This is a genomic window from Nocardia sp. NPDC049526 (assembly GCF_044465765.1).
Taxonomy (GTDB): Bacteria; Actinomycetota; Actinomycetes; order Mycobacteriales; family Mycobacteriaceae; genus Nocardia.
This window is the reverse complement of the sequence record NZ_JBITMA010000001.1, coordinates 865351-1096036: the sequence shown is the minus strand read 5'-3', so window position 1 is coordinate 1096036 and position 230686 is coordinate 865351. Positions and strand designations below refer to the sequence as shown.

General features: G+C 65.9%; 205 protein-coding genes, 2 tRNA genes, 2 pseudogenes and 1 riboswitch (2 of these 210 running past the window's edge). Of the genes and pseudogenes, 96 read left to right on the top strand and 113 right to left on the bottom strand.

Annotation, left to right across the window (positions count from 1 at the left end; translation table 11 throughout):
* From ACIBW7_RS04835 to ftsH, 19 genes are all read right to left on the bottom strand, one after another.
* Positions 1–1229, bottom strand: the beginning of a protein-coding gene (locus ACIBW7_RS04835) for an ATP-dependent Clp protease ATP-binding subunit (protein WP_364489224.1). It extends 1333 nt beyond the left edge of the window; only the first 1229 of its 2562 coding nucleotides appear in the window; the start codon lies at positions 1227–1229; its stop codon lies beyond the left edge, outside the window.
* Positions 1230–1479: 250 nt separating this feature from the next.
* Entirely contained in the window at positions 1480–2418 is a 939-nt protein-coding gene (locus ACIBW7_RS04830; protein ID WP_397044047.1) for an esterase/lipase family protein, read from the bottom strand.
* Positions 2419–2782: 364 nt separating this feature from the next.
* Positions 2783–3451 (bottom strand): DUF1772 domain-containing protein, encoded by a 669-nt coding sequence (locus tag ACIBW7_RS04825; protein ID WP_397044045.1) that lies wholly within the window; start codon positions 3449–3451, stop codon positions 2783–2785.
* 137 nt (positions 3452–3588) lie between these two features.
* Positions 3589–4149 (bottom strand): FHA domain-containing protein, encoded by a 561-nt coding sequence (locus ACIBW7_RS04820; protein ID WP_245672443.1) that lies wholly within the window; start codon positions 4147–4149, stop codon positions 3589–3591.
* A gap of 252 nt (positions 4150–4401) precedes the next feature.
* Entirely contained in the window at positions 4402–4761 is a 360-nt protein-coding gene (locus ACIBW7_RS04815) for an Lsr2 family protein (protein WP_040686163.1), read from the bottom strand.
* Positions 4762–4876: 115 nt separating this feature from the next.
* A complete protein-coding gene (lysS, locus tag ACIBW7_RS04810) occupies positions 4877–6343 on the bottom strand; it encodes a lysine--tRNA ligase (RefSeq protein ID WP_397044238.1) in 1467 nt (488 codons plus the stop codon).
* A 308-nt stretch (positions 6344–6651) separates the two neighbouring features.
* Positions 6652–7083: a rhodanese-like domain-containing protein gene (locus tag ACIBW7_RS04805; RefSeq protein WP_397044043.1), complete on the bottom strand. Its 432-nt coding sequence runs from the start codon at positions 7081–7083 to the stop codon at positions 6652–6654.
* A complete protein-coding gene (locus ACIBW7_RS04800; RefSeq protein ID WP_397044041.1) occupies positions 7083–7709 on the bottom strand; it encodes a cysteine dioxygenase in 627 nt (208 codons plus the stop codon). Before ACIBW7_RS04800 ends, ACIBW7_RS04805 begins: the two co-directional genes overlap by 1 nt.
* Before the next feature lie 179 nt (positions 7710–7888).
* On the bottom strand, positions 7889–8683 hold the full coding sequence (locus ACIBW7_RS04795) for a type III pantothenate kinase (RefSeq protein ID WP_397044039.1): 795 nt from the start codon (positions 8681–8683) through the stop codon (positions 7889–7891).
* Positions 8684–8687: 4 nt separating this feature from the next.
* A complete protein-coding gene (gene panD / locus ACIBW7_RS04790; protein WP_397044037.1) occupies positions 8688–9176 on the bottom strand; it encodes an aspartate 1-decarboxylase in 489 nt (162 codons plus the stop codon).
* Positions 9177–9189: 13 nt separating this feature from the next.
* On the bottom strand, positions 9190–10146 hold the full coding sequence (panC, locus tag ACIBW7_RS04785; protein ID WP_397044035.1) for a pantoate--beta-alanine ligase: 957 nt from the start codon (positions 10144–10146) through the stop codon (positions 9190–9192).
* Positions 10143–11087: a Rossmann-like and DUF2520 domain-containing protein gene (locus tag ACIBW7_RS04780; RefSeq protein WP_397044033.1), complete on the bottom strand. Its 945-nt coding sequence runs from the start codon at positions 11085–11087 to the stop codon at positions 10143–10145. The genes panC and ACIBW7_RS04780 overlap by 4 nt, the downstream gene beginning before the upstream one ends.
* A 489-nt stretch (positions 11088–11576) precedes the next feature.
* Positions 11577–12638, bottom strand: coding sequence for a DUF6779 domain-containing protein (locus ACIBW7_RS04775; RefSeq protein ID WP_397044031.1), 1062 nt, complete (start codon positions 12636–12638; stop codon positions 11577–11579).
* A 70-nt stretch (positions 12639–12708) separates the two neighbouring features.
* Positions 12709–13179 carry a DUF3180 domain-containing protein gene (locus ACIBW7_RS04770; RefSeq protein WP_327101850.1) on the bottom strand — a complete coding sequence of 157 codons (471 nt, stop codon included), beginning with the start codon at positions 13177–13179 and terminating at the stop codon, positions 12709–12711.
* 2 nt (positions 13180–13181) lie between these two features.
* The gene (gene folK / locus ACIBW7_RS04765) at positions 13182–13718 is read right to left on the bottom strand and encodes a 2-amino-4-hydroxy-6-hydroxymethyldihydropteridine diphosphokinase (RefSeq protein ID WP_397044029.1); all 537 of its coding nucleotides are present in this window, start codon (positions 13716–13718) and stop codon (positions 13182–13184) included.
* Entirely contained in the window at positions 13715–14122 is a 408-nt protein-coding gene (gene folB / locus ACIBW7_RS04760) for a dihydroneopterin aldolase (RefSeq protein ID WP_397044235.1), read from the bottom strand. Before folB ends, folK begins: the two co-directional genes overlap by 4 nt.
* A 23-nt stretch (positions 14123–14145) precedes the next feature.
* Positions 14146–14973, bottom strand: a complete 828-nt coding sequence (gene folP, locus ACIBW7_RS04755; RefSeq protein ID WP_397044027.1) for a dihydropteroate synthase — start codon at positions 14971–14973, stop codon at positions 14146–14148.
* Positions 14974–15053: 80 nt separating this feature from the next.
* On the bottom strand, positions 15054–15644 hold the full coding sequence (gene folE / locus ACIBW7_RS04750) for a GTP cyclohydrolase I FolE (RefSeq protein ID WP_397044233.1): 591 nt from the start codon (positions 15642–15644) through the stop codon (positions 15054–15056).
* Positions 15645–15843: 199 nt separating this feature from the next.
* Positions 15844–18225 (bottom strand): ATP-dependent zinc metalloprotease FtsH, encoded by a 2382-nt coding sequence (gene ftsH, locus ACIBW7_RS04745; RefSeq protein WP_397044026.1) that lies wholly within the window; start codon positions 18223–18225, stop codon positions 15844–15846.
* Positions 18226–18581: 356 nt separating this feature from the next.
* On the opposite strand from ftsH, the gene ACIBW7_RS04740 reads away from it, so the two are divergent.
* Complete coding sequence (locus ACIBW7_RS04740) at positions 18582–19529, top strand: hypothetical protein (RefSeq protein ID WP_397044024.1); 948 nt, start codon at positions 18582–18584, stop codon at positions 19527–19529.
* On the opposite strand, the gene ACIBW7_RS04735 is transcribed toward ACIBW7_RS04740, so the two are convergent.
* On the bottom strand, positions 19509–20342 hold the full coding sequence (locus ACIBW7_RS04735) for a DUF1266 domain-containing protein (RefSeq protein ID WP_364392677.1): 834 nt from the start codon (positions 20340–20342) through the stop codon (positions 19509–19511). The two genes, ACIBW7_RS04740 and ACIBW7_RS04735, sit on opposite strands and share 21 nt — an antisense overlap.
* A gap of 109 nt (positions 20343–20451) precedes the next feature.
* On the opposite strand from ACIBW7_RS04735, the gene ACIBW7_RS04730 reads away from it, so the two are divergent.
* On the top strand, positions 20452–20712 hold the full coding sequence (locus ACIBW7_RS04730) for a DUF2277 domain-containing protein (protein ID WP_397044021.1): 261 nt from the start codon (positions 20452–20454) through the stop codon (positions 20710–20712).
* Between the two features lie 11 nt (positions 20713–20723).
* On the opposite strand, the gene ACIBW7_RS04725 is transcribed toward ACIBW7_RS04730, so the two are convergent.
* Complete coding sequence (locus ACIBW7_RS04725; RefSeq protein WP_397044019.1) at positions 20724–22016, bottom strand: PucR family transcriptional regulator; 1293 nt, start codon at positions 22014–22016, stop codon at positions 20724–20726.
* 299 nt (positions 22017–22315) lie between these two features.
* Between ACIBW7_RS04725 and ACIBW7_RS04720 the strand changes: the two genes are divergently transcribed.
* The 3 genes from ACIBW7_RS04720 (at position 22316) to ACIBW7_RS04710 (ending at position 26075) form a co-directional block, all read left to right on the top strand.
* Positions 22316–23839, top strand: coding sequence for an aldehyde dehydrogenase family protein (locus ACIBW7_RS04720; protein WP_397044230.1), 1524 nt, complete (start codon positions 22316–22318; stop codon positions 23837–23839).
* Positions 23840–23931: 92 nt separating this feature from the next.
* Positions 23932–24747, top strand: a complete 816-nt coding sequence (locus ACIBW7_RS04715; protein WP_397044228.1) for an SDR family oxidoreductase — start codon at positions 23932–23934, stop codon at positions 24745–24747.
* 437 nt (positions 24748–25184) lie between these two features.
* Positions 25185–26075, top strand: a complete 891-nt coding sequence (locus ACIBW7_RS04710) for a LysR family transcriptional regulator (protein ID WP_397044017.1) — start codon at positions 25185–25187, stop codon at positions 26073–26075.
* A gap of 730 nt (positions 26076–26805) precedes the next feature.
* Here ACIBW7_RS04710 and ACIBW7_RS04705 read toward each other — a convergent pair.
* Entirely contained in the window at positions 26806–28170 is a 1365-nt protein-coding gene (locus ACIBW7_RS04705; RefSeq protein ID WP_397044226.1) for an amidase, read from the bottom strand.
* A gap of 395 nt (positions 28171–28565) precedes the next feature.
* Here ACIBW7_RS04705 and ACIBW7_RS04700 point away from each other — a divergent pair, with 395 nt between their 5' ends.
* Genes ACIBW7_RS04700 through ACIBW7_RS04690 form a run of 3 tightly spaced genes read left to right on the top strand, consistent with a single transcriptional unit; the run spans position 28566 to position 34065 of the window.
* Positions 28566–31121 carry a protein kinase gene (locus ACIBW7_RS04700; RefSeq protein ID WP_397044015.1) on the top strand — a complete coding sequence of 852 codons (2556 nt, stop codon included), beginning with the start codon at positions 28566–28568 and terminating at the stop codon, positions 31119–31121.
* On the top strand, positions 31118–33346 hold the full coding sequence (locus ACIBW7_RS04695; protein WP_397044013.1) for a serine/threonine-protein kinase: 2229 nt from the start codon (positions 31118–31120) through the stop codon (positions 33344–33346). The genes ACIBW7_RS04700 and ACIBW7_RS04695 overlap by 4 nt, the downstream gene beginning before the upstream one ends.
* Entirely contained in the window at positions 33343–34065 is a 723-nt protein-coding gene (locus ACIBW7_RS04690; RefSeq protein WP_397044011.1) for a cyclase family protein, read from the top strand. The genes ACIBW7_RS04695 and ACIBW7_RS04690 overlap by 4 nt, the downstream gene beginning before the upstream one ends.
* Positions 34066–34135: 70 nt before the next feature.
* Here ACIBW7_RS04690 and hpt read toward each other — a convergent pair whose 3' ends face one another.
* The 4 genes from hpt to ACIBW7_RS04670 all read right to left on the bottom strand — a co-directional run bounded on the left by hpt (position 34136) and on the right by ACIBW7_RS04670 (position 36941).
* Positions 34136–34693 (bottom strand): hypoxanthine phosphoribosyltransferase, encoded by a 558-nt coding sequence (gene hpt, locus ACIBW7_RS04685; protein WP_397044224.1) that lies wholly within the window; start codon positions 34691–34693, stop codon positions 34136–34138.
* Between the two features lie 126 nt (positions 34694–34819).
* Entirely contained in the window at positions 34820–35839 is a 1020-nt protein-coding gene (gene tilS / locus ACIBW7_RS04680; protein ID WP_397044009.1) for a tRNA lysidine(34) synthetase TilS, read from the bottom strand.
* 71 nt (positions 35840–35910) lie between these two features.
* On the bottom strand, positions 35911–36294 hold the full coding sequence (locus ACIBW7_RS04675) for a PPOX class F420-dependent oxidoreductase (protein WP_397044222.1): 384 nt from the start codon (positions 36292–36294) through the stop codon (positions 35911–35913).
* A gap of 53 nt (positions 36295–36347) precedes the next feature.
* Positions 36348–36941 (bottom strand): dihydrofolate reductase family protein, encoded by a 594-nt coding sequence (locus tag ACIBW7_RS04670; protein ID WP_397044007.1) that lies wholly within the window; start codon positions 36939–36941, stop codon positions 36348–36350.
* 90 nt (positions 36942–37031) lie between these two features.
* Here ACIBW7_RS04670 and ACIBW7_RS04665 point away from each other — a divergent pair, with 90 nt between their 5' ends.
* Complete coding sequence (locus ACIBW7_RS04665; RefSeq protein WP_397044005.1) at positions 37032–37484, top strand: winged helix-turn-helix transcriptional regulator; 453 nt, start codon at positions 37032–37034, stop codon at positions 37482–37484.
* 13 nt (positions 37485–37497) lie between these two features.
* Here the strand turns inward: ACIBW7_RS04665 and ACIBW7_RS04660 are convergent, their stop codons facing one another.
* Together ACIBW7_RS04660 and dacB are read right to left on the bottom strand one after the other, a co-directional pair.
* Positions 37498–38613, bottom strand: coding sequence for a zinc-dependent metalloprotease (locus tag ACIBW7_RS04660; RefSeq protein WP_397044003.1), 1116 nt, complete (start codon positions 38611–38613; stop codon positions 37498–37500).
* A gap of 13 nt (positions 38614–38626) precedes the next feature.
* Positions 38627–40066, bottom strand: a complete 1440-nt coding sequence (gene dacB, locus ACIBW7_RS04655) for a D-alanyl-D-alanine carboxypeptidase/D-alanyl-D-alanine-endopeptidase (RefSeq protein WP_397044220.1) — start codon at positions 40064–40066, stop codon at positions 38627–38629.
* A gap of 214 nt (positions 40067–40280) precedes the next feature.
* On the opposite strand from dacB, the gene ACIBW7_RS04650 reads away from it, so the two are divergent.
* A complete protein-coding gene (locus ACIBW7_RS04650) occupies positions 40281–40772 on the top strand; it encodes an inorganic diphosphatase (protein WP_397044001.1) in 492 nt (163 codons plus the stop codon).
* Positions 40773–40868: 96 nt separating this feature from the next.
* Here ACIBW7_RS04650 and ACIBW7_RS04645 read toward each other — a convergent pair whose 3' ends face one another.
* A complete protein-coding gene (locus tag ACIBW7_RS04645) occupies positions 40869–41087 on the bottom strand; it encodes a hypothetical protein (protein ID WP_397043999.1) in 219 nt (72 codons plus the stop codon).
* 207 nt (positions 41088–41294) lie between these two features.
* On the opposite strand from ACIBW7_RS04645, the gene ACIBW7_RS04640 reads away from it, so the two are divergent.
* On the top strand, positions 41295–42050 hold the full coding sequence (locus ACIBW7_RS04640; protein WP_397043997.1) for a maleylpyruvate isomerase family mycothiol-dependent enzyme: 756 nt from the start codon (positions 41295–41297) through the stop codon (positions 42048–42050).
* Positions 42051–42803: 753 nt separating this feature from the next.
* Here ACIBW7_RS04640 and ACIBW7_RS04635 read toward each other — a convergent pair.
* From ACIBW7_RS04635 to ACIBW7_RS04625, 3 genes are all read right to left on the bottom strand, one after another.
* Positions 42804–43229, bottom strand: coding sequence for a DUF2871 domain-containing protein (locus tag ACIBW7_RS04635; RefSeq protein ID WP_397043995.1), 426 nt, complete (start codon positions 43227–43229; stop codon positions 42804–42806).
* A 48-nt stretch (positions 43230–43277) separates the two neighbouring features.
* Positions 43278–43712, bottom strand: a complete 435-nt coding sequence (locus ACIBW7_RS04630; RefSeq protein ID WP_397043992.1) for a DUF4267 domain-containing protein — start codon at positions 43710–43712, stop codon at positions 43278–43280.
* Between the two features lie 309 nt (positions 43713–44021).
* Positions 44022–44387, bottom strand: coding sequence for an antibiotic biosynthesis monooxygenase family protein (locus ACIBW7_RS04625; RefSeq protein ID WP_397043990.1), 366 nt, complete (start codon positions 44385–44387; stop codon positions 44022–44024).
* 78 nt (positions 44388–44465) lie between these two features.
* On the opposite strand from ACIBW7_RS04625, the gene ACIBW7_RS04620 reads away from it, so the two are divergent.
* Complete coding sequence (locus tag ACIBW7_RS04620; protein WP_397043988.1) at positions 44466–44954, top strand: MarR family winged helix-turn-helix transcriptional regulator; 489 nt, start codon at positions 44466–44468, stop codon at positions 44952–44954.
* A gap of 82 nt (positions 44955–45036) precedes the next feature.
* On the opposite strand, the pseudogene ACIBW7_RS04615 reads toward ACIBW7_RS04620, so the two are convergent.
* Positions 45037–46053, bottom strand: a pseudogene (locus ACIBW7_RS04615) (Tn3 family transposase); the annotation flags it as partial.
* Between ACIBW7_RS04615 and ACIBW7_RS04610 the strand changes: the two are divergent.
* Positions 46049–46375 (top strand): hypothetical protein, encoded by a 327-nt coding sequence (locus tag ACIBW7_RS04610; protein ID WP_397043986.1) that lies wholly within the window; start codon positions 46049–46051, stop codon positions 46373–46375. The pseudogene ACIBW7_RS04615 and the gene ACIBW7_RS04610 sit on opposite strands and share 5 nt — an antisense overlap.
* Here ACIBW7_RS04610 and ACIBW7_RS04605 read toward each other — a convergent pair.
* Positions 46369–46587: a hypothetical protein gene (locus ACIBW7_RS04605; protein ID WP_397043984.1), complete on the bottom strand. Its 219-nt coding sequence runs from the start codon at positions 46585–46587 to the stop codon at positions 46369–46371. The genes ACIBW7_RS04610 and ACIBW7_RS04605 overlap by 7 nt on opposite strands.
* A 178-nt stretch (positions 46588–46765) precedes the next feature.
* Positions 46766–47191, bottom strand: a complete 426-nt coding sequence (locus tag ACIBW7_RS04600) for a DUF4254 domain-containing protein (RefSeq protein WP_397043982.1) — start codon at positions 47189–47191, stop codon at positions 46766–46768.
* Positions 47192–47590: 399 nt separating this feature from the next.
* On the opposite strand from ACIBW7_RS04600, the gene ACIBW7_RS04595 reads away from it, so the two are divergent.
* The 7 genes from ACIBW7_RS04595 to ACIBW7_RS04565 all read left to right on the top strand — a co-directional run bounded on the left by ACIBW7_RS04595 (position 47591) and on the right by ACIBW7_RS04565 (position 52816).
* The gene (locus ACIBW7_RS04595; protein ID WP_397043980.1) at positions 47591–48499 is read left to right on the top strand and encodes a helix-turn-helix domain-containing protein; all 909 of its coding nucleotides are present in this window, start codon (positions 47591–47593) and stop codon (positions 48497–48499) included.
* Complete coding sequence (locus tag ACIBW7_RS04590) at positions 48468–48686, top strand: DUF397 domain-containing protein (protein WP_397043979.1); 219 nt, start codon at positions 48468–48470, stop codon at positions 48684–48686. The genes ACIBW7_RS04595 and ACIBW7_RS04590 overlap by 32 nt, the downstream gene beginning before the upstream one ends.
* Before the next feature lie 162 nt (positions 48687–48848).
* Complete coding sequence (locus ACIBW7_RS04585; protein WP_397043977.1) at positions 48849–49439, top strand: DUF3558 domain-containing protein; 591 nt, start codon at positions 48849–48851, stop codon at positions 49437–49439.
* Between the two features lie 10 nt (positions 49440–49449).
* A complete protein-coding gene (locus ACIBW7_RS04580) occupies positions 49450–49827 on the top strand; it encodes a hypothetical protein (RefSeq protein ID WP_397043975.1) in 378 nt (125 codons plus the stop codon).
* Positions 49824–51092: a hypothetical protein gene (locus ACIBW7_RS04575; RefSeq protein ID WP_397043973.1), complete on the top strand. Its 1269-nt coding sequence runs from the start codon at positions 49824–49826 to the stop codon at positions 51090–51092. The genes ACIBW7_RS04580 and ACIBW7_RS04575 overlap by 4 nt, the downstream gene beginning before the upstream one ends.
* A gap of 48 nt (positions 51093–51140) precedes the next feature.
* Positions 51141–51980, top strand: a complete 840-nt coding sequence (locus tag ACIBW7_RS04570; protein ID WP_397043971.1) for an ESX secretion-associated protein EspG — start codon at positions 51141–51143, stop codon at positions 51978–51980.
* A 332-nt stretch (positions 51981–52312) separates the two neighbouring features.
* Positions 52313–52816: a hypothetical protein gene (locus ACIBW7_RS04565; RefSeq protein ID WP_397043969.1), complete on the top strand. Its 504-nt coding sequence runs from the start codon at positions 52313–52315 to the stop codon at positions 52814–52816.
* Between the two features lie 230 nt (positions 52817–53046).
* Here the strand turns inward: ACIBW7_RS04565 and ACIBW7_RS04560 are convergent, their stop codons facing one another.
* The 3 genes from ACIBW7_RS04560 to ACIBW7_RS04550 all read right to left on the bottom strand — a co-directional run bounded on the left by ACIBW7_RS04560 (position 53047) and on the right by ACIBW7_RS04550 (position 56268).
* Positions 53047–54789 (bottom strand): MDR family MFS transporter, encoded by a 1743-nt coding sequence (locus ACIBW7_RS04560; protein WP_397044218.1) that lies wholly within the window; start codon positions 54787–54789, stop codon positions 53047–53049.
* A 59-nt stretch (positions 54790–54848) separates the two neighbouring features.
* Positions 54849–55355: a MarR family winged helix-turn-helix transcriptional regulator gene (locus ACIBW7_RS04555; RefSeq protein WP_397043967.1), complete on the bottom strand. Its 507-nt coding sequence runs from the start codon at positions 55353–55355 to the stop codon at positions 54849–54851.
* A 91-nt stretch (positions 55356–55446) separates the two neighbouring features.
* A complete protein-coding gene (locus tag ACIBW7_RS04550; RefSeq protein ID WP_397043965.1) occupies positions 55447–56268 on the bottom strand; it encodes a crotonase/enoyl-CoA hydratase family protein in 822 nt (273 codons plus the stop codon).
* A 161-nt stretch (positions 56269–56429) separates the two neighbouring features.
* On the opposite strand from ACIBW7_RS04550, the gene ACIBW7_RS04545 reads away from it, so the two are divergent.
* Both ACIBW7_RS04545 and ACIBW7_RS04540 read left to right on the top strand, forming a co-directional pair.
* Positions 56430–56903, top strand: coding sequence for a YbaK/EbsC family protein (locus tag ACIBW7_RS04545; RefSeq protein WP_397043963.1), 474 nt, complete (start codon positions 56430–56432; stop codon positions 56901–56903).
* Positions 56904–56936: 33 nt separating this feature from the next.
* Positions 56937–57488 (top strand): flavin reductase family protein, encoded by a 552-nt coding sequence (locus ACIBW7_RS04540; protein WP_397043961.1) that lies wholly within the window; start codon positions 56937–56939, stop codon positions 57486–57488.
* 33 nt (positions 57489–57521) lie between these two features.
* On the opposite strand, the gene ACIBW7_RS04535 is transcribed toward ACIBW7_RS04540, so the two are convergent.
* The 4 genes from ACIBW7_RS04535 to ACIBW7_RS04520 form a co-directional block, all read right to left on the bottom strand.
* Positions 57522–58742 (bottom strand): hypothetical protein, encoded by a 1221-nt coding sequence (locus ACIBW7_RS04535; protein WP_397043959.1) that lies wholly within the window; start codon positions 58740–58742, stop codon positions 57522–57524.
* A 4-nt stretch (positions 58743–58746) separates the two neighbouring features.
* On the bottom strand, positions 58747–59091 hold the full coding sequence (locus tag ACIBW7_RS04530) for a hypothetical protein (protein ID WP_397043957.1): 345 nt from the start codon (positions 59089–59091) through the stop codon (positions 58747–58749).
* Between the two features lie 3 nt (positions 59092–59094).
* Complete coding sequence (locus tag ACIBW7_RS04525) at positions 59095–59607, bottom strand: YbaB/EbfC family nucleoid-associated protein (RefSeq protein ID WP_397043955.1); 513 nt, start codon at positions 59605–59607, stop codon at positions 59095–59097.
* 255 nt (positions 59608–59862) lie between these two features.
* Positions 59863–61185, bottom strand: a complete 1323-nt coding sequence (locus tag ACIBW7_RS04520; protein WP_397043953.1) for an aminotransferase class V-fold PLP-dependent enzyme — start codon at positions 61183–61185, stop codon at positions 59863–59865.
* Positions 61186–61230: 45 nt separating this feature from the next.
* A riboswitch (SAM riboswitch) is annotated at positions 61231–61344 on the bottom strand.
* A gap of 113 nt (positions 61345–61457) precedes the next feature.
* On the opposite strand from ACIBW7_RS04520, the gene ACIBW7_RS04515 reads away from it, so the two are divergent.
* On the top strand, positions 61458–62093 hold the full coding sequence (locus tag ACIBW7_RS04515) for a LysE family translocator (RefSeq protein ID WP_397043951.1): 636 nt from the start codon (positions 61458–61460) through the stop codon (positions 62091–62093).
* 44 nt (positions 62094–62137) lie between these two features.
* Here ACIBW7_RS04515 and ACIBW7_RS04510 read toward each other — a convergent pair whose 3' ends face one another.
* A complete protein-coding gene (locus tag ACIBW7_RS04510; RefSeq protein ID WP_397043949.1) occupies positions 62138–63565 on the bottom strand; it encodes a DHA2 family efflux MFS transporter permease subunit in 1428 nt (475 codons plus the stop codon).
* 81 nt (positions 63566–63646) lie between these two features.
* Between ACIBW7_RS04510 and ACIBW7_RS04505 the strand changes: the two genes are divergently transcribed.
* The 3 genes from ACIBW7_RS04505 to ACIBW7_RS04495 all read left to right on the top strand — a co-directional run bounded on the left by ACIBW7_RS04505 (position 63647) and on the right by ACIBW7_RS04495 (position 69573).
* Positions 63647–64069 carry a MarR family winged helix-turn-helix transcriptional regulator gene (locus ACIBW7_RS04505; protein WP_397043947.1) on the top strand — a complete coding sequence of 141 codons (423 nt, stop codon included), beginning with the start codon at positions 63647–63649 and terminating at the stop codon, positions 64067–64069.
* A 117-nt stretch (positions 64070–64186) separates the two neighbouring features.
* On the top strand, positions 64187–68218 hold the full coding sequence (locus ACIBW7_RS04500) for a Pls/PosA family non-ribosomal peptide synthetase (RefSeq protein WP_397044216.1): 4032 nt from the start codon (positions 64187–64189) through the stop codon (positions 68216–68218).
* Positions 68218–69573: a M1 family metallopeptidase gene (locus ACIBW7_RS04495; RefSeq protein WP_397043945.1), complete on the top strand. Its 1356-nt coding sequence runs from the start codon at positions 68218–68220 to the stop codon at positions 69571–69573. The genes ACIBW7_RS04500 and ACIBW7_RS04495 overlap by 1 nt, the downstream gene beginning before the upstream one ends.
* 7 nt (positions 69574–69580) lie before the next feature.
* Here ACIBW7_RS04495 and ACIBW7_RS04490 read toward each other — a convergent pair whose 3' ends face one another.
* Genes ACIBW7_RS04490 through ACIBW7_RS04480 form a run of 3 tightly spaced genes read right to left on the bottom strand, consistent with a single transcriptional unit; the run spans position 69581 to position 70686 of the window.
* The gene (locus ACIBW7_RS04490) at positions 69581–69769 is read right to left on the bottom strand and encodes a hypothetical protein (RefSeq protein ID WP_397043943.1); all 189 of its coding nucleotides are present in this window, start codon (positions 69767–69769) and stop codon (positions 69581–69583) included.
* Positions 69770–69792: 23 nt separating this feature from the next.
* Positions 69793–70257, bottom strand: coding sequence for a DUF2752 domain-containing protein (locus tag ACIBW7_RS04485; RefSeq protein ID WP_397043941.1), 465 nt, complete (start codon positions 70255–70257; stop codon positions 69793–69795).
* Positions 70258–70308: 51 nt separating this feature from the next.
* A complete protein-coding gene (locus ACIBW7_RS04480) occupies positions 70309–70686 on the bottom strand; it encodes a glyoxalase superfamily protein (protein WP_397043939.1) in 378 nt (125 codons plus the stop codon).
* Positions 70687–70763: 77 nt separating this feature from the next.
* Between ACIBW7_RS04480 and ACIBW7_RS04475 the strand changes: the two genes are divergently transcribed.
* From ACIBW7_RS04475 to ACIBW7_RS04465, 3 genes are all read left to right on the top strand, one after another.
* Complete coding sequence (locus ACIBW7_RS04475; RefSeq protein ID WP_397043937.1) at positions 70764–71033, top strand: hypothetical protein; 270 nt, start codon at positions 70764–70766, stop codon at positions 71031–71033.
* Between the two features lie 312 nt (positions 71034–71345).
* Positions 71346–72401: an alpha/beta fold hydrolase gene (locus ACIBW7_RS04470; protein WP_397043935.1), complete on the top strand. Its 1056-nt coding sequence runs from the start codon at positions 71346–71348 to the stop codon at positions 72399–72401.
* A 167-nt stretch (positions 72402–72568) separates the two neighbouring features.
* Entirely contained in the window at positions 72569–73150 is a 582-nt protein-coding gene (locus ACIBW7_RS04465; RefSeq protein WP_397043933.1) for a hypothetical protein, read from the top strand.
* On the opposite strand, the gene ACIBW7_RS04460 is transcribed toward ACIBW7_RS04465, so the two are convergent.
* Both ACIBW7_RS04460 and ACIBW7_RS04455 read right to left on the bottom strand, forming a co-directional pair.
* Positions 73140–73949 carry an alpha/beta fold hydrolase gene (locus ACIBW7_RS04460; protein ID WP_397043931.1) on the bottom strand — a complete coding sequence of 270 codons (810 nt, stop codon included), beginning with the start codon at positions 73947–73949 and terminating at the stop codon, positions 73140–73142. The genes ACIBW7_RS04465 and ACIBW7_RS04460 overlap by 11 nt on opposite strands.
* 14 nt (positions 73950–73963) lie before the next feature.
* Complete coding sequence (locus ACIBW7_RS04455) at positions 73964–75361, bottom strand: FAD-binding oxidoreductase (RefSeq protein ID WP_397043929.1); 1398 nt, start codon at positions 75359–75361, stop codon at positions 73964–73966.
* 321 nt (positions 75362–75682) lie between these two features.
* On the opposite strand from ACIBW7_RS04455, the gene ACIBW7_RS04450 reads away from it, so the two are divergent.
* From ACIBW7_RS04450 to ACIBW7_RS04440, 3 genes are all read left to right on the top strand, one after another.
* Positions 75683–76675 carry an alpha/beta hydrolase gene (locus ACIBW7_RS04450; protein WP_397044214.1) on the top strand — a complete coding sequence of 331 codons (993 nt, stop codon included), beginning with the start codon at positions 75683–75685 and terminating at the stop codon, positions 76673–76675.
* A 364-nt stretch (positions 76676–77039) separates the two neighbouring features.
* Positions 77040–78416 carry a S1 family peptidase gene (locus ACIBW7_RS04445; protein ID WP_397043927.1) on the top strand — a complete coding sequence of 459 codons (1377 nt, stop codon included), beginning with the start codon at positions 77040–77042 and terminating at the stop codon, positions 78414–78416.
* A gap of 60 nt (positions 78417–78476) precedes the next feature.
* A complete protein-coding gene (locus tag ACIBW7_RS04440) occupies positions 78477–79376 on the top strand; it encodes a transglycosylase SLT domain-containing protein (RefSeq protein WP_397043926.1) in 900 nt (299 codons plus the stop codon).
* A gap of 6 nt (positions 79377–79382) precedes the next feature.
* Here ACIBW7_RS04440 and ACIBW7_RS04435 read toward each other — a convergent pair whose 3' ends face one another.
* From ACIBW7_RS04435 to ACIBW7_RS04425, 3 genes are all read right to left on the bottom strand, one after another.
* The gene (locus ACIBW7_RS04435) at positions 79383–80681 is read right to left on the bottom strand and encodes a YhgE/Pip domain-containing protein (protein WP_397043925.1); all 1299 of its coding nucleotides are present in this window, start codon (positions 80679–80681) and stop codon (positions 79383–79385) included.
* A gap of 65 nt (positions 80682–80746) precedes the next feature.
* Entirely contained in the window at positions 80747–81757 is a 1011-nt protein-coding gene (locus tag ACIBW7_RS04430) for an alpha/beta hydrolase (RefSeq protein ID WP_397043923.1), read from the bottom strand.
* Positions 81742–81969, bottom strand: a complete 228-nt coding sequence (locus ACIBW7_RS04425) for a hypothetical protein (protein WP_397043921.1) — start codon at positions 81967–81969, stop codon at positions 81742–81744. Before ACIBW7_RS04425 ends, ACIBW7_RS04430 begins: the two co-directional genes overlap by 16 nt.
* Positions 81970–82340: 371 nt before the next feature.
* Here ACIBW7_RS04425 and ACIBW7_RS04420 point away from each other — a divergent pair, with 371 nt between their 5' ends.
* The 4 genes from ACIBW7_RS04420 (at position 82341) to ACIBW7_RS04405 (ending at position 89110) form a co-directional block, all read left to right on the top strand.
* A complete protein-coding gene (locus ACIBW7_RS04420) occupies positions 82341–84656 on the top strand; it encodes an ATP-binding protein (protein WP_397043919.1) in 2316 nt (771 codons plus the stop codon).
* Positions 84657–84792: 136 nt separating this feature from the next.
* Positions 84793–85581 (top strand): Zn-ribbon domain-containing OB-fold protein, encoded by a 789-nt coding sequence (locus tag ACIBW7_RS04415; protein WP_397043917.1) that lies wholly within the window; start codon positions 84793–84795, stop codon positions 85579–85581.
* Between the two features lie 118 nt (positions 85582–85699).
* Positions 85700–88162: an ATP-binding protein gene (locus ACIBW7_RS04410; protein WP_397043915.1), complete on the top strand. Its 2463-nt coding sequence runs from the start codon at positions 85700–85702 to the stop codon at positions 88160–88162.
* 390 nt (positions 88163–88552) lie between these two features.
* Positions 88553–89110, top strand: a complete 558-nt coding sequence (locus ACIBW7_RS04405) for an MspA family porin (RefSeq protein WP_397043913.1) — start codon at positions 88553–88555, stop codon at positions 89108–89110.
* Between the two features lie 26 nt (positions 89111–89136).
* Here ACIBW7_RS04405 and ACIBW7_RS04400 read toward each other — a convergent pair whose 3' ends face one another.
* Entirely contained in the window at positions 89137–89805 is a 669-nt protein-coding gene (locus ACIBW7_RS04400) for an HD domain-containing protein (RefSeq protein ID WP_397043912.1), read from the bottom strand.
* A gap of 70 nt (positions 89806–89875) precedes the next feature.
* On the opposite strand from ACIBW7_RS04400, the gene ACIBW7_RS04395 reads away from it, so the two are divergent.
* The 3 genes from ACIBW7_RS04395 to ACIBW7_RS04385 all read left to right on the top strand — a co-directional run bounded on the left by ACIBW7_RS04395 (position 89876) and on the right by ACIBW7_RS04385 (position 94618).
* Positions 89876–90871, top strand: a complete 996-nt coding sequence (locus ACIBW7_RS04395) for a GlxA family transcriptional regulator (protein WP_397043910.1) — start codon at positions 89876–89878, stop codon at positions 90869–90871.
* 175 nt (positions 90872–91046) lie between these two features.
* Positions 91047–92873: an ABC transporter ATP-binding protein gene (locus tag ACIBW7_RS04390; RefSeq protein ID WP_397043908.1), complete on the top strand. Its 1827-nt coding sequence runs from the start codon at positions 91047–91049 to the stop codon at positions 92871–92873.
* Positions 92870–94618: an ABC transporter ATP-binding protein gene (locus tag ACIBW7_RS04385; protein ID WP_397043905.1), complete on the top strand. Its 1749-nt coding sequence runs from the start codon at positions 92870–92872 to the stop codon at positions 94616–94618. The genes ACIBW7_RS04390 and ACIBW7_RS04385 overlap by 4 nt, the downstream gene beginning before the upstream one ends.
* Before the next feature lie 137 nt (positions 94619–94755).
* Here ACIBW7_RS04385 and ACIBW7_RS04380 read toward each other — a convergent pair whose 3' ends face one another.
* A complete protein-coding gene (locus tag ACIBW7_RS04380; RefSeq protein ID WP_397043903.1) occupies positions 94756–95478 on the bottom strand; it encodes a TetR/AcrR family transcriptional regulator in 723 nt (240 codons plus the stop codon).
* A gap of 302 nt (positions 95479–95780) precedes the next feature.
* On the opposite strand from ACIBW7_RS04380, the gene ACIBW7_RS04375 reads away from it, so the two are divergent.
* Complete coding sequence (locus ACIBW7_RS04375) at positions 95781–96467, top strand: alpha/beta fold hydrolase (RefSeq protein ID WP_397043901.1); 687 nt, start codon at positions 95781–95783, stop codon at positions 96465–96467.
* A 407-nt stretch (positions 96468–96874) separates the two neighbouring features.
* On the opposite strand, the gene ACIBW7_RS04370 is transcribed toward ACIBW7_RS04375, so the two are convergent.
* Positions 96875–97702 (bottom strand): hypothetical protein, encoded by an 828-nt coding sequence (locus ACIBW7_RS04370; protein WP_397043899.1) that lies wholly within the window; start codon positions 97700–97702, stop codon positions 96875–96877.
* Between the two features lie 110 nt (positions 97703–97812).
* Positions 97813–98487 carry a response regulator transcription factor gene (locus tag ACIBW7_RS04365; RefSeq protein ID WP_397044212.1) on the bottom strand — a complete coding sequence of 225 codons (675 nt, stop codon included), beginning with the start codon at positions 98485–98487 and terminating at the stop codon, positions 97813–97815.
* Positions 98488–98588: 101 nt separating this feature from the next.
* Between ACIBW7_RS04365 and ACIBW7_RS04360 the strand changes: the two genes are divergently transcribed.
* From ACIBW7_RS04360 to ACIBW7_RS04345, 4 genes are all read left to right on the top strand, one after another.
* Positions 98589–99509, top strand: coding sequence for a phosphatase PAP2 family protein (locus tag ACIBW7_RS04360; RefSeq protein WP_397043898.1), 921 nt, complete (start codon positions 98589–98591; stop codon positions 99507–99509).
* Positions 99484–100935, top strand: a complete 1452-nt coding sequence (locus ACIBW7_RS04355) for an ATP-binding protein (RefSeq protein ID WP_397043896.1) — start codon at positions 99484–99486, stop codon at positions 100933–100935. Before ACIBW7_RS04360 ends, ACIBW7_RS04355 begins: the two co-directional genes overlap by 26 nt.
* A 158-nt stretch (positions 100936–101093) precedes the next feature.
* Positions 101094–101783: a GPP34 family phosphoprotein gene (locus ACIBW7_RS04350; RefSeq protein ID WP_397043894.1), complete on the top strand. Its 690-nt coding sequence runs from the start codon at positions 101094–101096 to the stop codon at positions 101781–101783.
* A 49-nt stretch (positions 101784–101832) separates the two neighbouring features.
* Positions 101833–102462 (top strand): DedA family protein, encoded by a 630-nt coding sequence (locus tag ACIBW7_RS04345; RefSeq protein ID WP_397043892.1) that lies wholly within the window; start codon positions 101833–101835, stop codon positions 102460–102462.
* 249 nt (positions 102463–102711) lie between these two features.
* Here ACIBW7_RS04345 and ACIBW7_RS04340 read toward each other — a convergent pair whose 3' ends face one another.
* The gene (locus tag ACIBW7_RS04340; protein ID WP_397043890.1) at positions 102712–103569 is read right to left on the bottom strand and encodes a hypothetical protein; all 858 of its coding nucleotides are present in this window, start codon (positions 103567–103569) and stop codon (positions 102712–102714) included.
* 173 nt (positions 103570–103742) lie between these two features.
* Here ACIBW7_RS04340 and ACIBW7_RS04335 point away from each other — a divergent pair, with 173 nt between their 5' ends.
* From ACIBW7_RS04335 to ACIBW7_RS04320, 4 genes are all read left to right on the top strand, one after another.
* A complete protein-coding gene (locus ACIBW7_RS04335; protein WP_397044210.1) occupies positions 103743–104981 on the top strand; it encodes a hypothetical protein in 1239 nt (412 codons plus the stop codon).
* Between the two features lie 142 nt (positions 104982–105123).
* Complete coding sequence (locus tag ACIBW7_RS04330; RefSeq protein WP_397043888.1) at positions 105124–106071, top strand: undecaprenyl-diphosphate phosphatase; 948 nt, start codon at positions 105124–105126, stop codon at positions 106069–106071.
* Positions 106072–107224: 1153 nt separating this feature from the next.
* The gene (locus ACIBW7_RS04325; protein WP_397043886.1) at positions 107225–108133 is read left to right on the top strand and encodes an alpha/beta hydrolase fold domain-containing protein; all 909 of its coding nucleotides are present in this window, start codon (positions 107225–107227) and stop codon (positions 108131–108133) included.
* Positions 108134–108317: 184 nt separating this feature from the next.
* Complete coding sequence (locus ACIBW7_RS04320; protein WP_397043884.1) at positions 108318–109097, top strand: polysaccharide lyase family 7 protein; 780 nt, start codon at positions 108318–108320, stop codon at positions 109095–109097.
* A gap of 111 nt (positions 109098–109208) precedes the next feature.
* On the opposite strand, the gene ACIBW7_RS04315 is transcribed toward ACIBW7_RS04320, so the two are convergent.
* Complete coding sequence (locus ACIBW7_RS04315) at positions 109209–109568, bottom strand: hypothetical protein (RefSeq protein ID WP_397043882.1); 360 nt, start codon at positions 109566–109568, stop codon at positions 109209–109211.
* Positions 109569–109645: 77 nt separating this feature from the next.
* On the bottom strand, positions 109646–114439 hold the full coding sequence (locus ACIBW7_RS04310; RefSeq protein WP_397043880.1) for an HAD-IC family P-type ATPase: 4794 nt from the start codon (positions 114437–114439) through the stop codon (positions 109646–109648).
* 369 nt (positions 114440–114808) lie between these two features.
* On the opposite strand from ACIBW7_RS04310, the gene ACIBW7_RS04305 reads away from it, so the two are divergent.
* From ACIBW7_RS04305 to ACIBW7_RS04295, 3 genes and pseudogenes are all read left to right on the top strand, one after another.
* Complete coding sequence (locus tag ACIBW7_RS04305) at positions 114809–115114, top strand: hypothetical protein (protein ID WP_397043878.1); 306 nt, start codon at positions 114809–114811, stop codon at positions 115112–115114.
* Entirely contained in the window at positions 115111–115365 is a 255-nt protein-coding gene (locus ACIBW7_RS04300) for a bifunctional DNA primase/polymerase (protein ID WP_397043876.1), read from the top strand. The genes ACIBW7_RS04305 and ACIBW7_RS04300 overlap by 4 nt, the downstream gene beginning before the upstream one ends.
* A gap of 109 nt (positions 115366–115474) precedes the next feature.
* A pseudogene (locus tag ACIBW7_RS04295) lies at positions 115475–115750 on the top strand (tyrosine-type recombinase/integrase); the annotation flags it as partial.
* A gap of 100 nt (positions 115751–115850) precedes the next feature.
* Here ACIBW7_RS04295 and ACIBW7_RS04290 read toward each other — a convergent pair.
* The 5 genes from ACIBW7_RS04290 to ACIBW7_RS04270 all read right to left on the bottom strand — a co-directional run bounded on the left by ACIBW7_RS04290 (position 115851) and on the right by ACIBW7_RS04270 (position 121184).
* Positions 115851–115926, bottom strand: a tRNA-Thr gene (locus ACIBW7_RS04290).
* A 63-nt stretch (positions 115927–115989) separates the two neighbouring features.
* Positions 115990–117195 carry a DNA polymerase III subunit delta' gene (locus ACIBW7_RS04285; protein WP_397043874.1) on the bottom strand — a complete coding sequence of 402 codons (1206 nt, stop codon included), beginning with the start codon at positions 117193–117195 and terminating at the stop codon, positions 115990–115992.
* A gap of 59 nt (positions 117196–117254) precedes the next feature.
* The gene (locus ACIBW7_RS04280) at positions 117255–117758 is read right to left on the bottom strand and encodes a DinB family protein (protein WP_397043872.1); all 504 of its coding nucleotides are present in this window, start codon (positions 117756–117758) and stop codon (positions 117255–117257) included.
* A 66-nt stretch (positions 117759–117824) separates the two neighbouring features.
* Positions 117825–120623 (bottom strand): type I DNA topoisomerase, encoded by a 2799-nt coding sequence (topA, locus tag ACIBW7_RS04275; RefSeq protein ID WP_397044208.1) that lies wholly within the window; start codon positions 120621–120623, stop codon positions 117825–117827.
* A gap of 354 nt (positions 120624–120977) precedes the next feature.
* On the bottom strand, positions 120978–121184 hold the full coding sequence (locus tag ACIBW7_RS04270) for a cold-shock protein (protein WP_011206895.1): 207 nt from the start codon (positions 121182–121184) through the stop codon (positions 120978–120980).
* A 499-nt stretch (positions 121185–121683) separates the two neighbouring features.
* On the opposite strand from ACIBW7_RS04270, the gene ACIBW7_RS04265 reads away from it, so the two are divergent.
* A complete protein-coding gene (locus tag ACIBW7_RS04265) occupies positions 121684–124002 on the top strand; it encodes a DEAD/DEAH box helicase (RefSeq protein WP_397043870.1) in 2319 nt (772 codons plus the stop codon).
* 332 nt (positions 124003–124334) lie between these two features.
* Here the strand turns inward: ACIBW7_RS04265 and ACIBW7_RS04260 are convergent, their stop codons facing one another.
* The 7 genes from ACIBW7_RS04260 to ssd all read right to left on the bottom strand — a co-directional run bounded on the left by ACIBW7_RS04260 (position 124335) and on the right by ssd (position 130433).
* Positions 124335–124811, bottom strand: a complete 477-nt coding sequence (locus tag ACIBW7_RS04260) for an Rv3654c family TadE-like protein (RefSeq protein WP_397043867.1) — start codon at positions 124809–124811, stop codon at positions 124335–124337.
* Positions 124812–125092: 281 nt separating this feature from the next.
* On the bottom strand, positions 125093–125407 hold the full coding sequence (locus ACIBW7_RS04255; protein WP_397043865.1) for a TadE family type IV pilus minor pilin: 315 nt from the start codon (positions 125405–125407) through the stop codon (positions 125093–125095).
* A gap of 62 nt (positions 125408–125469) precedes the next feature.
* On the bottom strand, positions 125470–125655 hold the full coding sequence (locus ACIBW7_RS04250; RefSeq protein ID WP_040686072.1) for a DUF4244 domain-containing protein: 186 nt from the start codon (positions 125653–125655) through the stop codon (positions 125470–125472).
* Between the two features lie 825 nt (positions 125656–126480).
* The gene (locus ACIBW7_RS04245) at positions 126481–127059 is read right to left on the bottom strand and encodes a type II secretion system F family protein (protein WP_397043863.1); all 579 of its coding nucleotides are present in this window, start codon (positions 127057–127059) and stop codon (positions 126481–126483) included.
* 80 nt (positions 127060–127139) lie between these two features.
* Positions 127140–127736, bottom strand: coding sequence for a type II secretion system F family protein (locus tag ACIBW7_RS04240; RefSeq protein WP_397043861.1), 597 nt, complete (start codon positions 127734–127736; stop codon positions 127140–127142).
* A gap of 403 nt (positions 127737–128139) precedes the next feature.
* Positions 128140–129327, bottom strand: coding sequence for a TadA family conjugal transfer-associated ATPase (locus ACIBW7_RS04235; RefSeq protein WP_397043860.1), 1188 nt, complete (start codon positions 129325–129327; stop codon positions 128140–128142).
* A complete protein-coding gene (ssd, locus tag ACIBW7_RS04230) occupies positions 129324–130433 on the bottom strand; it encodes a septum site-determining protein Ssd (RefSeq protein WP_397043858.1) in 1110 nt (369 codons plus the stop codon). Before ssd ends, ACIBW7_RS04235 begins: the two co-directional genes overlap by 4 nt.
* Positions 130434–130800: 367 nt before the next feature.
* On the opposite strand from ssd, the gene ACIBW7_RS04225 reads away from it, so the two are divergent.
* The gene (locus ACIBW7_RS04225; RefSeq protein ID WP_397043856.1) at positions 130801–131670 is read left to right on the top strand and encodes an HAD-IB family hydrolase; all 870 of its coding nucleotides are present in this window, start codon (positions 130801–130803) and stop codon (positions 131668–131670) included.
* A gap of 494 nt (positions 131671–132164) precedes the next feature.
* On the opposite strand, the gene ACIBW7_RS04220 is transcribed toward ACIBW7_RS04225, so the two are convergent.
* From ACIBW7_RS04220 to ACIBW7_RS04200, 5 genes are all read right to left on the bottom strand, one after another.
* Complete coding sequence (locus ACIBW7_RS04220; RefSeq protein ID WP_397043854.1) at positions 132165–132911, bottom strand: oxidoreductase; 747 nt, start codon at positions 132909–132911, stop codon at positions 132165–132167.
* Between the two features lie 251 nt (positions 132912–133162).
* Positions 133163–134854: a dipeptide ABC transporter ATP-binding protein gene (locus ACIBW7_RS04215; protein ID WP_397043852.1), complete on the bottom strand. Its 1692-nt coding sequence runs from the start codon at positions 134852–134854 to the stop codon at positions 133163–133165.
* Between the two features lie 8 nt (positions 134855–134862).
* Entirely contained in the window at positions 134863–135816 is a 954-nt protein-coding gene (locus ACIBW7_RS04210) for an ABC transporter permease (RefSeq protein WP_040686064.1), read from the bottom strand.
* The gene (locus ACIBW7_RS04205; protein WP_397043849.1) at positions 135809–136735 is read right to left on the bottom strand and encodes an ABC transporter permease; all 927 of its coding nucleotides are present in this window, start codon (positions 136733–136735) and stop codon (positions 135809–135811) included. The genes ACIBW7_RS04210 and ACIBW7_RS04205 overlap by 8 nt, the downstream gene beginning before the upstream one ends.
* 64 nt (positions 136736–136799) lie before the next feature.
* Entirely contained in the window at positions 136800–138398 is a 1599-nt protein-coding gene (locus ACIBW7_RS04200) for an ABC transporter substrate-binding protein (RefSeq protein WP_397043847.1), read from the bottom strand.
* 434 nt (positions 138399–138832) lie between these two features.
* On the opposite strand from ACIBW7_RS04200, the gene acs reads away from it, so the two are divergent.
* From acs to ACIBW7_RS04180, 4 genes are all read left to right on the top strand, one after another.
* Complete coding sequence (gene acs, locus ACIBW7_RS04195; protein ID WP_397043845.1) at positions 138833–140785, top strand: acetate--CoA ligase; 1953 nt, start codon at positions 138833–138835, stop codon at positions 140783–140785.
* Between the two features lie 170 nt (positions 140786–140955).
* The gene (gene nhaA, locus ACIBW7_RS04190) at positions 140956–142215 is read left to right on the top strand and encodes a Na+/H+ antiporter NhaA (protein ID WP_397044206.1); all 1260 of its coding nucleotides are present in this window, start codon (positions 140956–140958) and stop codon (positions 142213–142215) included.
* Positions 142212–142739, top strand: a complete 528-nt coding sequence (locus ACIBW7_RS04185) for a phage holin family protein (RefSeq protein WP_397043843.1) — start codon at positions 142212–142214, stop codon at positions 142737–142739. Before nhaA ends, ACIBW7_RS04185 begins: the two co-directional genes overlap by 4 nt.
* Before the next feature lie 63 nt (positions 142740–142802).
* Positions 142803–143738 (top strand): alpha/beta fold hydrolase, encoded by a 936-nt coding sequence (locus ACIBW7_RS04180; protein ID WP_084509564.1) that lies wholly within the window; start codon positions 142803–142805, stop codon positions 143736–143738.
* 296 nt (positions 143739–144034) lie between these two features.
* Here ACIBW7_RS04180 and ACIBW7_RS04175 read toward each other — a convergent pair whose 3' ends face one another.
* From ACIBW7_RS04175 to nth, 4 genes are read right to left on the bottom strand one after another with little or no spacing between them, the layout of a single operon-like run.
* Positions 144035–145228 (bottom strand): MarP family serine protease, encoded by a 1194-nt coding sequence (locus ACIBW7_RS04175; protein WP_397043840.1) that lies wholly within the window; start codon positions 145226–145228, stop codon positions 144035–144037.
* Positions 145225–145944 carry an NUDIX hydrolase gene (locus ACIBW7_RS04170; RefSeq protein WP_397043838.1) on the bottom strand — a complete coding sequence of 240 codons (720 nt, stop codon included), beginning with the start codon at positions 145942–145944 and terminating at the stop codon, positions 145225–145227. Before ACIBW7_RS04170 ends, ACIBW7_RS04175 begins: the two co-directional genes overlap by 4 nt.
* Positions 145941–146576, bottom strand: a complete 636-nt coding sequence (locus ACIBW7_RS04165; protein WP_397043836.1) for a TlpA family protein disulfide reductase — start codon at positions 146574–146576, stop codon at positions 145941–145943. The genes ACIBW7_RS04170 and ACIBW7_RS04165 overlap by 4 nt, the downstream gene beginning before the upstream one ends.
* On the bottom strand, positions 146573–147253 hold the full coding sequence (nth, locus tag ACIBW7_RS04160; RefSeq protein WP_397044204.1) for an endonuclease III: 681 nt from the start codon (positions 147251–147253) through the stop codon (positions 146573–146575). Before nth ends, ACIBW7_RS04165 begins: the two co-directional genes overlap by 4 nt.
* Before the next feature lie 244 nt (positions 147254–147497).
* Here nth and ACIBW7_RS04155 point away from each other — a divergent pair, with 244 nt between their 5' ends.
* Together ACIBW7_RS04155 and ACIBW7_RS04150 are read left to right on the top strand one after the other, a co-directional pair.
* Complete coding sequence (locus ACIBW7_RS04155) at positions 147498–147740, top strand: hypothetical protein (protein ID WP_040686056.1); 243 nt, start codon at positions 147498–147500, stop codon at positions 147738–147740.
* A 147-nt stretch (positions 147741–147887) separates the two neighbouring features.
* Positions 147888–148562 (top strand): Crp/Fnr family transcriptional regulator, encoded by a 675-nt coding sequence (locus tag ACIBW7_RS04150; protein ID WP_011206875.1) that lies wholly within the window; start codon positions 147888–147890, stop codon positions 148560–148562.
* Between the two features lie 132 nt (positions 148563–148694).
* On the opposite strand, the gene ACIBW7_RS04145 is transcribed toward ACIBW7_RS04150, so the two are convergent.
* The 3 genes from ACIBW7_RS04145 to ACIBW7_RS04135 are packed head-to-tail and all read right to left on the bottom strand — an operon-like array spanning position 148695 to position 150137.
* Complete coding sequence (locus ACIBW7_RS04145; protein WP_397043834.1) at positions 148695–149489, bottom strand: MBL fold metallo-hydrolase; 795 nt, start codon at positions 149487–149489, stop codon at positions 148695–148697.
* A 9-nt stretch (positions 149490–149498) separates the two neighbouring features.
* A complete protein-coding gene (locus ACIBW7_RS04140; RefSeq protein WP_397043832.1) occupies positions 149499–149957 on the bottom strand; it encodes a RidA family protein in 459 nt (152 codons plus the stop codon).
* 18 nt (positions 149958–149975) lie between these two features.
* Positions 149976–150137, bottom strand: coding sequence for a DUF4177 domain-containing protein (locus tag ACIBW7_RS04135; RefSeq protein WP_085998464.1), 162 nt, complete (start codon positions 150135–150137; stop codon positions 149976–149978).
* Positions 150138–150474: 337 nt separating this feature from the next.
* On the opposite strand from ACIBW7_RS04135, the gene ACIBW7_RS04130 reads away from it, so the two are divergent.
* Complete coding sequence (locus tag ACIBW7_RS04130; protein WP_397044202.1) at positions 150475–151494, top strand: ArsA-related P-loop ATPase; 1020 nt, start codon at positions 150475–150477, stop codon at positions 151492–151494.
* Positions 151491–152630, top strand: a complete 1140-nt coding sequence (locus ACIBW7_RS04125; RefSeq protein ID WP_397043830.1) for an ArsA family ATPase — start codon at positions 151491–151493, stop codon at positions 152628–152630. The genes ACIBW7_RS04130 and ACIBW7_RS04125 overlap by 4 nt, the downstream gene beginning before the upstream one ends.
* A 113-nt stretch (positions 152631–152743) precedes the next feature.
* Here the strand turns inward: ACIBW7_RS04125 and ACIBW7_RS04120 are convergent, their stop codons facing one another.
* Positions 152744–153067 carry a WhiB family transcriptional regulator gene (locus tag ACIBW7_RS04120; RefSeq protein WP_040686051.1) on the bottom strand — a complete coding sequence of 108 codons (324 nt, stop codon included), beginning with the start codon at positions 153065–153067 and terminating at the stop codon, positions 152744–152746.
* 444 nt (positions 153068–153511) lie between these two features.
* On the opposite strand from ACIBW7_RS04120, the gene ACIBW7_RS04115 reads away from it, so the two are divergent.
* Complete coding sequence (locus ACIBW7_RS04115) at positions 153512–155884, top strand: penicillin-binding protein (RefSeq protein ID WP_397043828.1); 2373 nt, start codon at positions 153512–153514, stop codon at positions 155882–155884.
* A 61-nt stretch (positions 155885–155945) separates the two neighbouring features.
* On the opposite strand, the gene ACIBW7_RS04110 is transcribed toward ACIBW7_RS04115, so the two are convergent.
* Positions 155946–156410 (bottom strand): GatB/YqeY domain-containing protein, encoded by a 465-nt coding sequence (locus tag ACIBW7_RS04110; RefSeq protein WP_063046865.1) that lies wholly within the window; start codon positions 156408–156410, stop codon positions 155946–155948.
* 170 nt (positions 156411–156580) lie between these two features.
* Here ACIBW7_RS04110 and ACIBW7_RS04105 point away from each other — a divergent pair, with 170 nt between their 5' ends.
* The 7 genes from ACIBW7_RS04105 to ACIBW7_RS04075 all read left to right on the top strand — a co-directional run bounded on the left by ACIBW7_RS04105 (position 156581) and on the right by ACIBW7_RS04075 (position 166993).
* Positions 156581–157543 carry a metallophosphoesterase gene (locus tag ACIBW7_RS04105; RefSeq protein WP_397043825.1) on the top strand — a complete coding sequence of 321 codons (963 nt, stop codon included), beginning with the start codon at positions 156581–156583 and terminating at the stop codon, positions 157541–157543.
* A gap of 126 nt (positions 157544–157669) precedes the next feature.
* Positions 157670–158890, top strand: coding sequence for a hypothetical protein (locus tag ACIBW7_RS04100; RefSeq protein ID WP_397043824.1), 1221 nt, complete (start codon positions 157670–157672; stop codon positions 158888–158890).
* A 60-nt stretch (positions 158891–158950) separates the two neighbouring features.
* A tRNA-Pro gene (locus ACIBW7_RS04095) sits at positions 158951–159024 on the top strand.
* A 535-nt stretch (positions 159025–159559) separates the two neighbouring features.
* Entirely contained in the window at positions 159560–160267 is a 708-nt protein-coding gene (locus ACIBW7_RS04090; RefSeq protein ID WP_397043822.1) for a GntR family transcriptional regulator, read from the top strand.
* A 9-nt stretch (positions 160268–160276) separates the two neighbouring features.
* Entirely contained in the window at positions 160277–163927 is a 3651-nt protein-coding gene (uca, locus tag ACIBW7_RS04085) for an urea carboxylase (protein ID WP_397043820.1), read from the top strand.
* A complete protein-coding gene (gene atzF / locus ACIBW7_RS04080) occupies positions 163924–165657 on the top strand; it encodes an allophanate hydrolase (protein WP_397043818.1) in 1734 nt (577 codons plus the stop codon). Before uca ends, atzF begins: the two co-directional genes overlap by 4 nt.
* Positions 165658–165754: 97 nt before the next feature.
* Positions 165755–166993, top strand: a complete 1239-nt coding sequence (locus ACIBW7_RS04075) for an FAD-dependent monooxygenase (protein ID WP_397043816.1) — start codon at positions 165755–165757, stop codon at positions 166991–166993.
* A gap of 618 nt (positions 166994–167611) precedes the next feature.
* On the opposite strand, the gene ACIBW7_RS04070 is transcribed toward ACIBW7_RS04075, so the two are convergent.
* The 3 genes from ACIBW7_RS04070 to ACIBW7_RS04060 all read right to left on the bottom strand — a co-directional run bounded on the left by ACIBW7_RS04070 (position 167612) and on the right by ACIBW7_RS04060 (position 171728).
* Positions 167612–169072 (bottom strand): catalase, encoded by a 1461-nt coding sequence (locus tag ACIBW7_RS04070; RefSeq protein ID WP_397043814.1) that lies wholly within the window; start codon positions 169070–169072, stop codon positions 167612–167614.
* The gene (locus ACIBW7_RS04065) at positions 169023–169514 is read right to left on the bottom strand and encodes a Fur family transcriptional regulator (RefSeq protein ID WP_397043812.1); all 492 of its coding nucleotides are present in this window, start codon (positions 169512–169514) and stop codon (positions 169023–169025) included. Before ACIBW7_RS04065 ends, ACIBW7_RS04070 begins: the two co-directional genes overlap by 50 nt.
* A gap of 855 nt (positions 169515–170369) precedes the next feature.
* On the bottom strand, positions 170370–171728 hold the full coding sequence (locus ACIBW7_RS04060; protein ID WP_397043810.1) for an AAA family ATPase: 1359 nt from the start codon (positions 171726–171728) through the stop codon (positions 170370–170372).
* Positions 171729–172676: 948 nt separating this feature from the next.
* Here ACIBW7_RS04060 and ACIBW7_RS04055 point away from each other — a divergent pair.
* Positions 172677–174026 (top strand): serine hydrolase domain-containing protein, encoded by a 1350-nt coding sequence (locus ACIBW7_RS04055; protein WP_397043808.1) that lies wholly within the window; start codon positions 172677–172679, stop codon positions 174024–174026.
* A gap of 1 nt (position 174027) precedes the next feature.
* On the opposite strand, the gene ACIBW7_RS04050 is transcribed toward ACIBW7_RS04055, so the two are convergent.
* Together ACIBW7_RS04050 and ACIBW7_RS04045 are read right to left on the bottom strand one after the other, a co-directional pair.
* Positions 174028–174546, bottom strand: a complete 519-nt coding sequence (locus ACIBW7_RS04050) for a PaaI family thioesterase (protein WP_397043807.1) — start codon at positions 174544–174546, stop codon at positions 174028–174030.
* The gene (locus ACIBW7_RS04045) at positions 174543–175436 is read right to left on the bottom strand and encodes an oxygenase MpaB family protein (protein ID WP_397043805.1); all 894 of its coding nucleotides are present in this window, start codon (positions 175434–175436) and stop codon (positions 174543–174545) included. Before ACIBW7_RS04045 ends, ACIBW7_RS04050 begins: the two co-directional genes overlap by 4 nt.
* 76 nt (positions 175437–175512) lie before the next feature.
* On the opposite strand from ACIBW7_RS04045, the gene ACIBW7_RS04040 reads away from it, so the two are divergent.
* Entirely contained in the window at positions 175513–176142 is a 630-nt protein-coding gene (locus ACIBW7_RS04040) for a TetR/AcrR family transcriptional regulator (RefSeq protein WP_397043804.1), read from the top strand.
* A gap of 244 nt (positions 176143–176386) precedes the next feature.
* On the opposite strand, the gene ACIBW7_RS04035 is transcribed toward ACIBW7_RS04040, so the two are convergent.
* A complete protein-coding gene (locus ACIBW7_RS04035; protein ID WP_397043803.1) occupies positions 176387–177298 on the bottom strand; it encodes an aminotransferase class IV in 912 nt (303 codons plus the stop codon).
* A 66-nt stretch (positions 177299–177364) separates the two neighbouring features.
* The gene (locus ACIBW7_RS04030; protein ID WP_397043801.1) at positions 177365–177784 is read right to left on the bottom strand and encodes a nuclear transport factor 2 family protein; all 420 of its coding nucleotides are present in this window, start codon (positions 177782–177784) and stop codon (positions 177365–177367) included.
* Positions 177785–177878: 94 nt separating this feature from the next.
* On the opposite strand from ACIBW7_RS04030, the gene ACIBW7_RS04025 reads away from it, so the two are divergent.
* Entirely contained in the window at positions 177879–178442 is a 564-nt protein-coding gene (locus ACIBW7_RS04025) for a TetR/AcrR family transcriptional regulator (protein WP_397043799.1), read from the top strand.
* Positions 178443–178677: 235 nt separating this feature from the next.
* Here ACIBW7_RS04025 and ACIBW7_RS04020 read toward each other — a convergent pair whose 3' ends face one another.
* Positions 178678–179652: an alpha/beta fold hydrolase gene (locus ACIBW7_RS04020; RefSeq protein ID WP_397043797.1), complete on the bottom strand. Its 975-nt coding sequence runs from the start codon at positions 179650–179652 to the stop codon at positions 178678–178680.
* A gap of 69 nt (positions 179653–179721) precedes the next feature.
* Here ACIBW7_RS04020 and ACIBW7_RS04015 point away from each other — a divergent pair, with 69 nt between their 5' ends.
* Positions 179722–180465 (top strand): helix-turn-helix domain-containing protein, encoded by a 744-nt coding sequence (locus ACIBW7_RS04015; RefSeq protein WP_397043795.1) that lies wholly within the window; start codon positions 179722–179724, stop codon positions 180463–180465.
* Positions 180466–180522: 57 nt separating this feature from the next.
* Here the strand turns inward: ACIBW7_RS04015 and ACIBW7_RS04010 are convergent, their stop codons facing one another.
* Positions 180523–181557, bottom strand: coding sequence for an aspartate-semialdehyde dehydrogenase (locus ACIBW7_RS04010; RefSeq protein WP_397043793.1), 1035 nt, complete (start codon positions 181555–181557; stop codon positions 180523–180525).
* Between the two features lie 2 nt (positions 181558–181559).
* A complete protein-coding gene (locus ACIBW7_RS04005) occupies positions 181560–182825 on the bottom strand; it encodes an aspartate kinase (RefSeq protein ID WP_327094449.1) in 1266 nt (421 codons plus the stop codon).
* A 324-nt stretch (positions 182826–183149) separates the two neighbouring features.
* Between ACIBW7_RS04005 and ACIBW7_RS04000 the strand changes: the two genes are divergently transcribed.
* Positions 183150–183557 (top strand): secondary thiamine-phosphate synthase enzyme YjbQ, encoded by a 408-nt coding sequence (locus ACIBW7_RS04000; protein ID WP_397043790.1) that lies wholly within the window; start codon positions 183150–183152, stop codon positions 183555–183557.
* Between the two features lie 99 nt (positions 183558–183656).
* On the opposite strand, the gene ACIBW7_RS03995 is transcribed toward ACIBW7_RS04000, so the two are convergent.
* Positions 183657–184232: a dihydrofolate reductase family protein gene (locus ACIBW7_RS03995; RefSeq protein ID WP_397043788.1), complete on the bottom strand. Its 576-nt coding sequence runs from the start codon at positions 184230–184232 to the stop codon at positions 183657–183659.
* Between the two features lie 29 nt (positions 184233–184261).
* Complete coding sequence (locus ACIBW7_RS03990; RefSeq protein ID WP_397043787.1) at positions 184262–184837, bottom strand: dihydrofolate reductase family protein; 576 nt, start codon at positions 184835–184837, stop codon at positions 184262–184264.
* Between the two features lie 58 nt (positions 184838–184895).
* On the opposite strand from ACIBW7_RS03990, the gene ACIBW7_RS03985 reads away from it, so the two are divergent.
* The 4 genes from ACIBW7_RS03985 to ACIBW7_RS03970 all read left to right on the top strand — a co-directional run bounded on the left by ACIBW7_RS03985 (position 184896) and on the right by ACIBW7_RS03970 (position 187747).
* Positions 184896–185486: a TetR/AcrR family transcriptional regulator gene (locus ACIBW7_RS03985; protein ID WP_397043785.1), complete on the top strand. Its 591-nt coding sequence runs from the start codon at positions 184896–184898 to the stop codon at positions 185484–185486.
* Positions 185487–185546: 60 nt separating this feature from the next.
* Positions 185547–185735: a DUF1918 domain-containing protein gene (locus ACIBW7_RS03980; RefSeq protein ID WP_040686020.1), complete on the top strand. Its 189-nt coding sequence runs from the start codon at positions 185547–185549 to the stop codon at positions 185733–185735.
* Between the two features lie 304 nt (positions 185736–186039).
* Entirely contained in the window at positions 186040–186498 is a 459-nt protein-coding gene (locus ACIBW7_RS03975) for an SRPBCC family protein (RefSeq protein WP_397043783.1), read from the top strand.
* Between the two features lie 37 nt (positions 186499–186535).
* On the top strand, positions 186536–187747 hold the full coding sequence (locus ACIBW7_RS03970) for a low temperature requirement protein A (protein WP_397043781.1): 1212 nt from the start codon (positions 186536–186538) through the stop codon (positions 187745–187747).
* Here ACIBW7_RS03970 and ACIBW7_RS03965 read toward each other — a convergent pair.
* From ACIBW7_RS03965 to ACIBW7_RS03950, 4 genes are all read right to left on the bottom strand, one after another.
* Positions 187725–188573 (bottom strand): ion transporter, encoded by an 849-nt coding sequence (locus tag ACIBW7_RS03965; RefSeq protein WP_397043779.1) that lies wholly within the window; start codon positions 188571–188573, stop codon positions 187725–187727. The genes ACIBW7_RS03970 and ACIBW7_RS03965 overlap by 23 nt on opposite strands.
* A 57-nt stretch (positions 188574–188630) precedes the next feature.
* Positions 188631–190253: a GMC oxidoreductase gene (locus tag ACIBW7_RS03960; RefSeq protein WP_397043777.1), complete on the bottom strand. Its 1623-nt coding sequence runs from the start codon at positions 190251–190253 to the stop codon at positions 188631–188633.
* A gap of 115 nt (positions 190254–190368) precedes the next feature.
* Positions 190369–191946, bottom strand: coding sequence for an alpha/beta hydrolase (locus ACIBW7_RS03955; RefSeq protein ID WP_397043775.1), 1578 nt, complete (start codon positions 191944–191946; stop codon positions 190369–190371).
* A 120-nt stretch (positions 191947–192066) separates the two neighbouring features.
* Positions 192067–192834, bottom strand: coding sequence for a sulfite exporter TauE/SafE family protein (locus ACIBW7_RS03950; protein ID WP_397043774.1), 768 nt, complete (start codon positions 192832–192834; stop codon positions 192067–192069).
* A gap of 230 nt (positions 192835–193064) precedes the next feature.
* On the opposite strand from ACIBW7_RS03950, the gene leuA reads away from it, so the two are divergent.
* Positions 193065–194858: a 2-isopropylmalate synthase gene (leuA, locus tag ACIBW7_RS03945; RefSeq protein WP_397043772.1), complete on the top strand. Its 1794-nt coding sequence runs from the start codon at positions 193065–193067 to the stop codon at positions 194856–194858.
* Positions 194859–195300: 442 nt separating this feature from the next.
* Complete coding sequence (locus ACIBW7_RS03940; RefSeq protein ID WP_397043770.1) at positions 195301–196950, top strand: AAA family ATPase; 1650 nt, start codon at positions 195301–195303, stop codon at positions 196948–196950.
* A gap of 271 nt (positions 196951–197221) precedes the next feature.
* Here the strand turns inward: ACIBW7_RS03940 and ACIBW7_RS03935 are convergent, their stop codons facing one another.
* The gene (locus ACIBW7_RS03935) at positions 197222–198118 is read right to left on the bottom strand and encodes a LysR family transcriptional regulator (protein ID WP_397044200.1); all 897 of its coding nucleotides are present in this window, start codon (positions 198116–198118) and stop codon (positions 197222–197224) included.
* 102 nt (positions 198119–198220) lie between these two features.
* On the opposite strand from ACIBW7_RS03935, the gene ACIBW7_RS03930 reads away from it, so the two are divergent.
* The 7 genes from ACIBW7_RS03930 to ACIBW7_RS03900 all read left to right on the top strand — a co-directional run bounded on the left by ACIBW7_RS03930 (position 198221) and on the right by ACIBW7_RS03900 (position 205686).
* Complete coding sequence (locus ACIBW7_RS03930; protein ID WP_397043768.1) at positions 198221–199189, top strand: EamA family transporter; 969 nt, start codon at positions 198221–198223, stop codon at positions 199187–199189.
* A gap of 492 nt (positions 199190–199681) precedes the next feature.
* Positions 199682–201400: an FAD-dependent oxidoreductase gene (locus tag ACIBW7_RS03925; RefSeq protein WP_397043766.1), complete on the top strand. Its 1719-nt coding sequence runs from the start codon at positions 199682–199684 to the stop codon at positions 201398–201400.
* A 66-nt stretch (positions 201401–201466) separates the two neighbouring features.
* Positions 201467–202108 (top strand): pyridoxamine 5'-phosphate oxidase family protein, encoded by a 642-nt coding sequence (locus tag ACIBW7_RS03920; protein WP_397043764.1) that lies wholly within the window; start codon positions 201467–201469, stop codon positions 202106–202108.
* Between the two features lie 71 nt (positions 202109–202179).
* Positions 202180–203415 (top strand): MurT ligase domain-containing protein, encoded by a 1236-nt coding sequence (locus ACIBW7_RS03915; RefSeq protein ID WP_397043762.1) that lies wholly within the window; start codon positions 202180–202182, stop codon positions 203413–203415.
* A 23-nt stretch (positions 203416–203438) separates the two neighbouring features.
* Positions 203439–204176, top strand: a complete 738-nt coding sequence (locus tag ACIBW7_RS03910; RefSeq protein ID WP_397044197.1) for a type 1 glutamine amidotransferase — start codon at positions 203439–203441, stop codon at positions 204174–204176.
* A gap of 159 nt (positions 204177–204335) precedes the next feature.
* Positions 204336–205214 (top strand): DUF2637 domain-containing protein, encoded by an 879-nt coding sequence (locus tag ACIBW7_RS03905; RefSeq protein ID WP_397043760.1) that lies wholly within the window; start codon positions 204336–204338, stop codon positions 205212–205214.
* Positions 205215–205260: 46 nt separating this feature from the next.
* Positions 205261–205686 carry a hypothetical protein gene (locus ACIBW7_RS03900; protein WP_397043758.1) on the top strand — a complete coding sequence of 142 codons (426 nt, stop codon included), beginning with the start codon at positions 205261–205263 and terminating at the stop codon, positions 205684–205686.
* A gap of 1 nt (position 205687) precedes the next feature.
* Here the strand turns inward: ACIBW7_RS03900 and ACIBW7_RS03895 are convergent, their stop codons facing one another.
* From ACIBW7_RS03895 to ACIBW7_RS03880, 4 genes are all read right to left on the bottom strand, one after another.
* Positions 205688–206818: a putative zinc-binding metallopeptidase gene (locus tag ACIBW7_RS03895; protein WP_397043756.1), complete on the bottom strand. Its 1131-nt coding sequence runs from the start codon at positions 206816–206818 to the stop codon at positions 205688–205690.
* A gap of 4 nt (positions 206819–206822) precedes the next feature.
* The gene (locus ACIBW7_RS03890) at positions 206823–207737 is read right to left on the bottom strand and encodes a transglutaminase N-terminal domain-containing protein (protein WP_397043754.1); all 915 of its coding nucleotides are present in this window, start codon (positions 207735–207737) and stop codon (positions 206823–206825) included.
* A complete protein-coding gene (locus tag ACIBW7_RS03885) occupies positions 207734–210508 on the bottom strand; it encodes a circularly permuted type 2 ATP-grasp protein (protein ID WP_397044195.1) in 2775 nt (924 codons plus the stop codon). Before ACIBW7_RS03885 ends, ACIBW7_RS03890 begins: the two co-directional genes overlap by 4 nt.
* Before the next feature lie 225 nt (positions 210509–210733).
* Positions 210734–214360 (bottom strand): DUF2126 domain-containing protein, encoded by a 3627-nt coding sequence (locus tag ACIBW7_RS03880; RefSeq protein ID WP_397043753.1) that lies wholly within the window; start codon positions 214358–214360, stop codon positions 210734–210736.
* A gap of 244 nt (positions 214361–214604) precedes the next feature.
* Between ACIBW7_RS03880 and ACIBW7_RS03875 the strand changes: the two genes are divergently transcribed.
* The gene (locus tag ACIBW7_RS03875) at positions 214605–214808 is read left to right on the top strand and encodes a hypothetical protein (RefSeq protein ID WP_397043751.1); all 204 of its coding nucleotides are present in this window, start codon (positions 214605–214607) and stop codon (positions 214806–214808) included.
* 11 nt (positions 214809–214819) lie between these two features.
* Here the strand turns inward: ACIBW7_RS03875 and ACIBW7_RS03870 are convergent, their stop codons facing one another.
* Positions 214820–215437, bottom strand: a complete 618-nt coding sequence (locus tag ACIBW7_RS03870) for a hypothetical protein (RefSeq protein WP_397044193.1) — start codon at positions 215435–215437, stop codon at positions 214820–214822.
* Positions 215438–215637: 200 nt separating this feature from the next.
* Here ACIBW7_RS03870 and ACIBW7_RS03865 point away from each other — a divergent pair, with 200 nt between their 5' ends.
* From ACIBW7_RS03865 to ACIBW7_RS03855, 3 genes are read left to right on the top strand one after another with little or no spacing between them, the layout of a single operon-like run.
* The gene (locus tag ACIBW7_RS03865; protein WP_397043749.1) at positions 215638–215970 is read left to right on the top strand and encodes a YbaB/EbfC family nucleoid-associated protein; all 333 of its coding nucleotides are present in this window, start codon (positions 215638–215640) and stop codon (positions 215968–215970) included.
* Positions 215971–215983: 13 nt separating this feature from the next.
* On the top strand, positions 215984–216592 hold the full coding sequence (recR, locus tag ACIBW7_RS03860) for a recombination mediator RecR (RefSeq protein WP_040685989.1): 609 nt from the start codon (positions 215984–215986) through the stop codon (positions 216590–216592).
* Between the two features lie 36 nt (positions 216593–216628).
* On the top strand, positions 216629–217243 hold the full coding sequence (locus ACIBW7_RS03855) for a LysE family translocator (RefSeq protein ID WP_397043747.1): 615 nt from the start codon (positions 216629–216631) through the stop codon (positions 217241–217243).
* Positions 217244–217246: 3 nt separating this feature from the next.
* Here the strand turns inward: ACIBW7_RS03855 and ACIBW7_RS03850 are convergent, their stop codons facing one another.
* Positions 217247–217891, bottom strand: coding sequence for a hypothetical protein (locus ACIBW7_RS03850; protein ID WP_397043745.1), 645 nt, complete (start codon positions 217889–217891; stop codon positions 217247–217249).
* A 149-nt stretch (positions 217892–218040) separates the two neighbouring features.
* On the opposite strand from ACIBW7_RS03850, the gene ACIBW7_RS03845 reads away from it, so the two are divergent.
* Positions 218041–218856 (top strand): MerR family transcriptional regulator, encoded by an 816-nt coding sequence (locus tag ACIBW7_RS03845; RefSeq protein ID WP_397043744.1) that lies wholly within the window; start codon positions 218041–218043, stop codon positions 218854–218856.
* A 16-nt stretch (positions 218857–218872) separates the two neighbouring features.
* On the top strand, positions 218873–219223 hold the full coding sequence (locus tag ACIBW7_RS03840; RefSeq protein ID WP_397043742.1) for a VOC family protein: 351 nt from the start codon (positions 218873–218875) through the stop codon (positions 219221–219223).
* A 37-nt stretch (positions 219224–219260) separates the two neighbouring features.
* Here the strand turns inward: ACIBW7_RS03840 and ACIBW7_RS03835 are convergent, their stop codons facing one another.
* Positions 219261–219695, bottom strand: a complete 435-nt coding sequence (locus ACIBW7_RS03835) for an SRPBCC family protein (protein ID WP_397043740.1) — start codon at positions 219693–219695, stop codon at positions 219261–219263.
* 313 nt (positions 219696–220008) lie between these two features.
* Here ACIBW7_RS03835 and ACIBW7_RS03830 point away from each other — a divergent pair, with 313 nt between their 5' ends.
* Together ACIBW7_RS03830 and ACIBW7_RS03825 are read left to right on the top strand one after the other, a co-directional pair.
* On the top strand, positions 220009–221445 hold the full coding sequence (locus ACIBW7_RS03830) for an FAD-binding oxidoreductase (RefSeq protein WP_397043738.1): 1437 nt from the start codon (positions 220009–220011) through the stop codon (positions 221443–221445).
* Complete coding sequence (locus ACIBW7_RS03825; RefSeq protein WP_397043737.1) at positions 221442–222758, top strand: class I SAM-dependent methyltransferase; 1317 nt, start codon at positions 221442–221444, stop codon at positions 222756–222758. Before ACIBW7_RS03830 ends, ACIBW7_RS03825 begins: the two co-directional genes overlap by 4 nt.
* Before the next feature lie 22 nt (positions 222759–222780).
* Here the strand turns inward: ACIBW7_RS03825 and ACIBW7_RS03820 are convergent, their stop codons facing one another.
* The 3 genes from ACIBW7_RS03820 to ACIBW7_RS03810 form a co-directional block, all read right to left on the bottom strand.
* Positions 222781–226362, bottom strand: a complete 3582-nt coding sequence (locus ACIBW7_RS03820; RefSeq protein WP_397043734.1) for a protein kinase — start codon at positions 226360–226362, stop codon at positions 222781–222783.
* 168 nt (positions 226363–226530) lie between these two features.
* Positions 226531–227142 (bottom strand): SgcJ/EcaC family oxidoreductase, encoded by a 612-nt coding sequence (locus ACIBW7_RS03815; protein ID WP_397043732.1) that lies wholly within the window; start codon positions 227140–227142, stop codon positions 226531–226533.
* A 26-nt stretch (positions 227143–227168) separates the two neighbouring features.
* Positions 227169–227663 (bottom strand): SgcJ/EcaC family oxidoreductase, encoded by a 495-nt coding sequence (locus ACIBW7_RS03810; protein WP_397043730.1) that lies wholly within the window; start codon positions 227661–227663, stop codon positions 227169–227171.
* A 91-nt stretch (positions 227664–227754) separates the two neighbouring features.
* Here ACIBW7_RS03810 and ACIBW7_RS03805 point away from each other — a divergent pair, with 91 nt between their 5' ends.
* Complete coding sequence (locus ACIBW7_RS03805; RefSeq protein ID WP_218007503.1) at positions 227755–228207, top strand: MarR family winged helix-turn-helix transcriptional regulator; 453 nt, start codon at positions 227755–227757, stop codon at positions 228205–228207.
* Between the two features lie 42 nt (positions 228208–228249).
* Here ACIBW7_RS03805 and ACIBW7_RS03800 read toward each other — a convergent pair whose 3' ends face one another.
* Positions 228250–229386 carry an esterase-like activity of phytase family protein gene (locus ACIBW7_RS03800; protein WP_397043727.1) on the bottom strand — a complete coding sequence of 379 codons (1137 nt, stop codon included), beginning with the start codon at positions 229384–229386 and terminating at the stop codon, positions 228250–228252.
* 160 nt (positions 229387–229546) lie between these two features.
* Positions 229547–230686 carry the 3' portion of a 3-hydroxyacyl-CoA dehydrogenase NAD-binding domain-containing protein gene (locus tag ACIBW7_RS03795; RefSeq protein ID WP_364479855.1) on the bottom strand. Its footprint extends 1011 nt past the window's final position, so 1140 of the gene's 2151 nt are visible here — the last part of the coding sequence; its start codon lies off the right edge, out of view; it ends in the stop codon at positions 229547–229549.

Below are 230686 nucleotides of genomic sequence, written 5' to 3'. Positions count from 1 at the left end.
CGGATGCGCATGCGCGCCCCGGCCTCGTCGATCAGGTCGATCGCCTTGTCCGGCAGGAACCGGTCGTTGATGTAGCGGTCGGCCAGGGTGGCCGCGGCCACCAGCGCGCCGTCGGTGATGGACACCCGGTGATGCGCCTCGTAGCGGTCGCGCAGACCCTTGAGGATATTGATGGTGTGCTCGACTGTCGGCTCGCCGACCTGCACCGGCTGGAACCGGCGCTCGAGTGCGGCGTCCTTCTCGATGTACTTGCGGTACTCGTCGAGGGTGGTCGCACCGATGGTCTGCAGCTCACCGCGGGCCAGCTTCGGCTTCAGGATCGAAGCGGCGTCGATCGCGCCCTCGGCGGCACCCGCGCCGACGAGCGTGTGCAGCTCGTCGATGAACAGGATGATGTCGCCGCGGGTGTTGATCTCCTTGAGCACCTTCTTCAGGCGCTCTTCGAAGTCACCGCGGTAGCGGCTGCCCGCGACCAGGGAACCCAGGTCGAGGGTGTAGAGCTGCTTGTCCTTCAGCGTCTCCGGGACCTCGCCGTTGACGATGGCCTGGGCCAGACCCTCGACCACGGCGGTCTTACCGACACCGGGCTCGCCGATGAGGACCGGGTTGTTCTTGGTACGGCGGCTCAGCACCTGCATGACGCGCTCGATTTCCTTCGAGCGGCCGATGACCGGGTCGAGCTTGCCCTCGAGGGCGGCCTGGGTCAGGTTGCGGCCGAACTGGTCGAGCACCAGCGAGGTGGACGGGGTACCGGCCTCGCCGCGCGAACCGGATTCCACCGGCTCCTTGCCCTGGTATCCGGACAGCAGCTGGATGACCTGCTGGCGCACCCGGTTGAGATCCGCACCCAGCTTCACCAGCACCTGCGCCGCGACACCCTCACCTTCACGGATCAGGCCGAGCAGAATGTGCTCGGTGCCGATGTAGTTGTGGCCGAGCTGCAGCGCCTCGCGCAGGCTCAGTTCCAGCACCTTCTTGGCACGCGGGGTGAACGGGATGTGACCGGACGGGGCCTGCTGGCCCTGGCCGATGATCTCCTCCACCTGGCTGCGCACACCCTCCAGCGAAATACCAAGGGATTCCAGCGACTTCGCCGCTACGCCCTCGCCCTCGTGGATCAACCCAAGCAGGATGTGCTCGGTGCCGATGTAGTTGTGGTTGAGCATCCGGGCCTCTTCTTGGGCCAGGACAACGACGCGCCTCGCGCGGTCGGTGAACCTCTCGAACATCGCTCCCTCACTCTCCTGCTCCGAAATTCTGGCATCCGACGCTTCCGTGGCGTCAGCCTGCCATGAAGCCCGGGGGTTGCGGCCCCGGCCTCCACTCTAGTTGGCAGGGGATTACGCCGCCTCCAGTCCACCCTATTGGGGACCGGCGACAACACGGTCATTCACTCATAACGTGCTTGTTGCGGGATACGTTTCCGCTCAGGTTTTGCCCTGAGCGAAATCGCCGGTCGCCGCTTCCCAGCCGTGGGTGTTACCCGGTGAACGGCGGGACGAACTCGCACGGCACCTCGCGCGCATGCGCCGGATCGAGGGCGTTGAGCACGAAGCGGGCGGTGCGGGGACTGCCGGCAATCGCCAGATGTTCGGAGAAGTCGGTCGCGCAGCCGTCCTGGACGACGATATTCGTCGCGTTCGGCCCGGGCACGAAGCCCGAGTCGTAGGGGACGACGATCTCGTCGAGGCTGCCCATGATGTTGGTATAGGTGATGCCGGGAAGGTAGACGCCGTCGCTGTTGAGATCCCGCAGGAAGGCCGAATCGCGCAACAGCTCGGTGCAGGCCTGGCACAGCGAACCCGCCGCGGCCTGGAAGTAGGGCCCGGCGCCGAGCCGGTCGGCGAATGCGGCCACATCCGCCCCACCGCCCGCATTGGTACCGCGCCAGGCCGGTGCGATCGATACATATTTATCGATCTTGTCCGCACCGCCGAGCCGCTTGGCGTAGTAGTTCGGCAGCACCGTGCCCTGCGAATGCCCGACCACATCCACCTTGCTCGCCCCGGTGGCCGCGAGCACCCGATCCACGAACGCACCGAACTGCACCGCGCTCTGCTCGATCGGCAGCATCCCGCCGACCGCGGAGATCGGCCACGGCAGATCGTAGGCGCCGTAAGTCAGCGAGAAGACGCAGTAACCTTCATTCGCGAGCAGCGGCGCGTACAGCCCCCAATTCGTCTGCGCCCCACCACCCGTACCGTGCGCGAGCACCACCGGATTCGGATGCGCCGCACTGGGCCGGCACCCCCAATCATTCGAACCCGGCAGCGAGCCACCGTGATTCACCAGCTCATTCGGAATTCCGGCAAAGAAGTTGTAGTCGACCGGATATTCGGCCTGCGCACTACCACCCGCACCAACCCACAGCACGGCCAGCACGGCAATAACGAGTGCGGACCCGGAAACACGCCGCATGGAGACCTCCACAATCTGAAACGTGTTCCAGAACGTAGCGCAACTTATCGCCACCCCGAGGGCAGTTCGAGCAAGTCGGCATGCGAATCTCGTTTACCGCCCGATGCTCACCGGCTATGCATCCGTAGCGTTTCGATTGTGTTCGTACGGCGTGAGTTACCGGCGTCGATTCGGGAGGCGAACGGCATCGATCTCGCCCACTCCGGCTGTCGCGCCCGGCCCCGCGCTCGCGCGATTGCCGCGGCCCAAGGACGTCGAACTGTGCTGCCCGGTGCGCCGACGTGACGCCGAAACGCCTTCGGCGGGCCGATCAATGATCGACCCGCCGAAGGCGGCAGAGAGCCAGCGGTATTGCGGTCGGTTTCTAAACCAGCGTATGCGCACCCGTCGGCTGCGAACCGGACTGCCCGAATCCGTACTGCTGAGCCATGATCGGCGCCCGGTACGGCTGACCGGCGGACTGCGGACCGACACTCGGCATCGGCCGCGACTGCGAAACCTGCTGTGTGCCAACCGCACCCGCGGCCTGCGTGCGACCGTGCTGGATGCCCGCCACGAACAGCGCCCCGGTCAGCACGAGGAAGGCCAGTGTGTGCAGGATTGCGCGGAGGATATTCCAACGGACCCAAGTGGATTCGAAATCGGCGCGCACCTTTGCCAGGTCACCGATCTGGGCCGGGTCGCCTGCCGCCGCGAGTTGGTCGTTGAGCGGAACATTCAATCCGGAGGTGACCGCGAAGGCGATCACATTGAGTGCCAAGGCCACACCGAGCCAGATCAAGGTGGTGCGGTGTTCCTTGCCCAGGTGCAGCGCCGCCGCGAGGAGGGTGAAGCCGACGGTGCCGAGGAATCCGAGCATGAACCACGGGTTGATGATGACCACATTGATCTTCTGCATCACATCGATCATCGCGCGATCATCGGTGCGGTTCAGCGCGGGCATCACCGATGTCGCATAAGCGTAGAAAACGCCCGCGATCAAGCCGGTTGCGAGGGTAGCCGCCACCAGCGCGGCGAGTCGTAGCGCGAACATGAATTTCTCCTGCCTCGGAAACCCGGACCTGGTCCGATTTGCTCGGTCCGGCGATGTTTCAAGTACACCGGTAACCGTCGCGACCATCCATGGTTCAAGCGCTCGGCCACCTAAGCGAGAGTCCACGCCCGCCCGAGTCACAAGTCTCGGTCGGAGATCAAACCACTTTGCATGGCCAAACCGGCCAGTCGGACTCTTTTCTGATTCTGCGGCAGATTTTCCACACCGAACTTGGCGAACAGTGCCCGCAGATGTGTCTTGATCGCATCGACGCTGAGGAACAATTCCTCGGCGATCTGTTGATTCGAAGCCGGAGTCGCGAAACCCGCACCGTTCTTATATGGACGGCACAGCGCGACCAGCACCGCGCGCTGGGTATCGGTCAGTGAGCGCAGCGTGGGAATAGTGCCGGTCGAGGTCCGCGTCGCATCATCGACGACGCCACCGAAATCGTGGAACGAGACCAGCGAGGTACCGACCCGGATCCGATCGCCCGCCATCAGCCGCCGCCGCCCGACGAGTCGCTCACCGTTGACGAAGGTGCCGTTGCGGGACAGGCCGTCATCGACGATCGTCCAGTGCGCGCCGAGATATTCGACCGCCGCATGCAGCCGCGAGACCTCCGCGTCCCAGCGCAGCGCCAGATCGGCCTGCGGGGAACGCCCGATGGTGACGCGCTGCTGGTCCGGGGTGAGCATGAACTCCTGCTGCCGACCCGAGTCATCAGTGAATCGCAGTAGCGATCCGACGAAACCAGTCACTGCGCCGATACCTCATCTCTCCATACCGCCAGTGACGCTCTTCGCACAGTTCCATGGTGCCGCGTCCTGGTACCGCGAGCAAGATCGAGTCGACTCCGGACCTTCCTCATATCGAAGGCCTATCACAAACGAGCCGCCGCCCGGGCGTCGCACGATTCGCCCGGGCGGCAGCCCAAATTAAATAAGAACTCAGCCCTTCGCGGCCTTGTTGTACGCATCGGTGATGTCGGCCGAGATACGACCCCGCGCGGACACCTTGTGTCCATTCCGGCGCGCCCACTCGCGAATTGCAGCGCTTTGTTCACGATCGATCGAGACCCGGCTCTTTGCAGCTCCGGGAGCAGCGACAGCAGCCTTGACCCGCCGCCGACCACTGACCCGCCGAGCACTCGAAACCCACTCTTCCAAGCCGTCGCGCAGCTTCGCCGCATTTGCCGACGACAGGTCGATCTCGTACGACACACCGTCGATCGCAAACTCAATGGTCTCGTCCGCGATGGACTCACCATCGACATCGTCGATCAGGCTAACGGTGACCTTCTTTGCCATGAGATGAACGTCCTCTCGAAATCGTGCGACCCGCATACTAGGCCGATTACCCGAGGCAAGAATACCCCGAATTCGAAAAATTCCAAGACGAGGGCCGAACTATGCAAACCGATCGTCAGCGAGTGACTGGACGCACAATTGGGAACAGTATCGTTTCCCGGATTCCGAATCCCGTGAGTGCCATCAACAAGCGATCGATTCCCATACCCGTACCCGTTGTCGGAGGCATGCCGTGCTCCATCGCCGCGAGGAAGTCCTCGTCGAGTGCCATCGCCTCGTCATCACCTTGTGCGGCAAGCCGCGCTTGATCCACGAACCGCTCGCGCTGGATCACCGGATCGACCAACTCCGAATAGCCAGTTGCCAACTCGAAGCCGCGCACATAGAGGTCCCACTTCTCGGTAACTCCAGGCTTGCTGCGATGCTGTCTGGTCAGCGGTGATGTCTCGACCGGGAAGTCACGCACGAAAGTCGGGGCGTAGAGCTTGTCACCGTACTGGTGCTCCCATAGTTCTTCGACAAGTTTGCCGTGGCCATAGCCCTTGTCCTCGGGAATTTCGAGTCCGACCCGATCGGCGAGTGCAAGTAATTCCTCGATCGAAGTTTCCGGAGTCACCGATACACCCAGTGCGTCCGACAGCGAGGGGTACATCTCGACCGTCGCCCACTCACCGCGAAGATCGTATTCGGTGCCGTCTGCGAGGGTTACCACCTGCGTGCCGAAGACCTCCTCGGCAACTTCCTGCACCAATTCCCGAATCATCCGTGCGGAGTCATCGTAGGTGCCGTATGCCTCATAGGTTTCCAACATTGCGAACTCCGGGGAATGCGTGGAGTCCGACCCCTCGTTCCGGAAGTTCCTGTTGATCTCGAAGACCTGTTCCAGGCCGCCCACCACACAGCGCTTGAGGAACAGTTCGGGCGCAATTCGCAGGTAGAGATCGATATCGAGGGCATTGGAATGGGTGACGAACGGTCGTGCCGCCGCACCGCCGTGCAGCGTCTGCAGCATCGGCGTCTCCACCTCGAGGAAGCCGCGGCGCTCGAGCGCATTGCGCAGCGCGCGCACCACCGCGACCCTGGTCCTGGCCATTTCCCTGGCCTCGGGGCGCACGATCAGATCGACATAGCGCTGCCGAACCCGCGACTCCTCGTTCATCTCCTTGTGCGCCACCGGCAGCGGCCGCAGGGCCTTGGCCGACATGGCCCAGGAATCGGCCATGACGCTCAATTCACCGGTTCGTGAGGAGATCACCTCGCCGTGCACGAATACGAAGTCTCCGAGGTCTACATCGGCCTTCCAGGCCGCCAGTGCGTCGGCTCCGACACCGTTGAGGCTGATCATCGCCTGCAGTTTGGTGCCGTCACCCTCCTGCAGTGTCGCGAAACACAGCTTGCCGGTATTACGCAGGAAAATGACGCGCCCGACGACACCGGCCTGCAGACCGGTCTGGGTGTCCGGCTCGAGCTCCGGATAGGCGGCCCGAATTTCGCCGAGAGTATGTGTACGCGGCACCACCACCGGATAGGCGTCACCGCCATCGGCGATCAACCGCTCGCGCTTCTCGCGCCGAATCCGCATCTGCTCCGGAACATCGTCCGCGGCGGGCGCGGGACGGTTGGCTTGCCCCGCAGGAACCGAACCCGCGGAGCGACCGGATGAAGGCGTGTTCGGGTTGCTCACGTTCAACAACACTAGCGGGCACCGGAAATCGATTTGCGAGCCGCCCGGGCACGACCGGCCGCTAACGAATCAGCCGTGCCCGGAACGGTCCGTCATGTCCTGTTTCGCGACCTTCTCCGGCACGCCGAATAGCGGACGCGCTCTGGCAATCATCCGAAAGCCATTGCGCGCCCGTATGTTTCGAGATGGAAGTGTTCTGTCCGAATTTACAGTGTTGCCAGCGCCTCGACCTCGCGGGCGAAGTGCGGCGCCCGGACCCCGACACTGAGCAGACCGGCCGCCTTCATTGCCTGATAGCCACCGATCACATCGGTGGCCCGATGCAGACCGAGTTCCTGCAGCGCGGCCGCGGCGAGACTGGAGGTAAAGCCCTCCGAGCAGACGACGATCCATTCCACATCGTGATCGGTGGCCAGTGCCAGCCGAGCCGAACTCGACGGATCCAAACGCCATTCCAGGACATTCCGTTCGATCACCAGCGCGCCCGGCAGCGCGCCCTCACGTGCGCGCTGTGCCTGCGGCCGGATATCGACCAGAATCGCGCCCCGATCGAGCGCCTGCGGCGTTTCGAAGGCGTAGATCCGATTCAGGCGGGCCCGCGCGTTGTCGAGCATCTGATCGATGGTCAAACGGGTCATCACATATCACCTTCGGGCTGGTCGGTGAGGACGGTTCGGGAGCGCCGCAGGGTGCCGTGGCCGGTCACCTCGTAATAGGACATGGCGGTGAGCGGCGGTGAATAAGCGTGCACGCTGAGCGTCGGATCGAGCGGCCCGGCGGATTCCGTTGTGCCGTTTCGAGCGACCTGCAAGCAATCGGCCGCGGGTGCGCGCATCACATCGTGCACCCAGCCGATCGGGAAGGAGGCCTGATCACCCGCGGTCAGCGTGCGCCTGCGCAGTTCCGTTCCGTTCCAGCGGAATTCCGAGAGCGCGCCGCTGAGCACGGTCAATGCGCCGAGCGAACCGGCGTGGTCGTGCAAATCGGTGGATTTGCCGGGAGTCCAGCTGATCAGCCAGACATCGACCTCGTCGTCGGAAAGCAGCCGGGTGGCCCAGCGCTCATCGGTCGGCCAAATTCCGTTGGCCGGCAACAGATGGTCGTAGCGTCCCGCGAGTACGTCTTCGGCGCCCTCGTCGGTCAGCCGGAGCAGATCGGCGGGACGCAGGCGGGTGGGTAATGCGGAGGAGACGGCACGATCCAACGGCGGGGTAGCCGAAAGGGCATTACGTGCGGAATCGAGGGAAAGAACAGAAGAACGCATCAGCGAATCTCCAGGAGTATGTCAACGGTCGAGGGACTTGGTCAGCCTCGAACGGTCGAGGCAGGTCAGCCTCGACAACACTCCTGGGTGCTCACGCGCGAATACACGGATGCGAGTGTAGCAGCGCGAAAACCGGCGGCAAAGCGCCCGGTCATGCGTGAGCACCCCGGGTGGGCATATCAACCACCCTTACGGCGCTGATTGCGCTCGTAGACCAGGCGCAATCCGGTCAATGTGAGATGCGGCTCGTGATGGTCGATGGTCTCCGATTCCGGCACGATCAGCGGTGCGGTGGCCCCGGTCGCGACCACCGCGACATCGTCACCGGCGAATGCGTCGAATTCATCGCGAATCCGATCGATCAGACCGTCCACCAAACCGGCGAAGCCGAATATCGCGCCGGATTGGATGGCCTCGACAGTGTTTTTGCCGACCACCGAGCGCGGCCGCGCCAACTCCACCCGGCGCAATGCGGCACGCTCGATGAGCGCCTCGCTGGAGATCTCCACACCCGGTGCGAGCACACCGCCGAGAAACTCGCCCTTGGCCGATACCAGATCAACGGTGGTGGCGGTGCCGAAATCCACGACAATCGCGGCCGTGCCGAAACGATGATGTGCGGCAAGGGTGTTCACGATGCGGTCCGCGCCGATTTCCTTGGGATTGTCGACGAGCAGCGGAATACCGGTTCGCACACCGGGTTCCACCACCACGTGCGGCACATGATCCCAATAGCGATCGAGCATCGATCTGATCTCGCGCAGTACCGGCGGCACGGTGGACAACGCCGAAACTCCGACGATCTCCTCGACCTGATCACCGACCAATCCGCGCACCTGCATCGCGAATTCGTCCGCGGTCAGCAGCGGATTGGTATGCATCCGCCAGTGCCGCACCAACTTCGCGTGATTACCACTGCCCGAGAACAATCCGAGTTCGATGCTCGTATTTCGGACATCGATGGTCAGCAGCATCGGCTCAGGCGTGAGCGACGGGCACGGAGGCGGCAGCCTGCGTAACCACGGAGGGCCTCGGGAACGCCGCATCGGGCACCGCGGTCAGTGAGCGCGGGGTGACCAGACCGGAACCCGCCGGGGCATGCGCCGGATCGGAACCGAGATCGGTCGCACGATTGCGCTCGTCGACGAAGACGACCTTCGGGGCGTATTCCTTCAGCTCCGCCTCGTCCATCATGCCGTAGGCGATCAGGATGACCAGATCGCCGGGATGCACGAGATGGGCGGCGGCGCCGTTGATCCCGATGACACCCGAGCCGCGCTCACCGGCGATCACATAGGTCTCCAGGCGGGCGCCGTTATCGATATCGACAATGCAGACCTGCTCACCCTCGAGCAGATCGGCGGCGTCGAGCAGATCCTGGTCAACGGTCACCGACCCGACATAGTGCAGATCGGCGTGGGTCACCGTGGCACGGTGGATCTTCGACTTCATCATGGTGCGCAACATCGCTGTCGCCTTCCTAAATATTGGCCTGGGCAGGCTGGGAGTCGGTCGCGGCGGTGCGCGAATCGGGAAGTGTGGGGTGGCCACCATCGACGGGTGCGCCGAGTGCAAGGGCGGTGTTGTCGATGAGGCGGGTCGAGCCGACCCTGGCGGCGACCAGCAGTCGCGCATTGCCGTTCGCGGGGGCGGGGCCCAGTGCGGACGACCGCAATTCGAGATAGTCGACAGCGATACCGGAGGTCGCGTCGAGTACCGCACGGGCGGCCGCCAGCACGGCATCGGCGCCGAGCGCGCCCGCATGCCGACCCGCAGCCAGCGCCGCCGACAGGGCCAGCGCCGATTCCCGCTGTGCCGCATCGAGATACCGATTGCGGGAGGACAGTGCGAGGCCGTCGGGTTCGCGAACCGTCGGCAGCGGCACGATCTTGACATCCATATTCAGATCACGCACCATCTGCCGGATCAGCGTGAGCTGCTGATAGTCCTTCTCGCCGAAGAAAGCCTCGGTCGGGCGCGCGATATTCAGCAGCTTCGCGACCACGGTCAGCATGCCCGCGAAATGCGTCGGGCGGCTGGCGCCTTCGAGCTCGGCGCCGATCGGGCCGGGATGCACGGTGGTGCGCGGCCCGTCCGGGTACATATCCGACGCGCTCGGCGCGAATACCAGCTCAACCCCCTCGTTGCGAAGCAACTCGACGTCGGCGTCGAGGGTCCGCGGGTATTTGTCCAGATCCTCGTTCGCACCGAACTGCAGGGGATTCACGAAAATCGAGACGATGACCACCTGATTGGTCCGCTTGGCCCGGCGCACGATCTCGAGGTGCCCCTCGTGCAGTGCGCCCATCGTCGGCACCAGGCCGACGGTACGGCCGACACCGCGCAAGGCCTTGGACACCGCGGCGATCACCTCGGGATCATGGTGCACGGTCAGCTCGCCGCGCCGATACGCGCCGCGCAATTTCGGATCCATCATCGGCCTCCCTCCAGCAGCTCGATCAGAGCCGGATTGGTCTTGGCGCGTTCGGCCGTGCGCAGCGACATGGCGCGATAGCCCGCGGCCAGCCGGGTATCGACCGCTTCCAGGGCGGTCAGATGGGCGGCAACGGCATCCGCGTCGCCGCGCGCCACCGGGCCGGTCAACGCGGACTGACCGCGGCGCAGGGCATTGTCGAGCGCGGCCGAGGCCAAGGGGGCGAGCAGGCGTTCGGCCAGACCGTTGGGTTGATCGTCGACGATCTGCTGGCCGAGCAGGCCCGGGCCCGCCAGGGCGGCGCGCAGTGCGTCGACCGCGTCCAGAATGACCGTGACCAGGTGATTACTGCCGTGTGCGAGCGCCGCGTGATAGAGCTGGCGATTTTCTTCCTGCACCCGAACCGGCTCGCCGCCCATTTCGATCACCAGCGATTGCGCGATGGCGAAGCCGATTTCGTCGGCGGCGGTAATGCCGAAGCAGGCATTGCCGAGCCGGGCGACGTCCTCGTCGTGTCCGGTGAAGGTCATGGCCGGATGGATGGCCAGCGGAAGTACGCCACGCTCGGCCAGCGGAGCAAGCACGCCGACGCCATTGGCGCCGGAGGTGTGCGCGACGATGGTGCCGGCCCGGACCACACCCGCGGATGCGAGCCCGCGCACCAGCCCGGGTAGTTCGGCATCGGGTACGGCCAGCAGCAGCAGTTCGCTGCGTGCGGCCACCTCCTCGACCGGCAGGATCTCGGAATCGGGCAGTCGAGTGCGGGCCCGATGCACCGAGGCATCGGAAATGGCGGCCACGCCGAACACCACATGTCCGGCGCGCTCTAGCGCCGCACCGAGTGCGGAGCCGACGCGTCCCGCCGAGACGATTCCCACCGTCAAGCGTGCAGGCGCGGGGTCACCCGAAGCAGCGTTGTCAGGGTTGACGCTTCTCGAGGTCAACGTTGTCCTCTCGATGTCGTTCCAGTCCCGGGCAGCCGGGTACCAGACGTTCCGCACCGAGAATATCGGCCCATGGCTTGCCGATGCCACGGGGCACCGCGTGATTTACACCGCAGTGTTGTGTTTGATTTGCAGCGCCTTCGGCGCTGCGGGTTCGCTCGTAAGACTCGCTCCGTCGGGGTCACCGGTAGCGGATCGTCCGGCCAGCGATGCACACGCCACGGATGGTCGAGTCCGACGCCTGCGGCGCAAGCGCTTCGACGACTCGGACGCGAGACGGGCCGCGAACGGTCGCTCGTAAGACTCGCTCCGTCGGGGTCACCGATGGCGGATCGTTTGGCCACCGGTGTACGCGCCACGGATGGTCGAGTCCGACGCCTGCGGCGCAAGCGCTTGGACGACTCGGAGGCGAGACGGGCCGCGAACGGTCGCTCGTAAGACTCGCTCCGTTGGGGTCGCTGGGGCGGAACCCTCATCGCTCGGCGCTGATCAGCGCCCCGTACGGCCCTTCTCTTCGGATTGCAGGTTGGCCATGATCTCGGCGACCGAAAGTCGGCGTGACGAGTTGCCGGAGTCAGCATCCGGATCTACTCGGCGACGGCGGCGGGAGCTGGCGCCGAGGGGCGGGACCGCGGTCGTCGGATGCGGGGTGGGCTCCGGGTGTGGCGTCGGGGTGGACGGCTCCGGTGTCGAGGGGTCATGTGACTCGGGTTCGGACGGCTCCGGCTCCGACAGGCGCGGCGGCACGGTGTACTCCAACGGCTGCAGCCGCGGGGGGACACCGGTCTTTGCCGGATCCTCGGTGAACGCGTCGGCCCAGCCGCCAGTGGTGGTGAGCGGGTCGTTGTCGCGGATGTCGTCGACCTCGGCGTCGGTGATATCCGCATCATCGAGATCGTCGAGGGAGACGACCGCGGTCTCCGCGGTCACCGGATCGTCGAAGGGGCTGGCGAACCGCGGAGGCTCCGGATGATCCGATTCGAAGACCGGGGTTAAGGTGCTGGGAGATTGCTGGAACGCCATGTCCAGCCAGGTGTCGGCATTCGCCGAGCTATTGTTGGCCGAATTTCCGAATGCGCTCGGCAACTCGTGAATCCGGGTCGCATCGGCGCGCAATGCGGGTCGATCCATCGGCAGATCACCGTCGAAGAGCCGCTGCAGACTCTCCCGGAGCACGGTCAGTTCGGCGCGCAGCGCGGCCATTTCGGCCGCATCGGCACCCACTTCCGCGCGCACCCGCGCCTCGACGCCGAGCTCGTATTCGCGCCGGGCGGTCACCTCGCGTTCCAACTGGAGCTCGTACACCGTCTGCAGGTCACGGACCTTGGCCTTATCGATCGTGGCTTCCTTGCGGTACCGCGTCGCGGCCAACGCGCCGATGACGGCCGCCCACAGCGCCGCCACCAAGCCGATCCGAACAAACTGCAGACGGTCACTGAAAACCAGGAAAACGCTGGCAACCAGACCGAGCAGAATCAATACGCCGATGAACAATTTTCCCGCGTCGTCCCGCCGTCGACGAGAGGTGCTGCTGCGGGAGGGTGAAACCATGCACGCCAGGGTAGCTTGATCAGCCAGCCGCGCCCAGATTCACATGCGGTGATTCCGACAGGATTATTTGCTATGTAGTTGCTGGATCATCCGATGGGTCCTCGGGAGCCCGGCAGCAATACTCCAGCCACAACGCCGCAGCTACCAAAGCCACCCCCGCCAGCATCCCGACAATGGCGCCGGGACTATCCGCACCCGCCGCATTCAAGGTGCCGCGCTGCGGAAAGACCCAGAAAAGGAAACCCAGCCAGACACCGGCGGCAAGCGAGCCGACCTGCGCGGACGCCTTCGCCAACGCGACCGCGCGGGCCGCGGTGATCGGATGCAGCTGATGGCTGCCGTCGCCGATCTGATGTTCATTGACCCGTCCGCGGATTACGAAGCCGAGCGCAACTTCGATCGCGGCGACCGGATAAAGCGATGCGCCCGCGTAAATCGAGATCGGCGGGAAACTACCATAGGCCATCCGCGTGAGCACCCAGGCGATGAGCGCCGCGATAACGACATTGGCGATGAGATCGAGGATCCGGGTCGGCTTCAGTTTCACGACGCCGATCCCTCCGCAGCAGCCGACAGCACGAATTCGGTCGGCCGGACTCCGGCGCGTTCGGCCGCGTCGAGTTCGGCAAGCCAGTCGCGCACCGGCCGGGCGGTTCCATCGACGTCGAGTTCCGCGTCCGGCTGCACATCCAGCCACGGGATGAGTACAAAGGCCCGGTTGTGCGCCTGCGGATGCGGCTGGGTCAATTCCGGATCGTCGCTGCGGCAGACCACGCCACCCTCGGCACACCACACCACGTCGACATCGAGAGTGCGCGCGCCCCAACGCACCTCGCGCACCCGCCCGGCGGCCTGCTCCAACTGTTGTCCGAGGCGCAGCCAATCGTGCGCGCCGACTTCCGGATCATCAACCAGCACAACGGCATTGAGATAGTCATCCTGTTCGACCCCGCCCCATGGCGCAGTCGAGTACACCGGCGAAATCGCGACCACCCGATCCCCCAACCCCTCGACAACACTGCGCAGATGTGCGAGCCGATCGCCCAGATTCGAGCCGATCGACAAGACCGCGCGGGTCATGCCACGACTCCCCGCTGCCGCGAGGTGACCACGCGGACATCGGCGAAGGTATGCGGAATCGGCGCGGACGGTTTGTGCACGACGACCTCGACCGACTGGATGCGGGGATCGGTCATCACATCGTCGGCGATCTCGGCGACCACCTTTTCGATGAGATTGCGCGGCGGGCCCTGGATGATCTGCACGGCGCGCTCGGCGAGCGCGCCGTAGTCGATGGTGTTCGCGAGATCGTCGGTGGCCGCGGCGGCGGCGAAATCGGTCCATACCGTCAGATCGACCAGGAACTCCTGGCCGTCGCGGCGTTCGTAGTCGAAGCAGCCGTGATAGCCATAGGCGCGCAGGCCGCGCAGCTCGATCCGGTCCAGTTGCTCGGGCACACCCGTTTCCCGGCCACCACCCCTCATCGAATTGCTGCGCGATGCTGCCGTCATAGAGTGACTCCTCGGGTGCTGTTTCGGGCGGCGCGCAGCCAGGCGTCGGTCACGGCAATAGCATCCAGCGAGGCGCGCACATCGTGGACGCGGACACCCCATGCCCCGTGCAGGGCGGCCAGCGCCGACACCGTCGCGGTGGCGGTCTCCCGGCCGTCGGGCGGGCGCGGGCCCGCGGCATCGGCGAGCAGGGCGCCGAGGAATCGTTTGCGGGAGGCGCCGATGAGTATCGGCAGCCCGTGGCCGACCAATTCGGGCAGTGCGCCGAGCAGCGCCCAATTGTGTTCGGCATTCTTGGCGAAACCGAGACCGGGATCGAGTACCAGCCGGGACCGATCCACACCGGCCGCTACAGCCAGGTCCACCTGCGCGGTCAATTCGTCGAGCACCTCGGCGACCACATCGTCGTAGTGGTCGGCCGGACCGGTGTGCCGATAGTCCGCGCCCGCCCGCCAGTGCATGAGGATCCACGGAACCTCTGCTGCCGCAACAACTTTCACCATATCCGGATCGGCGCGGCCACCGGAGACATCGTTGACGACCGAAACTCCGGCTGCGATCGCCGCCTCGGCGACAATGGCCCGCATGGTGTCCACACTGGTCGGTACACCGGCAGCTACCAAGCCGCGAATGACCGGAACCACCCGCGCGGCCTCGGTTTCCGGGTCGATCCGCACCGCACCGGGCCGGGTCGATTCGCCACCGATATCGATGATGTCGGCGCCCGCCTCGTACAGCTCGATGCCGTGCGCGATGGCCAGGCTCGGATCGAGATAGCGGCCGCCGTCGGAGAATGAATCGCTGGTGACGTTCACGACGCCCATCACCACACAGGAGCGACTATCGCGCGGCGCGACACTGCTCCGGAGGGGATCGGGGGCATGGGTCGACACCGCGCGGTGCCTCACTTCCGCAGGATCAGATCGAGGGCCTCGGCCCGCGAGGAGGCGTTGGACTGCAGCAGACCGCGCACGGCGGAGGTAGTGGTGCTGGCGCCGGGCTTGCGGATACCGCGCATGGCCATGCACAGGTGCTCGGCCTCGATCACGACGATCGCACCGCGCGGATCCAGCTTGCGCATGACGGCTTCGACGATCTGGCTGGTCAGCCGCTCCTGCACCTGTGGACGCTTGGCGTACAGATCGACCAGTCTGGCCAGTTTGGACAGTCCGGTCACCCGGCCGTGCGGGCCCGGAATGTAGCCGACGTGCGCGACGCCGTGGAAGGAAACCAGATGATGCTCACAGGTCGAATACAGCGGGATATCGCGAACCAGCACCAGTTCCTGGTGCCCCTCGTCGAAGGTGGTGTTCAGCACCGCATCGGGCTCGGTGAAGAGCCCGGCGAACATCTCCCGATATGCGCGGGCGACCCGCGCGGGCGTATCGATCAGGCCGGGCCGGTCCGGATTCTCGCCGACCGCGATCAGCAATTCTCGGATCGCGGCCTCGGCTCGGGCCTGATCGAATGGGCTGCCGGTCTCCAGTGCGATCAGATCCGGCCCAGCCGGGCCGGCACCGTTGTACTTGGCCGGTTCGTCGAATTCGTCGAAAGCGCTGGCATTCGCAACGGCACCGCCGTTCACATGCCCGGGCCCACCGACGTGATTGTTGGCCGACAATCGAGGACACCTCCAAAATCTCGGGCGCGAGCAATCTCCCCGCACCCAGATGGTCGAGCCTAATCGGCACGTGTCAGTGCCGACCGTTCGGTCCATCCCAATCGTGGTTCTCGCCCTCGCTATTCCCGGTGCCGTTGGCGGGCTCGTCATAGGCGTCGTTGCCGCGGCCCGGCTGACCCCATGGCTGCTGCGGCTGCGGGTAGCCGTGGCGCGGCGGCGGCTCGCCCTGCCAGCCGCCGTAGCCGGGCTGACCCGACTGCTGCTGCGGCTCGTCGCGGGGCGGCCAGCCCGGTGCCGACCACCCGGCCGGAGCACCGTAATCCGGCCGCGAGCCGTGCGTCGCGCCCTGTCGCGGGTAAGCCGGGGACGGTGCCTGCGGCAACGGGTAACCAGGTGCGGGCTGCTGGGGGTGACCGCCGCCGTAGCGCGGTTCCTGATAACCGCCGTCCGGATAGCCATTGGCCGCGGCAGGTTCACGCTGCGGCAGCTTCGGCAGCGCCGGCGCCTGCGGGGGCCACGGCTCGCCGCGTTCGGCGGCCAGTTCCCCCGGGGTCTTCACCGGCGGCTTATCCGACGGCACGCGGTCGCCGAAATCGTTGAATGCGGTGATGCGCGGACGCTTGTCCACTGCGGCGAGGATCTCCTCGAGATCCTTGCGGTGCAACGTCTCCCGCTCCAGCAGCGCCGTGGCGAGCACATCGAGCACATCGCGGTACTCGTTGAGGATGGCCCACGCCTCGGTGTGCGCGGCCTCGATGAGGTTGCGCACCTCCTCGTCGATGGCACCGGCAACCTCGTGCGAGTAATCCGAACCCATGCCCATCGAACGTCCGAGGAACGGGTCGCCCTGCTCCTGGCCGTAGCGCACCGCGCCCAGCCGCGCGCTCATGCCGTATTCGGTGACCATCGCGCGCGCGATCTTGGTGGCCTGGTCGATATCCGAGGACGCGCCGGTGGTCGGCTCGTGGAACACCAGTTCCTCGGCCGCGCGGCCGCCCATCGCCATGACCAGGCGGGCGATCATCTCCGAGCGGGTCATCAGGCCCTTGTCGTCCTCGGGCACCGTCATGGCGTGGCCGCCGGTACGGCCGCGGGCCAGGATGGTGACCTTGTAGACCGGTTCGATATCCGGCATCGCCCAGGCGGCCAGGGTGTGGCCGCCCTCGTGGTAGGCGGTGATCTTCTTCTCGTGCTCGCTGATGATGCGGCTCTTACGGCGCGGACCACCGATGACGCGGTCCACCGATTCCTCGAGCTGCTCGCCGGAGATCACCGCGCCGTTCTCACGGGCGGTGAGCAGAGCGGCCTCGTTGACGACATTGGCCAGATCCGCGCCGGACATGCCGACGGTGCGCTTGGCCAGACCGTCGAGATCGGCCTCGGGTGAGATCGGCTTGCCCTGCGAATGCACCCGCAGGATGGCACGCCGTCCGGCCAGATCCGGATTGCTGACCGGAATCTGCCGGTCGAAGCGGCCCGGCCGCAGCAGCGCCGGATCGAGGATGTCGGGGCGGTTGGTCGCGGCGATCAGGATGATGCCGGTGCGATCACCGAAGCCGTCCATCTCGACGAGCAGCTGGTTCAGGGTCTGCTCGCGCTCGTCGTGGCCGCCGCCGAGGCCGGCGCCGCGCTGGCGGCCGACCGCGTCGATCTCGTCGACGAAGATGATGCACGGGCTGTTCTGCTTGGCCTGTTCGAACAGGTCGCGCACGCGGGAGGCGCCGACACCGACGAACATTTCGACGAAGTCCGAACCGGAGATGGTGAAGAACGGCACCCCGGCCTCGCCCGCAACGGCGCGCGCCAGCAGGGTCTTACCGGTACCGGGCGGGCCGTAGAGCAGCACGCCCTTCGGGATCTTCGCGCCCAGGGCCTGGTAGCGGACCGGGTTCTGCAGGAAGTCCTTGATTTCGTAGAGCTCTTCGACGGCCTCGTCGGCGCCGGCCACATCCGCGAAGGTGGTCTTTGGCATGTCCTTGGACAGCTGTTTGGCCTTCGATTTACCGAAGCCCATCATGCCGCCGCGACCACCGCCCTGCATGCGCGACATCACAAAGATGAACAGGCCCAACAAGATCACCATCGGCAGCACGAACAGCAGGATCTGGGTGAACCAGCTGTCCTGCTTGACCACGGTGTTGAACGGTGCGCCGGACTTCTGCACAGTGTCGAAGACCTGATTGGAGGTCTCACTGCCGCCCGGATACTTGGCAATGATCTTCTTGGAGCCGGAAGTGGCGTCGTTCCCGTTGTTCAGCTCGATGCGCAGCTGCTGCTCGCGATCGTCGATCTGGACGTTCTTGACGTTGCTCTTGTCGTTCAGCTGACTCAACGCCACCGAGGTATCGACGCTCTTCCAGCCGCGCGTGTCATTGCCGAAATAGCTGAACGCATAGATCACGAGCAAAATGCCCGAGACTATGGCCAGGGTGCGAAACACAGTCTTGCGGTTCATAGAGCTTAGGCCGGGCGGCCAGTCCTTTCCGGGTGTCTCCGGTGCATGCCTAGCGTGGCGTCGGGCGCGTCCCGTCCGGTAGTTCGGATGCGGACATGCCACGTTACCGCGTACGGTCTAGTCGATACATCGCGCAGTTCGGCAGCTGGTGTAGTTCGACAGGTAAACGGTCGGGGAACGTCCGTGGTTCCCGAAGTCTCCGGTCGGGTTACGCCAAGTGGTCACAATCATGTCATGTTCGGCCTATCGTGAGCGACGACACATAGCCGCGGTGCGAGCGACGGGCCCGAAGGCGGTAGCTTGCGTAACCACGTAGGGCCCCGGGAGCACGGCGAATCAAACAGAGCGCAGGGGGTATGGACATAGTTGAGCTACGGACACCCACAGCGATACTGCGGCACGGCCGTGGACGACTGATCGTTCTACGCCCGGGCAGCGAAGGCGAGCGCGTCCTGGATGTGCCGGTCACCGATCTGCTCAAGGTTCGGCTGAACCGTCGCGCCGACGATGCCGTCGTCATCGAGATCTATCTGCGTTATCCCACGCCCGTGCTCACCGGCGTCCCAGCCGACCGCACCCCGCTACCGGTATTGATAGCCGAACACGATTTCCCCGCGGCCGCCGAAATCGTCGAGCGCATCAACGGTCAGATCCTGGCCGGTCAGCGCATCGATGTGGCCGCACCCGATTTACAGCCGCCCGCCCCGCAATGGGGTAAGAGCGGCCCGACCAGAGCCGATGTCGATCGAGCCGTGCGGCGGATGGCCCCCAAGCGTGAAGCCAAGGCTGCTATAGCCGCTCTGCATCGCTATGTCACCGTCGACGAATACGTGCTGGAGACCGCCATCGTGGTGGCGCATCCACCCGCGGGCACGGGCCCCGGCCTGCTGGCCGCGACCACCGGACGGCTGCTGTTCATCTCCATCGGCCCCGGCGACAGGTACGCCCACGAGCTACCCATTCCGGTCGTCATGTGGGCGCGCACCATCGACGGCGCCATGACGACACCCGGTGAGATCGGCTCGTTGCGTGGCGAGACCGGCATCGATGTGCACGACGGAAACGTCACGTTGCATTTCACCGGCACCGATCGGGCCGATACCGAGCGGGTCACCTGTGCGGTGAATTTCGCCGTCCGGCGCGATTCGGCCGACAGCGCGGTCGGTCCGGCCGATCCAGGCGTCGCCCAGCTTTATTCCGAATGGGAATTGCTGGTGGAGCGGCATTCCCTCGGCATGGTCGATGACGGCCAGTTCCAGCGCTATGGCCGCGGGATTCTGCGCTCACTCCCCGACGGGCACTGATTGCAGCGTGATCCGCCGCCACGGGCTGGTCGGACGCAACCACAGGCGCAGCAGTTCCATGCGCCGATCCACGCCGCCGTTCTTGAGTTCGGCCAGATCCTCACAGGCCTGCCAGTAGGTCCAGCCGGTCAGGTAGGCATCGCCGAATTGGCGCCAATTCTGGTATTTGCGCTGGGCCAGCGGCAGTGCCCGCATCAGATAATCCCAGGCCAACTCGGCGTCGAGATAACCCGCGGTGAAGGCCATTCGGGCCACCGCGACCACCCGGGCCAGATCCCAGGCATGGATATCGCTGGGCAGCGGGCGGGCCAGATGATCGGTGAAACCGATTTTGATCGCCTGCGACCAGATGTCGTAATCGCGGACCAGCGCCTCCGGATTGTCCATCCCCCGAAACGAGCCAACCTGCCGCAGGAAGGCTCGGTGCCGATCGGCACGCTCACCGAACCGGTCGCGTTCACTGGCATTGATCGATGCCATCACCAGCGGATGCACCATCGCGTACAGCGGCGCGTGCATCCCTTCGAGCAGTTGCTCCATGGAGGCCTGCGCCTCGGTGCCGTCCGTGATACCCCATGCGCCGGTGAGCGTATCGATGGCGAGTTCGCGCCGGTCACCGAGCGGATGGTCGCGCTCGGGGCCGAGCAGCAGCGCATCGTGGAAGGCATCCCAGCGCGCCGAATAGAAGCCGCCGAGTGCGAGGGCTCGCAGTTCGTCATCCGATACCGCCGCGCCGGACCAGTGGTCCTCTTCCCGCTTGTCGAGCTCGTCGTAGGGGAATGTTGTCAAGGTGGGTACACCGCGGGCAGGCATACCCCCGATTGTTCACCATCGATCTTGGATGGACCTGTGTAATCGCTCGGCTTTGTCGGATCTGTTTCTTGGCCTGCCTTACCCCGACCATGGGCAGTAGTGTGCTCCCATGAGTAGCAACATCACCCTCCTTCGTGGCCTGGATCCTGCGCCTACCGAGCAGGAAATCTATGCTGCCGCACTGCAGTATGTGCGTACGGTCGGTGGCGTGTCCGGCCTGAGCACCACAACCAAGGCAGCCGTCGACAAGGCGGTGAACGCCATCGCGGCAGCGACCACGCAATTGCTCGCGGATTTACCGGATGTGCGGGTCGCACCGGTCACCGAACCGCCACTACGCCACGAACGCGAGGTCGCGGAGGCGGAGTAGTTCGTAGCGTTTCAAGGTAGGGCGTCTGCGCCGTAGGTGGCGACGCAGGCCAGTGCGATCTCCAGCGGCAGACTGCGCGCTTCGATCGGATGGCCGAGCAGTTCCTCGATCCGCTGGATCCGATAGCGGACCGTGTTCTTGTGCACACCGAGTAGTTTCGCCGTGGTCTCCGGGCTGCGATGGCTTTTCAGATATGCGTGCAGTGTCCGGCGCAGTCGTGTGGCATTGACATCACGGCCCGCCAGCGCGCCCAATTCGCGCCCGATCAGAGAGCGCATGGCCGCGTCGTCGGCGCCCGCCAGATAGGCGATCTCCACCTCGCGATATGCGGTGACCCGCGCTCGATCCGCCGGACCGCGCTCGGCGACGTGCCTGGCCGCGACGGCCTCGTGATGGCTCTGCCGGAACCCGTCGGCGTGCGGCGCGGGCACCCCGAACGCGGCCCGCACCGGCGGCTCTACCTGACCGAGCACGATTCGCTCGATCTCCCCGGGCACCGTTAATCCGGCGGCATGCGCGTCGTCGTCCAAACCCGCCCAGGCCCACATGCCGCTCGCGCCGGAGGCCACGGTGAGCACGTGGCCACTGCCGAGCGCCGTGCCCAATCGCGTCGCTACCCGATCCAGCAGCCCGCTCGACTCGCTATCCGGCTCACCAGTGCTCTCGTCGGTCCACAGCACAAATGCCAAGTGCTGCTTGGCAAGTCGGTAGCCGAGCCGGACCGACGCCTGGTCGATATCGAGTTCGTCACCGGCGAGCAGGGCGCGCACGATCTCGGTGCGCCGGTTGAGCGCGGCGCGCATGACGCGCTCGCGTTCCTCCATGTAGGTGTCGGTGAGCATCTCCACCGAAATGCTGACCCACCTGGTGGAACGCTCGAACAGTCGCAGCATTACCGCCCGCTCGATCTCGGGCGGCGGCTGCCGTTCGTCGACGGCGTCGGTCATGTAGTCGAGTACCGCCTCCTGCCCGACGTGATAGGTCCGCAGCAGCAGCCGTAGATCGTAACCGCGTCGGGCGAGGGTTCTGGCGAAGGCGTGCGCCTCCTCCGGCAGGGCGAATTCGATTGTGTCGCTGGTGAGATTGGCCAGCACCACCCTCGCGTGTGCGCGGGTGCTCGCGGCCAGGTCGCGGCGCATATCGCGATCGGCGAGTTCCGGGATATGGGCGATGATCGCGTTGTCGAGGCGGTCGACGACCTGTTCCAGAGCCCGGGTGCGCATGGTCTCGTAGACGTATTCGGCCAGCCAATCGCGGACCACCGCGCTATTCGGGCTGACCGCCGCCGGGCGGCCGGTGGTCATGAAACCTCCGGATTGTGCTTCGAGAACAAAAACTGCCTCATTCGTTGACAAATCGGGCCAAGAAAGTCCAAGAATCTTGTGCCACGATCATAGGTCAGTGAACTGATTCACAGTGATCAGCACAACGTCAGTGGGAGAACAGCGTGACCGATACGGTGCCCGGCGCGGCCGAGCAGAAAACTGCGCGTAAGACAACGGCCAAAAATACCGCGGTGCGAGCGACGGGCGCGGAGACGGTAGCGGAGCGTGACCACGGAGCGACCCGGGAGCGCCGCGAATCGGGCACTGCTGCGGCAGTGATCGAGGTGCGCAATCCGGGCACCGGCGCGGTGGTCGGCACCGTGCCGGACGAGAGCGCCGACGCGGTCGCTGCCAAGATCCGGGAATTGCGTCTGTACCAGCCCGAATGGGAGGCCATCGGCCCCGACGGTCGCAAGGAATGGCTGCTGAAGCTGCAGGACTGGATCATCGACAACACCGAGCACCTGGCCGATGTGCTGCAGGCCGAGGCCGGCAAACCACGCGTGGACGCGCTGATCGACCCGGCCTTCTCGACTGATCTCATCGGGTACTACGCGCGCCGGGCGGGCAAGTTCCTCGCCGACGACCATCCCTCGCCGCACAGCCCGCTGGCCCGGGTCAAGAAGCTGACCACGGTGTACAAGCCGTATCCGGTGGTCGGCGTGATCACGCCGTGGAACTTCCCGCTGGCCATGCCGGTCATCGATGTGATCCCCGCGCTGGCAGCCGGCGCCGCGGTGATACTCAAGCCCTCGGAGGTGACTCCGCTTTCGGCGATCGAATTGGCAAGGGGCTGGGCCGAAATCGGTGCGCCGCCGGTCTTCGCCGTGGTCACCGGTGCGGGTGCGACCGGTGCCGCGGTGGTCGAGAATGCCGATTACATCCAGTTCACCGGTTCGACCGCGACCGGGCGCAAGATCGCCGCCGCCTGTGTCGAGCGGTTGATTCCCTACAGCCTGGAGTTGGGCGGTAAGGATCCGGCCCTTGTGCTTGCCGACGCGGATCTGGATCGGGCCGCGCACGGCATCGCCTTCGGCGGCATGTTCAACTCGGGCCAGGTCTGCATTTCGGTGGAGCGGGTGTATGTCGAGGCTCCGGTTTACGACGAATTCGTCGCCAAGCTCACCGATGCGGTCGAGAATTTGCGCCAGGGGCTCGACGGTCGCGAGTCCAAATACGACGTGGGCGCGCTGGCCAACGAGAACCAGGTCCAGATCGTGCAGCGCCATGTCGACGAGGCGGTCGCAGCGGGCGCCAAGGTGACCACCGGCGGCAAGCGCACCGGTGTCGGCACCCTGTTCGAACCGACCGTGCTCGTCGATGTCGACCACACCATGTCCTGCATTACCGAGGAGACCTTCGGCCCGACCCTGCCGGTGATCAAGGTCGCCGACGAAGCGGAAGCCGTTCGGCTGGCAAATGATTCGATCTACGGCCTGTCGGCCTCGGTGTGGACCGGCGATAAGGAGCGCGGCGAGCGTGTGGCGCGTGCCCTCGAAGCCGGCGCGGTGAATATCAACGATGTCTTCGTCAACCTGTTCAGCTTCGCGCTGCCGATGGGCGGTTGGGGACAGTCCGGCGTCGGCGCACGCTGGGGCGGTCCGAACGGAGTTCGCAAGTACTGCAGGCAGAAGGCGATCACCACGCCGATCCTGCCGCCCCAGCAGAAGGAACTGCTCTGGTTCCCGTACCAGATGCCGAAGGTGCTGTTCGGGCTCGGCGCGATGCGTGCCGCGGGAGCTCGCGGACTGCGGCGCATCGACATTGCCGCAATTCTGAAACTCAAGGGAGACAACAAGTGACCGCGCAGCGAGCGAAGGGCCCGGAGGCGGCAGCGCAGCGTCCCCACGGAGGGCACCGGGAGCTCCGCAAATCCAATACAGCTGGGGCGAAGATTCACGGGAAGGTCGTCGTCATCACCGGTGGCGCGCGCGGCATCGGACTGGCGACGGCGACCGCACTGCAGGCGCTCGGCGCCAAGATCGCGATCGGCGATATCGACGAGACCACGGTCAAGGAGTCCGGCAGCGCGCGCGATTTCGAACTGTACGGACGGCTCGATGTCACCGATCCCGACTCGTTCGAGAGCTTCCTCGACGAGGTCGAGCGCACCGTCGGCCCGATCGACGTGCTGATCAACAATGCGGGCATCATGCCGACCGGCAGATTCGCCGATGAGCCGGATCAGATCACCCGTCGCATTCTGGATATCAATGTCTACGGCGTGATCCTCGGCTCCAAGCTGGGCCTGGCCCGCATGCTGGCACGCAAGCGCGGGCACATCATCAATATCGCCTCGCTCGCCGGCGAGACGCACATCCCGGGGCTGGCGACCTATAACGCCAGCAAGCATGCGGTGCTCGGCTTCACCGACACCCTGCGCGAGGAGTACCGGGGTTCGGGTGTCGCGTTCTCCTCGGTGCTGCCGACGCTGACGAATACCGAACTCGGCTCCGGGGTGAGCGGCCCGAAGCTGTTGCGTCCGGCCGAGCCGGAGGAGATCGCCGATGCGATCGTCGGGCTGATCGCCGAGCCGAAGTCCAAGGTCCGGGTCACCGCGGTGGCCGGATTCCTGTCGCAGCTGGTGAATCTGCTGCCCGAGCCGGTGGCCGATGGACTGGCCAGGGCGCTGGGTTCGAGCAACGCCTTCCTCGACGATGTGGACGTGGCCGAGCGCAAGGCATATGAGGATCGGGCACGCAGCCTCTGAGCGGTCGACGAAGGCGCCGTGGTCGGGTTATCGACCCCGGCGCCTTCGCGCGTCCGAACATCCTCCGGACGGCCGTCTCCGGACCGTTCGAGCGAGACGGCAAACACAATTGTGACTAACATCACTCAACCCGCCCGTAATGGCGTCACCCTCGTTGCGAGCCGGTCTCTCGACAGTGACCGGCCACACTTCGACACTTCCACGGCGCGGTCCGCAGACCCACCCGGCGCCGCATCGTTGCTGGTCATACGCCCAACTAACTTGCGCGCGGCAGCGCGAGCCGCGAGTGCTGGAGATTCGCGGAGTCGATGATGCAAATGACCATGACAAGCCATATGCTGTGTCTAACAAACCTGCCGACTGTTTCGGCTGCCATATCCAGACTTTCCGGCCTTAATAGGCTGGAAATTCAGGACTGATTCTGATAGCAAGGGGCTATGGACCCGCATTTGCGCGACCTGCGGTATTTCGTCGCCGTCGCTGAGGAACTGCACTTCACCAACGCCGCTCAGCGGCTGCACATCGCTCAACCCACCCTGTCGCGTCAGATTCGTCAGCTGGAACGCCAGCTCGACGTGGTCCTGTTCGACCGCAACCAGCGCAGCGTCGCGCTGACCGTCGCGGGTAAGGAGCTGCTCGAAGGCGCCCGCAAGATCCTGGAGCTGTGGGAGGTCACCAACGTCTCCCTGCAGGAGGCGGGTGAGGTGCTGCGGGTCGGCATCCAATCCGCGCTCGGCCGCGGACTGCTCAACGATCTGGAGAGCGCGAGCGGGCACCGCCTGGCGCTGCACGCCGCCTCCTGGACCGACCCGTCCAGTGGTCTGGCCGGTCGACAGGCCGACCTCGCCCTGGTCTGGCTTCCGCTACCCGATTCGAACCGATACCGCTGGCAGGTGCTGCGCACCGAGCCGCGCTGGGTGCTGCTGCCGGAGAACCATCCGCTGGCCGACAACGACACCATCGACTTCGCCGACCTGCTGGACGAATCGTTCATCGCACTGCCCACCGAGGCCGGCGCGGTGCGCGACTTCTGGCTCGGCAACGATGCCCGCAACGGCCGTCAGCCCAAGATCGGCGCCGAGGCGGCGACCCCCGAAGACAAGCTGGAGGCCGTGAGCCTCGGCCTCGGCGTCTGCCTGCTGGCCGAGAACAACGTGCCGATGTACCGCTGGCCGGGTCTGACCGCCCGACCGCTCACCGGACTCGCCCCGTGCGAACTGGCGGTCGCCTGGCGCGCCGACGACAACCGACCCACCATCCTCGAATTCGCCGCCCGCGCGGTCGACGGTGGTTTCGCCGGCCAGCATCAGCCCGCGATCGTGGGTTAGTCGCTCGTCCCGTTCAAGCTCCTCCCAGCCCCGACGGAGCGAGTCTTACGAGCAACCCGTTCGCGGCCCGTCTCGTGTCTGAGTCGTCGAAGCGCATGCGACGACGCAGGCACGGGGCCCGCCCGCCCGGCACGTGCCCATCGGCGCCGAGCCATCCGCCATCAGCGACCAGCACGGAGCGAGTCTTACGAGCAACCCGTTCGCGGCCCGTCTGGCGTCCGAGTCGTCGAAGCGCATCCGACGAAGTCGCCGGGGCCCGCCCGCCTGGCGCGTGCCCATCAGGCGCCGAGCGATCCGCCATCAGCGACCAGCACGGAGCGAGTCTTACGAGCGACCGTTCGCGGCCCGTCTCACGTGCGAGTCGTCAAAGCGCATCCGACGAAGTCGCCGGGGCCCGCCCGCCCGGCACGTACCCATCACGCGCCGAGCCATCCACCATCAGCGACCACCACGGAGCGAGTCTTACGAGCGACCGTTCGCGGCCCGTCTCGCGTGCGAGTCGTCGAAGCGCATGCGCCCGCAGGCACGGACCCCGCCCGCCCGGCACGTACCCATCAGGCGCCGAGCGATCCGCCCTCGGCGACCACCACGGAGCGAGTCTTACGAGCGACCGTTCGCGGCCCGTCTCGCGTCCGAGTCGTCGAAGCGCATGCGACGAAGTCGCAAGTCTCGACGACTCGGACGCGAGACACCCGGGGGCCGCGAACCCGCCGCGCCGAAGGCGCGGCCATTAGACACAGTCGTTCACCGTTCGCTTCCAGGGGTGGATCGACTCGAGTTGAGCCGCGAGGCGCAGCAGGATCGATTCACTGCCGGGCGGTGCCGTGAGTTGGGCGGCGACCGGTGTTTCGGATCTCGGGTGCATTCCCATCGGGATCGACGCGGCGGGCCAGCCGACAAGATTCCACAGCGGTGTGAACGGTGAATACCGGGCGCTGATAACAACATTCACGAGCCAACCCAGGGTGTGCCAGGCCCTGGCGCGCGGTGGCGGCGCGGCGAGCGTCGGGGTGATCACCACGTGGTAGCGCTCGAAGAAGTCCAACAGTTGCGCCTCGACCCGGTCCACCTGGGCCGGGCGTACCAGCCGCAGCCGCTGGACCAGCCGACCGAGTGCGATGTGGCGGCGGGTGCGCCGCTGCAGACGTTCGGGGCGGATGAGATTCGCGGCCTCCCGCGCGCCGGATGCCAACCAGCGTAGGCCGACCGAAACGAGCGATTCGCCGTAGGGCAGTGTCACCGATTCCACCAGGTGCCCGGCCGCGGCGGCGGCCGAAGCAGCGGTACGGGCCGCCGCGGTCCAGTGCCGATCGACCCGGAACATCCGGGACGGTGGCGCCACGGCCAGCCCGATGCGTAGTCGGCCCGGCGGCTCCAACTCGGCTAGGTCCGGGCGCGCGGCCAGCACGGACAGCATGAGCGCGGCATCACCGACTGTCGTTGCGAGCACACCGTTTTCGACCATCCCGGACCAGGAATCGACGCCGACCTCGGCCGGTACGGTATGCCGCCCCGGCTTGATCCCGAACACCCCGCAGCAGGCCGCGGGAATGCGCACCGAACCGAGCCCGTCGTTGCCGTGCGCCACCGGCACCATGCCGGCCGCCACGGCCGCGGCCGAACCGCCGGACGAGCCACCGGAGCTGCGGGCGGAATTCCACGGGTTGCGACTGATGCGCCCCTCGCTCTCGGTCGTGCCCCACAGTCCCAGTTCGGGGACTGCGGTCAGCCCGACCACGACCGCGCCCGCGGCCCGCAGCCTGCGCACCACCGGGTGGTCGGCGGTTGCCGGGCGGGTATCGGTCGCGGTGGAACCGGCGAGGGTCGATTCACCCTCGACCGCGATGTTGTGTTTTATCGCGATGGGCACACCCGCCAGCGGCAGCAGATCCAGATCGGAACGCTGTTCCAGCGCGAGTGCCTCGGCCCGTGCCTTAGCGGAGCGAACGACCGTGAACGCATTCGTCTTTCGATTCTCCGCGGCGATCAGATCCAGGGCGGTGTCGACGGTTTCCGTCGGCGTCAGCGAGCCGTCACGCACACTCGCCGCGATTGCCGCCGCCGGACCTCGTGACAGGCCGGATTCACGTGGCATGCTGGAATCCATCGAAGCATGTACGGCGTCGGTCCCGCCCACCGCGACCCCACGGGCGGCCTGCACCTCCGGGGCTTCAGCAGCCTCCGGAGCGGTCGAATCCGTCGCTGTCGGATCCGCGGCCGTCACGGTATTCGATTTACGGCGCTGTTCCCGGGTTGTTCCGTGGTCGCGCTCGGCTACTTCAGCGCCCGTCGCTCGCGCCGTCTTGTTCATGTGCTGGTTCTTTCCCGTCGCATGGTTGTCGAAATCGGGTGATCCGCTGTTGTGGCGCAAGTTATCATTTCGATTACTGCTCGGGGGACGATGGCGTCGGGTGTGGCGGAAATTCAGCGGCACATCCACCGAACGGCCACTGCGGATACTCGAGATCCGCTCAGCAGGTAGGTCCGAAAATGAGTGCTGATCCCGAAAATACGCACCGAACCGATCTCGACACCGAGCCGACCAGAGACTGGGGCGAGACGCATACCGACAACGATGTGGTCGAGGCCTTCTCGACCGCATGGGAATCGGCGCGCCGGCCACCGGAGATCGCCGACTTTCTGCCCGATGCCGAATCCCTGCGCCGGGCCGCCCTGATCGAATTGATCCGCGTCGACCTGCGACATCGCTGGATCCGGCTCCCCGAGACGCCGACGCCGCGCAAACGGCTTTTCGACTACTGCGCCGAGTTTCCGGAACTCGAACCGGGCGGCATTCCGGCCGGTTTGGTGTACGAAGAGTTCGTCATCCGCAGACACAGCGGTGAACGTGTCGATCCGAAGGATTATCTGCGGGAATATCCGGAACAAGCGGCGGAATTGCGCGCGCTGCTCAATGCCGACGACATCGACCAGAGCACCCGCCGGGCGACGCTCGAGGATTCGGTCCTGACCGAGTTCGCCAATACCCGCGCGGCAGCAGAACTGAGCCGAACCGTCCGAGCCGATCAAACCATCGGGCTGAACCGAACCCAGGAGTCCGGCCGTAATACTGAGGTGACTCGCGCCACCGTCGACGCAACCGAGACGGCGACCGCCATTCCGACCACGGTCGGTACCGGTCCGGGGAAATTCGACGCCCTCGACCGGATCGAGATCGGCCAGTCCATCGACGACTTCGACCTGCTCACCGGACTCGGCAGCGGCGCCTTCGCCCGGGTATTCCTGGCCAGGCAGCGATCACTACAGCGCTTGGTCGCGGTGAAGATCTCCGCCGACCACGGCACCGAACCGCAGACCCTGGCCCAACTCGACCACGACTACATCGTGCGCGTCTTCGATCAGCGGCTGCTCGGCTCCGACGATGCCCGCGATCCGGCCATGCGCCGACTCCGGCTGCTGTACATGCAGTTCCTGCCCGGCGGCACCCTGCTCGGCGTGCTGCGCTGGGCGCGCGCGACCCCACCCGCCGAACGCAGCGGACACCTGCTGCTCGACGCGGTCGACGCGGCCATGGAGGAGAAGGGCGAAATCCGCCCGACCGATTCCAGCGTGCGCGCCGAGATCGCCGGACTGAGCTGGCCGGAAACCGTGGCCTGGCTTGGCCGCAGATTGGCCGAGGCGCTGGACTACGCCTCCGCGCACGGCGTACTGCACCGTGATGTGAAACCGGCCAATATCCTGCTCACCGCGGAGGCGGTGCCGAAACTGGCCGATTTCAATATCAGCTTCAGCCGCAATGTGGCGGGCACCAGTCCGGTGGCCTATTTCGGCGGCTCACTGGCGTATATGTCGCCCGAACAGTTGGAGGCCTGCCATCCCGGCCGCGAGCGCACGGCCGAGGATCTGGACACCCGCTCCGATATCTACTCCCTCGGCGTGGTGCTGTGGGAATTGCTCACCGGTGCGAAACCGTTCGACGATTCCACCGCGGGCGACCAGGGCGACGATACGGCGCTGGAGGGCATGCTGGAACGGCGCACCGTCGGGGTGGATGGCAGTGCGCTGCAACGAGTTCCGGCGAATTGCCCGGCGGCGCTGCGGCGGGTGCTGCTGACCTGCCTGGAATCGGATCGGACACGGCGCTGGGCCAATGGCGGGGTGCTGGCCAAGCAGTTCGACCTGTGCATGGACGCGAGGGCCAGGGATCTGGTCGACCCGCCGCCCGGCAGTTGGCGACTGAAGTTGCGGTCGTGGCGGTTGGTGATCGTGTCGCTGGCCATCGGCATCCCGAATATCCTCGCCTCGGCATACAACATCCAGCACAACCAGCATCTGATCGTGGACCGGCTCCCCGAGGACGCCGGGCGCACCTTCATGATCATCACCACCGTGGTGAACGGAATCTTCTTCCCGCTCGGCGCGGCGCTGATCCTCTACATGTCCCGAAGAATGCTCACGGTGCCGCACGGGCTGCGCCGCCACCGCCGCTACGATGCCGAGACGCTGCGGCTGGCCAGGGCGGATTCGCTGCTGTTCGGTGACAGAGCGGTGTGGGTGGTCTTCTCGCTGTGGGTGCTCGCCGGATTCACCTTCCCGATCGCGCTGCAATTGGCGGCCGGGGATGTGCCCGCCCGCGCGGTGGTGCACTTCCTCACCTCGATCGTGGTGTGCGGCGCTATCGCGATGGCGTACCCGTTCTTCCTGGTGTGCTTCTTCATGGTCCGCTGCATCTATCCGATCTTCCTGCGGCACGGAGAGATCAGTACCGAGGACGCGGTATGGCTGCGCGGTCTGGATCGGCGCGCCAACGGGTACCTTGCGGTCGCGGCCTCGGTGCCGCTGCTCGCGGTGGCGGGCGTGACCTTCCTGCCGCCCGACGATATTCCGATGGTGATCGCCGCGGTGCGCGTGCTCTGTGTGGGCGGCATCCTCGCGTTCATCGGCTCCTACCTGCTCTTCCGGGCGCTGGAGGCCGATCTGCGTGCGCTGGAGCGGGTCGTCGCGCCGGCGGACTCCCTTGACCGCGAACATGTTTCGGCGGACCGGGAGCGCGGCAGGCGGGCCGTGCCGGAGTCGCGATCGTGACAGCTGCCGATTTCGCGGACCGAGGCGAGACCGACCCCATAACCAGATTTACCGAAGATTGGCAGCACTGCCTGTGTGGCGAGCGGACCGAACCACCTCCGATCGCCGAGTACGTCCCCGACGGCACCCAGGTGCGGCTGGCGGTACTCACCGATCTGGTTCGCATCGATCTGCGCCACCGCTGGGATCGCGAAGGCCTCGGCAAACGCATCGCCGAGTACCGCAAGGAATTTCCCGAAGTCGAGCACAGTGCGGAATTGGTCGATCTGCTCTGCGAGGAGTTCCTGGCCCGACGCCGGTACGGCTCGCTGGAACTGGCGGATTTCCTCGCCGAATATCCGGAGCTGGCGCAGGATGTGCGCGCGCGGCTGGCCGTTTACGCCGACGACGATACTGCGGCCGATATGGAACGCGGTGCCGAGCTGGTCGCGGGTCTGGCGCCGGGGCATCGGATCGATGACTTCGATCTGCTCACCGATCTGGGCTCCGGCACCCTCGGCCGGGTCTTCCTCGCCAGGCAGCGTTCCATGCAACGTCTTGTCGCCGTGCGGCTTTCGGCGGGCGGCGTGGCCGGCGGGCACAGCATGGCGCAACTGGATCATCCGCATCTGGTGCGCGTTTTCGATCAGCGCCTGGTCACAGCCGCGACTCCGGAGGCTCCCGCATCGACCCGGCTGGTCTACATGCAGTACCTGCCCGGCGGTACGGCGGCCGGAGTGCTCGCCGAGCGGCGGCGTGGCCCGGAATCCGAAGGCGGCGCCCTGCTGCTGCGCGCCGTCGATGCCGCCATGGAGGCCAAGGGCGAGATCCGGCCGTCGGATTCGAGTGTGCGCGCCGAAATCGCCGCACTCAGCTGGCCGGAGACGGTGGCCTGGATCGGCCGACGACTGGCCGACGCGCTCAATTACGCCGAGCAGCACGGCGTACTGCATCGCGATATCAAACCGGCGAATGTGCTGTTCACCGCGGAGGGCATTCCCAAGTTCGCCGATTTCGCCGCGCGCACGGCGGCACCTCGCACAGCGGCGAATCCGCTGGCCGCCGAACCGGATTCGCTGCCGTACCGCTCCCCCGAACGACTCGCCGAACTCCTCGATCCGGCCGCACCGCCGCCCGGCCCGAGCAGCGATATCTACTCCCTCGGCGCGCTGCTGTGGGAAATGCTCACCGGCGCGATGCCGTTCGACGATCCGCCGATCCCCGCCGATCCGGACGCCCGCGCCGAAACCATCGCGACCATGGTCGCCCTGCGCGAGCGCGGCGTCACCACGGATACGCTGCCCGCGGACACCCCGAGCGCGCTGCGGCGGGTGCTGCTGGAATGTCTGCGGGCCGATCCGCAGCGCCGCTGGCGCAATGGCGCCGAACTCGCCGCGCAACTGGATCTGTGCCTCGACGAGCGCGCCAGGGAACTGGTCGATCCGGCGCCGACCAGCGTGGCGTACCGGTCGCGAGGCTGGCTGATACCGATCCTCACGTTGTGCGTCGGCGTGCCGAATTTCCTCGCCAGCGTCTACAACATCAACCTGAACAACTCACTGATCATCGATCGGATGTCGGCGACCGACCAGGAACGATTCGCCACGGGCGGCCTGATCACAAATCTCATCGCCTTTCCGCTCGCCGGATTACTGCTGCTCTTCCTCACTCGCCGCCCGCTGACCATCGGATTCCGCCTGGCCCGCGGTCGCGAATACTCCCCGCGCACCCTGGCCGCCGCCCGGCGCGACACCCTGCAGATGGGTGACTGGGCGGTCTGGGTGCCGTTCGCGTTCTGGCTGCTCGCCGGGCTGGTGTGGCCTTTGGCGCCGGTCTTCTTCGGAGTCGAGCTACCGCGCGCGACCTTTCTGCATTTCTTCGCCGCCCAAGTGGTGTGCGCCGCGATCGCGCTGGCGTATCCGTTCTTCCCGATCATGGTTTACGCGGTGCGTTCGATTTATCCACAGCTGCTTGTGCGCGGTGGTATCGGCGCCGAGGACGAGGAGCAGCTGCGCAAACTCGCCAAGCGCGGAAACTTCTATCTGGGCGTCGCCGCGTCGGTGCCGCTGCTCGGCGTGGCCAGCGCGACCTTCGTCGAGCCCGCCGATCTGGATTTGGTGATCGTTTCGGTCCGGGTGCTCAGCGTGGGTGGCATCCTGGCATTCGTGCTCACCTATCGGTTGTTCCGGATGCTCGAGGCCGATCTGCTGGCCTTGGCGCGTGCGATTCCGCAGCGGAAGCGATGACCGGCTCGCGGCCGTTCGGACGGCTGGTCAGCCTTTCCCATGTCCACGATCCGGCGACGGCGCCGCTGTTTCCCGGCGATCCCGAATTCCGGACCGATATTGTCGCGACGGTCGCGAACGACGGTTATTACCTGCGCTATATCCAGCAGGGCGAGCACACCGGAACCCATTGGGGCGCACCGATCCACTTCCATGCCGACGGACTGGCCGCCGACGAATTGGATCTCGACGATCTCATGTTGCCCGCGGTGAAGATCGATGTGCGCGACCAATGTGCGAACGATCGGGATTACGCGATCGATATCGGTGATCTGCGGGACTGGGAGGGTCGGCACGGGCGGATACCCGACGGGTCGGCGGTGGTGGCCTGGACCGGGTGGGATGAGAAATGGGGGACGCCGGAATTCATCGGAACCGGCGAAAGTGCCGATCATCAACCGGGATTCGCGGTCGAGACGGTGAAATGGCTGTTGCGGACCGGGCGACTGGGGCGGCGCGGCGCGCTCGGCATCGATACGTTCGGACCCGATCTGGGGACCGACGACACCTATGAGGTGTCGAAGCTGCTGTATCGCGAACATCGGATCAGCTTGGAATGTCTGGCGAATCTCGCCCAACTACCCGTCACCGGCGCCTGGGTACTGGTCGGCGGTGCACTGTACAGCGGTGGGTCCGGTTCGCCCGCAACGATATTCGCGGTTATGCCTGCGTCTCGCTAGCGCCCTTCTCCGGCATAACCGCTGGGCGGCTGTGTTTTTTGTGCACTCACTGCGTTCGCTCAGGCCCTGATTACGCGCCGCCGTAGACCTTTGGTTCGAGGGTGCCGATGTAGGGCAGGTCGCGGTAGCGCTCGGCATAGTCGAGGCCGTAGCCGACGACGAATTCATTCGGAATATCGAAGCCGACGTGCGCGACTTCCACGTGGGTGCGTAGCGCGTCCGGCTTGCGTAGCAGGGTGACGACCTCGAGCGAGGCCGGATTGCGGGTGGACAGATTGCGCTTGAGCCAGGACAGCGTGAGACCGGAGTCGATGATGTCCTCGACGATCAGCACATTGCGGCCCGCGATGTCCTTGTCCAGGTCCTTCATGATGCGCACGACACCGGAGGACGAGGTGGACGAGCCGTAGGAGGAGACGGCCATGAATTCCATCTGGGTGGGAATCGGCAGCGCCTTGGCGAGATCGGTCATGAAGAAGATGGCGCCCTTGAGCACGCCGACCAGCAGCAGATCCCCCTCGGGGGCATCGGCCGGATAACGCTTGGCAATCAGCTCGGCCAGCTCCTGGGTTTTGGCCGCGATCTGTTCCTCGGTGATCAGCACCGACGCGATATCGCCCTCGTACACGTCAGTTGGTTTCCCTTCCGGTGTTGTCTCAGCGGCGTTCCCGGGGCCCTCCGTGGTCACGCTGCGCTACCGCCTCCGGGCCCGTCGCTCACGCCGCGGGTGTCTCCCCGGCCGATCCATTATGTGTCATCGGCTCCCTTGCAGACGCAAAGTCAGCCTGCCATGTTCGCGCGCCGCGACCAACCTGCGTCCCGGCCGGCCACCGCCCACCGCGACGCCGCCCTGTCCGCGCCATGCGGTAATCAATTCGTCGACTGCCTGTAAATGCTTGTTGGTCAGGGCTTTAGCGCCACCGGCCAGCAACCACGCACGGATTGCGCGCCGGCGCAAGGCCGCGGGGGCAGTGGCGAGGGTCTCGATCGAGAGGGTCGGGCCATTACTCGCCGGACCGGCACTCGCGGCCCGCAACAACTCGTCGGCCAGCACATCCAATACCGCACCGTCGTCGCGCAACTGCTCGGCCGTCCGCGCCAACGCCCCCGCGACCCCGCCCCCGAGCACCTCCTCCAGCAGCGGCAGAACCTCATTCCGCAACCGAACCCTGGTGAACTCCGCCGCCGAATTATGCGGATCCTCGAACGGCGTCAAACCGATATCGACACACAACTGCCTGGTCACCGCCCGCCGCACCCCCAACAGCGGCCGCCCCCACGGAGCAACGAACGCCGCCATCCCCTGAATCGACCGGCCACCCGACCCCCGCCCCAACCCCAGCAACACGGTCTCGGCCTGATCATCGAGCGTGTGCCCGAGCAGCACCGGCAACCCACCCCGCGCCCCGTCGAGCGCCGTGTACCGAGCCGCCCGCGCCGCCGCCTCCATCCCCCCGTCCGCACCGACTTCGACCGCCAGTACATGTGTCGACCGACACCCCAGCGCCAACGCCGCGGCCGCCGCCTCAGCCGCCACCTTGTCCGATCCCGCCTGCAACTGATGATCCACGACCAGCGCGTCGACCTGACCTGCCTCCACCACCGCAGCCGCCGTCAATGCCAGCGAATCCGCACCACCGGACAACGCGACCGCCACATCACCCGTCGCATAATCGGCCAGCCACCCCCGCACCGCCCGCCGCACTTCGAGCACCGCCTCGGTCTCGGGCAGCCGCCGCGAATTCCCGGGCATCGCTCCCGCCGTACGGCTCATATCCGGAGACTACCGATGATCAGTGCCCTCGATTCGCTCGGCAAGCTCCACGATGAGGCCTGCGCCGCCGATCATGAGACGCCTACGGTCTGCCGCTCGGGTTCGATGACCGCGACTACGCGCTCCTTGTCTCGCGAGTACGGCTGACCGATGTACTTGTCGGCCAACTGGTCGATGATCGTCCAGGCCGCGTCGCCTTCGAGCCACTCGATGACGCGGCCGCGCAGGATGACCGGCTGGAACGGGTTGTCGGCCGGTGTCAGGGAGAGTGCGACCCGTGGGTCGCGGCGCAGATTGCGGGCCTTGCGGCTGTCCGGGCCGGTGAGGAACACGATGTGTTCGCCGTGCGTGCCGATCCAGACCGGGATGGAATGTGGGGCGCCGTCCGGCAGGACGGTGGCGAGGTGGGCGATCGAGGTGCCGTCGAGGACGCGGCGTACGTAGGGGTCGAGCATCGTGGTCATCTCCTGGCGTGGGTTCCGAATGGGCTGGCGGGGGTTGTCAGAGGTCATCGCTCGACGGCGTAGTGCAGGTGGGTGACGCCGGGCGCCGGGACGGCCTCGACGAGGCGCAGGCGCACGTGCTCGGGGAGCGACTGGAAGAAGGGGCGTCCGCCGCCGAGCAGGACCGGAACCTGGTGCAGGATCACCTCGTCGACGAGTCCCGCCCGCAATGCCTCGGTCACGACGCCACCACCCATGAGGCCGACGTCTTTGCCATCGGCGGCCGCGCGAGCCGCCGCGATCGCGTCCTCGATGCCGGTGGTGACCAGAGTCTGCCGGTCGGTCAGCTCCGGCGCCGTCCGATGGCTGAGGACGAACAGCCGGGCCTTCGGGTGGGGGCTGCCGCCGCCGAAATGGTCGGAATCTTCGTAGGTGTTGCGGCCGGCCACGACCGCGCCCGCACGTGTGGCGAGTGCGTCGAATACCCGGGCGCTGGGCTCGCTCAGCCCGAACCCGTCGAACACCCGGCTCGGTGTTTCGCCGTTGAAATACCAGTCGAAGAGCATCGTTGCGTCGCCGAGGCCGCGCCCGGCGCCGGGCTCGCGGCCGGTGATGTAACCGTCGACCGAAACCGCGTGTGCGCTGAAGACCTTGCTCATCTCCGTGACCCTTTCTGAGTTCCCTTAAGAGATGCTACGACCATAACAGTCGAAGTTCCCTAAGGGAACCCAGATTGCTAAACTGGTTTCATGCAGCGCACGGACTTCAGCAAAATGGCGTGCTCGATCGCGCGCACGCTCGACGTCATCGGGGAGCCCTGGTCGCCGCTGATCCTGCGCGACGTATGGGTCGGACTCAGCCGGTTCGAGCAGCTCCAGGCGGACCTCGGGATCTCACGCAAGGTCCTGACCGAGCGGCTGAACCACCTCGTCGACCAGGGCGTGCTCGACCGCCGCCCCTACGACCAGCGACCGCGCTACGAGTACGTCCTCACGGAGAAGGGCACCGAGCTGGTCGACCTGCTCATGGTCATGACCGGCTGGGGAGATAAATGGCTCGCGGGCGAAGCCGGTCCGCCGGTGCTCTACCGCCACCACGCCTGCGGCGAGATCAGCAGTGTCGACCTGCGCTGCGCCAACTGCGGCGAGCCGATGCACGCAAACGACATCGACCCGCTACCGGGCCCCGGCGCAGCCGTGTGACCGCCGACCCGAACTACCCGAGGACGCGCGCGATCCAGCGCTCAGGGGCCTCGATTTCCGTTGCGAGCGGGAGGGTTTCGGGGTTGGTCCAGATGGTGTTGAACTGGGCCATGCCGACTTGCGCTACTACGGCGTCGACGAATTTCTTGCCGCGGACGTATTGCGCGACTTTGGCGTCCACGCCGAGCAGGGCGCGCAGGAGGCGTTGGAGCGGGTTGGTCGGGCGTTTGCGGCGTTTGTCGAAGGCGGCGCGGATTTGTTCGACGGTGGGTACGACGGCGGGGCCGACAGCATCCATGACGTGGTCGGCGTGGCCTTCCAGGAGGGTGCCGAGCATGAGCAGGCGGTCCAGGGCTTCGCGCTGCGGTGGGGCCTGGGTCGCGCGGAGCAGGCCGACGACACCGCGGGAATTCGGGTCTTCGGGGCCGGTGCCGCGGCGGCGGTCGCGTACCTCCTCGACGAGGCGACCGAGCATATCGGCGAGCGGCTCGTCGCCGACTTCGCCGAGGGTATCGACATTGGCGCGCATGTAATCGGCCAGCCACGGCGCGGAGGAGAACTGCACCCGGTGGGTCACCTCATGCAGGCAGACCCAGAAGCGGAAGTCGGTCGGCGAGACGCCGAGTGCGCGCTCGACGGCCATGATGTTCGGCGCGACGAGCAGCAGCGTCCCATCGGGTCCGGTGAACGGGTCGTACTGACCGAGAATCGCGGTGGACAGGAACGCCAGCATCGCGCCCGCTTGCACACCCGCAGGTTTGCCGGCGAGCAGGCTCTTGTCCGATGCCTGCCCGGTGCCGGTCAACTGGGCCATGGAATCGGCGGCCGCATTGATCCAGCCGGGCCGGTCGACGATCAGGGCCGAGGGCACCGGCTGATCGTCGAGCAGACCGCTCACCTCGCGAACCGGTCCCTCCGCCCGCACCGATGCGTCGGCCAGCTCGCTCACTACCTGTTCGGCCGAATACCGCGAAGTCCGTGGGCCGGACGGCACCAGCGCGGCACCGGTGCGCGCGGCAAGACGCCAATCGACGGCACCGGAAAATCCGGAACGTCTGCGCTCGGCCGGCGCGTCCGCACCCGAATTCACGGCGGGCGCGGCGCCCGATTTGTCAGTGCCTTCGAACATGGTCAACCACCCGTCACGAGCATCCACAGTTACGCAGCGTGCCGGCGATGGCGTCCAATGCGGGCCGGCTCAGCTCCGGTGGCCGATCGTTCGACATCAGTGCGAAGGTCAATACCCGCCCGTCGCTGTCCAGCACATACCCGACCAACGTGCTCGCCACCGAGAGAGTTCCGGTCTTGGCCCGCACCCAGCCCGCGCCGCCCCGGTTCTGCGTGACATAACGGATGCTCAGCGAACCCGTCGCACCCGCGATAGGCAGATCGTCGAGCAGCGGCGCCAGGGTGGTCGCGATGCGATCGGTTTCCGGCCTGGCCTTGGTATTGCTCGGCTGCACGGCATTGGCGCCACTCGGCTTCGCCGCGGTCGAGATGATCTTGTCGAGCAGCCGGGCAGGCACCCGGTCCTCGGTGGACAGGCCGCTGCTATCGCGCATCGAAAGTCCGTTGAGGTCGAATCCGCCCTTGCCGAGCGCGGTTTCGAGAGCGGTGACGGCTCCGGTGAACGATGCCTCGTTCCCGGACGCGACCGCGATCTCGCGGCCGATGGCCTCGGCGAGCACATTGTCGGAATGGACCATGGTGTCGCGCAGCCGGTCCCGCAGCGGCGCGGATTGCACGCTCGCCACCTCGGTCGCATCGGCGGCGGCATTGCCGATCCGCACCTTGGCGGGATCGAGTCCGAGTTCGGTTGCCAGTCGCTGTCCGGTGGCCAGGGCCGGAGTCGGGGTGCGCGGCGAGTACTCCACCAGCGGGTCGAGGCGCCCGCCGTCGAGCATCACCGGATCCATCGGTGCGATCGAACCCTCGCCGATATCGACCGGATCCCAGCCGGGGGCCATGGGCGGGCCGGAATACGCGGAGGTGTCGACCACGATGGTGTCGACAGGATGGCCGGAGGCCTTGATCTGTGAGACCAGATCCGACAGCCGCGGCCCGTTCGGGTAATACCCATTGCCGTCGGGCTGCGCGGTCAGCGTCGGATCGCCGCCGCCGACGAGCACAAGTTCATTGGGCGCGGATCCGGCGACGACACGGGTGGTCACCCGATGATCCGCGGGCAGGGTGAGCAGGGCGGCCGCGGTGGTGAGGATCTTGGCGGTAGACGACGGAATCATCGGCTTATCGGATTCGGCGCTCCACAGCACGGTCGCGGAGACCGCATCGGTGACCTCACCGGCGAACGCACCGAGGTCGGGATTGGCGACCACCTGTGCGAGCGCGGCGCCGACACCGGCCGGAGTCGGCGCGGGCGCATTCGAGGGCGCCGGCGCGACCTGCAGAAACGGTTTGACCGGGTCGGGCGGCGCGGCGATGGTGAGCCCGCCGTGCCGGAATTCCTCGGTCCACGGCTTGACCGCGATCACCACGCCTGCGCCGGCACCGAGCAGCAAGGCCAGCATGAACGCGACGCCGATCCAGATATTGCGGCGTCGCTTGGTGGCCAAGCCACCGATATTCCTATTGCTGCCACCCACCACGTGCCCGCCGTCTCTCCGTCTCGTATCGCCCGACCGTCGCACCGTCGCCGGGTCCACCCACCTACCGCACCCAAGTGCCCGCGGACCACACTATCCTCGTTCCGGCACCGTTCCCCCCGAACACCTGTCGAGTCGGCGTTCCGACGACCGCAACGCGACAGTCCCTCAGAAGCATCAGTAAGGAGATGGCGTGGAGTTCGACGTCACCATCGAGATCCCCAAGGGTTCTCGGAACAAGTACGAGGTCGATCACGAGACCGGTCGGGTCCGGCTCGACCGTTTCCTCTACACGTCGATGGTCTACCCGGCCGACTACGGCTACATCGAGAACACCCTCGGCGAGGACGGCGACCCGCTGGACGCGCTGGTCCTGCTGCCGGAGTCGGTGTTTCCGGGCTGCCTTATCGAGGTGCGTCCGGTCGCGATGTACAAGATGGTCGACGAGGCGGGCGGCGACGACAAGGTGCTGTGCGTGCCCGCGGGCGATAAGCGCTGGGACCACATCCAGGATCTGGCCGATGTGCCGGAGTTCGAACTGGCCGCGATCAAGCACTTCTTCGAGCGCTACAAGGATCTGGAACCCGGCAAGTACGTCAAGGGCTCGGAGTGGGTCGGCCGCGCCGAGGCCGAGGCCGAGGTGGAAGCCTCGCTCAAGCGGCTGCAGGAGAACGGCGGCCACTGAGTTTTCTCGGGCGGTAGACGATTCGCCCGGCAAACGAAAAGCGGGAAGTCCGGTGCGTTCGGACTTCCCGCTTTCATTGCTCACTGCGGCGGCGGATCAGTTGTAGAGGTAGAGATCCCAGCCGCTATGGGTTTGGACGCACTGCCAGTAGTTGCCGCCGGTCTTGGGCGATGCGCCGTCGGCGGCACACGCGGCGCGGGTCGCGTACGTACCGTAGAAGTACCCGGTGGCGGCCGACGCGGTTCCTGCCGCCGACACCCCGGCGACGGCGGCGATAGTGAGAAGACCGCCCGCGATGAGAGATTTGATTCGCATTCCACTGCTCCTGAAGCGAGGTTGATTGATTACCCCGCTAACGGTAGGAACAGCAAACGTTCAGCACAGCCAACCCTAGGGGTCGAACAGCTGCCACCTGGGGCAATGCCACCTTCTCTACCCTGAGCCAATGTGCTGGACGACTGCCAGCATGCTCGGTCGACATTGCCGGTACCCATCGAATCAAGTTGAGTTAGTGTCGAATTCGTGACATCTCTCGACACAACGGCTCTGCGCAAAGCATTGCTGGACGAGACCGATCTGCTCGCCGATCTGTACTTGTCGGGCGACCCGAAGACGCCGATACCGACCTGCCCGGACTGGACCCTGGCGAACCTGATCGCCCACGTCGGTGGCGGAAACCGTTGGGCCGCAGCGATGATCGCCGACCGGGCCACCGAATTCCTGGAATTCCAGCAGGTACCCGAGGTTCGTCGGCCACGTGACCTGGACGAGGCAGACCGCTGGCTGCGTGCCAGCGCCCGAACCGTCATCGACAACATCGACACAGTGGGTTCCGAGGTCCCGATCTGGACACCGTTCGGCTCCCCCCGCCCGGCCGAGTGGTGGGTGCGCCGACGCCTGCACGAAGCGACCGCCCACCGCGCCGACGCCCTGCTCGCACTCGACCGCGAGGTGAACATCGCCCCCGAACTCGGCGCCGATGGACTGTCGGAATTTCTCGACATCGTCGAGAAGGGACCGCGTTTCGAGACACCCCTCGACGAAGGCACCAGCCTGCAATTGCGCGCCACCGACACCGATGACACCTGGACAATTCTGCGATCCGGCGACACGATCACCCACACCGACAGCCGAGCACCGGCATCATTGACGATTCAGGGCACCGCGATAGATCTGTACCTGCTGCTGCTGCGCCGAGTCCCCGCCGACAGCCCACAACTGGACACCACCGGAGACCTGTCCGTGCTCACGACCTGGCTGGAACGCATCAAATTCTGACGGCGTCGAGGACTGCCGCCCGTCCATGTCGGGGTCAGCCAGGAAAGGCCCTGTGCAACACGAAGATTCGGATGGACAGAAAGTTACAACGTTAACAGCGATCGAACTCGCTGTCCCCCAACCAGTCTCGCCAGTGCCATCTTCAGATAGCTTCTGAGGTAATCGGGATCGGTCGAGCGCTGTCATAAGGCGGTGCCGGAGGTTCCGGTAGTAATCGCCGAAAAAACAACGGATATGGCGTAGTCCGTGGTCAGGGATGGGTGCGGCGTTGAGGGTTCCGGCTGGTTACTGGTTGTCTGAACGCTGGAGGCGGGCGCGGAGGTCGGTTTCCTCGGGTGTCAGTGGGTCGTCGGGATGGCGGATGCGCGGGCGGGTTTGGGCCGGATCGGCAGGCCGTCGTTCGCGGTGGTGTGTTCGGCTTCTGCGAGTGCCCGGTAAAAAGAGTGGGTTTCGAGAGGAGTTTTGCGAATGGTGGCCTGCGGGTCTGGTGGTCGATCCTGGGCTGTCGCAGAACTCTCGTATTTGATCATTTATGAGAATGCGTGTCGCCACCCTCGTGGTGCCCAGTCGGACCCGGTTGCTTTGCGCGGCAAGGAATCCGAGCATGGCGTATGCCTCCAGCATCCAGGTGTCCGGGGCGCTGGCCGGGTCGGCCTGGATGAGGTGATCGAGCGCTCACACGGTGTCCGCGTCTGCGGCCTCATCTGCAACGACGAAAAGCGCAGTGTGCGTGTGGTATCGGGTGACCGGAGGTCAGGAGGGAACCGACTCCTCGCGGCGCGTAGTGATGGCCTGGTGCAGGGCGAGGAAGAACAGCACGAATCCGATCGTCAGCAGGATGTGACCACCGCCGGCCAGGTGTGACAGCGGCTTGTATTCGTCGTATCCGAGGACGGTCCGGGCACCGATGATGGTCATGCACGACACTACCCAGAGGACACCGGTGTTGTAGATGGCGAAGAACCAGCGGTAGGCGCGGGTGCTCGACAGGGTGAGTTGTTGTTCGAGCGCCACGACGATCAGGAAGAACAGTGTTCCCAGCGCCAGCAGGTGAGTGTGGACCACGGCGAGTTCGGTCTTGCCGGTGAACTGGTGGGCCTTGGTGAGTTCGCGGTAGAACAGGCCCGACGGCAGTCCCAGTGCGGTATAGGCGACGGCGGCCCAGTAGAGCTGTTTCATCGATTCCTCGTTCGTGAAATATGTTGCGGTCGTTCGGGCGTGCAGACGTCAGGCGGGCTGCGCGGCGGGCGCGGCGGCGGCCTCCTGGGGCTTGCGCGTCTTGCTGGTCTCACCGAGGATCAGCAGGCCCGTGATCGCGATCAGCGCCGAGGTCAGGCCGTGGACGCCGAACGCGATGGCCGTGGAGCCGTGGTGGGCCAGGACGTTGACCATGTCGCCGAGCGGGGCGGCTGCGGTCATCAGCAGGACCACGCCCAGGGCGCGGCGCTGGCCGGTCACCAGCAGGATGCCCGTGCCCAGGCCCATTGCGAGTTCGCGGCAGCCTTTCACGATGAGGAAGCCGCCGCCGTCGCCGGAGGGCCAGGTCGGCAGGCCGAAGCCCGGGGCCGACGCAGCGGGGGTCAGGATGAAGGACAACGCGAGGTAGAAGGTGAACCCGACGACGGCGGTGGCCAGGACGGTGTTGAGGTTCTTGCGCGACATGGTTGTTCTCCTTGATGTTCAGACAGATCGGGGCAGGGTTCAGCCGCGGACACGGCAGATGGGACGGGCGGAGCGGGGCCGCCGATGACGTGCCAGATGACGCGGACCGGGGCGGGGACGCCGCTGACGGGGATGGCGCTCAGCAGGGTTCGCGTCTTCCGGGACGCCGCCCGACCCGTTGAACGCCGGTTCGGTCCCCGGTGAACTGTTGTCCGGCAAGGCATCCGGCCCCGAGGGATACATGCCCGGCCGACTGCTGTCTCGTACGAGTCGGCCGGGGCGCTGAGATTCCGGATTATCGATCGGCGGTCACTGGGACAGCACGTCGCCGGGTGCTACGTCGAGGGCGAGACGGTAGATCATCGGTCGTGCGGTGAGATCGAGATCGTCCTGGATCCGCTGACTCAGCTGGCGCCATCGTGGAGTGTCGAGGGCGCTGCGCAGGGCGGTGCCGCTGTCCCAGTCGCCGACGTTGACGAAGACCGCCTCGTCGGCCTCGCCGACCGCCTGGAGCATCCGGGATCGGCGGAAGCCGGGCGCGGACGCCATGTACTGGGCATTGTCCCGCCAGCGCTGCAGGAACAGGTCCCGCTGTGCCGCGGGTACGGCCATCGTGTTGATCACTGTGACCGGGGCGTCGGTGTGGGGGACGGTGGGGTTGCTAGCGCCTGTCATATTGTCACGTTAAATGACAGTATTCTCAAATGTCAATCCCGTTGTATGGCAGTCATGTTGAGTTGCTAATGTGAGGGCATGATGAACCGGCCGCTGGACTCGCGTGGGGTATTTCTGTTGTCGCAGATCGGTCACCATGTGGCGTACCGGTTCACCGAGCAGCTGGCGCGATTGGATATGGATCCGGCCCACTTCGCGGTCCTGGGCCACCTGGCTGCCGCGGATGGCCGCAGCCAGCAAGAACTCGCGGATCTGCTGCGGGTTCACCGAAACGCGATGGTCGGACTGGTCGACGAGCTACAGGAGCGCGCACTGGTGATCCGGCGCCCGCATCCGGACGACCGTCGCGCACACGCGGTCCACCTCACCGATCACGCGCGCGAAGTACTCGAGGCGGTCCAATCCGAGGCCGATGCACTGGAATCGGAAATTCTCGCACCCCTCGACGAGAGCGAGCGAGCCCTGCTCCTCCCGCTCCTTCATCGCATCGCCGCACACGCGGACCTCCCCGCCGGAATCCACCCCGGCCTGCAACGACGGCGCCGCGCCCGCCGAGAACCACGGTGAATTCAGCCCGCTGAGCACCCCTCGAGCGCGCGGTTCGAATCGGCCACAGCTGGGATGTCAGGCAGGACCGTGACGTCAGATATCAGAACAGAGTGTCGCGCATGCGTAGGGGCCGATAGCCGGTCGGCCCGAGCTGGGCCAACTCGGCGTCGACGTAGACCTCGATCGCGCCGAAGAAGTTGATGTTCTCCGAGTGGGCCGGGGACACGTGGGCCAGCACCTCGTCATCCACCCGGCGGCCCTCACGCCGCATCTGCTCGACCGCGAGCCCGAAATACTCTGTCGTCCACGCGATTACCGCGTTGGTCGCCAGCGTCAGGCACCGCATTTGCTCGGCCTGGTCCTCGAGATGCCGGGCCCGGATCATGCCCTCGTGAGCGTAGAGCAGGTCGCGTTTGAGTGCGTGGACCGACTCACCCCTGTTCAGCTGGCGCGCGATCTTGCGCCGATAATCCGGATCCGGCAAATAGCGTGCGGCGTAGATCGTACGGCGAAGGGCCCCATACTCTTTCAACGCCGCGGCCAGCGCGTTCTGCCGCCCCGACGCCGACAACTTCCCCACCAGCAGCGACGCGGTCGAGTGCCCGAACTTCAGCGACCCGCTCAGACGAAGCAGATCGTCGTAGTGTTCGGCGATCAGGTCGAGATTCAATCTGCGCGTCAACAGCGGCCCGGCACACGGGAAGCGGGACTCGATCTCCGAACGCGGGCCCGGCCGGTACGGGGTGATCTTGCCCAGATCCCGGATGCGGGGCGAGAGCTGCATGCCGAGCAGGTCGGACAACGCGAAGTCGACCAGGGTCACCCCGTGGGTGTCGGTCGCGTGCTCGGTGATCGGCAGATCCTTGGCGTTGCCGAGAATCTCGTCGAGCACGTAGTGCGCCTCGCGGCGGGTCGTGACGATGACCTTGGTGCCGTAGGTGGTGTGCTGGTCGGTGAGCCAGGTGTAGGTGGAAAGGCCCTGGTCTGCGCAGAAGTGTGGGACCGTACGGGCGGTGGTCGACTTGCCACGGGTCGGGAACCGCTGCCCGTCGCTGGACGATAGTGTGCCGACGCCGAAAGCCGCGGTGAGCGGCAGCCTTTGGTGGTAGTCGATGATCGCCCCGCTCCCACCCGATTCGATCCCCACGGATCAGGCCGCCGATCTGTTCATCGGCGATCGCCGCGTCGGTGACGATCGACAGCAGCTCGTCCAGCAGGGCTTGCGGGTCCTCACCGGAGCGGCCGCGTTCGGCCAGTTCGTCTTTCATCCGCTTTTCGGCATTGCCGAGTTTCGAATGCGCTCGGCGAGCGAACCCGATCTGATAGCGCGGCAACCCAGCCCCCGAACGAAAAGCGGGAAGTCCGGTGGGGTCGGACTTCCCGCTTTCGATCAGTGTGCGATGCCGCCGACTTCGGTTGTCGGCGGATCGGCTCAGTAGTAGATGTAGAGATCCCAGCCGCTGTAGGTTTCGACGCACTCGTAGTAGTAGCCACCGGTGGTGGGCGAGGCGCCGTCCGCGGCACATGCCGCGGAGGTGGCATAGGTGCCGTAGTAGTAGCCCGTGGCCGCGGACGCGGTTGCTGCCGTCGACACCCCGGCGACGGCGGCGGTGGCGAGAAGGCCGGCCGCGATGATGGACTTGATTCGCATTTCACTGCTCCTGAAAGCGAGGTTGATTGATTACCTCGCTTACGTTAAGGACGATTCGGGCCCTGAACAGCCAACCCTAGGGCTCGAAGAATCACCCCTTGGGCAATACCACCTTCCCTACCCTGCGAGCGTTCGGCGGTGCGTCCGAAGGCTTTTCGGCGAGCCGTCATCCGGGTGATCACGGGCCGCCGGGCAGGCGGCGACGGCCCGCGGCGAGTTCGCGCACCAAATCCTCATAACCGATGGCCAATTCGGCCAGCGCCTCCCAGGCGTCGCCGAGGTCGTAGTCCGTGGCGCTCGCCAGGGCGGCGTAGGCGATGGCGGTGCATTGAGCGAGCCGGTCGATCACCGCGCCCAGTGTTTCGGTGTGCACCGCGGCGCTGCCGTGTGCGGGCGGCAGCTGTGCACGAACCCGATGATTGATCCGGCGCACCAATTTCGCTCTCCGGCAATCGATGTCATCGGTCCGGCCGCCGTCGGCGAGTCGGCTCTCGTGCAGGCAGGTGAGTTCATAGGCGGCCTGTAGCAGCGGGTGCGCGGCGTGCTCGACGCCACGGCAGGCACGCAGCACCTCCCCCTTGGTCGGCAGCGGTTCGATCAGCAAGGACATCCTCGGTGCGCATGCGGCTGGGTCGCCTCGGCGACATGGTCCACGGGACTCTCGATTCGGCCAGGTGCCTTCGGATGCGCCCGGGAGAACCTCGGGATGCACCGCCATCCTCGGTGATCCATCCGATTGCCTCGATTCGTGTCGGTGAATTCGAAGCGCCCGGCCGAAACTGCGGATACGCGGCAATCCGTTGTGATCCAATAGGTTTCTCGAGTTTCCTACGGCTCTCCGACCGGGCGCGGCAACAGCACAGCACGCGACAGACGGAGGAGTCAGCGTCTATATGGGGTCTGCATTCGAATCGCGCCGAAAGGCGAGGACAAGTTCCGTGTCCGCGGATCGGTACTTCCGCGCACACATCACACTCGTTTCCGAAAACTGAGGTTGGGGGCCATGACGGATTCTGGAAGTACGGTGCCACGACGACAACTGGGACGCCATCTGCGTGACCTGCGCTTACAGGCCGGGATGACGATGCCCGATGCGGCGCGGTTGATCGAACGCGGCAAGACGACCTTGCAGCGGTTGGAGACCGGGCAGACGAATCGCATTCGGCTGCTCGATATTCGAGAACTGTGTGCGGTGTATGACGCCGAAGAGGTGGTCACGGCAGGGTTGCTCGGGTTGGCGCAGCAGGCGTCGGGGAAGTGTTGGTGGCATGAGTACGGGAAGTTGATCCCGCAGGACTTCAACGTGTATGTGGGGCTGGAGGCAGCGGCGCGGCGGCTGACGTCTTATGCGCCGGATGTCGTCTTGGGGTTGCTACAGACTCCCGGCTATGCGCGTGTACTCGCTCGCGACGTGTTCCCGAACGACACTGATGACGAGATCAATCGCCGTGTGCAATTGAAGCTTCGGCGACAGCGCGCGATTACTCGCAAACGGCGGCCAATCGAACTTAAAGTGGTTCTATTGGAGTGTGCCCTGCGCCGCGTCGTCGGCGATGCCAGGACGATGAGCGCCCAATTGAGGCATCTTGCTGATGTTTCCACATTGCCGAACGTCTCGCTGCGAATCCTTCCGCACTCGGCGGGCATCCCTTTGGGCGATCCCATCGGGCTGTTCACGATCGTCGACTTCGACGTCGACAAGAAGGGAGAGCCGATCGAGCCATCGGTTGTCTACCTCGAAAACTTCACGGGGGATTTGTATTTGGAGTCACCACATCATGTCCAGCGCTACCATGTTGCCCATGACGCCATCTGGCGGCGAGCGCTGGATGAGACCGCAAGCAGGAGCCTGCTTCGGCAAATCGCAAGGGAGTACGGCGGTGACCAACAAGAACGACGTCGACCTATCTGAAGCTCAGTGGTTCAAGAGCATCCGCAGCTCGGGGAGTAAGGATTGCGTCGAGGTCGCCTTCCTGGTCAACTCCTTCGTAGGTGTGCGGGACTCGAAAAACCCGGACGGCCCGGCGCTGGTTTTCAACCCCGATCAGTGGGACGCCTTCACCGCGGCCGTCTCCAACGGAAAGTTCAACCAGTACTGAGTGATCGACACGAAGCCTCCCGCACGATGCGAGCGCGGGAGGCTTTCGGTGTCTGATCCTTACCCGGTCTCATTGCCGGTCTCCCGCGCTAGCCGGTAGGGTTGCGGGGCAATGGGGGATGCGTGTGGCCCTCGGGACGGGTGGCAGCGAAGGGGTTCGCGGATGGCCGGTACAGCGAAGACGCCGCGCGCTGCGGCGCTGATCCTCGGCGCGGCGCTGGCGCTTGTCGGATGCAATGACAACTCAGGGGATAGCGCTCCGACGCCGAGCAGCACGAAAGAACCGGCAACGACGGCAGCGGCCACTACGTCGAAAGACTCCGAAGCAGCGATCTGGAATCCCTGCGACATACCCGATTCCGCAATATCTGCGCTCGGGCTGAACACCGCCAGCAAGGACACCACCGTCGCCGGAGTCGACCCCACGGGATGGAAGGTCTGCGGTTGGCTATCGGCCGCGAAATCGTACAACTTCGGAGTCTTGTCGTCGGAACACACTCTGGAGGAGAGCAGACAGAGGACCGACTACGTGGACTATGTGTCGACGACCGTTGGTTCACGCACGGCACTCCAGTTTCGCCCACGCGGCGCAACGCATGACCAGACTTGCTGGCTCGCCGTTGAGGTGCCGCATGGGATAGTCGACTTCAAGGTAATGAACCGGTCTGGAACTGTCGGTGCCAGCGCTGGTGAGCCATGCGCTGAAGTGCGTCGTCTCACGGAAGCCTTGGCGCAGTATCTGCCTGAACGTTGAAGGAGGGGGAATGATCAACGGTATCGATCCGGGGGAATGGAAGCGCCTACTCGACCAGGCCAATACCGGTGAGCTCTCACTAGACCCCGAAGTCGGGAAGGACTTGGACAAGGTCTGCGACGACCAAATCGACAGGCTGAACACAGTGCTGGACAAGGTCGGCAACATTGGCCTCATAACGGGATTCGGCGATTTCAACTCCGGCAAGATTCTCGAGAAGAAGTTCTCCGAAACCGCTGCCGGAACCGACCGGTCGCTGGACACTGTGATCAACCAGCACATCGAGACTGTCGAAACCATGAAACAGGTTGTGGCACAGGCAATTGCAAACTTCGTCGCCCAAGATCAGGACCGTGCCTCCCAGTTTGCGCAGGTGACTCCCGAATGACCTACGAGGACTACCAGCGCCGGGTGATCCAGGCCCAAGAGCAATGGAACCGCGACCGCGACTGGATCTACAAAACCGAGTCGGGCTACAACGGTTTCGACGGCGAAACGCAACCGCCGCACATCACAACTCCGGACAGCTACGACCATCTCACCCTCGAGCAAATGCAGACCGCCGTCTCGGCGATGAAGCCGAAACTCGTCGATGACGCGGTCACCATGTGGGCGAATATCGGCGCGGACCTGACCGGCACCTTCGAGGTCTTCAAGCGCGAATTCGGTCGCACCATCACCGGCCAGAACGGCCACACCGGATGGACCGGTGCTGCAGCACAGGCAGCCACCAACGCGGTGAACAACTACTACGACAAGTCCGTGCCGCTGGCGCAGGCGGCCACCCTGACCAGTCTCAAGCTCTCGGAAATGAAGACCGGCCTGGAGCAGACCCAGGCATTGATGCCCGGCCTGACCGAACGCCCGGATATCGCGGGAAAGACGCTACCCAAAGACGGCGTCATGAAGACCGACGAATACACCAGCACCGAGGCCGAGCAGGAGGGGCGCAGAATCCTGCGCACGGTTTACGGCCAGGTCGCGGGGCAGACCGATGTCGGCGTTCCCTACATGCCCACCGCCCCGACGATCACCGACAGTCCCGGCCCGGTCGCATCGGGACGGGATCCCGGTGGTACGCACGGACCTTCAGGTTCCGACGGCGGTACCTCGGGTTCCGGTGGCGACGGCTCGGAGGGCTCAGGCAACCAGGGCCAGGATTCGGGTCAGCCGACGGGCACCGAGCAATCCACAAACCCGTCGTCGACAACACCGGATGCCACCACCGCCGCCAGCACCACCCCCCAAAGCACCACTGCGACAACGCAATCCACTTCCCCCACCACCGCGACCCCGAGCACGTCCACCCCGAGCCCCAACACCCCGGGCATCGGAACCAGCACCGGCCGCCCAACCAGCACCCCCGGCGCCACCCAGGGCAGCCCCGGCCGCAGCACCTCCGGCACACCGACAACCGCGACGACCACAGCCGCCGCAACCACCCGCCAGAGCACCGCGGCAACAGGCCGCTCCGGCACGTCCGGCATGGGCGCCCCCGGCCAGAACAAGTCCAACGACGATGACCGCAAAAAAGGCATCCCCGACTACCTCATCACCGCCGAACACGGCCAAGAACTAACCGGCCTGGACGCTCAACCCAAAACCGTCCCCCCAGTAATCGGCGCAGACCCCGACAGTGAACCCCGCTACTAGCCCGAGGGAGGCCGGGCGGCGGAACGACGGAGTGGATAAGCGCAGGGAATGGCAATCGGTGAAGGCGGCGAAGTGGGTATGGAAGGCGCAGTGGCGGTCGGCGGTGGGGCGGGTAGGCACAGGCTGACCGGTCTGGAGTTCGAAATCCTTTGGGCCGCATACGGTCGCGATCGCCTGCCCTATCCGCTGCACTATCGCACCGAGATCGCCGACTTCGATGAGCTGAAGCGCCATCGGGAGGCCGCCGTCGGTTCCCTGCTCGCCAAGTACTCGCCTGAGCTCGAACGCGCCGTCGAGGTACTGCTCGAGCCGGACGTCCGTGTCGAGTCGAAGGGTTTCGGGGGTGCCGATCCATCGCGTACCTACCGGTTCCACGGCGCGGTCCGTGCGCAGGCCGGGGCCGCCTTGCACCAATTACCCGGGCCGAACCCGGACAGCGGCGGCGATGTTCTCGTAACCTATTGCGCCGCAGAGCAAGTCGCCCGGCACGCAGTGACTGCGTTACCCGCGTGCGGACCCGGCACCCACCCACCACTGGAGATCCGCCGCGCGGAAATCACCGCCGAACGCGACCGCCATATCCGCCGCGCCCACGACGTCGGCCCCATCGAGCAACTGGACCGCATCTTCCAGCGCCCCCGCTCCGCCTTCGGCGAAATAGCCATCTGCCCCGGCCCAGCCCTCGACGCCCGCCCCACTCCGTCCCGCGGTTTCTGGTGGATGGACTACCCCGACGGCCGCTACTACGTGAAAACCGGCGACCCCATCATCGCCAAACCCATCGAACCCCATGCCATGGCCACCGAAATCCACCGCCTCACCACCCTCACCCAGCGCTACCACCGCGAAGACCGCGAACACGACGAATACCTCCGCACCCGCCACTGAACACTGCCCACAACCGACCCCCGCCGGAGGCCCAGAATTCGATGCGGTCCAGCCAGGTTGTGAGTACGGGCAGCCGGGGTGGCATGGACACGATGACTGGCGTGCCCACGTGCGGAGTTCGGCCAGGCAATCATCGCCCATGGTGGCATCCATGGCTTCGGCGCGAGAAACGCTGTGACGGTACAGGATCCGACGCTGCGCTAAAGTCCGATGGCGCACCGGGACGGCGCTGTAGATCGCGCCCCATAGCTTGATTCGGGGAGTGGCTTGAATAACCGGACCGGTGAACCTGCCAGGGGCGGCCGGGACGGCGAGAGGAGTGATCCCACCCGATGAGGTACCCAACGCCTGGAATCCGGCAGGTGATGCTGGCCTGTGTCGTCGCCGGCCTCATGGCCGTCACGGTCGGCATGACCGGCTGCAGCAGCGAAAGACATGACGGCGACCGGCGGTCGGAGCCGACCCAGGCCGCGAACAACACCGACATCGCCAGGGAGGCTTCCGAATTCGGCGGGATCGTCATTCCGGAGAATGTCTCCGTGCTCGGCGCCCGATCCGAGCACGGTATCGACACGCTCTACCAGCTCGCGCTATCGACCGATCCCCAGGGCCTTACCCTGCTGCTGACCACATCGAAATTCTCCGCGCCGCTGACCAAAGTCTTCGGCGCGGCCCAGACCGCCATCGCCGGGCCTTCCCTGGAGACTTCACCGTCGATCCTGAAGGCCCAGGACCTCTACCGACGCCCCGACGGAAAGTCGGTCGACCGGATCGTCATCGTGGACGAGCGGGACCCGTCGAGCCGCTTCGTCCACATCCAACTGTTCGACACATGATCCGCGTGCTCAGCCAGGGTTGAGGATCAGGTACCCCACCCGCGCGGCGGCGAACAGGAGCACGGACACAGGCGGATGCCGTGCCGGACCGCCGGGTGACGGATAAGCCGAGCCCGCCTCAATCCGGCTGACCGTAACCAACCAGGCGGACGCCTTCAGCGCACAAGCGACATGTGGTGCCGTTACCGGCAGCCAGGGCTAGCGCGACCAGAACCGGGCGTCCGATGAATTCACACCGGCCCAGCCGCACCCGTCGATTTCGATCCCACACCGTTGGTCGCAGCGATGGCATCTACCGTGTCCGCGGACGGATTCAAGGTCTCCCCGCCTGCGGTCAACAATCCGGTGCGCTCGAGCACATCCGGTCCGGCACCGTTGGACGCCGCATCACCTTTGGCCGCCTCGATACCGCCGACCGTACGCAGCGGCACTTCCTTCCAGAACAGCACCAGGATCAGCCCGAGCAGTGCCATGCCGGTCACCGACAGGAATACCGTCGACATCGATTCCGCGAAACCGACCTTGAACGGCCGCGCCAGCTCTGGGCTCAGTTGCTGCACGATCGAGCTGTCCTTCAGCACCCCACCGGCCGCCGAAGTATCCTGCGCGAGCAGGCCTTTCGCGAGCGCGGCATCAGCGGGATTGCTGCTGTGCGCGGCCTCGACCACGGCGTGCTGGAAGGCCGGATCGGTGGCCGCGGACTTCATCTCGGTGGAGATATTCGGCGTCAACTGCGCGAAGAGGATCGAGAGGAATATCGCGACACCCATCGTGCCGCCGATCTGCCGGAAGAACGTGGCCGCGGCGGTGGAGACGCCCATATCCTTGGGCGGCAACGCGTTCTGCACCGCTATGGTGAGCGGCTGCATGAGATTGCCGAGTCCGAAGCCGGTGGCGGCCATGAAGATCATCGCGACCCACAGTGGGCTGTCGGCATTCACGAAGTGCAGCAGGAACAGGCCCAGCGTCAACATGGTCGCGCCGATGAGCGGGAAGATCCGGTAACGACCGGTACGCGAGATCAGCTGGCCGGATACGACCGAGCCGGTCATCATCCCGAGCACCATCGGCAGCATCTGCAGACCGGCCAGTGTCGGACTGGATCCGCGCACCACCTGCAGGTACTGCGGCAGCAGCGAAATACCGCCGAACATCGCCGAGCCGACCACGACCGAAATCACCACGCCGAGCGCGAAGGTCTTATTGGCGAACATCCGCAGCGGAATCAGCGCCTTATCCTTCATCGCCTTCTCGACCAGCACGAACCCGATGACACCGAGCACACCGATCACATAGCAGAGGATGGAACGTCCACTGCCCCAACCCCATTCGCGCCCCTGCTCGGCAACGATGAGCAGCGGCACCAGTCCGATCGCCAGCACGAGCACACCCCACCAATCGACCCGGTCGGTGGAATGCGGCCGCTTCGGCAGCTTGAGCACCCTGGAGACGACACCGAGCGCGACCAGGCCGATCGGCACGTTGACGAGGAAGACCCAGCGCCAGCCGCTGATCCCGAAGATGCTGTCCTGTCCGGCGAGCACGCCGCCGAGCACCGGGCCGATCACGCTGGAGGTGCCGAATACCGCGAGGAAGTAGCCCTGGTACTTGGCGCGTTCACGCGGGCTGACGATATCGCCGAGGATGGTCAGCGCCAGCGACATCAGGCCGCCCGCACCGAGCCCCTGGAATGCGCGGAACGCCGCGAGTTCGTACATCGACTGCGCCATCGTGCACAGCAGCGAACCGATCACGAAGATCGAGATCGCCGCCATGAAGAAGGGCTTGCGGCCGAACATATCGGACAACTTGCCGTACAGCGGCGTCGCGAGCGTCGCGGTGATCAGGTAGGCGGTGGTCGCCCAGGCCTGCATCGAATAGCCGTCGAGATCATCGGCGATGGTGCGGATCGCGGTGGAAACGATCGTCTGGTCCAGCGCCGCGAGCAGCATACCGAGTAGCAGACCGCTCATGATGGTCAGGATCTGTCTGTGGGTGAAACCCGTGGGCTCCGCCACGGTGGCCGGTGCGGTCACGAATCGTTCTCCGTCTCGAGGTCGAATTGGTGCTGGTCCTGGCGGATGGCCGCGATCATCGCGGGCTTGGCCCGCTCGAAGTCGTCGACGAACTGCCGCAGCAGTCCGGCGAATGCGGCACGGTCCTGTGGAGTCCAGGCCGCCATCACGCGGGTCAGGTTCTCGCGCTTGCGCCTGCGTATCCGCTCGGCGGTCTCGCGTCCCCGCTCGGTGACGACGAGCACGGTGGCGCGGCCGTCGTTGCGATCGGCTTGCCGTTCCACCAAATGTCGCTCGACGAGGTGGGCGACGTGCCGACTGACCGTCGACGCATCCGAATGCACCGCCTCGGCAAGTTCGCCCGAGCGCATCGGTCCGTCACAGAGCAGCCGGAACAGGACCGCGAAGGCCGCTGGATCCACGCCGTCCTTGCTCCGCATTTGCGCCGCGGTCCGCTCCCGGATCCGTTGCAGCCGGGTGAGCTGCATCGCGATCGCGTCGACCGACAGCTCGTCCTCGTCCACTCGACTCTCACCTTTACTTGCGTCAATCAATTAGTTGCGTGATACAAGTATGTGTGCGAGCCAACAGCTAGGGCAAGCGAATATCCGGCCTTTACCGGCCCTTGAACTCCGGGGCTCGCTTCTCGAACACCGACTGGATGGCCTCGGTCAGATCCTCGGACGGCAGGAAGGCGGAGTTCCACGCGGAGACATAGCGCAACCCGGCCGCCACCTGATCCTTGGTGCGCTGCTCGAGCACATCCTTCGCGCCCTGCACCACCAGCGGCGGATTCGCGGCGATCTCGCGCGCGATGGCGTGCGCCGCGTCCAGTACCGCCTCCTGGTCGGCGAATACATCGTTGACCAGGCCGATCTTCTCGGCACGCGCCGCGTCGATGTCCTTACCGGTGTAGGCGAGTTCGCGCAGGTGGCCCTCGCCGATGATGCCGGGCAGCCGGTGCAGCGACCCGATATCGGCGACGATCGCGACCTTCGCCTCGCGCAGGCTGAACTTCGCGTCCGCGCTCGCGTAGCGGATATCGGCGGCGGCGATCAGATCCAGCCCGCCGCCGATGCACCAGCCGGAAACCGCGGCGATGACCGGCTTGCGGCAATCGGCCACCGCGGTCACCGCGGCTTGCATCCGGCGCACTTCGTAGAGGAAGTCGGTGCGCGGCGCGGCCAGCGCCTTATCCGCCATCAGCGGACCGAACGTGCCTGCCATAGCGGGCAGGTCGAGTCCGTAGGAGAAATGCTTTCCGGAACCGGTGAGCACAATGGCGCGAACCTCGGGATCGGCGTCCAGCCCGCGGAAAATCTCCGGCAGCTCCCGCCAGAAGTCCGGACCCATGGCATTGCCCTTGCCGGGGCCGGTCAGCGTGACCTGCGCGACGTGGTCCTTGGTTTCAACGGTGAAAGCCTGCCAATCAGTCATTCGTATAGCGTAAAGCAGATGCGGCCGAGCCAGCCGACCAGTCCGTGCTGCCCGCAAATGCTGTGCAAAGTCGGTGCGCCGCACTGGTTCTCCGTCGTACATCCCGACCACTGACCGAAAACCGACCGGCATACTGCCCGCAATCGCTCTACTCTGGTTCCATGCGCAGGTCGCTTCCACCAGTCGCATGCCGGGTCGCAGATACCCTGATCGCGCGCGGCCACCATGGTGTCATCGTCACTCAGCCCGCCCCCACGCCCACCGCCGCCGATGCCGCACGGGCACTCGGCGTCGATGTGGGCGCCATCACGAAATCACTGGTCTTCCTCCTGGACGATGATCCGGTGCTGCTGCTGGTTTCCGGCGCACACCAGGTCCACCTCGGGCGCACCGGCGAACGGCTGGAAGGCAAGCTCACCCGCGCCCCCGCCGCGATGGTGCAGGAGGTGACAGGTCAGCCCATCGGCGGCATCGCGCCGGTCGGCCATCCCACCAACCTGCCGACGTGGGTGGATAACGTGCTGTCCACGCACCGGGAGGTCTGGGCCGCGGGCGGCCATCCGAATACCGTATTCCGCACCTCGTTTCGCGAACTCGTGCGTATCACCGCCGGGCTTGCGATCGACGTGGACTGAGCGCCACCCAGACGCCCGGCGTAGTTTCGTCATGTGACTGAAGCTCAACCCCCCGCCACGGACATCCAGATTCCCGATGATCTGAGCGGTATCACCGCCGAGCTGTATCGCGCCTCCATGCGACACTATCCGGCGGGCGTCACCGTCGTCACCCTGGGCTCCGCGAACGGCCCGGTCGGCTTCACCGCGACCTCCTTCGCATCGCTGTCCCTGGAGCCGCCGCTGGTCTCCTTCAATATCGCCCACACCTCGTCGAGCCTGACGGCATTGCAGGCCGCCGACTCCGTGGTGGTCCATTTCCTCGGCGAACACCAGCACGATCTGGCCAAGCGTTTCGCCCGCACCGCTGATCAACGCTTCAGCGACCGCTCCCTGTGGACCACCCTGGACACGGGCGAGCCGGTGCTGCACGGCACGCCCATCTGGATTCGTGCCACCATCCAGCAGTTGATCCCCATCGGTGACCACACCCTCGTCGTCGGTCTGGTCACCCGGGTCCACGACCGAACCGACGAACAGCCCAGCGCCGCACCGCTGCTCTACTATCGCGGCCGCTACTACCGCCCGACCTCGCTCGAAGGCTGAGCGCGGCCGGGCGGATTCGCCTGCGCGACAACGCTATAGGTCGAGGGATGAGCCGGTGCGCACCTCGATGTGGAAGGTGTCACCCGCGCCCATATCCAGCGATGAGGGCGTGGTCGCGTCCGGGATCAGCTCGTCTTGGCTGGGTTCCTTCGGTGGTGGATCAGTGGTCGGCTCGGGTGGACTCCCGGGCGAGGTGCTCGTGGTATACGGACCGTGCGTCGACGTCGGCGCGGTCGTGTCGTGGATCGAAGTAGGCGTCGGCGTCGTGGACGGTGCCACATACGGCGCGTGCTGCGGCGAGGAATCGTCGGTCGATGTACCGGCGGTGAAGGTCGTACCCCCGGGCGATGGACTCACATACGGCGCGTGCTGCGTGGTCGAAGAATCGTCGGTCGACGTACCGGCGGTGAAGGTCGTACCCCCGGGCGACGGACTCACATACGGTGCGTGCTGCGTGGTTGTCGTATCCGACTCGTTCTTGCTGCCCGAGGTTTCGGTCTGTTCCGAACCGTCGTACAGCGCTTTGTAATTGCGCGCCGGTCCGAACGCTGTGGTGGTGAGCTGCTCGGCCAACTTCTTCGTATCGGTGCTATTGAACCCGAGTTTGTTCAGCGCGCCCTGGATGGCCCCATCCAGTGCCCCACGCTCACCCGATTCGACCAGCCTGTCGATGTCGTAACCGTCGCGAGTACCCATCTCGATCCCGATGGTCTGTCGCAGGAATTCCTTTGCGGTACTTGTCAATGCGCCGGTCGCCGCCTTGATCACCGTCTGGGTGAGGATCTGCTGGATCAGCTTGCGCAGCGCCTGCGTGATGGCGGTGCGGATCGCGACCTGCATCGCCGCCGCCTCGGCGGTACTCGCGCCGAGGGTCGGCACCGCCGCCGCGGCGGCTGCCGCCAACTGGATGGCGGTGTAGATCAGCATCGAGATGATGTACAGCTTGATGGCCAGAATCAGCGATGCATAGATGCGCAGCGCCAGGGCGATATCGCGGAGCAGATCGGTGAGCGTTTCGACCGCCTGCATCGTCTTCTGCCGATAGCGCTCGATCGCGTCGTGGGTCTCGCCCTCGATATGGCCAAGTGCCTCTTGGAATTTGGTATCGATCTTGCCGGAGTACTTCTCCAGCGTATTCGCCATCTTCTCGGCCTTATTGCCCAAACTGAACAGCTTGGTCTCATCCGCCTTCGGCCAGCGATAGACGACAACCGCCGCCACCGGCTCCAGCGCCGATGGTATCTGCAGCCCCATGCGGCTACCCCTTGCCGTTCTCGTCGAGCAGGCCGGTGATCTTCTCGACGGCCGACTCGAAGTCCCCATCGGTCGTCGTCACGGCGTCCGCGACAGCGGTGAAACGCTTTTGGATGGAACCGAGCAGGCTGGTCACACCGTCGAGCATCTCGGTCGCATCTTCGGTCGGGCCGAGGAAGTTCTGCAGGAATGCCTGTCCGAATTCGTCATCGCCGATGCCGTCGCCGTCCGCGCTCAGCGCGCTTGTGAATTCCGCTACCTCGGTGGCGAATTCGGTGCCCAGCGAACCAATTTCGGTCGCAATCGAACGGAACTGTTCCGGATCGATGCGGAAGTTGCTGTTGCCCATGACCTACCAGCCCTTCCAGTGCGGGCCCTCGTCGTCCGGATCCTCGTCCAGCCGCCGCGGGAACTGCGCCTCCAGCTCCGGTTCGGGCTCCGGCGGAGGCGGCGGCAGGATATTTCCGTCGGGCCGGGCGATCGTCGGCAGTTCGCCGAACGGATCCTCGGGCAGCCCGACCTCGGATACCGCCGCCAGCACCGGCGCCAGGCGCGCGTCGAGCTGTTCCTTGGCGGCCCGGGCCGCGGCCTGCGCCGCCTCGGTCATCGCCGCACCGAGGCGCTCCGGATTCGAGCGCTTGAACGCCTCCGGCGCCACCCACACATCCAGCGGAATGCCCGCCGAATTCGCCGTCACCCGAATCAGCTGATCCTGGGACCAGCCCTGCACCGTCAGGTTGGCCAGCTCGGATTTCGCCGCGCCGAACTGCTCTAGCTGCCGCTCGTAGACATCGGTCATCTGGTCGACTCGGCCGCGCATCCCGTCCGTCCAGGACTGGAGCGCGTCCCGCTCTGCCGAATTCATTCAGCCGCCTTTCCGTTCCCCCGCCCCGGCCGGACGAGTGTCATCACCTTTCTAGACGTAAGGGCCGGAGCGGCGGTTCCGCGGTGCCGCAAATTATTTGGTGAATTCTTCGGAGCGAAGTCTGCACACCCGGGTGGATCGTGCCGACCTGGCTGATTCGAAATCCCTGGCGGGGTCCCGCGCTTGTTCGTCCGCCGCGCATGGATTCATCTGGTCATCGGACCGCATCGGCCCAATGCCACGCCGCGGCTCCGATCAGCCGATCGAGCAGGGCGCGGCACCGTTGCCGGAGTCGAGGCGGGCGAAGGGACGGGTCTCGGGTGTCGGGTTCCAAAGTCCGTCAGTACTGGCGTAATTCCACGACGCACCCGTGTCGACCAGGGTGGCGATGGCCTCGACCAGCCGATCCACATCGGCGGAGCTGGTGCCGAGGCCGATGCTGGCACGCAGCGCACCGTCCAGGCCGAGCCGCTCGAGCAGCGGGTGGGCGCAGAAGCGGCCGTCGCGAATGCCGATGCCGTGTTCGGCGGAGAGATAGGCCGCGACGTGTCCGGGGACGAATCCGTCCAGCGTGAAGGCGACAATGCCGACGGTGTCGGGGCTGTCGTCCCAGATGCGCAGCAGGTTGACGCCCGGAATCGCGGACAGCCCGGCACGCAGGCGATCGGCGAGCAGTCGCTCATGCGCGGCAAGGGTTTTCGGATCGATCGCGCACAGCGCGTCACATGCGGCGGCGAGTGCGGCCGCGCCCAGCACATTCGGCGAACCGGCCTCGTGACGCTGTGGTGCCGATGCCCATTCCGCGCTGGTAGTGGTGACCTCGCGGACCGCCCCGCCGCCCGCCAGATACGGTTCGGCGGCATCGAGCCAATCCCGGCGTCCGACAAGCACTCCCGCGCCGAACGGTGCGTAGAGCTTGTGGCCGGAAAAGGCGAGGTAGTCGATTCCGGTGGCGCGCAGGCTGATTCGACGATGCGGTGCCAGTTGCGCGGCATCGACCAGGATCCGCGCACCGCACTGGTGCGCGATGGTGGCCAGGCGCTCGAGTGGCAGCACCTCACCGGTCACATTCGACGCGCCGGTGACCGCGAGCAATGCCGCCGGCCTACTGCACAATTCGGCGATCAGCTGGCGGATCGTCTCCTCGACGGTCGCCGCGGCCTTGACGACGCGACGACCGTGCCGGGTCCAGGGCAGGAAGTTCGCATGATGTTCGATATCCAGCACCACGGTGTCGCCGGGCACACAGGCGGCGAGCAGATTCAGCGAATCGGTGGTGTTGCGGGTGAACACCACCACCTGGTCGTCGGCGGCGTCGAGGAAGCGGGTGACCGAGCCGCGCGCGGCCTCGTAGCACTCGGTGGAGATCCGCGAGGCGTAACCGGCACCGCGGTGCACGCTCGCGTAGAACGGCAGCAGCTGCTGCACGCGGTCGGTGACCTGCGCCAATGCCGGTGCGCTAGCGGCGTAGTCGAAGTTCGCGTAGGTGGTCGTTCCGCCCTGTACGAGCGGCACCTGGAGGTCGTCGCCGGAAACCCGGGCGAGGGCGGCACAGCTCTGCTCAACTACAGCGGTCATCACAAATCCCATCGGCTGTGGGACCCGAAATCAGGTGATCATCCGAGTCCGCGCTTGCCGCACCCGGTCGGGCTGCGGCCCGGTCGTCACCCGGAGCACCCCGCCGCGGAGGAGGGTTGCCGACCAGCTAGCCGGGGCTTGACGCTGGTACTCATGACCTGAACCGAGATTGGCAGATGCCACACCGTCCTGTCAACCGAATCATTTCTGCATACACATGCAGTCGAATAAATAACCTTGCAATGCCGAGCGATGTGCGATCTGATCGAGAGGTGACGCTTTCCCTGCTGCTCAGCTTTATCGGCCTGTGCATTCTGCTGTCGATCACGCCCGGCCCGGATTCGTTCCTGGTGCTGCGTTTCTCGATCGTGGACGCGCGACCCGGTATCGCCGCGGCGATCGGCTCGGCATTGGGCGGGATCGTGTGGGCGGTGGTGGTCGCAGCGGGCGTCGCCGCCCTGCTGGAACAGTCCGCGACGGCCTACCGGACGCTCAAGGTCGTCGGCGGAATCTACTTGGTGTACTTGGGAATTCGGGCGCTGATCGATCACCGCAAGCAGCGCGGGGCGGGCACCGCCGCGGCGTCCGGACAGTCGGCCGCGCAGGCTCCCGCCTCGATCCGCTCGGCATTCGCCGCAGGTCTGGTGTCGTGCATGTTCAACCCGAAGGTCGGGCTGTTCTACCTGGCGGTTCTGCCGCAATTCCTCACCGATGTCACCTTTCTGAACACCCTCGCCCTCGGCGCCATCGAATGCTCCATTGCCGCCGTCGAGATGATCCTGCTCGCCGTGCTGGCGTCACGAGCGGTTGCGATGTTGCGCCGCCCACAGGTTCGCGATCGGCTCGAACAGATCAGCGCGGCCATTCTCGCCGCGCTCGGCATCGGCACGGCCGCTTCTGCCGCGTGATCCGTCATGCGCCTGGCCGGCCGCCGCCGACCAGGCGCACGGCGTCACTGGTTCAGCTGAATCTCCTTGCGCCACAGCAATAGTGACGCGATAAATGAGATGACCGACGCGACCGTGAGCCACCAGAACGCTTGCCGGAACCCGGCATCCACCGACAATCCCGCAGCGGCCCCGCGATACAGCACCACCGCGAGCAATGCCGCGCCGATCGACCCGCCGACCCGCTGCAGAATATTCACCAACGATGCCGCATCCGGCAGCTGCTCGGGCCGTGCCGCGGCATAGGCCGCAGCGATGATCGGCACCCCGGTCAATCCGGTGGCCACGCCGCGGATCAACAGAAGTGCCTGCACGACAACGGGATTCATCGAAGCATCGCCGAGCGCGAATGGCACGGTGACCGCGGCCGTCACCGCACTGCCGACCACCGCGATCACTCCCCCGCCGTACCGATCGGTCAACCGGCCGCCGACGGGCAGCGCGATGATGCCACCGATCCCGAAGGACATGAGCAGCAAACCCGTCGCGATGAGACCGTCGCGATGCAGTACTTGAAAGTACAACGGCAACAACAGCATTGCTCCGAACAGTGACGCACCGGCGAAAAAGTTCGCCACATTCGCCGTCGCGAATACCGGATGCCGGAAGAGTCCGACATCGAGCAGACTCCCGCCACCACCGCGCACCGACCGCACCACGAACAGCCCGAGCGCCAGCACCCCGACCACCACCGACACCCACACCGTCGGCGCGGAAACGCCACCGCGACTGCCGAATTCACCCAGTCCATAGACCAGCGCCGACAGCCCCACCGCGATCAATGCGAATCCGGTGGCATCGAATCGACCGCCGTTGCCCGTCGCCTGCGCCCGCGGTAACAACCGACGCCCCAGGACGAACGCCACCAGCCCGAACGGGATATTGATCAGGAACAACCACTCCCAATCCAGATTCGCCAGCATGACGCCGCCGATGGTCGGTCCGATCGCGGGCGCGGCGACCACCGCGATGCCGACGACACTCATCACCCGCCCCAACCGATGCGGACCCGCGACCTGCCCGAGCAGCGTCTGCCCGGCGGGCACCAATAGCCCCGCGGCCAGACCCTGCGCGATCCGAAAACCGATGAGCCAGCCGATATTCGGCGCCAGCGCACACAGTCCGGAGGTCACCGTGAATCCGGCGAGCGCGGTCAACCAGACCCGGTCCATTCCGAATTGCCGGCCGAGCCAACCGCACAGCGGCAGCGTGACGGCGAGTGCGAGCAGATACCCGCTCGCGATCCACTGGGCACTGTCCAGTGCCGCACCGAGATCCGTCGCGATGGAATTCAGCCCGATATTCACCAGCGACGTGTCCAACATGCTCATGACGGCGCCGAAGACCACCACACCGGCCACTCGCCAGACCCGCGCGGGAATGGGTTCGAGTGCGGGCGCGGTGGCGGCGACGGCCGTTCGAGTATCCGACATGGATCCTCCGCTATTTGTAGACAACCTAGATTGCGGAGATTATCAACAATCTAGCTCATCAACAATAGATACAATTACCGAATGCCCGCTGACCACATCCACCCCCGCGGCCTGCTCCGCTTCCCGACGTACGCGCTCGGCAAGCTGCACAAGGCCGTACACGCCGAGATGGGCACGTCATTGCGTGAACACTGGGTGCTGGTCTGCCTGGAGGAATTCGACGACCTGTCCCAGCAGCAGGTCTCCACCGCGCTGGGCATCGACCGCAGCGAGGTGGTCCGGCTGATCGACGGTCTGGAGGAGGCCGGTTTCGTCATCCGCACCCGCGATTCGACGGACCGGCGCAAATACCGGCTGTCCATCACCCAGGCCGGACGCGCCGAGCGCCGCAAGACCGATGAACTCATCGAAAAGGCCGCTGAGCGGGTGCTGTACCGCCTCGACGAGGACGAGCGGAAGACCCTGCACCGCCTTGCGCTGAAAGCATTGGGCGAAGAACTCTGACCGATACCGCAGGTACCGTAGACAGTTGGTCACCGTGGCGTTTGCCCACTGGTAACCCTGCTGTGAAACAACAACGAGGAAGCGCTAGGCAGGTCTATGAGAGGTGGGCAGGACGTGATGCTGCGGCCGCAGGTCGACACCGCGGCGGGCACAGACCCGACCGACGGGCTCCGCACGCCCGAACCTCTGCTACGCGCCGCACTCGCGCCGCAGGCCAGGACCCTTGTCGACATCCTGAACAGCACCGCGCAAGCCCATCCGGAGGCGCCCGCGATCGATGACGGTCGCGTGGTGCTCAGCTACACCGAATTGCTGGCCGAAATCGACGCCGGAGTCGTGCGCTTGACCGCGGCCGGTGTGCGTCCCGGCGACCGCGTCGGCGTGCGCATGCCGTCCGGCACGCATGAGCTTTACGTCACTATTCTGGCGATTCTTTTTGCCGGTGCAGCCTATGTCCCGGTGGACGCCGACGATCCGGACGAGCGCGCCCGGCTCGTCTTCGGTGAGGCGCGCGTCACCGCGATCGTGACCGCAGCAGGCGTCGAGCCGACCGCCGTCGAACGGCCCGAGTGCGCTGACGCCTCGACCGTTCGCCCCACCCCCAGCGACGACGCGTGGATCATCTTCACCTCCGGATCCACCGGAACCCCGAAGGGCGTCGCGGTCACCCACCGCAATGCCGCCGCCTTCGTCGACGCGGAAGCGCGCCTGTTCCTGCCGGATGCCCCGATCGGTCCGGGCGACCGGGTCCTCGCCGGACTCTCGGTCGCCTTCGACGCCTCCTGCGAGGAAATGTGGCTGGCCTGGCGCAACGGCGCCTGCCTGGTGCCCGCGCCGCGCGCCCTGGTCCGCACCGGCGCGGATCTCGGGCCCTGGCTGGTCCGGCGCGAAATCAGCGTCGTCTCGACGGTTCCCACACTTGCCGCGACCTGGCCCGTCGAGGCGCTCGACTCGGTCCGGCTGCTGATCTTCGGCGGTGAGGCGGTGCCGCCCGAGCTCGCCGAACGCCTTGCCGGAAACCCCGCGGCGCGAGCGACGGGCCCGGCGGAGGTAGCGGAGCGTGACCACGCAGGGCCCCGTGAACGCCGCAAATCAGATATAGATTCCGAGCGCGAGGTCTGGAATACCTACGGCCCCACCGAAGCGACGGTGGTCGCCTGTGCGGCGCTGCTCGACGGCAGCTTCCCGGTCCGGATCGGACTTCCCCTGGACGGCTGGGATCTGGCCGTCGTCGATGCCGCCGGAAATCCGGTGGACGAGGGCGAATCCGGTGAACTCGTGATCGGCGGAGTCGGCCTGGCCCGCTACCTCGATCCGGCCAAGGACGCCGAAAAGTACGCTCCGCTACCGTCACTCGGCTGGGAGCGCGCCTACCGCAGCGGCGATCTGGTTCGCAAGGAGAGCGCGGGTCTGGTCTTCCTCGGCCGCGCCGACGATCAGATCAAACTCGGCGGCCGCCGCATCGAACTCGGCGAACTCGACAACGCCCTGCAGCACCTACCCGGCGTCACCGGTGCCGCGGCCGCGATCCGAACCACCAAGGCGGGCAATAAAATCCTGGTCGGCTACCTGACCGGCACCACACCCGATTTCGACCTCGCGGCCGCCAGAGCCCAACTCGCCGAACAACTTCCGGCCCCGCTGGTCCCCCGTCTCGCCATCGTCGCGGACCTGCCCACCCGCACCTCGGGCAAGGTCGATCGCGACGCCCTGCCGTGGCCGCTGCCGAACACCTCCGAACCCGAAACCGCGACCGGCGATCTCACCGAAACCGAACAATGGATTGCCGGATTGTGGGATTCGATTCTCGGCGCCGTGGCCACCGGTCCGGATACCGATTTCTTCGATCTCGGCGGTGGCTCGCTGTCGGCGGCGCAACTGGTCACCGCACTGCGCGAACGTTATCCGCGAATCACCGTCGCCGATCTCTACGACCATCCACGCCTGGGCGCACTGGCCGAACTGCTCGACGAGACCGCGCCGAGCGCCGCCGTCGAGGAACGCATCGTGCGCCCGACGCCGCTGCGCGCCCAGTGGACCCAGGTGCTGGCCACCATCCCGCTGACGACCCTCACCGGACTGCAGTGGCTGACCTGGTTGGCCATTGTCGGCAATATCGCGGGCTGGTCCGGCTCGCTGCCCTGGTTGCCGCATCTGTCCTGGTGGTGGACGTTGGCCGCCTTCCTGCTGTTCATCTCACCGCCCGGTCGCATGGTGATCTGCGCGACCGGCGCCCGGATTCTGCTGCGCGACCTGCGGCCCGGCAGTTATGCGCGCGGCGGATCGGAGCACCTGCGACTGTGGGCGGCGGTGCGGCTCTCGGAGGCCAGCGGCGCCGAGAGTCTCTCCGGCGCACCGTGGATGGTGCCGTTCGCGCGGGTGCTCGGCGCGAAGATCGGCACGGGCGTCGATCTGCACACCCTGCCGCCGGTCACCGGCATGCTCGAACTCGGCGACGGGTGCAGTGTGGAACCCGAGGTAGACCTGTCCGGTTATTGGATCGATGGCGATGTGGTGCATATCGGCCCGATCACCATCGGTGCGGGCGCGGTGATCGGCGCGCGCTCGATCCTGTTGCCCGGCAGCAGAATCGGTAGGAATGCCGAGATCGCGGCCGGATCGGCGGTATCGGGCAAGGTGAAGGCCGAACAGGAGTGGGCCGGCTCGCCCGCCGCGAAAGTCGGTAAGGCCCAGCATCGTTGGCCGGCGCACACACCGGCGCGGGCCGCGCACTGGGTCGCGATTTTCGGCGTGACCTCGATGGCATTGGCGGCCATGCCCATTGTCGGTCTGGCGGTGGGCGGCGCATTCATCGCCTGGTTCATCCGCGATGCCCGGACCCTCGCGGGTGCGCTCGGCAAGGGCTTCGCCATCCTGCCCGTCGCAACGCTGCTGAGCCTCGCCGTGTACACGGTGGCCACGGTCATCGCGGTCCGGCTGCTCAGCATCGGACTCACCGAGGGCCATCATCCCGTCCGCAGCCGGGTCGGCTGGCAGGCATGGGCCACCGAGCGGCTGCTGGATTCGGCGCGCACCTTCTTGTTCCCGCTCTACGCCAGCCTGCTGACCCCGTTGTGGCTGCGCCTGCTCGGCGCCAAGGTCGGTAAGAGCGTCGAGGCGTCCACGGTGCTGCTGCTGCCGAAATTCACCACGGTCGCCGACGGCGCGTTCCTCGCCGACGACACCATGATCGCCAGCTACGAACTCGGCGGCGGCTGGCTGCACATCGGCGACGCGAAGGTCGGCAAGCGCGCCTTCCTCGGCAATTCCGGTATGACCGCACCCGGTCGACGGGTCCCGAAAAACGGGCTGGTCGCCGTGCTTTCGGCCGCACCATCCAAGGCCAAGGCGGGTTCGTCCTGGCTCGGCAGCCCACCGGTGCGACTGCGGCGCGCCTCCGAAAGCGGCGATACCGAACGCACCTTCGATCCGCCGCTGCGGCTGAAGGTGTTCCGCGGCATAGTCGAGACCTGCCGACTCGTCCCGGTGCTCGTGAGCTTCGCCATCGGCCTCGGTGTGCTGTTCACGCTGGCCTGGATCGCGGAATCGGCGGGCTATCTGGTCGCCGGACTGCTCTGCGGATTGGTCCTGATGGCCGCCGGTGCGATCGCGGGGGCGAGTGCGGTCACCGCGAAGTGGTTGCTGGTCGGGCGAATTCGCGCCGAGGAGCATCCGCTGTGGAGTTCATTCGTGTGGCGCAACGAGGTTTCCGACACCTTCGTCGAAACCGTCGCCGCGCCGTGGTTCGCGCGCGCCGCGACCGGTACCCCCGTACTGAATCTGTGGCTTCGTGGACTCGGCGCGAAGATCGGACGCGGGGTATGGTGCGAGTCCTATTGGCTACCGGAGGCGGACCTGGTGACACTCGGTGACGGCGCGACCGTGGAACGCGGATGTGTGGTGCAGACCCACCTCTTCCACGATCGAATCATGGCCATGGACACCGTGACCCTCGACGCGGGCGCCACCCTCGGGCCGCACTGCGTCGCCCTGCCCGCCGCCGGCATCGGCGCGGGCGCGACCGTCGGCCCCGCCTCGCTGGTCATGCGCGGTGACACCGTGCCGCCGTCCACCCGCTGGTGGGGCAATCCGATCGCGCCGTGGTCGAGTGAGGCACCGAGCCTTAGCGAGGCAGGAGCAACCTCCTGATGGCGGGTAAGTACTACGAAGAGCCCGTCGACGAATACCTACCGCAGAACGGAAACTGGGGCTACCGGGTATCGCGGTACGAACTCGAGATCACTTATAAGGTCGCCAGCAATCGCATGGCAGGCCGAGCTCGGATCATCGCGGTGACCGAAGCCGTCCGTGACCGTTTCGCGCTCGACCTGTCCCAGTCGCTCACCGTGTCCAAGGTGCTCGTCAACGGCACCAAGGCCGCGAAATACTCCCACCAGCACGGCAAGCTCGTCATCACACCGCAGCACCGCATCCCGGCGGGTGGGGTGCTCGAGCTGGTCATCCAATACGCCGGGCTGCCGAAGCCGGTGCGCGGGCCGTGGGGCGAGGTGGGCTGGGAGGAACTGACCGAGGGCGCGCTGGTGGCCAGCCAGCCCAACGGCGCCGCGTCCTGGTTCCCCTGCGACGACCACCCGAGTTCCAAAGCCAGCTACCGGATTTCGATCACCACCGACACCCCGTACTACGCACTCGCCAACGGCACCCTGATGCGCAAGCAGACCAAGGCCAGCCAGACCACCTGGGTCTACGAACAGTCCGAGCCGATGTCGAGCTATCTGGCCACCATCCAGATCGGGCAGTACCGGAAACACCGCATGGGCAGCCCGCGCGGTTCGGTGCCGATGCAGGCCGTGATCCCGCCCCGACTGCGCGCGAGTTTCGAACACGACTTCGAGCGCCAGCCGCAGATGATGGAGCTGTTCACCGAGAAGTTCGGCCCGTATCCGTTCGAGGGGTACACCGTCGTGGTCACCGATGACGACCTCGAGATCCCGATCGAGGCCCAGGGCATCTCCGTCTTCGGCGCCAACCACTGTGACGGCCGCCGCGGCGCGGAACGTCTTGTCGCACACGAACTCGCCCACCAGTGGTTCGGCAACAGCCTCACCATCTGGCAGTGGCGTGACATCTGGCTGCACGAAGGCTTCGCCTGTTACGCCGAATGGATCTGGTCCGAAGCCGCGGGCGGGCCGACCGCGGACCAATTGGCCCGCGCCGCCCGGCACAACCTGTCCCGTGAACCGCAGGACATCATCATCGGCGACCCCGGCCCACGACGTATGTTCGACGACCGCGTGTACAAACGCGGCGCGCTCACCCTGCATACGCTGCGCCTGGAGCTCGGCGAACCAGCCTTCTGGGATCTACTGCGCGAGTGGACGATCCGCTACCGGCACGGCTCGGTCACCACAGAGGAATTCACCGATCTGGCGGGCCACTACAGTCTGGTGCCGCTGCGGCCGCTCTGGGATGCGTGGCTGCTCAGTGAGCCGCTGCCGCAACTGCCGCCCTCCGGCGGGCAGGTCGATACGACATCGCACTGAGGCGGCGTCAGAAGACCAAGTAGCGCACGGCCAGTTCTTCGACCAACGGATCGTCGTCGGCGACACTGTTCAGCACATCGAGATCGGACTCGACCGAGATCAGGCGCGGATCATCCTGTTCCGAGTCACGCGTTCCATCCTCGGCGAGCTGGCGCAATAGTTTCGCCCGGACGCGTTCCTTCAGCGAATCACTCATATACGAAGCCTGCCTGAAATCCGCTAGACCGGCGTGAGCCAGGTCCCCCACGGCGTATTCCGCAACACCGTATAGCCGATGAGCAGCGCGAAGAACACCCACATCGTGGTGCGGCCGATCCGAGGTAGTCGCATCCGCTCACCGCGCCAGGCACGGATCGACCAGTCACCGATCCACAGCACGAAGGCCAGCACCAGCGGCAGCACGAGCAGATTGCTGTGTATCGCATCGAGAATTCGGCCGTCGGTCAGATTGTGCATGCCCCGCATGCCGCCGCAGCCGGGGCAATAAAACCCCGTCAGCGCGTAGACCGGGCAGATTCCATAGGAGCCTTCGCCGTGCGGATCCCGGAAATGCAGCAGGACGACGGCGCCGACCCCGACACCCGCTGCCACCAGCGGCCACCCCATGGCGCGCAGCCCGGTGCGCTTCGGCTGTTCCGCCACCGCTTCTTGGTGTGCGACCGGTACCGCATGACTTATCTCCACAAGCACCAACGGTAGCCGCGGCTGCCCTACACCCGCCACAGCTCGTGCCCGCTATTCGGGTTGGGCGAACCGCAACGTATTGCCGAACGGATCGGCCAGTTCGAACCCCGGCCCACCCGGCCCGTCCTCCGGACACCCCGGCTTCGCATACCGATAGTCCTTGCCCGCCAACTCGGCATGCAGCGCCTTGATGTCGTCCACCGCGATCCACACCACCGATCCGGGAGTGCCGTCACCGTGGTGCTCACTCAAATGCACCCTGGCCGACGACCGCGACACCTGCGCATACAACGGAAAGTTCGCACCGAACCGGTGTTCCCAGTCCACAGTGAATCCCAGATAGTCGCGGTAGAACTCGTACGCCTTGGCAATATCGAATATGCGCAGCACCGGAATCGGCGCCGCCAATCGGACCGCGTCGGAAGCCATGGGCGAAATCATCGCAGCAGCTACCGACATGATCGATTCGGTCCGGCATTTCCGCAGCTAGAGTACAATTTTGCGACGTGGACGCCGCTGGTGTTACCCGGCTCGACGGATTCGGGGTCAGCGCGGCTCGCAAGCTCGAATTCGGGCATGTGTGCCACTGGTACGCACCCCCGGACAGCGATTTCTCCGGCTCGGTCGCGGTCGAAATAGACCCCGGAGACGGTTCGTCCGTGGTCGTTTTCGTGCGCGCCCCCAACCGCCGCGACCTCCCCGGCGATTTCCATCCGGACGACCAGGTCTGCCTGGTGATGCCCGAGGATATCGTCGATTTCCTGACCCCCAGCTGACTTCCAACCGCACTCTTTGTCGGGATCCGCGGCCCCAGAACCGGGCTGATCCCGAGAACGGGGGCGGGATTGTGGGGTGAGACAGGGAGATCGGGGACAAGCCAGGTGGGCGGCGGGGGTAACGGCTGCCTCGGGCACAGGCGATATCAAGGAAGAAGAGCTCGTGCTCGATGTTTCTTCCGGCAGGACTATTGGCCGACCTAATTTCGGGTATCCATCCGATAGAGCCAGGATTTCCGCCACTGGAGCGCTAGCAGTAGCAAGCACTTAGCTTGCACTGTACTGTGGCGGCAGACACAAAGGAGTGCTCGAATGCTGGTCAAGTCGATGAGGACGCTGGCGGAAGTGCGCGGAGACGAACCGTTGACCGCCGCCTACCGTGCTGGACTACGGTCGCGGACATACCGGACCGCGTCACTCAACAAGCCCGCCGCCACACCCGAGATCATCCCGGTCACCACCGGGGACGGGGCCAAGCTCAGGGTCCATGCCTACGGGCCCGCCGACGGCGATGTCATCGTCTTGATCCACGGCTGGAGCTGCTGCATCGAGTACTGGAATCCGCAGATCAATGCCTTCGCCGACCGCTACCGCGTCCTCGCCTACGATCAGCGCGGCCACGGCGAGAGCACCCTCGGCAGCACCGGCCCGGGCGCGCAGACACTGGCCGACGACCTCGAAGCAGTGCTCGAGGCCGCTCTCCCGCTCGGCAAGCGCGCCGTCCTCGTCGGCCATAGCATGGGTGGAATCACCCTGCAGGCGTGGGCATCTCGCTATCCGGAACAGGTCACGCGCCGCGCCGCCGCGGTCATCATGGCCAATACCGCGGCCAGCGATATCCGGTACGAAACCGACCTGCTGCCGCTGTTCAACAAGCCGCTCATGGTGGCCAAGCGCCCGGTGACCGTACTCGGCGCCAGCGTCCGCGTCCCGCTCGTCATCGCGGAAACCGCACTCGCCGCGCCGATTCCGCTGCCGGGCGGGTGGCCGGTCAGCGCGGTATTCAAGGCCCGCGTCATGTCCAAGCCCGCCACCCGTGACGAGGTGGACTTCGCACTCGGCATCGTCCGCTCGTGCCGCCCGCTCACCCGCGGCCTGCACGCCGCGGCCCTCGCCGGCTTGGACCTGGGCGATGCCGCGAAGCACCTGACGGTGCCGACCACGGTCATCGCGGGCGCCGAGGATCACCTGCTGCCCGAGCGCATGTCGCGCCCGATCGCCGAGGCTCTGTCCAATGCGGGCCACCTCGCCGACTACCAGGTCTGGCCCACCGGCCACCTCGGCAATATCGAGGCCGCGGACCGCTTCAACACCCTGCTCGCCGACGTGGTCCAGCGCGCCAACCCACGCACGGCCGCCGCGGGCTGACCCGAACCCCTGCTGGGGCTGGTCAACGGCGCCCGGCCCCAGCAGAAAATTCCTGGAATACCGCTCGTCACCGTTGTTACCGTGGACCGGTGATCACCATTCGACGGACATGGCGTCGGCTGCCTCAGCAGCCCTGACCATCCATGTCCACGGGCTGTACGCAGCCCGTGAATGTTCCTGCGCGGAACAAGGTTTCGTACGGCCCTCGATCGTCCAGGAGCCCCACCTCGAATTCCTACTCCGCCACCCGCGACCGCAGTGACGCACTCGCCGCCGCCGTCGCCGCGCATCCGAGCCGGTACCGCGTCCTCACCGCGACCCCCGAAATTCCGGGCCTCGACGGCCGAAAGATGTCGAAAAGCTACGGCAACGCGATCGCCCTCTCGATGACCGCCGACCAAACCGCCACCCTCATCCGCCGCACCCGGACCGACGCACACCGCACCATCACCTTCGACCCCGAACACCGTCCCGGCATCTCGGCCCTATTGACCACCGCCGCCCTCTGCACCGGTATCGACGAGCAAACCCTCGCCACCGATATCGGCGATGCCGGAGCCGGAGCCCTCGAGAAATTCACCGCGGACGCGGTCAACGACTACTTCGCCGCCCACCGCCGACGCCGCGCGGACCTCGCCCGCGACCCGGAATTCGTCCGCACCGTCCTACGCACTGGAAACGAACGCGCCGACGAAATCGCGAACCGCACCCTCGACGAGGTGCGCGCCGCGATGGGAACTACTTACTGATCGGATGTTGTCGCAGGAAATGGCGGACCACGGCGTCGAACGCCTTCGGCGACTCGAGGTGACAGCAGTGGCCGACACCGGGAATCACGACCAACTGCGAGCCGGGGATGCTCGCGTGCAATCCCTCGGCGATGCGCAGCGGCGCTCGCTCGTCGAGCTCGCCGTTGAGGATCAGCGTCGGGACGGCGATGGTGGGGAGTACGTCGCGCAGGTCGGCCTCGGCAAATGCCGAAAGTATCGCGGCCATGCCGCTCGGCCGGGAATCGGACATGATCGCCAGCATCTCGTCGATCCACTCCCGCGGGATCGGCGTGGCGAAGAATGTCGGGAGGTAGGACTCGGCCCACTCGGCCGGCGGCCGCTGGGTCTGCTCCCGTATCCGCCGCACCCGCTCGTCCACCACATCCGCCGGCAGCGATCCCGCCCACCCGGCGTATGCGCCGACGAGGATCAACGAGCGCGGCACATCAGGGTGGCGGTGATACAGCTCGATGGCCAGGCCGCCACCGAACGACAGCCCGAGCACATGCGGATGTTCGATCCCGAGTTCGCGAATCAATCCCGCCAGTGTGTCGGCGTAGTAACCGAGACGCACACCTTCCGGCGGATCGTCGGACCTGCCGCACCCAGGTGCATCCCAGGCAATGACCGTGTACTCATCGGCGAGCGACTCCAACTGCAGCCGCCACGATCGGCTGTCCTCCCATCCGCCGTGGAGCAACACCAGCGGTGGACCGGCACCCACCATCCGATAGGCGACCGACCACCCATCGACCTCGATCCGAGCTGACTCGGCCACAACCTTCATCGGGATCAGCCCGGCTTGATATTGGCGTTGCGGTGGAAAACGTTCTCGGGGTCGTACTCGGTCTTGATATCGGCCAGCTTCGCGTATTTGGCGGGTCCATAGGATGCGCGAACCCGGTCCTCGCCCGCCTCCGCCATGAAGTTGACGTACCCGCCCTGGTTGGAGGCGAAGGGGCACAGCGCTTCCCAGGTCGAGCGCACCCACGCCCTGTCGGCGGCCAATATCTCGGCGTCGGGGGCGGCGGCTTCGATATTGCATACATAGTGTGCCGAGCGCGCACCGCCGAATGCGGTGTCGTCCTGCCCGACGGCAGTGAAGGCGCCGTCGAGTACGAAGATCGGCATGAACGAGAGCGGCGATGTCTTCTTCCCGGCCTGCTCGGTCAGAATCGCGATCACGTCGTCGGAGAAGTCGTCGAGATCGAGCGCCTTCTCATATCCGTGAATGCCCCACGGCGCCGCCACATCGAGCATCGACTGCAATCCGGTAAAGGGAATCGGGGCAATGAATTCGAAGAGCGGGGTCAGCGCACCGCGAATCGGGGCCACCATCTCGGCATGTTCTTCGGCGGTACCGTAACCGGCGACAATGAGGGCATGGCCCGGCACGAAGTGGTACTGCTCCGGTACGAAAGGCTCCGGCGGCGCCGATAGCCCGACGCCGACCAGCACCCCCGACCTGGGCGGCATCGCTGGGATGAACTCACGAATCAGATGTAGCGCGGCAACCCCATCCGTCAGTGGCCAGAAGAAGAACCCGACGTGCACTTCGGGTCCGATTCGATGGGTGCGATATTCGAATTCGGTGACGATTCCGAAGTTTCCGCCACCACCACGCAACGCCCAGAACAGGTCCGGATTCTCGCTGTCGGACGCCTGCACGATCCGGCTATCGGCAAGGACGACCTGCGCCGAGACGAGATTGTCGATCGACAGTCCGGCTACCCGGGTCAGCCAACCCATGCCGCCACCCAGGGTGAGGCCACCCACGCCGGTATCGCTGATCACACCGCCGGGCACGGCCAGTCCGTACGCCTGGGTCGCGGCATCCATATCCGCCAGCGTCGCGCCGCCGCCGACCCGGGCTGTCCCGTCCGCCGGGTCCACGACCACGCGATTCATCACGCCGAGATTGATCATCAGGCCGCCGTCGCAGACCGCCGTGCCGCTGTAGGCGTGGGCGCCGCCGCGCACCGCTACCTCGAGGTCGTTTTCCCTCGCGAAAGCCAAGGCGGCGGCCACGTCCTCGGCGGACAGGCACTGGGCGATCACCGCGGGCCGCCGGTCGATGGCCCCGTTCCAGATAGCGCGGGCATGGTCATAACCCGCGTCGTCAGGAGCGAATACCGGCCCGCCGATCGCGGATCGCAGTGCTCTGAAGTCGAAACTCATTGTTTGGGTCATGGCATTTCTCCAGCCACCGGTCCCCGACCACTCGTGGAAGAGCGGGTCACGCTGTCCGCGTCGCCGACTCTTGCTGCGGCACCGACACGTAGGTGGTGCTATCCGAATGCCACGCACACAACCAGCCCATCCGGGTGATGTGGCGCGCTTGACATATTAACGCCGGTGCACGGCAGCCGTACCTGGTTTCGGTCCGGTGCCGACCTACCGGCGACGTGTCGGTGCGGCACCGGCCGGAATCTTGGTGCTAAAAGCTTGGGTATGGACAGGGGCGTAATCGGAGAAATACATAGATCGGTAGTCGGCATCGCGTTCGTGGGGATGCTCGTCGGTTCGACGCTCGGTGCGCCATCGGCCTTTGCCGAGGTCACCACATCCGCGCAGATCTCTACGGATACGGCGTCGGACGACGGTTCGCACATAACCGGCGTCGAGTACAACGACGATCGAAATATCCGACTTCAGGTCTATTCCGCGGCGATGGACGCTGAATTTCCGGTAGAGATCCAGCGAGCCGCGGATGACTCGGTTCCCCGGCCGACGCTATATCTATTGAACGGTGCGGGCGGCGGTGAGGACGACGCATCGTGGCAGGCACACAGCGATGCGCGGCAGTTCATGTCGGACAAAGATGTCAACCTGGTCCAGCCGATCGGCGGCAGGTTCAGTTACTACACCGACTGGCTAGAGGACGATCCGGTACTTGGCCGCAATAAATGGAAGACCTACCTGACCGACGAATTGCCACCGCTGATCAATGCCGCACTCGGCACCAACGGAGTCAATGCGATCGCGGGAATTTCCGCTTCCACCGCCACGGTATTGGCATTGCCAATTGCCAGACCCGACCTCTACCGGGCGGCTGCCGCATACAGCGGCTGCGCGCAGACAAGCGATCCGATCGGTTCCAGGTTCCTGAAGCTCGTGATCGCCTGGGGTGGCGGAAACGCCGACAACATGTGGGGCCCGGTCGGTTCGCCCGAATGGACGGAAAACGATCCATACCTGCACGCCGATAAATTGCGCGGCATCGATCTCTATCTTTCGTCAGGTAATGGCCTGCCCGGAAAATATGACACACTGGACGGAGCGCATGCCGAACCCGGCCTCGACGGACTGACAAATCAGGTTCTGCTCGGCGGCGCGATCGAAGCAGCGGCCAATTACTGCATGAAGAATCTGCAGGCGAAGCTGATATCGCTCGGTATTCCGGCGACGTACAACTTCGACGAGGGCACGCACTCGTGGGGTTATTGGGAAGATGAATTGAAGCGGTCGTGGCCGGTCCTTGCGCACGGACTCGGCTTGACATAGTGCATTGAAACCGAACGCGGGGCGGAGCCCTTTCGGCGTCCGCCCCGCGTTCGGTGTAAAGGCTAGAGGATAGAGAAAATTATACCGAGCAGTGCGCCAATGGCCGGTCCGAGAATGCTTCCGAGACCCAGCAGCAGCACGAGCTTCCTCCTATTTTCGGCGGGGTGGCGATGGACCGGTGCGATCATCCCAAGCGGTGCATAGCCGACAGTTCAACGGTCTCGGCGTGTCGGCAAGTTGTCCGGCGTAGACATCGGGCTCGACCGGCGCGGACACCGACACGCTATGAACCAAATAGTCCGATTTGTGACGCATGTGACATAGCGTCATCGAATACGTCGGCGCTTGGTCAGGAGGCTGCTCGATGAGATCGGGCATTCGTACGCGGCGGGCAGCGCTCGGCTGCTGTGCCGCATTGGCAATGGCGGGTTCGATCGCGCAACCGGCAGCGGCCGCACCGCAGCCCGATACCGCCCCGCTGCCGCCCGGACTGATCGCGGCCGTCGCGAGTGACCTCGGAATCGACGCGCACGAATATCTCGTACGCGCCGAAACCGCCCGGCGGCTGGCCGAATTCGCACAGCAGGCCCGCGCCGCATACCCGGCCGTATTCGCCGGGATCCGGATGAGCGACGACCGTCCGATCGTCTCCCTCGCCGAAGGTGAGCGCGCGGCGGACGCCAAATCCATCGCCGAAAAGGCCGGATTCAGCGTGGAAACCGTTGCCGACAGTGAGCGCACCCTCGATGCCCGCCGCGACGCCTTCGAACGTTGGTTATCCGGTCAGCCGAGCACCGTCGTCGACTCGATTGTCGCCTACGGCATCGACGTGGTGACCAACAGTTTCGCCGTCCGCCTGGCCGATGACGTGCGGTTGCCGACCGATATCGGGCCGATCCAGTCGGTGACGGCCGTCCTGCCGGAAGCCCGACCCGACGACACCGCCGTCGGCATCCAGGCGATCGCGGGAATCGACGAAGGCGACATCATCGGTGGCCAGCCGTTCGGCATCAAGGTCGACCGAAAGGCGCACCGGTGCTCGTTCGGCTTCAATGCCACCGACGCCGGCGGCAATGCCGTGAATATCACCGCCGGGCACTGCGACCCGAACAATGTTGTCGAACCATCCGCGAAAACCACTGAGCCCCAACGCGTCTACGAATTCAAAGATGGGCAGCTCGGCAAGGAGATCGGTGACTTCACGGTCTCCCAGTTCGCTCCCAAGGACTATGCGATCGTGCGGATCAACGAGACATTCGCGCCGCGCTTCCGGAACAACCTGGTGTCCACCCAGAAACTGGATTCACCGGCGCAGGCGCCCGACGTGAATGTGAACGGCAGCAATGCGAGACAATCGCGAGCCGCCAGTTCGGATGTCCTGCGCATCGACGGAACCACCGAACCGGTTGTCGGAGCGGCCGTCTGCAAAACCGGCTTCACATCCGGATATTCGTGCGGGACAGTGCTGGCGGCCGGGCAAAAGGGCCTGGTACACGGCATCCCCGGCCACGGCGACCAACCGGTCGAGATCGAGAATCTGTTCTATGCCGCCCTCTGCGGCCAGCGCGGCGACAGCGGCGGACCGATCTTCGCAGGCACCAAGGCACTCGGCCTCAGCAGCGCCATCGTCACGGTGAGCTCCTCCTTCGATCTCGGCTGCGGTCACGTCCCACTGCTGCTCGGCCAGCCGATCAGCAGTGTGCTGCAAGACAATCCGGGTTTGACCATTCGGACGAACTGATTCACGCGAGTTCATGACACCCATCGATATGGAAGGCAAATACATCTAAGGAGCGAATCGATGCTGCGCGTTGTCGCGGCCGCCATCGCGGTCAGTGCACTCATGGTTTGTGCCGGTCCAGCCGTTGCCGAGGGGTTGGGCGACAGCGTCGTCACGTTCGCCAATGCCCCGAACGACGCCGCCGCAACGTCGGCTGACAGTCCGGCCGATAGTGGCCCCACATCGACCGACGGACTGAATGACAGCGCCACCACGTCCGCCGACAACAGTGCTGCCACTTCTACAGACAGTCTGGGCGAGAGCGTCGGCACTTCCGCCGAGGGGTTGGGCGACAGCCTCGCCCCCTCCGCCAACGGCCTGGATGGCAGCGTTGCCGCGCCGACAGACGGGCTGGGCGAGAGCGTCAGCACGCCCGCAGATGCCCTGAACAGCGGTGTCGCCACGTCTGCGGACGGTCCGGGCGAAGGAGTCATCACTTCTGCCGACAGTCCGAACGACAGCGTCCCCCCATCCGCCAACGGCCTGGACGACAGCCTCGCCACCTCCGCCGCAGAGAGCGACAACAACACCGCTACGCCTTGCGACGGGACCGACGACAATATCGCCGTCACGCCCGCCGCCAGTCCGCCCGACACGGGAACCACCGCTGCCGGACTCACGCTCTCACTGGTCCGCTTGGGCACCAGAGCCCTTGCCCTGACAGTGGTACCACTCCACCAGTTCCCGGCCTTCGACGCCGTCATCACCCACGAGAGCGGTTGGGACATCTTCGCCATCAACCCGAAAAGCGGCGCATACGGCCTCGGCCAAGCACTGCCCGCGGAAAAAATGCAAACCCACGGCGCCGACTGGCGCTTCAATCCACTGACCCAAATCCGCTGGACCTACGACTACATGAACGAGCGCTACGGCGGCCCCGACGGCGCCTGGGCATTCTGGCAGGTACACCACTGGTACTGACCGACATCAGCTCTTTACCGGGGCGCGGCGCAGTTCTTTCCGGTCGTAGTAGCGAGTGACGAAGCCGCCCACGACGAGTCCGATGACCAGGCCCAACAGCGTCATCCAGATCGCGCGGCTCAGCCCGGCGGAGCCGTCGCCGTTGAAATACAGAATCGCCCTGATGCCGAGGTACACCTGGTGCATCGGTTCGAAATCGGCGAGCCAGGCAACGGATTTCGGGATCGCCTCGATCGGAATGGTGCCGCCGGAGGACGGCAGGCCGAGCACGATGAACAGGATGAGGTTGACCAGCAGACCGGCGGTACCGAGCGCTGACACGATCGACAGCGCGGTGACGCCGACCGCGATGATCGCGAAGGTGCTGTAGAGGAACAGCAGCAGCGGCCGCTCGATCGGCATACCCAGCCAATGCCCGACCGCCATGAAAATCCCGGCCACAACCGGCGCGGTGCCGGTGATCACACCCCATTTCAGCAGCAACGTCCGCAGCCGGGAAATCGGCGTCGGCGGATAGTGCACGTACCAGGGACCGAATTCGGTCGGTGCGAAACCGAGCGACGAATCGACCATCCCGTTGATCACCATGGCGCCGGTGAATCCGGCCAGCAGCACCATCATCGTGTAGAAAAAGGCCGTCAGACCGCCGCCCGTACCCGACGGCAGCGGATGGAACGGGGTGACGACCACATCGATCGGCTGGGCCAGCATCAGCCGACTGAGGCCGACCAGTTCCGGCGCCGAACCAGACGATTGCAGCTGGGTCTGCACGGTCTCGGTGAGCTGCTTGCCGACCGTCTGATTCGCTTGCGCGAGTGCGCTTCCGGCCACCGTCTGCACCACCTGCGATGAGAACGCCCCGGACCGCGGATTGGTGTACACCGTGATGATCGGCCGGCTGACATCGCCGGGCACCACGCTGGCGGTGGCGAAAATTCCGAGCCGCTTGGTGAAGTCGCTCGGAATGACGATCGCCCCGTACACATTGCCCGAGTCCAACTCTTGCTGGGCCTCGTTGATGCCGAGCACCCGCAGATCGATTTTGTCGCTCGGAATCTGCTGCACCAGTGCATCACTGATCTGTTTGCCCACATTGGTCGGCTTCCCGCCGATCAGATCCCCACTGTCCTGATCAACCAGCGCGATCGGAAAGCCGTGCAAATGCTTCGACGGATCGACCACATACGCGAGATACATCGTGGCCAGCAGGGCCATGAGCAGCGACACCACCACCGCCGGCACCAGCCGGATGCGCACGCGCGATGGACGAGGGCTCGTCTGCTCGACCTCTTCCGGGTTCGTCATGACAGCACCGTAATTGCTGGATCGAGACGAATGGGGTGATTGCCGGACTGTGTCCAGTGGGGCGGTCAAGCCACAGTCTGGCGGTGGAACCGACCCAGGTCGTCGATCGCGGCTCGGGCGTCGGAAAGGAAATCCGAGGCGACGTGATGGACGTGCGGCGCGCGGTCCCAGACCTGCAACTGCACCGGGACTTCCGCTTCGACGCAGCGGCGGGCCAGCATTTCCGCGTCGGGCAGCAGGCATTCGGTGGAGCCGACCTGGATCAGGACCGGGGGGAGACCGGTGAAGTCGTGGTTGACCGGCGACCATGTCGGGTCGAGTTCGCCGTCGAGGGCGACGCCGCGCCGCGCGATTGTTTCCAGGATCCGAGTGGGGATATAGGAATCGAGGTGCCGGTTGGGGTGGGCGTTTCGGGTCGTCGAATCGAAGTCGGCCCACGGTGCGATCGCGGAGATGCCGCCGGGCATCGGCAACCCGCGTTCCCGGATTGCCAGCACCAGCCGGAAGGCGAGCCCGCCGCCTGCCGAGTCACCGGAGACGATGATGCGCTCGGGTTGGAAGCCGTGCTCGAGCAGGTATTCATAGGACTCGACGGCATCGGCGAGAGTCTCGGTGAAATGCGCACCGGGTAAGTGCCGGTAGTCGACATTGAATGCGGGCATCCGGCTGGCGCGTCCGATTTTGGCGACGAGGCGCCGATGGGTATTCAGGCCGCCGCTTATATACCCACCGCCGTGGAAGTACAGCAGCACCGAATCTTGTCGCTGCCACGGGGCGGGCAGATCCTCGTTCCACAACCATTCGGCGCGGAAGTTACCCAGCTGAACGGTCCAGCGTTTGGTGCCTTTCGGAGGCACGAGTGCGGCAGCCGGTAGATCGATGAGTCGGCTGAGCCAGAGCGCGTGCTCGAACCGGCTGTTGCCACCTACCAGCGCCAGGGTTGCCAACCCGAACCGAATTGTGCCGCGCAGCAGCGGATGGGCGATTCGAGTTCCGATACTTGCCTGGTTGGCTGGTTCGACAGTCTGTGACAATGCTTCGGGCCGCGCAACAGCCGCGGTCACGACCATTGCCATTGTCTGGCCTTATTCCGGCGTGGCGGAATAAGGGTGGTCCAGAAGTCGCGGCGCACCGCGTCCCACAGCTTCGTCATACCCGGATGGAGTTCTCGTGCTTGCGCGAGATCCGGATAAGCGGCGGGGCCGAACGAGAGCACCGGCGACGCATCGGATGCGTCGTCCACAGCGACGATCGAGATCAGCCGATTCTGGATCAATCGCCACGTCACACGCAGTCCGTCGAACTCGGTTCGACATACGTCATCCATCGCCGACCCCCGGTTGTCGGGGATGTAGCTCGTGCCATATGCGACCCTCAGCGATCGGGCACACTCGGTGAGTTGTCAAGGTCGACCTCCTGCTCACAACTGATCGACCGAGCCTCACAGATCCGGCACGCACAGACATGGGTAGAAACACCCACTTCACCACCCAAATCCGCAGTTCGCGCATGTTGAGACCGCATTCGGGCGCACCGATGGGCAGCGCTCGGGGCACAAACCGCATCCCGCGCGCCGGGCGATCAGGTAGCAATCGCTTCAGAAACGACCTTCGTAAACCGGACCCTCGCAGAGCTCCTGGCACGGTTAGATTAGGTCTCATGGGGCGAAGTAAGCCCACTCGCGTGGTCGGTAACCTGCCATTCGCGGTGACAAGTTTCGTCGGACGGCAACGGGAGATCCGCGAGGTCCGGGAGCTGCTCGCGACGGCTCGGTTGGTCACGCTCACCGGTGTGGGCGGTGTCGGAAAGACTCGGCTCGCCAGCGAGGTAGCCGCCGCTTCCAGCCGGTCGTTCCCGGACGGGGTGTGGCTGGTCGACCTGTCCGCCGTCGGCGACGCCGATCTGGTGGCGCAGACGGTGCTGACCAGCCTGGCAATTGTGGACGTATCGAACCGGACCATCGAGGAGCAGCTCGTCGAGCACCTTGCCGATCTGCAGGCGTTGATAGTGCTGGACAACTGCGAACACCTGGTGGATGCGTGCAGCGCGCTCTGCAACGTGCTGCTGCGATCCTGTGCCGGGCTGCGGATTCTGACCACCAGCCGCGAGATGCTCGGCGTCGCGGGCGAGCATGTGTACACGGTTCCGACGCTATCGATGCCGACCCCTTACGATCCGGTGACGCTCGGGGGACTGACTGCCTACGATGCGCCGACAATGCTGGTGGAGCGGGCTCGGGCGGTGCGCCCGGACCTGACCCTGACCGAACGTGATGCGGATGTGGTGGTGCGGGTCTGCGAACGTCTGGACGGGATTCCGCTCGCTATCGAGCTCGCCGCGTCCCGGTTGCGGTCGCTATCGCTGCCCGCCGTACTGGACCGGCTCGAGGATCGATTCTTGCTGTTGGCCGGTTCGGTCCGGGCCGCTGTGCCACGGCAGCGGACGCTGCGGGCTCTGATCGACTGGAGCTATGAGCTGTGCCTGCCGACCGAACAGCTGCTGTGGGCGCGGCTGTCGGTGTTCTCCGGTGGATTCACCCTCGCCGCGGCCGAGGGTGTCTGCGCTGGTCCCGACCTGCCGCGTGCACGCATTCTGGACCTCATCGACCATCTGGTCGCGCAGTCGATCCTGGCGCCCGTACCGACCGGCGGCCCACCGCGGTATCGGATGCTGGAAACGATCCGCGAATACGGCTCGCATCGGCTGACCGAGCGGGACGAGACCAGCGCCATGTGCAAGCGGCATTGCGACTACTACCTCGCCCTCGCCGAGCAGATCGCCGCAGCTTGGAACGGACCCGGCCAAGCGGCCGGTCTGGCCGAGTTGCGCGCCGAAAGCGACAATCTGCAAGCCGCGCTGGACTGGGCGACGAGCACTCCCGCCGCCGCCCGCGAAGCGCTGGCGCTGGTCACCGCCCTGCGCTATCACTGGTGCGCCGACGGGTTCCTCGGTGAGGGCCGGCGGTGGACCGATAAGGCGCTGCGCACTGCCGACTACTCCGGCCCGGAGCGGATCTCCGCACTGTGGGTGGCGGGCTGGGCGCGGCTGCTGCTGGGCGACATCGATGCGGCCACTGTGGCGCTCGACGAATGCGCGGAGCGCGCGGCGGCGGTGGGCGATCGCCACGCACTGGGCTGGGTGAGCTGTCTGCGCGGCACAGCCCAGCTGTTCCCGGGACATCTCGCGCCGGCCACCGCAGCCTTCGAGCAGACCATCGAGGATTACTCGGACGACGACGATGTGGTCCGCATGACCCTGTTCCAACTCGCCATGACCCAGGCACACGCCGGTGACCACAGCGCGGGTGCGACGGCCCGCCGTGGCATCGAACTGGCCGACCAGCAGGGCGAACGGTGGACCAAATCCTATTCACTCTGGGCGCTCGGCTACGACCAGTACGTCCGCGGCGAATACGACGGTGCGGTCGAGTCGACACGTGCCGCCCTGGAGATCCAGCGCGAATTCAACGACCACGTCGGCGCGGCGCTGATGATGGAATTGCTGGCCTGGATCGCCGCCGCCCGCGGCGAATACCGGCACGCGGCGCGACTGATGGGCGCGGTCGGATCGGTATGGCGGCGCATCGGCACTTCGATCGCGGCGTTCGGACCGCATCTCGGCGCACAGCATGCGGCCTGCGAGCACACCCTCACCAAGTCGCTGCGGCAGTCGGCGCAGCACGCGGAAAGAGCGCAGGGTGCGGCACTGGATCACGCCCACGCGATCCAATACGCACTCGATCCCAGCCAAACCGCCCAGGAGCCGGACGAGCACGAAGACACCATGCTCACGGCCCGCGAGCGGCAGGTGGCCGAACTCGTCACACAGGGTCTGAGCAACCGACAGATCGCCGAACGGCTCGTGCTGTCAACGCGCACCGTCGACCGGCACCTGGAAAACATCCTCGGCAAACTCGGCTACTCGTCTCGGGCACAGATAGCCGCCTGGACCGCGCGTACGCACCGCGTGCACTAGCCGTTCGCCCCTGTTGCGATAACGGACCGGTCGGCAGAAATGGGTATACCCCGGGTAGTTCTACCGTCGTGTTCGGGCGCCGAGAAGGCGACGCTTGGTGAGGACAGCATCCATGGCTATCACACCGAGGTTTCCCATGTCCGAGCAAACATACGAGTCCGGTGGCAGACCCACCGGGACCGATACCGCAATGATGATCCGGCGCTGTGGACGCTGTGACAAATTGTTCGCGCCGCTGACCGCCGAATGTTCGTCGTGCCGGTCCTGGGATCTCGAGTGGTCGCCATCGTCGGGTTTCGGTTCGATCGTGTCGTGGCGGCTCGTACACCGGAGTGTGAGCCGTCCGCACGCCCAGGTGGTGCCGTTGACCATCGCCATTGTGGAACTCGACGAGGGGCCGTGGGTGTACGCGACGATCGAGGGTGAGGTCGCACCGTCTGCGGAACTGCCGGTACGGGTGCGATTCGAGCCGCGTCCTCGGATCGATCGATTCCCGGTGTTCACCGTCTGCCGAGCGGCGCCCGCTCCGGCTGACAGCGTTCGTCCCGCGGCACAGCGCATGTGTGCTTCGAACGATATGCGCCCGACGCCTCGTCCCCCGGTCCCGGTCGAACATCGCTACGACGCGTGGTGGGTGCGGACCTCGCTGCGCGAGTGTGAGCTCATGGAGGGCGCGAAGGCCCTCGACGCGGCGGCGAAAGCCGTGATCAGCTTTGCGATCCGCTGGGCGCCCTTCGGCGGCGCCACGGCCGGCGAGCTGCTTGTGACCTTTGGCGTGACCCGTCGGCGGTTCCTGCACATGGTGGACGAGGCACTGGACCCACGACGCACCGACAGCGTCAAGGTGCGCGGGTTGAAGCGCCATATGCGGGACGCCTTGGCACAGGCGTGGCAGATGAGTCCCACCGCGTTCCCGACCGCCTGATGTAGACACACACAACTCGCGATCCGTTCACCTTTGTTGGCGATACGCTGACATTGTCGAAAGGTGAGCGCATGGCGCCCGGTGCTCGCGCACATGCCGAGTGGATTGCCCGCCGCTGATGACAACGGATGATCCACGCCGGACCCGCCGCGACGCGAACGCACCCGTCACGGCCGATTCGAGCGCGTCCGGGTTCGAGGGCTCGTCGCAGATCCGGGTATGGGCCCCGCCGCCCCCGCCGGCGGGCAGCCGCACCGGCCAGCTGCCGCCGGAGCTGACCAGTTTCGTCGACCGCCGCGCCGAGACGGCCGAGGTGAAAAATCTGCTGTCCACCTGCCGACTCGTGACATTGGCCGGGATCGGTGGCGTCGGCAAGACCCGGCTTGCGCTGCGAGCGGCGGCGAACGCTCGACGCGATTTCGCCGACGGGATCTGGGTTGTCGAATTGGCCGAGGTGCACGACCCGTCGATGGTGGTCGAAATCGTGGCGGCCACCCTCGGCCTGCTCGACCAGTCCGACCAGCCGTTGCTCGACGTGCTGGTCCAGTTTCTGAGCTCGCGGGAGATGCTGCTGGTGCTCGACAACTGCGAGCAAGTGGTGGCGGCCTCGGCGGAGCTGGTCGAGACGCTGTTGCTGGCCTGTCCGAATCTGCGGATTCTCGTCACCAGCCGCGAGCCGCTGGATATCGCCGGGGAAGCGACCGTGCGGGTCTTGCCGCTGGCGGTCCCGGATCCCGACCACGAGCCCGCATTTCGGAGACTGCTCAAATACGACGCAGTGACCTTGTTCGCCGACCGCGCCGCCGCGGTGGTGCCGGGCTTCGAACTCTCCGAGTACAACAAGACCACCGTGGCTCGGATCTGTTCGCGCCTGGACGGATTGCCGCTGGCGATCGAACTCGCGGCGGCTCGGATGCGCGCCATGTCGCCCGAACAAATCCTGCAGCGGCTCACCGACCGGTACGCGCTGCTCACCCGCGGTAGTCGCACCGCGCCGACACGACAGCAGACGCTGCGGTGGTGCATCGACTGGAGCTATCAGCTGTGCACACCGGTCGAGCAGCGGATATGGGCCCGGTTATCGGTATTCGCCGGCGGCTTCGAACTCGACGCCGTCGAGCAGGTGTGCGGTACCGAGTTGGTGCCGGAGAGTCTGCTCGATGCGCTGTCCTCCCTGGTGGACAAGTCGATTGTGATCCGGGAGGAACCCGATGGCGTCGTGCGCTTCCGGATGTTCGAGACCATGCGCGACTACGGTCGGGAGAAGCTGCAGCAGAGCGGCGAATACCTGGATCTGCGTCGACGCCACCGTGACTGGTACGAGCGATTGGCCCTGGATTCGGAGGCGGGGTGGATCAGCGACCGGCAGCTCGACTTGCTCGCGCGGCTCGACCGCGAACAACCGAATTTCCGGGAGGCACTCGAGTTCTGTGTGTCCGATGAGAGCACGGAGTCGGCCGAGGCCGGGTTACGCACCGCCGCCGCCCTATACCTGTTCTGGAGCTTCCGGGGCCAGTACGGCGAAGGCCGACGCTGGCTCGACCGCATCCTCGCCCACCCCGCCGCGCACTCGATACCCGATCGCGTCAAAGCACTACTCGCGAGCACGATCATGGCGGCCGTACAGGGAAACCTGGAGCGCGCGGCTGCCCTTGTGGAGCAGGCGCGCACGCTCGCCGGACAGGACCCCGCTCCCGCCACCAAGGCGCTGGCCGCCGCCGCCGAGGGAGCCCTGGCGCTGTATCGACTGGAGCACGATCGGGCGGTATCCGTGCTCGAGCCCGCCCTTGCGGTGTTCGAATCGAATACGCGAGGACATCTGTATATCTCCACGTTGTCGATGCTCGGATGGGCACACGGACTCCGGGGAGACACAAAGCGATCGACCGAATATCGCGAGCAGGTACTTTCCATCACCGAAGCGTGCGGCGAATCGCTGTTTCGGTCGACCACGCTGTGGGGGAGCGGCATTGCCGTATGGCAGCAGGGCGAGCATTCGCACGCCGAGGAAGTGCTGCTGGAATCGCTGCGCGTCAGCCGACACATACCCAGCCCTCTCGTCGCGGCGCTCGACATCGAGGCACTGGCCTGGACCACCGACAACGGTGAACGCGCGGCCATTCTGATGGGTGCCGCGGAATACCTGTTGCGCTGCGCCTCAGGTGTCACAACTTTCTTCAACGCGCTATCCCACTTTCACGACGAATGCGAGCGCAAGGTCCGCCGCGCACTCGGTGACCGAGGATTCGATGCCGCCTTCCGCCGCGGACAAGCCATGGGGTTGAGCGCCGCGGTGTCCTATGCCTTTAGGGAACCACCAACCACCACACCACACGATTCGGCAACGACGCTGACCAAGCGCGAACTGGAAGTCGCGCACCTTGTCGCCCAAGGACTCACCAACAAACAGATCGCCGCAAACCTGGTGCTCTCCCAACGCACCGCACAGCACCACGTCGAACACATCCTGAGCAAACTCGGATTCACCTCCCGCACCCAGATCGCCGCCTGGATCGTGGACGAGGCTCAGCGCGAGAGTTCTCGACCGGGCTCGAGGGAATCGAAACCCCTTGGGGAATAGCACAACCGGCCAGTGCTGCGACGCGCCTGCCGGGCATTGGGATCGGGACGGTCAGTCTCGAGTCGCGACCGTTGAATGCCCGGCTTGTCGACAGGCCGGATGAGTAACAGGGCTCATGAGATCAGTTGTCCCGTAGATGCGGTAGGGTCTGCCGGAAGGTTCGAGTGCTGGCCCCGCATCGAACCCCCTGCGCGGGTAGGCACTTCGAGTCCCGGTGTCGTGAGCGATCTATTTCTACGGAACAGTCTGTGTCGGTAATTATTCGACTGGAGTGGTATGACCAGGAAATATCTCAGGATTATTGCATCGCTCACGACGATAGTCGGTGCGGCGACTTGCATTGCGACTGCACCCGCCGAGGCGGCACCTGGTGAAGCCGGTGCCGGTGGCATGCACCTCGTCGCGGCGGTGGATGTGAACAATCTCTTCCCGGCCGGAGACGAAGTAACACAAGGAATCCCGTTCGTGCACGCGGCCAAAGTGTCCGGGGATTACTCGGTGTCCGTCAGCGGCGGTTCATCCGTCCGCGACGGGGAGATTGCGATCGGATACTTGATCGGTTGCGCCGTGGATATCTCCGAAGGCATCACCATCGGGATTGCGCCGAGCGTCGGCGTCAGCGCGGGTATCGCACCCTCGCTCGCGTTGACCCTCGGCGATTCGACCGCCGTCACTGTCGCAATTCAACCGAGTTTCGGTGTCAATGCCGGTCTCGCCGGAGCGATCTCGGTAACCCTCGTACCGGGGAAGGTCACGGCAGTGGTCATCGGTGCGGCCAGCCTGGATCAGGACGCCGCGTACCCCTACACATTCAGTCACACCAACACGCCACTGAACGTAAACGGATGCCTGTCGCCGGCATCAGCCATGCCGTTCGTCACCGCGCGCGTCGACGGGATCAACGGAACCGCCCAAACAACCGGCTACGGAACACAATTCACGTTCTAGAGAGTCCTTGTGATCGCCCAGGATGATCAACACCTCTTCGATAACGGCGAATTCGGGCCACGCTGGTCGCCCCAGACAGATGAGGCGGCATCCAGTTCCAGGCTGGTGACACCGCCCGATCGACGCTCGCGCAGCAGTTCGCCGCCGATCGTGTAGGGCGGTGCCGCGGCGGGCGTGCGCGCGGCCCGCTCGACGATCGCGTCGGTGAGTGTGCGGACCATGTCCAAGCGCGGGTAGGCGGCATGGATTTTCTGCTCCCATGCCATCACGACATCGGCGTTGCGGCCGAAGTCGACCCCGACACCCGCGCGGGTCAGGTAGGTCAGCAGGCCGCGACGCTCGGCGATACCGGGCGAGGTGTGCAGCGCGATCGCCTCCCAAACCCGGTCCACATCCGCGGCGGCGACGCCGTGCTCGTGCAATAGCGCGGCCGCAAGATCCGCGCCCTCGACTTCGAAACGGCCCTCGCCGTGCGCGAGTGCGCCCGCACCCAGATCGTGCATGACGGTGGCGGCGAAGAGCAGCTCGCGGTCGTACTCGGCGTCGTCCAGACAACCTTCGTGGATGGCGAGCAGCTGGGCGAACAGGAAGCTGCGCACGCTGTGGTTGGCAATCGCGAGGCTCTCGGTGTCGTACACCAGCGTCAGGACAGCATCGGACAGCGGACCGCCGGGCAGATCGAGCGAAAAGGTCATGGCTGCACGCTACGAAGCGGACACCGGGACGCACAGTGGCCCTAAGGCCACTGATCGCTAGAATAGTGCCATGAAGGTGCCCGGCGCCCACCACGTCGCGGTGCTGGCGCTATCGGGCGTGCTGCCGCTCGACCTGGGCATCGCGGTTCAGACATTCGGCGGCGACCCGCGTTATCGCCTCACCGTGTGCGCGGATTCGTCGGCCGAGCCGGTGCCCAGCGTCGGCTTCAGGCTCAGCGCACCCGCCGGATTGGCTGCGCTGACCGACGCCGACACCGTCGTCGTCCCCGGCTATGTGGCACCGGAGGCGCTGGTGCCGCCCGCCGTGCTCGCGGCCCTGCGCGCCGCGCATACGCGCGGAACCCGGCTGATATCGATCTGCACCGGTGCGTTCGCGCTGGCGGCTGCCAGGTTGCTGGACGAACGTCCGGCGACCACGCACTGGCAGTACACCGCCCTGCTGCGACAGCGCTATCCGCGTATCGACGTCCGACCGGATCAGCTCTACGTCGACGACGGCGATATCCTCACCTCCGCGGGCGTCACCGCGGGAATCGACTTGTGCCTGCACGTCATTCGCCAGGATCACGGCGCGGCCGCCGCGAACAGCCGCGCACGAGTTCTGGTGGCCCCGCCACGGCGCACGGGTGGGCAGTCGCAGTATGTCGAGCAATTCCGGCCCGCCGCGCACGGTGACGACCTAGCCGCGGTGCGCGACTGGATGTTGGCGCACCTGTCCCAGCCGCAAGGGCTGGAGATGCTGGCCCGCCGCGCGCACATGTCCCGCCGCACCTTCATCCGGCGCTTCCAGCAGGAAACCGGCACTTCACCGATTGCCTGGCTGACCAGCGCGCGCATCGACCGGGCCAGGGAATTGCTGGAGACGACCACGACACCGGTCGAACAGGTCGCCCGCCTCAGCGGGCTCGGCAGTCCGGCCGCCTTCCGGGACGCCTTCCACCGTTACGTGGGCACCGCGCCGCAGCACTACCGCATGGCCTTCCGACATCACCTCGGCCAGTCGGCACCCGAAAACGGCACGCCCACCGCGTCGTTGCCCGATTGATGCCGCCGTAACCGCACCCGTGCGCCCGCAGCCACACTGTGCTTGCACCGCCTTCGGCCCCCTTCGCCTATGCCCGCCACACGCACGGGCATCACCTGGACCTGCACAGTCGCGCCCCCTTCCGTCCCGCCCATGTAGCATAATCGTACGCGTACTAAAAATGGACGGGATAGCGATGACCACAACCGACCTTGCCGAGGCGAGCAAGCAGTCCACACGACTATCGGATGCAGATTCCGTGGCGGGCCACAGCATGGCCGGGATGCTGCGCCCATACCTGGGGAGTTTCGCCGCCGTTGTCATCCTTCAGGTCATCGGCGCTGTCGCGGGTCTGGCACCACTGCTGGCGGTTGCCGAGTTGGGGCGAATTCTGTTGTCGCCCGGCCAGATCGATCACGGTCATGTCTGGACCGTCGTGCTAGCGGGTGCGGTCGGCTTGTTGATCCGGCTGGTTTTCACGGCCGCCTCCTCGGGGATCGGGCATATTGTCGACGGCCAGGTGCAGCTGTCGTTCCGCAGACAACTGGCGGCACGGTTGGGGCGCGTACCGATCGGCTGGTTCTCCCGGCGCCGGACCGGCGAGCTGGCAAAGGTGGTGGGTGAGGACGTCAGTGCCGTGCACCCGTTCATCGCTCACGCACCCGGCGAGCTCGTCGCCGCGTTCGTGGTGCCACTGGTGTCGCTGATCTATTTGTTCACCATCGACTGGCGGCTCACGCTGATCACCCTGATACCGGTGGTGCTGGCGGTGGCACTGGTCCCGCTGATGATGACTCCGACCCGGCTGCGCGAGCAGGAAGAGTTCGATTCCGCCATGGGACGGATTTCGAATTCCGTCGTCGAATTCGTGCAGGGCATTTCGGTGGTCAAGGCGTTCGGCGGATCGGGGCGCGCCCACCACGAATTCCGCACGGCCGCAGACGATTTCGTCGCCACCTTCTACCGGTGGGTGCACGGTGTCTCCGCGATCGCCGCGGGAATGCAACTGGCACTGTCACCACCGTTCGTGCTGCTGGTTGTGCTGATCGGCGGTGCGGCCCTGATCACCAACGGTGGCATGGACCCGGCCGACCTGCTGGCGTTCCTGCTGCTCGGAATCGGCCTGACCGCTCCGGTGGCGGCCCTGGGCCACGGCTTCGACGATATGCAGGCGGCCGGGCGTGCGGTCGGACGGATCCGGGATGTGCTTGCGGTGCAGTCGCTTCCAGAGCCAGCACACCCGGTCACACCACAGGGCCACAGGGTGGAACTGCGCGACGTTCGTTTCGGTTACGACGACGAGCACGAGGTGCTGCACGGCATCGACCTGGTGCTCGAGCCGGGGACGGTCACCGCGATCGTCGGGCCCTCGGGCAGCGGAAAGTCAACGCTGGTCCAGCTTTTGCCGCGGTTCTTCGACCCGACCCACGGTTCCGTCGCCCTCGGCGGAGTCGATCTGCGCGAACTCGGCAGTCGGGAGCTCTACCGGATGGTCTCGTTCGTCTTCCAGGATGTTCGGCTGCTGCGCGCATCGGTCGCGGACAATATCGCACTAGCGGTACCGCATGCCGACCGCGATGATGTGGTTCGCGCCGCCCGGCTGGCCGATATCCACGACCGAATTCTCGAGCTGCCGCACGGATACGACACGGTGATCGACGCGCAGGCCGGACTATCCGGCGGTGAGGCACAGCGGATTTCGATCGCACGCGCACTGCTCGCCGACACACCCGTGCTCGTGCTCGACGAGGCGACCGCCTTCGCCGACCCGCAAACCGAACAAGCAGTGCGCCGAGCTCTCGCCACGCTGCAAGGTGATCGGACGATTCTGGTCATCGCCCATCGCCTGGAGACCATCGCCGACGCCGACAACGTCGTGATGCTCGAGCACGGGTCCATCGTCGAACGCGGCAAGCCCGCCGAACTCCGCACACAAAGTGGAAAGTTCGCGGCGTTCTGGCAATCCCAACGACCCGCAATCGACACCGAAACCCACCGCACCGCAATAGGAGACGAGCGATGATTCGGATGCTGCTGCGCGTGCTCGGACCCGAGTACGCCAAACCGGTGCGTCGCACCTTGGCCCTGATGACAACGACCGCGATAGCCGAGGGGTTGTCCTACGCACTGCTGGTTCCGGTACTGCGGGAACTGTTCGGGAGCACACCAGCAGATGCCCGGCCCTGGTTGATCGCGTTCGGGGCCGCGGTCGCGGTTTACGCGGCATTGCGCTATCGCAGCGACCTGTCCGGTTTCCGCGTCGGAACCACACTGCTGCACGGCATGTATCACCGCCTCGGTGACCATCTGGCCCGATTACCCCTCGGCTGGTACGGCCCGGACCGAGTCGGGGAGGTGTCCGTCCTGGCCAGCCGCGGTGTATTGCAAGCGATGAGCGTCATCGCGCATCTGCTGGCACCGTTCATCTCTGCCGCAGTGACTCCCCTGACGATCGTCGTCGTGATGTTCGCCTTCAATTGGCAACTGGGGCTGGCCGCATTGCTGGCCGCACCGATCGTCGCGGCGGTCCAGATCTGGACCGGACGCTCGATGGCCGCCGACGACGCGCACCGCCACGAACTCGACCACGAAGCCACCGGACGCGTCATCGAATATCTCCAAGCCCAACCGGTACTGCGAGCAGGCGGCCGCACCGCCGAACGCTTCGGGTTGCTCGATCACTCACTACACGAAGTCCAACGCGCATCCCGCCGCACCACACTCTCGGCGCTACCAGGCATATTGGGCCTGACGCTCACCGTGCAGGCGACCTTCACCGCCCTGCTCACCCTCGGCGCCTACCTCGCACTCGGCGGAGCCGGGCTACCCGGTCACCCCGCAGGCTCCGCACCCATCGGCGCGGCAGAGCTGCTGGCGATCCTGGTACTGGCCGCTCGGTGCGCGGATCCACTGCTGTCGCTATCGGAAATCGGTGGCAAACTGCGCGGCGCACATTCGGTGCTGGCCGGACTCGACACCGTATTGCGCACCGAACCCCTACCGGAAACTGCCGAACCGATCCAGCCCGTTGGCCATGACCTCGAATTCGAATCCGTCACCTTCCGGCACGACGAGCGCACAGTATTCGACGATGTGTCACTGTCCATACCGGCGGGCCGGCGGCTCGCCGTTGTCGGACCGTCCGGTGCGGGTAAAACCACCCTGCTGCAGTTGCTCGCGCGGTTCTACGACGTGGACGCGGGCGCGGTCCGGGTCGGCGGCGTGGACGTGCGCGCAATCGCCACCGATGTGCTGATGGAACAGCTCGCCATCGTCTTCCAGGACGTCTACCTCTTCGACGGCACCATCGAGGAAAACGTGCGACTCGGCCGTCCCGATGCCGACGACGCAGAAGTACGCGCGGCAGCCACCGCCGCGCGCTTGGACGAGGTGATCGAGCGACTGCCCGGCGGCTGGGCAGCGCATGTCGGCGAGGGCGGCGCACTACTGTCCGGTGGTGAGCGCCAACGGGTTTCGATCGCGCGAGCCCTGCTGAAGAATGCACCCATCGTGCTGCTCGACGAGGTGACCTCGGCACTGGATCCGGTGAACGAGGCGGCTGTCCACGAAGGTATCGAACACCTGATGGCGGGCCGGACAGTGGTACTGGTCGCGCACCGACTGCGGACCGTCCAACGCGCCGATCACATCATCTTCCTGGACGGCGGCCGGATCGTCGAACAGGGCACGCACGACGAACTCCTGCACCGCGATGGCCGCTACGCCGAGTTCTGGAATGTCTCCCTGACACCGGTTGGGCGTGAATGAGTTGGGATGTTGTGGTCGATCCTTTGTTGCGGACAGTCGCGCCGGGCACTTCATCGGCTCGCTCCCCAACGCCGACCCGTTCGCCCTCGCCGCGGACCAGGAACTGTGCCTGCGCCCGATCCGTGGACTGCGGTGGACTACCGGTCTGCGGGGCCTCGCCTCGTCGGACCCGCCGCGGAGTTGTCGTGTGCGGCGGCGCGGATCGGCAGCAATCCGTCGACAATTGCGGTCAAACCCTGTCGATGCGAATCGCGAGTGCTGAGTTCAACCCAGCGATCGGCGACTGCCGCAAGGTGGGGGTGGGTGTCGGGCGTCAGATCGGCGAAGGCTCGGTCGCGATAGATCGGGGTGCCGGTCCGAGCCTGATACCGTCTGCTGTTCACGCGGATGATCAGGTTGCCGACGATGTAATACCAGATCGTGCGGTAGACGTCGACGGCTTGTTCAGGTGTGCAGCCGTATTCGATGGCGGCGCCGATCATCATTTCGACGAACCAGAGGGCGGCGGGGGCGAACAGGTCGTCGGCGGTCAGTACCTCGACGATCCAGGCACGTTCGGCGAGCAACTCGTAGAGCAGCAGAGCTGTCGCGGTGAGCCGTTCCCTGGGATCGTCCGGAAGGGCCGGGCGCGGTATGTGCTGGGCGTGCGCCTCCAGCACGAGCATGAGCAGCTCATCTTTATCGCGCACATGGTAATACAGCGTCATCGGCGCGCTACCCAGCTCATTCGCCAAGCGCCGCATCGACAGTTTGTCCGGTCCTTCGGTCTCCAGGATGCGATCGGCCGCGGCGATGATCACCTCCAGGGACAAGCGCGGTGGTCGGCCGACCCTCTTCGCACGGTGTCCTTCTGCGGGCATCTGTCCATCCTCCACGATGCGTCGAAGCCGCCGGCGCGACGGTGACCCGCTCCGTTGCACCCGGCACGGTGAGTTGTTCTGCTGGCACCAAAGGCGAAGATCTCCAGAAGTGAATGCGTTCCTGGACAGCTCGCACTTCACTCGGAGATCTTCGCTATGTCAGCTCGCCACGCCGTCACCAACGTCGGTGGTCAGTACATCTAGATCGCGAATCTCCACAGCCGGCTCGCAAGGGCACAAAACATGTCGGACCCCTTGTTTAGTGTTGCGAGCGCACCCGAGCTTGCAAGGAGAACGCGCCCATGGACACGGAGCCGCTGACGACCCCGATCCTGTTCCTCAGTGGCGCAGGGCTTCCGGCCTGGATCTGGGACGAAGTACGAGCCGCTCTGCCCGTCTATTCGGTTGTCGCGGCCTACCCGAGACGGGCCGACGCGACTCTTCGCGACTACGCGGACACCGCGCTGGCGCAGGCACCGGCGGATCCTTTCACGATCGTGGCGCACTCGATCGGCGGTGTCGTCGCCAGCCAGATCGCATCGACCGCGCCCGAGCGCGTCAACGGACTGCTCGGCATCGCCGCATCCTTCCCCACCGCCGGGACCTCATTCCTCGCGGCATCGCCTACGCCACAGCGTGTTCTGCTGAGCCTCATCATGCGCCTCGCCGGAACTCGACCCCCTGAGAAAGCGATCCGCGCCGGGCAGTGCGCCGGTCTCGACGAGGAGATCACCGCACGCATCGTCGCAGAGTTCGAGCCCGAGTCGTCACGCCTTTACCGGGACAACGTGCCTGCACGAACGTTCCCAACACATAGCGGATACGTCGTCACAACCGCTGACCGACAGCTCCCAGAAGCATTGCAGCACAAGCACGCAACCGAACTCGGGCCCGGATTCCGCCGCGAGCTCCCGACGGGGCACCTCCCGATGCTGCAGGACCCTGCCGCGCTGGCGAAGACCATCCAGAAGTTCACCGCCAGCGCCTGAGCCCGTCGACTCGCCCACGGCTCGACACGCAAAACAAGTGACGTCATCTTCCACCGATACGAGGCCACCATCGCACGACCAGACGCCGGTACCTGCCTGTCTCGGCACGCTGAAACTGCTCATGACGTGCGGGCAATACGGGTCTGTCACAGGACAGGCGGCCGCAATTTCTACCGCAACTTGCCCAGTTCGATGCCGAACGCGCCGGGGTGGTCTTGTCCTGGATTCGCATGCCGACCTCCTGGATCAGGAACCGATAGTTTTCTCTCTCATGAGGCACTGCCCTGTGCGATACGGCGGACGGCGAGCCTCAGGAAGAGGAAGCCGCTGGATCCGGCTATCAGATCCGGCTCACTGCGGACGAGAATGTCCAGACTGCCGACTATCGAGCGCCCAGAGTGTCGGCGTCATCGTTTGAGCGCGGGCCCAACTGTGGCGTGCTCGGGCGCGGGCGTTCGCTGAATCTTTCGGTAGTTGTAGGCGATGCCGATGATCAGGATTGCCAGAAGGGCGGCGGAGGTGCCGTAGGTGCCCAGCGCGAGTCCGCCGCTGGCATGGGGTTTGGACAGCCAGTCGCCCATGGTCGCGCCGAGCGGACGGGTGAGGACGAAGGCCATCCAGAACAGCAGTACGCCGGAGATGTTGGTGAGGTAGTGGGCGGTCAGGATCAGCGCCATGACGACGGCGATCAGGAAACCGCTACCCCAGTAGCCGAGGCCGGAACTGTCGGACAGGTAGTCGCCGAGGGAGGTGCCGAGGGTGTTGGACAGCAGAATCGCGGCCCAGTAGAGCAGTTCACCGCGGAAGGTGGTGATGTTGGCGACGTCGAAGGTCTGTCCGCTGAATTTCCAGATCGCGAACACCAAGGCCAGCCCGGAAATGAGCAGCAGCGCACCCACGCCGTAGCCGAGGCCGCCGTCGGTCGAGGTGTCCGAGCCCGGTCCGCGGTTGATGAGATCAGACATGGTCGTGCCCGCCGTGCTGGTGGCGGCGATGACTGTCCAATACAGCGCGGGGTGGAATCGGCGGACCCGTAGCTGGGTCAGCACACTGACCACGAAGATGGCCAGGAACAGCAGCGATGCTTGTGCATAGCCGAGTTTCAGTGTCTGCGCCAGCAGATCACCGCCGGTTTCGCCCAGTGTGGTCGCGGCGATCTTGAGTACCCAGAACATGACCGTGATCTGGGGAAGTTTGTAGTCGACGAGCAGACTCCGAGCCGCACGCTTCACCATCGGTGCTCGCTTTCTCTGGTGCCGACACCCATGGGCGCGGAGTCTGCCGAAGCGCCGCTGAGAGCACGCTGAGAGTGTGTGGTCGCTCACAGGGCGGTAGCGCCGGTTGGTCAGGTGGTGTCGAGGAGCCGGTATCCGACGCCGCGGATGGTTTCGATGCTGGCCAGTCCGAACGGGGTGTCGATTTTGCGGCGGAGGTAGCCGATGTAGACCTCGACGACGTTGTCGGAGCCTTCGTAGTTGGCGTCCCATACCGAGCGCAGGATGTCGAATTTGGTGACGACGTCGCCCTTGTGGCGCAGCAGGTATTCCAGCACGCCGAATTCGCGTGGGGTCAGCGACAATTCGCGTCCGGCGCGGCTTACGCTTCGCCGCGCCGGATCCAGGGTGAGGCTGCCCGCGGTGAGCACAACAGGTCGTTCTGGTGCGCCACGGCGGATCAACGCTCGTAGTCGGGCGATGAGGATGACGAAGGAGAACGGTTTGGTCAGGTAATCGTCGGCGCCCAGGTCGAAGGCGTCGGCCTGGTCGTACTCACCGTCTTTGGCCGACAGCATCAGGACCGGCGTCCATATCTGGCGTTCGCGCAGTTCCCGCACGATCTGGTAGCCGTGTTTGCCCGGCAGCATGATGTCGAGCACCAGCACGTCGAAATCGCCGGTCGCGGCCAGCTCCAGTCCGTCGATTCCGTCGTGGGCGACTTCGACGACGAACCCGTGCGCCGACAGACCACGCCGCAGCGTCTCGGCCAGTCGGACCTCGTCGTCGACCACCAGTACCCGCACCACCACCGCCCTTCCGTCCGTTGGTCCATTACAGCCGAACCCGCTCGGCGATCGGTGCAGCTCTCAGCATTTCCACAGCAACATGCGCCCACACTCGGAGCATGTCCGCTGTCCTCGACCTCGTTGATCAGATCGTCGGCGAGGTCGCTTCCGAGGCCGCGACCGCCGAGATCGCGGCGTGGATCGGTGCGGTGAGTTTCGCGGTTATCGTGGCGTCGTTGCTGGCCGATCGGTTCCGCCCTGCCGAGAGTCTCGCGCGGACGACGGGTCGACGCGCGGTGCGCGCGGCGGCGGTTTTCGCCATGTTCGTCGAGTTGGGTGTGCAGGTCCGGAGTTCGGGTTGGCTGACCGGCATGGACGCCGCCACACTCGACTGGTTCACCACCCATCGGTCCTCGGGCATGACCACAATCACGCGTGCGGTCACCACTGCCGGGAATCCGGCGGGGCTCGCGGTCATCGGTCTGCTCCTGGCCGCTGTCCTCGCGAGGCGGTTGCGCAGCATGGCGCCGATGGTGCTGATTCTCGGCATCGTCGCGGTCGCGTCGGCGGCGAGCACGATCAGCAAGGTCGTGATCGGCCGGAACCGGCCACCGACGGCGGTCCAGCTGATGACCGAGACCGACTTCTCCTATCCCTCCGGTCATGTCACCGGCACCGCCGCACTCGCAGGCGCGGCGCTGCTGGTGTATCTCGGATCGCGTCCCACGTCCTCGCGTGGCATCGTCGCCGTGGTGTCGACGGTGGTAGTCGTTGCCGTTGTGGCGGTGACCCGCCTGTATCTGGGGGTGCATTGGCTCACCGACGTGATCGGCGGCGGCCTGCTCGGCTGTTCGGTGGTCTTGATCGGCGCGATCGTTCGGCCTTATCTGCAATCCGCGCTGCGCCGACGACCGGCGGACACACCCTCGAAGGGTGGTCTGGGCACCATCGAGCACGACACACCGATGAATCGAATGTGCCCGCCCTCGACCGCATCCCGCGAAGCTGAGCACAATGAACCGAACCCCGCCATCCGATGACATATCCTCGGCCGCCGCACCGCGACGCCGCCGATTCGCCGACACCGCAACAGCATTGATCCGAACCCTTATCCGCCCCGCACTATGGGGTTTGCGGGTGCGGTCCGCGCTCATCGTCGCGGTCGTCATCACCGCGGGGCTCGCCATCGCCGCCCTATCGCTGACCTATGTGCTGTATCGATCCCTGATCACCGCCTCCGACGACGCGGCCACCGACCGGATCCGTCAGGTCACCGCCCAACTCGCCCTCGACACACCCGCAGACCTGGATCGCAGCGCACTCGCAACCGACAACCGGCTCTCGATCGTGCAGATCATCGACCAGCGCGGTCGAGTCGTGCAGAGCTCCACAGACAGCCCCACCCTCCCGATTACCGGCGATCGCCCCGCCCCGGGAATCATCGCCCACCACCTACCCACGACGACGCGTACCGACGAAGGCCGGGTCAGCGCGGCCACCGTCGACGGGCGCGGCGGCCGCTACACCATCGTGGTCGCGACCAACCAGGAGGAAGTCGAACGCACCATCGAACTGGTCGCGGCCCTGGTCGCTTTCGCCACCCCGTTCATCGTCGCGCTCGCAGCACTGGCCACCTACGCCCTGGTCGGGCGCTCACTGCGCTCGGTCGAACGCATCCGCACCCGCGTCGCCGCCATCACCAGCGCCGACCTCACCGACCGCGTCCCGGTACCACCGCAGCGCGACGAAATCGCGGCCCTGGCCGAGACGATGAACGACATGCTGGCCCGGATCGAGGCCGGGCACGACGCCCAACGCCGCTTCATCAGCGACGCCTCCCACGAGCTTCGCAGCCCACTCACCACTATCACCGCCGCCCTCGAACTCGGCCGCGCCCAACCCGCCATCCTCGACGCGGCCATGCTCGATGACACCCTGCTGCCCGAGGCCCAACGCATGCGCCAGCTCATCGACGACCTGTTACTGCTGGCCCGCGCCGACGAAAACGCCCTAACCCACCGGCACACCGATATCGACCTCGACGACATCCTCACCACCGAGGTCGCTCGCACCCGGACCACCACCGCACTGGCCATCGACCTCGCCGTCGAACCCGCCCGCATCACCGGCGACCCCGCCCAGATCTCGCGCGCCGTGCGCAACCTGCTCGACAACGCCACCCGCTACGCCGCCGGCAGCATCAGCGTCCGACTCCGCCACGACGAGGCCAACGCGCGTATCGAGATCGCCGACGACGGACCCGGCATCGCCGCGTCCGACCGCGCACGCATCTTCGATCGCTTCTACCGACCACAACAGGACCGCGGCCGCGGCACCGGCGGATCCGGGCTCGGGCTGGCCATCGTCGCCGAGATCATTACCGCACACCACGGCACCGTACGCATCGATCACAACACCCCCACCGGTGCCATCGCCATCATCGAGCTGCCCCGCACCGACACCTGAACCGCCACCGGGGAAACCGCATGACCAGCGCCCTCGGCCCGGCCACCCGATCACCCGCCCACCGGTTCGCGGCTTCTCAGCGTGCTCACAGCGATCGACACCCATTGTGGGCGTATGAACGTGACCGAGATTGCCGTGCGGTCGGCTGGAGATCGGCCATGACACTGCTCGCCGAAGACCTGCTGTGGCTGACACTCGATGACGACACCGGAGAACTACTCGTCGACAAACAGAGTTTGGCGCGCGCCCTCGCCGGTGCCCTGCTCATCGACCTGGCCGCGCCGGACCGCTTCCCTCCGCTCGTCAGGGTCACTCGCCCCGGTGAACCCATGCGCCAAACCGGACTCGTCGTCCCCGAGGCCGATAAGCCCGGGTCCCCGCGGGCAGATCCGGTACTCGCGCACTCGGTCGAATTGCTGCGGCAACGCCCGTTCACTCCCGAGCAAGCAATCCACAAACTCGGGCCAGGCCTGCACAACACCCTTCTGGACCGATTGTGCTCGCGCAGACGAGTTTTCCGGCAATCCAGTCGCTTGCTCGGACTCATCCCGATCATCACCTGGCCGACCATCGACCGCGACGCCAAAAATGCACTGCGCCAGCCACTTCGGCGTGTGCTGCTCGACGCACACCAGCCAGACCGCCGCACGCTCGCCTTGATCTCGCTGCTGCACCTTGTTCACGCGCTACCCGAGCAATGCCCGGGTTGGCGACGCCGCGTCATCGACGAGCGCGCCATGAAGATTCGCGAGCAGTACACCGACAGCACATGGACCGTCGAGGCCGTGCAGCAAGCGATCTGCGACCGCTACGCCGACACCTACACCGGGTGCTACCTCATTCCTTGACCATCAGCAGCCCGCACGGATCCAGGCGGTCCCGCGTGAAAGAAGTACGTTGCAGCAATTCATCCTCAGCTACGGGTTGGCCGCGATCTTTGTTCTCATGGTCGCCGAATCCGCCTGCATCCCCATCCCTTCGGAAGTCACCATGCTGCTCGGTGGCGCGCTAGCCGCAGGCGCGGTAGCCGGAGCGCACCCGAACCTGATCGCCGTCATCGCCGCTGGCACCCTGGGCAACGTTGCCGGAAGCTATCTGGCGTGGCTGGCCGGACGATATGGCGGCCGACCTGCCCTGCACCGGTGGGGCACATTCGTGCTGCTACGCGGCGAAGAGATCGATCGAGCCCAGGACTGGTTCGTCCGCCGCGGCGCCCCCTCGGTGTTCTGGGCGCGACTGCTGCCCGGCATCCGCACCTTCATCTCCCTGCCCGCCGGGATCGCGGCCATGCCCCCAGGGCGGTTCGGCATCTACACCCTCGCCGGATGTCTGCCCTGGACCGCGGCTCTCGCGATCGCCGGATACGCCGTCGGCGCCAACTGGCACCACGTCGAAGACGCCATCCGCGGCCCCAGCCTCCTCATCGCCGCGGTAGCCGCACTCGCTATCGCCGTCACCGTCGTCGTCGCGATCCGTCGACGTCGCCGCGACTCCTCCGAGCTCAGCACCACCGACGCTGCCCGATGAACGCAGCACCGCGGCAGTTGTTTTCAGCGCACGTCGACCAGATTGTGCGCTAACCGCAACACGGGCTGTCAGCGTCATTGCCCGAGCACAATGCCACAGCTCAGAGACCAGCCCGCTCCACCACGCTGAGGACTGACTCAGGGCAGTCTCGAAACGTCACCAGGGCCGACGCGACTGCGGGCGGGCGATGCCCGAATGAGCACACCCTGGGGTTGAACGTGGTCGAATCCGGTGAGGTTTGCTTTCGGATCAAGCCGAACTGGCCGGCGACCGCCGCGCAACGTCTCCGTCGGGATTCGTCGCACCGGCGTGGGGCGCCGGTTGGTCTGCTGACGCGCGATCGGCGCCGGGCGTGATCTGTGTTGCGAGGATGGCGAGTAGGGCGAGGATGGCGATCGTCGCGCCGAGGGTTACCCATCCGGTACCCAGGCCGAGGCCGTCCGCTCGAGACGATGCGAGCCAGTCGGTAATCGACGCACCGAGTGGGCGGGTGACGACGTAGGCGGACCAGAATGCGGTGACCACGCCGAGCCCGCCCCATCGGTGGGCGACCGCGGGGATGGCGATGGCGATGGCGAACACGACAGCCGAGGTCAGGTAGCCCAGGTGTAGTCGTTCGGCGGTCAGGTCGCCCGCGACGGTGCCCAGCGCGAAGGTGGCCATGACCGTCGCCCAGTAGAACCCTTCCCGGCGCCGGGTGGTGATGCTGTGCACCGACAGCGTTTTCTCGCTGGCGTACCAGAGTGCGAAGATCGCCGCGAGGATGACAGCGAACACCAAAGTTGCTGCCGGCAATGGGATTCCGATAATGAAACTGGTGATGTCGGCAACCATGGTTCCGAAGATGCTCACCATCACCACCGCCGACCAGTAGGTCCAGACGCGGTAGCGACTGGCACGGAATTGCGCGACCAAGCTGATGACCAGCACCAATCCGGCTAAGCCGACGGCGATCTCGGGCACAAAATGGGTGACCAGGAAGTCCGAGAACGTCTCTCCCATCCCGGTGGTCAGAATCTTGATCACCCAGAACAGCACGGTGATCTCGGGGACCTTGGCGGACAACGATCTATCTGCCGGGGCGCGGACACCCGTCTGGCTTGTCATGCGCGCCAGCGTGACAGCCGGTCACTGAGGACCCGCCGAGAATGTGACCCACCGCACCCGATCGGGGTCGGCCCTGCCGATCCACCGGGGTGCCGGCCGAGATTTACCTGCGGGCCAACGGTTTCTCAGCGCTGTCACAGCGACCGATCACTACCGTGCCGGCCGTGACGAAGATGATGAACTCCAGGGGCGGCGAGACCGGACGCATGCTCAGCAAGGTGCCGGAAGTCACCGCATGGTTCTGGATCATCAAGATCCTGTGCACGACCGTCGGCGAGAGCTTCGCCGACTGGATCAACATGTCGCTCGGTGTGGGACTGAACCTGACGGCGTTGCTGTTCACCGTGGTCCTCGCCGCGGTGCTGGGCTGGCAGTTGCGCCTGGACCGCTATGTGCCGTTCGTGTACTGGCTGACCGTCGTCGTGCTCAGTGTGACCGGCACGCTGTACACCGACATCCTCACCGACAACCTCGCTGTTCCTCTTGCGGTGAGCACCGGTGTCTTCGCCGCGGTCTTGGCGGTCGTGTTCGGCGTCTGGTTCGTACGGGAGCGGACGCTATCGATCCACAGCATCGTCACCACACCGCGCGAGTTGTTCTATTGGCTCGCTGTTCTGGTCACCTTCGCGCTCGGCACCGCGGCCGGCGACTGGACGCTGGCGGTGACCGGGTGGGGCCCGGGCGTCTCGGTGCTGCTGCCCGCCGGTATAATGGCGGCCATCGTGCTCGGGTGGCGGCTGGGCGCCAACACCGTGCTGTCGTTCTGGCTCGCCTACATCCTGACCCGGCCGCTGGGGGCGAACCTCGGCGACTGGTTCGTCTCCCCGACCGCCGACCACGGCCTGGGCGTGGGTACCGCCCGCACCAGCGTCATGTTCCTTGCCGCGATCCTCGCCACCGTCGTCTACCTCACCCGCAGCCGCCGCGACGTCATCGACCATCAGCAACCGGCAGCCACCGTCACCTCCGCCAACTCGGCCCGGGAGCGGCTCATGCTCGGGTACTACGCGGTTGTCACGGCGCTGGCCGCGGTGTTGCTGGTGTGGGCGTCGGGTCAGCCGCACAGCACCGCGTCCGCGAGCGACGAAGAAGCCGCGCCCGCCTCCGCGACGACAGCGGCCGGGCAGACGACCGCACAGTTCCCGCCGAGCGAGATCGCCAAGTTCCGCACCATCACCCAGGACACCCTGACCAAAGTGCAAGCCGGACAGCACAACGAGGCGAAGGCCCGGATCAAAGACCTCGAAACAGTGTGGGACCAGGACCAAGACACCCTGCAGCCCATGGACAAAGCCGCTTGGGATGTCCTCGACGGCCAGATCGACAGCGCGCTCAAAGCACTGCGCGCCAGCAAACCCGACCCGGCGACCGAAACCCGAACCCTCACAACCTTGCTCACCTCACTCGGCTGAGCTGACCCGCAGCAACACCCTCGCTCCAGCGCCCGGAACCGACACGGGCACTCATCGACCTGCGAGGACCGCGCAGCACCCGGCCTCCGGCGGGGCACACGTTGATCACCCAGCCCGACACGGGCCGACCACAGGAAAGCACATGGCCATCACCTATCTGGAATCCATCGTCGTCGGGGCACTGCAAGGGGTCAGTGAGCTGTTCCCGGTGTCCAGTCTCGGGCACAGCATCCTGATGCCGGCCTTGATCGGCGGGCAGTGGGCCGGCGACCTCGACATGTCCGCCAAGAACTCGCCCTATCTGGCGCTGCTGGTGGCCATGCACGTAGCCACCGCGCTGGCGCTGGTCATCTTCTTCTGGCGCGACTGGGTTCGCATCCTCATCGGACTGTGGGACGCGGTGCGCACCCGCGAAATCCGCACCCCCGAAGCCAGATTGGGCGTACTGCTGATCATCGCCACCGTGCCCGTCGGTCTGGCCGGACTGGTCATGGAGAAGGCGGTCCGCAACTACCTCGGCACACCCATCCCGACCTCGATCTTCCTGGCGCTCAACGGATTCGTGCTGCTGTCGGCCGAACTGCTGCGCAATCGAGTGCAGGCCGAACCGTTGCTGACCCCGACCGGGCGACCCGCCGACCTGTCCATGCAGGACACCGTGGTGTTACCCGTGACCGATCCGGACCGGGCCTCGGATGTGCGGCTGGCCCGGCTCAGCATCAAGGACGCGACGCTCATAGGAACCGCGCAGATCGCGGCACTTTTCCCGGGCATCAGCCGCTCCGGCAGCACGATCGTGGCGGGCCTGTTCAAGGGCCTGCGTCACGAGGACGCCGCCCGCTTCGCCTTCCTGCTGGCCACCCCCGTGATCCTCGCGGCCGGTGTACTGAAGACTCCGGAACTGTTCAAACCCGAAAACCACGACATCCTCGGCCCCGCCCTGGCCGGCTCGGTGGTCGCCGGGGCGCTCTCCTACATCGCGGTCAAATTCCTCACCTCCTACTTCGAGACCAAAACCCTGACCCCGTTCGCGATCTACTGCCTGGTGGCAGGCATCGGCAGCGCAGCATTCTTCACCCTGCGAGGCTGATCCGGTCGATGATTCCCACCCCGGCGCCGCTCTTCCAGGCATCGAACTCTCGATTGACTTGTCGTTGATTCCCGGTAGATACAGGACTCCATTTCGGCCACCGCGATGGTGATCGGTCCTGCACTGACGCGGTCGACCTCAGCCGCGCGGTAAGGTTAGCGTCGCCTAACTTTGATTGGGTGTGTGTTGGTGGTACCTGCCGCCGTGACGCGCGCGGTCCGCCCTCTAGTGAGGGGAGGGCGGACCGAGCGAACAGCGAGCGGTAAAGCACCGCCCGCGAACGGTTGTCGGCGGATCCAGCCAACACAGCTGCGCGTCGTCGAACCGCACCTCGAGCGCGCCGAAGTTGCCCGGCGCCCCGGAGGGTTGTGCGCGCACGACGACGGCCTGCTCCAGGCGTTCGCCGACCGGATTGTGGTTCGCCGACCAGACCGACCGGGCGCGGCAGCCTTACTTGCGGTGCCGTCCGGGGCGAGAAGGTCGCGCCGACGCGAGAGGTTGTAGCTGAGTTGTATCGGCTAGCGGGTCAACGCGTAGCGTCGCGATGAAATGGTCCACGGAGGTGAAGCCCGCGGCGTGGATATACGAGAGGAGTTCGAATGCGGGGGCTGTTGCGTCGGTTCGCTTCATACTGGCTCCCTTTGCCAGGCTGATGGTGTTGGCACAGCGACAGGGAGTCGGTCTCCAGCACGGAGCCCACCTGTCCGGGGTACAGCGAACAGCGGCAATATGGTTACGCCTGCCGCCTATGGCCTTCCGATTCACCGGAATGAGCGGAATCGTAGCGAATGCGGGGCTATCACGGAGCGGTTCGCAGACTTGAATCGGCCGCTGCGGGTCCGGATCCTGCTGTAGTGGTCCGGCCCGATCCCCCACAGTGCTCGAGAGCCGGTTCACCGCGTCGAGTCCAGCGGATCTGCGCAAGGCATACGGCACGCTGAGCGACCAGATCGGATACGACACAGTCCGGGGCAACGCCAGTCGGCCTGGATGATCCTGGCCGCCGGGGTGGTAGCCGCCGCGTTCGGGTTATCGCTGGTTTTACGTCAGCGTCTACCGTGAGTCGGTCCCCGGCGTGGCGGAGCAGGTGGGTCGCTGTGCTGTGGCAGTGTGCTCGGCCATGATGCCGACAGCCCGTCTTGCGGCTACGGCCGTGTCGATCCTGTCAACCGTTATCGCGGTGTCGGCGTGTATGGGCCAGCCTGTCGCGGAACTCGCGCGAACCTTTCCCGATCTGGTCTACGCAGTGGTTGACGGCGATGACCAGCGGCTCGATCTGTATCTGCCCGCCTTGAAGGGAACCGCACCGTTGGTGGTGTATTTCCATGGCGGTGGATGGTCGAGCGGTTCGCGCAAGAATTATGGAAAGGTGGGGTGGCAGGCCGACGAGCGAACTCCGTTCGCGCAGTTGGTCGCGGCGGGTTACGCGGTGGCCAGCGTGGACTATCGGCTCAGCCGTCAGGCGCAGTGGCCCGCCCAGATCTTTGACGCGAAAGCCGCGGTGCGGTACCTGCGCGCGAATGCCGACAGGTATCTTATCGACACGAATCATATTGCGGCATGGGGAGATTCAGCTGGCGGCCACATCGCGGCGATGCTGGGCACCTCCGGTGGTGTCGCCGAACTCGAAGGTTCCGAGGGCAGCGCCGGGTATTCGAGTCGGGTGCAGGCGGTTGCCGACTGGTTCGGGCCTACCGATCTGCTCACCATCGACGATCAGACCCTCGACGACGGCCGAAGCACGGTTCACCTCGCGGAGGGTTCAGCGGAGTCACTATTGCTGGGATGTGTCGCGACCCGATGTCCGGAGCGGGCCCGTGCCGCGAGTCCGGTGACCTATGTCAGCGGCGATGATCCGCCGGTGTTGTTGCAGCACGGGCGTTTCGATCACGTCGTCCCGTTCGGTCAGAGCGTCGAGCTTCGTGACGCATTACAGCGAGCCGGGGTGCACACCGAATTCCACGCCTACGACTGCGATCACGAATTCTTCGGCGCCGCACCACCGCCGGAACAGATCCGGGCCACCGTGATCACCTTCCTCGACCAGACCTTCGGCCGTTAGCGCACAATCTGGTCGACGGAATCTGCACGGGAACTCGCGGTCGGCCGCCGACATCCTCGCCCATACCGCACACCATGGACACTATCCGGCAGCAATGTACTCGAGCCGACCGACGAGGGGTGTATTCATGACCAGGGATTCGGGCGACCGGTCGAGGTGCTCACACCGCGGTCGGCTGGCTGTCGTGGTTGTTCTCGTACTGCTCGGTGGGAGTCTGTGGTGGGTGTCCACCGGTCACGGTGGCGGCCGGCACCAGCACCCTCTCGGCACGCCGCCACAGCCGATGCCCGTCCCGCCCAACCGGATCAGCCTGCAGGGCTGGAAGCTGACCATCCCGGAAAAGGACAAGAGCGGCCACGCCGGTGTTATCGAGCCTGCCGCCGTCGAGCCGCCGTGGCTCACCGAGAGCCCGGACGGCAGTCTCAGTTTCTGGGCGCCGGTTCGAGGCGCTACCACGCCGCATTCACAGCACGCCCGCACCGAGCTCGACAGCCTGAGCAACTTCGCCGCCTCGACCAGCGGCCCGCACACCCTGAAGGCCGCATCGGCGGTCCTCCAAGTGCCGACGGACACCCAGGACATCATTCTCGGCCAGATCCACGGGGCCGGTGCCATCAGCTCGGTGCCCTATGTGATGCTGCATTACCGGGGCGGCACCATCGAAGTGGTAGCCCGGCAGCAGCAGAACGGCTCGCAGACACTGTCCTTCCCGCTGCTCAACGGGGTGCCGCTGAACCAGCGATTCAGCTTCACCATCAGCGACATAGGCAATGGCACCATGGTGTTCAGCGCGACCTATGGCACCCAGACAAAGCAAGCGACCGCGCAGGTACCACAGAACTTTCACGATGCGACGGTCCGCTTCCAGGTCGGCGACTACCAGCAGGCTCACGACTCCTCCGACACCGAAGACGGCGGCCGAGTCACCTTCTACCAGATCGATGAGTTGACCACCACGCCGTGAAAGAACTGCTGCGGCACTGCACCGACGGGGAATCGAATTGATGCCGCAGTTCTGACGGACCCGGTCCAGCCGACACCACACGCGATGCGCCCGAGAAATAATCCCAGGTGCTTACTGTCCTTTTTGTGCGTGCTCCGGCGAACTGGTCCGATCGTCGCCGGAGGTGTCGCGTTTGCGGAGGCGCTCAATGAGTAGTCCCCCGGCGCCAAGGGTAAACGCGAGGGGCCATTCCAGGGTTCCGGCGATAGCGAGAGCACCGAGGCCGCCGTAGTAGAGGTAGCCGGTGGGCAGCGTCATGTTGACCGGGCCGACACGAATATTCGCGCCGGGCTGGGGCAGGGTGAGGGATGCGCTGATGAACGGCAGTTCGATCGCAGCAGTGGCGGGACGCTGAGGCTGCTGCGTCCGAGTCTTCGACAGTGTGGACGAGCGCTCTTTCGTGGCGGTTCGTCGTGCTGTGGCAGTAGCCATCTTCGGTGTCCTCTCGGAGATCGGTCAGCGATGGCGCGGTGTCCGGGGTGGTAAGGGCTGGCGAGAATTCATCGTCTTCACGCCTCGTTGCTGGATGCGGAAGCACAGGTGTGCTTGCTCAGCCAGGCGGGGGCGAACATACCCACTGCGGTGGTGCCGGCGACGGCGGCAATCACGCCTGTCCACGCTACCGGGCCGAGAGGTGTGCAGCCGAAGAAATGGCTGATCCCAGGGGTTTGGACGATCCCGACGAGCACGATGGAGCTACCGACGGCGGTGGCGACGACCAATGGGCTGTGGGCGCGGGCCAGTAGTGTCTGGGCCATTTGGGTGCCGACGAGCGCGGTTAGTCCCATGGTGGTGGAGCGGCGTCGGGTACCCGGTGTTGCGCGGCCGATCGTCCAAGCGATGGTGGCGGCGGCGGCTGTGACGGTGCCGCGGCTGATGATGGCCTCCACCAGTGATCGATCCAGCGACGGAGCGGTTTCGCTCAACACCGCGTGCTGTTCTGCGATCCGGGCGCATTCGGGGTTCTCGTCGGTGTCGTCGTCTGCTTCGGCTGGGATGGGCTTTTGGGGTGTGACCGCGACCGCCAAGGCGGGGAACATGTCGGTGAGCAGGTTGACCAGCAGCAGTTGGCGAGTGCCGATCGGCGCGCGGCCGCTCAGTGCTGTGCCGGCGATAGTGAATGCGACCTCTCCGGCGTTGCCACCGAGCAAGATGACAAGTGCGTCGCGGACGCTGTGCCACATATTTCTTCCCTCGACGAGAGCATCGAGCAAGATGGTGAGATCGGCGCCGGTGAGCACCAGATCAGCGGCGCCGCGTGCTGCGGAAGATCCGCGGCTGCTGACCCCGATACCGACGTCGGCAGCGCGGATGGCCGCGGCGTCGTTGGCTCCGTCGCCGACCATGGCGGTGGCACGACCGGCTTGCTGCATGGCGGTAACCACTTGCATCTTTTGTTCCGGGCTGACTCGCGCGAAAACCTGGACGGTGGCGGCGAGTTCGGCGCGGGCCTCTTCGTCGCAGTCGGCAATTTCGGCTCCGGTCGCGACCCGGACGTCGGCGGGCAGTCCCAGTTGTCGAGCGATCGCCCGCGCTGTGACGGGGTGATCGCCGGTGAGCAACACGACGTTGCGTCCAGCGGCGGTGAGTTGTTCGAGCAGTGGCCGCGCGGTAGGTCGGGGTGTGTCGGCAAGGCCCAGGTAACCGACAATTTCGAGGTCTTGCGCCGCGGCATCGACAATAGTGGCGTCGATATCGAGATCACCATGGAGCAGGTCGGAATCAGCGGTACCTTCGGCTACGGCGATCACTCGGAGTCCTTGCTCGGCCAACGCAAGGACCAAGCTTTCGGCGTGTGCCTGTGCGGCGGGGTCGGGGAACCGGCAGCGCCGATGCACCACTTCGGGTGCCCCTTTGAGTACCACCAGCACCCTTTCGTCGCCGGGAGCGTCTACGCCCGAGGTGCGGTGTCGCACACCGAGGGCGGCGGCATATCCGCGGCTGGATTCGAATGGCACATCGGCGAGGGAGTCCCAACCCGGGTCGTCGAGGAGTCCGGCGGTGGCGGCTGCGGTGAGGATCGCCTCGTCGGTGGCGTGGGCGTGCGGCTGCTCGGCCTCGGGCTGGGGGCTGGCGTGGCGTGCGGCCCGCAGCATCCGGTGCGCGCGTGCGTCGGAGGCCTCGGTGAAAGGGTCGCGTGGGTTGTGGTCCGCGGTGGCGACAGCGACTACCTTCAACCGGTTTTCGGTCAAGGTGCCGGTCTTATCGAAACAGATCGTGTCTACCCGGCCGAGGGCTTCGAGGGTGCGAGGTGTGCGGACCAGCACTCCCAGGCGAGACAGCCGCCGGGCTGCGGCGAGTTGTGCGAGGGTGGCCACGAGTGGAAGGCCCTCGGGGACGGCCGCCACCGCGATGGCGACGCCATCGGCGACTGCTTGACGCAGTGGGTGTCGGCGGATGAGCGATAAACCGGTGACGAGGCCGCCACCGGCCAGCGTCAGAGGCAGCACTTTGCTCGTGAGATCACGGAGCCGGGCGGCGATTCCGGATGCGGCGGCAATATCGGATACGGTCCAGATCGCGCGGCGCGCGGCGGTGGCGTTGCCGGTCGCTGTGACGATTGCGCGGGCGGAACCGGCCACGATGGTGCTGCCTTCGAACACCATGCTGGCTCGGTCGACCCCCATCGCCGCGGGCACCGAATCAACCTGTTTTTCCACCGGAACCGACTCACCGGTCAGCGACGATTCGTCGACCTCGAGGTCCAGGACGCATAGCAGGCGGGCATCGGCGGGAACCACGTCAGGTGCACGTAAGTCGATGATGTCACCCGGACGCAGTCGTGCCGCGGGGACCAGCACCGTGCGTTTGGTGGTCGCGGCAAGCGTGAGGCGGCGACGGGCATTACCGACCACAGGCACAGCGACGCGACGCGCGTACTGCTCCTGCTCGGCGAATAGTTCTGCCGCAGCGTTGTCGGCGCGTAGCCGCTGAACGCCCCCGACCAGCGCGTTGACCGTCATCACCCCGCCCACCAACAGTGCGTCGACACTGCTGCCCAGAATTGCCGACGCGGCCGCGCCGATCGCCAATACCGGAGTAAGTGGGTCGTTCAACTCGCTTCGCGTTGCGACCGCCAATCGGCTCAGTTGACGCGCCGGTCCGCGCAGTGGAGCGGCGATGGCGCTGTCGGACAGGTCGCCCAGTCGGCGTCGCCACACCGGATATACAGGTGCCGCAGCCAGCGGTTGCACCGCCGCGGTGAGACGGGAGTAGACGATCTCTGCGTCCAGGGCGTGCCATGCGGTCAGTGGTTGGGGATCCGGATCCGGCATCGTCAATACTCGCCGCGCCGCGAGCGCACCCGAGGTGAGTGCGATTGCGGCGGCTGCGTTCACGGGGCTGAGTAAGCGAGTCAGCCCGAGCCGTCCCCGTTTTCTGGTCTCCCCGGTCAGCAACAACAACCCTGCCAGGGTGCTACCGCCCTTGGCCATACTGACCGCGGCCGCGCTGGCTCGCCGCGCGGCCGGTAGCGCCGAAACAATTCGCACGGCCGCGACCAGGTCGGTGCTGGTGACGATGTCGGCGGTCCACGGAGCCGCGGACCGCGGATCATCGAGGGCCACCCCGACGTCGGCGATCGCCAGCGCGGTCAACGTGTCCGTCGAGGCGAAGTCGGGATGAAGCGCGGTGATCAGCAGCACCGGGCCGCGATCGGTGCGGGCGTCGCGCACCACCTCGAGCAGAGAGGTGCCACGCCGATGAGTAGCGGCCACTGCTGCGGCGAGGTCCTCGGTGCCTGCGACGTGGCGCAGCTCGACACGAGTTCCGCTGCGTCGGGCAGTCTCGATCAGCGGGGCAGCGAACGGGTCCAACTCCCAACCAACCCAGACCGTACCCACGACCTCACCGCACACCCGTAACTCTGCGCGCGTGAGTCCCTGCGCCGGTGCGGCCGCGTTCGCGGAGTTATGCAACCACCTCAGCTGGGCCTGCTCGGCCGGCAGCTCATCGGGATCGGGCTCGGGTGCCCGCTCGCCGTGTAGCAGCGCATCGGCCACCTCGAAGACACGATCGTCGTCCCATCCGATAGCTTGTCCCTCGGCACGCAGCACCGTTTGGGCGTCACCGCGCAGAGCGGCTCCGTCGACGACGATCACCTGCACGCGGTCCAGGCGCCGCAACGCTCCCGGGTCGAGGACCAGCTGGCCACCGCGCGCCAGCCCTCTGCCCAGCACGGCGGCGAACATCTCCCGGCCCACGTGTGCGGCCTTGGGGACCCCGGCCAGGATCGAATCGGCTACATCCTCGAGGTTCCCGGAAGCGACGAGCGCCCCGGCCGCCGCAACCAGCGCACCGCTGGCCGACTGCTCGACGTAGTCCTCCACAACACCTGCGGTTGCCCCCTTCGCAGTGTCGAGTGCGGTATCGACGGCGGCGTCGACCACCACATGCGAAACATCGCCTGCAGCGGCCGCCGCCCAGCTGTGCCGCGGTTCGTCGCGCTCGGCGTGAGCTGAAGACTTCACCGTGACAGCCGGAGCCTGCGGTCGGCTCGGCCGAGCGAGATCTGGTTCCCAGGCCGCCCAAATCCGCCGATGCTCGACCGCCTCGGCCACCTGCGCAACACGCTGCGCCAAGTCCAACAACGGTCCGCTGGGGGCTTGGCCCAGCCCATTGGTGGCGGCGGTAACCGCGTTGAGAACGAAGTCGGTACCCACCCGGCCCAGGCGCGCTTCCAATGCGGAGACCACCCGGGGTTGATGATTGAGCATGGCCGCTGCCGCTCGCGCGGCACGTGGAGCCGCAGGCAACCGGCCGAGCGCACCCACCGCCGCGGCCCCGACCGCGATCACATCCAGCGCTGCCGCCGTAACAGGCACGATGATCGCCAACCGATCACCCGGATCGGCAACCGGTGGGCGAGTCCGTGGCAAGCCCGTCTCATCGAGGGTGGCGGCAGCCTTCCGAACAGCCTGCTGAACATCCTCGACCCGCACATGAGGTTCGCGTTCGACGACAAGTCGCCCCAAAGTGGTTTCCACATGGACGGCGGCGACGCCCGGAACCTTCGACACCTCCGCCGCCACCTCGGTGGCCACACTGACGGCATCCGCGGTAGGCACAAGCTGCGCCAGATCCAGATGCAACCGCCGCCCCGACGACCACGCGACACTCGCGTCGCGCTGCACAGTTGCCAACACGCCATCGGCCACGCTGCGACCGACAGCGACCACGGGGCTTGCCACCGCAAGCGCAGTCCAAACTCCGGTCGTGGTGGTCCTCGCGCCCACGCACAGCGCCTCGAGTCCGGCGCCCGCCACCATCCGAACCGCGAATGACGGAACGTTCAGAATGTGCATCGTGCTCGACCATTGTTCACCGGCGACATCCTTGCCCTTCGTTGACAACCTGGATCTACACCTGCGTGTCTGCGCGCCAACTCTCTGCGTCCGCTGGGAGCACCGAGCCGCTCGTCACTGTGATGCGAGTGGGTTGCTGCGGGCCTGACCACGAACGGCTACCTCGACAAGACTGCCGCAAACAGCGCAGGTAGGGCAGTGCAACACTCGACAACCTGTCTGCATTTGTGGTCCGCCACCATCCGCGCGCACGACCGTGACCGCCAGCCGTCATGGTGGCCGGACGGTACAAGGCGTCGCGCGGGTTCCAGCAGCACGTCGACACGGTCGATCGGGGCAGATACGCAGCTCCCGGTTCACCACCCGGCCATGCAGGTGCCGTACCGCAACGCCGACCTCGCAGACACGTCCCGATCTCGCTGTGGGCGTGAGCCGATTCGCGGGATTCGCACCGGCGCGGCCGATGATCTCTCGGATCACCGTGGCGATTTCGACTTCGCCGACGATGACAAACTCGAGGGGGTTGACCAGCGGGTTGCCTTCGGACCATTTGAAATACACGTGCCGCTGCAGACCGGTGCGGTGCTGGATTTCCAGCAGGATCGCGGGGGGCGAGCTGGGAACGGCTGCGGCTCGACGCTGAGGAACGAGCGAAGTCCAGTCCGGCGCCGGTGACATCAGCATCGGGCGCCAGATTCCACCTGTACTACCGCGCGCCCCGCAAACCAGTACTGCGCAACAGCATCGGCCGGCTCGGACCGCATATCGTCACCCGCGGCAACGGCGGTTACGTCCTTATCGGCACGCCACTTTCACCCTGCTGCCGCCCCCGAGGTCGCCGTGCCCAGTCCATCCCCCAGCTCTCGACCCACTGGCGACGCCGACACAGCAGCACCCTCCAACCCCGCCACACTCGGGATGCCTGAACAGCTCGCGCCACTCACCAAAGACGTTGTGAGCAGGCCGAATACGCTCGCAACATCCTCCAGGGCGACACGGAACAACGCACTGAACACCGCCACCACCAGCATGGAACCCTCGACGGCGTGGACATTGCGAGATCCACAGAACGTCGGGCACGAGTGGCAGCGCGTTCGTGACGCCCTCGGCATCCCTGAGGATGTGACGGCACACAGCTTCCGTGGCGCTGTGGCGACGATTCTGGATGACGCTGGGCTCTCGGCCCGAGTGATGGCGGATGTCCTCGGACACGTCGATCCGGCGATGACACAGCGGCGGTATATGGCCCGTGGTCGAGTGCATCACGCGGCGGCGGATGCGTTGAACCGGGCGGTCAGCAATCCGGGCTGATCAGGGGCCACGTCAAGCGAATTGGTTGGGACTTGGTTGGGAGTTGCAGCCAGATGGGTAGAAGTTCACAGCCGCCGAAACCAGTCTCTACCTGGGAAAATGGAGCCGCCTGGGGGAATCGAACCCCCGACCTTTTCATTACGAGTGAAGCGCTCTACCGACTGAGCTAAGGCGGCGTGCCTTTCGGCCACGCGAGTCTATCGTCTCGGCGGTCGGATCGCGAAAACGGGTGGTAGCGGTCACGCGGTTTGGGCGGAGATGAGGGTTGCGACCATGGCGGCGAGGGCGAAGCGGGGTTTGACGTTGAGGTCGAGGGCCTCGCGGCAGGCGAGGACGGCTTCGATGGAGCGGAGCAGGCCCTCGGGGCGGACGCGGTCGGCGAGGTCGTGGATCTGGTCGGACATATCGGGGTGGGTGAGGGTGACGCCGGAACCGTTGCGGGCGGCGCCGAAGCGGACCGCCAGAGCGTCACGGTAGACGCCCGCGACGTCGATCAGCGCGCGGTCCAGGGCATCGCGGCCGGTGCGGGTGGCGCGGGATTTCTGCCTGCGCTCCAGGTCCTTGAGTACACCGGCCGAACCTCGGGTCGCGCCCGCGGCGCCTTTGCCGGTGCCGCCCGCACCGAGTGCGGTAGCCAATTCTTCGCGCTCACGTTCGTCGCGGGCCGCACTCATCTGCTTGGCCTCGTCGTCGGCGGATTTCACCAATTCATCTGCGGCCGCGTAGGCGGCGCCCGGTCGCGAAACCGCACCCACCAACGCCAGCGCCCGCTGCCGACGAGCACGCGCTTCCTCATCGGTGGCCAACCGCCGAGCCCGCCCGACATGACCGCCGCTCACCGATGCCGCCCAGGTGGCGGTCTTCTCATCGAGCTTGTCGCGCTCGCGCAGCACCTGTGCGATGGCGGGCACCGAGGGCGACACCAGATGTACATGCCGACAGCGCGATCGCAGCGTCACGGAGATGTCCTCCGGATCCACCGATGGCGCGCACAGCAGGAATACCGTCCGATCCGGCGGCTCCTCGACCACCTTCAACAGCACATTGCCCGCCGCCTCGGTCAACCGGTCGGCGTCCTCGATCAGCACCACCTGCCATCGACCGGTACTCGGCCGCCGCGAGGCGATCTGCACGATCTCGCGCATCTCCTTGGTGCTGATGCTCAGCCCTTCCGGAATCACCCGCCGCACATCGCCGTGCGTTCCGGCCATCGTGGTCGTGCACGCATGGCACCGACCACATCCGGGCTCCCCTTCGTCCGTGCACTGCAGCGCGGCCGCAAAGCACAGCGCCGCAACGGATCTCCCCGATCCAGGCGGTCCGGTGAACAGCCACGAATGCGTCATCGCGCCATTGCCGGTCCCCCCGCGCGCGGCTACCGCGGCCGCCCGCAATTCGGACTCGACCGCATCCTGCCCAACCAGCCGATCGAAGACACCCGCCACGCGCTACACCCTAGCCGCCCACTCCGACAGCCCCGGCCGGACGGCGGCACGGATCCGAATCAAGCTCGCTGGTAGGTGGTATTGGCACCGTCGAGCGCCTCCCGAATGATGTCGGCGTGCCCACTATGGTGGGCGATCTCGCGCAACACGTGCAGCAACGTGAATCGCACGGTCCACCACACGCGGTCGGGCGTCCACGGTGTCGTCGGGGTCGGGATGGACGTGCTCAGATCCGGATCGGTGCGAATCAGCTTCGCGGTCGCCTCCGCCACCTCGTCCCAGGTGGCCAGCAGTCCCGCAACCGTGTCGTCGGGCGCCATCACATATTCACCCTCGAATTCGGCCAGTTCCTGCTTCGCCGTCTCATCGCGCTCGACGATGACCTTTGTCCAGTGCCGCTCGCAGTTGACGACATGGTGCAGCAGTCCACCGAGAGTCAGCTCGCTGACGGTGCTGCGCTGCCGTGCCTGCTGCTCGTCGATACCACGCAGGGTGATTCGAAACAGCTCGCGCTGACTGTCGAACGCGAGGATGAGATCCTCGCGTTCCTGATCGATGGCCATGGCGGTCCCCTTCCCGATCGAGCTTCGATACCGGGGCGAGGCTACGGCAAGGCACCGACGAAACCGTCAGGACTTCTTCGCGGCCGTCTTCTTGGCGGTGGTTTTCTTGGCGGCGGTCTTCTTCGCCGCCGTCGCCTTCTTGGCCGGAGTCTTCTTCGCCGCCGCCTTCTTGGCCGTCTTCTTCACCGGACCACGCGCGCGCCGATCGGCGAGCAGTTCCGAGGCCCGCTCGTCGGTTATCGAATCGACCTCGTCGCCCTTGCGCAGGCTGGCATTGGTCTCACCGTCGGTGACGTATGGACCGAAGCGCCCATCCTTGATCACCATCGGCTTACCGGTGGCCGAATCGTTTCCGAGTTCGCGCAGCGCCGCCGCACTGGCGGCCTGGCGTCCGCGCCGCTTGGGCTCGGCGTAGATCTTGAGCGCCTCGTCCAGCGTCACGGTGAAGATCTGGTCTTCGTTGAGCAGCGAACGAGAATCGGTGCCCTTCTTCAGATATGGGCCGTAGCGCCCGTTCTGCGCGGTGATCTCCTCACCGGAGGCCGGGTCGGCACCGACAACGCGCGGCAGCGACAACAACTTCAGCGCATCGTCGAGCGTAATCGTCGCCAGATCCATATCTTTGAACAGCGATCCGGTCCGCGGCTTAGGCGCCGCAGCCTTTTTCGCGGTCTTCTTCGCGGGCGCGGGTCCGTCCTCGGCCGCGGGCTCCGGCAGGATCTCGGTGACGTACGGACCGAAACGTCCTTCCTTGGCAACGATTTCGTGTCCAGTCGCCGGATCGGTGCCCAGCGTGCGTCCCTCCTGCGGCGTCGAGAAAAGCTTCTCGGCAACTTCGGGAGTCAGCTCGTCCGGCGGCAGATCATCGGGCAGGTTCGCCCGCTGCGAAATCGAATCCCCTTCCGGGTCATCGGGATTGGCGACCATCCGCTCCAGATACGGCCCGAACCGACCGACCCGGACAACGACGTCGCGACCCTCGCCATCGACGAACAGCTTGATCGAATTGACCTCGCGGGCATCGATATCATCGAGCCGCTCACCGACCATCCGCTTCAGACCACCGGAGCGCGCGACCGAGCCCTCGACACCGTGATCGCCGCCGAAATAGAAGCTGGACAACCAATTTCCGCGCTGCTCACGCCCGCCGGCGATGGCGTCGAGATCGTCCTCCATCGCGGCGGTGAAATCGAAGTCGACCAGTCGACCGAAGTACGCCTCCAGCAAACCGACCACCGCGAAGGCGACCCACGACGGCACCAGCGCACTGCCGCGCTTGTACACATATCCGCGGTCGAGAATGGTCTTGATGATCGACGAATACGTCGAAGGTCGACCGATGCCGAGGTCTTCGAGCGTCTTGATCAACGAGGCCTCGGTATACCGCGCGGGCGGATTCGTGCTGTGCCCGTCGGGATTCAGCTCCACCGCCGTGACGCGCTCGCCCGCGTCGAGCGCGGGCAGCCGGGATTCGGCGTCGTCGGACTGTCCGCCCGCCTCCTCGTCGACACTCTCGACGTAGGCCTTGAGGAAGCCCGGGAAGGTGATGGTCCGACCGGAGGCCGAGAACACGCATTCCTCGCCGGTACCCGCGACGCCGGTGATCCGCAGCGTCAGCGTGGTGCCCCTGGCATCTGCCATCTGCGAGGCGACCGTGCGCTGCCAGATCAGCTCGTAGAGCCGGAACTCGTCATTGTCCAACCGCGCATGCAATTGGCCCGGGGTCGCGAAGGTATCGCCTGCCGGGCGGATCGCCTCGTGCGCCTCCTGCGCGTTCTTCACCTTGCGGGTGTACTGCCGCGGCGTCGGGTGCACATACTCCGCGCCGTACAGCTGGGTCGCCTGCGACCTGGCCGCGGCGATCGCCGACTCCGACAGCGTGGTCGAGTCGGTACGCATGTAAGTGATGTAGCCGTTTTCGTACAGCCGCTGCGCGACCCGCATGGTCCGCTCGGCATTGAACCGCAGCTTGCGGCCCGCCTCCTGCTGCAGCGTCGAGGTCATGAACGGCGCATACGGCTTGCGCGTATACGGCTTGGCCTCAGCCGAGGAGACCACCAGATCGGCGCCCTCGAGCGCCTCGGCGAGACGGCGGGCGTACGGCTCGTCGAGGACGACCACGCCATTGCCCTTGAGCTGCCCGTCCGGTCCGAAGTCCCGGCCGGTGGCGACCCGGGTCCCGTCGACGCTGACCAGTCGCGCCCCGAAGGTCCGCGGATTGGTGGCATCGCCGTTGTCCCCGCCCGCGTCCAGCTTCGCGGCGATATCCCAGTACTCGGCCGAGCGGAATGCCATCCGCTCGCGCTCGCGCTGCACGATCACTCTGGTCGCGACCGACTGCACCCGGCCCGCCGACAACCGTGGCATGACCTTCTTCCACAGCACCGGACTGACCTCGTAGCCGTACAACCGGTCCAGGATGCGCCGGGTTTCCTGCGCATCGACCAGATCGTTGTCCAGATCGCGGGTATCGGCCGCGGCGGCCAGAATGGCGGGCTCGGTGATCTCATGGAACACCATGCGTCGCACCGGCACCTTGGGCTTCAACGTCTCCAACAGGTGCCAGGCGATCGCTTCGCCCTCACGGTCGGGGTCGGTGGCGAGGTAGAGCTCGTCGGCATCGGCCAGCAGACTCTTGAGCTCGGAAACCTTGGCCTTCTTATCCGGACTCACCACATAGATGGGCTCGAAGTCGTTGTCGACGTCGACGCCGAGGCGCGCCCAGGACTGGCCCTTGTACTTGGCGGGCACGTCCGCCGCACCGCGCGGCAGGTCCCGAATATGACCGACCGAGGCCTCGACCGTGTAATTGCGGCCCAGATAGGGCGCTATTTTGCGGGCCTTGGTCGGGGACTCGACGATCACGAGACGACGCAGGGGACGGCCCTGGTCGGCTGCACCGCGGTCTCGTGTTGCCACCGGCGAATACACCTTTCCTTATCGACCCGCGCGGCGCTTTTTCGCGCTGTGCGCGGCTGGGGCAAGCGGCGGCGACGGGGATGACGTTGCCACCAGACACGTTTATACCTTGACGCGACGTGTGGCCGAGCGCTTGCGACTCGAACCACAGAGCGTACCTGCGTCGCTGGTGATCAGTATGCAGTGCCTGTCGCGATACGACCGCACCGCAGGTACACGTCGGTTTTTGTCTTACCCCAGATATAGCTCGTCCCTCACCTCCGTTACCGGTGGTGAGGGACGAGTGAATTGTTTCGACGCTCAGCTGAGCGCGCGAACTCCGGTGGCCTGCGGGCCCTTGGTGCCCTGGCCAACCTCGAACTCGACCTTCTGGTTCTCCTCGAGGGTGCGGAAGCCCGACCCTTGGATCTCGGAGTAGTGGACGAAGACGTCAGCGGAGCCGTCCTCCGGCGCGATGAAGCCGAACCCCTTCTCCGCGTTGAACCACTTCACAGTTCCCTGTGCCATTCTGTTCCTTCTCTTTTCTTACCGGAACGGCGGACAAGTAGGTTCATCCACCGGGTCCGTTCCGACCGCTGTACTGTTGGTTCCCCCTGCAGGAAAGCACCAAGCACACCGTTCGCAACATCGATCCTGCTGACGGTTTGGACTTTGGATCCGTCCCTCGAACACAGAAGCTTGCGACCAGGAACTAGTGAACCATGTCTTCGAGCAATTCAACAGTCGAGTTACCGACAATTTGCAAAAAAGTTGATCTTGCGAATGCGCAGGTGAGGGACACAATGCCGGAATCTAGACTTGCGGTTCGTTTGCTTGCGGATAACCGAGCCAGTGTCTGGCAAACAGCCTGTGACCCAGGTCGCTATTTGGTATCGAAATGGCAGGTGGGACTTCCCAAGCGCACACGTTTCACACTTTCTGCGCGTGTCGCGGAGCCCGAGTCGTGAATCCGACCGAACCGGTAACTCGGCCACGCGCCAGCAACGGCCGAAGTTACGGGGCATCGTTGCTGAATCGTGTCCTTGGTGCGGCACCCGATGACGACCCCCGTCTCACCCATGTCGTCGAGCTCGACGCACGGCCCGCAGCCACGACTACCTGGCCGGATTGGGCCGCGCCCGACGTCGTCGCCGCGCTGCGAGCCGCCGGAGCCGAGGCGCCGTGGACTCATCAGACCAAGACCGCCGACCTCGCCGCGAGCGGCCGGCACGTTGTCGTCAGCACCGGCACAGCATCCGGGAAATCGCTCGGCTACCAACTACCGGTACTCACCGCATTGCGCGAAGATCCACTCGCCACTGCCCTTTATCTGGCGCCGACCAAGGCATTGGGTGCTGATCAGCTGCGGGCAATAGCGGAATTGACGCACGAGGGGCCGTTGCGGGATGTCCATCCGGCCACATACGACGGGGACACACCGGCCGAGGTCAGGCAATGGGTGCGGGCGAATGCCCGCTTGATCCTCACCAATCCGGACATGCTGCACGTCGGCATGCTGCGCTCACATCAGCGCTGGGCAAGGGTGTTGCGCAGGCTGCGCTATGTGGTGGTCGACGAATGCCACGCCTACCGGGGCGTATTCGGCTCGCATGTGGCGCTGGTGCTGCGCAGGCTGCGGCGGATCGCGGCGCATTACGGCGCGGATCCCGTATTCATACTGTGCTCGGCCACCACGGCCGAGCCCGCGGCTGCGGCATCCCGCCTGATCGGCGCGCCCTGCGTCGCGGTCACCGAGGACGGATCGCCACAGGGCTCGCGCACCATCGCGCTGTGGGAGCCGCCGCTGTTGACCACCCTGACCGGCGAAAACGGTGCGCCGGTTCGGCGATCCGCGACGTCGGAGGCGGCCAGGATCATGGCCGATCTGGTGGTCGAAGGCGCGCGCACGCTCGCATTCGTCAGGTCGCGGCGGGCCGCCGAGCTGACCGCGATCGAGGCGCGCAGGCTGCTCGCCGACGTCGATCCCGAGCTCAGCAAACGAGTCGCCGCCTACCGGGCGGGTTATCTCGCGGAGGATAGGCGCGAACTGGAGGCCGCGCTGTCGGACGGGTCACTGCTGGGGGCTGCCACTACCAATGCGCTGGAGCTGGGCGTCGATATAGCGGGGCTGGACGCGGTCGTGATCTCGGGTTTTCCGGGCACGGTCGCCTCGTTCTGGCAGCAGGCCGGGCGCGCGGGCCGGCGCACGCAGGGATCGCTGGTGCTGCTGGTGGCCAGGGACGATCCGCTGGACACCTTCCTGGTCCACCACCCTGAGGCGCTGCTGGACAAGCCGATCGAGGCCACCATCACCGATCCGCACAACCCCTATGTACTGGGTCCGCAATTGCTGTGCGCGGCGCTGGAACTCCCGCTCACCGATGATGAGGTCGATGAGCTCGGGGCGGGTGGGGTGCTGGCCGATCTCGCAGGTCAGGGATTGATTCGACGCCGGAACGGCGCGGTGCGCGACGGTAGCGCGCGCTGGTTCGCGACGGCCGAGGCACAGCCGCACGATGCCGTCGACGTGCGCGGCGGCATCGGCACACCCATTGCCATCGTGGATGGCGAGACCGGCCGATTGCTCGGCACGGCAGATGCCGGGAGAGCGCACGCGACGCTGCACGAAGGGGCCGTTCACCTGCATCAAGGCGATACATTCCTGGTCGATGAGCTGGATCTCGAGGGCGGAGTGGCTTTCGTGCGCAGCACGGATCCCGGCTGGACCACCAGCGCCAGACAGGTCACTTCCATCGCCGTCGACGCGGTGACCGAACAGCGCCGCCACGGTCGGGTGACGACCGCATTGGCACAGGTCAGCGTCACCAGCCAAGTAATCGGATATCTGCGCACGCTGCGCACCGGCGAGGTATTGGACCTGGTCGAGCTGAACATGCCGGAGCAGACGCTGCCGACGCGCGCGGTGCTGTACACGGTGACACCCGAACTGCTGGCCGCGGCAGGCCTGGATACGCCACGGGTGCCGGGTGCGCTGCACGCCGCCGAACATGCGGCGATCGGCCTATTGCCGCTGGTCGCGACGTGTGACCGGTGGGATATCGGCGGCGTGTCGACCGCCGAGCATCCGGATACCGGACTGCCGACAGTGTTCGTCTATGACGGGCAGCCCGGTGGTGCGGGCTTCGCCGAACGGGGGTTCGCGCAGCTACGTCACTGGTTGTCGGCCACGCTCGCGGTGATCGAGACGTGCACCTGCGCGGTCGGGTGCCCGTCCTGCGTGCAGTCACCCAAGTGCGGCAATGGCAACCATCCGCTGGACAAGGCCGGTGCGGCCCGCCTGCTGGCCGCGGTTCTGGGCGAATTGGCCGGCGATACGGGCAAGTGAACGGCGCGGCGAAGGCGCCGCGCTCGATTCGTGACAGCGCCGACCTACGAACGTGATCGCTTGTCCACTTTTCCGAGTGGTCACCAGGGGTTATAGGCGAATGTCGGCGTGCCTCGCCCTGCGGTGCCGGGCGTGTCGGACCGCCGAATAAAGAGGATTAGATTCATGTTAACTGAGGTATTGCCACGGCCATTACCGCGCGACGTGCAGATTCATTCGATTGCGTTCTGCGGTTACTAAGTAATTTGAGGCAATGGCGTATTTATTCGAGCATCGCAATTACCGAATTCCGGCATCGTGAAGTACCACTGGCGAGTGTAAGTACGTACCGGTCACGCTCCGACTTCTACAGGTCCGGCACGAGCAACCGCGCGAACAGTCCGCTTTCCTAACAGACCCATTGGTACATTCCCTTCAACAGTGACGGTCGCATCCCACTGCACGACTTCACACTGCTGAATCCGCACTCCCATCCTTCGCGCAATCTCCCCGGCTTCCGTACATCCGACATCGGCCCCGCGCGCGAGTTCCCCCGCCGCCGCCAATGCCGCCAAATCCACCGCAGCCTGCGCCCGATGCCGCGCCACAACAACCGCCCCAACCTGAGCGATCAATAGCGTCGCGCCGATCAGCGCAGCCAGCGCCAGACATGCGAACACCGTCGCAACGCCCTCGTCCCGCCGCACCGTAACGCCACGCCGACCTGCACCACCCAGCGCAAGGACACTGCGCCCATTGGCGACTCGGCGGCCTCCGGATGCAAATGCTCGGCACACGCGGTCGACTCGGCCGCCCGGGGCCCGCCGCATGGATGCGCAAGGTCTGTGCGCACCGCCCAACGCGAACGCGCGGTGGCAACGGGCGAGGCGACTGACCCCAACGGCGCAGCGACCACGTACGGTTCGCCCGTCGACGATGTCGCTGCGGTTGTGGTCGCCTCGCTGGCAGGGCGGGCTGTTCGGCGGGGCTGCCGCTACTGCTCGGTCACTGGGCATCCTTACTGCCGCGGCTCGGTGGCGCGGCACGTCGCTGTCCTTCATCTGTGTTGTGCCCGGTGGCACGTCGCGGTCCGTTGGTCGGCCGTTGTTGGTCACGGCGCGGCTCCTGGCTCGCGGGTGGCGACGGCCTCGGCGCGCAGGACCAGTAAGGGCAGCAGGGGTGCGCGGGCGGAGACCGCCGCGACTACCCGGTCGCCCTCGGTGCGCAGCGAGATGTCGGCGGTCGGCGGAGCTACCCGCCGCGCCGCCGGCACCGCATTCGCTTGATCACCGCGGGCAGCCAGCCGGGCCGCTTCGCGAGCGGCGTCGACACAGCGCACCTGCGTCGACGCCGCGAGCAAGGCACCGACGCACAGCACCACCGCAAACACGATGGCAGCGAGCGCGATCGCCGCCTCAACCGTCACCGCACCCCGATCGTCACCGAGATGCGTTGCACCACAGTAGTTTAATCGACAACTACCCTCCGCTACACCGCGGTATTCAACGCCTTGTCGATGATCTTCGTCAGCGCGTTCACAATGCTGTCCCCGGTCACCACCCCATAGAGCACGGCCCCGAACGCCGCAGCCGCAATAGTCCCGATCGCATACTCCGCCGTACTCATCCCGTCGTCCGCGACCAGCACCCGCAGCACCCGAGCCCGCACCTCCATGCCAACGGCCCCCAGCCGAAGCACTACCCGATCCCGCATCATCCCCATTCGCACCGTGTTCCCCTCTCATTCCCGCCCGCGCGGCCACTCCGCGCCGACACACTCTTCCCCGCCACGCACGCCCCGGCACCGCGCCGCACAGCCCAACCCTCCCGAGCAAAGCACTCGGTAGCTCCGCAACGGCACCTTCAACACCGCCGCATTCGACGGCACCATGCGCACCCCGCACCGGGTCGACAATGTCCTGCGTGGCTACTCCGCGCTCATACGCTCTTTCCGGCCACGCACGCCCCGGCACCGCGCCGCACAACTCAACGCTCCCGAGCGCACCACTCGGTAGCTCAGCTACGGCACCTTTGGCGGAGCGGTGATAGACAGCGTCCCGCGCGGCGGTCTCCTGCCCGACAAAGTCCGGCGCGATCGCGCCCAGGTAAGTACTGCTCCGAGTGGGCGTCCCGATTCCAGCACTGCGCGGCGCGATCGTCCACAGCTCAACACCGGTCCGCGCAGCTGTCCCAAACCCGACAATGCACTGCGGAGGCGTCCCCGGATCGGCGTTGTTTCGCAGGGTGGTTTCCGGGCTGGCAGTTCTCGGCTGCGGCAGGCTCGCAACGGTTCGCCTCCGAGGACGCGGCCGGTGCGGCCGATGCCGAGACAGACGAAGGCCCCGGCCAGCACCGCTGGGCTCTGTAGATCCCAACTCGGTAGCGCCCCGTGCTGCGCTGTCCGGGGCAGCAGCACTGTCGGAACCGGCAGCGGTCGTTCGTAGCTCGGTCGTTCGCGAACACCTCGCTCGTGATGCAGCACTTCCCTGCGGTGCCGTTCTCACAGCAGTCCGCCTCCGAGGACGCGGCTCGCGAGGCCGATTACTACGGGGACGATGCCGAGGCAGACGAAGGCTGGGAGGAAGCAGAGGCCCAGGGGGCCGCCTATGAGGACTCCGGCGCGTTCGGCGCGCGCGGCGGCCGCATCTTCGACTCCGCCGCGGCGCTGTTCAGCCAGTTCGCCGATGGCGGTGGCTAGTGAGGCGCCGGAGCGGGCAGAGCGCCGGGCCATGCGTGCCAGTGAATCGATCTCCTCGGCGCCCGGTTGGTCTGTGCCGTCGCGGGCCACCCGGTCCCAGGCGGTTGCCGCGTCAGCGCCCAGTGCCAGCAGGTCGGCTGCCTTGCGCAATGCCGCGCCGAGGGCCGGCGGCGCACTCGGCGCCACTGCGCGGGCTGCAGATGCCATCGGCAATCCCGCTCGTAGGCAGGCGGCCAGCAGGTCGAATACCGAGGCTATGGCCAGCGGATCGCTGTTGATGCCGCGTGGAGACGCCGGGGTGACCGGTTGTGGGCCCGCCTCTCGTAGCATCCGCAATCGCCGATTCACCGCAACTCGTCCGGGCAGCACGAACAATGCCATCGCGAGCAAAAGAACTGGCGCAGTGGCAATTCCAACCATCCGTGATCCCTTCGAATCCGTGCGTAACCAGCAGATTTGTTTCATACGAAGACCTTTCGCGTGATTGCGTCGGTCCACAGCAAGCCGATGCACGCCAGTGCCGCGCCGAGTGGTAGCAGTACGGTTCCGGCACCCGGGCTCAGCAGTACGTGCAGTGGAGCGGCACCCATCAGCTGGCCCAGGCCGATACCAAGGAGCGGTAGGCCCGCCAGGACCGCCGCTGTGGCGCGAGCACCGGCCAGTGCGGCTGTGGTGCGCGTGCGAAAACGGATGCGCCCCAATAGGTCCGCCCGAGCGGCCGAGAGCAGTTCCGCGAGAGCGAGACCGTGGTGCTCGGCGACCTGCCACGCGTCGGCGATCCTGGCGAGTTCCGCATCGACGATCGAATCGGAATCGCGCAACCCGTCCGCGCCGGAACCACCGAGCCTGCTGCGCGCCGCGCTCACCGCGAAGACACGTGCGGCCTCCCCGCGCGACTCCTGCGCGGCAACCTCCGCCGCCGCACTCGGATGCGCACCCACCCGCAGCTCCCCGATCACCGCCTCGAGCGCGTCCAACAGATTGGCGCACTCCGCACTGCGCCGCCGCTCCCGGCTCGCCCACCGCAGCCGAATACCGACCGTCCCCCCAACCAACACCGCCGCAACCAACGGACCGAAACCAACGCCCGACGCCCCCACGATGACAACACCGAAGGCCAACCGAAACCCACTGCCCCGCCCAAACTTTCGGGCACCGCCCGACGCCGTGAACAGCCTGACGAACCGGCGCCGCGAACTCGGCGGCGGCGCCAGCAAAACCCCGATCGCCAGACTCACCAATCCCGCGATCATCGACCGAGCCGTTCACCGACCAGGCACCGCGACGGCGCCACCCGACCAGCAATTCCCGAGTGCACCGCTGCCGCGATCAGGCTGGACCGCAACGCTGCCGGAGTCCCGTCCACCAGGAGCACCGACACCGCATCCGACGACGGGACCGCAAGCACGTGCGTCAGCGCAGCCGTCCGGGTTGCGAGCGCCGCGCGCTCCATTCCCGCATTCACCGGTCGAGCCGTTCGTCGAGGAGGCGGGTGAGGGTGGAGGCAGCTGGGGTGGGGGCTCGGTCGGCGTGCCAGGCCGCGGTTATGGTGACGCGGCCTTGGGGGTCGCGGTCTACGATGCCGATTTCGCGGAGACCGCGGGAGCCGTCGGCTCGGCGGTGGACGTGCAGTACAACCTGGACGGCCGCGGCGAGTTGGCTGTGGAGGGCGGCTCGGTCCATACCGCCCAGCGCGGCAAGGGCTTCCAGGCGGGCGGGGACCTCGCGGGGTGAGTTCGCGTGGACTGTGCCCGCGCCGCCGTCATGGCCGGTGTTCAGGGCGGTCAGGAGGTCGACTACCTCTGCGCCGCGGACTTCGCCGACGACGATTCGGTCGGGGCGCATTCGCAGCGCCTGCCGGACCAGATCGCGGACGGTTACCGCGCCGACGCCCTCGACGTTCGCGGTGCGCGCGACCAGGCGCACGACGTGGGGATGTGGGGGTGCCAGTTCGGCGGCGTCTTCGACGCAGATGATGCGTTCGTCGGCGGTGACCTCGGCCAGTAGGGCGGACAGGAGCGTTGTCTTGCCCGCGCCGGTTCCGCCGACCACCAGGAAGGCGAGTCTGGCCCGAATGATCTGCTCCAGTAGAAGTTTCGCGTCGGCGGGTACCGCGCCCGCCGCAGCGAGCGCATCCAGTCCCTGTGTCGCCGGACGCAGCACGCGTAGCGACAGACAGGTGCCGCCGTGTGCCACCGGCGCCAAGACCGCGTGCAGCCGGACGCCGAAAGAATCCCCCAGTGCCGCTTCCCTTCCGGACAACCGGCCGTCGACCCACGGTTGTGCGTCGTCGAGCCGCCGCCCGGCCGACAGCGCCAACCGCTGTGCCAAGCGGCGCACCGCCGCCTCATCCCGGAAGACGACCGAGGTTCGTTCCAGCCCACGGCCCCGGTCGATCCACACCGCATCCGGTGCGGTCACCAGCACATCGGCGACCCGGGGATCCTGCAGCAGCGGCTCCAACAGCCCCGCTCCGGTCATCTCGGTCTGCAACAACCGCAATGCCCGCAGCAGATCGGTATCACCGAGCACACCACCCGCCTCGGCCCGGATGGCAGCCGCCACCTGCGCAGGATCCGGATCCCCCGACGCACCGGACAACCGTTCCCGCACCCGATCCAACAACTCCGACGTAACCAACGCACTCATCGCAGCCCCTTCCCGGCCGGAGCGCTGAGCACCCCGAGCACTGCGTCCGCAGCGTCGCGGAGAGGCCCGCGGCGCAAAGCAAGCCCGCCGCGTTCGATGCGGGCAGCCAGTCCGGGCTGGGCTCGGACGGCGGCTAGAAGGGGGAGGTCGAGGACCTCAGCGACGTCGGGGCCGCGGAGTCCGCCGGGAGCCGGGCCGCGGACTACCAAGCCCTGGTTGGGATTTCGCTTACCGATATGGGCGGCGACCGATTCGGCGGCGGCTACGGCGCGCAAGCGAGCGGGGACGACCAGGACGACGAGGTCGGCCGCATCGAGTATTTGGTCGGCGTGTGGGCCGCGTTCGCCGGAGATATCGCAGATCACCAAATCGCCTGCGGCACGACCCGCTTCGATGACAGCGCGGACGGCGGCAGGGCCGATTTCGGCGGGCAAGCGTCCGGCACCGCCGCGGCCGCAGGACAGCACCGCCAGTCCCGGGGCGGCTGCCGGCAGTGCGCTGTGCAGTGCGGCGGCTGACACCCGGCCGTCCTCGATAACCAGATCCGACCAGCGCAGTCCGGCCCCGGTTTCGATGCCGAGCAGCAGGTCGAGACCGCCGCCGAGGGGTGCGCCGTCGACGAGCACGGTGTCGCGCCGGAAGCGCTCGGCGGCGGATCGCAGTCCGGTCGCCGCGGCCAATGTGGAGGCGCCCGCACCGCCGCTCGCACCCGCGATCGCGACCACAACACCGTCGCCCATGCGGTATTCGCCGTGCTCAGCAAACTTCTCGATAAGTCCCACCGCGGCACCGGGCAGCGCAATGACGCGCTCGGCACCGACAGCCGCGGCGGCCTGCCAATCGGTCAATCCGGGTTCCCCGTCTGTCACCAGCACGATGCCGATCCGTCGGAGATAACCGGCCCGCGCACAGCTCTCGGCCGCCACCGTGTCGAGGATCACCAGAGGTGCCGCCACCCAGGCATGCCGACCGACAGAGAGCGCGCGCTCGTCGAGTTCGCGCTCCGCGGCCGCCGCGACCCGGCGCACCTCATCGCGCAGCCGGGTGTCCTGGATGAGCACGAGCGCGGGCGGCGGTGTGAGTGCCGGGGCGGCTTCGAGATTCATGCAGGTCAGCGTGCTCGAAGACGAAGCCGAGCAGAAGATGCAATATGCCGATTGTGGATAACTCGGGGGGTGTGGATAAATCCGGAGGCCCGAAACCCGGGAAACCTACCCCTGAATAGAGGACGGCCCCAGCCGGGGGGGGAGGAGGCTGGGGCCGTCGGGTTCAGCCCCGGGGGGTCGGGCTGAACGCGCCTGGACTATGTCCAGGTGCCAGCAATACTACACCCAAGCCCGGGCCACAACGCAAGTCCGTCGTCGGAGAACTTTGTGGCCACCACCGGCCCGGCGTCTACGGGGCAAACCCGCCGAACGAACCAGAGGCCCGACCCGTCCGACAGCGTCGCCGCGGCATGCATATTCTGAACAGGTGACGGCCGATGGCGACCAGACAGAGCTCGCGGACCAGACGGCACGGGACGTGACGGCAACGAGGCGACCGAGCGCCGGCGGCGAGCGCGTGGCCGCCTTCTTCGATCTCGACAAGACGGTGATCGCGAAATCGAGCACCTACGTGTTCAGCAAGCCCTTCTACGCGCAGGGTCTGCTGAACCGGCGCGCGGTGCTGGAGAGCAGTTACGCCCACTTCCTGTTCATGCTCTCGGGCGCCGACCACGATCAGATGGAGCGCATGCGCGCCAATCTGACGAATATGGTCGCGGGCTGGGATGTGGAGCAGGTGAAATCCATTGTGGCCGAAACACTTCACGAACTCGTCGACCCGTTGATCTATGCCGAGGCAGCCGATCTCATTGCCGACCACAAGATCCGGGGACACGATGTGGTGATCGTCTCGGCCTCGGGCGAGGAGATCGTCGGTCCGATCGCCGAGGTGCTGGGCGCCTCGCCTACCGCGGCGACCCGGATGGTGGTCGAAGACGGCCGCTACACCGGCGAGGTCGAATTCTATTGCTACGGTGCGGGTAAGGTGACCGCGATCGAAAAGCTCGCCGCCGCTGAGGGTTACGACCTCTCACGGTGTTATGCCTACTCCGATTCGGTGACCGATCTACCGATGCTCAGCGCGGTGGGGCATCCGACGGCGGTGAACCCGGATCGCAATCTGCGACGCGAAGCGGTGGCCAAGGGATGGCCGATTCTCACGTTCTCCAACCCGGTCTCGCTGTGGGCGCGTTTCCAGAGTCCGTCGTCGACCACCCTTGCCGCAACGGCTGCGGTCGGGCTGAGCGCGGTGCTGGCCGGGGCGATCAGCTACCGGCTTTTGCGCCGGCGCCGCTGAGCCATTGCCGCCTGGCGCGGGCCGCGAGGCCGGGCTGCCCGGGCGCGCGGCGGAAGGCTTGCCGACATAACACAGAGGCCGCTGCGACCAGGGATTTAACCACGAAACGCCGGTAGACACGCCGGTTATTGAATGTTTTTCCAAGCCTTGATGTGAGGGCAGTCACAGGTGTAGAAAGGTAATTACGGAAGGACGGAAGGCCTGAGCGGAGCCGGAAGAGAAGGTTCAGCTCCCCATCCCACCCTTCCCAGCACGGGCACCAGGCACCCACGCGGAGCGCGCCGCGACAAGGGCAGAAGCGTTGTGGGCCTGCGAGATCCGGGTTTTCGACGGCGAAGGCCTCGCACAGGTTGCGGGGATGAACCGGCGGAGTTCGGATAATCGCCGAGGCCGCAGAACACAACCCACCCAGCACGCTTGGTAACCGGGTATCCGTGCTAGCGGGCGGTGAGGTCGGCAACGACAACGCCGCCCGCTTTGATGTGTACAGGCCCCTATCCGGATGCCGCGTCGGCGATCGACGTCGCCTCTCGCGCACCGTCTTCGAAGGCGCCGCAGCACAGGATCACCCAGCCGCCCACCGCATCCGGGGCACCCGAGCCGAATCCGGCCGCCGCATCCAGGTACTGCTGACGCCGCCGCAACCAGAACACCTCCGGTACCCCGAGGCTGTGCGGGTCCAGCCCACTGGACGCGGCCACCAGTCGAGAGGCCGCCCGCGCCACGATGCCGTCGGCCGTACCGAACGGCCGCAAGGTCAATAGCTCACCATGCACGACCGCTGCGACGACCGGCGCCGGCGCCTCGGATCCGAGCACGGTCTGCACCAACAGGTCGAGCCGTTCGGCCACACCGCCGTCAGCGCGCGGCCGCCCGAGCAGCGCCTCGTCGGTCACCAGATCGGCCGCGGCCAGCAGATGCAGCCGAGCCAGCGCCTGCAGCGGCGCGCGCTGCCAGGTGCCGACCAGATTCCGCAGCGCATCGCCGTCGAGTGCCTGCCCGACCCGCAGCGAGCCGGCCAGGATCGGATCCGCGACCCGGCCGTCGGCGGGCAGCTCGGTACTGCCGCCCTCGATGGCGGCGGATGAGCGCGCGGCACGCACCGCCGCCTCGGCGGCCGTGGTCGGCCAGCCCCGCCGGTTCGCCTTGTGCCGGTGCACCGCGGCGAGCGCGTCACGCGCCCTATCGGCGGCTTCGCGCACACCTGGCAGATCGACGAGGGGCTGTAGCGGATCGGTCACTGAGACATTTTGCAGCGCCTGCGACGCTGCGTGTTCACGGCCCCCTCATGTCTGGCGGCTGCCCCCTTCGAGCGACCTGCAAGCAGTCGCTAGCGGCGCCGTCGAGACTCGCGCCTGCGGCGCACGCGCTTCGACGACTCGGCTGTGTTCGATGGCCGCGCCTTCGGCGCGGACGCGAGACGGGCCGCGAACCTCGCTCATAAGACTCGCTCCGTCGGGGTCTGGTCCGTGAGGTATCTATCACCTCAGGGTCAGCCTGCCAGCAGGTCCCGTCCGGGAATGGCGTCGAGCAGGCGGCGGGTGTACTCCTCCCTGGGGTCCTGGAAGACCTCGTCGGTGGTGGCCGCTTCCACGATCCTGCCGGTCTGCATGACCAGGACGTCGTCGGCGATCTGGCGGACGACGGCCAGGTCATGGGTGATGAACAGATAGGACAGACCCAGCTCGGCTTGTAAGTCGTTGAGCAGCTTGAGGATCTGGGCCTGGACGAGGACGTCGAGCGCCGAGACCGCCTCGTCGCACACCACGACCTCCGGTGAGAGCGCGAGCGCACGTGCCACTGCGACGCGCTGGCGCTGGCCACCGGAGAGTTCATTGGGGTAGCGGCGCATCACCGAGGACGGCAGCGACACCTTGTCCAACAGATCGCGCACCGTTGCCTCGCGTTGCTTGGCGGTGCCGATTTTGTGCGTGCGCAGCGGCTCCTCGATGGTGCGGTAGATCGAGTACATCGGATCCAGCGAACCGTAAGGGTCCTGGAAGATCGGCTGCACTCGGCGGCGAAATGCGAACGCGCCCTTACGATCCAGTTTCGCCACTTCACGACCGTCGAAGATCACCGAACCCGATGTCGGTTCGAGCAGACCCAGGACCATCTGTGCCACAGTCGATTTGCCCGACCCCGACTCGCCGACAATGGCCGTGGTCGTGCCGCGCTTCAGCCGGAACGACACATCGTCGACCGCGACGAAATCCGTCGACTTCCACGGCGTACTTCCCCGAATCTTGAACGCCTTGGTCAGATTCTGTGCGACCACCACGTCATCGGAGACCGCCGCGATTTCCGTATCGGCCGCCGCGACTTCTTCCGCGACCTGTACGGCCTGCTTACGCACCGCTATGCGCTCACGCACCGAGGACAGCCGCTGCGAGGCGAGCGAGGGCGCGGAATTCACCAGCTTCTTGGTGTACAGGTGCTGTGGTTCGCGCAGAATCTGCAGTGCCGGACCGGATTCCACCACCTTGCCCCGATACATCACCACCAGGTGCTCGGCGCGTTCGGCGGCCAGGCCGAGGTCGTGGGTGATGAGCAGGACCGCGGTGCCGAGTTCGCTGGTGAGTCCGTCGAGATGGTCGAGGATCTGCCGCTGCACCGTCACGTCGAGGGCCGATGTCGGCTCATCGGCGATCAGCAGTTTGGGGCGGCAGGCCAATCCGATGGCGATGAGCGCGCGCTGGCGCATACCGCCGGAGAATTCGTGCGGATACTGGTTCACCCGACGTGCCGCATCGGACATCCCGGCTTCCTCGAGCAGTTCGACGGCGCGTTGCCTGGCCGCCTTGCCCTTGGCAATGCCATTGGCCTCCAGGGTCTCTCGGATCTGGAACCCGATCTTCCACACCGGATTCAGATTCGACATCGGATCTTGCGGCACCAATCCGATACCACTCCCCCGGACCGCGACGACCTCCCGCTTCGACGCCTTCGCCAGATCCTTGCCGTCGAACCTGATCGAGCCCGAGGTGACCTGCCCGGTGCCGGGCAGCAGGTCGATAATGCTGTGCGCGGTCGTGGATTTCCCGGATCCGGATTCGCCGACGATGGCGACGGTCTGGCCCGGATACACCGTCAGGCTGACGTCGCGCACCGCCGGAATCTTCTTGCCCTCGGAGGAGAAGCAGACGTTGAGATCCTCGATCTCGAGCAATGGTTTATCCGACATCGCCGCGGTCACCTCTTCCTCGCCTTCGGATCGAGCGCGTCCCGCAGCGCGTCGCCGAGCAGGATGAAGCTCAGCACTGTGAGCGCCAAAGCCGTTGCGGGATAGAACAGAATCGGCGATCCGCCGCGCAATTCGTGCTGGTTGGTATTGATATCCGAGCCCCACGACACGATCGTGCGCGGCAGGCCGACACCGAGGTAGGACAGTGTCGCCTCGGTGACGATGAACGCACCGAGCCAGATCGTGGTGACCACGATCAGCGGACCGGCCGCATTCGGCAGCACATGTCGCAGCAGCGTGCGTATTCGCGATACGCCCAATGCCTTCGCCGCCGTGACATATTCGCTGTTCTTCGCCTCGATCACCGCACTGCGCGCGATACGTGCGGCCTGTGGCCAGGTGAATGCGGCCAGGATCAGGATGACGGTCCAGATCGTGCGCGAATCGAGCAACTGCATGATGACGATCGCGGCCAGCATCAGCGGAATCGCATAGAAGATCTCCGCGATGCGCGATACCACCGAATCGAGCAACCCACCGTAGAAGCCCGCGAGTGCCCCGAGTGTGCCGCCGACGAGCAGGAATACCGTGGTGGCACCCAAGCCCGCCATTACGGAAGCCCTTGCGCCATAGACGGTTCGGGTATAGACATCGCAACCCTGCTTATCGAAACCGAACGGATGTCCGGGCCCACGCGGATCCATGCTGAAATCGCCGTTGCAGTAACGCGGATCCTGATCGGAGAACAGGCCCGGCCACAGCACCACGATGGCGATGAACACGATCAGCACCGCGGCCACGATGAAGATCGGATTGCGCCGCAACTGCCGCCACGCGTCCTGCCAGATGCTGGTCGGCGAACCGGTATCGACGACCTGATCAGTGGCGAGCACCTCGACTTCATCGGGCGGCGCGACGAAATGCTGCTGCCGGTCCGGAGCTTTCTTCTCGAGCTCAGGCATATCGGATCCTCGGGTCGAGCGTGGCATAGAGCAGATCGATGATCAGATTCGAGATCAGGAAGATCACGATGAGCACGGTCACGAACGAGACCACCGTCGGCGGCTCACCGCGGGTAATCGCCTGGTACAGCGTCCCACCCACGCCCGGGATGTTGAAGATGCCCTCGGTGACGACCGCGCCGCCGATCAACGCACCGAGATCGGCGCCGAGGAAGGTGATCACCGGAATCATCGAATTACGCAGAATATGCACGGTGACCACGCGCGGGCGACTGAGCCCCTTCGCGGTCGCGGTGCGCACGTAATCTGCGGACATGTTCTCCGCCACCGAATTTCGGGTCAGCCGCAGCACATAGGCGAACGACAACGACCCGAGAACGAATGCGGGCACGAGCAATTCACCGACGCTCGCCTTACCGGTGACGGTCACCGGCGCGATCCCCCACTTCACACCCAGTACGAACTGGGCGAGGAACCCGATCACGAAGATCGGCACCGCGATGATGATCAGGCTGACCACCAGCAGCGTGGAATCGAACAGTTTGCCTTTGCGCAGGCCCGCGATCAGACCGAAGACGACACCGAAGACGCCCTCGATGAGCACCGCCATGAACGCCAATTTGATGGTGATCGGGAAGGCGCGGGCGAGTTCGTCGCGCACCGGTCGACCGGAGAAGGCCGTCCCGAAGTCGAGGGTGAAAATGCCCTTCAGATACAGCAGATACTGCACGATGAACGGACGATCCAGGTGATAACGCGCACGCAGTTGGGCCTCCACGGCAGGCGTCATCGGCTTGTCGCCGGCCAGCGCGTGGATCGGATCGCCCGGAACTAAGAAGACCAGTGCATAGATGAGCAGCGTCGCCCCGAGGAAGACGGGGATCATTTGGAGCAGACGCCGCACGACATACCAGGCCATTTCATCTCCTGGGTGAGCGGCGCGGTCGTGCTGTCAGAATGTGCGGCACGACCGCGCCGAGCGGCTACTTCTCGATGTTTTCGAAGTCGAACAGACCATTCCAGGCCAGGTCGGCCTTCTTCACCTTGTCCGAACGTCCCGCCGCGGCAAGATAATCGATCACCGGGATATCGGCCATATCCTTGATCAGCAACGCCTGCGCCTGCGCCACGATCTTGTACGACTCCTCCAGCGTCGGCGCGGCCAGTGCGGCGTCGAGCAGGTGGTCGAATTCGGGGCTCTTGTAGTCGACATTGTTCGTCTCGGAGTAGCTGTAGTACTGCGAGGTGAGGAACTGCAGCATGGTCGGGTAGTCACCCTGCCAGCCGTAGCGGAACGACTTGCCGATCGTCTTCTGGTTCACCAGATCTCGGATGTTCTTGAACGTCGGATACGGCGCGCCGACGGCATCGATACCGAGGGTGTTCTTGATGCTGTTGGCCACGGCCTCGATCCACGCCTGGTGGCCGCCGTCGGAGTTGTAGGCGATTTCGTAGCGCCCCGACCACGGCGAAATGGCATCGGCCTGCGCCCAAATCTTCTTGGCCTCTTCGGGGTTGTACTTCAATACCTCCGAGCCGGGCAGGTTGCCGTTGAATCCGGGCAGGGTGCTCGAGGTGAAGTCGCGCGCCGGAATCTTGGTGCCGTTGAAGATGGTGTCGCAGATCTGCTGCCGGTTGATCGCCATCGAGATGGCGCGGCGCCGCAGCAGCCCTTCCTCACCGCCGAAATGCGGGACATTGGCCTGCACGCCGATGTGCTGGTTCTGCGCCGACGGCTCCAGGATCGCGCGATCGCCGAGGTCCTTCTTGTAGGAAGTCAGCGCGCTGTCCGGAATCGTGTCGAGGGTATCCAGATTGCCTGCCTGCAGATCCGAGTAGGCGGTGTCGAACGACTGGTACATGACGAAGCGCAGACCCTTGTTCTTGGGCGCACGGCCGCCCTTGTAGTCCGGGTTGGGCACCAGGTCGATCTTGACGTTGTGTTCCCAGGTCTGGAACTTGTACGGGCCGTTGCCGATCGGGTTCTCCCCGAAGGCCTTCATATCCTTGAACGCGGCATCGGGCAGCGGATAGAACGGCGCGTAGCCGAGTTCGGTCTCGAAGTCGATGGACGGCGACTTCAGCTCGACGGTGAAGGTTCGGTCGTCGACCACCTTCAGCCCCGACATCGTTTGTGCCGTGGGCTTTTCGGCCGACACCTCGTCGAATCCGACGATCGGGGTGAACGCGTAACTCTGCAGCTGACCGTTGGTGCCGAGGGCGCCGTAATTCCAGGCGTCGACGAACGACTTCGCGGTCACCGTGCTGCCGTCGGTGAACTTCCAGTCCGGCTTGATGGTGATCGTGTAGGTCTTGCGGTCGCTCGTCTTGATGGACTCGGCCATCTCGTCGTGCGCAACGCCCTTGCCGTCGTAGTACTTCAGACCCGCGAACAGCCGGTCGACGACGCGACCGCCCATATTCTCGTTGGTATTGGTCGGCACCAACGGATTCTGCGGCTCACCACCGTTCGTGGTGACGATGTCGGCGTCGGCACTATCGCTCGACGAACATGCGGACAGTCCCAGGCTTGTGGCCAGCAGGACTGCCGCGGTCAACGCTGTAGCTCTGTTGAATCTCAACGCGTTCTCCCGATTTCGAGACAGGCGAAGGGGATCCGCGACGACGCATGGGTATGTGCCCAGCGCGCCTCGACTCGATCCGCCTTGGAATGCCTGGGACGTTAGCTATTCGAAGCAGCCTTGTCACCGGATTGACAGAGGTTCGTTCCACTTGTTACCAATCCGGCAACATCATCGAAACACGCTAAACATTCAGGAGAAAACAGTCATCCGCCGGAAGTATGCCTCCGTTGGGGCTTCCGGAATCCGGAGCTGGTTGGTCTATGACGATAGCTACCGAAGGCCCGGTTTGTCAGCGGATCGCGCAGGATACCCGCCGCGGTGACGCGATGGAAACCCATTGGACACAGCAGGCGCGGGCTGGATCACAGTTGGTTACTGTCGAAATCGACTGCGACTGCCAGCACCACGGGGCTACGTGAGGAAGAGACGAGATGACCGAAACCACCGACCACCGGGACTCGTACCCGCCGACCGCGGAATTCACCGCGGCGGCGAATGCCGACGCGTCGTTGTACCAGCGGGCCACGGCGGATCGCGACGCGTTCTGGGCCGAGCAGGCCGACCGGCTGCACTGGGAGCAGCCGTGGACACAGGTGCTCGACTGGAGTGACGCGCCCGTCGCGAAGTGGTTCGTCGACGGCAAGCTCAATGTCGCCTACAACTGTGTGGACCGCCATGTGCTCGACGGGCACGGCGATCAGGTCGCCATCCACTGGGAGGGCGAACCGGGCGATTCCCGCGACATCACCTATGCCGAACTCCTCGCCGAAGTTTCCCGCGCAGCAAACTATCTGACCGAACTCGGGCTCGAGGCGGGCGATCGGGTCGCCATCTATATGCCGATGGTTCCCGAAGCGATCGTCTCCATGCTGGCCTGCGCCCGACTCGGACTGACGCATTCGGTGGTGTTCGCGGGGTTTTCCCCCACCGCGTTGCGCCAGCGCGTCGACGACGCGAGCGCCCGGTTGATCATCACCACCGACGGTCAGTGGCGTCGCGGTAAGGCCGCACCGCTCAAGGAGGCCGTCGACGAGGCGCTCTACGCCAATGGCGATGTGCCGCACAGTGTCGAGCACGTACTCGTGGTGCGGCGCACCGATATCGAGGTGCCGTGGACCGAGGGCCGCGACCTGTGGTGGCACGAGACCATCGCGCAGGCTTCCCCCGAACACTGGGCGCAGGCCTTCGACGCCGAGCACCCGCTGTTCATCCTCTACACCTCCGGCACCACCGGTAAGCCCAAGGGCATCCTGCACACGAGCGGCGGATATCTCACCCAGGCGTCCTACACCCACCACAATGTCTTCGACCACAAGGCCGGACGCGACATCTACTGGTGCACCGCCGATATCGGCTGGGTCACCGGGCACACCTACATCGTCTACGGACCGCTGTCGAACCGGACCACCCAGGTCGTCTACGAGGGCACGCCGAACTTCCCGGATGAGCACCGACACTGGAATATCGTCGAAAAGTACGGCGTCACAATCTATTACACGGCGCCGACGCTGGTTCGCACATTCATGAAGTGGGGTAGGGAGATTCCGGCCGCGCATGATCTGTCCAGCATCCGGGTGCTCGGCAGCGTCGGCGAACCGATCAATCCCGAGGCCTGGCGCTGGTACCGCGAGGTGATCGGTGCGAACACCGCACCCATCGTGGACACCTGGTGGCAGACCGAGACGGGGTCGATCATGATCTCCCCGCTGCCGGGCGTCACCGCCGCCAAGCCCGGCGCCGCGATGACTGCGCTGCCCGGAATTTCGGCGAAGGTCGTCGACGAGGAGGGCAAGGCGGTCGAGCTCGGTGAGACCGAGGCCAACGGCTATCTGGTGCTCGATCAGCCGTGGCCGTCGATGCTGCGCGGCATCTGGGGCGACATGGACCGCTATCGGTCCACCTACTGGGAGCGCTACGCCGAACAAGGCTGGTACTTCGCCGGTGACGGCGCCAAGCTCGATGCCGACGGCGATCTGTGGGTGCTCGGCCGGGTCGACGATGTGATGAATGTGTCGGGTCACCGCATCTCCACCGCCGAGGTCGAATCCGCGCTGGTCGGTCACTCCGGCGTGGCCGAGGCCGCCGTGGTGGGCGCCAGCGATGCGACCACCGGACAGGGCATCGTCGCCTTCGTGATCCTGACGGCCCAGGCCAAGGACACCGGCGACGCGCTGATCGACGAACTGAAGGCGGAGGTATCGCGGGAGATCAGCCCGATCGCCCGGCCCCGCGAGATCCACGTGGTGCCCGAGCTGCCCAAGACCCGCAGCGGCAAGATCATGCGGCGATTGCTGCGCGATGTCGCGGAAGGCCGCGAATTGGGCGACACCTCGACGCTGGTCGATCCGAATGTTTTCGAGGCGATCCGGGCCGGCCGCGCCTGAGTCGGCACCTCGCGTACGGCCGGTGACGGAATTCGTCACCGGCCGTACCCGTTAGAATTGCGGAAGGTGTGCCGGGAAGCCTGGTCGGCATGCGGTCGTGTACCTGAAAGCCGGATCGGTTGGATTGCGCGTCCGCGGTCGGAGTCCACCCTGGCGGAAGGTTTCCCGTGATCACCCAAATGCGCTCGGAGCTAACGCGCTATCTACGCACCGAAACCGTGGGTGGTGCAATACTTCTGATCGCGGCTGCTGCCGCGTTGCTGTGGGTGAACTCGCCGTGGGGCCAGAGCTACTTCACCGTCACCGAGTACGCCCTGCCTATCAAGGCACTGCATCTGGATCTCACCGTCGCGGCCTGGACCAAGGACGGTCTGCTGGCCATCTTCTTCTTCGTCGCCGGATTGGAGCTGAAACGCGAGCTGGTGGTCGGCGAACTCGCCGATCCCAAGCGGGCCGTGCTGCCGATCATCGCGGCGGTCGGCGGCGTGGTCACCCCGGCGCTGATCGCATTCGCGGTCGGATTCGGCGTCGACGGGATGAATCGAGGCTGGGCGATTCCGGTGGCGACCGATATCGCCTTCGCGCTGGCCGTGCTGGCCATGACCGGCTCCCGGATCCCGGCCAGCGCGCGGGTCTTCCTGCTGAGCCTCGCGGTGGTCGACGATCTGCTCGCCATCATCCTGATCGCGGTGCTGTTCACCACGACGCTGTCGGCGCTGTGGCTGCTGGCCGCGGTAGGCAGTTTCGCGGGGTGGGCGCTGGCCCAGCACAAGCGGATCTCCACACCGCTGCTGTATGTGCCGCTGGCGCTGGTCTCCTGGTACGCGCTGCACGAGGCTGGCATCCATCCGACCCTGGCCGGTGTCGCGCTGGGCCTGCTCACCAGGGTGCGCAAGGACCCTGGCGAGACCGAAGCCCCGGCGACCCGGCTCGAGCATCTGCTCCAGCCGATCTCGGCCGGGCTCTGTGTACCGCTGTTCGCCCTGTTCGCCTCCGGAGTTCCGTTGGACGGCAAGGTTTTCCAGCAGCTCTTCAGCGACAGGCTGTCGCTGGCCATAATTCTGGGATTACTACTGGGCAAGACCGTCGGTATCTTTGGAATCAGCTGGGTGGCAATCCGATTGGGCATCGCGAAGCGTCCGGCCAGCCTGGGCTACCGGGACATGTTCGCCCTCTCGGTGCTCGGCGCGATCGGCTTCACCGTTAGCCTTCTGGTGGCAGAACTCGCGCTGACGGACGTCGGTGACGGCTCGGCCGTCGAATTGGCGAAGGCCGCGGTGTTGGTGACGTCAATGACGGCGTCGCTCGCGGGTTCGGCGCTACTGTTGCGGCGTGGGCGTGTCCACCAGGCGCGGCGGGACGCGCGTGCGATAGAACGAGAGACTGAGGCGGAAGCAGTGCCGGGACAGGGAGAAGGGTCGACCAAGTGAGTTTCGCAAACGGCGGTAACGGGGATGAGTCGCGTCGCGACCGCACTGTGACCTCGATTCCCCTCTCGGACGCCAACCCGGCCGGGTCGGCGAGCTTCGGCGCCCTGGTCCGCGATGCCACCGAGCAGATGTCGACGCTGGTGCGGGCCGAGGTCGAGCTGGCCAAGGCCGAGGTGACCGGGGAGATCAAGAAGGGGCTGCAGGGCAGCGTCTACTTCATCCTCGCGCTGACCGTCCTGCTGTTCAGCACCTTCTTCTTTTTCTTCTTCCTCGGCGAGCTGCTCGATGTCTGGCTGGCGCGCTGGGCGGCGTTCCTGATCGTGTTCCTGCTGATGATCGTCGCGACGGCGGTGCTCGCCCTGCTCGGCTATCTGCGGGTCAAGAAGCTGCGGGCACCGGAGAAGACGATCGATTCGCTCAAGCAGGCGCGCACGGTGCTGCCGAGCGGATTCGGCTCGCACGAGGAGCACCTCGCCCTCGCGGAGCCGACGCAGTCGAAGTCGCTCGAGCAGCCGTCGAAGTAGCGGCGGGGCGTCGCGGCAGCGTCGACTAGGCGGTGAGCCGTACCCCCACTAGGCTCGGTCGGCGTGTCGTCGAACTCATTTCCCGATCCGTCCAGCGTCCGTTACGACGGTCCGTGGACGCATCGGGACGTGCACGCAAACGGCATTCGCTTCCATGTCGTCGAGGCCGAGCCGGACCGCCCGGACGCACCGCTGGTTGTCCTGCTGCACGGATTCGCCGACCTCTGGTGGTCCTGGCGGCATCAGCTGACCGGACTCGCGGAACTCGGTTACCGCGCGGTCGCGGTGGATCTGCGCGGCTACGGCGATAGCGATAAACCGCCCCGCGGCTATGACGGTTGGACGCTGGCCGGTGATATCGCCGGCCTCATCCGCGCCATGGGCTATTCCGAGGCCACGCTGGTCGGACATGCCGACGGCGGACTGGTGTGCTGGACCACCGCGGTGCTGCATCCACGACTGGTGCGCTCGATCGCACTGGTGAGTTCCCCACATCCGGCCGCACTCAAGAGCGCGGTACTACGGGACCGGCGTCAGCGGCGCACCTGGCTGCCGAATTTCCTGCGCTATCAGCTGCCGCGCTACGGCGAACATCTGCTGACCACCGGCAACGGCTTCGAGGTCGAGCGGCTGCTACGCCAGCGGGTGAGCCGAACCTGGTCGGGCACCGCCGAATTCATCGAGACGGCCGATAGGATGCGCTCGGCCATCCAGATTCCGGGCGCGGCGCACTGTGCGCTGGAATACCAGCGCTGGGCCTTCCGCAGTCAGTGGCGTCCGGATGGTCGGCGATTCATGGCCACCATGCGGGTGCCGATCCGCATTCCGGTGCTGGCCATGCGCGGTGAACTCGACGGCTACATCCTGCCCGCGACCTTCCAGCGCGGCCGCCGGTTATCACCGCAGCGGCGGCAGGTCGTGATTCCGGGCGCGGGACACTTTGCGCACCAAGAGAACCCGGAGGCCGTCACGATGGAGTTGGCCAAGCTCCTCGGGTAGCCGCTTCCCGCCTGGACAACTCGTCGAGCGGCGTGGTCCGGACATGCTGCGCCATTTGCGATGCATCCGAGCGATGCTCAGCGTCGGCACCGGTTTCACGCCGGACCGTCTGATCGCGACCATGGCCGCGCAGCCCCGCCGAACCGGCCATTGTCGGCGCCACATGCAACGAACCGGTGCTCGAGCGTCAGCGGCCCGCGGTCATGCCTCGGCAACCGCCGGAACCCTGGGCGCTGTGGCCGAGTCGGGGCCGACCCGGGCGACCGGCTGACGTAGCCAGTCGCCCCCAGCCGGTCTCAGCTCAGTACGCAGGCGCCGGTCTGAATCGGCGTATTCGACCCGGGCGCGGCCTCCAGTTGTGCACGAACCTCGTTCAGCGTCAGCACATAACCGGTGTCATCGTCGGTGACAGCGGCACCGAAGACCACACCGAGCACCTGCCCCTCGGTATCCACCAGCGGCCCACCGGAATTACCGGCCCGCACCAACCCGCGGACGGTGTAGACCTCACGCTCGACCGTGCCGTTGCGGTAGATGGTCGGCCCGGTCAGATCCAGCGTCTCGCGCACCCGAGCCGCGCTGGCCGTGTACGGTCCGCCGCCCGGGTAGCCGAGCACGATGGCACTGTCGCCGGAGTGCGCCGGCGATGGCGCCTGCGGGACGATCGGGGCGGAGAGGCCGGGCACATGGAGCACCGCGACATCCTTGGACGGATCGAACAGCACCACCGTCGCCTCGAGCGGGCCGCGCACGGTATCCACGCTGACGCTCGTCGTGCCCGCGACCACGTGCGCATTGGTCATCACGCGTTCGGGCGCGATCACGAAGCCCGAACCCTCCAGCGCCCGCTGGCAGCTCGGCGCCACGCCGCGGATGCGCAGCACGCTCTGCTGCAGCGAGGCCGCGACCGGGCTGGCGAGCACGCTGGGATCCGGCGGTTCGACCGCAGCGATCGGCGCGCGACCGAACGGTCCGATGACATCCGGCAGCCCGGAGGTGTTGAGCAGTTTGGAGAATTCGTTCGGCAGCCGCCGCAGCCAACTCGGGGAGACATCGTTGACGTCGGCGAGCACCTTCGAACCGTTGATGGCCGCGGCGATGGCCGGCTGGGACGAGGTGGCCAGCGGCAACGCCAGCAGCCATGCGGTGACCAGCACCGCGACCGCCTGCAGCACCGCGCCGACGACGCTGTCCACACTGCGGGTGAACGGATGCCGCATACCGCCGCGCGCGGCCCGGCCGAGCACCATGCCCGCGACCTCACCGACGATGACCAGCACCACGATCAACAGCACGCCGGTGAGCACCCGCGGTCTGCCCTCGTTGACATGGATCAGGATGTGCGGCGCGATGAGAATGCCCGCGACCGCGCCGAGTACGACGCCCAGAAAGGCCAGCGCGGAGGCCACCGCGCCCTGCCGCCAACCGGAGGAGGCGGCAAGCAGCGCGAGCAGCACCACCGCGATATCGAGCCAAGCCGATGAACTCATAACGTCATCCCTACGGCCGCCAGCGCGGACTCTAGATCGCGAACATCGCTGTGGTCCCAGTCCCGTTCCCACCCGGCGGTCTTGCAGATGCCCGCCAGAATGCCGCCGGTCAGTCCCCACACCAGCATTCCGTCCACCTGGAATGCCGGACTCTGATAGCCGAGGCTGCCGCGCACCATGAAGCGATTCGCCGGGTCGAGCAGGTCGGCGAGCGGCACCCGCACGACGCGTTCGGTCTCGGTGTGGTTGACCACGTGGACCGCCCTCGGGGTGTGCCAGTAGGCCACCACCGGGGTCACGTCGAATCGGGACGGGGGCACGAAAAGCTTCGGCAGTACCGCAAAGGGTTCGACGCCCTCGCGCGCCAGCCCGGTCTCCTCACAGGCCTCGCGCAGGGCGGTATCGATCGGACCGGAGTCGCCGGGATCGACCGCACCGCCGGGAAAGGCGACCTGACCACGGTGCTGGCGCATGGTGGACGCGCGCTGGGTGAGCAGCACATCCGCATCGGCGGGCAGCCCGCCCGGCGCCTCGGGATCGGCTTCGGGCGAACCACTGAACAGCACGAGCACTGCCGCCTGCCGCGGTGTGGTGCTGATCGTCATGGCCCGCCGGACCGCCCGCGCCAAGGACAGCGTGTCGGTGGAATCGGTATTCGGGTCCGCCGCTCGGCGCAGCCATTTCGGGATGCTGTCCGGCATGGGGATCTCGGTCATGCCGCAACTCCCAGATTATTCGCGACCGTATCGGCGATATCGTCGACGCCGTTGAACGCCCGCACCACCACATCGGCGACCGAACCATCGGCACGCAACAGCACCGATACCGGCAGCACCGCGGGCGCACCGACCGCGGTTCGCACCTTGGTGCGCGGGTCGAGAACGCCGGGCAACGTCACCTTCAGGTCGGTCAGCAGCGCGAGCGCCCTCGCCTCATCCGGATCGCTGTGCACGGTCAGCACGGTAATCGCGTTTCCGGCCCGTCGCGCGTACTCCTGCACATCTGGCAACTCTTTGGCGCACGGTCCACACCAGTACGCCCACAGGTTCAGCAGTGCCGGTTTGCCCGCGAGTGCGGCCGCCAGGTCGACCGGTTTGCCGTCGGACAGACAGGTCAGGGCGAGTCCGGCAATCGGCCCGCGTCCCACCGCATCCGCCGCGGGCGTCGGGCAATTCGCCAGCCCGGCGGCGGTGCGTGCCTCGACCGATGCGCTCGCAAGGGAATTCGCCGGATGGTCGCCGCTCGTCGCGGTGTCGTCGTTGTCGCGGGGCCACAGCGCGACCGCCAAGGCCACCACGGTGATCAACCCTGCCAACGCCAAGCGCGCCGCGACAGGTATTCGTCTCACCGGCCCACCAGCTCGAGCAAATGCTCCGCCTCCGGACCCTTCACCAGCTTGGCCGCGGTTTCCGGATCGGTCGGCCCGACCCCGAACGACGGGCAGTCCTTGGCCAGAATGCAGACACCGCATGCGGGCTTGCGGGAATGACAGACCCGGCGCCCGTGGAAAATCACGCGATGGGACAGCATTGTCCATTCCTTGCGTTCGATAATCGCGCCGATGGCGTGTTCGACCTTCACCGGATCTTCCTCGGTGGTCCACGCCCAGCGGCGCACCAGCCTGCCGAAATGGGTGTCGACCGTAATGCCGGGCACCCCGAAGGCGTTGCCGAGGATGACGTTGGCAGTCTTGCGGCCGATGCCCGGCAACTGCACCAGTTCGTCGAGGGTGTGAGGCAATTCACCTTCGAAGCGTTCGACCAGTGCCTGCCCGAGCCCGATCAGCGAACTGGTCTTGTTGCGGAAGAAGCCGGTCGGCCGGATGTATTCCTCCAGCTCGGCGCGGTTTGCCTCGGCGTAGGCGCGGGCGTCCCGATACTTCGCGAAGAGCGCGGGTGTGGTCAGATTCACCCGCTCATCGGTGCACTGCGCGGAAAGTATTGTCGCAACCGCCAATTCGAGCGGCGTGGTGAAATCCAGCTCACAGTGCGCGTCCGGAAAAGCCACCGCGAGAATGCGGTTCATCCGGCGGGCCCTTCGGGTCAGGCCGAGCTGGGTTTCCGCTTGTCGCGCTCGGGATTTGCGCTTCGGCGCGGGGACCGCGGCGGTTTGCGCATCGGTCGCCTCGACGGCAGGCGCAGGCCCGCTCACGGCAGCTGTGGAGGGGGAGACACGCACGCGTCCACCATACGGAACCACTCCACAACGGTGCCCTCCTAGATCTCTTGCCGTGTTCCATCTGAGACCTAGACCGTGTTTACTGCTCGTCATGCAAGGACTCGCTGTGGTGCTCTTCCCAGTGGTGCTGATGCTGTTTGCACTGGGCATGGAGCGGGTCGAGAATCGGCTCCGCAAACTTCTCGAACCCGACGAAGAGGTTCAGCAGTACCTGGACAAGGCAAGCAACGCCGAAGTGAAGGAGCTGACGAAGCTCGGACTGCCCGCCGCGGTGGCACGGATGCGCAGGCGTCGGTCCCGTGGCGAAGAGCTGGACGTCGCACGCGCCAGCTGAATCCCCTACCAACCGGTACCTGGCACGCCGCGCAATCCACTCGTTACGTGGTGTCTGTCACTACGCTGCTGTAATGCCGCGTAGACTGCGCTGTTGGCCGAATCGCTTCGGTCCAGGACAGAGCCATTTCCCATAAGGAGCACATTCGTGGACGAGGCCCTCGCCAGAGCAGGCATCTTCCAAGGCGTAGAGCCCACCGCGGTGGCGGCTCTCGCCAAACAACTGCAGCCCGTGGATTTTCCGCGCGGCCATGTCATCTTCAACGAGGGCGAGCCCGGCGACCGGTTGTACATCATCACATCCGGCAAGGTGAAGATCGGACGGCGTTCCCCGGACGGCAGAGAAAACCTGCTGACCATCATGGGTCCGTCGGACATGTTCGGTGAGCTGTCGATCTTCGACCCGGGTCCGCGTACCTCGACCGCTACCACCGTGACCGAGGTCCGTGCGGTCACCATGGACCGTGACGCACTCAAGTCCTGGATCGACCAGCGGCCCGAGATCGCCGAGCAGCTGTTGCGCGTTCTCGCCCGTCGTTTGCGCCGCACCAACAACAACCTGGCCGACCTGATCTTCACCGACGTACCCGGCCGGGTCGCCAAGGCGTTGCTGCAGCTCGCGCAGCGGTTCGGCACCCAGGAGGCCGGTGCGCTGCGGGTCACCCACGACCTCACCCAGGAAGAGATCGCGCAGCTGGTCGGCGCCTCCCGCGAGACCGTGAACAAGGCTCTGGCCGACTTCGCACACCGCGGCTGGCTACGGCTGGAGGGCAAGAGCGTGCTGATCTCCGACTCCGAGCGCCTGGCCCGCCGCGCGCGCTGACGCTCGAATCCCTTCGGCGACCGGACACCCGATCGCTACGAAGACGCGTCGCGGCGGGTGGCCGCCGCGGCATATGAACGCAAAAGCACGCTGAGTTCAGCTACCGAATGAACTCAGCGTGCTTCGGTGTTTCTAGTTCTGCTCGGTGCGCAAGTACTCCAACTGCGCTTGCACCGAGCTCCGTGCCGCCGGCCACAGCCGTTTGTCGACATCGGCGTAGACCTTGCGCACGACCGACATCGCACCCGCATTCGGCCCGAGCACTCGCAATGCCTCCCGTACCTGATCGAGCCGCTCCTGCCGATGCGTGATGTAGTACCGCGCGATCGGTTCCAGATCGGGATGATCCGGGCCATGTGCAGGCAATAGCGCGCGTCCCGCACCCGCCTCGACCAGCTTGTCCAGCGATGCCAGGTAATCGGCGAGGGCGCCGTCGGTGGAATCGAGCACGGTGGTGCCGAAGCCGAGGATGGTGTCACCGGTCAACACCGCATCGTCGAGCACGAAACTCACCGAATCCTTGGTGTGGCCGGGGGTGTCGAGGACGGTGATCCGCAGCCCGGCAGCCTCGATCACCTCGCCGTCGACCAGCGGCGCATCCGAACCGCGCAGGAATTCGGCGGTCCTGGCCCGCACCGGCGTACCCGTCAACTCGACCAGCCGGTCGATCCCACCGGTGTGATCGTGATGCCGGTGCGTGATCAGGGTGAGCGCGATATTGCCGTCGGTGACGCGGGCGAGCGTCTCGCTGTGCGCCTTATCCTTCGGACCCGGATCGACGACGACGTATTCCGATTGTCCCGGCGCGCGCAGCAGCCAGGTATTGGTGCCCTCCAGCGTCATCTGGCCGGGATTGTCCGCGAGCACGACCGCCGCGGTCGGCGTGACCTGCCGCAGCCGGCCGTATGCGGGATGGGTGAGCGTCATCGAACCTGTCTAGCGCACTTCGGCGATCAGTTCGACTTCGACGGGGGTGTTGCGGGGCAGTTCGGCGACCCCGACCGCGGAGCGCGCGTGCACGCCCGCATCACCGAAGACCGCACCGAGCAGTTCCGAGGCGCCATTGACGACCTGCGGCTGATCGGTGAATCCCGGTGCGGAGGCGACGAATCCGACGACCTTCACAATGCGCACCACCGCGTCGAGCCCGACCAGATCGTGCACCGCGGCGATCGCGTTCAGCGCGCAGAACTTGGCCGCCTCCTTGGCCTGATCGAGCGAGACCTCCGCGCCGACCTTGCCGGTCGCCGACAGCTGGCCGTCCACGAACGGCAGCTGACCGGAGGTGTAGACCAGCGAACCGGTGCGGATCGCCGGAATGTAAGCGGCGACCGGTGCCACGACCGGCGGCAGGGTCAGGCCGAGCTGGGCGAGGTTCTTCTCCCACTGGGTCATAAGTGCAAGTCCCTTCGGTTACTTGGGCCGCTTGAGGTAGGCGACGTGCTGTTCACCGGTCGGGCCGGGCAGCACGGTCACCAGTTCCCAGCCGTCGGCGCCCCACTGGTCCAAGATCTGCTTGGTCGCATGTGTCAGCAGCGGAACGGTGGCGTATTCCCACACCTTCGAATCACTCATGGCAGTAACTTTGGCAGCGCCTTCGGCGCTGCGTGTTCGCGGCCCCCTTCTGTCTCGCGGTTGACCCTTTCGAGCGACCTGCAAGCAGTCGCTAGCGGCGCCGTCGAGACTGGCGCCTACGGCGCATGCGCTTCGACGACTCGGACGCGACACGGGCCGCGAACGGGTCGCTCGTAAGACTCGCTCCGTTGTGGTCGATAGAGCGGTACCTCGCCTTGCGGCGACTCGGCTCCAACTGTCTGAGGCAGAATCCCTGAAAAATGAGGCGCTGACCATATCGCTGGGACGCGATGTCAGAACGGGTTATAGGCTCGCGATCGTGGGAGTACCAACAGCAGTGCCTATTTCGGCGGAGCCGGGGCCGGAAACGGGTTGGCCGGAGCGCGCGGATAAGGCCCGCCTGCACTATGTCTCCGGCAAAGGGGGAACCGGCAAGTCGACGGTCGCCGCCGCACTGGCACTCGCGCTGGCCGCGGGCGGACGGCGGGTGCTGTTGGTCGAGGTGGAGAGCAGACAATCCATTGCCCAACTGTTCGATCTGCCGCCGCTGCCGCCCACCGAAACCAGGATCGCCACCGCGGACGGCGGCGGTGAAGTAGTCGCGCTCGCACTCGATATCGAGCACGCCTTCCTCGAATACCTGGATATGTTCTACAACTTGGGCTTCGCCGGGCGGGCGATGCGCCGGGTCGGCGCCATCGAATTCGTCACCACGATTGCGCCCGGTCTGCGCGATGTCATCCTGACCGGCAAGATCAAGGAATGCGCGGTCCGGGTGGATAAGCAGGGCAAGCCCGTATTCGACGAAATCGTCGTCGACGCACCGCCGACCGGACGGATCGCCAGCTTCCTCGATGTCACACAGGCCATGGTCGAGGTGGCCAAGGGCGGCCCGATCGCCTCGCAGGCCGAGGGCGTCTCCAGGCTGTTGCACTCCGATCAGACGATGATCCACCTGGTCACCCTGCTCGAGGCGCTCCCGGTGCAGGAAACCGCCGACGCCGTCGCCGAACTCACCGCCAATGACCTGCGGATCGGCACCGTCATCGTGAACCGGGCGACAAAGGGCCAACTGCCGGCCGACGTGCGTAATAAAGCCGCACTGGGCGATATCGACCGCGACGCCATTCGCGCCGGACTCACCGAGACCGGAATTTCTTTGTCGGACCAGGACTTCCAGGGCCTGATCACCGAAACCGTCGAGCATTCGGCCACTTTGCGGGCACAGGACGAAAGCGCCGCCGAACTCGCGAAGGTGGATGTATCGCGGATGTATCTGCCCGCGCTCGCCGACGGCATGGATCTCGGTGGCATCTATGAACTTGCCGAACATCTGAGCAAGCAGGGGGTCCGATGAGTAATCCGAATGTGGCCACGCCACTGGATGTTTCGAGCATCATCGCCGATCCCACCGCGCGGGTGGTGGTCTGCTGCGGCTCCGGCGGCGTCGGCAAGACGACCACCGCGGCTGCCATCGGATTGCGCGCGGCCGAGCAGGGGCGCAAGGTCGTGGTGCTCACCATCGACCCGGCACGTCGGCTGGCCCAGTCACTAGGGGTCGCCGATCTGGACAACACCCCGCAGCGGGTGGCGCTCGGTCCGGAGGCCAAGGGCGAATTGCACGCGATGATGCTCAATATGCGGCGCACCTTCGACGATATGGTGCTCGAGCACACCAGCCCGGAGAAGGCGGAACAGATTTTCGCCAACCCCTTCTATCAGACGGTCGCCTCCTCCTTCGGCGGTACGCAGGAGTACATGGCGATGGAGAAGCTCGGTCAGTTGGCCGGGCACAAGGAGTGGGACCTGATCGTGGTCGACACTCCCCCGTCCCGCAATGCCCTCGACTTCCTCGATGCGCCGAAGCGGCTCGGAAACTTCTTGAACGGCAGGATGATCCGGGTCATCATGGCTCCCGGTCGCGGTGTCACCCGATTGGTGACCGGTGCGATGAGCCTGGCCGTGCGCGGTGTGTCGACCATTGTCGGCGGCCAGATGCTCAAGGACGCTTCGAATTTCCTGCAGTCGCTGGACTCGCTGTTCGGTGGTTTTCAGGATCGCGCGGATCGCACGTACGCGATGCTCTCGAAGCCGGGAACGCATTTCCTGGTGGTCGCGGCCGCCGAGCCGGATGCGCTGCGCGAGGCGTCGTTCTTCGTCGACCGCCTCTCGACCGAACGCATGCCGCTGGCCGGACTGATCTTGAACCGGACGCACCCGGTGCTCAGCTCACTGTCCGCGGATCATGCGCTGACCGCCGCCGATCAGCTGGCCGAATCCGATCCGCTGACCGCCGCGGTGCTGCGTGTCCACGCCCAGCGGGTCGCCACCGCCAAGCGTGAACAGCATCTGCTGCACCGGTTCACCGGTGCGCATCCGCGGGTGCCGATCACCTCGGTGACCGCACTGCCCTTCGAGGTCTCCGATCTGGAGGCACTGCGTGCCGTCGCGGCGCAACTCACCGATGCGCACCCGGTCGAGGTGACCGCCTGAGGCGTGATCGGCGGCGAAATCGACTGAGCGACTGTGTCATTCTGATGTCGGTTTGATATAGAGCCATTAACGAAGCCGAGCCCGCAATCGCGGGCTCGGCTTCAGTCCCAGGGTTAGATTGCAATTTGATGCTGACGCTGGGCTTGGAAAAAGTCGGCCCAGGACGTCACCTCCGGGTGCTGCTTGAGCAGCGCACGACGCTGCCGTTCGGTCATTCCACCCCACACGCCGAATTCGACTCGATTGTCGAGTGCATCGGCCCCACACTGCATCAGCACCGGGCAATGCCTGCAGATCGTCGCCGCCTTGCGCTGCGCCGCGCCGCGGACGAACAGTTGATCAGGGTCTACTTCCTTGCATCGGGCCTGGGCTACCCAGGCGATCCTTGCTTCGGCCTGCTCTACGTCCAATCGAGCGATGGGGGTTGTCATGTGCATTTGGTGTGCCCCTTTGCAGTCCGAACACCGGGTCAACGGCGCTCCAGAATCGCGTGTCAGTGTCGCAGCAACCCAAACCCCGCTGCGAACTGCACCACATTCCACTTTGAGTGTTAGCTCTATCACACTGGGTTCTCAATCTAGGTAAAGGTATGGCTTCTGCGCAAGACCGTCCCGAGACTTTTTGGTACGTCCGTCCCTGCAACCGTGATCCAGAACCGGGCGGTCGACTCCACCTGCGGCCCGCCCCTCCGCGACACGCCGGAATCCATCCCGCGACACGCCCAATCGGGGCAGGCTGCGCCTCGCCGGCGCTCGGCTCCGCCGGCCCCGTGCGGGGCTGTGTCTATTGCTCACTCGCTGCGCTCGCTCGAGAACTCCAGGATCCGAGCCACTCGCAAACACACCCGAGAGCGCCAGATCGGCACCCCGTACTCTGGGTCCGTGCCGATCACACATACGCTCGCGAGGCTGGCCGGCAGCTGCGCGCTGGCCGCCGTGCTCGTCGCCGGGTTGTTGTTCCCTCTCGCAGGCGGTTTCGGGTTCGTCTCCAACCGCGCCGCCGACGCCGTCGACAATGTGTCCGCAGAGCTGGTGGAGGGCACCGTCCCCGCCGTCTCGACCATGGTCGACGCGAACGGAACGCCCATCGCCTGGTTGTACGAGCAGCGCCGCTTCGAGGTCCCCAGCGACAAGATCTCCAACAATATGAAGTTGGCGATCGTCTCCATCGAGGATCGGCGCTTCGCCGAGCACGCGGGGGTGGACTGGACCGGCACCATGCGCGCGTTCGTCACCAATACGAGCAGCGGCGAGGTTCAACAGGGTGCGTCCACCCTCGATCAGCAATATGTGAAGAACTTCCAGCTACTCGTCGTCGCCAAGACCGACGCCGAGCGCCGGGCCGCAATCGAGACCACTCCCGCGCGCAAACTGCGCGAGATCCGGATGGCGCTCACCCTGGACCGGGAGCTGACCAAGGACGAGATCCTCACCCGATACCTGAATCTCGTCCCGTTCGGTAACTCCTCCTACGGCATCCAGGACGCGGCGCAGACCTACTTCGGCGTCGACGCCGCGAATCTGAATGTGCCGCAGTCGGCGATGCTCGCGGGCATGGTGCAGTCCAGCTCGAAGCTGAATCCCTACACCAATCCCGAGGGTGTGCTGCAGCGGCGCAATACCGTGTTGGACACGCTGATCCAGAACATCCCCAGCCGCGCCGACGAATTCCGCAAGGCCAAGTCCGAACCGCTCGGCGTGCTCCCCGAGCCCAAGGGCCTGCCGCGCGGCTGCATCGCCGCCAACGATCGCGGCTTCTTCTGCGACTACGCGCTGCAGTACCTGGCCAATGCCGGTATCAGCCGCGAGCAGATCAATACCGGTGGCTACACGATCAAGACCACGCTCGATCCGGCTCTGCAGGATTCGGTGAAACGCTCGGTCACCGAGGCCGCGAACCCGAACCTCGACGACATCGCCCAGGTGATGTCGGTGGTCGGGCCGGGACAGGATTCGCATCCGTTGCTGGCCATGGCCAGCAGTCGCACCTACGGCCTGAACCGCGAAGCCAACGAAACGGTGCAGCCGCAGCCGTATTCGATGGTGGGTGACGGCGCGGGCTCGATTTTCAAGATCTTCACCACGGCCGCGGCCATGGAAAAGGGCCTCGGTATCAACGCCCAGCTCGATGTGCCGGGCCGGTTCGAGGCGAAGGGCATGGGTAACGGTGGTGCGCGCGGCTGCCCGCCCGCCACCTACTGCGTGCAGAACGCGGGTAACTACAAGTCGCCGATGTCGGTGACCGAGGCGCTGGCCACCTCGCCGAATACCGCGTTCGTCAAGCTGATCCAGGCCGTCGGGGTCACCCCGACCGTCGATATGGCGGTGCGCCTCGGCATGCGCTCCTACACCGAGGCGGGCAGCTCGGGCCACGGCAACCAGAGCCTGGCGGACATGATCAAGGAACAGAACCTCGGCTCGTTCACCCTGGGCCCGGTCGCGATCAACCCGCTGGAGCTGTCGAATGTGGCCGCCACCCTGGGCTCCGGCGGCCGGTGGTGCCCGCCCTCGCCGATCAAGGAGGTGATCGACCGCTCCGGCAAGACGGTGCCGCTCACCCAGCAGGCGTGCGAGCAGGTCGTCGATCCCGGACTGGCGAACACCCTGGCCAACGCGCTGAGCAAGGACGACGTCAGCGGTACGGCGGCCGGCGCTGCACAGGCCACCGGCTGGAACCAGCCGCTGTCGGCCAAGACGGGAACCACCGAGAGCCACCGCTCCTCGGCGTTCCTCGGCTTCACCAACTCGCTTGCGGCCGCGGCCTACATCTATGGCGACAGCCCGACACCCGGTGAGATCTGCTCGTTCCCGCTGCGCGGCTGCGGCGATGGCAATCTCTTCGGTGGTAATGAACCCGCTCGTACCTGGTTCAACGCGGTCAAGCCGGTGATCGGGAACTTCCCGCCGCCCGCACTGCCACCGCTGGACGACAAGTATGTGCGCGGGTCCAACCAGGCCCAGGTCCCCGATGTCGCGGGCATGACCCAGGGTCAGGCGACTGCCGCACTGGTCGCCGCGGGCTTCCAGGTCTCGCCGGTGAACGGCACCGGTGCGCCGCCGAAGGGGACAGTGATGGGGACAGCGCCGAATGGGTCGGCGATTCCCGGGTCGGTGATCACGATCTATATCAGCGACGGGACGGAACGCGCCCCCGCGCCGGCACCTGGACCGGCGCCTGCGCCTGGTCTGCCGATTCCGGGCATTCCAGGCATTCCGGGATTCCCGAGCATTCCCGGATTCCCGGCCCCCCGATAGCGCTTCATAAATACGAAAGCCGCCGACCTGGATCCCGGATCGGCGGCTTTCTTCTGTACGGCTACAGACGCGACTTCACGGCGGCGGAGATGCGGGAGCCGTCGGCCTTACCCGCGGCGATCGCGGTGGCGGCCTTCATGACCTGGCCCATCTGCCGCATGCCCGGGCGCTCGCCGAGTTCCTGGGCGACCTGCGCGATCGCGGTATCGGCGACGTCGGCGACCTCGGCGTCGGTCAGCTGCGTCGGCAGATATTCATCGATGATGCGCGCCTCGGCGTGTTCGTTGGCGGCCAGTTCGCCACGCCCGGCCTGGGCGTAGACCTCGGCCGACTCGCTGCGCTTCTTCGCCTCTTTCTGCAGTACGGCGATGACCTCGGCGTCGGAGAGCTCACGTGCCTGCGAGCCCGCGACCTCCGCGGTCTGGATGGCGGCGAGCAGCATCCTGAGGGTGGCGAGGCGCAGCGTGTCCTTGGCTTTCATCGCGGCGGTCATATCCGCACGCAGCTGCGATTTGAGTTCCGACATGTGCCACACGGTAGCCGTTTCCCCCTTCCCGGCCCACTACATTTGGTGCCCGATCCGGATTCACCACACTCGCCGTAGCGACTGCTTGCAGGGTCGCTCGAAACGACCAACCGACCGCTTGTGCGGAAACACACTCGGCGTTCCGCACCGGGGTCACCTATGCTGGGCAAATGCCCGTAATCTCGACCTCCGCCATCCGACGAACCGCGTTGGGAGCCGCCGGGGCCGCGGTGGCCGGTATCGGCTACGCCTCGCTGATCGAACGAAATGCCTTCGTACTGCGCGAGGCCACGATGCCAGTGCTAGAGCCGGGCTCGTCGTCACTACGGGTGCTGCACATCAGCGATCTGCACATGATGCCTGGTCAGAAGCTCAAGCAGCAGTGGCTGCGGGAGCTGGATCGGCTGGAGCCGGATCTGGTCGTCAATACCGGCGACAATCTCTCGCACCAGAAGTCGGTACCCGCGGTGGTTCAGGCCCTCGGCGGATTGCTTTCCCGCCCGGGCCTTTTCGTTTTCGGCAGCAATGACTATTTCGCGCCGGTCCCGAAGAATCCGGCGAAATACTTCAAGAAGGATCACCGTAGGGTGTACGGCGCGCCGCTGCCGTGGAAGGACCTGCGCGCGGCATTCACCGAGCGCGGCTGGCTCGATCTGACTCATGTCCGCCGTGATGTCGAGGTCGCGGGCATCCGAATCGCGAGCGCGGGCGTCGACGATCCGCATCTGCAGCGTGACCGGTACGACACCGTCGCCGGTGCGCCCAATCCGCTCGCCGTGCTGAGCATCGGCCTGACCCACTCCCCCGAACCCCGGGTGCTGGATCGCTTCGCCGAGGACGGCTACGACCTGGTCATGGCCGGACATACGCACGGCGGCCAACTGTGCCTGCCCGGATACGGTGCGCTGGTCACCAACTGCGGTATCGATCGCTCGCGGGTGAAGGGCTCGTCCAAGTGGGGCGCGCATACCCAACTGCACGTCTCCGCGGGTCTGGGCACCTCGCCGTGGGCGCCGTACCGCTTCTGCTGCCGTCCCGAGGCGACGCTGCTGACGCTGGTCGCCGCGCCGCCGAAACGTCCCAATGCCGCTAGCGGACAGGGCGTTTCCCCCTCGGAGGCCATCGCCCGCTGAGTTCCGCTAAGGTCCTTTGCCGAGACTGACGTCAGGCATGGGACAGCGTGAGCGAGCGGAGCGAGTGAACCATCGATACAGCGGGCAAACGCGCACGACGGAGCCGAGCGCCTGCGAGGCGGAGTCGTGAGTGATCTCGACGACCGGCGCGAACCCGGTACGCCTTATCAGCAACAGCCTTATGGCGCAGAGCAGTTCGGCCCTGCGCTGGGACAGCCCGGATCCGGGGCGCAGTCGGGGGCCGACGCGGCGCACGGCACATTCGGTGCGCCGGTCCAGCTCGATCCGGCCGCACTGTCGCCGTTCGGCCCCGAACCCACGGCCGCACCGTGGAACGGCGGCGGCGCACCCGCCCCGGCCGTGCCGTGGCAGCAAACGGCAAGCGCCCCTGGTCAATTCGATCCGACCCTGCAGTGGGCGCCGCAACCCGCTCCGGCATGGCAGCCGGGCCCGGCGACGCAATTCCAGCCCGGCGCAACACCATCCGGACCGTATGGCGGTATGCAAGCGCCCCATGGCCCGGGCGGTGGCTCCAATGCGTTCTTCAGTGACCGATTCGCCGCGGACTTGGCCGCCGCGTCGAGCGCGAACCGACCGGGCCGCGGGCGCCGCACCGCATGGATCGCCGCCGCGGTCGCGACGCTCGTGGTCGCGGGCGGGGCGACGGCGGCGATCGTCACGGCCAACCATGGATCCGACGACACCACGGCGCAGAATCCGGTCCCGTCGATGGTGAGCGCACTCACCCCCACGGGTTCACATACGTCGACCCAGCCGACCACCACCAAGCACGCCCCCGCCAATAACGAGACCCCCGTCGTACCCGGTTACCAGGTAGTGGTGGCCTCGGACCTCGGGGCCGCCTATGACGTACCCGCCGACTGGACGGTCGCCCCCGACGGCAAGGTCGGCGGCTTCGGCGATCCGCCGGACGCTGTCACCGGCAAGGGGCTGGCCACCGACGGGAAGAGCTACTGCCCCGGCTCGACCCGCACCGTGGCCTTCCTGACCGGCTCCAAGGACACCGATTCGGCAACCGCCGCAACCGAACTCGGCACCAGGACCGCCAAGATCGCCTACACCAACTCACCGGGCGGTACCCCGGGCGCCGCACAGCCGCTCCGCTCGCTCGACGGTTCCCAGCAGGGCATGTTCGTGGAGACCAAGGGCACTGCGACCAAGGTCAATCCGGGCTGCGCAACCGAGTACTCGGTCTATACCTTCGCCACCCCCACCGATAGCGGCAATTTCGTCATGGTGATCGCTGCCGACACCGGCGTCCCCAATGCCGTCGACGCGGCCACCGCGATGCGCATCTTCACCAGCATTCGCCCCCACCAAGGCTGATTGACCTGCGGGTTTAACGTCTGGACGTGAGCTGTTGTAAGCTACTCCAGGTTCGCTTCACGGGGTGTGGCGCAGCTTGGTAGCGCGCTTCGTTCGGGACGAAGAGGTCGCAGGTTCAAATCCTGTCACCCCGACTCGTGGTTGAGACGAATGGCTCCGCCCCCGGCCCGCACAGGTCGGGGGCGGAGCTGTTTTCGCTGGTTGGCCCGGCGGTCCGGGGTCGGCCACCACACCGCGCAGGCGATGACCGCTAGTAGCCCGCACACCAAGGCGAGCAAGCCAACGATCACGAACGCATCCATCGTTACCTCCCGAGACTTCTCGTAGGTGCACCCGGCGCCGGGGGCGGATCGCCACCGACCGGCGGCGGTAGACGGGCGGTGTGCCTGAAGTACGGCATCGACCCGGCGCCGGGGCTGATCTCCAGCCTGCTGCGGCGATGTGTCGTGCGATAGCGCGGTGGCGTTGCCAGGTGTTGCTGTCTGCTCCACCTCACTGTGCACCGCCGGTGAGAATTTCCGGAAGGAGGCGCGCCGAGAACGGACCGAATGGACGCTCGGCCGTTCCGATATGTCCTCAGATGTCCCATATTGGGCGGTGAGCAGACTCTTACCGCTTGCTAACGTGCGGTCATCTCGACGAAACGCGAGGTCCATAGCGTATACACCCATGTCGACACGGGTGGCCACACTGGCGGATGCGGCGGGACGGCCGCTGCGGGACGTTGTTTATACGACTTTGCGCGGCGAGTTGATGAACGGGGATATCCGGTTCGGTGAGCGCCTGACGGAGCCCAAGCTGTCGACCCGGTTCGGTATCTCGCGGACGCCGGTCCGGGAGGCGCTGACCATGCTGTGCTCGGACGGACTGTTGCAGCGGGAGGAATACGGCTTCACTCCGGTGCGGCCCAGCATTCCCTTGATCCGGGACCTGTACGAGCTGCGAATCACCTTGGAGCTCGGCGGAATTCAACGCGCCATCGATAATCCGGCGGTCGTGCACGACTATGCGCTATTGGCGGCCGAGCGCGAGGCCTGGCTGGCCCTGCGTGCGGATCCGCCCGAGCAGGAGCCCGGTTTCGTGGTGCGCGACGAGGAGTTCCACGTCACGCTGTTGACGGCGGCTGGCAATGCCGAACTGGTGCGCTCGCTGAAGGCGGTGAATTCGCGGATACGGCATGTGCGGATGTACGACTTCATGGTCAACAACCGGATCGAGACCACCATAGCCGAGCATTTGGGAATTCTGGACGCCGTTCTGGCACAAGACCTTCCGCTGGCGTATCGGCTACTGCACACCCACATCGGCGAATCGCTCGATGTCGTTCTCGATCGGGTCACGCGGGCCATTGCCGCGATGTCCTTGGCAACTGAATAGGGGTTTCCGGTGACACTGGAATTCGACACGGTTCTGGTCGCCAATCGCGGCGAAATCGCCTGCCGGATCATGCGGACGGCGCGTGCGCTCGGTCTGAAGACCGTCGCCGTGTACTCCGACGCCGATGTCGGTGCCGCGCATGCCGAAATCGCCGATGTCGCAGTGCATCTGGGGTCGAGTCCCGCGGCGGAGTCCTACCTGCGTGCCGACCTGGTAGTCGAGGCGGCGCTGTCGACGGGTGCGGGCGCGATTCACCCCGGATACGGATTCCTTTCGGAGAATGCGGATTTCGCCACGGCAGTGACCGATGCCGGGATCGCATTCGTCGGGCCTACGCCGGAGCATTTGCGCATCTTCGGCGATAAGCACATCGCTCGCGAGACCGCCGAAGCCGTTGGGGTGCCGCTGATTCCGGGTAGTGGACTGCTCGAATCGGCCGAGCACGCGGCGGCCGAGGCCGAACGCATCGGCTATCCGGTAATGCTCAAGGCGGTCGGTGGCGGCGGTGGGATCGGCATGCAGGCCTGCGGTAATGCCGATGAGCTGCGGTCGGCGTATCTGCGCGTGCAGCGTTTGGCTGCGACGAATTTCTCCTCGACCGGCGTTTTCCTGGAGAGGTTCGTGGCGCAGGCCAGGCATATCGAGGTGCAGCTGTTCGGCGACGGTCGCGGGCGCGTGGTGAGCCTCGGCACCAGGGATTGTTCGCTGCAGCGGCGCAATCAGAAGGTCATCGAGGAAGCGCCCGCACCCGGACTCGCGCCGGAGCTGTCGGAGCAGTTGCTCGCGGCGTCGCGGGAGTTGGCCAGATCGGTGGGGTACCGATCGGCGGGCACGGTGGAGTTCGTCTACGACGTCGAGCGCGGTGCGGCCTCGTTCCTGGAGATGAACACCCGGCTGCAGGTCGAGCATCCGGTGACCGAGGCGGTGGCCGGGGTCGATCTGGTCGAGTGGATGCTGCGGCTGGCGGGCGGGGACAGCTCGATGGTCGACGAACTGCCCGAGACCGGACCGGCGATCAGCGGATGGGCCGTGGAGGCGCGGGTCTACGCCGAGGATCCGGGACACGATTACCGGCCGAGTGCCGGTTTGATCACGGCCGCGACCTTTCCGGTGGATACCGCGGTTCGGGTCGATACCTGGGTCGCGACGGGCACCGAGATCAGCCCGTACTACGACCCGCTGCTGGCCAAGGTGATCGCGTCGGGGACCACTCGCGACGTGGCCTTCGCGGGATTGCGCGATGCGCTGGCCGCGACCAGGATCTACGGGGTCCAAACGAATCTGCCCCAGTTGCGGGCGGCGAGCGCCGATGCCGTGGTGCTCGACGCGGACCACGTCACGACGACGCTGGCCGATATCCGACCCGTCGGCCATCGCATCGATGTGCTGCGCGGTGGCACGATGACCACGATCCAGGATCATCCGGGGCGAATCGGCCTGTGGCAGGTCGGGATTCCGCCGTCGGGTCCGATGGACGATCTGTCGTTCACCCTGGCCAATATCGCCGTCGGCAACCCCGCAGGTGTGCCCGCGCTGGAATGCACGCTCCAGGGTCCGCAGGTGCGTTTCGCCGATACGACCGTGGTGTGCGTGACGGGTGCTTCGACGCCGGTGACGGTGGACGGACAGCCGGTCCCGATGTGGCAGCCGGTGACCGTCCCGGCCGGGTCGGTACTCGATATCGGCGCACCGTCGGACGCCGGAATACGCACCTACCTCGCGGTACGCGGCGGCATCGATGCGCCGCTCTATCACGGCAGCGCCGCCACCTTCACCCTCGGCGGTTTCGGCGGCAGCACCGGCAAAGCCATTGTCGCGGGGGATGTGCTGGGAATCGTCAGGAATCGGCCCGAACTCGCCGAGCCACAAGCGGTTCCACTCGACGAGCGACCCGGATTCACGCACGTCTGGCAATTGGCCGTCGGTATCGGACCACAGACCGCACCCGCCTATTTCACCGATGCGGATATGGACCAATTCTATTCGCACCCTTGGAAAGTCGGCAGCCACGCGAACCGCACCGGCATCCGGCTGGAGGGCCCGAAGCCGACCTGGTCGCGCACCGACGGTGGCGATGCGGGATTGCATCCGTCGAATCTGCACGACAACCCGTACAGCGTCGGAACATTGAATGTCTCCGGCGATACCCCGATCCTGCTCGGCCCGGACGGTCCGAGCCTCGGCGGCTTCGCCTGCCCGCTCACTGTGATCTCGGCGCATCGGTGGAAACTCGGCCAGTTGCGTCCCGGCGATACCGTCCGCTTCGTGCCCGTCGACGACGACCGGGCCACCGCGCTGCGCCGTTCGAACACCGCCCGCGCCAAGGCCGAAGCCCCAACTACGGCGCTGAGCCTGCTCACCGGTTCCCGCAAGCCGGTCGGACTGGACGATCGCGGCGTCGTCGGCACCGTTGCGGCGGGTGCGGATCGCCCGCAAGTCGCCTATCTGCGCGGCGGCGATGACAATATCCTGGTCGAATACGGCGAGATGGTATTGGATCTCGGTCTGCGCATGCGGGTGCACGCACTCGCCGAGGCGCTGGCGGGCACCGGACTGCCCGGCATCATCGATGTGACACCAGGTGTCCGATCGCTGCACATCCACTTCGATCCCGAAGTGCTGCCGCAGTATCGGCTGCTCGGTACGCTGACCGATCTCGAGTCCGAACTGCCCGCAACCCACGACCTCGTGGTCCCGAGTCGCACCATCCGATTGCCGCTGTCGTTCGACGATCCCTCGATTGCCGAGGCCATCGATCGATACCGCAGCGGGGTCCGCGATACCGCGCCGTGGTTGCCTTCGAATACCGAATTCATCCGCCGCATCAATGGACTCGACAGCGTCGAGGATGTGCGTGCCGCGGTCTTCGCCGCCGAGTATCTGGTGCTCGGCCTGGGTGACGTCTATCTCGGTGCGCCACTGGCGGTTCCGCTCGATCCGCGGCATCGGCTGGTCACCACCAAGTACAACCCGGCGCGCACCTGGACGCCGGCGGATGCCGTCGGCATCGGCGGCAAGTACCTCTGCGTATACGGCATGGCATCACCGGGCGGCTATCAGCTGATCGGCCGGACCGTGCCGATCTGGTCCAGCTACCGGCAATCCGCACCGTTCGAAACAGGCACTCCGTGGCTGTTCCGATTCTTCGATCGCATCGTCTGGGAGCCGGTGACTCCCGAACTGTTGCTGGAACAGCGCGCGGCCGCCGCGGCGGGCCGTTTCGACGCCGAGGTCAGCGATGGCACCTTCGCACTCGCCGATCACCTGCGGCTACTCGCCGAAAATGCCGAAGCCATAGCGGAATTCGAGACCAAACAGGCCATCGCGTTCGAAGCGGAGAAACAGGCCTGGCGCGCCGCGGGGGAATTCGAGCAGAGCACGATCGTCCAGAGCGTGCCCGAACCCACTTCCGATCCACTGGCCGGATTACCGCCGGACGCAACGGTGGTCACCGCACCGATGATCGGCAATGTCTGGCGGGTGGAAATCGAGGTGGGCCAGCGTCTCGGCGCGGGTGATCCGGTGGCCATCCTGGAGGCGATGAAACTCGAATTGCCGGTGCACAGCCCGGGCACCGGCACGGTACTGAAGGTACTGGCCACCCCAGGCGCGAAAGTGGAACCGGGAACCCCACTAGCAGTGATCGGAGCCGCCGAATGACCGCAGGCGTCCTAGGCAATACCGAAGTCCATGGCACGCCGACCGCGCGGGTCGCCGCCGCCTATCGGCGCATCGTGGAGGTCGATCGACCGGAGGTGTGGATCACGCTGCGCGCCGAGGCCGATGTCGCCGCCGAGGCCGCGGCCGTCGAGCAGCGGCTCGCCGCAGGTGAATCCTTGCCGCTGGCAGGGGTATTGGTCGCGGTCAAGGACAATATCGATGTCGCGGGACTGCCGACCACCGCGGCCTGCCCTGAATTCGCCTACACCACCGAGGTCACCGCGGCGGCGATCGAGCGCCTCGTCGCGGCGGGCGCATTGGTCCTCGGCAAGACCAATCTGGATCAGTTCGCAACCGGGCTCGTCGGTACGCGCAGCCCATACGGCGCGGTTCGCCATGCGCACGATCCGGAGTTGATTTCCGGCGGGTCCAGTTCCGGATCGGCAGTCGCGGTAGCTCTCGGTATCGTGGATGTCGGAATCGGTACGGACACAGCGGGTTCCGGGCGCGTCCCGGCCGCACTGCACGGAATCGTCGGTCTCAAGCTCACTTTGGGGATCATTCCGGCACATGGGGTGGTTCCGGCGTGTGCGGACTACGACGCCGTGACGGTCTTCGCCGCCGACCTCGACAGCGCGGTCGCGTCGGCCGCGGTCATGGTCGGACCGGAGCCACGGGATCCGCGCAGCCGGTCCTGGCCCGCCGATGTTCGGCTCGCCGCACCACAGACCATCCGGCTGGCGGTCCCGCGCGCCGAGGATCTCGTCGCGCTCAGCGATTCGTACCGAGATGCGTTCGCCCGCACCGTATCCGCGGTGACGAGCACCGGGATCACGACCGAAGAGGTCGATATCTCCGGGATGCTCGATGCCGCGCTTCTGCTCTATGACGGCGCGATCGTCGCGGAACGCTATGCGGCCGTCGGCGCATTCCTCGATACCGCGCCGGCGAGCGCCGATCCCACCGTGACGGCCATCATCAATGCCGCGCGAGCAACGACCGGCCCTGGATTCGCGGCTGATCTGGATACCTTGGCGCGAGCCAAGGCTGCGGCGGCGGTGACATTGCAGGGGTTCGCCGGACTGCTCTTGCCGACGACCACGGAGCATCCGAGTATTGCTGCGGTACAAGCGGATCCGTTCGGCATCAACCGGAGAATGGGCACCTTCACGAACTTCTGCAATCTCCTGGATATGGCGGCCGTCGCCGTCCCCGGCCTACCCACCGCGACCGACGCGCCCTTCGGCGTGATGGTCGTGACGCCCGCCTTCGCCGATCAGGTCGCCGTCGATATCGCCGCCCGCATCATCGGCGCGGACAACGCCCCGACACTGGTCGAAGACGGCGTCGAGCTGGCCGTGTTCGGCGCGCACCTACGGGGTCAGCCGCTGCACTGGCAGTTGGAGGAGATCGGCGCACGCTTCACCGGCGAGGTCCGCACCACCGACGCCTACCGCCTGACCGCACTCGACACCACACCCGCGAAACCTGGACTGGTGCGCCACGGCCCGGGACTCGGTGCGCCGATCCTCGGCGAGCTGTTCCGGGTATCGGCGGCGGGACTCGGCCGCTTCCTCGCCGCGCTGCCCGCGCCGATGGCGCTGACCAGTATCGAATTATCCGACGGACGTGCGGTTATCGGCTTCGCCTGCACTTACGATGCCGCAGGTACCGCCACCGATATCACCTCCTACGGCAGTTGGAAGGCCTACTTGCAGAACCAGAACTAGCCGCTGACTCAAACGTCTTACACATTTGTACTAGACAAACGTTCAACACGTCTGTTAGACATATGTGCAAGACATTCGAGCCAGTGAGGAACAGATCATGAGCAACACCATCCCCGCCACCAACCGCCCGCGGGTCCTCGTCTGCGGCGGCGGCATCGGCGGCAACGCCGTTGCCCTGCAACTGCTCCGTGCCGGGATCCGGGCCACCGTGGTCGAGCGGGCGGCCGCCCCGCGCCCCGGCGGGCAGGCTGTGGATCTGCGCGGCCCGAGCGTCGAGGTGGCGGAGCGGATGGGGCTCATGCCGGGCATCCGCAAATCCCAACTGGATGAGCGCGGCATGGTTTTCGTGGACAGCGAGGGCAAGGAACTGCTGCGCATGGCCGCGGAGGTCTTCGAGGGCAAGGGCGCGGTCGCCGAGATCGAGATCACCCGCGGCGACCTGAACCAGGTGCTGCTCGATCTGCTCGACGAGGCGGGCGGTGTCGACTACCGCTACGGCGAATGGGTTACCGAGATCAGTCAGGACGACGCGGGCGCGGATGTCACCTTCGCCTCCGGCAGCACCGAGCGGTTCGACATCGTGATCGGAGCGGACGGACTGCATTCCTCGACCCGGCGCCTGGTCTTCGGCCCGGAGGAGGATTTCTCCACCTACCTCGGCGGCTACATGTCCTTCTTCACGCTGCCGACGCCCGACTATGCGGAGCAGCACTGGATCGCGATGAACTCCTTGGTCGGCGCGACCGGTGTGGGCCTGCGTCCGGATGCCGATCCGGCCACCTGCAAGGCACTGGTCGTCATTCGCGACGCCGCGAATCCGGCATTGCGACGTGATGTCGCGGCACAGCAGCAGCTCATCCGCGAGCGACTGGCCGACGGCGGCACGATCGCGAACACCGTCCGCGATGCCATGGCCACCGCCGACGACTTCTACTTCGACGAGTTGGCCCGCATCGATGTCCCGAACTGGTCCAAGGGCCGCGTGGTGCTGCTCGGCGACGCGGGCTACTGCGGTTCGCCGCTCACCGGACAGGGCACCGCGATGGCGCTGGTCGGCGCGTACGTCCTGGCCGGTGAAATCGCCGCGCACGCAACCGATCCCGAAAAGGCGCTGGCCCGCTACGAAGAGGTGCTGCGGCCGTTCGTCGCCACCGCGCAGGAGCTGCCGCCCGGCGGCCTGCGGTCGATGACGCCCCAATCGCGCTTCGGCATTCGCGCGGGTCTGTTCGTCAGCAGACTGATGACCACCAAGATCATGAAGCCGCTCATGATGAAGATGCTCACCAAGACCGAGAGCTACGAACTGCCTGATTACTCGGTTCAGATGGTCGGCTGACCGCTCTAGGCCCGGCCGGGCCGGTCACCCCTCGTGAACCGGCCCGGCCACATACACCCTTGGATGGGATCGTCGGCACGCACCGAATGGTTACCTTCGGCAGCGGCGACTGATTCGCCGGTCAGCTCCGGGAAGAGCCATCCGAAGTGGTTGCCCCCGATAAGCGCCAGCGGGCCGGTCACCCCTCGTGGACCGGCCCGGCTGGCACTACCCCCGTGACGCGACCTGTTACCCCTCGTGAACAGGTCGAGTCCGGTTCCCCACCCCCGGTGGTGGCTTGTGTTGCGGTGTTGACACAAACAATGCCGTCGCGGGCTTGTTGGGCACTTAAGAAGACCTTGCAGGAACAAAACCCCAGGTAGTCGCACTATTTGTAGAAGATCCCGACAAGTTTGCGGCGCGGTGGCGCGAATCGGCGGATGATGGTGGGTAAGGGCGCCAGTGAGATTGGAGCGGCGATGGAAACCGTGGTTGTCTGGGTGTTGGCCTGCCTGCTCTATTGGTGGGGCCTGTTGTAGTTCCGAGGCCTGGGGCCCGTGGAATCCTGCCCCCCGCATACGAAAAGCTCCGCCTCCGACCGAAATGGTCAGGGGCGGAGCTGTTTTCGGACCTGAGCTATCAGCCGTCCAGTCCGGCGCGGGCACCTTCCTCGACGCGCTTGCCGAGTTCGGCGTCCACGTTCTTCCAGTATTCGAAGACTCGGGACAGCACCGGCTCGCGCACACCGCCCAGCACATGGCCGACGATATTGTCCACTAGACGATCTCGCTGCTCGTCGTCGAAGACCTCACGTACCAGGGTGCCCGCCTGGGTGAAGTCGCCGTCCTCGGCGTGCACGATATAGCCGGCGCGTACGACGGTCGGGTCGAACTCCCAGACGCCGCCATCGGGCGCCCGCTCCGGATCCGCATGCGGACCACCGAACGAATTCGGCGCGTAGACAGGCACATTCGCGTCGTTGTAGTCGTAGCGCATCGCGCCCTCCTTGGAGTAGGAGTTCACTTCCGCGGCGCGTGCGCGGTTCGGCGGCAGCTGCGCGTAATTGGTGCCGATGCGGTAGCGGTGCGCGTCCGCGTAGGCGAATACCCGGCCGAGCAACATCTTGTCGGGCGAAAAGCCCACGCCGGGAACGACATTCGAGGGTTCGAAGGCGGCCTGCTCGATATCGACGAAGTAGTTGCCCGGATTGCGGTTCAGGGTCCACTTACCGACCTCGATGAGCGGGTAGTCCCGATGCGACCACACCTTGGTCAAGTCGAACGGATTGAAACGGTAGCCCTCGGCCTCGGCGACCGGCATGACCTGCACGTACAGGGTCCAGCTCGGGAACTCGCCGCGCTCGATCGCCTCGTACAGATCGCGGCGGTGGTAGTCGGCGTCCGCACCGGCCAGGCGATCGGCATCGGCCTGGGTCAGGTAGTCGATGCCCTGATCGGTCTTGAAGTGGTATTTCACCCAGAAGCGCTCGCCCGCGGCATTGATCCACTGGTAGGTGTGCGAGCCGTAGCCGTTCATATGACGGTAGGTCTTCGGGATGCCGCGATCGCCCATCAGCCAGGTGACCTGGTGCGCGGTTTCCGGACGCAGGGTCCAGAAGTCCCACTGCATATTGTGATCGCGCAGGCCGCTGCCGGGCAGGCGCTTCTGCGAATGGATGAAGTCCGGGAACTCGAGCGGATCCTTGATGAAGAAGATCGGGGTGTTGTTGCCGACGAGGTCGTAGTTGCCATCCTCGGTGTAGAACTTCACCGCGAAACCCCGTGGGTCGCGCCAGGTGTCGGGGCTGCCCTGTTCGCCCGCGACGGTGGAGAACCGCGCCAGCGATTCGGTCCGCGCGCCCGGCCGGAAGAGCTTGGCCTTGGTGTAGCGGGTCACGTCATTGGTGACCACCAACTCGCCGTATGCGCCCGCGCCCTTGGCGTGCACGATCCGCTCCGGCACCCGCTCCCGGTTGAACTGGGCGAGCTTTTCGATGAGGTAGTGGTCGTGCAGCAGGATCGGGCCCTGGGTGCCCGCGGTGAGCGATTCGTTATCGCTCGATACCGGCGTTCCGGTGTTGGTGGTGGTCGGCTTGGTCATCGGCGGCCTCCTTCGCTGAATGTGTACGGCAGGTCGGGCACAGACCCCAGAAGACGACCTCGGCCTCGTCGATCACGAACCCGTGCGCGTCCTCGGGTTCCAGGCAGGGGGCTGCGCCCACGACACAGTCGATATCGACGACCGTGTCGCAGCTTCGGCACACCAGATGGTGATGGTTGTCCGCGACCCTGGCCTCGTACAGCGCGGGCGAACCGGCGGGTTCGATGCGCCGCAGGATTCCGGCGTTCACGCAGGCCCGGAGCACGTCATAGACGGCCTGCGTGGATACCGAGCCCAGGGTTTCGCGGACGGCGGCGGTCAGCCGATCAGCATCCGAATGCGGCCGGGCCGCGACCGCGGCCAGCACCGCGACCCGCGGGGCGGTAACCCGCAGGCCGGCCGCGCGCAAGCGTTCGCGCGGATCGGTGAGGTTGGTGTGCATACATCCGATGGTTGCGCCTTTTCTGGAATTAGTCAAGAACTTGAAGAAATCAAGGAAATTGTTTGTCCCGCGGGTGAGCTGTGGCGTTCGGATCCGGACGGCTGGGCGCTTCGAGACGCAACCGCGCCGCCGATGACGCACGCTTCCGCGCACCTCCAGGGCACAGGAGTCGCACACCTCCAGGAGATCCCGCACACCCCGGGGCGCAGACGACGCGCAGCTCCAGGGATGCAGATGCCGCACACGTCCGGGGGCGCAGATGCCACACACATCCGGGGCAGACGACGCGCAACTCCCGGCACGCAGGTGACACATACCCCCGGGACGGAGATGCCACACACCCCAGGAAGCAGACGCCACGCACCCTTAGAACGCAGACGACGCGCAGCTCCCAGGGACGCCCGTGACGCACACACCTCCAGGTGGAGATGCCACACACCCCGGGACACAGACGGCCCACACCCCGGAACACAGACGACCCGCAGCTCCCAGGGACGCCCGTGACGCACACACCTCCAGGTGGAGATGCCACACACCCCGGGACACAGACGGCCCACACCCCGGAACACAGACGACCCGCAGCTCCCAGGGACGCCCGTGACGCACACACCTCCAGGTGGAGATGCCACACACCCCGGGACACAGACGGCCCACACCCCGGAACACAGAGGACGCGCAGCTCCAGGACACAGATGCCACGCACCCCCAGGACGCAGATGCCGCACACGTCCGGGGGTGCAGACGACACGCACCGCTACGGCGCAGACGACGCGCAGCTCCAGGGACGCCGACGATGCGCCCTCCACCGGACGGAGTGCGGGTTGGTATCGGCCGAGCGACTCCGGCGCGCCTGTTTCAGGAGCGGAACTTCTTGGCTCGCATGTACTTCGCGAGCTCGTCGTAGGTGCCGTCGCCATTGGCGAATTCGATTACGTTGCGGGCGGATTCGAACCAGGGGCCAGCGCTCGGCTTGATCTGGCTAAGTGCGACTTCGATATCGGCCATGCCGACCGGGCGCACGGTGCCGGTGCTGATCGAGTCGGCCATCGCCAATTGCGTTGCCGAGGTACAGATATGGGCCAGATCGGCACCGGAGAAGCCGTCGGTGCGGCGCACGATCGCCGGGAGATCGATGCCCGCGACCGGACGATCCCTCAGGTGGTAGTGCAGGATCGCCCGGCGCGCGTCCGAATCCGGCAGGCCGACCAGGATCATGCGGTCGAACCGGCCGGGGCGGCGCAGGGCGACATCGAGGTCCCACGGATGGTTGGTGGCGCCGAGGATGTAGACGCCGTCGTTGCTGTGGGTGGCCGAATCCATTTCGTTGAGCAGCTGATTCACCACATTGCGCATCCAGGCCGAACCCGACATCTGACTGCGCTTGTGCCCGAGGGCGTCGACCTCGTCGAGGAACAGCACGCAGGGGGCATTGCTGCGGGCCATTTCGAAGACCTCGTGCAGATTGCGCTCACCGGAACCGTGATAGATATCGAGGATGTCGGCGATCTCGATGGGGTAGAAGTTCGCACCGAGTTCACCGGCGACCGCCGCGGCGATGAAGGTCTTACCACAGCCGGGCGGGCCGTAGAGCAGCAGTCCGCCGCGCGCGGAAGTGCCGAAAGCCTTGGCGAATCCGGGATTTCGGATCGGACCGAGCAGGGTGAGTTCGAGCTGACGCTTCACATCCTGCATGCCGCCGACATCGGCCAGCTTGACGGTGGGCTTCTCGAATACGCCGACATCGGAGTCGGTGACGAATTCGCGCGCGCCCTCATCGATGAATGCGGGGGCGATGATATCGCCGACCTGCTCTTCCGCTGCCGCCCAATCATATTGCGATGGATCGTCTTTCGCCTCATCCGGTGCCGACTCGTTTGGCGTGGCGTTGCCTGGCGCGGGCTGAGTCGGCGATGGCTGGGCCAGCGTGGGCTCGCTCGACGTCGGCCGGCTCAGCATAAGCTCGCTCGACGTCGACTGGGTCGGTGCGGCGGGGGGCGCCGCACCATTTGCGAGCGCAATCGTGCAGTGCTGCAACAACTCCAGCACTCGAGCATATCCGGGTTCCTGACCGAGCGCGGTCGCGCACTGGGCCAGTGCCTCAGCATGGCGGCCACGATCGATCAGCAACTCGATCACCCGCACCCGCAGCGCGAGCACCTCCGGACTGCGCTCCAGCGCGGCCAGCATTTCGGTCAGTACCAGATCATCGGACACGCCGGTCCCCCTCTTCACCTCGTGAGCTCGTTGATTCTAGATTGCGGTGCGCGAGTCCGTACCGGCCCGAACCACCACCCGCGGGTAGCCGACAGTGCCAGGACCTGCCCGTCGAGCGGCCATGCCGCATCTGATCACGCTCGCTGGGTGCGCGGTGCGGCGGAGGCGTGCCGCCCATAGATCTGCCGGTCCATATCCGGTCTCGAGTGCGAAGACGCCGGCTTCTGCCGTGATGGCAAAGACCGGGCGCCAGCCCCGCTGGGCTTGTCCTGAATGACGACGCAGTTTGGGATAGCTCAATGAATACCTATCGGTCGGTTTTATGGCTGTGGCAGCAGTACCCGTCCGTGCTGCACAGGCAGGTCCGCGCCGCACAGCAGCTGGAATTTCTCGGGACCGACGACACCCATCGGGGGCGGGATCGGACCAGGTGGCTTGCGTTGTGCGCATCACATCGCATTTCGTGGAATAGATCGGGACGGCGGACCGTTGATCACATCTGTCGGCGTCCGGACAGCCCCGGGCCTCACCCCATTCGTCGCTACGAGCGACCACTCGCCGAGAGGCGCTTGTGGGACGTCGGCACTCGAGTCGTGACGTTGGCGTGGCGTCCGGCGACTCAGCGCCGCCAGGTTTACCAACCTGGCGGCGTTTCGTATTTCCGGAGCGGCTCGGCTCGTGGTCGACCGCGGTGTGGTCGATGATGCAGCCATGGCAACGCACGGCGACGCGCTGCGACGCGGGCTCGGACTCACCGACTCGGTGGTCATCGGGCTCGGGTCCATGGTCGGCGCGGCCGCTGCTGGCGTCCGAAGTGCGGATCGATTTGGACGAGCTGCGCGTGGCCGATGCGTTACGACGTCGAGCGGCGTGCCGAGTTGGCAATTGACTGAGACGCATTCAGCCTGTTGCCCCGTCTGGCGAGGTCGGTCGCGATAGCCTTTGCGCATGGGGCGCATCTACGGATTCCTGGCCGGAATTGCCGCGGTATCGCTGGTCGCGGGAAGCGTTTTCGCCGGAGGTGCGCAGGCCACGCACACCGAGCAGCTGTCATGTGGAGTGTCGTCCGGGCGGGAGCCGCAACGGGCGGCGCCGGAACAGGTTGGACTGGATTCGGAGCGGCTCGCGGAGGCATTGGAGTTCGCGAGCGGGCGTAATCGGTTGAACGTGCAGGTTTTCCGGCACAATTGCCTGATCGGCGAGGGGCCGACGAACGACCAGACCGGCAATGTCGCCTGGAATATCTGGAGTGCGACGAAGAGCGTTGTTTCCGTGCTCGCCGGAATAGCCTGGGATCAGGGGAAACTCGATATCGAAGCGCCGATCGACCGGTATCTGCCACCCGGACTCGGTGATGCGCAGCACCGATCGATCACCGTGGAGAATCTGCTCACCGAAACATCCGGCATGAAGGTGGGCGTGCTCACCGAGGGCGTCACCGGGGTGATTCCACTCGATCCGAATAGTGCCGTGCAGGCGCTCGGGGTGCCGTTGGACAATCCGCCGGGCGCGGCATTCAGCTACAGCCAGCGCAATGTCGATCTGCTCGCCTATGTCCTCGAATTGGCCGTCGGAGAACCGCTGCAGCAGTTCGCGCAGCGTGAGCTTTTCGATCCGCTCGGCATCGAACGCGGCGATTACTACTGGGCGCGCGATCGCGCCGGGCACACCTACGGATACGCCCATCTGATGATCCCGCCGAACGATTTCGCCAAGCTCGGGCTGCTGGTGAGCAATAACGGGAGCTGGGGCGGGCAGCAAATCGTCTCGCAGAGGTATCTGCACAAGGCACGCCAGCCGTCAGCAGCGAACAAGTGCTACGGCTATCTGTTCTGGATCGGACCGGGGTGTGCCGAGACCCCCGACTACCTACCCGCCGACATTTACTCGATGTCGGGACTCGGCCTGCAGAACGTCTTCATCATGCCGAGCCTGGATTTGACGGTGGTGTGGACCGGAGCCTTCGGAAATGTCAGCAACGAGGGCATTTCGGGGATCGTGCAGAACACCGCAGAGCTGCCGTACGAATTCTTCCGACGGCTGTTCGCGGCCTTCGAAGTCCGTCCGGTGCCCGATCCGGGTCCGTATGTGGAGCCGCCGCTGCGTCTGGATCCGAGGCGGTTCGTGGATACGAATCTGCTGCTCGCGGTCTTCGGCATCGGACCCGCGGCATATCCGGGCTGCAATGTCTTCAGCTGCCTGAACTACCCGTTGGCGCCGCCGTTCGCCGATACCGCACCCGGGTGCGTCATCCTGGTCTGCCTCGGACCGGATCCGCGCACACCGGGCATCCGCTGAATCACACGCCGAAGAAAGGGATATCGCCTTCCTTCGCACCCTGCGCGAAGAAGTGATCCGGTGAGACCGCGATGAACAGGGCATTGCCCGCGGCGACCAGTTCACCGTCGTGTTCGAGGCGAGCGTGGATATGCAGTTTGCGCTCACCTTCGCGCCGATCGAGGATCGCGGTCACGATCATCGGGCGGTGCAGCGGTGCGGGACGCACATAGTTCACCTCGAGCTTGGCGGTGACCGCTGGGACGCACATGGTAGTCGGCACCGTGCCGGATGCCTCGTCGAGGATCGCAGCGATGACCCCGCCATGCGCGACGCCCGGTGCACCTTGGTGGGGTTCATCAAGGGTGAAATGGCCGATGATGCGGTCGTTTTCGAGATTCAATGCGATACCGGCGGCCGCCGGATTCCGTGGTCCGCAGCCGAAGCAGCCGTCCACATGCGGCGGCAGCGGACCGTCGGGCATGGGGCTGTTCAGTGGATTCGGCCGGTGCACAATGCTGCTTTCCGCACTGTTGCTCACGCCGCCTCCGCCGCACGTCGAATGTTGTTCATGATCCGCTCTTTTCGGTGCAGCGCGACGACGCGTGTGATGGTGCGGACCGGTCGTGGCAGCACTCGATCTACGCCGCGGATCACGACGGCGTAGCGACGCAACCAGCGCTCGTCGCGCGCGGTCCAATCGAGGCCGAGCCGCTCGCGCAGGATCGGCGGCAGCACACCGGTATTCACCCAGACCGCCAACGGTCCGACGATTCGCCACATGACGAGCTTCCACAGCCAAACCGGGATCGGCGCTTGCACCGGCGGCCGAGACATCGTCTCCAGCACATCGTCGACGCTCGGGTGATATTCGAGTCGCTCGCGCAGGACCCGGTCGAACCATGCCTCGAAGGCGGGAAGATCCTCGGGCACAGCGCGTTCCGGGAGTCCGGCCAGTAATGCGGTGTGCCGCCAGCCGTCGTACAGGTCGGCGCGCTGCGACTCGGTGAGTCCGGATCCGAAACGGGTCGCGACGATTTCGGTGGCCCAGTGTGCGGTGGCGAGGACGAAGAAGTAGGCCTCGGGTTCCCAGGCGTGATAGCGCCGACCCACGTGATCGATGCCGCCGATGCCCTTGTGCATGGCGCGGATATCGCGGCCGTAGCCGGCGGACTCGTCGCCGTAGAAGGCCAGGGCGAGGGTGGGCCAGTACGAGCGGTCGAAGCGGCCGATCGGATCGGTCTTGAAGATCGAGTGTTCGGCCACACCCGAGCCGATTACCGGATGCGCGACCTGCAGTAACAGTGCGCTCGGGGCGAGCATGACGAGCCGCCAGTCCGCGGCGAGGCGGGCAGTCAGCGAGTCCTTGCTCAGGCCGGGTAGGTCGGCGTGCGATGCGTTCAGATCGGACGCTCCGGCGAGTCCGGTCATGCTCACCCCTTAATCGGGAATCAGTTGTCTCTCGAATAAAGCTAGATTCAGGAAACAAATGTGTCAAGATTGGCGGATGGCATCCACGGCGCGCACCTATGGCGGGATATCGGCTGATCAGCGGCGCGCGACCCGTCGTGACCAGCTCTTGGAGGCCGCGTTCGAGGTGATGGCGACCGAGGGTGCGGGCGGACTGACGATCCGCACGGTCGCCAAGGCTGCCGGACTGTCCACCCGGTTCGTGTACGAGAGTTTCGCCGATCTCGACGATCTCATCGGGGCCGCATTCGAGCTGGCCTTTCGCCAGTTTTCGAGCGCCGTCGGTGCGGCGGCCGCGAGCGCGGCACCGGATCATCGGGCGCAAGTCACCGCAGTGGTGGAGGCAATGGTCGATTTCTTCTTGGCCGCGCCCGCCAAGGGAAAGATCCTGTCCACCAAGGCATATGGGCATCCGGCCGTGGCCGAACGGCGGCTTGCGCGTTCGGAGGATGTGTCGCGCGCGTTCCGCGGAATACTGGCGCAGCTGGTTCCCGAACGGGATCCGGATGATCCCGCAATCGACCTCACCGCGCGCTTTCTGGTCGGCGCGTTCGGTGACACGGTGACCGCCTGGATCCAGCAGGCGCTGCCCTACCCGCGAGACAAGTTCGTGCACGACAACGTGAAACTCTTCCTCGGCACCATCGCCGCCCTCGAGCACTTGTGATGCCTACGATCCCGCACCTGGACCCGCGACTGAATCCCGCTGCCGCTGAGGAGCGAGCACGCCGCATCGCGCCGAACTCGCACACAGTAATGCTGCGTGAGGTGGTCACGGCAGCGCTCGGATCACACCGCCCTACGCGGAGGGAAACCCACCCGGCGCAATGGATCGAGCGCGTCGCACAGCCGGTGACTACCTCGCACCCGGTAGACGTTGCGCGAGGTACTGACGGATTGCGCGGTAGCGGTCAGAGGGTGGTGAGCCAGTTGTGATGGGTGTCGGTGCGGAGGGCTGCGGTGTGGCGTTTGCGGAGGGTTTGGGTGAGGGGCCCGGGGCCGCCGTCGGCGATGAGGCGGCCGTCGACTTCAGCGACCGGGGCGGTGCCGGATGAGGTGCCGGTGACGAAGACTTCGTCGGCTATGTAGAGCTCGGTGAGGTCGATGGTGCGTTCGACGATCGGGATGCCGTCTTCGGCGGCGAGGGTGAGGATGGTGCGGCGGTTGATGCCGTCGAGGATGTCGCAGGACACATCCGGGGTGATCAGGGTGCCGTTGCGGACGAGGAAGATATTGGCGGCGCTGAGTTCGCAGACGTGGCCGTTGCCGTCGAGGAAGATGCAGTCGTCGTAGCCGCTGTCGATGGCATCCTGTTTGGCGAGTACCGAATTGACGTACGCACCATTGACTTTCGCCCGCGACGGAATCGCATTGTCCGGAATGCGCCGCCACGGACTCGATTTCAGCCGCATACCGTCCTGCGGCACGATCGGCACCGCGTCGTAGACGAAAATGCTGACCTGGATGGCGCAGCCGCGGACCCGGGTGCCCGGAATCGATTCGACGACATGCACTGTCGCGCGGACGAATACGTCTTCGGTCGGTGCATTGGCCGCAATCAGGTCGATGATCGCCGTGCGGAATCGGGCGAAGTCCCATTCGACGGCGAACCGGTCGATGCCGATGATCTTGCAGGATTCCTCGAGTCGCCGGAAATGGTCGTCGAGCCGAAATGCGGTGCGTGCCGATCCATCCACAAGTACCGGGAACACTGTGTACACGCTGAGCCCGTACAGCACTGCCGACGAAGCGACAGCGACCGACGCCTGTTCCGCGTCGACGAGCCGGTCCCCGAAGTACACCTGTGGATAAGGATTCGCCATCGGCGCAGGCTAGCAGTCGGCACCCGGGCGGAGCGACGGAATTTCGGCCCGCCCGGGCCAGCTGGGTCAGTTCTCCACAAGCCGGGCGAAGCGCGCCGTATCCATGTAGTCGCGGAACAGCGTGACCTTGCCGTCGCGGACCCGAACGACATTGACCGAGGTGCGTACTCGCGCCCGCTCGGCGCCGGGCACCGTCATATCCACCTCGTTCTCCACGAAAACCACCTCGGGATCGGCTGTTTCGTACACCTGTGGATAGATCCCGTGCACCTCGATTCGCGAAATTCCGGACCAGCGCTGCGCGAGATGCGCGCGTATCTCCTCGCGTCCGACCAGCCGGGTCGGCATTCCCGGAATGACGAAGGGGATCTCGAACACCGCATCCGGGGCGAGCAGCTCGACGAATGCGTCGGCATCGCGCGCCGGCAGCTCCCGGAACATCCGTTCGACCAGCTCACGAGGGCTTTCCACCGAAGTCTCCACCATGAAAACACCTGCTTCAATTAAGCGGAACGTTGACCCCGCTTATCATTCGGAACGATTGCCCCGCTTGTCAATGCCTCCAGTAAACTCAGCCCTCATGACCGATCGCGAGGAACCGCGCCCGCTGCGCGCCGACGCGCGCCGCAATCGCGACCGCGTACTCGCCGCCGCCCAAGAGGCCTTCGCCGCCGAGGGCATTTCGGTCCCGCTCGACGAAATCGCCCGCCGCGCCGGCGTCGGTGCGGGCACCGTCTACCGCCACTTCCCCACCAAGGAAGCCCTTTTCGAAGCCGCGATCGTAGACCGCATCGAGCGCATGATCACCCACGCCCGCGAACTCGCCACCGCCCCCGACCCGGGCAAAGCCTTCTTCGCCTTCCTCGACCGCATGGTCGCCGAGGGCACCGTCAAACGCGACCTGGCCGAAGCCGTAGGCGCCGACGCCCCCGAAAACCACAAACCCGCCCATGATCTGAAGGCCGCCATCGCCCAATTACTCACCCGCGCACAACAATCCGGGGACGTACGACCCGATATCGATATCGACGACCTCATGCGCGTCGTAAAGGGCACCTTCTTGGCCGCCAACACCACCAACACCACCCCTGACCAACGCCGCCGCACCTTCGCGATCGTCTTCGACGGACTACGGCCCCACTGACCACCCGCTGACGCAGCAGAAAGGCGCTTGCTCAGTCATCGCAGATATCCTGCCGGCGAACGAGGTTCAGATCGGCGATGCGGCCGGGTCCATCGGCGTCCTGGGCCGCTCCGCGGAGCGAGCGACCCGGGATGTCGATATCGCATTGGCCGTCGCGAGTTGGCAAGAGGTCCGACAACTGCAATCGGTACCATCCCCGGTCAGAAACTCGCCGGTGGTGCGGTGAGCAAGACCGTTATCGGCTCGAACTGGGGCCGCAGTCGCCGGTGACTGCGGACAGATCAGGCTGCGGCGCCCGGCAAGCATCGACGATGATCTTGCGAGCCGCGCGACCTTCAGGAGTTGGCATGAGCGCGTAGTTGTGCGGCAAGCCCGGACCCTCGTGGTAGTCGACCGGTATGCCCGCGGCTTCGGCGCGGCGGGTGAGGGTTCGGGCGTCGGGCAGGACCATTTCGTGGGTGCCCGAGAAGATGGTCAAGGGCGGCAGTCCTTCGATAGCGCCGAACAGGGGGCTGACACGCGGGTCGCGCAGGTCGAGGCCGTCGGCGTAGATCCGCGCTACCTCGGCCATTCCAGGCCGCTGATGCAACGGATCGACCTGTTCGAGCTCGGGCAGTGCCGGGTCGGAAAGGGTGGCGTCGAGCCAGGCGGAGATCAGCACGACCCGAGACAGTTGCGGCCCACCCTGATCGCGCAGGACATGCGCTGCCGCCAGTGCCAGCAGTCCGCCGGCCGAATTGCCCATCACCACGGTATTGCCGCCGCCGCGCTGCTCGATCGTGCGGGCGAGTATCGCGGCGGTGGTGGCAACCATGTCCGCGGCGCTGCTGTGTGGGATCAGCGGATAGATCGGGACCACGACCTGCGCCGGAATGGCAGCGCCGAGTTCGCGGACGAAACTCCAGTGCGGGCGCACGATCTCGGCGAAAAAGCCGCCGCCGTGCAAGAAAACCACGCTGACATCGGTAGGTCCGGCGGTCGGCGTCACTCGGAACACGGGCCAACCGTCGAGATCATCCCGGGTGACGGTCGCCGCCTTGTGCAGGAACGCCGGCGGCCGCACCTCTTTGACGCGACGGTCGCGCTTTTCCAGCGCCGCATGAATCCCTTCCGCGCTGCCGAGCATCTGCTTCTGGCCGCGTGATGCCAACAGTGCGGTGATAGCCCTGGTCTGCCAGCTCGGCTTCGCGGCAACTCCCTCGATTGTCATATCCGTTCATCTCCTGTCGTCGCGGCTCGCACCGGCTGATTGCGCCGGGCACCGATTAGCCTGACGAACATGACCGGGACCGCGCTTTCACAAACCTGCGGTGCGCCGGTGCTGTGGATGCGGCCCGGACATGCCGGATATCTCGGCCCGGAGCTGGGCGTCGGGATGCATGCCACGTCGATCGGGTATCTCGGCCTGAGCTTGGACGGACCGTTCGCGGTGGAGACGGCGGCGGATGCGGCGATCATCACCCGCAGCGTGTTCATACCGGCCCGGGTACCAGCCCGGATCGTCTCGGAGGGCCGGATCGCGTTGCTGTTCGCCGAACCCGGCAGCGCGATGCTCGCCGGGGTCACCACCGGATCAGGTAGCAGTGTCCAGTCCGCGGCTGTCGATCCGAGCGCCGAAGCCTTTCTCATCACCGCCGCCCGAACCGGTGTCGCCGAGTTGGAGCGCCTGATATCGGTTCGGCAACCGTCCATCGACCCCCGAATCGATGCCATCGTCCGCGACATTCGTGACGACCCGACCGCACACATCCGCGCCGAGCACGCGGCCGATGCCGCCGGGATGTCGGAAACCCACTTCCTGCGAACCTTCGCCGCACACACCGGCACCACATTCCGCCGCTACCGCCAATGGGCCCGGCTCCGAATGGTTTTCGCGAGCCTGGCCGCCGGACACGACCTCACCCGCTGCGCCGCCGATGCCGGATTCGCCTCCCCGTCACACCTGAGCGAAACCTTCCGGCGCACATTCGGGCTGTCGCTGACCGAACTACTCAGCTCGTCGGTGACATTCGATATTCGATGACCGAAAAGCAAACGGGCCGTTCGGATCTCACGATCGGAACGGCCCGTTCGGTCGATGTCAGCGCTGGGCCAACAGTACTTCGGCGATTTGAATGGTGTTGAGGGCGGCACCTTTTCGGAGGTTGTCGCCCGAGATGAACAGCGCGAGGCCGCGGCCTTCGGGGACGCCCGGATCCTGGCGGATGCGGCCGACGAGGGAGTCGTCCTTGCCCGCGGCGGCCAAGGGGGTCGGCACGTCGGTGAGCTGGACGCCGGGGGCCTTGGCGAGGATTTCCTTGGCGCGCTCGACCGAAATCGGTTCGGCGAATTCGGCATTCACCGACAGCGAGTGGCCGGTGAAGACCGGGACGCGCACGCAGGTGCCGCTGACCAGCAGCTCGGGCAGGCCGAGGATCTTGCGACTCTCGTTGCGCAGCTTCTGGTCTTCGTCGGTTTCGAAGGAGCCGTCGTCGACCAGTGAACCGGCGAGCGGGATCACGTCGAAGGCAATCGGCGCGACATACTTGTTCGGGGCCGGGAACTGCACCGAACTGCCGTCGTGCACCAGCTTTTCGGCGTCGTCGACAACGGCGCGCACCTGGGAGACCAGCTCCTCGACACCGGCCAGGCCGCTGCCGGAGACGGCCTGGTAGCTCGAAATGACCAGTCGCCGCAGACCCGCCACATCGTGCAGCGGCTTGAGCACCGGCATGGCGGCCATGGTGGTGCAGTTCGGGTTGGCGATGATGCCCTTGACCAGATTGCGCGTCTGCTCCGGGTTCACCTCGCTGACGACCAGCGGGACCTCGGGATCCTTACGCCAGGCCGACGAGTTGTCGATCACCGTGACTCCGGCCGCCGCGAAACGCGGGGCCTGCACGCGGGACATGGTGGCGCCCGCGGAGAACAGCGCGATATCCAGGCCGGCGGGATCGGCGGTCTCGGTGTCCTCGACCACGATCTCGCCACCGCGCCACGGCAGGGTCTTACCCGCCGAGCGGGCCGAGGCGAAGAAACGCACCTCGTCGGCCGGGAAGTTGCGCTCCTCCAGCAGTTTTCGCATGACGGCGCCGACCTGTCCGGTCGCGCCGACGACTCCTACCCGTACACCCATGCTTATCGTCCTGTTCCCGCGTGGACGACGGCGACCTCGTCGCCGCCCAGATCGAAGGCCTTGTGCAGCACCTGCACGGCCTCGTCCAGTTCGGTGTCCTTGACCAGCACCGAGATCCGGATCTCGGAGGTGGAGATGAGGTCGATATTCACGCCCGCGTTCGCCAGCGCCTCACAGAAGGTCGCGGTGACGCCGGGATGGCTCTTCATACCCGCGCCGACCAGGGAAACCTTGCCGATGTGGTCGTCGTAGAGCACCTGCGAGAAACCGATCTCGTCCTGACGCTTGGTCAGCATCTCCACCGCACGCGCGCCCTCGGTCTTGGGCAGGGTGAAGGTGATATCGGTCTTACCCGTCTCGACCTTGGAAATGTTCTGCAGGACCATATCGATATTGATCTCCGCGTCGGCGATCGCACGGAATACCTTGGCGGCGTAGCCAGGTTCGTCCGGTAGGCCGACCACGGTCACCTTGGCCTCGCTGCGGTCGTGCGCGACGCCCGTGAGGATTGCTTGCTCCAAGGGGATGTCCTCCATCGATCCATAGACGTAGGTGCCGGGCTTGTCGGTATAGGACGAGCGCACATGCACCGGAACGTTGTAGCGGCGCGCGTATTCCACGCAGCGCAGCATGAGTACCTTCGCGCCGCAGGCCGCGAGCTCGAGCATCTCCTCATAGGAGACCTGCTCGAGCTGCTGCGCGTCGGGCACGATCCGCGGGTCGGCGGTGAAGACGCCGTCCACATCGGTGTAGATCTCGCAGACGTCGGCGTCCAGCGCCGCGGCCAGCGCGACCGCGGTGGTGTCGGAGCCGCCGCGACCGAGCGTGGTGACGTCACGACTGTCCTGGCTGACGCCCTGGAAACCGGCGACCAGCACGACCAGACCCTCGTCCAGCGCGGCGCGCACCCGGCCCGGGGTGACGTCGATGATCTTGGCGTTACCGTGCGATCCGGTGGTGATCACACCCGCCTGCGAGCCGGTGAACGAGCGAGCCTCGGCGCCGAGCGAATGAATGGCCATGGCGACCAGCGCATTGGAGATGCGCTCACCCGAGGTGAGCAGCATGTCCATTTCCCGAGCCGGCGGCGCAGGCGCCACCTGCTGCGCAAGATCGAGTAGCTCGTCGGTGGTATCGCCCATGGCCGAGCAGACGACCACCACGTCGTGGCCCTGCTTCTTCGTCTCGACGATCCGTTCAGCGACGCGCCGGATACGCTCGGCGGTCGCTACCGAGGATCCTCCGTACTTCTGAACAACGAGAGCCACGACAGGGTCCTCCACGATCGACAATCAGCTGCTAACAGCACCCCAGCGTACCGGCCGAGGTCCAGCGGATTTGTTCCTACCTCCTCAGCCCGCCAGTATCGAAGGGGCCGTTCGCGAATCGAACTCGACCGAAACGGATTCCATGACCTGCGCATATGCCTCGGCGTCGCACGCGGCCCAGGCAGCGCCTCGGCGGTCGAGCAATTCACGGATGGCGGCCGCATCGGCGTGCCGAGCAGAGCGCCGATGACGGCGTGATGATGTACCGGGCCGTCGCGGCCCCCCTGCGATCAGACGACACCGATCGAGAGGACGATGTAGCCCATGAAGAGCACGGTGATCGAGGTGACCACGGGACGATCCGAGGTCGTGTACGACATCACCCCGCAGTGCGCGTCGTTCGCCCGCGAGGCGGGCGAGGACGGGCTGCTGCACATCTTCGTGCCGCATGCCACAGCCGGGATCGCGATCATGGAACTCGGCGCGCGCAGCGATGACGATCTGCTCGCCGCATTGCGCGACCTGCTGCCCGCCGACGATCGCTGGCGGCATGCCCACGGCTCCCGCGGGCACGGCCGCTCCCACGTCATGCCCGCACTGATCCCGCCTTACGCCACCGTGCCCGTCATCGGCGGCGCACTGACCTTGGGCACCTGGCAATCAATCGCGATGGTCGACCTCAATATCGACAACCCGGACCGCCAAGTGCGCCTGTCATTTCTGCGCGGCTAGCCCCTACCTCTGGACAGACGATCACCATGCGTTGCGCGCGGCATCGGCCGAGAGACCAACAGCGCCGATACCTGGTGATCATCTGTCCGATTTCGGACCTCAGGCTCTGGTGAGCCAGGTGACCTGCGCACCGTTGCCGAATTCGATGCGTTTGGTGGGTGCGAACAAGGTGGGGGTGAATTCGCCTGCGAAGGCCGGGGTTCCGGTTCCGGCCACTACTGGATAACTCTTGATGACGAGTTCGTCTATCTCGCCGAGCAGCTGTGCGGCGAGCTTGCCGCCGCCCGCCAGCCAGATATCCATGCCGTCCTCCTGCTTCAGACGACGCACCAGGCCGGCCGGATCGCCGTCGACCAGGTCGACAGCCGGGTCATCGATCCGGCCGAGGGAACTCGAGACGATGTACTGGCGCATATGCGCGTACGGGCTGGTCACGCCGATGGCCTGGGCCGGAGCATAGGTGCCTCGACCCATGACCAAGGTGTCGAACTTCTGATTCGGCGCATCCGCCGCCAGCCCGAGATGTGGGCGCACATGGGTCGGCACCGTCTCCGGATACTCCGCCTTGATCCAGTCCCACATGTCGTCCCCGACCGGATAGAAGCTGATGTCGTCGCCGGGCCCCGCGATGTAGCCGTCGAGGGACATGCCGACGAAATAGACGAGTTTTCGCATATGACTACCTCTTTCGTGGTGCTGGATCGTCAGGCCCGGGAGAACCAGGTGACCTGGGCGCCGTTACCGAACTCTCGGCGCTCGGTCGGCGTGAACAGGGTCGGGTTGAAGGCACCCGAGAAGGCGGATATGCCGCCGCCCGCGACGACCGGATAGCTCTTGACGATCATCTCGTCGAGTTCGTCGAGCAGCGCCCCGGCCAGCTTGCCGCCGCCGCACAGCCAGATATCGCCGCCCGCTTCGGCTTTCAACCGCCGCACCAGCCCGACCGGATCGCCCGCGACCACCTCGACCTGTGGATCATCGATCGGGCCGAGGGTGCTCGAAATGACGTACTGCCGCATATGCGCGTACGGGCTGGTGACCCCCTCGGACAGCGCGGGCTCATAGCTCGCGCGACCCATCAGCACGGTGTCGAACCGCTTATTCGGTTCGTCCACCGCCATCCCGACGTGCGACCGCGCCTGACTCGGCACGAAGTCCGGATACTGCCCATTGATCCAGCTCGTCATCTCGGCGTCGAGCGGATAGAAGTCGTACTCCCCTGCCGGACCAGCGATATAGCCGTCGAGCGATACGGCCACGTAGTAGACGAGTTTTCGCATATCAATACCGCCTGATCCGTTGTACTCTAACTGGAGTGGTTTGAAGGTAGTACTACAGATGGAGTGGTGTCAAGTGCGGACGAATCCGGAGCGGCGGCAAGCGCTGCTCGATGCGGCGATCGAGGTGTTGGCGAAGGACGGGGCGCGCGGACTCACCTTTCGTGCGGTGGACAAGGAGGCCGGGGTGCCCGCGGGTACGGCGTCGAATTACTTCGCCAATCGTGACGACCTGTTGACCCAGGTGGGCGGGCGGTTCTACGAACGGTTGACGCCGAGCGCGGCGACCATGGCCGACCTGGCAACAGGTCCGAAGACCCGGGCGCACATCACCGAATTGATGCGCGAGACGGTCGGTCGCATCGAGGCGTTCCGCACCGGCTACCTGGCCATGCTCGAGCTGCGCCTGGAGGCGACGCGGCGGCCGGAGTTACGGGCGGTCATGACCGAGGCCGTGCGCGCGGATCTCGATTTCAATGTGCGCAACCATCTCGAAGCCGAACTGCCCGGCGACGAAAAATCGGTGACTCTGCTGTATCTGGCGCTGAATTGGCTGATCGTGGACCGGCTCACGCTGCCGGGAATCTTCACCGAGGCGCAGAGCCAGGAGCTGATCGCGGCCGCGGTCGATCGACTCGTCGGCAACGAGTGAAACGCCGCGTTGTACGGGGAACCCTTGTGACGCGCGTCACCGCCATTCGATAATGGGGCGATGATGGCGAATGTCGGAGACCGGCTCCTCGTACACGGCCACGTTGTGGGACAGAGCGATCGCCACGGCGAAATCGTCGAAGTCCGCGGGCCTCAGGGCGCACCGCCGTATGTGGTGCGATTCGACGACGGGCACGAATCGCTCGTCTACCCGGGCCCGGACGCGATCATCGAACCAACGCCGCACTGAGCCGACGCACCCATGGGGCCCGCTCGCCGCGGGCCCGTTACCTCCTGCGCTGCCGAAGATACGAATACCTTGCGCACGATCGACTTACGGCCCCGGCAGCTCCGACGACAAGTCCACTGGACCGGCGATATCGCGATTCGTTCGAAAATACTGAACCGTAACTTGTTCCCGCCGTACATAATCGACCGTGATCCCCCCGAGATATGCGGCCGATGTGGCTTCGGGCACTGCCCGCTCAGTTGACTTGCGATTGTGTCGCTGGGCACAATTTGCCGATGTAGTTGGGCGGGGGCGGAGGTATGGAATGCGTACAAAGACCGATATCCGTTTCGTCGTCGACGCCGAACACGAGCAGGTAATGGATGCACTGGCCGCGGTCGAGATGCTCCCGGAGTGGTCGACCTCCTACAGCGACGCCCGGGTCGCGAGCCGCGACGACGAACTGCGACCGCGCCGGGTATTCGTCAAAGCGGAGCTGATGGGCGGCTCGGATCTGCAGGTCCTGGAGTACGAATGGACCGAGACCCGATCCTCCTGGGAGGTCACCGACAGCACCCGAGGGGTGAAGGGCGGCGGCTGGTTCGAGGTCACCGAGGGCGAAGAGGGCACCGACGTCTGGTACCACGTCGAGCTCTACATCCCGATCCCCGTTCCGGGCATGCTGGTGAGCCGGACCATGCGCCGCTCGAACGAGGCCGTCGTGCAGAACTTCATCGAGTTCGCTGAGGGCTTCACCGAGAACGAGAACTATCAGGCCGTATAGGAACACACCTGTCGCACTCGGATGCGACGATGTCAACATGATCGGTTCCAAACGGGCACGCCTGCTGCCAACGGCCGAGGATGCGTCGGTAACTCAGCTCGAGTTGTTCTTCGACCTGGTGCTCGTCTTCGCGTTCACCATGGTCACCGGCCTGGTCGCACACGACACCAGCGCCAAGAACATGCTGCGCGCGGTGCTGGTACTCGCCGTCATGTGGTGGCTGTGGATCGCCTACTCCTGGCTGGGCAATACGGTGCGCGCGGACGAGGGCATCGCGCGGGTCGCCATGTTCGTCGCGATGGGCGGCGGTTTCCTGGCAGCGCTCACCATTCCGGAGGCCTTCGACGATGCGCCCGGCGGCTGGTACGGCCCGCTGGTCTTCGCGATCGCGTATCTGATTGTGCGCCTGGTGCATCTGGGCATTTACGTGCTGGCCAGCGCCGAGGATTCGCAATTGCGCAACCAGGTGCTGCGCTGGAGTCTGGGTTCCATCACCATTGGGACCACCCTGCTCGTCATCGCCGCGATGACATCGGGGACGACGCAGATCGTGCTGTGGGTCGCCGCGATCGTCGGCGATATGGGGTGGACCCTGCTGGCGGGTGAGGACTGGCGATTGAACTCGGCCAGCCATTTCTCCGAACGCTACGCGCTGATCACCATCGTGGCGCTGGGTGAATCGATCGTCTCGATCGGCATCGGCGTTGCCGGACTGCCCATTTCGTGGCCGATCGCCGTCGGATCCCTACTCGGACTCGCGGTTTCGGGCCTGCTGTGGTGGGCGTACTTCGATGTGGCGGCGCTGTCGGTGGAGCGCGAGCTGCAGCGGGCCGAGGGCGAGCGGCAGATCAAGATCGCCCGAAACTCCTACACCTTCTGGCATTTCCCGATGATCGCCGGCATCATCGGACTCTCACTCGGACTGAAGAAGGTGCTCTACTACGTCGGCGACGAATCGGCGCACAGCCTGAAGGACACACTGTCCGGGATACCGCTGTTCGCGCTGTACGGCGGTGTGGTGCTGTATCTGATCGCATTGGTCGGGTTCAAGCAGTACGCGACCGGGAACATCACGGTGCCGCGACTGGTGGCCGCCGGACTGCTGCTCGCGCTGATTCCGGTGGCCTGTGCGCTGCCCGCGCTGGCGTCACTGGGGCTGCTGTGCGGTGTGCTGATGCTGCTGATCATCTGGGAGACAATGCGTTACGCGGCGCCGCGCGACGAGATCAGGCACGCGGCACACGGCTGAGGTGGTAGCGCACGGTCTGTTCGTGCGGCGTCGGGCCGTAATTGGACGGCTCGACGCGCACCCCGGAGTACACGGCGTCTCGGATCTGATCCACGTTCTCGCGGATCATGTCCGAGACCAGTTCGTCCGTGCGCGGATCGGCCAGCACCTGGAAAACGATGCGAAATGTGGTATCGGCGATGAGCCGGATGATCTCGTCGTGGAACGGGATGTAGCGGACCCGTCCGGCCTGCGGGTCGTTCTTGATGAGTTCGAGGATCATCTCGTCCATTTCGGCGCGGTTCTCCTCCAGCGCCGCCGCGATATTGCGGGTGTAGTGGCCCGTGCGCAGCACCTGCGCGACCTCGTCCATGATGGCGATGGTCATGGGGCGCTTGATGACATCGACGATGGTCGTCACGAACCGGTTCACCACCGCGGCGGTCACGCGATCACCGAGGGCACGATCGGCGACCCGGCCGAGGCGGACCGCGATCACCACGATCCGCAGTAACCGGAACCCGCGGAAGAACGGGCTGGTCACCGGGATCATGCCGAGCACTTCGTACCAGTAGATGAACGGGAACGTCCACGGCCAGCCCGCTCGGCGCCAGCGCCAGAGGAATTCGGCGGCGAATATCGCACAGACCGAGTAGTCGAGCACCACGATCACGCGGTAAGTGTGCGCGGAGACGTCGAAGAAGCTGACCCAGGTGACCAGCACAACCGAGACGATCGCCAGCGCCAGCATCACCAGGTCCGACCACAGCGCGGGCGGTTTACGCGGAAAATCCAGCTTCGGCCCGTCGTCGAGGCCGGGCGTGGTCGGCCTGGTCGGTGTTGCCACGTAAGGATCCCTTCGACGCCGAACGGTCCCGCCGACAGTAATACGCGCCGCGCCGGCCTACTTCCCAGTGCGGATGATCGCCTCGATATTGCGTTCGGCCAGTGCGGTAATGGTGAGCGAGGGGTTGACCGTGCCGGTGCTGCCCGGGATGGCCGCACCGTCCATCACGTACAGGCCCGGATGACCGTGTACGCGACCGTTGCCGTCGGTGGCCCGCCCGAGCACCGCACCGCCCAGCGGGTGCGCGGTGAAAAGCGCGTTCGCGTCGTAGCCGAGTGCGCTGTATTCGACGAGGGCATTGGAGCTTTCGGCGATCCGGTGATCGACCGCGCGGGCGGCCGCCACGATATCGTCGCGGTTCTTGGCCGACCAGGACAGCCCGACCGCATTGCGGGCGCGGTCGTAGCCGAAGCGCGCGCGGGCCGGATCGAGCACCATGCCCAATGAGGCGAGCGCGCCGGTCTCGAACGGAATGCCGGGGATATACCAATTTTCGAGCGTCAGCGGCACCGCGGATTCGTCGAGAATCCGGCTCGCGCTCGGCACGCCCTGACCGAAACCGGCCAACTGGCTGGCACCGCGAGCCAGCACCACATCACCGTTGGTGCCCCAGCCATCGCCGATGTGCTCGTTGAGATTCGGCAGTGCGCCGGTGGCCTGGGCCCGCACCAGGAGCTCGGAGGTGCCGACCGAACCCGCGCCGAGGAACAGGCGGTCGCAGGTGAGGGTGCGGGTGCCGATCACGTCTCCGGTCGGCGAAAGTTTTGTCACGGTCACCGAATAGCGGCCGCCGGATTCCTGCGCGATGGCGTCCACGCGGTGCCCCGGATAGACGGCGGACTTGCCGGTGTCCTGGGCGTAGCGCAGGTAGTTCTGGTTGAGGTCGAACTTCGCGCCGTTGGAGTTGCCGAGATTACTGCGCGCCACCGTCGCGGAAGGCCTTGTGGTGCCGGCGATTTCGCCGCGCAACACATCCCAGTTGAAGATCGAGTCATTGGCGACCGGCTGATAGCCCGCCCTGCGCACCTGCTCGTCCCAGGCCCGGGAATGCGAGAACGGCGAAGCGGCGTACAGGTCCGCCGGAATAGGGCTGAGCCGCAACATCTCCCGCACGCGCGGGTAATAGACGCGCTCCATTTCGCCGTAATCGACGGTGCCGCCGAAGACGTGGTCGAAGAAGCGGCGCTCGGGCGCGACCATCGCACCGGAGAAGATGACCGAGCCGCCACCGACCGCCGCCGCCCGCCATACGTCGATGCCCGGGTACTCGGTGCAATCGAGCACTCCGCCGAAGCTGGCGAAATGCATCGGAACCTTGGTGACGCCGGTGAAGTTGGTGCGATGCCAGAAGCCGCGGCCGTCGGGCAGATCGTCACCGGTGAAGATCTCGCGCCATGGATCGTTCGGCCAGCGCGAACCGCGCTCCAGCACGGTGTTGGCGATGCCGGCCTCGGCCAGGCGCAGTGCGGTGACCGAGGCGCCGAAGCCGGAGCCGATGACGATCGCGGGCGAATGCTCGGGCGGATCGGGAAGTGGCGCAAAGATTTCCGGGACCCACGTGCGGAAAAGGTTGTCCCACATCGGATCTGCGGCATCGGCTGTTGCCCTGCCCAGTGCGGTACCCGCGACACCCAGCATCGCGGCCACACCGGCTGCCTCGAGAAAGGCACGTCTGTGCACCCGGCCACCTCCCTCATCATGCATGGCCGAGCGCAGACTACCGGGATTCGGGAGTCCTGAACAGTGGTCGAAGGAATGCGGACGATCTTGGTCGAGCGGTTTCCGGTACCGGCGTTCAGTCGGTGAACGGGGCCTTGTCCGGCTTGCAGGTAGCACCGGGCGCGGGGAGTTGCAGGTCCACGAGGTAGTGCTCCTGGAGACGACCGGCGCAGTCACTCACCACCAGGTGCCCGTAACCGCCCTCGATGATCACCAGCCTGGCATTGACCAACTCCTGCTGGGCCCTGCGGGCGGCCGTCAGCGGGGTGACCGGATCGAAGCGGTTGTTGAACAGCAGGGCGGGCTTGTCCGAACGCAGAATCCACGGACCGGTGATGCGCTGCGGATAGCCCTTCGCCGGTGCGGGCCACGCACCGCAGGCCTGTCGCAGGTACAGCCACATGGCACCGTAATGCGGTGCGACACTGGCGAGTTCGGCCACCATGGCGGGCCATTGCTCCGGTTCGTGGCCAAAGCTGTTGTCCGCGCAGGTGATTGCGGTGAAGGCGTCTAGGAAATCCTCGGTGAACCCGCCCGCGTCCAGAATCTGTTGTACGACATCGGGATTGCCCGCCGGGCCGCGCTCCAGTTCGGTGAGCAGTTCGGCCAGTGCGGGCCAGCCCTCCTTCGAGTCGTAGAGCATGGTGGCGTGTGCGGGCAGCACCTCGGTCAGGGTTACCGCGCGGGTGCGCTCACCCTGGCCGACCACGATGGGTCCCTGGCGCAGCCGGTCCAGCACGGCGTCGTTGCGGGTGCGCAGTGCGGCGGCATCGGTTTTGGTCGATCCCGCGAACACACAGCGCGATTGTCCCGCTTCGGCACACAGCCGCAGGAACTCCGCGAGCACCTCCTCGGTGCCCGCCGCGGAGTCGGCGATCTGGGCGCGCGAATCGTTGGTATAGGCGTCCGGGTCGATCATCGAGCCGAGTTGCAGCGCGCGGACCCGGTCGCCGAACAACGCGCCGTAGACCTCGCCCAGATAGCTCGCGTAGGAACCGCCCGTGTAAGTCATGGTCGCCTCGCCGACCGCGCGGCGCAGCAGATCCAGATCACGCGCGGCATCGACGGTGGTGAGGTGCGGCAACAGCTCCGGACTGTGCGCGGCGCAGCCTGCGGCCAGTTCGCGGGCATTGCGCGCGGCGGCGGCCTCCTGTTCGGCATTCGCCGGCGGGAGCAGGATGCCGGACCAGAACCGGTGCTGCTCTTCGGAATTCGCGAAACAGCGCACCTGACCACTGCGGCCGATACCGCGCTGATCGAAGGTGATCACATCGAATCGGCGGGCCACCTCACCGGCTGACAACTCACCGTGACTCGCCCATTTGAAGCCCGAGCCGCCGGGTCCGCCGACCGCGCTGAACACGGTGCCGATGCGACGGTCCTGATCGACGGCAGGCTGTTTGACGACGGCCAGCGACAGCGTCGCGCCGTTCGGCTGCGCATAGTCGATCGGGACCGCGGCCGTCGCGCACTGATACTTGCTCAACTCGGTTTCGGGGCACTGCGCCCAATCGAGTTTCGGAGTCGGCGCCGCATCGGCCTGCGCGACCAGTTCGGCGACCTGCATCACCGCATCACTGTGCCGAGAACACGAAACCAATGACGGCACCAATACGGCCGCCAGCGCCAACCCGACCATCTTCCACCCGCGCATACCGATCATCCTGCGTTGCGGACCCGACCGCCGTCGTCCTCCTTTGGGACCAATCCCGCTGCGCCACAAGTGCGACCGCACCAGGGGTTTCGTATCTCGAGTGCCAAGTACTTCCTCCGTCTACGTCATCAGCAGTCGGACGACGGCAATGCTGCCCACCACGACGATCACCGCACGCAATGCGGTGGGCGGCATCCGCCTGCCCATCTTCGCGCCGAGTTGACCGCCGATGATCGAACCGACCGCGATCAGCGCGGCGACCCGCCAGTCGACATCGGCGATCATCGTGAACACCACCGCGGAGACCGCGTTCACCAGCAGACCGAGCACATTCTTGACCCCGTTGAGCCGCTGGATGTCCTCGTGCACGAACACCCCGAGCAACCCGATCAACAACACGCCCTGGGCCGCGCCGAAATAACCGCCGTAGATGCCGCACAGAAATATCGCGACGTACAGGATCAGGCCACCGTGTTCGGGCGCCGGACCGGTATCGGCCGCGCGGCGCTCCTTCACCCAGCGCGCCAACCGCGGCTGGACCACGACCAGGATCAGCGCCGCGATGATCAGCACCGGCACGATCGCCTTGAAGGCCGCGGCGGGCAGAATGAGCAGCAGGATCGCGCCGGTGGTGCCGCCGAGCAGGGACGCGCTGCCGAGCCGGACCAACCTGGCCCGCTGGCCCTCGAGTTCGCGCCGATAGCCGTACGCCCCGCTGACGCCACCGGGTACCAGACCGATGGTGTTCGAAACGTTCGCCGTGACCGGCGGAATCCCGAAGGCGAGCAGCACCGGAAAGGTGATCAGGGTGCCCGATCCCACAATGGTGTTGATGCCGCCCGCCGCGATGCCCGCGCCGAAGACCGCCAGTTGTTCCAGCCAAGTCATATGAACCTACCTCCAGCCGGTCGGAACGCTAATCGTTAGGTCGGATGACCGGACGATGGGGACCGGGCTTTCGGCACTGCGTCGGGGCACGGTAAACTCGCCGACATCATGCAGCGGGCACTTCTTCTCGGCCGCCGCGACGGGGTCTGATCGGACTGGCCTCCCGTCGCGGGGTTCTGCCGCGCCGGTCGACCCGATAACTGGGATCCACCACACCCTGGAGAAATCGCATGTCCCCCGCTGACGCCTTTGTATCCGGCTCGCGCACCATCACGGCACCGAGCAAGCCCGCCCCTGCCGACCAGCCCGCCTGGAACCGGCAGAAGAACTCCTCCATGCCAACCTTCCGCTACCGGCCCTTCGCGGAGGAGGTCGAGCCGATCACACTGCCCGACCGCACCTGGCCGGACAAGATCATCGACCGCGCCCCCGGCTGGTGCGCCGTCGACCTGCGCGACGGCAACCAGGCCCTGATCGACCCGATGAGCCCGGCCCGCAAGCGCCGCATGTTCGACCTGCTGGTGCGGATGGGTTACAAGGAGATCGAGGTCGGGTTCCCGTCGGCCAGCCAGACCGATTTCGACTTCGTCCGCGAGATCATCGAGGACGGGGCGATTCCCGACGACGTCACCATCCAGGTGCTGACCCAGTGTCGCGCCGAACTGATCGAGCGCACCTTCGAGGCGTGCGCCGGTGCGACCAATGTGATCGTCCACTTCTACAACTCGACCTCGGTCCTGCAGCGGCGTGTGGTGTTCCGCGCGGACCAGGCGGCGGTGCAGAAGATCGCGACCGATGCCGCGAAGCTGTGCCTGGAGGTCGAGAAGCGCTACCCGGACACCAACTGGCGCTACGAGTACAGCCCGGAGTCCTACACCGGCACCGAGCTGTCCTACGCCAAGCAGGTGTGCGACGCGGTCACCGAGATCATCGCGCCGACCCCCGAGAAGCCGATGATCATCAATCTGCCCGCGACCGTCGAGATGGCGACCCCGAATGTGTACGCCGATTCGATCGAGTGGATGAGCCGCAACCTGGCCCGCCGCGATTCGATCGTGCTGTCGCTGCATCCGCACAACGACCGGGGCACCGCGGTGGCCGCCGCCGAACTGGGGTACCAGGCCGGTGCGGATCGCATCGAGGGCTGCCTGTTCGGCAACGGTGAGCGCACCGGCAATGTCTGCCTGGTGACGCTGGGGATGAATCTGTTCTCCCGCGGCGTCGATCCGCAGATCAACTTCTCCGATATCGACGAGATCCGCCGGACCGTCGAATACTGCAACCAGCTGCCGGTGCACGAACGCCACCCGTACGGCGGCGATCTGGTCTACACCGCATTCTCGGGTTCGCATCAGGACGCGATCAACAAGGGTCTGGACGCGATGAAGGCCGCGGCCGACGCCGCCGAATCCGATGTCGACGACATCGTCTGGGAGGTGCCGTATCTGCCGATCGACCCGAAGGATGTGGGCCGCACCTACGAGGCCGTCATCCGGGTCAACTCGCAGTCCGGCAAGGGCGGCGTCGCCTACATCATGAAGACCGATCACGGGTTGGTGCTGCCGCGCCGGCTGCAGATCGAGTTCTCCCAGGCGATCCAGAAGATCACCGACGGTGAGGGCGGCGAGGTTTCGCCCAAGGAGATGTGGGATGTCTTCGCGGACGAATACCTGAGCCCGATCCGGCCGCTGGAGCGGATGCGCCAGAAGGTCACCGCATCGGAGACCGACGGCGGCGTGGACTCGATCACCGCGGTGGTGAAGGTCGACGGCGTCGAGCAGGAAGTCACCGGCGCGGGCAATGGACCGCTCGCCGCATTCGTCGACGCGATCGCGACGGTCGGATTCGATGTGCGAGTGCTGGACTACTCCGAGCACGCGATGTCCGCGGGCGACGACGCGCAGGCCGCGGCATATGTGGAGTGCGCGATCGGCGACAAGGTGGTGTGGGGTGTCGGCATCGCCACCTCGATTACCACCGCGTCGCTGCGGGCCGTGGTGTCGGCGGTGAACCGGGCGCACTGAGGCAGAGTCGCAGGGGCGAGTCGATGAGCGGAGTCTGCTCGTTGCATCGGAGAGCACCGGGACACTGAGTCCGACTGCGCGATTCGGGTCCGGAGGCCGGCCCTGGAGGTGTCCCGACCGATCCGGTCCGATCGATCGGGACACCTCGACTCAGACCTGAGAGTACGGTGGGAGCCGGGCATCCGTTGGTGACAATTTGTCGCCGACCCGGGCGCCCGGCTCTCGATCTTGCTGTTGGACAGCGTTTTCGAGTTACGGCTGGTCGCCGTGCTTCACGCGGTGCGGCGGCCGTGTATACCACGGCGCGGGGCCGAGTACCCCGTGCTAGCGTTGATTCGCATTCAAGCGCCGAGCTCTCTGCTCGAATTCCCGAGCAGATGGGGGAACTGTGACAACTAACGACCACAACCCGACTTCTCCGCCCTGGCTGCAGAGTCATTCGGTGGACACGGCCGAGGTCACCACCGACTCCTCGGCGCCGGACGAAACGTCCGAGTCTGTACCCGTAGACGCGGAGCCCGCAACCGACGAGCACGAGGCCGCCGAGGTCACTGAACAGCCCGATGAGTCCGAACAGTCGGATTCGGGACAGTTCACCGGATACCCGGGCGGGCCAACGGATCAGAACAGCTACCCGCAGGCCGGGGTTCCGCAGCAGCAGTACGGACCGCCCGAGGGGTTCGCGCCGCCCGGAACGCCGTACAACACTGGTCAATTCGCGCAGCCATACCAGCCGGGTCCCAGCCAGAGCGGTAACCATCCGGTGCAGCCCGAGCCGTCCTATGGCGAATACCGCCAGGAGATCGGGCCCGATGGGCTGGTCCGGCGGGTCCCGGTAGAAAGCCAAGCCGAGCCGCCGATCTACAGCTGGGCGCCGCCACCGCCGGTACAGCAGCCGCCGATGTATCAGCAGCCGCCCATGGGGCAACCGCCCCACATGGGGCAACCGCCCGTTGGCCAGCAACCGCTGCCGTACGCCGAACAGGGGCCGGGCACCGGCCTGATGCCGTATGGCGAGCAAGGGCCGGGCACCGGCATGGTGCCGTATACCGAACAGGGCCCGCCGCCGGGATGGCAAGGCGGCCCGCCGAATACGCAGCACCCGTTCCAGCCGCAGCATGTGCCGCAGCCGGGTCAGCCGGGACATTCGGTCAATGACCTCAACCTGCTCAAGCGAGCGCGCAAAGCGCCGCGCAGTGGTTGGCGACGCGCGGTGCACAAGGCCTCCGGCGGCATGATCAATCCGGGTGAGTCCGCGGCGGATGTCGTCTACCGCGATCTCGTCGATCGGGTGAATCAGCCGGTGCGCGGGGACTATCGGATCGCGATCCTGTCGCTGAAGGGCGGCGTCGGCAAGACCACGACAACCGTCGGGCTCGGATCGACGTTCTCCTCGCTGCGTGGTGACCGGGTCATCGCGATCGACGCCAATCCCGACCTCGGCACGCTGGCGCATCGGGTGCCGCGACAGACCCGCTCGACCGTGCGCAATCTGCTCGAGGATCACCACATCACCAGGTACTCCGATGTCCGGGCGCATACGTCCCAGGCGCCGAGCCGACTGGAAGTGCTTGCCAGCGAACAGGATCCGGCGGTTTCCGAGGCCTTCAGCGAGGCCGACTACCGCCAGGCCATCAGCATCCTGCAGTCGTTCTACAACATCATCCTCACCGACTGCGGCACCGGTCTGATGCATTCGGCCATGGCCGGTGTGCTCGATATGGCCAGCTCGCTGGTGCTGGTGACCTCACCCGCCATCGACGGCGCCCGCAGTGCGTCGGCCACCCTGGACTGGCTGGACCACCACGGCTACGGCAAGTTGGTCGAGCGAACGGTGGTGGTGGTAAACGCATCTCGCCGCGGTGCCTCCACCGTCGACCTGGACCAGCTGCGCAAACTGTTCCTGGACCGCACCCGCGCGGTCCAAGTGGTGCCCTTCGACGACCACCTCGCCGAGGGCGCGGAGATCGACCTGGAACTGGTGAGCAAGCCGACCCGGCGTGCCCTGCTGGAACTGGGCGCCATGGTCGCCGACGATTTCGGCTACATCGGCACCCAGCAGTACCGGCCCGGTCCGCCCCGGCACCACTAGCTTTCTCTTGCGGCCCCGAGCACTTGTCGGGGCCGCATCCGAGTCCGAAATCTGCTGCCGTACCCCGGATTCAGCTGCCGCATAGTGTCGGCACCCCCGTACAAGCTGCAGCCTGTGCGCCAGCGCTACACGATGTGCGTAATGGATTCCACCGCGCGGGCAGGGCAGTCGCCCGAGGTCCGGCTGGCACACAGGTAGTGAGCACGGCGCATACGGTGCAGTCTCTGCGAGGTGGTGATTGGATGTGCGACAGCGGGCTGCCGGGGCTGGGCTATTCGGCGGCGATTTCGGCCGCGGCGGTGCTGAAGGCTTGCAGGACGGCGGCTATGGCGGGGCGGGTTGCGGCGTGGGGGCGGGTCGCCAGTTCATAGAGGCGGGCGGCGCGCACGCCGGACAGGCGTAGTACGGCGAGGTTCGGGTGCGCGACGGCCCAGCGGGGCATGAGGGCGACGCCGTAGTTCGCGGCGACGAGGGTTTCGATTACCCGGAAGTCGTTGAGGCGCTGGACAATACGGGGTTGGACGCCGGTCATGGTTGCGATGGAGCGCAGCACGTCGTCGACCGGGAAGCCGCCGCGGACGCTGAGCCAGGTCTCCTCGGCGAGCTCGGCCGGGGTCACCTCGGTGCGGGTCGCGAGCGGATGGGTCGGTGCGACAACGACATCGGTGGGTTCGCGCATGATGACGGTGGTGCTGACGCGAGGGCCCGCGATGCCGGGCGAGCGCTCGTCGCGGTGGGTGAGGACGATGTCGTAGTCGGCGAGCAGCCGCGGCACTTCACTCGGCGGCAGGTCCTCGTCACTGGCGACGACCTCGACACCGCTGTCGGCCAGCGCGGGCAGCACCCGCGGCAACAGCAGCGCCGCACCGGACGGAAACAGCGCGACCCGAACCCGACCGCGCGCGGACCCGCGATAGTGCGCCATCTCGGCCACCGCACGGTCCATCGCGGCAAGCACCTCGTCAGCGCGCACAACAAGAGCCTGCCCCGCATCGGTCAGCCGAACCCGCCGCCCATCGGGCTCGAGCAACGCGACGCCCGCTTCCTTGGCAAGCACCTTGAGCTGCTGCGATACCGCCGAAGGAGTCATCGAAAGCGCCTCGGCCACAGCAGCGATCGTCCCGCGATCCGCGAATTCCCGCAGCACCCGCAGCCGCTCGACCGCCATCGGCGGCCCGACCCGGATATCGAAAACCATTAAGCGATGCTACATCGATAGTGCACATTTATTCGATTGTTCTTATTGGTTTCATTACCGACGATAAGGAACGTGACCAATCGTGACCGCCTGCTCGGGCTTACCGTTGTACTGCTCTGGGGGCTGAACTTCATTGCTATTCGGGTGGGGCTGGACCACTTTCCGCCGTTCTTCTTCGCAGCGCTGCGGTTCGCGGTGATCGCGCTGCCGGTGCTGGCGTTCGTGCCGCGGCCGAAGGTGCCGTTGCGGTGGTTGCTGCTCTATGGGATCGGGTTCGGGATTCTGCAATTCGCGTTCCTGTTCACCGCGATGCGCGCGGGCATGCCGACCGGGTTGTCTTCGCTGGTGCTGCAATCCTCCGCACCGTTCACGGTTGTCCTGGGCGCGCTGTTCCTGCGGGAGCGGTTGCGGGTGACGCAGTTGCTCGGCATCGGCGTCGCCGTGGCGGGCATTGTGGTGATCGGGCTCGATCGCGCACAGCATGCGGCGCTGTTGCCCGTGCTGCTGACGCTGGCGGGCGGTCTCGGATGGGCCTTCGGCAATATCGGCTCGCGTTTGGCTGCGGCGTCCGGCGAGGTCAACCCACTGCATTTGACGCTGTGGATGACGGTTGTGCCGCCGATCCCGATGTTCGCGCTGTCCGCATTCATCGAAGGCCCGACGACCGGCCTGCATGCCTTGACCGACGTCACCTCCCCCGTGGGCTGGCACGCACTGCTCGGCCTCGCCTACATCGTCGCGCTCGGCACCATCGCGGGCTCGGGCCTGTGGACCTACCTGATGAGCCGGTACCCGGCCAGCACGGTCGCCCCGATGTCCCTGCTCGTCCCTGTGGTCGGCATCCTCGCCGCCTGGGTCACCTTCGGCGAGGACCCGACGCCGCTGTCGCTGCTCGGCGGAGCCATCGTGATCGCGGGAGCGTTCGCGGCGACGCGGGCGGGTCGCCGCGATGCGAATGCCACAGCGGCGGAACCGGTTTCGACCCCTACCCCGGTGTCGGAGCCGCCCCTCGGCAGGGATCCCCGATTGGTGGAGGCCTGAGCCGGTCACCGGGCGATTGCCGCACCGATGGAACCGGTTTCGACCGCGCCCCCGCCGACGCCGGTTCTCGGCAGGCAACCCGGTTTCGTACGGCCCAGAGCCATCGCGCGGGTCCATTTCCGTCTCGCCAACACAGCCTGCGATAGCCGGCCCAGCCCAGCCGCACGCGATTTACCTGGCGCCTTCCGCCAACACCGCCACAACTACGCCCTGACCTGCGAAGTTTGCGTACGACCCCGGTTCCAGAAACCAACTCGGCCCGGTCACACCGCCCGGTAATGTCTGCCCCGCTGTATTCGTGACCTGGTCGAATGCGAGGCCGACCGGGTCCCGGCGGCGGCTACAGGGGTGGGGCGGCTCACCCACAAGCAGTCGCTTTACAGTGTTTGGCGGCGGTAGAAATCGGTCCAAAGGCTTAGGGCAGCAAAGAAGCGCATGGCACATCAACAGTGGACCGTTTCGCGGAGAACGATGCTTCGCGGCACGGTTGCGATGGGGGTAGCAACGGCGGGGGCGCTGACGGCCGGTGGGCTGAGACCGGCGCCTGCCGCGGGTAGTCCCGGCGGCGGGCGGGTCGCGGTGCTCGGCGGTGGGGTCGCGGGATTGACCGCGGCACATGAATTGGCCGAGCGCGGGTTCCAGGTCACCGTATTCGAGAGACGTGCGCTCGGGGGCAAGGCGCGTAGTATTCCGGTGCCGGACAGCGGGTCGGGCGGACGGCCGGATCTACCCGGTGAGCACGGCTTCCGCTTCTTTCCCGGCTTCTATCAACACATTCCGGATACCATGCGGCGAATTCCGTTCGCGGGCAATCCGAATGGCGTTTGGGGGAATCTGATCGGCGTGCCCGAGGCACGTTTCGCCCGCCGCGGCGGCGATGATTTCCGACTTCCCCTGGGTCCCAAGGCCCGCACGAATTTCACTCCGGACGCGTTCCGCGAAACGATGGGCGCGGCAATCGCGACGGCCCTGAAAATGCCCGCCGATGAAGGCGCCTACTTCGCCGATCGCCTGCTGGTATTCAACTCCAGCTGCGATGCCCGGCGGTTAGGGCAGTGGGAGCACACCTCGTGGCGCGATTTCGTCGGCGGCCACCAGCGCTCCCACGAATTCCGCGCCCTGCTCTCGCGCACGCTGACCAGCATCATGGTCGCCGCGAAGGAGGATGTGGCCAGCGTCCGCACCATCGGCACCATGGGCGAACAGTTCCTGGGCAACCCTTTCGAAATCGGCAACGACGGCGCGTTGGACCGGGTGCTGAACGGGCCGACCAATTCGGTGTGGATCGATCCATGGGTGCAGCGACTGCGCGACCTCGGCGTGCAATTCGCGCTCGGGGCCGAGGTGCGCGGACTCGAGGTGCGCGATCGGCGGATCGCCTCGGCCCGCATCGTCGATGAAAACGGCGCACAGCGCAGCATCGACGCCGACTATTTCGTGGTTGCGCTGTCCGCCGAACAGGCCCGCGCGCTCTGGTCGCCCGACGTACTCGAGGTGCGCCCAGAACTGGCCGCGATGGATCGCCTCTTCGTCGACTGGATGAACGGAATCCAGTTCTATCTGCGCAGGCCGATGGATATTTCACACGGTCACACCGCCTATATCGATGCCCCGTGGTCGCTGACCTCGATCACCCAGAATCAGCTGTGGACGCGCAAACTCACCGAATTCGGCGACGGCACGGTCCAGGACTGCCTTTCGGTCGATATCTCCGATTGGAACTCCCCCGGCATGCTCTACGGCAAGCCCGCCAAGGAGTGCACGCACGAGGAGATCGCGCGCGAAGTATGGGCGCAGCTGCGGGCGCATCTGAACGACCGCGACGACCTGTTGCGCGATGCCGATCTGCATTCCTGGTTCCTCGATCCGGGCATCAGCTGGCAGGACTCCCAGCGGCGCAATGTCAATGCGGATCCGCTGCTGATCAATACCGCCGGGTCATGGGAATGCCGGCCGGAGGCCCACGGAGCGCTCGAAAATCTGTTCCTGGCAGGCGATTACGTGCGCACCAATGTTGATCTGGCAACCATGGAGGGCGCCAACGAATCCGCGCGCGACGCGGTCAATGCCATTCTCGACGTTTCGGGTTCGAATGCCGAACGCTGCCGCAAGTTCACGCTCTACCGGGCCACCGAACTGGAACCGCTGCGCCGCATCGATGCCGACCGCTACGCCGCGGGCCAGCCCAACCTGTTCGACGCGCGACTGTGATCGATCTCCCCTCGCGGGAACATAATTCGATCGCCCGCGACGCCGTGCCGGTGCTTTGATCGAACTATGGGCGAGATCACCGACATCAATGAGATCACCGACCCGGCCGAACTGCGGCAGTTGCTCGGGGAGGTCATGCCGCGAGCCGCGACGAAGGAGCGCGTCGCACTGCATCCCCGCGACCGCGACTGGATCGCGGCAACCCCGTTCATTGCCCTGAGTACCAGCGATGCCGAGGGCAATTGCGACACCTCCCCGAAGGGCGATCCGGCCGGTTTCGTGAAGGTGCTCGACGACACCACCATCGCCATTCCGGAACGGCCGGGGAATCGCAGGGCCGACGGCTACCTGAATATTCTCAGCAATCCGCACGTCGGGCTGCTGTTCATGATTCCGGGCCGCCGCGAAACGCTGCGCATCAACGGCCGGGCGCGCCTGGTTCGCGACGCACCGTATTTCGACGACATGATGGTCAAGGGCCATCGGCCGATCCTGGCGATCGAGGTCGATATCGAGCAGATCTTCTTCCACTGCGCCAAGGCGTTCATCCGCAGTCACCTGTGGGAACCGGAGCAGTGGCCGGTCGACAATCTGCCCAGTCCCGCCCGGCTCGTCAAAGAGGTCCAAACCAATGTAACGGAGTCGGTGGAGGAGCTGGAGCGCTACTACTCGCCGGAAAATTACAACGCCAAGCTGTACCGGGAGTGAGTACGGTCACTGCGGCCGAGCGGGTGGGCCGCAGCGAATGCGCCGCCGAGCAGAACACATAGACTCGCGGCGTGGCAGACATAACGGTGCGCGGTCGACTCGCGCTGCGGGCGGCGGCGGCAGCGTCGTGGGCCTCGCAGAAGGCGGGCCGCGGCAAGGGGTCGATGATCGGTGGGCTGATCGCCCTGCAGATCGATAAGACGATCATGGATCAGCTGGGCCGCGGGCGGCGCACCGTGCTGGTGACCGGCACCAATGGCAAGTCGACCACCACCAGAATGACCACCGCCGCACTGAGCACCCTCGGCAAGGTCGCCACGCAGGCCGACGGCGCGAATATGGACGCGGGCATCGTGGCCGCGCTGAGTGCGCACCGCGGGACGCCGCTGGCCGCGATCGAGGTGGATGAACTGCATCTGCCGCACGTCACCGATTCGCTGAATCCGTCCGTGGTCGTCCTGCTGAACCTCAGCCGCGATCAGTTGGATCGGGTCGGCGAGATCAACATGATCGAGCGCAAGCTGCGCGCCGGACTGGCGCGGCATCCGCAGACCGTGGTGATCGCCAACTGCGACGATGTGTTGGTGACCTCCATTGCCTACGACCATCCGAACGTGGTGTGGGTCGCGGCGGGCAGCGGTTGGTCGATGGATGCGACGAGTTGTCCGCGCAGCGGTGAGCCGATCGTCTGGGAGGGTGCGCATTGGCGCAGCACCGGCACGGATTTCGAACGGCCCGAACCGAATTGGTGGCTGGACGGCGATGAGCTGGTCGGACCCGACGGTGTCCGGCTGCCGCTGAAATTGGCGCTGCCCGGACGGGCCAATAAGGGCAATGCCGCGCAGGCGGTCGCCGCGGCGGTCGCCCTCGGTGCGGATCCGGCGGCGGCGGCGACCGCGGCGGGTACGGTGCGCGAGATCGCCGGTCGCTATCGGACGGTGCAGGTCGGCGAGCACGCCGCCCGGCTGCTGCTGGCGAAGAATCCGGCGGGCTGGCAGGAGGCGCTGTCGATGATCGAGCCCGATTCGGCCGGGCTGGTAATCGCGGTGAACGGGCAGGTGCCCGACGGCGAGGATCTGTCCTGGCTGTGGGATGTGCGATTCGAGCATTTCGAGGGCATCCAGGTGGTGGCCGCCGGTGAGCGCGCCACCGATCTCGCGGTGCGCTTGACCTATGCCGGAGTCCGGCACACCACGGTGCCGGATCCGTTGCACGCCATCGCATCCTGTCCGGCGGGACGGGTCGAGGTGCTGGCCAACTACACCGCGTTCCGCGATCTCAACCGCGATCTGGAGGAGCAGAACTGATGGCAGCATCGCGTAGCGATTCGATGAGGGGTGGTGGCCGGGTGACGGGCGGGCCCGAATCGACCGTACGAATCGGCCTGGTGCTACCCGATGTGATGGGCACCTACGGCGACGGCGGCAATGCGCTGGTGCTGCGGCAGCGACTGCGCATGCGCGGCCACGACGCCGAGATCGTCGAAATCACCCTGTCCGACCCGGTTCCCGAGTCGCTCGACATCTATACCCTCGGCGGAGCGGAGGATTCGGCACAGCGCCTGGCCACCCGGCATCTGCAGCGCTATCCCGGCCTGCAGCGGGCCGCCGCGAAAGGTGCTCCGGTACTTGCCATCTGCGCCGCCATCCAGGTGCTCGGCCACTGGTACGAGACGTCCACCGGCGAGCGCGTCGACGGCGTCGGCCTCATCGATGTCACCACCTCCCCGCAGACCAAGCGCGCCATCGGCGAGGTGACGACCACCCCGCTGCTCCCCGGCCTCACCGCCGCCCTCACCGGCTTCGAAAACCATCGCGGCGGAACCAAACTCGGTGGCGACGCCACCGGACTCGCGCACGTCACCCGCGGTGTGGGCAACGGTGTCGGCGACGGACTCGAGGGCGTGGTCCAGGGCTCGACCATCGGCACCTACATGCACGGCCCCGCCCTCGCCCGCAATCCGGAACTCGCCGACCTCCTGCTCGCGCGCGTCCTCGGCGTGGATGAACTGCCCCCACTGCACCTGCCCGAGGTGGACCAACTCCGCCGAGAACGCTTGCGCGCCTGAGCACTGATCCGCGCCGATCGCGGTGATCGGCGAGCGGGGGCAGCCACGCCGTCATCGGGCATGGCGGATTTGGGCGCGATGTCCGATATACGGACAACGCGCCGTGTTTTCGCCGGGAGCCTCGGCGGAATACGGAGTGATGCACGATACGCTCCCGCTATGGCGACGATCACAGCAACGGAATCGGAACTGCTAGAGGCACAGTCGGCATCGACAGATCGTCGGCCGTCCTTGGTCACCCGGCTACGGGCATGGCGGCCGCGCCCGCTACATGCTTCGGCAATCGTCACGGGCGTCGTCGCACTCACCTCATTCGAAATGTCGTTTGCCGCATTGCACGACCTGTCGGTGCGAAATCTGGTGGCTCCGGCGCTCGCCGCGAATGTGCCGATCGCCATCGACGGACTGGTCATCGGTTCGATCATCGCCACCGCCACCTTCAAGAGGCGAAGTTCGGCCTGGTGGTACGCCACGGCGCTGTTCGTCTTCTGGACGCTGGTGTCGGTGGCCGGAAATATCGAGTACGCGCGCGAAATCGGGGGTAGCCCCGTGTCTTTGTCGCTGTACGCCGGTATGCCGTTGACCATGCTGTTCGCGGTGCATCTCACCCTGATGCTGTTCGGGCGCGGGCGCATCGCCGAGCAGACCCCCGCAGCGCAGCAGACCCCCGCAGCGCAGCAGGCACCACCCGCGGCGCAGCAGGCACCCGCAGCGAAGGAGGTTCGCGTACCGGCAATGCCAGAGGACCGCACACCAGTAACGCCGGAAGACCGCGGCGAAGCGGCAGAGCAGGATTGGGATTTCGCGGCGCAGGACGATTGCGACGACGCGGCAGAGGAAGATTGGGATTCGGCACCGCAGGAAGAGCGTGTCGTGTCCCCGCGGGGCGTCACGATCCTGGAGAATACCGACCCGCTGCCTGTCGCTCCGAAAAAGCTGCCGGCCAGCGCACTGCCTCGGACAGCAGCCTCGCCGCGGATCACTCCGACATTCGCGACCAACGGCGCGGGCGGCAAAACAAAGATCAACCCCTTCTGACTCGAAACTGCTTCAGCCACAATCGGACACGTCGATGGAGTAAGCGATGGCTTTTACCGTTTGGCAAGACCAGGGCGTAGAACAATTCCGGGACGTCGCGGGGCGGCTCGCGTCGGTGATCCAGAGCGGCATCGATCGCTCGGGCGCGTTGAACCAATTCGCCGAATCGATCAGCAGCGGCGAAACATTCACCGACCTGATGATCGAATACTCGTCCCGGTGGTTCACCGAAACCGGCGGACGCTCGACCTTGATCGGACCGGAGCTGTTCTGGTTACTGTCGGAGCCCAGCCCGCGCCGGGTGTCGGGCGCCGGCCTGCGAGTCCAGGAATCGTACCTGGATACCGAGTTGACGGTCGGACAGCGGGCTCGGATTTTGCTGCTGATCTGCGTATACGAGGCGCTGGCGCAGAGCCAATGGGGACCGGAGGGCATCGTGGACCACGTGATCGCGACCAACGGGGTCGGCTAGGTCAGCGGGGCTCCGGCGTGGTGCACAGGTCGTGCACCAGGCGCATTTTTTCGAGCACCGGGTCGGGCAGGACGAAGGGATAGAGGTCGTCGTGGCCCATTGAGCGGTTGACCATGTTGAGTGACCAGGCCAGGGGAAGCCAGAGGTCGATAATGCGGTCGAAGCCGGCGCGGCCGACTTGGGGACGGTCGAGGGTCGCGCCGGCGGGGGCCAAGCCGAAGGCGGCGGCGGTGTCGAGAGCATCGCGGATGTGCAGATAGTGCGCGAAGGTTTCGGCCCAGTCCTCGGCGGCGTGCATGGTGGCGTAGGAGGAGACGTAGTCGGTTTCCCAGCCCGCGGGTGCGCCTTCGGAGTAGTGGCGGTCCAGCGCGGTTCGGTAATCGGCGTCCGGATCACCGAACAGGTTCCGGAAGCGTTGCGCGGCATCGTCATCGGCGACGAGCACCGAGAAGTAGTAGTGGCCGATTTCGTGGCGGAAATGGCCGAGCAGGGTGCGGTACGGCTCATCCATCTCGATGCGCAATTGTTCGCGATGCGGGTCGTTGGCCTCGGCCAGATCCACGGTGATCACACCGTTCTTGTGGCCGGTGACAACCCGGTCGGTAGCGCTGGAGAGCAGGTCGAAGGCCAGGCCGGCGTGCGGGTTCCGGTCGCGGCCGACGATCGGCAGGCCGAGTTCGACCAGTTCCATGATCAGTCGGCGCTTGGCGGCCTCGGCCTCGGCGAAGGCCTGCAGGCCCGCGGCGTCGAGATCGTTGGGACGGGTGCGGGTAAGGCGGCAGGATTCGCAAAGTCGCGGTCCCTCATTGCCATCCGCGGGCGACGCCGTGATCTGCCAGGCATCCTCCGACGTACCCGAGGGAGGCGGCACGATCGCGCTGACCGAGACCTCGGCACCGGGCACCGGCACCAACCAATTGCATTCCGCCACATGCAAGTTGTCGCAGAGCCGGAACCGGTCGCGATCGACGACGCCGTTCGACCGATCCACCGCCGCATCGCCCGGCGGATCGCCGATCACCACCAGCGCGCGATCGGCGAGACTGAAACCCAGTGGGCTGGAACAGGACAGGCACACCGAATTCTCGAAGGCCAACTGTTGTCCGCAGTTCGGACAGGTGAAATCGCGCATATCGCTACACCTCTACCGGCGCCACGTCGACGGATACGGTGATCGAGCTCTGCCTGGCGTCGGTGTAGATGATGCCACGCAGCGGGGGCACATCGGCGTAATCACGACCCCAGGCGACGGTCACGTACCGCTCGTCGGCGAATTGGTCGTTGGTGGGGTCGAAGCCGATCCAGTGACCGGTCCGGTCGTGTGCGGTATCGCCGGGAACCCATACCGCGGACCAGGCGTGGGTCGCGTCCGCGCCGACCATGCGTTCCCTACCCGGCGGCGGATCGGTTGCCAGATAACCGGATACATAGCGCGAGGCCAGTCCGTGTGAGCGCAGGCAGGCGGCGCCGATCCTGGCGAAGTCCTGGCAGACGCCCGCGCGTGCGGCGAAGACGTCGGCGACTTTGGTGGAGACCGTCGTCGAGCCGGATTTGTAGGTGAAGTCGTCGTGGATGCGGGTGTTGAGTTCGGTTACGGCTTCCAGCAGCGGTCTGCCGGGCGTCAAGGATTCGGCGGCGTATGCGGTGACCTCGGGGGTGATCTCGGGCGGATGCAGGTCGAGGGTGAATTCCACCGCCAGCGGGCCAGTGGCGGTGGACGGGCGGGCCTGCTCCCAAGGCCTGCCGGTGGCGCTCACCGCGGTTGCATCGGGTGTTTCGACCTCGACCACGGAATCCCCGGTGACCACGAGCTTCGTATGTTGCGCCGTCACATGGAAATACGACGTGGTGTTGCCGTACACGTCGGTGCCGATCGAGCGGTCCGATGGCGTCGGATCGATATGGATCTCGTGCGAAAGCAGGCGCTGTCCGGGGAACTCTCGCGGCGTCAGATAGGCGCGCCCATACGAGCTGGTGACCTCGTCGGAATACTTGTAGGTGGTGCGATGCTCGACCCGATAGCGCCGGGCGGTGGCGTTGCGCGCGATCATCCAACGACCCTCGTGCTACCCCACAGCGGCTGGATGCCGACCGGCAGCGCCAGTTTCGTGGTCTCGAAGGATTCGGAGATCTTGCGCAACCGCAAATGCACGCCCTCCAGCAACTCGGCCAGTTCGGTACGTCGGCCCTCGGCATCGGTGATATCCAGATCGGCCGGATCCACCCGGCGCAGCATGCGCTGGGCATCGGCCAGCAGTCGTTGCGGACGTGAGGATCCCGACGCGCCCGGCAACGCCTGGAAGTCGGCGTCGAGCTGGTCGAGCTGATAGGCCAGCGAGCGCGGATTCCCGGCATCGAAAAGCAGCAGCCCGGCCACCGCCGATACCCGCACCGAATCCCGGTGCCGCCGACGGTAACTCACCGACGACTCGGTCGCCTTCAGCACCGTTTCGGTGACCACGCGCTCGGCTTCCGGCGGATAGACCGTCGTCAGCGCGGCCCCGAGCAATGCGGTCAACGACAGCCCCCGTTCGATGCGCTTGCCGATATCCATGACGTACCAACCGGTATCGCGCACCAGCGATTCGGCACCGATACCGGACAGCGAAAGCAGCGCAGCCAACGACAGCGAATGCACCGCCGACAACGCCGATTCCTGATCGTCACCGGTGAACCGATACTCCACCAGCGCCCGATCCACCGCGCCCAGAATCATCCAGGTATCCACCGACAACTGATCGCGCACCGCCCGCGCCGCCGACCCGTACCGATTGATCGCAAACGCCATCGACCCCGGCATATCCCGATCAACAGTCAACGCCACCAAATAGTCATGCCCCTCCCGCCCCACCCCGGGCACCACCGACCGCGCGGTAATCGCCGCGACCGGCTTCGAGGGGTCAACGGAGCCCGATGCCGCTCCCGTGGCACTTGCCCCTTGCCCGACCGATTGCGTTTGCGATCCGGGCGGTTCCGCTCCGGCCGGACCCGACGTCCCTGCTCCACGCGGACCGGGTCCTGCCGCCTGTGACTGCGTTTGTGACCGTGCAGCCGACGGGCGCGACTCCGCCCCGGTCGATCCCGGCTCGGCCACCTTCTCCACTACCCCGGGACCATGTACACCATCAGGCAGCACACTGAGCGGAGCCAGCGTGCCGGTGGTGCGGGCCAGTGCGGCCATGAGTGCGGGTAGTGCGTCGGCGCCTTCCAGCCAGGGGCGGTAGCGGTAGTCCTGGTAGCAGTTGTGTGTTGCGATCAACTGTCGCACAACGGCTTCCGCGCGTTCGCTGTAGCGGCCCATCCAGAACAGGTCGTTGAGTACGCGGGGGGAGCTGACCGGTTCGATTGTCGGGGCGCGGCGTTCGCGTTCCTCACGGGCGGGTTCGGTGCTGATGGCGGCGACGGCGGTCGGGGCCGCGCGGACCCAAATATCCTTGGCGGCAACCTTTATGACTACTCGCTCGGGTTGCAGGCGTTGGCGTAGCTGGCCGAGTCCGCCTTCCATCGCGGTATAGCCGCCGCGTCGGGCGAGCGAAAACAATCGCATACCGACCGGTGCCGAGGCGAGTCCACCGTAACCCTGCACCGCGGGCGCGACCGAGAACTGCGCGGGCTCCTGCCCGACCCACTGCCAGCCGCCGGCCTCGATCCGAGCGGCGAGTTCCGCACGTTCCGCATTCGACAGTTCCGGACCGAACAGCGTCGCACCGTCGACCGCCGAACAAATGATCAGCCGATCCAGATTCGCGATCAGATGCGACCGTTCGCTGTCATCGCCACCCCAGTACGTTGGTGCACTCTCGAGCACCAACTCCTCGCCGAGCAGCGCCCGCGAGATCCGCGGCAGGAATCCGGCCAGCGCCGGATTCTCCAGCAACCCGCTGCCGATCGTATTCACCACGGTCACCGCACCGCGCCGCAACACCTCCACCAGCCCGACCACCCCGAGCCGCGAATCCGGCCGCAGATCAAGCGGATCGGAGAATTCGGCGTCCACCCGGCGCAGCACCACATCGACCCGCTTCAACCTGCCGAGCGAGCGCATCCAGAGCGCACCGTCGCGCACCACCAGATCCGCGCTCTCCACCAGCGGAAAACCCAGCGTCGAGGCGAGATAGGCCTGGTCGAAAGCGGTTTCGGAATGCACACCGGGGCTGAGCACCACGACGACCGGATCATCGTCATCGGCCATCGGCGCGGACTCGATCAACATCAACCGCATGGCCCGCGCGAACGGCGTGAGCGGACGTGGATTGGAATGTTCGAAGGCCTCGGGAATCGCCGTCGACACCACCCGCCGATCCGCCAGCGCGTATCCGGCACCCGATGGCGCCTGCGCCCAGTCGGCGATCACGCGGAACTGTCCGTCGCTCCACCGGCTGAGATCGCAGGCGTGCAGGAACAACTGATGCCGCCCGGGAATCGTGATGCCGTGCGCGGCCCGCACATATCCGCGATTGCCGAACACCACCTCCGGCGGCAGCAGACCGGTGGTGATGGTGCGGCGCGCGCCGTAGACATCGGTGAGCACCTCGTCGAGCACCCGCGAGCGCTGCACCAGCCCGGCCTCCAACCGGGTCCAGTCGTCGGCGGAGACCAGCAGCGGAATCGGATCCAGCCGCCAGGCGGTCGGCATCGGCGGTTCGCCCACCGCGCCCGCCTCGGTGTAGTAGATGCCGTCGTCATCGATGAGTCTGCGCACCCGGCTGTCCAGCCGCCCGAGCCCGGTCGTGCCCAATTCCACGAAATCGGCGGACAGCTCCGACCACATGCGCCGCACACCACCCGCGGGATCGACCAGCTCGTCGTAATATCCGCCCATCGGCCGACCGCATTCGTCGTAGCCCGCGGTATCCGCGCCCTCGGCGCGATATCTGGCGAACTGTTCGGCGACCTGCTCGCGGACACTCAGCCGTCCGGCATTCAGCAGCGTCGTCTCGGATTCCCGAGCACCCGAGCCTCGCGCTTCGTCGCGCATAGTCACCGCGCCGACCTCGCTTCCCCTGCCAGACGTTGTCTGGAGCGCGGACATACGTCCGCCCCTCGCTTACCGATCGCTGACCAGTCCCCACACCGTGCGCGCCCGGCGCAGATCGAGGATGCCCGGCGCGCCGATGTCGATGGACTGTGCTGCCATCTTCGCACGTAGCTCCCCCGGATCGACCCGGGAAGTGGTGTGACCGCCCGCCTCGAACCGCCGGTTGCGGCGCGATTGCGCGGCCACCGCATTGACCGGTGGCTCCGCATAGGCCATGCCACCGGGATGTGCGACGTGATAGGTGCAGCCGCCGCGGGACAACCCGGTCTCGGCATCGATCAGATCGAATACGAGCGGCGCGTCGACGGTGATGGTCGGATGCAGCGAATTGGGCGGCTGCCACGCGCGATAGCGCACTCCGGCCACTTGCACATCGGCCTTGTCGGTGGCGAGCAGCGGCACCGGCATCCCATTGCAGGTCACCACGAAACGGTCGCGGTCCGCGCCGACCACCCGCACCTGCAGCCGCTCCACCGAGGAGTCGACATAGCGGGCGGTGCCGCTCGCCACGGTCTGCTCGCCGAGGGTATTCCACGGCTCGATCGCGCCGCGCAGCTCGATTTCGACATCGCCGAGCACCACGGTCCCGATGCGCGGGAAGCGGAATTCGGTGAACGGGTCGAGCCAGCTGGTGTCGAATTCGATGCCGTACGCCCGCAGGTCGGCGGCCACCTCGGCGATATCGGTCATCAGGAAATGCGGCAGCAGATAACGGCCGTGCAAATTCGCGCCGTGCCGAATCAGTTTGGCCCGCAACGGTTCCGCCCAGAACCGTGCGACCAGGCCGCGCACCAGCAGCGACTGCACCATGGCCATCTGGAAATGCGGCGGCATCTCGAAGCCGCGCAGCTCCACCAATCCCAGTCGGCCCCTTGCCGTTTCCGGACTGTAGAGCTTATCGATGCAGAATTCGGCGCGGTGGGTATTGCCGGTGAGGTCGGTGAGCAGATGACGCAGCGCCCGATCGATATGCCACGGCGCGTCCGAATCCCCGCTCAGCCGAGCGATTTCGGCGAAGGCGATCTCCAATTCGTACAGCGCGTCCTCGCGGCCCTCGTCCACCCGAGGCGCCTGTGAGGTCGGACCGACGAAACGACCGGCGAACAGATACGACAGCGCCGGATGCCGCTGCCAGTAGGTCAGCATCGACACCAGCAGATCCGGACGGCGCAGCAGCGGCGAGCGCGCGGGTGTCACGCCGCCGAGCGTGATGTGATTGCCGCCGCCGGTTCCGCTGTGCGTCCCGTCGACATCGAAGGATTCGGTGCCGAGCCGAGCCAGTCCGGCCTGCTCGTAGAGCGTCGAAAGCAGTTCCGCCTGTTCGCCGAAGGAGGCGGTCGGCTGCACATTCACCTCGATCACGCCGGGATCCGGTGTGACCGAGAGGGTGCGCAGCCCGGCATCGACGGGCGGGGCGTAACCCTCGAGCACCACCGGCTGATCCACCGCCACCGCGGCCGCCTCGACACGCTGGATCAGCTCGAGGAAGTCGTCGAGTTCTTCCAGCGGTGGCAGGAAAACGTGCAGTCTGCCATTGCGGACCTCGCCGACGAGTGCGGTGGTCGGCTCCCAATCCGGGTCCTCCACCACGGCGGATGGTTCGGTCCGTGGGAACCGTAGTGGTCTCATGAACAGCGGATCACTGTCCGGGCGCGGACGCGGCGGCTGCCACGAGACGGCATCCAGGGGCAACCGCAGACCGGCCGGAGAATCGCCCTCCGACAATACGATTCGCCCCTCCGGCTGATCGGCCGACTTACCGCGCCGCATCCGCCAGTCGGCACTCGCCCACCCGGCACCGTCCGCGCGGCGATACAGCGAAAGCAAATAGGCGGCGGGCGCGGTCACGGCCGCGTCGAGCCGCGCCAACAGTTCCTTGCGCGCTTGCGCCGAATCCAGTTCCAGATCATCGGCCGGCGCTACCGGATCCCCTTCCGGCGCACGGACACTGCCAGCCAGCCGGGCCAGTGGGTCCTCATAAGCCGGACGCACTTGGGTGTCCGGCAGACCGAGACTTGCAGCGACATGTGCGATCAGTGCCCAGGCCGACTCCGGATCGGCGAGCCTCGGCCGGCGGGTGCGCCGGACCGATGAGCCGTCAGGAGTCGCTGCGCCATTGCCGATCGACGCGGATCCGCCTGGAACATCCGAATGGGGCTGCGCCCCAGACGAACTCGCCACGCCATCGTTCGAATGATGCTCCAGCACCGCAAGTTTCCCGACACCTGGCCCGAATCCCACCGCTGCCCCCGGCACCGTCTCATCGGACGAGGTCGACTGCGGCCGCGCCATATCTCCCGAGTGCTCAGCCATCGGCTCCACACTGACGGATTCCCCCTCCGGCACCGAGGCAAGCGTCCTCGCTGGCGTCCACGGATCAGCAAGCAGATCCTGACGCGTCCAGACGGGTTCGCCATCGGCGCGCCACGCGAGCGCAATCTCCCAGCGCGGCAACGGTTCTCCTGGATACCATTTACCTTGCCGATACTGCACCAACCCGGTCGGCGCATAGATGCGACGCAACCGATCGGCGAGATCGACGGCGCGTTCGCGTTTGCGCGCCCCGTCCGCCTCGGTCGTCCATTCCGGGCTGGTCTGATCATCGATCGATACGAACGTCGGCTCGCCACCGATGGTCAGCCCGATATCCGCCATGCGCTCGTCGACCGCCGCACCCGCGGCGGTGATCCGCTCCCACTGGGATGCGGTGTACGGCAATGTGGTTCGCGGATCCTCATGGACCCGCCGCACGGTATTGGCGAAATCCATGGTCGTCTCGGTCCGGCCGGTCGCGCCGGTGATCGGCGCCGACGAGGTCGGATGCGGTGTCGCGGCCAGCGGTATATGCCCCTCGCCCGCGAATAGTCCGGAGGTCGGATCCAGTCCGACCCACCCCGCACCGGGCAGGAACACCTCGGTCCAGGCGTGCAGATCGGTGAAATCGGCGGGCGGGCCCGACGGCCCGTCGAGTGCGGGCACGTCCTGCGCCAACTGCACCAGATATCCGGAGACGAACCGCGCCGCCAGCCCGAATTCCCGCAGCATCGATACCAGCAACCACGCTGAATCGCGGCACGACCCGATCGCGCTGCGCAGGGTGTGGTCCGGCGATTGCACGCCGGGCTCCATCCGGATCGTGTACCCGACGTCATCGCGCAGCGCCTGATTGACCGCGACCAGGAAATCGATGGTGCGCGGCCGATCGGTCGGCATGTACGCACGCACCCATTCGCGAACCAGCGCACCCGGTCCCGAACCCGGCTCGGATTCATCGACCGGACGCAGATACGGATCCAGATCCGCCACCAACTCCGGGCTGTAGGCGAACGGAAAGTGCTCGGCGTAATCCTCGATGAAGAAGTCGAACGGATTGATCACCTCGAGATCGGCGATCAATCCGATGGTGATGGACAACTCCCGCGCCGGATTCGGAAAGACCAGCCGGGCAAGGAAATTCCCGAACGCGTCCTGCTGCCAGTTGCAGAAGTGATCGTCCGGGGTGACCCGCATCGAGTACGCCTCGATCTTGGTCCGCGAATGCGGCGCGGGCCGCAATCGCACCACATGGGGATGGACCTCCACCGACCGGTCGAAGGTGTAGGTGGTCCGGTGTTCGAGCGACACCTTGATGCCCATGCAGCAAGTTCATCACACCCCGGCCGGCTGTGTTCGAATTGCGGTGTTCCCGGGGCCTGCCCCTCGTGGTTAGGCAAGCTACCGCCTCCGGGCCCGTCGCTCACACCGCGAGGAGCAGCATGAACAGTCGGTTTCCGGACAGCCGTCGTCCCGATGCCGTCGCGCGACACGCGACCGATCTCCCACCGCCTGTCCGGGGCGAGTGCTATGACCGATTCACGAACCGATCTCGTCTGGAGGCCATATGCGCGCGCCGACGTGTCCGTCCTGCGAATCCGCCATCGACCACTGCCACGGCACCCTCATCGTGCACGCCGGCCGCACCGACGAATGCACCGATGCGGACTGCATCGATCTCGACCACGCACGGCACGCCTTCGTCGTCGACTGCGGTGACATTGCCGGGAGCTGCGCATGCGCGGCACCGGATGTCACCCGCACCGCCTGAGACCGACCGCCCTAGTAGGTCAGCGCGAACGTGAGCAGCAGGGTGGTCTGGAAGTAGCCCCGCCACCAGGAATAGCCGAACCACACATTGGGCGTGACCTCGCGGATCTCGTCGTAGACCTGCGGGGTCGGTGACGGAGCGTAGTTCAACGCCCAGGTCGGCCCGCCATCCGTGATCGCGGGTGCGGTGTAGACATCGGCCTGCCAGGCCTCGAGGCCTGCCGGGGTGACCCGGTTCACCAGAAAGCCGCCGTCCGGGCCGGTGTAGAAGTTCTTACCGATCCACAACGCCGGGGCCACCGCCTCCATAATGGGCGGCCTGGTCACCCAGCCGTTCGTGACTCCCCTCGGCACCTCGCCGCGCGGGGCAGCGCGGAAGATCGCGTCCTGCTGTTCGGCCGAGCAGCGCAACCGCAGCGAATCGATGGTCGCGGCCGGATTGTCGGGATAGAGGACGCATCCGCCGCCATAGTCCAGCGCCGCGTCGACGACCTCGGAGTCGACAACCTCAGGGTCGACAACCTCAGGGTCGACAACCTCAGGGTCGACTATGCCGGAGTCGGCGGCGGCGGGGCCGGCAGCCCCGAGGAACAGACTGGGAAATCCCAGTGTAAGCACCACGGTGCCCATGAAAAGAACTCGGTTTGCGCGCATTGCTGTCTCCAGAACTCACCACACCCGGACCCCGACCGTGCGACGATCGTATGACGCTGGCCTCGCTGACATCTGGTTCACAATCGAACTGTTATCTGGCGGCTCGGGGCTGCGGACACGGCTGTGGCCGCGCCCACTAGGCTGGACGACGATACTTTCCGCAGAGAGGACAAGCCGTGCAGCCCGGTGGTCAGTTCGATATGCAGCAATTACTCGCCCAGGCGCAGCAGATGCAGCAGGCGGTGATGCAGGCCCAGGCCGAGATCGCGGCGACCGAAGTGGAGGGGCAGGCCGGTGGCGGCCTGGTCCAGGTCACCATCAAGGCGACCGGTGAGGTCGTCACGTTGAGTATCGATCCGAAGATCGTCGACCCCGATGATGTCGAAGGGCTGCAGGATCTGGTGATCGGCGCGGTCAACGACGCCATGTCCAATGCGCAGCAGCTGGCTGCCGAGCGGCTCGGCCCGCTGGCCGGCGGCGGGTCGCTGCCGGGTCTGCCCGACTTCTGATCCGGGGACGTCTTTGTACGAGGGCCCGGTCCAGGATCTGATCGACGAGTTGGGCAAGTTGCCCGGCGTCGGTCCGAAAAGCGCGCAGCGCATCGCATTTCATCTGCTCCAGGTCGAGCCGCCCGACATCGACCGGCTGCAGGCCGCTTTGCAGAAGGTGCGCGACGGCGTGCAGTTCTGCATCGTCTGCGGCACGGTCTCGGATAACGAAATGTGCCGCATCTGTTCGGATCCGCGCCGCGACCGCACCATGATCTGCGTGGTCGAGGAGCCGAAGGATGTGCAGGCCATCGAGCGCACCCGCGAATTCCGCGGGCGCTATCACGTGCTCGGTGGCGCACTCGATCCACTCAGCGGCATCGGACCGGATCAGCTGCGCATTCGAGAGCTGTTGGCGCGCATCGGCAATCAGGAGGACGGCGTCGATGTCAGCGAGGTGATCATCGCGACCGACCCGAATACCGAGGGCGAGGCGACGGCCACCTACCTGGTGCGGATGCTGCGCGATTTTCCGGGATTGTCGGTGACGCGTTTGGCATCCGGGCTGCCGATGGGCGGCGATCTCGAATTCGCCGACGAACTCACCCTGGGCCGCGCGCTATCAGGTCGGCGGGCACTGTAGCTTGCGTTCGGCCGGGCACGGGTTACTGTGTCGGGGATGAGCATCAAGTTCTTGCTGACCACGCTCGTCATCGTCGCCACACCCGGCACCGGCGTGCTGTTCACGCTGGCGGCCGGACTTTCCCGAGGGACGAAGGCCAGCGTGATCGCGGCCTTCGGCTGCACGCTCGGCATCATTCCGCACATGATCGCGGCCGTCACCGGACTGGCCGCACTGCTCAATGCGAGTGCCGTCGCCTTCCAGACGCTGAAGTATCTCGGTGTCGCCTACCTGCTGTACATGGCGTGGAATACGTTCCGGGACAAGGGCGCACTGGCCGTACCGGAGGCCGAGGCCGGGACTCCTTCCGCCCGACAGGTGATCACCTCGGCGGTGCTGCTCAATATCCTCAACCCGAAGCTGACGATCTTCTTCTTCGCCTTCCTGCCCCAGTTCGTACCGACAAGTGCGCCGAATGCCTTGATGCGCATGCTCGAACTGAGCGGGCTCTTCATGCTCGCCACATTCGTGGTGTTCGCGGTCTACGGTGCCTGCGCGGCCGCCGTGCGCAACCAGGTGATTTCCCGGCCCGCCGTGGTCACCTGGATGCGCCGGGTGTTCGGGGCCTCGTTCATTGCCCTGGCCGGTCGGCTCGCGGTACAGAATCAGTAAGCGTCAGACGGAGATTCGACTCCATGGCAGAGCCTGCAGCCGGGTGCGGTCGTCGATCGCCCAGTCCCAGATCAGGTCCGCGACGGTCTGCGGGTCGGTGACGGTGATGCCGAAGTGCTGGTCCGGGGCGCCATCTCGATATTCGAGGGTGAACGTCCCGGACTTGTCGCGGTAGGTCTGGATGTAGACCTGCTCGTCACGTTCGACGACCAGATACGGATTCGGCGGCGCCAGCTCGGAAATCCACTGGTCGGCAAGGGCTTTCGTCAAATAGGGGAATTCGCCCGCGCCACCGTGGGTGACCAGTGCGGGTACATGTCCGGCCGGATCCATCAGCCAGGCCAGCTGCGGATCGTAGACGGCATAGTTCAGCGGTGTCGCGATCTCGAACAGCAACTGCCGGACGAATCCGATCGCGTCGTACGGGCACGGCACGTGCAGCACCGCACCGGTCACCGCGCCGCCGACCGGAACCGTGCTCAGGAATCCGTCCTGCTCGGGTAGTTCGGCATTGCGCCTGTTCAGCTCCGCCGCCATCGCCGCGACCGGTTCCGTCTCGGGTCGCCCCTGCTGGGTTGCCAGATACGCGTCGACCTGCGCGATCGTCATCGCGACACCGGACGGCAACAAGACGTGGTCGTAGCTCACCAGAACAGCGTACGGGGGAGTAGGAATTGGACAGATGCGCACCATGCGCTGGTGTTATCGGTCTCTCGGGGGCCGACGCCGGCACCAGCGCATGGTGCGCAGCCGACCAGGTTGACTCTCCCGTGGGGGGAGGGTGTTCGCTGGTGGGTATGGCAGCGACAGTTTCGATTGGGGAGTTTGCCAGGTTGACGTATCTCAGTGTGAAGACGCTGCGGTACTACCACGAGGTCGAGTTGCTGGAACCCGTTGCGATCGACGCGGGGTCGGGGTATCGGCGGTATTCGGTCGATCAGGTCGCGCAGGCGCATTTGATTCGTCGGCTGCGGGGGCTGGATATGCCACTGCCGGAGATCAAGGCGGTGCTCGCGGCCGCGGATACCGAGTCCCGGGATGCCGCGTTGCGCGCGCATCTCGAACGCATGGAAGCGGAGTTGCGGCGCACGCGGTCGGTGGTTGCTTCGCTGCGCTCGCTGCTCACACCGGCCGCGCCGATCACCGTCGAATACCGGTCGATCGCGGCATTTCCGGCGCTCGCGTACGTCGATTCGGTGAGCCGGGATGCGATCGGCGACTGGTGCGCTGCCGCATTTCCGCTACTGCACGAGACGTTGGCCGCGACGAATATCGCGCCGGACGGTGTCGACGGCGCGACCTATTCGATGGAATTCTTCGAGGACGACGCGGGCGAGGTCGCCGCTTTCATCCCGATTCCGGCCGACCCGCGGATCGCGCTACCGAGCGAACTCTCGATCATCGAACTGCCCGCGCGCCGCTTCGCGATCACCGTGCACTCCGGCCCGTTCGACGATTTCGACCGCACCTACGGCGCCCTCGGCAGCCATGTCGCCGAACACGACACCTCGCTCGCCGAACCCGTCCGCGAGCTGTACGTCCTCGGTCCGGGCGAAATCGACGACCCCAACGCCTACCGCACCGAACTCTGCTGGCCCATCGGTCGGCTCTGAAAGAGAGAGAACCACAATGACACTCACGATCGGGCATATCACCTTCGACTGTGCCGATGCCGCTACGCTCGCCGGTTTCTGGTCCGAGTTGTTGAACCGTCCGCTGGACGAGAACGCAAGCCCGGAGTTCGCCACGGTCGGGATGGCCGAAGGCGCGGCGCCGGTGCTGATGTTCATCCAGGTGCCGGATAAGACGCCCGGCAAGAATGTGATCCACCTGGATCTGCAGGCCGCGGACTGGCGCGATCAGATCGATCGCGCAATCGGCCTCGGCGCCGAGCACATCGGCGATTTCGACGAGTACGGCACGCAATGGGCAACGCTGGCCGATCCGGAGGGAAATCTCTTCGATATCGCGGCTGGATAAGAAAAGGCCCGACGCCTGTCGGGCCTTTTCTGTTATCTCAGGAGAGTTCGCGCTGCAGGTTCGCGAGCACCTCGGCCTGAATCTTCTTCAGCCCCAACGGCGCGAAGATCCCCTCGAAGATCCCCGCGACACCGCCCGCACCCTTCCACGACGTGCGCAGTGTGACCTGCGAACCCGTACCGTCCGGCGTCACCGTCCAGGTGTTCACCAGCGTCGAATTCGAATCACGTTCGGTCACGATGGAATCCGAGACCGACACGACCGCGTGGATGTTGCGGGACCGCTTCTCGGTGGCCTGCAGGGTCCACTCGGCGACGGTGCCCGCGCCCTGACCACCCTCGACCACCTTGTAGTCGCGGTAGTGCGCGGAGAGGATGCGCGGACGCACCTTCTCGTAATCCGCGATGGCCTCGAGTGCGCGCTGCGGATCCGCCGCGACGGCGATCGAACTGCTGGCGCTGACCTGTCCCACGATGAGCTCCTTGTCCGGGCAGTGATTTGCCTCTATCCTGCCCTGTCCCCGCCGCTGCGCGACGACCAGGTCGGTCTTGTTGATCACCGCGCGCCGACCGGTCTGCACTGTTAGGCTTCCCGATCAGATTGCGCCGGAGGGGATCCATGCGATATGTCGTGCGAAGCGGGTGTTCGAAACCGCCCGGATCACCGCCGGACTGACACGGCGAGTCCTGGGTATTCCCGATGCAACAGATGCGTGACATTTATCCCTCGTCGGTGACCTTGCAGTGGCTTGTGTTACCGGTGCGTACTAGCGTCGAGGAGTGGCAGTGAGTCTGTTGGGGAAGGCCGGACACGCATCGGCCGCACACGAATCAGGGTTCGCCGCGCATCGAGCGGGTGTGGACCGGCTGTTGGCCAGTTACCGCGCGATACCCGCGAACGCCAACGTGCGACTGGCGAAGAAGACTTCGAATCTGTTCCGGGCCAGGGCCGAGAACACCGCACCCGGCCTGGATGTTTCCGGCCTCGCCGAGGTCATCGCGGTGGACGTGGAAGCCAAGTCCGCCGACGTCGCCGGGATGACCACCTACGAGGATCTGGTGGCCGCGACACTGCCCTACGGGCTCGCCCCGCTGGTGGTGCCGCAGCTCAAGACAATCACCCTCGGTGGCGCGGTCACCGGTCTCGGCATCGAATCGACCTCGTTCCGCAGCGGCCTGCCGCACGAGTCGGTGCTGGAGATGGACGTGCTGACCGGGGCGGGCGAGATCATTACCGCGACACCGGATGGCGAGCACGCGGACCTGTTCCGGGGCTTCCCGAACTCCTACGGCACCCTCGGCTATTCGGTCCGCCTGAAGATCGAGTTGGAGACCGTCCAGCCCTATGTGGCGCTGCGGCATGTCCGCTTCCACGACCTGCGCGAGCTGGAGTCCACCCTCGCCGGGATCGTCACGGACAAGACCTACGACGGCGAACGCGTCGACTACCTCGACGGCGTGGTCTTCACCGCCGACGAGAGCTATCTGACGCTCGGCCGACAGACCGACGAGCCCGGCCCGGTCAGCGACTACACCGGCATGGACATCTACTACCGGTCCATCCAGCACGACTCCGACCGGCCCAAACGCGACCGGCTGACCATCCACGACTATCTCTGGCGCTGGGACACCGACTGGTTCTGGTGTTCGCGCGCCTTCGGTGCCCAGAACCCGAAGATCCGCCGGTTCTGGCCGAAGCGCTACCGGCGTAGCAGCTTCTATTGGAAGCTCATCGCACTCGATCACAAGTACGATATCGGCGACAAACTGGAGGCCCGCCAGGGCAATCCGCCGCGCGAGCGTGTGGTGCAGGACGTCGAGGTTCCGGTCGAGCGGACCGCGGATTTCGTCGAATGGTTCCTGCGCGAAATTCCGATCGAACCGATCTGGCTGTGCCCGCTGCGACTGCGCGAAAACGACGCATCGGCGACGGGGCGTCCATGGCCGCTGTATCCGCTGCAGCCGAACCGTACCTACGTCAATGTCGGATTCTGGTCCGCGGTGCCGACCGTCGCAGGTCAGCAGGAGGGTAAGGCCAACCGCGCGATCGAGCAGACCGTCACCGAGTTCGACGGGCACAAATCCCTGTACTCGGATTCGTATTACGGCGAGGATGAATTCGCGGCCCTGTACGGCGGCGAGACCTACACCGATTTGAAGAAGCGCTACGACCCGGACCAGCGACTGCTGGATTTGTATTCGAAGGCGGTGCAACGCAAATGACTACATTCAAGGACCGTTCCGATGTCTTCGCGGACCTCGGGACAAAACTCAGCATTGCCGAGATCTTCGAGACGCTGATCGACGGCGACGTTCCGATTCGGCTGACCGCCTACGACGGCAGCACGACCGGGCCGGAGGATTCGGAATACACCCTGGAGATCAAATCCCCACGCGGGATCAACTACCTGGCCACCGCGCCCGGCGATCTCGGCATGGCCCGCGCCTACATCGCCGGCGATATGACCGCCACCGGCGTGCACCCCGGCGACCCGTACGACATTCTCCGGGCGATGGACGGGCTGAAGTTCCGTCGTCCGTCGGCGCTCGCGCTGGTCACCATCGCCCGCTCGCTCGGCTGGGAGCGGCTCAAGCCGATCGCGCCGCCACCGCAGGAGACGCTGCCGCGCTGGCGCCGGATCGCGCTGGAGGGTTTGCGGCACTCCAAGACTCGCGATGCCGAGGCCATCCACCACCACTACGACGTCTCCAACACCTTCTACGAATACGTCCTCGGCCCCTCGATGACCTACACCTGCGCGACCTACGGGGACGAGAACTGGACGCTGGAGCAGGCCCAGGAGAACAAGTACCGCTTGGTCTTCGACAAGCTGCGGCTGAAGGAGGGCGACCGGCTGCTCGATATCGGCTGCGGCTGGGGTGGCATGGTGCGCTACGCGGCCAAGCGCGGCGTCAAGGTCATCGGCGCAACACTATCCGCGGAACAAGCCGAATGGGCGCAGCAGAAGATCGCCGAAGAGGGTCTGTCCGACCTCGCCGAAGTGCGGCATTCCGACTACCGCGATATTCCGGAGGTCGACTTCGACGCCGTCTCCTCGATCGGCCTGACCGAACACATCGGGGTGCACAACTACCCGTTCTACTTCGACTACATCAAGAGCAAGCTACGCGAGGGCGGCCTGTTCCTGAACCACTGCATCACCAGGCCGGACAACACCCGGACCACCAAGGCCGGTGACTTCATCGACCGCTACGTCTTCCCGGACGGCGAGCTGATCGGCTCCGGCCGGATCATCTCCGAGATCCAGAACATCGGCCTCGAGGTGATCCACGAGGAGAACCTGCGCGAGCACTACGCGCTCACCCTGCACGAGTGGTGTAAGAATCTGGTCGCCAACTGGGATGCCTGCGTCGAAGAGGTCGGCGAGGGCACCGCGAAGGTGTGGGGCCTGTACATGGCCGGTTGCCGACTCGGCTTCCAGCGCAATGTGGTTCAGCTGCACCAGGTGCTCGGCGTCAAGCTGGGCCCGAACGGCGAATCCGGTCTGCCGCTGCGCCCGTGGTGGCAGCCGTAATCAGCGACCGAAACTGCCCGTCCTAGCCCAGGATTTCATCCAGGAACAGGGCGGGCAGCGTCGTTTCGCCGGCTTGTCCCGGTGTCGCACGCAGTTCGGTGCGCAGCACGCGCAGGATGCCGAGCACACCGGGGCCCGCATCCAAAAGCGGCATGGTCCAACCGTGTTCGGCGCAGGTGGATGCCGCGGGCAGCAGCAGTCCGGTGGCCTCGCCGACCCACCCGGAGGCAGCCAGACATTCGGCGAGCAGCAGTACGGTATCCAACTCCGCTCGGGGACGGTGCTGTTCGACCATGCGAGCGTGTAGCGCGCGGGCCCGGCGCACCGCGCGATCGTCGGCACGCAGCTGACGTTCGGACAACAGTGCGCGGATCGCGGCGATCTCCTCCGCCTCGGCGGCCAGCGCCGCCGCGCCCCGCATCCGATGGGCCTGGTGAATGGTTCCGGAGATATCCGATTCATATCCGGTCGCGGCGTCGGCGACCCGCCGGGCCGCGGTATCGGTCAGCAGTCCCAGGCGCAGCCGCTCGGCGCGGATATGCGCGGCGAGCCGGATCAGCCTGTTATCGGCCGCGATTCGATCGCCCTCGTCCAGCCGAGCCGTGGCGGTATACAGATCGCCGAGCGCGGCCTTGACCCTGGCGCCGACCACGAAGGTGGAGATCAGGAAGTCCACCGGACCGACCCGGGTGACCAACTGATGACTGTCGTCGAGCAGTCGGTCCGCGGTATCCAGATCGCCCCGGCGGTAACTCATTTCGCCGAGCAGCGCCGCGGCCACCCGCACCGCATCGGAGCGCGGTCCCGACTTCTGCCGTGCGGTCTCCCACGCCTGCTGGAAACAGCTTGTGGCAGTGGCGATATCGAGCTGTTCATAGGCCGCCGCACCCTTGCCGCACAGTCCGAAAACCTCGCCGAGCGGATCCTTGGATCGAGCGTGATACGGCGCCGCCCATTCCTGGATTTCGCGCGCCCCGTCGAAATCGAATTCGCACAAGCGCACGAAGGAGGTCAGATTCGCGGCGGTCGATACGGTCCAGGCAGGTAGTTCATCGGGCTTCTCCAGACATTCGGCCACCCGGTCGAGCACGCCTTCGGTGTGGTCACGCGCGATCTGATCCGAGGCCGCGAGCACCACGGCCTGGCAGCGCTGCCGGTCCGCATCGTCATCGGTGGACGACCCGCGCGCCAGCACATTGGACAATCGGCCCAAGGCCGCGCGCGCCGCGGCGGGCTGCTGCAGATTCACATTCGCCCTGGCGACGGCCATCAGCAGTTTGGATCGGGAAGCCACCTGCTGCACCGGCAGTTTCGATACCGTCCCCAGCAGCGTCGCGAGGCGGGACTTATCGATGAGGTCCATGCCGCCGCTCTCGAGCAGATCCAGCGCCATCTTCAGATCCGTCGCCGCCAGCGCGTGATCGACCGACTTGCGCAGCAAATTGTGTTCGGCATACCAGCGAGAGGCCTTGCGATGCAATGCCTTCACCTTGCTCGGATCGGCCCGCTCCAAGCGCGCCCGCAGATGTTCAGCGAAGAGCGGCTGCATCCGGAACCACTCGGGATCATGGGCGATGCGCCGGACGAACAACTCGCGCTGTTCGGCCTGCTCGAGCATCGATTCGCCGTCCGGCTCCTCCGACAGAGCAGAGGCCAGCGAACCGCTGACCCGCTCGGTGATCGAGATCGAGGTCAAGAAGTCGAGCATCTTGGGTTCGAGAGCGTCCAGGACGTTTTCGGCGAGATACTCGCGGATGCCGTGACTGCCCTCCGCCAGATTCGCGATCAATCGATCCGGATCGACATTGCCGCGCAACGACAAACTCACCAGTTGGACCGCGGCGGGCCAGCCGTCGGTGGTCGCGTGGATCGCCTCGATCTGGTTATCGGTGAGCGCGAATCCGTTGCGCTGCACCAGGATTTCCTTGGTCTCTCCGGTGGTCAGGCGCAACGCCGAAGAGCCTATTTCGACCAGTTCGTCGTGCACCCGCATCCGACTGGTCGGCAGGCCCGACTGCTCCCGACTGGTCACCACGAAGCGCAAGTGGTGACATCCGTTGTCCAGCAAGGCATCCATCGCCCGCCGCGCACCCGCATCGCTGACCCGATGCCAGTCATCCACGATCACCACGACGGTGGTCCCGCCGGCATGGATCTCATCGATCAGCGTGGAGATGACATAGGCGACCGCGTCGGCGGGCCGTTCCTCGAGCACCTGGTCCAAGCCCTCGCCGATATCCGGACGAACCCGGCGGATCGCCTGGATGAGGTGGGCCAGGAACCAGATCTCGTTATCGTCGTCCTGGTCGACGCCGAGCCAGGCCACCGGGACCCCGCCATCGGTCAGCTCGTTGCGCCACTGCGCGGCGACCGTGCTCTTACCGAATCCAGCCGGTGCGTGGATCACCGCGAGCCTGCGGCGGCCACCGGCGCGCAGGGTATCGAGTAGACGCGGGCGCGGCACCGGGTCACGGGCCGGAGTCGGCGGGCGGAATTTCGTCGTCGCCGTCGGCGGCAGGGTCGGCGCGGCCGAGCTGGAACTGCTCGGATGCTGTGATACCGCGGGACGTAACGTCAACGGCCAACTGCGGCGTGCGGTCACCGCTGGTCGTGACGCGGTCGGCTCGGCCACCTGCACACGATCCGCCCCGTCCAGCACCACCGAAGTGTCCAACAGCGCCATCTCATCGGGCATCTGATCGTGCTCGCGTTGCACCGTGCGCAGCAGCTCACCGAACTCGAAGGCCGAGGCGGGCCGGTTACCCGGATCTGTGTCCATCGCATGCTGGATGGCATCGGCGACATCGTCGGGAAGGTCTTGGCCGTGCAGGTCCGGCACCGGCTGGGTGGTGATCCGCAGGAATTGCGCGACCACCTTCTCCCCCGATTGCCGTTCGAAGGCGGCATGTCCGGTCAGCAGGGCGAACAGCGTCGAGCCGAGTCCGTATACATCGGAGCGGACGGTCGGCTCGTCGCCCTTGAGCACCTCGGGAGCGGTGAAGGCGGGTGAGCCCGTGATCAGCCTGCTGGAGGTGCGGAAACCTCCCGGAATCCGGGCGATTCCGAAATCCGTTAGTTGCGGTTCGCCATAAGCGCTGAGCAGGACGTTCGCCGGTTTGACGTCCCGATGCAGCACCTGGGCCCGATGCGCGCTCTCGATCGCACCCGCCAGCTTCACCCCGGCCCGCAGGGAATCCGCCCAGGTGAGCGGGCCCTGTTCCCGAATGAGCTGGTCGAGCGAACCCCGGGTGCAGAAGGGCATCACGATGAACGGCTGACCGGTCGGGGTGACATCGACCTGCAGGATGTCGACGATATTCGGATGGCCGGACAGCCGGCCCATCGCCTGCTCTTCGCGCAGGAATCGTTCACGGCTCTCGGCATCGATCTCCGAGGACAGCACCTTGACCGCGACCACCCGGTTCAGTGCGTACTGGACACAGCGGTACACCACCCCGAACCCGCCCCGGCCGATCTCGACGGCACTCGACAGGCCCATCGCCTCCAGCTCGTCGACGATATCGATGGGCGCATGCCGCTGTGTGTCCGATTCGGCCGGAGTCGATTCGGTGTTTGCCTTGCCCGAACGCATCTGTGGATTCATGTGACCACCTCGAATTCACATCGAATCGGCGTCACCGGCGACCGAGAAGCACACGGACATCGGACATCGCGAAACGATCTCGCGATGCCCGATATGTCACGCATACTCCAACGTAGCGCGGTATCAACCCGAGTGGGTGGCTTTCGAAACAGCGTGGTTCCGACCGCCTCAGCGCTCGGCGGCGGGCCCGGTCGCCGGATCGTAGAGAAACGAGATCCGCTCCATGACGTTCTTGCGCTGCGTGTTCTGGAACGCGGCGATCAACCAGCGACCGTCTTGGCGAACCATCGTGTAGGTCTGCGTTTTCGATAGCTCCTCGGGAGGCTTCGGGTCGCCCTTGTAGGTATCGCCGCGGCTGGTGACGACGGCGGTATCCGGGCCGTAGAAGCGGATGCAGAGAACCGAATCGGTGAGGTCGGTGCCCTTCTTGAAGCCCTTGAACAGGGCGCGGTGGCCCTCGACGATATCGGCGCGGCCCTGGTAGTAGGTGCCGACGAAGCTTGTGTAGGTGGCGTCCTCGGTGAACAGGGCGCCATAGGCGTCGGCGTCGCCGCGACCCCAGGCGTCGGTGAGTTGGTCGAGCAGATCGCAGACTTCCCGGGCCGACTGCGGCGCGGGCGTGGCGACGGTGGTGCAGGCGGTCGTGCCGAGGTTGTGCACGTCCGAGGTCTGGTCCAGCCAGAGGTAGCCGCCGCCCGCGGAGACGCCGAGGGTTATGGCGGAGGCGGCCAGGACGCGGGAGACGATGCGGCGGCGATTGCGGGGCGCGGGGGCATTCATGGCGGATCCTTTGGGGCAGTGGGAGTTCAGCGCTCGGCAGCCGGGCGGGCGGCGGGGGTGGACAGATAGGTGATGCGCTCCATGAGCTTGTTGCGCTTGGTGTTCTGGAAGGCGGCGATCAGCCAGCGGCCGTCGCGGCGGACCATGGTGTAGGTCTGAGTTTTGGTGAGCCGCTTGGGCTTGCCCTTAAAGGTGTCGCCGTGGCTGTTGACCACGGCGGTATCCGGGCCGTAGAAGCGGATGTCGACGATGTCGTCGGCCAGCCGGGTGCCCTTCAGGACGCTGCCGAACAGGGCGCGATGCGAGGCGACGATATCGGCGCGGCCGCGGTAGAGGGTGCCGAGAAAGCTTGTGTAGGTGGCGTCTTCGGTGAAGACGGTGCCGTAGGCATCGGCATCGCCGCGGCCCCAAGCATCGACCAATTCCGCGAGTACGGCTTCGATGGCCTGGGTGTCATTGCTGCGCCCACCCGTCGCCCGACCGCCGCCCCTCATCGAATCGCTACGCGATGCTGCATTCATTTCGCCCTCCATGCTAGATTTCTTCTTGGAAGAGCTTTCTTTATTGAAGAAGTCTCTTCGCTGAAGAAGAGATTAGGAGATGGAGGTATCCGTGTCAACACCCGCGATGCGCCCGGATGCGAGCGAGGTCTACCGCCGCTATCTGAGCGCGGTCATGCTGCACGGACAGGCCGGTGCACGCGCCGTCGACCTGGGCGCGACCGACCTCTACGCCCTGAACATCCTGGAACTCAACGGCGCCATGACGCCCGGCGAACTCGGCGCGCGCAGTGGGCTGACCACCGGCCCGACCACCCGCCTCATCGATCGCCTGGAAGACGCGGGCTATGTGCGGCGCGTACCGGTTCCCGGCGACCGCCGCAAAGTCATCGTCGAATTGATCGACAAGCCAGCCGATCTCGATGAAATCCTGGCCCCCGCCCGCCGCGCCATCGGCGAAATCCTCGGCGGCTATTCGGCCGAACAGCGCGAGGTGCTCTTCGACTACTTCACCCGTGCCGCCGACGCGTACTACCAGGCCGCGGAAGATCTGCGCCCCAGCTGAACTACAGGCCGGCCGCCGAGACTTCGATGGCCGGGCTTCGGTCTACTGCTGGACAGCCAGTGCCACGATCTGAGTGACCTGCTTATCCGAAAAGTTGTTGTCGCTGACCAGGATCAGGGTGCGCTCGCCCGACGGCAGGCGCGGACCCCAGGTCATGCCCTCGATATTGTCGATCGGATCGAGGCCGAGGTCGACGAGGTCGACCAGCAAGCGCTTGGCGACCGGCCGGGCGGTGCCGAGCGGAGCATCGAGGATATTGGCCGCGCCATTGGTATCGGCCTGGTAGATCCGGATCTTATTGCCGATACCGAGCACGTAAGAGCGTTCCAGGACAAGGAATTTCGTGGGATCGAGCGGATCGGCGGCCAGGATCGAGGCAATGCCGTTCATCCCCTGGCCCGGCTCCGGACTCGACTCGGCGAAGACCGGCTCCATCGGGTAGGCGTACTGAGCGAGCAGCGGGCCGAAGCGCGCCTGCACCGTAATCCGTGAAGTGGCACCGGTTTTCGCTGTTGCGAGCGGACCGTCCTGCAGCAGCGGGCCCTCGACGGAGCTCACGAACAGCGCGCCGCCCGCCGCGAAGGTCGCGCCCTCGAGCGCGAGATTCTGGCGCGGACCGGTGGCCGGGCGCATCCGCTCGTTCTCCGGAATCGGGAGTTCGGCGGCGAAAGCGCCGTCCGGGTGGGCGATTCGGACCGAGGGGTCGGCGAGCACGGCATCGGTGCGCTCACCCTCCTGTGTCCAGAAGTAGTCACCGGTCCACGGGTCGACCCGAATCTCCTCCGGATCCAAGGACTTCGGCGCGTACAGCGAGCCGTCCGGAGTGCGCAGCGGGCGGGTCCCGGTGAACATCACCGGACCGATGCCGCTGTCGCCCACACCGAATCGCGCGGTATAGAAACGCGCCGGATCACGCTCTGATCTGTCGTCGCTGATCAGCACATATTCGCCGGTGCCCGGCTGGAAATCGATGCCGGACAGGCCGCCGACGGTAGTGCCTTGAAAGTCCGTGTCGAACGGAATGATCTGCTCGCCGAGTAAGCGCACCCCAGCGGCATCGAGTGCGACGGGCCTGCCAAGCGAAGGCGCGGCAGGCTGGGGCGCGGCCTCGGCCACCGGGGCCACAGCACACGCGAGCGCTACGACCGCTACGAGCAGGGACTGTCCACGTCTGACCACAATCAGCCACCGTATCGACGACAGCGATCGCCCAGGTTAACGGCATCCGAAATCGATGCCCGGAAAGGCGAAAGCCCGCCACCGCGAAATGCGGCGGCGGGCTGACCTTTTCGAGCGACCTGCAAGCGGTCGCCACGGTCCGTTGCGAGTTACCGCGTAACTACTTGCGCAGCGAAGCCGGAACCTCGAAGCGCTCGCCGTAGGTCTTGGCGAGGTAATCCGCGCGCTCGACGAAGGCGGCCTGGCCACCCGGGTAACCGACGATGTACTGGTGCACACCACCGGTCCAGGCCGGGAAGCCGATGCCGAAGATCGAGCCGATGTTGGCGTCGGCGGTGGTGATGAGCACACCCTCGTCGAAGCACTTCTGGGTCTCGATCGCCTCGATGAACAGCATGCGGTCGATCAGATCCTGCAGCGGCACACCGAAACCGGCGGTGGTCTTGAAGTGCTCGCGCAGACCCGGCCACAGGCCGAGACGCTTGCCGTCCTCGTCGTACTCGTAGAAACCGGCCTTGCCCAGACGACCCGGGCGCCCCTGCTCGACCAGGTAGTCGATGACATCCTGCGCCGGGTGCCGCTTCACACCCAGGGTGTTGTCACCCTTCTCGGCGGCCTCCAGGGTCTCCTTGGCGATCTTCTGCATCAGCGTCAGGTTCAGTTCGTCCGACAGCTGCAGCGGCGCGGCCGGGTAACCCGCCTGCAGACCGGCCTGCTCGATGGTCGCGGGCTCGATGCCCTCGTTGAGCATGGCGATCGCCTCGTTGACGAAGGTGCCGATCACCCGCGAGGTGAAGAAGCCGCGGCTGTCGTTGACGACGATCGGGGTCTTCTTGATCGCGAGGGTGTAGTCGAACACCCGGGCCAGCGCCTCATCGGAGGTCTTCTCACCCTTGATGATCTCCACCAGCGGCATCTTGTCGACCGGCGAGAAGAAGTGGATGCCGATGAAGTCCTCCTGGCGCTTCACACCGGTCGCCAAACCGGTGATCGGCAGGGTGGAGGTGTTCGAGCCCAGCAGCGCGTCCGGGGTGACGATGTCCTCGATCTCCTGGAACACCTTGTGCTTGAGCTCGGTGTTCTCGAAGACCGCCTCGATGACGAAGTCGACACCGGCGAAGTCGGCCGCATCCGCGGACGGCTTGATCCGGTCCAGCAGCGCCTTGGACTTCTCCTCGGTGGTCTTACCGCGGGAGAGGGCCTTGGCCTCGATCTTCTCGGAGTAGTTCTTGCCGCGCTCGGCCGCCTCGATGGTGACGTCCTTCAGCACGACCTCGTAGCCCGCCTTGGCCGAGACGTA

Excerpts from the sequence above, each read along its gene's own strand:
- ACIBW7_RS04635 (WP_397043995.1), bottom strand. The coding sequence starts at position 43,229 with ATGAAACAGCTCTACTGGGCCGCCGTCGCCTATACCGCACTGGGACTG.
- ACIBW7_RS03885 (WP_397044195.1), bottom strand. The coding sequence starts at position 210,508 with ATGGGCGGATATTACGACGAGCTGGTCGATCCCGCGGGTGGTGTGCGG.
- ACIBW7_RS04155 (WP_040686056.1), top strand. The coding sequence starts at position 147,498 with ATGCAAGGACTCGCTGTGGTGCTCTTCCCAGTGGTGCTGATGCTGTTT.
- ssd (WP_397043858.1), bottom strand. The coding sequence starts at position 130,433 with ATGAATCTCGAAGCCGCCCCGGCACTCACACCGCCGCCCGCGCTCGTG.
- ACIBW7_RS03985 (WP_397043785.1), top strand. The coding sequence starts at position 184,896 with ATGGAGTGGTGTCAAGTGCGGACGAATCCGGAGCGGCGGCAAGCGCTG.
- ACIBW7_RS04795 (WP_397044039.1), bottom strand. The coding sequence starts at position 8,683 with ATGCTGCTGACCATCGATGTCCGAAATACGAGCATCGAACTCGGATTG.
- ACIBW7_RS04595 (WP_397043980.1), top strand. The coding sequence starts at position 47,591 with ATGACGGATTCTGGAAGTACGGTGCCACGACGACAACTGGGACGCCAT.
- ACIBW7_RS04375 (WP_397043901.1), top strand. The coding sequence starts at position 95,781 with ATGGACACGGAGCCGCTGACGACCCCGATCCTGTTCCTCAGTGGCGCA.
- ACIBW7_RS04420 (WP_397043919.1), top strand. The coding sequence starts at position 82,341 with ATGGGGCGAAGTAAGCCCACTCGCGTGGTCGGTAACCTGCCATTCGCG.
- ACIBW7_RS04000 (WP_397043790.1), top strand. The coding sequence starts at position 183,150 with ATGAAGAGCACGGTGATCGAGGTGACCACGGGACGATCCGAGGTCGTG.
- ACIBW7_RS03955 (WP_397043775.1), bottom strand. The coding sequence starts at position 191,946 with ATGCGCGGGTGGAAGATGGTCGGGTTGGCGCTGGCGGCCGTATTGGTG.
- ACIBW7_RS03905 (WP_397043760.1), top strand. The coding sequence starts at position 204,336 with ATGGCGACGATCACAGCAACGGAATCGGAACTGCTAGAGGCACAGTCG.
- ACIBW7_RS04775 (WP_397044031.1), bottom strand. The coding sequence starts at position 12,638 with ATGGTTTCACCCTCCCGCAGCAGCACCTCTCGTCGACGGCGGGACGAC.
- tilS (WP_397044009.1), bottom strand. The coding sequence starts at position 35,839 with ATGAGCCGTACGGCGGGAGCGATGCCCGGGAATTCGCGGCGGCTGCCC.
- ACIBW7_RS04725 (WP_397044019.1), bottom strand. The coding sequence starts at position 22,016 with ATGACCACCGGCCGCCCGGCGGCGGTCAGCCCGAATAGCGCGGTGGTC.
- ACIBW7_RS04210 (WP_040686064.1), bottom strand. The coding sequence starts at position 135,816 with ATGCCTGAGCTCGAGAAGAAAGCTCCGGACCGGCAGCAGCATTTCGTC.
- ACIBW7_RS04135 (WP_085998464.1), bottom strand. The coding sequence starts at position 150,137 with ATGAGTGATTCGAAGGTGTGGGAATACGCCACCGTTCCGCTGCTGACA.
- ACIBW7_RS04740 (WP_397044024.1), top strand. The coding sequence starts at position 18,582 with ATGGACATAGTTGAGCTACGGACACCCACAGCGATACTGCGGCACGGC.
- ACIBW7_RS04440 (WP_397043926.1), top strand. The coding sequence starts at position 78,477 with ATGCTGCGCGTTGTCGCGGCCGCCATCGCGGTCAGTGCACTCATGGTT.
- ACIBW7_RS04245 (WP_397043863.1), bottom strand. The coding sequence starts at position 127,059 with ATGGCATTGTTCGTGCTGCCCGGACGAGTTGCGGTGAATCGGCGATTG.
- ACIBW7_RS03875 (WP_397043751.1), top strand. The coding sequence starts at position 214,605 with ATGCGCGCGCCGACGTGTCCGTCCTGCGAATCCGCCATCGACCACTGC.
- ACIBW7_RS04035 (WP_397043803.1), bottom strand. The coding sequence starts at position 177,298 with ATGGCGAATCCTTATCCACAGGTGTACTTCGGGGACCGGCTCGTCGAC.
- ACIBW7_RS03890 (WP_397043754.1), bottom strand. The coding sequence starts at position 207,737 with ATGATCGCGCGCAACGCCACCGCCCGGCGCTATCGGGTCGAGCATCGC.
- ACIBW7_RS04560 (WP_397044218.1), bottom strand. The coding sequence starts at position 54,789 with ATGAGCGGTCTGCTACTCGGTATGCTGCTCGCGGCGCTGGACCAGACG.
- ACIBW7_RS04075 (WP_397043816.1), top strand. The coding sequence starts at position 165,755 with ATGAGCAACACCATCCCCGCCACCAACCGCCCGCGGGTCCTCGTCTGC.
- ACIBW7_RS04040 (WP_397043804.1), top strand. The coding sequence starts at position 175,513 with ATGGCATCCACGGCGCGCACCTATGGCGGGATATCGGCTGATCAGCGG.
- ACIBW7_RS04205 (WP_397043849.1), bottom strand. The coding sequence starts at position 136,735 with ATGGCCTGGTATGTCGTGCGGCGTCTGCTCCAAATGATCCCCGTCTTC.
- ACIBW7_RS04140 (WP_397043832.1), bottom strand. The coding sequence starts at position 149,957 with ATGACCCAGTGGGAGAAGAACCTCGCCCAGCTCGGCCTGACCCTGCCG.
- ACIBW7_RS04030 (WP_397043801.1), bottom strand. The coding sequence starts at position 177,784 with ATGGTGGAGACTTCGGTGGAAAGCCCTCGTGAGCTGGTCGAACGGATG.
- ACIBW7_RS03810 (WP_397043730.1), bottom strand. The coding sequence starts at position 227,663 with ATGAATGCAGCATCGCGTAGCGATTCGATGAGGGGCGGCGGTCGGGCG.
- ACIBW7_RS04450 (WP_397044214.1), top strand. The coding sequence starts at position 75,683 with ATGCTCGTCGGTTCGACGCTCGGTGCGCCATCGGCCTTTGCCGAGGTC.
- ACIBW7_RS04670 (WP_397044007.1), bottom strand. The coding sequence starts at position 36,941 with ATGAGCAAGGTCTTCAGCGCACACGCGGTTTCGGTCGACGGTTACATC.
- ACIBW7_RS04820 (WP_245672443.1), bottom strand. The coding sequence starts at position 4,149 with ATGCTCACCCCGGACCAGCAGCGCGTCACCATCGGGCGTTCCCCGCAG.
- ACIBW7_RS04510 (WP_397043949.1), bottom strand. The coding sequence starts at position 63,565 with ATGTCGGATACTCGAACGGCCGTCGCCGCCACCGCGCCCGCACTCGAA.
- ACIBW7_RS04045 (WP_397043805.1), bottom strand. The coding sequence starts at position 175,436 with ATGACCGGACTCGCCGGAGCGTCCGATCTGAACGCATCGCACGCCGAC.
- ACIBW7_RS03925 (WP_397043766.1), top strand. The coding sequence starts at position 199,682 with ATGGGGGTAGCAACGGCGGGGGCGCTGACGGCCGGTGGGCTGAGACCG.
- ACIBW7_RS03880 (WP_397043753.1), bottom strand. The coding sequence starts at position 214,360 with ATGGGCATCAAGGTGTCGCTCGAACACCGGACCACCTACACCTTCGAC.
- panD (WP_397044037.1), bottom strand. The coding sequence starts at position 9,176 with ATGTTGCGCACCATGATGAAGTCGAAGATCCACCGTGCCACGGTGACC.
- ACIBW7_RS04270 (WP_011206895.1), bottom strand. The coding sequence starts at position 121,184 with ATGGCACAGGGAACTGTGAAGTGGTTCAACGCGGAGAAGGGGTTCGGC.
- ACIBW7_RS04645 (WP_397043999.1), bottom strand. The coding sequence starts at position 41,087 with ATGCGAATCAAATCTCTCATCGCGGGCGGTCTTCTCACTATCGCCGCC.
- ACIBW7_RS04700 (WP_397044015.1), top strand. The coding sequence starts at position 28,566 with ATGAGTGCTGATCCCGAAAATACGCACCGAACCGATCTCGACACCGAG.
- ACIBW7_RS04565 (WP_397043969.1), top strand. The coding sequence starts at position 52,313 with ATGAGGTACCCAACGCCTGGAATCCGGCAGGTGATGCTGGCCTGTGTC.
- ACIBW7_RS04215 (WP_397043852.1), bottom strand. The coding sequence starts at position 134,854 with ATGTCGGATAAACCATTGCTCGAGATCGAGGATCTCAACGTCTGCTTC.
- ACIBW7_RS04010 (WP_397043793.1), bottom strand. The coding sequence starts at position 181,557 with ATGGGTGTACGGGTAGGAGTCGTCGGCGCGACCGGACAGGTCGGCGCC.
- ACIBW7_RS03970 (WP_397043781.1), top strand. The coding sequence starts at position 186,536 with ATGATCGGTTCCAAACGGGCACGCCTGCTGCCAACGGCCGAGGATGCG.
- ACIBW7_RS03910 (WP_397044197.1), top strand. The coding sequence starts at position 203,439 with ATGAGGGGTGGTGGCCGGGTGACGGGCGGGCCCGAATCGACCGTACGA.
- ACIBW7_RS04400 (WP_397043912.1), bottom strand. The coding sequence starts at position 89,805 with ATGACCTTTTCGCTCGATCTGCCCGGCGGTCCGCTGTCCGATGCTGTC.
- ACIBW7_RS03825 (WP_397043737.1), top strand. The coding sequence starts at position 221,442 with ATGACTACATTCAAGGACCGTTCCGATGTCTTCGCGGACCTCGGGACA.
- ACIBW7_RS04395 (WP_397043910.1), top strand. The coding sequence starts at position 89,876 with ATGAAGGTGCCCGGCGCCCACCACGTCGCGGTGCTGGCGCTATCGGGC.
- ACIBW7_RS04530 (WP_397043957.1), bottom strand. The coding sequence starts at position 59,091 with ATGGGCAACAGCAACTTCCGCATCGATCCGGAACAGTTCCGTTCGATT.
- ACIBW7_RS03845 (WP_397043744.1), top strand. The coding sequence starts at position 218,041 with ATGGCAGCGACAGTTTCGATTGGGGAGTTTGCCAGGTTGACGTATCTC.
- ACIBW7_RS04815 (WP_040686163.1), bottom strand. The coding sequence starts at position 4,761 with ATGGCAAAGAAGGTCACCGTTAGCCTGATCGACGATGTCGATGGTGAG.
- ACIBW7_RS04355 (WP_397043896.1), top strand. The coding sequence starts at position 99,484 with ATGAACCGAACCCCGCCATCCGATGACATATCCTCGGCCGCCGCACCG.
- ACIBW7_RS04505 (WP_397043947.1), top strand. The coding sequence starts at position 63,647 with ATGCCCGCTGACCACATCCACCCCCGCGGCCTGCTCCGCTTCCCGACG.
- ACIBW7_RS03975 (WP_397043783.1), top strand. The coding sequence starts at position 186,040 with ATGCGTACAAAGACCGATATCCGTTTCGTCGTCGACGCCGAACACGAG.
- ACIBW7_RS03815 (WP_397043732.1), bottom strand. The coding sequence starts at position 227,142 with ATGAATGCCCCCGCGCCCCGCAATCGCCGCCGCATCGTCTCCCGCGTC.
- ACIBW7_RS04025 (WP_397043799.1), top strand. The coding sequence starts at position 177,879 with ATGACCGATCGCGAGGAACCGCGCCCGCTGCGCGCCGACGCGCGCCGC.
- ACIBW7_RS04570 (WP_397043971.1), top strand. The coding sequence starts at position 51,141 with ATGGCAATCGGTGAAGGCGGCGAAGTGGGTATGGAAGGCGCAGTGGCG.
- ACIBW7_RS04070 (WP_397043814.1), bottom strand. The coding sequence starts at position 169,072 with ATGACCAAGCCGACCACCACCAACACCGGAACGCCGGTATCGAGCGAT.
- ACIBW7_RS04535 (WP_397043959.1), bottom strand. The coding sequence starts at position 58,742 with ATGGGGCTGCAGATACCATCGGCGCTGGAGCCGGTGGCGGCGGTTGTC.
- ACIBW7_RS04435 (WP_397043925.1), bottom strand. The coding sequence starts at position 80,681 with ATGACGAACCCGGAAGAGGTCGAGCAGACGAGCCCTCGTCCATCGCGC.
- ACIBW7_RS04390 (WP_397043908.1), top strand. The coding sequence starts at position 91,047 with ATGACCACAACCGACCTTGCCGAGGCGAGCAAGCAGTCCACACGACTA.
- acs (WP_397043845.1), top strand. The coding sequence starts at position 138,833 with ATGACCGAAACCACCGACCACCGGGACTCGTACCCGCCGACCGCGGAA.
- ACIBW7_RS04430 (WP_397043923.1), bottom strand. The coding sequence starts at position 81,757 with ATGGCAATGGTCGTGACCGCGGCTGTTGCGCGGCCCGAAGCATTGTCA.
- ACIBW7_RS04620 (WP_397043988.1), top strand. The coding sequence starts at position 44,466 with ATGATGAACCGGCCGCTGGACTCGCGTGGGGTATTTCTGTTGTCGCAG.
- ACIBW7_RS04170 (WP_397043838.1), bottom strand. The coding sequence starts at position 145,944 with ATGACCGAGATCCCCATGCCGGACAGCATCCCGAAATGGCTGCGCCGA.
- ACIBW7_RS04380 (WP_397043903.1), bottom strand. The coding sequence starts at position 95,478 with ATGCCCGCAGAAGGACACCGTGCGAAGAGGGTCGGCCGACCACCGCGC.
- ACIBW7_RS04730 (WP_397044021.1), top strand. The coding sequence starts at position 20,452 with ATGAGTAGCAACATCACCCTCCTTCGTGGCCTGGATCCTGCGCCTACC.
- ACIBW7_RS04280 (WP_397043872.1), bottom strand. The coding sequence starts at position 117,758 with ATGGCCATCGATCAGGAACGCGAGGATCTCATCCTCGCGTTCGACAGT.
- ACIBW7_RS04800 (WP_397044041.1), bottom strand. The coding sequence starts at position 7,709 with ATGCGTTCTTCTGTTCTTTCCCTCGATTCCGCACGTAATGCCCTTTCG.
- ACIBW7_RS03935 (WP_397044200.1), bottom strand. The coding sequence starts at position 198,118 with ATGGCGGTCGAGCGGCTGCGGGTGCTGCGGGAATTCGCGGATCGCGGG.
- ACIBW7_RS04445 (WP_397043927.1), top strand. The coding sequence starts at position 77,040 with ATGAGATCGGGCATTCGTACGCGGCGGGCAGCGCTCGGCTGCTGTGCC.
- ACIBW7_RS04675 (WP_397044222.1), bottom strand. The coding sequence starts at position 36,294 with ATGCTCGACCCCTACGTACGCCGCGTCCTCGACGGCACCTCGATCGCC.
- ACIBW7_RS04585 (WP_397043977.1), top strand. The coding sequence starts at position 48,849 with ATGGCCGGTACAGCGAAGACGCCGCGCGCTGCGGCGCTGATCCTCGGC.
- lysS (WP_397044238.1), bottom strand. The coding sequence starts at position 6,343 with ATGCGGATTCGGCGCGAGAAGCGCGAGCGGTTGATCGCCGATGGCGGT.
- ACIBW7_RS04175 (WP_397043840.1), bottom strand. The coding sequence starts at position 145,228 with ATGAGTTCATCGGCTTGGCTCGATATCGCGGTGGTGCTGCTCGCGCTG.
- ACIBW7_RS03980 (WP_040686020.1), top strand. The coding sequence starts at position 185,547 with ATGATGGCGAATGTCGGAGACCGGCTCCTCGTACACGGCCACGTTGTG.
- ACIBW7_RS03990 (WP_397043787.1), bottom strand. The coding sequence starts at position 184,837 with ATGCGAAAACTCGTCTACTACGTGGCCGTATCGCTCGACGGCTATATC.
- ACIBW7_RS04805 (WP_397044043.1), bottom strand. The coding sequence starts at position 7,083 with ATGACCCGTTTGACCATCGATCAGATGCTCGACAACGCGCGGGCCCGC.
- ACIBW7_RS04575 (WP_397043973.1), top strand. The coding sequence starts at position 49,824 with ATGACCTACGAGGACTACCAGCGCCGGGTGATCCAGGCCCAAGAGCAA.
- ACIBW7_RS03820 (WP_397043734.1), bottom strand. The coding sequence starts at position 226,362 with ATGAATCCACAGATGCGTTCGGGCAAGGCAAACACCGAATCGACTCCG.
- ACIBW7_RS04065 (WP_397043812.1), bottom strand. The coding sequence starts at position 169,514 with ATGCACACCAACCTCACCGATCCGCGCGAACGCTTGCGCGCGGCCGGC.
- ACIBW7_RS04330 (WP_397043888.1), top strand. The coding sequence starts at position 105,124 with ATGGCCATCACCTATCTGGAATCCATCGTCGTCGGGGCACTGCAAGGG.
- ACIBW7_RS04710 (WP_397044017.1), top strand. The coding sequence starts at position 25,185 with ATGGACCCGCATTTGCGCGACCTGCGGTATTTCGTCGCCGTCGCTGAG.
- ACIBW7_RS03840 (WP_397043742.1), top strand. The coding sequence starts at position 218,873 with ATGACACTCACGATCGGGCATATCACCTTCGACTGTGCCGATGCCGCT.
- ACIBW7_RS03895 (WP_397043756.1), bottom strand. The coding sequence starts at position 206,818 with ATGCGCGATTTCACCTGTCCGAACTGCGGACAACAGTTGGCCTTCGAG.
- ACIBW7_RS04525 (WP_397043955.1), bottom strand. The coding sequence starts at position 59,607 with ATGAATTCGGCAGAGCGGGACGCGCTCCAGTCCTGGACGGACGGGATG.
- ACIBW7_RS04055 (WP_397043808.1), top strand. The coding sequence starts at position 172,677 with ATGGGGCGCATCTACGGATTCCTGGCCGGAATTGCCGCGGTATCGCTG.
- ACIBW7_RS04315 (WP_397043882.1), bottom strand. The coding sequence starts at position 109,568 with ATGGCTACTGCCACAGCACGACGAACCGCCACGAAAGAGCGCTCGTCC.
- ACIBW7_RS04125 (WP_397043830.1), top strand. The coding sequence starts at position 151,491 with ATGAGTAATCCGAATGTGGCCACGCCACTGGATGTTTCGAGCATCATC.
- ACIBW7_RS03870 (WP_397044193.1), bottom strand. The coding sequence starts at position 215,437 with ATGGGCACCGTGGTGCTTACACTGGGATTTCCCAGTCTGTTCCTCGGG.
- ACIBW7_RS04410 (WP_397043915.1), top strand. The coding sequence starts at position 85,700 with ATGACAACGGATGATCCACGCCGGACCCGCCGCGACGCGAACGCACCC.
- ACIBW7_RS04550 (WP_397043965.1), bottom strand. The coding sequence starts at position 56,268 with ATGACTGATTGGCAGGCTTTCACCGTTGAAACCAAGGACCACGTCGCG.
- ACIBW7_RS04605 (WP_397043984.1), bottom strand. The coding sequence starts at position 46,587 with ATGCGAATCAAGTCCATCATCGCGGCCGGCCTTCTCGCCACCGCCGCC.
- ACIBW7_RS04360 (WP_397043898.1), top strand. The coding sequence starts at position 98,589 with ATGTCCGCTGTCCTCGACCTCGTTGATCAGATCGTCGGCGAGGTCGCT.
- ACIBW7_RS04480 (WP_397043939.1), bottom strand. The coding sequence starts at position 70,686 with ATGGCTTCCGACGCGGTCCGATTGGCGGCGCCGATTCCGGTGCTGCGC.
- folB (WP_397044235.1), bottom strand. The coding sequence starts at position 14,122 with ATGAGGGGTGGTGGCCGGGAAACGGGTGTGCCCGAGCAACTGGACCGG.
- ACIBW7_RS04520 (WP_397043953.1), bottom strand. The coding sequence starts at position 61,185 with ATGACCGCTGTAGTTGAGCAGAGCTGTGCCGCCCTCGCCCGGGTTTCC.
- folP (WP_397044027.1), bottom strand. The coding sequence starts at position 14,973 with ATGGGCGTCGTGAACGTCACCAGCGATTCATTCTCCGACGGCGGCCGC.
- ACIBW7_RS04735 (WP_364392677.1), bottom strand. The coding sequence starts at position 20,342 with ATGCCTGCCCGCGGTGTACCCACCTTGACAACATTCCCCTACGACGAG.
- ACIBW7_RS04305 (WP_397043878.1), top strand. The coding sequence starts at position 114,809 with ATGCAGGTGCCGTACCGCAACGCCGACCTCGCAGACACGTCCCGATCT.
- ACIBW7_RS04455 (WP_397043929.1), bottom strand. The coding sequence starts at position 75,361 with ATGACCCAAACAATGAGTTTCGACTTCAGAGCACTGCGATCCGCGATC.
- ACIBW7_RS04705 (WP_397044226.1), bottom strand. The coding sequence starts at position 28,170 with ATGCCACGTGAATCCGGCCTGTCACGAGGTCCGGCGGCGGCAATCGCG.
- ACIBW7_RS04260 (WP_397043867.1), bottom strand. The coding sequence starts at position 124,811 with ATGCGGCGGGCCCCGGGCGGCCGAGTCGACCGCGTGTGCCGAGCATTT.
- ACIBW7_RS04610 (WP_397043986.1), top strand. The coding sequence starts at position 46,049 with ATGATCGCCCCGCTCCCACCCGATTCGATCCCCACGGATCAGGCCGCC.
- ACIBW7_RS04830 (WP_397044047.1), bottom strand. The coding sequence starts at position 2,418 with ATGCGGCGTGTTTCCGGGTCCGCACTCGTTATTGCCGTGCTGGCCGTG.
- ACIBW7_RS04235 (WP_397043860.1), bottom strand. The coding sequence starts at position 129,327 with ATGAGTGCGTTGGTTACGTCGGAGTTGTTGGATCGGGTGCGGGAACGG.
- ACIBW7_RS04120 (WP_040686051.1), bottom strand. The coding sequence starts at position 153,067 with ATGCACATGACAACCCCCATCGCTCGATTGGACGTAGAGCAGGCCGAA.
- ACIBW7_RS03900 (WP_397043758.1), top strand. The coding sequence starts at position 205,261 with ATGGCTTTTACCGTTTGGCAAGACCAGGGCGTAGAACAATTCCGGGAC.
- ACIBW7_RS04090 (WP_397043822.1), top strand. The coding sequence starts at position 159,560 with ATGTCGACACGGGTGGCCACACTGGCGGATGCGGCGGGACGGCCGCTG.
- ACIBW7_RS04145 (WP_397043834.1), bottom strand. The coding sequence starts at position 149,489 with ATGACGCTCACCCATCCCGCATACGGCCGGCTGCGGCAGGTCACGCCG.
- ACIBW7_RS04310 (WP_397043880.1), bottom strand. The coding sequence starts at position 114,439 with ATGCACATTCTGAACGTTCCGTCATTCGCGGTTCGGATGGTGGCGGGC.
- ACIBW7_RS04405 (WP_397043913.1), top strand. The coding sequence starts at position 88,553 with ATGCACCTCGTCGCGGCGGTGGATGTGAACAATCTCTTCCCGGCCGGA.
- ACIBW7_RS04660 (WP_397044003.1), bottom strand. The coding sequence starts at position 38,613 with ATGTTCGAAGGCACTGACAAATCGGGCGCCGCGCCCGCCGTGAATTCG.
- ACIBW7_RS04110 (WP_063046865.1), bottom strand. The coding sequence starts at position 156,410 with ATGTCGGAACTCAAATCGCAGCTGCGTGCGGATATGACCGCCGCGATG.
- folK (WP_397044029.1), bottom strand. The coding sequence starts at position 13,718 with ATGACCCGCGCGGTCTTGTCGATCGGCTCGAATCTGGGCGATCGGCTC.
- ACIBW7_RS04825 (WP_397044045.1), bottom strand. The coding sequence starts at position 3,451 with ATGTTCGCGCTACGACTCGCCGCGCTGGTGGCGGCTACCCTCGCAACC.
- ACIBW7_RS03855 (WP_397043747.1), top strand. The coding sequence starts at position 216,629 with ATGAGCATCAAGTTCTTGCTGACCACGCTCGTCATCGTCGCCACACCC.
- ACIBW7_RS04250 (WP_040686072.1), bottom strand. The coding sequence starts at position 125,655 with ATGGAGGTGCGGGCTCGGGTGCTGCGGGTGCTGGTCGCGGACGACGGG.
- panC (WP_397044035.1), bottom strand. The coding sequence starts at position 10,146 with ATGATGGATCCGAAATTGCGCGGCGCGTATCGGCGCGGCGAGCTGACC.
- ACIBW7_RS04340 (WP_397043890.1), bottom strand. The coding sequence starts at position 103,569 with ATGACAAGCCAGACGGGTGTCCGCGCCCCGGCAGATAGATCGTTGTCC.
- ACIBW7_RS04630 (WP_397043992.1), bottom strand. The coding sequence starts at position 43,712 with ATGTCGCGCAAGAACCTCAACACCGTCCTGGCCACCGCCGTCGTCGGG.
- ACIBW7_RS04625 (WP_397043990.1), bottom strand. The coding sequence starts at position 44,387 with ATGACAGGCGCTAGCAACCCCACCGTCCCCCACACCGACGCCCCGGTC.
- ACIBW7_RS03950 (WP_397043774.1), bottom strand. The coding sequence starts at position 192,834 with ATGACTTGGCTGGAACAACTGGCGGTCTTCGGCGCGGGCATCGCGGCG.
- ftsH (WP_397044026.1), bottom strand. The coding sequence starts at position 18,225 with ATGAACCGCAAGACTGTGTTTCGCACCCTGGCCATAGTCTCGGGCATT.
- ACIBW7_RS04545 (WP_397043963.1), top strand. The coding sequence starts at position 56,430 with ATGCGCAGGTCGCTTCCACCAGTCGCATGCCGGGTCGCAGATACCCTG.
- ACIBW7_RS03920 (WP_397043764.1), top strand. The coding sequence starts at position 201,467 with ATGGGCGAGATCACCGACATCAATGAGATCACCGACCCGGCCGAACTG.
- ACIBW7_RS04015 (WP_397043795.1), top strand. The coding sequence starts at position 179,722 with ATGACCGGGACCGCGCTTTCACAAACCTGCGGTGCGCCGGTGCTGTGG.
- ACIBW7_RS04370 (WP_397043899.1), bottom strand. The coding sequence starts at position 97,702 with ATGGTGAAGCGTGCGGCTCGGAGTCTGCTCGTCGACTACAAACTTCCC.
- ACIBW7_RS04335 (WP_397044210.1), top strand. The coding sequence starts at position 103,743 with ATGATGAACTCCAGGGGCGGCGAGACCGGACGCATGCTCAGCAAGGTG.
- ACIBW7_RS04105 (WP_397043825.1), top strand. The coding sequence starts at position 156,581 with ATGCCCGTAATCTCGACCTCCGCCATCCGACGAACCGCGTTGGGAGCC.
- ACIBW7_RS04020 (WP_397043797.1), bottom strand. The coding sequence starts at position 179,652 with ATGACAATCGAGGGAGTTGCCGCGAAGCCGAGCTGGCAGACCAGGGCT.
- atzF (WP_397043818.1), top strand. The coding sequence starts at position 163,924 with ATGACCGCAGGCGTCCTAGGCAATACCGAAGTCCATGGCACGCCGACC.
- ACIBW7_RS04500 (WP_397044216.1), top strand. The coding sequence starts at position 64,187 with ATGCTGCGGCCGCAGGTCGACACCGCGGCGGGCACAGACCCGACCGAC.
- ACIBW7_RS04415 (WP_397043917.1), top strand. The coding sequence starts at position 84,793 with ATGTCCGAGCAAACATACGAGTCCGGTGGCAGACCCACCGGGACCGAT.
- ACIBW7_RS04385 (WP_397043905.1), top strand. The coding sequence starts at position 92,870 with ATGATTCGGATGCTGCTGCGCGTGCTCGGACCCGAGTACGCCAAACCG.
- nth (WP_397044204.1), bottom strand. The coding sequence starts at position 147,253 with ATGAACCGCATTCTCGCGGTGGCTTTTCCGGACGCGCACTGTGAGCTG.
- leuA (WP_397043772.1), top strand. The coding sequence starts at position 193,065 with ATGTCCCCCGCTGACGCCTTTGTATCCGGCTCGCGCACCATCACGGCA.
- ACIBW7_RS04470 (WP_397043935.1), top strand. The coding sequence starts at position 71,346 with ATGCTGGTCAAGTCGATGAGGACGCTGGCGGAAGTGCGCGGAGACGAA.
- ACIBW7_RS04665 (WP_397044005.1), top strand. The coding sequence starts at position 37,032 with ATGCAGCGCACGGACTTCAGCAAAATGGCGTGCTCGATCGCGCGCACG.
- ACIBW7_RS04350 (WP_397043894.1), top strand. The coding sequence starts at position 101,094 with ATGACACTGCTCGCCGAAGACCTGCTGTGGCTGACACTCGATGACGAC.
- ACIBW7_RS04580 (WP_397043975.1), top strand. The coding sequence starts at position 49,450 with ATGATCAACGGTATCGATCCGGGGGAATGGAAGCGCCTACTCGACCAG.
- ACIBW7_RS04490 (WP_397043943.1), bottom strand. The coding sequence starts at position 69,769 with ATGAGTGATTCGCTGAAGGAACGCGTCCGGGCGAAACTATTGCGCCAG.
- ACIBW7_RS03995 (WP_397043788.1), bottom strand. The coding sequence starts at position 184,232 with ATGCGAAAACTCGTCTATTTCGTCGGCATGTCCCTCGACGGCTACATC.
- ACIBW7_RS04690 (WP_397044011.1), top strand. The coding sequence starts at position 33,343 with ATGACCGGCTCGCGGCCGTTCGGACGGCTGGTCAGCCTTTCCCATGTC.
- ACIBW7_RS04495 (WP_397043945.1), top strand. The coding sequence starts at position 68,218 with ATGGCGGGTAAGTACTACGAAGAGCCCGTCGACGAATACCTACCGCAG.